Genomic DNA, 230686 nt, shown 5'->3' with positions numbered 1-230686 from the left:
GACATCAGAAAAGCTTTGAAGCTCTTTTCCAAGTCTAATCCTGCATTTGTGGAATGGCTGCAGTCACCTATTGTGTATATCGAGCGTGGCAATTTTTCTCAGCGCGCGCGGGATCTTCTTCCCAGCGTGTATTCCGTTGAAAAAGGAATATACCACTACCGCAGCATGGCAAAAACGAACTACAGGGGCTACCTCCGGGAAGAACGTGTTCCTATCAAGAAGTACTTCTATGTATTGAGACCACTGCTTTCAATCATGTGGCTGGAGAAATATGGGGAACCAGCACCGATTGAATTTGAGAAACTTAGAAAAATGGTCAGTGACAGAGCTGAGCTAGATGGCCAGATTTCAGAGCTACTGGCGAGAAAAAAGAGAAGCTTGGAAAAGGAATTGGCGCCGCCGATCACAGAACTAAACGAATTCATTGAATCTGAGCTAAAGCGTTTAGAGTCTTTTTCCGTTAGCCCTGAGAAAAATGGGAAAACCATGAACAGCCTAAACTCTTTATTCCGCGAGACATTGAGTTAACAGGGGAGTCAATCCGACCGATTTGTGCTAGCGCTCCAACCGACGGCTTGCCCCAGGTGTTAGACTCCCACAATTCATGCAGATTACTTCAATACTGACACTCTGCACGATCCCGTCTTCTTGCGGGTCTCCAGATTTACGGAATGGTGAGCACATTCCAATTTTCGTGTATACAATGCGCTACCGCTGCTCGCAGCGTTAATGCCACAATACTGGGGGTTAGTAGTTTGAGAAAAGTATTAGTGAGCGCCTGCCTTTTAGGAAAAAGTGTTCGATACGATGGCGGGAGCCTACGGGTGCACGATCAGATTATAGAGAGTTGGATATCTGAAGGCCGGGTTGTTTCAGTTTGCCCAGAAGTTGAGGCCGGAATGAGCATTCCCAGGAAACCTGCGGAGATTTTCGTCGGTAGCGGAGACAGTGTATTAGATGGTGATACCGACGTTGTTGAAAAAGGCGGAAATATAGTTACCGACCAGTTTATCAAAGGGGCCTCGATTGCCTTGGCACTGTGTAATAAATTCAATATTGAAATAGCTGTACTGGCTGAATCTAGTCCTTCTTGCGGCAGTTCATTCATCTATGACGGTAGCTTCTCAGGTAAGCGGAACCCCGGTATGGGCGTTACAGCTGCACTGCTCCGCCGGCATGGTATTCAAGTGTTTAGCCAACATGAGATATCGGATGCGAACAAGGCCATTGTAATGGCCCAAAATATTTGACCACTACACCATACTGGGTGTACACAAAGCGCTCGTATCTACTGAAGACCTCTCCTCACTTTCAGAGGAGCTGCGGACATTCATCCAAGAGTGCAAAATAGGGCGAGGCAATGCGATCCGGCTCTGCCGGGCTTCACCGGACAGCTTACCCACTAGCGGCGTTAGAGCGAAAATGACTATGGCTATTTCTCCTGACATTGGATACCTCGCAGATCGTCCAGAAGCTCTGCCTGTGCTTGAGCGCCTGTTCCAAACGGAATGGCCCGACTACTATGGAGCAGATGGCCCCGGCGATGCGCGTCAAGATCTCCTGGCGTATTCAAGTCGAAATCACTTACCTGTCGGCCTTGTGGCATTTGTTGGTCCAGAACCGTGCGGTGTTGTGGCACTAAAATCTGAATCCATTACGACACACAAGCATTTTTCACCGTGGGTGGCTGGGGGCATGGTAGCGCCGCAATACCGTGGCTACGGTATTGGTGCGCAAATGGCACTCGCTCTAGAGGAGGTTGCACGCAGCCTAGGCTTCAAGGTCATCTATTCGGGTACAAGCACGGCAAATTCATTACTACTCCGTGAAGGTTGGCAGTTCATCGAGTTGGTGCTGTACAACGGCGAAGAGGTGTCCATTTATGAGAAAGTGCTCTAAAAGTTCCAAACTGCTTTCCGGACTGCAGTCTTCAATTAATTCTGCAAAAATTTTCTGAAAGAAAACTGCGGCCATTTACGCCATCGAATACCTGGGAAAATCCGATTGTCACTTATCGCCAAAACACCAAATCCTCCTTATTACGCTGTGATTTTCACCTCGCACCTGTCGGATGATGATGAGGGCTACGAGGATATGGCTGGAAAGATGATTGCTCTTGCTTCCGATCAGCCTGGATTTATCGGAATTGAGTCCGCACGAGAGGGTTTAGGGATCACGGTCTCCTATTGGTCCGACCTTGATTCCATAAAAAACTGGAAGGCCAATTTGGAGCACGCAGAAGCTCAGAGGTTAGGTCGCGAAAAGTGGTATTCATCGTTTAAAACGAGGATATCCAGAGTCGAGCGTGATTATGGAGTGTAGTGAACCGGCCAAAAAAAGCCCGGCAAGGTGCCGGGCTAACTCTACTCGATCGTGCGAGATCGGATGATGACGAGGAGATATCAGGTGATGGCACTATGTCGACGAGAGCATCATTGCCATAAGTCACCTGTTTATATAACGCGCCATCGGTATAAAACGTACCCCCGCCGGTAACCGCAGCTTCAATCTCAGCTATCCCCAGATACAAAAAAGCGGCGCGGGGTATTCGCCCGGCGCCGCTGTTGCGAAAACACTCTGATTAGTTGTCCACACCTTTCGGCCACAGTACCACGCGGTTACCTGGCTCGCGATAAACTCGTACCGGCAGCGTCTCCTCCAGCATCGCTACCAGAGATTGCACCTGATCCCGCGAGTAAGAGGCAGTTACACGCAGGCTCGACAACTCTGGCGCGCCAAGGACGATGTGGCCGGGGCGATAGCGGTTTGCGTCGGCAACCACTTCTGACAGCGGTGCGTCCCGATAGATGAATTTGCCCCGCCGCCAGCTGGCGACTTCATTCGCATCCACGCTGGTGATGGCACTGACACCGCGAGGATTAACGCGCACCTGCTGACCTGCAGTCAGGCGGACTGCACGGGGCGAGAGGGAGGGGACGTCCTGTGAGACGCTGCTGGTATTGTTGGACCGGGTATTGTCGGGCTGGGTATTACTGGCGACCGCATTAACAACATGACGGGTCACATCGACAATCCCCTCTTCCACAGTAACCTTGACGCTGTCACCGCGCTGTACATCAAAGCGGGTGCCCACTACCCGAACTTGGGTGGTGGGTGTGTTGACCAGGAACGGACGCGTGCGGTCCTTGCTGACGGTGAAGAACGCCTGCCCTTTTACCAGTTCCACCGTGCGCTCCGCGTCGGTGAAACGGGTGGCGATTTCCGAGTCGGCACCGAGGGTGATCTGGCTGCCATCCTGGAGTGTGATTTCCCGGCTCTGGGCAAGCTCGGTGCGGTAAGTGGTCTGCGCCTGATCCTGTTGCAGTGGCGACAGGTAGACCACCCCCACGGCGAGTAACAGAGTGCAGGCAAACGCCATTGCCGGCACGGGGCTCAGTAGGGTAGACAGGGCTCGGGTGAGTGCCTGCATTGGTTTATTCAATACACCTTCGCCGGCGCGACGCATGCGCGCGCCCTCGGCACTGGCGGCTATGGCCGCGAGGCTGCGATCAATCTCTTCCAACTGCTGATAGCTCGCCCGGTGCTCCGGCTCAGCCATCCAGGCGTCGAAGTCAGCGGTCTCGCGGGCAGTGAGCTCGCGCTCATGACGCAGCATGAACCACTCACGTGCCTGATCTTCTGCCCGTATCTGACTGTTTCCAGCCGCCATTACAATTCTCCATCATGTGCACGCAGCACCTGCTGGCAGCCCGCCAGTGCTTTGGCTACGTGTTTTTTGACTACCGTTGCCGAGAGTCCCTCTCTACGGGCAATTTCCGCGTAGGAGAGGCCGTCGACCCTATTCATCAGCAACAACCGGCGGCGTTTGTGCGGCATGCTCCAGAGCGCGCTACTGATCAGCCCCAGAAACTGACGACCGGCCGTGACCCGCTCCGGGCTGAGGTTGTCGTACTCGTTCTCCGGTTCTGCCTGTACCGCCTGCGCATACCCTTCCCGGACCTGGCCTTTGCGCAACGCATCGATGGACGCGTTGTGTACCGACCGGTACAGAAACGCCCGCACGTGTGCAATGCCCTCAGCGTGAAACTTGGGCGCCATGCGGGCAAATGCCTCCTGCACGACGTCCTCGGCATCACCGTGGGGCAGGCCAAACTTGCTCACCACATACCGACAGAGTTCCTGATGGTACTCCCGGTAGTAATGCTCCAGTGGCTGGCGATCATCACTCGCCAGGGGTTCCGCCCATGCTGTCGCCATGGATTCTCTTCACCATCTCGCTTTTATTGTTTGTGGATGCGGCTCTGCGGCCGCTGCGGGGCACAACAGCCGCGCACCCGGTTTTTCTTCTCTTGGAGTTAAAACGTATCGGCATGGAGAACCGTCCCCCCTTACTTGCTTTAATTGGACGATATTGGGGGTAGATCGCTGGAAGTCATTGAAATCGCAAGCCGAATTCGAGGCCCAGTGTGCGCGGCTGCGCCAGGTAGTACTCGGGAATGGCGCTGTCAGCATCCTGCAGGTCCTGCCGGACGGGGTTGTTGGTGAGGTTCTCGCCAAACAGGTTCAACCACCAGTTGCCGGCCACAGGTTCGATCTTGACCCCCGCACTCCACAGCCAGTAGGCGGGCTGGTAGTCCAGCTCCGACACCGGACCGCCGGGGTCGGTAACCCATTCACCGGTGCGATTGTCCAGCAGCCGGCCGGAGCGACGGCCGCGGTTGGCTTCATCGAAATAGACTCTGTCGGAGTAGCGCACGCCGATCGTGGGCCGCGCACTGGCCCAATTTCCCAGGTGCAGGGTATGGGTGTAGTTCAGGCTCAGGCTGCTGCGGGGCGCCTGCTTGAGGCGGTTGCCGCTGTAATCCACAAGGTCGGGGTTGTCGGACCTGCTGCTGTCGTCAGCGGCCGGGTTCCAGGTCTGTCCGTAGCGGGGGTAGGCGTTGTCCACGGTGAAGAAACGATCGTAGCGGGCATCCAGCAGTGAAAAGAAACCGTTGAGTTGCCCGTTGAGGCTGGTGGCCCAAGTCAGCTCCATCTCCAACCCGCGGATGGTAGCGGAGGCAGCATTGGTGCTGCGCACAATCTCGGTGCCATCTTCATCCTCAGCGACGCCGGATACCTGCAGGTCCCGGTAGCGGGTATTGAACAGGGCGCCGTTCAGGGTCATGGCGCCATCGCGCAGCCCGAGCTTGAAGCCGAGTTCGATATTGGCGTTGGTTTCCGGCTCTACATAAGCGCGAAAGGCCTCGTCATCGCTGTTGTTGCGCGCAATCACCGCTTCCAGGGCACGCTGGTAATCCGGGTCGTCCAATCCACTGTAGACCCCGTCGAGGCTGTTGCCATCCTCGACGATACCGGGCTTGAAACCCTGGGCAAACAGCAGATAGAACAACCTGTCGGGCGCGGGGCGGAAGGTGGCGCGGGCCATGGCGGTGGTACTGCGCCAGGACTGGGAGACATCGTTGTAATTACTCACGTAACACTGACCGGGCGCAGCGGAATCCGCATTGACGGCGATGGAACCGAGCTCACCATCGCGGTCGCTGCGGATCAGGTCCGGACAGGCAATGTTGCGCCCGCCGCGATCATAGCGGTGGTCGCGGCCGCTGCGGGCGCCGGTGGACAGCTCCCAATACTCATTTACATCCCAGTCCAGCTGCCCGTATACCGCGCTCAGGTGTGAGCCGCGTTCCGGTTGTTGAAAGCTGTGTGACGGCGCACCGCCCCAGCCGCTGCCGTCCGCGGTCTGGTGCTCGAGATCGAAGCGGATACCGTTGTCCTCGGCGAAGTCAAAATAGGCCAGCAACCAGCGCAGGTCGCCACTGTTGTCACTTTTCAATTGCAGTTCGTGCTGGCGGGATTGGTAGTCGGACCACAGGGTGCGGTTGCTCTGGTGAAAAATGGCGGGATCGGTCTCGCTGCCTACGGGCCCGGTGCGGTCGCCATCCCAGGCTTGGGTGCGGTCGAGGGCACCGTAGCCACCGATATAAGTGACGCTGATACCGTTCGGCGTGCGCCAGCTCAGACGGCTGCGAAAAGTATCCTGAACGAGGTCTGTTACACCCGGGGTGTCGATGGTGACGGGAATGCCGTAATCCACCATCGGCAAACCACCGGCGCCGCGATCCCTGTAACGCTCGACGCTTGCCCACCAGTGCAGGTCGTGCCGCGGCTGCCAGTGCACACTGAGGCGCTGGCTGAACTGATCGACATTGTTGTAGCGGTTTCGCCGCGGCGCCCACACGGAATCTGCAGTGTAATCGGTGTAGCCATCGGCGCGGCTGGAAATACCCGCCCAGCGCAGGGCGAATTCCTCACCCAGCGGCAGGTTCACCATCGCCTCAAGCTGTTGGCGGTGAAAATTACCCAAGGTGACGGAGAACTCGGTATCGTATCCCTGCTGCGGCCGCGCGGTGTGGTAGTTGATCACGCCGCCGGTGGAGTTGCGCCCGAACAGCGAACCCTGGGGGCCGCGCAGCACTTCGATCCGGTCCAGGTCATACAGCAGCACCGCGGCGCCCTGGGCGCGGCTACTGTAGAGACCGTCTACATGAATCGCCACCCCGGAATCCCCGGCCTCGGTGTGATTATCCGATCCAATCCCGCGCATATACAGCAGCGATGCCGTGTGATCGCCATTGCGCGCGTACTGCAGGCTCGGCACCTGAATGGCCAGATCTTCCAGGCTGTCGATCTGCAGGTTCCGCAGCTGGTTGCGGCCGAATGCGGTGATCGCCATCGGCGTGTCCTGCAATTGGGTGCGGCGCTTGCTGGCCACCACTTCTACCTCTTCCAATAGCGGCCGCAGTTCAACTTCCGGTTCAATAGTGTGTTCCGGGGCCGCCACCACCTTGCGCGGCGGCAATACCACCAGGCCCTGATCATTCACGGCACGGTAGCGGTAGCCGGAATCCATCAGCAGTTTTTCCAGTGCCTGCTGTGCCGACATCTCGCCGCTCAGTGCCGGTGCCAACCCCCGCAACTTGAGATCGGACGCGATCATGACCGCCAGCCCGGTCTGGCGGGCGAGCGCCAGCAGTGCCTGATCCAGTGGCTGCGAGGGAATATCCAGCGGGTATAGCTGATCGAGGCCGTCGTCCGTCACCGGATCGGCAGAGTCAGTGGCGCCGTAGGCATGCAGACATGCCGCCAGCAGCAGTGCAAGCAGTGACCTGCGGGAGGTCTTGGGCATAAGTGTGAACCATCACTACGCTCCGTCATGACGGAGTCCCCCGGTCGCAGTATCGGTACTTTTTACAGGTACCTTAATCGCCATGGTTGCGGCGTCGTCATCATCGCGTGGGGGTTGTTATTGTTTTGCTCGGAAAACATACAACAAGCAGCGAACCCGGCACAACATAAAGCCGAGAATAGGTGGTCATAAACGACCGCGAATGCGGGATGACTCACAAGGGTGGCGCAAAAAAGCTGCTTACGAAGAACTCTGCGCCATAGACATGGGACTTGCGACCAAAATTTCCTGTTGAACGCCGGCCCACCACAACCACCTTGGAAACTGCCTAAACTGTCTTAGCTACACCACCATTTCAAAAAATTGCCAGCTCACGGGAATTTTATTGGCATCCCGAGCCACCTTTGATAAAAGTATCTCGATACTATTTGTGACAAATGTCACATCGAGGGCCGATTTGGCCCGCCTCTGCGGCCGTGCCGCGCCCATGACAAGATCCAAATTGGCTCAGCTATGTCAAAGAACAACAACCAGGTGCCCGCTGTCGAGCACCTTCGCAGGGTATGGCGGGAAAACGAGATCATTTCCAGTGACGCCAAAGCGGAACTGCTTCAGCTCAGGCTGGACCAGTTAATTGCCTCCATCTTCAGCAACGGTCCCTTCTATTTTTATACTTTCGATCTCTTTGACCTGAAAATTCACAATGTCAGCGCGTCGATCGAGAGCATTCTCGGACTGAATCCCGACAAAGTCACCTTCCAACAGATTCTGGAGCAGGTACACCCGGATGATATGGCCTTTGTCACCCGGGCCGAAGAAACGGCTATTCGCCTGTTTCAGGATGAAATTGGTATCGACAAGATCCTGAATTACAAAATCTCTTACTGCTTTCGCTTCCGCACCAGGGATGGCAGCTATCGCTTGTTCAACCACCAGGCGGTAGTGCTGTCTACAGATGGAAACGGCGGCCTCAGCAAATCCCTGAACATCCACACAGATATTTCCCACCTCTCCACGGAAAACAATTACAAGTTGTCACTGATCGGAATGAACGGTGCCCCGTCGTATCAGAACATCAATATTGAAGGTGAGTTCAGCCCCCCTGTGCCGGCAAAGTCTCTGTACACGGAGCGGGAAATCACCATCATTCGTTTGATAGCTACCGGGCTTACCAGTCAGCAGATAGCCGGTGAGCTCAACCTGTCGGAATTTACCATCAAGAACCATCGCAAGCGGATCATCAAAAAATCCGGATGTCACAATATGTCCCAGGTACTGGGCGAGTGCATTACCAAGGGGCTGATTTAGACAGTCATTGACCCTGCAATCGGCAGCGGTCGCAAATAGGCGAAAGAAGGCTCGTTGGGGCTATTGTCAACGCTGGGGAGTAAGCGCAAGCTGACTACTGAGCATCCCGGTGGCCGTCTATCAGTGCCATCGGGGAGGCAGGAAGCCCGCGCTCACCAACAAATTCTCATCCTGTGAGTTGGTTCGGCCGCTAGGCCCGCTCTGGGTAGGCCAGGACGGACTATTCCAGAGCATTTTTAGTGCGTGGGCCAGGTAGGCGCCAGGGCAGATACCTGCAGCCACTTTTCCCGTCAGTTCAAGTCGACCGCGTACTGGCGCAGTACCGTCAGTGGTACTATTTCCAATGCCTTGATGTGTGTGCGCTGCAGATACACCCGCGGCGCCATATCCGCTTGCTGCGCCTCCAGCCAGCGCGCCGCGCACAGGCACCAGCGGTCGCCGGGATTCAGACCCGGGAAGCCGAATTCCTCCACCGGACTGCTGAGGTCGTTACCCCGCTCCCGCGAAAACTGCAGAAATTCCTGCGTCACTTCGACACAAACGGTATGGGAACCCACATCCTGATCGTTGGTGTTGCAGCAGCCATCCCTAAAAAAACCGGTCAACGGATTATTACTGCAGGTCAGCAGCGGATCCCCAAATACATTCACCGATTCGACCATTTCCAGTGCCATCGCCATTCTCAATTCTCCGGTGAAGGTTTTTCTATCAGTGCCAGGTCGACCAAGCGCCAGCGCAAACCCTGACGCTGCATATAAAGTCGCACAGTGGTGTCATCTTCGTTACTGGTGGCCTGCGCCACCACGGTGTTCAGCCCGGTAAAATGCCACCCGGACAGGTGCCAACGGTGACGATGGGGCTGTTCACCGCTGTGCGGGTCACTTTGGCCACCGCTCGAATCTGGGGTTGTGGCGTTCGGCTGCGCCGTCGATTGGGACCGGGATGGCGCAGTCGCCTTGCCAGCCAACATCTTTTCCAGTTCGCGCCAATCCCGGCGCCCCAGAATCAGATCGGCAATGCCTCCGGGGCTAACAAAGCGCTCCACCAGCGGACCCAGGATCATTTCAGACCCGGCAGTGAACAGTCCATCAAACTCCTTCGGTACATCGCCACCCAATGAAGATCTCAGTTCGTCTTGAAGGCGTTGCTTGATATTGTCCTGCAGGGTGGGAAAGTCCACATAGCGCTGCAGCTTTTCCACATCTTCGCGCTGTGCGGCCTCCACCAATTGTGTCGCAGAATACCAGGGCAAGGCGATGTAGGCCGTCGCCAATACCGCGAGCAGGATTGCGCTGCGCCAGAGCCACTTTCTCATACGGCTTATCTCTCTTTACTCAATCCAGCGCCCTCACGCGATTCATTGATTCCGCATCTAACCCGACAATCAGTCCGATTCGCGCTCTTTGTACTTCGTGATTGCAATTCGCTCTTCCAGGTGAGGATGCGTACTGAGGTAGCGGAGCCATTTCGACCCGTCCTCGCGATTCTCGTTTTTATCCTTGCGCATTTCCGACTCACCTGCCGGAGCAGAGTCCGTACCGGGCTCTGATTCATTGGCTGGACAGTCTTCGCTACAGTTTGTTCTGCTGTAATAGAGCTTGCTCAACATCGTTGCCAATGCCTCCGGGGACCGGCCGCTCTCGCGCAGCATGTCCACCGCATGAGCATCGGACTCCAGTTCGAACTGGCGCGAATAGGAAAGCTGGGAGAACACGACCGGAGCCGTGAGCAGTAAATCGCCCAGTGCGGAGACCTCGCCGGTGATCAGCGCAAACGTCAGCGACACCGCGGAGCCCTGAATCACCTGGCGCAACGAATGCCGATGTGCCACGTGACCAAGCTCATGGCCAAAGACCGCGAGCAGCTCGTCATTGGTATCCGCCAGTGCGATGATTTCATCGGTGAAGATGATAGTGCCATCCGGCAAGGCAAATGCATTGGCACCCTGTTCCGCCCCGCGGTAAAAACGCAATTTCTCGATCGGATAGTTCGGTGCAAATGCGGAGAATTCCGCACGGATTTCCGCCTGTCTCTCGTCGCTCAACGCCGTCGGCTCGAGGGAGTACTCCTCCATGAACGACAGGGTTTCCTGCGCGGAACGGTCCAGCAGATCTGCCGGCAGCCGGTACGCCAGTGCCTCACTGGCCGCGGGTACCCCCCAGGTGAAATATCCCCAGATAATGCCGGCAACCAACACCGTGGCGAACACCACCATGCCCAGATGATTTTCCAGGCGGTGGATAATCCCGTAACCGCGACTGCCGATGGATTTATCCAGCTGATCGAGACCGCTGTGGTCCTCACATTCAAACTGGCCGCGCTGATCGGCAAACGTCAGATAACGCGGGGTACGACCGAGCTTCGGGGTTATCTGCACCAGATCCAGAGGCAGGCCCATCAACTCCTCGCCATTGGCGATCAGGTAGACCCGCCCCTCGAGGCAGTGCAGTTCGGCAGGCAGGACGCTACTCGTAGCACCGTCCTGCCACTTGCCATGCAAGACAATGGTTTGATTCAAAATCCGACTTCCATATCGAAGACATCACCAAACTCTTCACCAAATGCGGACTCATCCGGCTGGCTGATTGCAGCGAATTTATCCAGATCTCCGGCTACATCCAGCGCAGTGTGTTCCGCAGCGTAGTGTGCGAGACGCACTTTGGCCCAGGGAATAAACAGGCCCAGGGTGATCGCAACGAAGAAAAAGTTGGTCACCATCAACCAACCGAACGACTTGAGCTGGTAACGGGCCTTGAAGTCGTGGGAAGACAGGCTGGTGTTATTGAAAATCAGGTTGTTCATATTGGTGACGAAGTACAGGATACCGAGGGCATAACCAATCATTACACCGAGCCCTGTGAGCGCAGCCAGCGGCTCGTATACCATCCCCAGTACCCAGCCGATCAGTGCACCGGCAATGATGCCTACCAGGCCCACGCCGATGGCTACCAGTACCAGGGTGTAAAAATCACCGGCACGGGCGCGGAAGGAAAAGCTCTGGTTGCCGTAGCGGTGATTTTCCACCACATATTGCTTCTGCTTGTAGATCGCGAATGGCGTCAACAGACCCAGGGTAAACATCGACAGTATGGGCCACCCCAGAAAATTGATCAGGGCGTCAGAGTACTTGCCCACAAAGCGGAAACGGATACTGCGATAAGTGCTGTTACGCGCGTAAAACGCCAGCGTGCGATTGAGCACCCAGGGGAAGACAAATACCAGGCTGATACCCAGCAAGACCCCGGTCAGGGGGGAGAAACTCTGGATCACCATAAATGCCACCAGCAGACCCAGGGCGATCAGACGTCCGATCAGCATTTTCACCGGGTCCGCGGTGAAGGCGAAGCTGGCGTTGTCGAGACTGGTATTACCGTAGAAATACTGTGCGTTACGCACCTTCGCCCAGGGGGCATAGATGCCCAGAGTCACGATGGTGAGCAGGATATTGACGATCCAGATTTTGAAATACTCGTAGCCGTTGCCACTGAATACAAAACCCACATGGCGCTTGCCTGCGGACGCACCCCCCCGATTATCACCGCCGCTGGGCGGTTGCGGTGCGGCGGGCTCTGCACTGCGGGGCTGCGCCTCGGCGACACTGGCTGCACCCTCGCCGGCGGTCGGCGCTTGCGACGCACCGCTCTCTGCCTCTGCCATCGCGGGCGCCTCCGCCGCAACCCGCTGTGCACCGATGCCGAGTTCCGCCAGCTTCTGCTCGTAGCGCTGGGCCAGATCTTCGGGGATATCCCGCTTCACCACGGCGGGCGCGCGCGCAAACATCGCCTGTGCGCGTTCTTCACTGATCCCCGCATACTGGGCCAGCGCCGCAATTGCCTCTTCCGGACTTTTTCCCCCAACCGCTTGCCCGGTAATTTCTACATTGTATTTGTCAGTCACTGATCATTCCTTGTTCAAATAATCGTCTTTTTATTTCGGTTATCCGGTTCATAATGCCACATTCCTCCGCCCGAGACCTATACAAGGAGCCGGCTGGCAATTGATTAGGGGTTGTAGAGTGAGGTGTTGACTGGCGTAGGATTGGGGCGGGTGGGCGCGAGAAGGAGAGCCGCCCATTACAACGGCCATCAATAGGGGGAGATGACGGGCTCGATATGAGTCTGACTGACGCTTTCCAAACCTTCTCGATATCAGTCGGGCAGTGGACCAAGTCCACTGAACAACTTGCAAGTAGCGGCGCCGCTACCCGGCATAGCTTTGCGAAACACCGACTAGGCGTCCCTCAACCCATCCAAGGGGGCTCTGGCCGCAGATGGTCTCACAAAGCTATCCCCGGTAACGGTACAAATGGCGAAAAACTATTTAACCATTTGCAAATTCTTCAAAACCGGTAACTGAAATTCACTGTCAATGTCCGCAGGTGGCCTAGGTCAAAGCGCCGGGTTACCTCACCATCGAAGTATCGAACCCGGGCGTCTACATCGTTGTAGTTGTACTCGATGGAAGTATCAAAATCGCGAGTCCAGTTGTAGCGGTAACCGACACCGGCATTCCAGTAGTTGTCTTCTGTTTCCGCATTCACGTCGCTGTAAAGCACTCCGTGCTTGTCGACCGTATCGACATCAAAATCGCCGTAGTTCCAACCTACCATCCAGTACAGACACTGCACATCACAGGACACGGTGAAATCCACCTTGGCGCCAATGCCCCATTGGTCAACGGAAGCCCAGCCGTCGTCAAAATTGGTGTAGCGCAATTCCACCTGCCACACGCCGGCATCGGGTGTGACACCCAGGCTCGCGTAACCGGCAAAGTCTTGCTCATCGTTGATTTGCAGCTCGCCCACACCGAGGCCAACCGTGCCGATCGCACGATATTCGCCGCTACAGAAAGCATCGATGGGATTGTTCCACTGTGCGAAGGCCGCACTGGAGGCAAGAAAGGCGAGGATAAATACCAGTTGTTTCATAGATACCGTCCTTGGTTCCACAATTCAGTCGCACCTGCACACCGTCTCCTGTACAGGTGGGCGCCGAAGACAATCGTTGCGTTATGGTCTGGATCCGGGTCTGAGTTCGTTGGATTCGATGTCGATAATCGCCCACACCCCCCCGCTGAATGCGGGGTTTTTGCGTAGCTGATCCAGCTCTCCGGGCTGCGGCGGTTCCTGACCTGCGGCTTGTAGCTCATCCAGTCGTTCGACAATGGTTTCCGCCATTTTCTGCAGGGCAGTTTCAAGGGAGTCCCCGTGGCAGTGGCAGTGAGGCAGGTCTGGTGCTATGGCACCGTAACCGGCAAATTCAATATTGTGGACCACGACCGGATAACGCATGGGTATACTCTTTTTAAGTTAGCTTTTATCCCACCAAGCGTAGACCCAATTCCTGAAGACTGAATAAAAATCTCAACTGCGGAAGCAATTTTGCGACGGGGTTTTTTCACCGTGAAAAAATGCGAAGCCAAGGAAGATTGTTGAGGCGGGACTGGACACTGCAATTCCCGCCGACAAGAAGCTGATTACGCTGTTGCGTGGCTGTCTGCAGAAAAAGGGTAATGTCAGCGGGGAATTCGCCCCAGGAGGGCGCGACGGGAAAAAATCATTTCCTGATAGGTCTGTAACAGCGCGGTATCGACTTCTGTTTCAGCGCCCTTAAGATCACTCAACTGACGGCTGAGCTGGGAAATTTCAATTTCCAGTTGGTGGCGCAGGCGGCGGGTTTCCGGCTCACTGATATTGACGTGGGCGCCCATGGGACTGGTGCGGGGACTGGTCATCGCGTACCTCTTTTAGCGCACATCTTCAACCAAACCGTTAAGGCAGCTTCGGAGTGGCGGCTTCAGGAACTCAGCACTGGCGGTCGTCAAATTCGACGTTGCCGCCAGATCATTTTCTAAAGTCTAGACCAGCGTGTTAGTACCCGCTTACTTAGCGCGCCATTAACTTGCCAGCAGCAGTGACTTCCAATCGAAGTCCCGGTCACCGATCACATAGAAGAATGGGTTGAGCAATTCTTCTTTCTGGTTGTAGCGCAACAAAGAGAACTGCTCGTCCACCACAACGCCTCCGGCAGCTTCCACCACCGCCTGCGCTGCAGCCGTATCCCACTCGCAGGTAGGCGCCAGGCGCGGATACAGATCCGCCGCCCCTTCGGCCACCAGGCACAGCTTCAGGGAACTGCCCATATTCTTCAGCCCGGTTTTACCCAGGCTGCCTTCGATACGCTCCAGCAGTGTATCCACCGCACCGGCACCGTGGCTGCGGCTGGCAACGATCTCGATCGGCTGTTTGTCGTCAAGACGCGGCCGCATCGCACGCACCGCAATCGCCTTTTCACCGCTGTCATCGCGTTTGATCGCGCCCAGGGTTTTGGCACCGGCGTAGGTGATATCCAGCACCGGTACATGCACCACCCCCAGTACCGGCTCACCATTCTCGATCAGCGCCACATTCACGGTGAACTCACCATTGCGACGGATGAACTCCTTGGTGCCATCCAGCGGATCGATGATCCAGTAACGGTCCCACTGGCTGCGGGTGTCGTAAGACGGCATCTCGCCCTCTTCAGACAGCACCGGTACGCCATCGAGCAGCTTCTCCAGCGCGGGGGCGAGAACCCTGTGTGCGGCCAGATCCGCCGCGGTGACAGGGGAATCGTCCGACTTGGTGTCCACCTCCAGTTCGCCACTGGCGTTGTACACCCCCAGAATCGCCTCACCGGCCTCCACCGAAATGGCGATTACCTTGTCCAGCAGTTCCCTGTTTACAACCTTGTCCATGATTCCCCCGAATACGATTTCATTTATTGGTGATATGGCGCGCGCCTTGATGCGAAGGTGCCGCTACCGGGTAGAGCCATGTGAGACCTTCTGCGAGAGGGACCTCGCAGAAGAGCCCCCATGGATGGGTTTACGGCGTGTCTCACATGGCTCTACCCGGTAGCGGCACCGCCACTTGGGCGCGAACATACCCATATGCAAACCGGGGATTATACGCAGTCCCCGATGGGATTTGTCGATTGATCCCAGCAGGGCCGCTGTCCTGTTCAGGCGCTAAACAGGTCTTCGATAGAAAGGTAGCGCTCGCCGGTGTCGTAGCTGAACACCAGCACCTTGCTGCCGGGGGCGAAATCCGCCTCCCGCTGCTTCACCGCCGCCAGCGACGCCCCGGAAGAAATCCCCACAAAGATCCCCTCCTTCAACGCACATTCACGGGCCATCTCAAAACTATCTTCCTCGCTCACCGCAATCGTCCCGTCCAACACGCCCTTATTCAGCACCTCCGGCACAAAGCCCGCGCCGATACCCTGCAACCGGTGCAGCCCCTTCTCTTTACCGGCGATCACCTGCGACTTCTCCGGCTCCACCGCCAGCACCTTCAGATCCGGCATCTTCTCTTTCAGAACCTCACCACAGCCGGTGATATGTCCGCCGGTGCCCACACCGGTAATCAGGTAATCCAGCCCCTCAGGGAAATCCGCCAGAATCTCCTTCGCCGTCGTCTCCTTGTGCGCAGTGACATTGGCCGGATTGGTGAATTGCTGCGGCATCCAGCTGTTATCGCGCTCGGCGAGGATCTCCTCGGCTTTCGCAATGGCACCGCCCATGCCATTCTCCTTTGGCGTCAGCACCAGCTCCGCACCCATCGCCGCCATGATCTTGCGGCGCTCCACAGACATGGACTCCGGCATGGTCAGGATCAACTTGTAACCCTTCACCGCCGCCACCATCGCCAGGCCGATGCCGGTATTGCCGGAAGTGGGCTCGACGATCACGCCACCGGGTTTCAGCGCCCCGGATTTCTCCGCAGCCTCAATCATCCCCAGGGCAATCCGGTCCTTGATACTGCTGCCGGGATTGAAGCGCTCCACCTTCATCCACACCTCGATATCGTCGCGGAACAGGTGGTTGATGCGCACATGGGGGGTGTTGCCGATGGTTTCGAGAATATTGTTGGCTTTCATCTGTCGCTCCCTGAATTGGCTGTATTGTTCAATCTATGCCGCGACAGCCAGGTTGCTCTGCCCGCCGCGATGGCGAATACTCGGGCAAGAATACTCCGCGAGCCGGAAAGATAAAAACCGCACAACGATAAAAAGGGGAGAACGCCATGACGGCCACCTCAACCGATAGCGAGATGACTACAAACCACCCAGCGAGTCCCCCAGCCAAGGGCTTTGCGCCGCCGCGGACAATCACCATCCTGTTTCTGTTGGGCTGCGGTGTGTATATGGCCCTGAATGCCGCGGGGATCGACGGGTTGTGGATGGCGGCACTGAAGATCGTGCCCATCGCCACCCTGTTCGCGCTGGCTGCGCGACACCTGACCGGCGCCACCCGCACCCTGTGCCTGGTGGCACTGGCCTTTTCCGCGCTGGGGGATGTGCTGCTGGCGGTTCCGTTCGCCGACCATTTCACCTTTGGCCTCGGTGCCTTCCTGCTGGCACAGCTCACCTACACCCTGACCTTCGCGCGCAACGCCCGCTTCAGTCTGTGTCTGGCGGGACGCGCTTTTTCCATTCTGGTAGCAGCGGGGCTGTTGGCTGCGCAGATTCTGCCAGCGGCGGGGGATCTGATGCTGCCGGTAGCGCTGTATATTGCGGCGATCTCTGCCATGGCGCTGTCGGCGGCGGCCCATAAAGGCGCCTCTTCGCTGCTGTTTGCCGGCGCGCTGGCATTTATGGCGTCGGATGCGCTGATTGCGATCAACCGCTTCCTGGGCCCGGTGCCGCTGGCGGGCACCTGGATCATGCTGACCTATTACGGTGCCCAGGCGTTGCTGGTGACGGGCCTGATCCGGGCGCATTTGGCGGCGCGGGGCGCTTGAGGGCATAATAAGCGACGTTTTTTTGTACAGCCCGCCGCTGATGGCGGGTTTTGAGGTGATCAATGCTGGATTGGGGTCAGATCGATACGGTGCTGCTGGATATGGACGGCACGCTGCTGGACCTGCATTACGATAACCATTTCTGGATGCAGCATCTGCCGCAGCGCTATGCGGAGGCGAACGAGATTTCGTTCTCTGAGGCGCAGGCACTGGTGATCCGGATGACTGATGAGTTGCGCGGTACGCTGGACTGGTATTGCCTGCAGTACTGGTCGGATACGCTGAAACTGGATGTGCCGGCGATGTACCGGGAGATTGAGGATCGCATTGCGTTGCGGCCGCATACGGATAATTTTCTGCGCAGTCTGCGGGCGATGGAAAAGCGTGCGCTGCTCGTGACCAATGCGCATCCGGATGGGTTGCAGCACAAGCTGGAGGTTACCGGTATTGATCGCTGGCTGGATGTGATTGTTTCTTCCCATGACCTTGGTCATGCGAAGGAGTCGAGTCTGTTCTGGCATTCGCTGCAGGAACGCCAGCCGTTCGATCCGGGGCGCACGCTGTTTGTGGATGACAATCTTCATGTGCTGGGTGCGGCGCGGGACTATGGTATCGCCCACCTGCTGTGTATCCGCCAGCCGGACAGCAAAAGCCCCGTACGGGACATCACGGATTTTCCGGCGATTCATGATTTTGATGAGATTCTGGAAGCGAAAACAGAGTCCCGGGCATAACACTCCGACCACCAGCTCCGCACCACCAATAGTGGCGGCGGAGCACCGGGTGCGGGTTTTCAGGACCGCTGTGAACCCATCCCTGGGCGCTGCGGCGCAAACATCCTGTTTGCGACGCTCCTGAAAACCCGCACCCGGCACTCCACCTTCGCTTTAACATATTTACTTCGTAGCGTTTAGCCGCGCAGTTTTATTAGACGGTTTTTGATGGAAAAAGTACGTATCGACAAATGGCTCTGGGCCGCCCGTTTTTTCAAGACCCGCAATATCGCGAAGCAAGCCATCGAAGGCGGCAAGGTGCATGCGGGCGGGCAACGGATTAAAGCCAGCAAGGAAATCACCATCGGCACCCTGCTCACCATCCGCCAGGGTTGGGATGAAAAAGTGGTGGAAGTCGTCGCACTGTCTGACCAGCGCCGCGGCGCGGAGATTGCGCAGACGCTGTATCGGGAGACCGAGGGAAGTATTGCCAAAAGGGAGCAATACGCAGCCGAGCGCAAGGCGAGTAATGTGGGTATTTCACGTGAAAAGCCCAACAAAAAACAGCGCCGGCAGATTCACCGTTTCCTGCGGGAACAGGATTGATGGATTTCGGCTGAAGGATACTGGATGCCGGGTCCAGCCCGGCATGACGGTCGACCAGAGCACAAACCCGCCAAAGTGCTAAACTGCCCTCCAAACCAACGAATAATTCAGACGCCGCAATGAAACATCTGCTGACCCCCTGCCTGATAAAACTGGGCCTGCTGCTCCTCTGCACCACCCAGCTCGTCCACGCCGACAGTCGCGAGCACGAGGAGCTCAAGCGCTCGATCATCAAGATCTACACCACCGCCGCTGCGCCCGACTTCTTCAACCCCTGGGCATTGCTGAACGCCAAGCAGCTCTCCGGCTCCGGCGCGGTGATCGAAGGCCGGCAGATCCTCACCAACGCCCACGTCATCGCCAACGGCAGTTTTATCCAGGTGCAGCGCCACGGCGATGCGCAGAAGTTTCGCGCGCGGGTCAAATTTGTCTCCCACGACGCCGATCTCGCCCTGCTCACCGTGGACGACGAGAACTTCTTTGACGACACCCGCCCGCTCACCATGGGCAAACTGCCCGATCTGCAGGAAGAGGTGACCGTCTACGGCTATCCCATGGGCGGCAAGTCGCTCTCCATTACCCGCGGCGTACTGTCTCGTGTGGAACATCAGTACTACGCCCACGCCGAAAGCTACCTGATGGCCGGCCAGATCGATGCCGCCATCAACCCCGGTAACAGCGGCGGGCCGGTGATTTCCGATGGCCGCATCGTCGGCGTGGCGATGCAGAGCAACCAGAGCCAGGGCGCGGAAAATCTAGGTTATTTTGTGCCGCCGAGCGTGATCGAACATGTACTGAAAGATGCCGAAGATGGCGTTGAACAGGGTTTCCCGGAACTGGGCGCGGTCACCCAGAGCCTGGAGAGCCCGTCAATGAAAAAGGCCGCCGGACTGAGCGCAGATCAGGAGGGCGCGCTGGTGGTGCGGGTGTTTGAAGACGCGCCGGCCAGCAACGTCCTGCAGCCGGGCGATGTCCTGCTGCAGGTGGATGGTTTTGACGTGGCTGCGGACCGCACCATCGAATGGCGTGAAAACCAGCGCACCAATTACCACTACGCGGTGGATCAGTACCATGTGGGCGACCGGCTGCCGGTGCGCATTGCCCGCAACGGTGAAGTACGCGACGTGGAAATCACCCTGGCGCAGACACCGACGTCCCGCTCCCTGGTACAGGGAGAGAAGTTCGATCAGCGCCCGCGCTACTACATCTACGGCGGTGTGGTCTTTGTGCCGCTTAACATGAACCTGATCAAGCGCTGGGGCGGCAACTGGCACTCCAAGGCGCCGATTGAGTATCTGTATGCGCGCAACCAGTGGTCCAGCCCGGAGAAGCAGGAACTGGTGGTGGCGCTCAAGGTATTGCCGGCGCCGGTCAATCTCGGGTACCACGACTGGAAAAACTGGATTATCGAATCGGTCAACGGCGAAAAGATTCGCGACTTCGGGCAGTTTGCCCAGCTGATGGAAAGCAATGAAGACAATTATGTGGACCTGCGCGATGACGCTGGCTACCGCATGGTGCTGGACGCCGACGCGGCGATGGAGCAGCAATCCGCGATTCTGCAGACCTACCAGATCCCGCAACCGCACTCCCAGGGGCTGTTCAGCACTCTGGCCAATCGCGAAGCGGGGGTTGATCCTGAGCAGCAACATCTGCAGTAATATCTCCCCGGTAATCCCATCAATAACATTGATCGCAGGAAGCGAGATGAAATTGCACTATCTGGGCGTTGCGCTGTTCGGCGCGGCTTTATCACTGACTGGTACTTCCCTACCCAGCGCGGCTCAGGAGCTGTACCGCTGGGTAGATGAAGACGGCAAGGTGCACTTTGGTGACCGGCCCCCGGCGGAAGTCCAGGCGAAGTCCATCAAGGCACAACTGAAGCCGGTCAATGGCGCCGCGCCCACCCGCCGCGAGGACTTCCCCGATCTGGATCGCGAAAAAAAGATCGAGCAGGAATATCAGGCCAAGAAGCGCGCCCAACATTCCCGTTCCGAGCAACAGCGGAGAACCGCCTGCGCCCAAGCCCGAAAGCAGCTGAAAATCCTTCAGGGGCGGGTGTACTTTGTGGATGAGGCGGGCAATGAATCCACCATCAGCGAGCGCCAGCGGGTGGAGGAGGCGCGCAAGCTGGAGGCACAGATCCGTCAGCTCTGCGGCTGAACAGCGGAGAGCGCGCTGCGGGGATTTCGTTAAGCGTATTGCGCATCGCTATCATAGAAGGCCGTCGCGTTTGGGCCTACAATCGCCACCCCCAAATTACCCCATGAGGCGCTTTTCTATGTCGGACCAGTTGGAACGCTTTATTTTTTCCAAACACGATGTCCGCGGCCAGTTGGTCACGCTTTCCAATACCTATCGCGAAGTGCTGGAGCACAATGACCTGCCGCAACCCGTTCAGCGGCTGCTGGGTGAGTTTCTTGCCGCCGCCTGCCTGCTGTCCACCACGCTCAAATTTGACGGCATCATGATGTTGCAGGCGCGGGGCGAAGGGGATGTCCCCCTGCTGCTGGCGGAGTGTACCCACCACAGTGATGTGCGCGGCCTGGCCCGGGTCGCCGAGGGCGCCGAGATCGCCGAAGATGCCACCCTGCGCGACCTGGTGGGCAACCGCGGTGCGCTGGTGATTACCGTGGATCCCCAGGAGGGCGAGCGCTACCAGGGCATTGTGCCGCTGGAGAAGGAGACCCTGGCGGAGTGTCTGGAGGATTACTTTACCCAGTCGGAGCAGTTGCAGACCCGTTTCTGGATCGAGTCCAGTGCGGACACGGTGGGCGGCATCATGTTGCAGGTGTTGCCGGGCAATAATGCGGCGACGGCGGTGGAGAATGAGGATGCTTGGGAGACCGGGGTGCAGCTGGCATCCACGGTCACCGCAGAGGAGCTGCACAATCTGCCCCACGATCAGCTGCTGGTGCGCCTGTTCCACGAGATGGAACCGGCAACGCTGGGCACGGCGAATATCCGTTTCAAGTGCAGTTGCTCGCCGGAGCGCAGTGCGCGGGCGCTGATAGCGATGGGCCCGGAGGACGTGTACCAGTTGCTGGAGGAGCAGGGCGGCGAGATCACCGCCGACTGCCAGTTCTGCAACCGCACCTACCGCTTCGACCGCGACAAGATCGAAGAGCTCTTTAACGCCCCGCCTCACACTCTGCACTAACAGGCAATTAACTCAGTGGCGGCGGGTCTACCGGGGGCAACCTCGCGAGACACGAGCTAGGCGCCCCCGTTAACCCATCCATGGGGGCTCTTCTGCGAGGTCCCTCTCGCAGACAAAGCGTTAGCTTTGGACGCCGCAGGCGCCCGTAGGGTGAGGGCCTTGGCCCGAATCAACGTCTCGCGAGGTTGCCCCCGGTAGTCCCGCCTTCGCTCAAACCTTCCGTCTTACGCCTCACCATCTCCCCGTCCGATAGCTAATTCTCCACCTTCCTACAGGCTACTATTGAAACACGTAGGGTTAATGTGAAGGTGCCGCTGCCGGGATAGCTTTGTGAGACCGTCTGCGGCCAGGACGGCCGCAGCCGAGCCCCCAGGGATGGGTTCACGGCGCGTCTCACAAAGCTATCCCGGCAGTGGCACCGCCTCAGGTTAGGAAAAAGCCAAAGCCCACCGATCTTGTAGTAACGACTACAGATCCACCAATATTCTCCATATTTATGAAGTAAAAAAACTACATCATAAATTTCAATAAATTTTTGCAAAAAAATCCCGTATAGCGCCCAAAATAGAACGAAAAGTAATCGGTTTTTCTACCGGTTGAATTTGAACTTTGCCATAATGCGCGCGCCAGCCGGCTCTGGTCGCTGCATTCCGCGGCAGCCCCTACTATTGATTTCATTGATACAACTTTCACGGGTAATAAACGAATGGCACAGATCGACGACACGGTGCAGGTATTCAACAACCTGACGGCAGCGCAATTGGTGGAACAGGCGCTCCAACGCGGTGAGGGCCACCTCTCCGACACCGGCGCTCTGGTAGCGGTGACCGGCGCGCGCACCGGCCGCTCTCCAGCGGACCGCTTCGTGGTGGAAGAGCCTTCCACCGTCGACAGCATCGAATGGGGGGGCGTGAACCGTCCGTTCCCGGCGGACAAGTTCGATGCCCTGTGGAACCGCGTGGAAGATTTCGTCGCCAGCCACGACCGCTTTGTGCAGCAGCTGCACGTGGGCCAGGACGAAGATCACTATATCCCGGTGAAAGTCACCACCCAGACTGCATGGCACAACCTGTTCGGCCGCAACATGTTTATCCGCGCGGAAAAGTACAACCCCAAGGGCAAGGAAGAGTGGCGCATTCTGCACGCGGCCAATTTCGAGTGCGACCCAGAGCGCGACGGCACCAATTCCGAAGGCTGCGTGATCATCAATTTTGCGAGCCGCAAGGTGCTACTGGCGGGCATGCGCTATGCCGGCGAGATGAAGAAGGCGATGTTCTCGGTGCAGAACTTCCTGCTGCCGGAAAAAGACGTAATGCCGATGCACTGTGCCGCCAACGTGGGCAAAGACGGCGATGTGTGCCTGTTCTTCGGCCTGTCCGGCACCGGCAAGACCACCCTGTCTGCGGACCCGGAGCGCTACCTGATCGGCGACGACGAGCACGGTTGGGCCAAGGGCGGCGTTTTTAATATGGAGGGCGGCTGCTACGCCAAGACCATCAACCTGAGCAAGAAGAACGAGCCGGTAATCTGGGACGCGATCCGCTTCGGCGCCATCGTCGAGAACGTGGTGATCGACGACGCCGGCACCCCGGACTACGACGACACCAGCCTGACCGAGAACGGCCGCTGCTCCTACCCGCTGGAGCATGTGGAAATGCGCCAGCTGGAGAACCGCGCCGGTGAGCCGAAGAATGTGGTGTTCCTGACCTGCGACGTCTCCGGTGTACTGCCGCCGGTCTCCATCCTGTCCAAGGAAGCCGCCGCCTACCACTTCCTGTCCGGCTACACTGCCCGTGTAGGCTCCACCGAGCTGGGTGCGGAAGCGGGCATCCACCCCACTTTCTCCACCTGCTTCGGCGCGCCGTTCATGCCGCGCGCACCGCGCGAGTATGCGGATCTGCTGATGAAGCGTATTGAAGACTTCGGTTCGAAAGTGTACCTGGTGAATACCGGCTGGACCGGCGGCTCCGGTGAGAAGGGCAAGCGCTTCCCGATCCCGGTGACCCGTGCGGTGATCGCCGCGATCCAGAGCGGCGCGCTGGAAGGTGCCGAGACCGAGCACCTGGACATCCTCAACCTGGACATTCCGCTGGAAGTGCCGGGTGTGGACAAATCCTACCTGAACCCGCGCAACGCCTGGGCCGATGCAGAAGCCTACGACGCGGCGGCGAAAAAGCTGGCGGCGCTGTTTGCCGACAATATTGAAAAGTTCAGCGTCAGCGATGACGTGAAAGCGGCGGGCCCACAGGCCTGACGCGACTTCCCCCCAGGGAACAGGGCGGCCTTCTGGCCGCCTTTTTTATTTCCTATGCCCTGCCGATTCGGCCTCCCAGCACCCTACCACTGACGCGCCCACCGCCTTTCCCCGAATCCCGTTTTCCGGGAACTCGCAACTGCGGCGCTGAAAGCTATAGTCAATAAAGACCCGCTCATTTCAATCGTGCGCGGGCATTCCCTGTGGATAGAAGTGTTAACCAGCAGTCAGGGGTGGGCGATGCCTTCGGGCAAATATCTATCTATGTTCAGACGCCGCTACCGAAACCTGCCACCAGATCAGCAGACCAACTGGTGGGTGATCGTCGGTGTAGCGCTATTGCTACTGTCTCTACTGCTCGGGCTGTGGCTTTACCACTACTTCACCGCGCTGGAAAAGCCCTATTACGAAATCAAGGGTTACCGCGTGGCGAGCCACGCAACTTTCAATCGCTATCTTCGCCAAAGCGGCAACGGCCACACTTTCGGCCAGCTGGCACGTTTCCTAGAGCAGGCCGGGGTGGCGGATGTCGCAGCACCGGAGAGCCTGTTGCGGCAGGGCACGGACTGGCTGGACATCAACGAACCCGCCTTTGCCCTCCCGCCGCGAGACCAATGGCCAAATATAGTCAATACCCTGAAAGTCATCCGCGACGAAGTAGTGCCTGCCATCGGCCCGGTGGATATCGTCTCCGCCTATCGCACCCACCGTTACAACCGCAAAGCCGGCGGCGCCGGCGGCAGCAAGCACAAACAGTTCTGCAGTGTGGACCTGGTGCCGCAATCCAATATCGGCCGCAGGGAACTGGTGCAGGAGCTGCGCAGCCTGCATGCGCGCCTGGGGCCGGAAAGCCATGTGGGACTGGGCATCTACAGTGGTCTGCGCTTTCACATCGACACCTGCGGATTTCGCAGCTGGTAACACGGTCCGCAAGCAGCACAATCCACCAAGACCGGAAGCAGTATGGATATCAAGGAAACCCCGGATCACGAATTTGTCGACATCCACATCGAACGCCGGCGACTGCTGTGGATTATTGGTCTGTTGCTGGTCGGATGTATTGCGCTGGTGGTGCTGACCGCAGAAAAAGTGCGGGAGCTGGCGGACCGTATCGTCACTCCGGTGGAATACATCCCGCCGGAACCGGTGGACCCGGATGTGCCGCTGGTCTCACGCATCAAGGGCTATAACGCCGCCACCGGGGCGGCGTTTGAAAAGTTTCTCGACGAAGGCGACAACCGGGCCTACTTCGACAAACTCCAGCACTTTCTCGATATCAACCATGTGGGCGATGTAGTGCCTTCCTACGAACTGATGCGCCAGGGTACCGACTGGCAGGAAATCGATGAACCGCCATTTGCCATCCCGCCGGAAAAGGATTGGGAGTCCATGGTGGATACGCTCAAGGTACTGCAGGACTACATCATCCCCGCAATCGGTCCTGTGGTGGTGTTGTCCGGCTGGCGCACCGCCGAGTACAACGCCAAGGCCGGCGGCGCGCGCAGCAGCAAGCATATGCACTTCTGCGGTCTCGACATGGTTCCCGAGGACGACTACACCCGCAAACAGCTATTGCCCAAGCTCAGACGCATCCACAAAAAATACGGGCGACAGTGGAATATGGGGCTCGGGATCTACAGCGGTATCCGCTTCCATGTAGACACCTGTGGCTATCGGCGCTGGTAAAGACGGGAGGTAACCGAGTGCTTCTGGTAAACCCTCTCGCTATCTGGTTACATTAGCCGCTGCCGCCGACAACCTGCTCGAGAAGCAACCCGTCGACAACGAACCCATCAATAATAATCTCGAAGGACGCCCCAGGTGCAGGAACGACTGGAAAGACGATCATTCATTTTTACGCTGTTGCTGGTCACGATTGCTTTCGGGCTACTGCTGAAACCGTTTTTCACTCCCATCTTCTGGGCTTGTGCAGTAGCGCTGATTTTCCACCCGGTATATCGCTATCTCCTCAATCGTTATCCCCGCTGGCCAAATTTCACCGCATTATTGACCCTGCTGCTGTGCATCGTGATGGTGGTGATTCCGGTATTGTTGGTGGGGAGCTCGTTTGTCAGCGAAGGGGCCAACGTCTACCAGAAGGTGCAATCCGGAGAAATCAATCTGGGTGCCAAGGTGGAGCAGGTGCGCGCAGCCTTTCCCGGTATCAACGCCGCTCTGGAGCGTTTCGGCATCGACTTTGAGGGGCTGAAACAACGCCTGCTCGGCGGATTGATGAGTGCCGGCAGCTTCCTGGCCAAAAATGCCCTCGCGCTCGGACAGAATACCCTGCAGTTTTTTGTCAGCCTGGGTCTGATGCTTTACCTGACGTTCTTTCTGATCCGCGACGGCAATGCATTGATCGCGCTGTTGATCCGCGCCCTGCCATTGGGCGATGAGCGCGAGAAGCTGCTGCTGGCCAAGTTTGCCGAAGTGACCCGCGCTACCATCAAGGGCAACCTGGTGGTCGCAGTTACCCAGGGTACCCTGGGCGGATTGATTTTCTGGGCCCTCGGCCTGCCTGCGCCACTGTTGTGGGGCGTGATCATGACCATGCTGTCGCTGCTGCCCGCAGTGGGTGCTGCGATCATCTGGTTCCCCGCCGCGCTCTATCTGTACGCCACGGGTGAAGCCGTAAAAGCCACTGTGTTGATGGTCTACGGCGTGGCAGTGATCAGCCTGGTGGACAATATCCTGCGGCCGATTCTGGTCGGCCGGGACACCAAACTGCCAGACTACATGGTGCTGTTTTCCACCATCGGTGGCCTGATGATGTTCGGGATCAGTGGCTTCGCTATTGGCCCTCTGCTCGCCGCGCTGTTCATGGCCTTCTGGGAAATTTTCATGCGTGAGTTTATCAGTAGTGACACACCGCTGATTCCGCCGCGGCGGCAGTCCCCGGTAGATGACACCGATTCCAAAAAGCTGTCTGCTCAGGATTGAACAACAACTAAACCAAGCAGTATCGGGATTCTGTTTTGTTGCATCACTCGCTTATCATCTTCTTGCGCCGGCTCACCGTCGTCGGCACCCTGCTGCTCCTGACCGCCTGCGCCGCACAACAGGGCGGGCCCGAGGGCGTCCTGGCAGCAGCAGAAGCGCCCCGCTATCCCGGAATCTCGCTGTTTTACAAACACCTGAGCGATGACCTGGAACAGGAGTGTGCAGAATTCCAGAGCCGCTCCATGCTGCACCACTGCTCCGAAGGCGAGTTTCACCTGTCCAACCTGCAGCAGGCGCTTACCCAATCCGGTGCCTTCCAGCAGGTGACGATAGCGGGAGATCACAATGAATTTCAGGTAATGGTATCTACCGTGGTACTGGACCAGGAGTCCGGCAGTGAAATTGGCAATGCGGCACTCTCGGGCGCCACCTTGATGCTGGTGCCCATAAAAATAGAGAAAACCATCCGCGCGGAGGTGGTGATCACCTGGCAGAACCTGCCGATCAAGCGCTACGACTACACCCTGCCGTTCAACTATTCCGCGTCACTGCTGACCCCCACCTTCAATTACCGCAAAGAACTGAGCCAGCGTATCGCTGCGCAATTACTCGGGGATCTACAGCAGGAGAATGCCTTCGCCGGTGCCCAGGTTATGGCGGCGCTCGAGGCCAGTGACTACGGCGATGACCTCGGGATCGGCGACTCCGTCGGCGGCTACTTTTTTGATGAAAAGCATATTTTCAGCAACCCCTTCCACGGCGCGGTACTGAGCTTCATCCACCGCCAGTTTGCGTTCGATCACGCGGAAGTCTTTGTGTATCCGGTACGCAATACCGACTGGCACGAGGCCGCAGCCCTGACACAGTCGGAGGCGGAAAACGTACGCACCGAGCTGTCCCTGATGCAACGCCAGGGCAATCTCAACGCGCTCGAACTGGATGATCCAACACCACTGCAGTGGATAGTCGATGGCCAGCGCTATGACGGCACCTTCTACAGTGGGCACCTCATCGACAACGAGGGACGCGAGGCCCGTACTGCCACTTACATTTTCATCAAAGGCGACAAATTTGTCCGTACGCAGGCCGTATTCCCCCTGGTCGAGGGCAGTGCGAAGGTCAATAATCCGGACGATTTCGCCAGATCCCTGCTGCAGCAGCTCGAACCTCCCACCGAGTCACCCTTTATGGCCAGGCTGAGACGCGAGCGCCGCCAGTCGATCATGGAAATGTCCGCTAAGGAATAACCGGTTTTTGCCGGATCAGGAGTTTGAGCTCTGCCATCGGCCGCTGCTCGATAATGATCACGCCCTCCGTGGCACGGTCCAGGTCTGCAATCAGCACAATAACTGTGGCAAAGGTAAGCGCCAGCGTGATGGAAACCTGTAGCGAACCGCTGCGGCTGACGCCGAACTGAAAACCGATCGCGAGCATGGCAAGTGCGGTCAGAAAATACAGCGCGATCCAGATTGGGCCCGGGATACGGTATTCCAGACCGATCACTACACGGGAATTGTGATAATTGATGACCTCCGTCAATGGCTCCACGAACTGACGCAAATATCCCGCGCTGTAGTTGTCCGCAATATGCCGATCCACGATTGCCCACAACTCGTTATGTATCGCGACACTCCTCTCCAGTCCCTCAGGGGAAACCCCATCGACCGCAGGATTGAAATCCCGCAACTCGATATATTCCTCCAGTAACAACCTTACCGGCGCACGATCTGCCTGACGTAAGAAGTCTGTGTGCAGGTAGGTGGTGTGGAGCGCATTGACCTCGCTCAGCAACAGCGCCTTGCGTTGGTTGTAGCGGTCCGCGGTCATATTGAAGGTAAATGCCAGCAGAAACGCCAACAACCCCAGGGTTGCCGTTACCGCACTGCCAATCGATGGTTCGCGCTCGGTGCCCGCATGGCGAATATAGCGGTGCCCCAGATACAGGCCCACACCCATGGCGGCCAGCACCACGAGCACGGTTATCAGATAGACCGCAAGCAGCGGCAGGGAATAGAAAGCGTCGTCAGCGAACATGGCCAGTACCGGATTCTTTCATCCAGTCTGGCCCAGACTTGTTTTTTCGGCCAGCTCGCGGGGATCAACAAACCGCAAGGGCCATCGTCAGGCCTTTTTGACAAACTCCGATTTCAGCTTCATCGGCCCGATGCCATCGATCTTGCAATCGATATCGTGATCGCCGTCCACCAGACGGATATTTTTCACCTTGGTACCGACCTTTACCACCAGGGAAGAGCCTTTGACCTTCAGGTCCTTGATCACCGTGACCGAATCGCCATCCGCCAGCGGATTGCCATTGGCATCCTTGATTACCGGCCCATCAGAGGATTCCTCTGCAGTCTCCTGCCCGGACCACTCGTGTCCGCACTCCGGACATACGAACAGATCCCTGTCTTCGTAGGTGTATTGCGACTGGCACTGGGGGCAATTCGGAAGTTCACTCATGGATATTGGTACTGGCGAATAGTTAACGGGCGCGTATTAAAACAGATTTTAGCGGTCAGCGGATATCACAACAAATTTCGATCCCTCAACATATGCAGCCCCGATAGCAACAGGAAAAAAGCCCCAACTGAGGTTTGTGCGGCATCGTCCAAGTGTACTTTCGATTAAGGCGATGTACGTGTGGTCGCCAATCTCAGTAATCTTTTTGCTCGCCGTGATCGTAGCAAGGTATATCAGTTACCAACGGTGCCATCATGGATAATCTGCTGCCACGCCTGTCACTTCTGCTGGCCATTTTGCTGACCTCTTCCTGCGGCGGTACATCAGTGGAGGATTACGCGGAACAGGAACCGGAATTTTTTCCCGAGACATTCTTCGACGGTCCGCTGGAGGCCTACGGAGTCATCAAAAGTCGCGGTGGTGAAGTAACCAGACGCTTTACCGCCACACTGGAGGGAAGCTGGAAGGACGGCGGTGGGTTACTGGCGGAGCGCTTTGTGTTCAACGACGGGGAGATACAGTATCGGAACTGGCGGCTGGTACCCAAGCAACACGCTGGGACGGCGCGACACTATAGCGCCAGCGCCGAGGATGTCGTGGGCGAAGCCACTCTGGCGGTCAGCGGCAATACGGCCTTTATCCGCTACACACTTGAGGTGCCATTCGGGGAGCGTACCATCAACGTACAGGTGGACGACCGCATGTACCTCATCAATAAACAGGTACTTGTCGGGGAATCGGAACTCACCAAGTGGGGATTCCACGTGGGCAAAATCCTCCTCACCATCATCAAAACTTCACCGGGGTACTCACTTCAGAAAACGCAGCAGACACAGGAAAAGGCACCCCCCGTGATCCCGCGTATTCAATCCGCGAAAATCAGGCAACCCGCTAGTCTTCGCCCCCATTCATACCCAACTCCTTGAGTTTGCGGGTCAGGGTATTGCGCCCCCATCCCAGCAGCTCTGCCGCATCCCGTTTGCGACCGGCGGTGTGCTTCAGGGCAATTTCGATCAGCGCGCGCTCGAAGGCGGGCACCGCTTCGCTGAGGATTTCCCGACGGCCGTTGGCCAGGGCCTGGTCGGCCCACAGGCGCAGGGCTTTCTGCCAGTCTTGCGGGGCCTCACCGCTGGTAGCGGTCTGCTGGTGCAGTTCCGGTGGCAGGTCATCGATCATGACCTCACGCCCGGATGCCATCACCGTAATCCAGCGACAGGTGTTTTCCAGCTGCCGCACATTACCCGGCCAGTCGAGCCCGGCGAGGTATTCCTCGGTTTCCTTGAGCAGGATTTTGGGCTCTACCTCAAGGTCCTTGGCAGCGCTGTTGAAGAAGTGGCGCACCAAACGCGGGATATCCTCGCGGCGATCTGCAAGGCGCGGAATGTGAATGCGGATAACGTTGAGGCGGTGGAAAAGGTCTTCGCGAAATTTGTGCTCTTGCACAAGTTTTTCCAGATCCTGATGCGTGGCGGCAATAATGCGCACATCCACTTTGACCGGGGTGTGACCACCCACCCGATAGAACTCGCCATCCGCCAGTACCCGCAGCAGACGGGTCTGGGTTTCCGGAGGCATATCGCCGATTTCATCCAGAAACAGGGTGCCGCCGTTGGCCTGTTCGAAGCGGCCGGCGCGCTGAGATGTGGCGCCGGTAAACGCCCCTTTTTCGTGGCCGAACAGTTCGGATTCCATCAGGTCTTTGGGAATCGCCGCCATGTTCAGGGCGATAAACGGGTTGGAGCGGCGCGGGCTGTGATTGTGTAGCGCCGCCGCCACCAGTTCCTTACCGGTACCGGATTCACCGTTGATCAGGACGGTGATATTCGAATGGGACAGGCGGCCGATGGCCCGGAAAACCTCCTGCATCGCCGGCGCTTCGCCGATGATCTCCTTGCTGCCGGTACCGTTGTCGATGGTAATCGGCTCTTCCAGCTCCTGCTCATTGGCGTGAGCCAGCGCTCGGCGGGTCACCGCCACCGCTTCATCCACATCAAATGGCTTGGGCAGATACTCGAAGGCCCCGCCCTGATAGGCGGCGACGGCACTGTCCAGATCAGAGTGCGCAGTCATGATGATGATGGGCAACGCCGGGCGCTCGGCCTGAAACCGCTGCAGCAGTTTGAATCCATCGGAGCCCGGCATGCGGATATCACTGATCACCACATCCGGCTGTTCACTGTAAAAATCGTCCAGCGCGCGATCACCATTTTCGTAGCAGGTGGTCTCTATCCCTTCCCGGGACAGCGCGCGCTCCAACACCCAGCGAATTGAACGGTCGTCATCAATAATCCAAACGCGATTGTTCATAGTAATTTTCCGGCCTGCGTCATTGGTTTTTTATGCGGGCTTTGGCTTTTGGCCTGCCCACTGCGCTTACGGTTTCTGGTTCAGGTAATAAGCGGCAAATAAATCTGAAACTCTGTTTTTCCCGGTTCACTTTCACACTTGATCAACCCGCGGTGCTGGTTGATGACATGCTGGGAGATGGACAGCCCCAGCCCCGATCCCTCTGCACGCCCGGAAATCATCGGATAAAAGATACGTTCGCGAATGTCTTCCGGAATACCCGGGCCGTTGTCGACAATGTCGATCCGGCACACCAGCGGGCAGTTGCGACGACCGATGGTGAACTGTCGCTGTACCCGGGTGCGGATCGTCATCTGCCCCTGTTCCAGGCCGATACTCTCGACAATCGCTTCCATGGCGTTGCGCGCGATATTCAGTACCGCCTGGATCAGTTGATTGCTGTCCACCGGCAGATCCGGAATCGACGGATCGTAATCCCGCTGGATGGTCAGTGCGCCGTCGCACTCCGCCTCGATCAGCTGCGCCACGCGCTCGGTGATCGCGTGAATGTTATTGGGCTTCAGGTCCAGCGGTTTGCGCGGCCCCAGCATCCGGTCCACCAGATCGCGCAGTCGGTCCGCCTCTTCGATGATGATCTGGGTGTATTCCCCCAGCTCGCCACCTTCAACCTCTTTCAATTCTCTTTGCAGCAACTGTGCCGCTCCGCGAATACCACCCAGGGGATTTTTCACTTCGTGCGCCATGCCGCGCACCAGATTGCGGGTAGTCTCCTGCGCGGAGATAAGTGCATCCTCCCGCGCAATCCGCAACAGGCGGTCCATGGACTGGACCTCCAGCAGCAGCAACCCCAGCTCCGTGAGTGGCGTAACCGAGTAGTCGACGGTGCACTCTTCCAGGGTGTGCAACAGCCACAGCGCCCGTCGCACGGTGTATTTCTGCCCACTGACCAGTGCGGAACGCATGGCCTGCTGGGCGGACTGGGACTCACGCACCACTTCCTCCAGGGGCTGACCGATAGCGCGGGCATTGGAAACCGCAACCAGGTCCTCCGCGGCGGAATTCAGGTAGCAGAGCGAGAGGTTCTCGTCGAGCACCAGCACGGCGGAGGTGAGGTTATCCAGCAGTAGACGTAACTGGCGGTCGTTCAGCATTGCGGGTTCCGCTTGAGTTCTTTTGGGCGTCGCCTGATGTCAGTGCAAAAAGCAAACCAAAATGGCGCAACAATACGTGGGTCCCGAGACGATATCAGGGCACACAGGAGAACAGGCACCAGCATGGTGCACCAATATGGTGCGCAGAGCAAATTTTAACCAGCGGAAGAGATCAGAATGGGGCGCTACAGGGAGCAACGCCCGAAAGGGAAGTTTATAGGCAGGAACAGTGACGGGACCACACGAGATCAGTTACCCGGCCGTGCCCGGGGGTAACCGGGTGCCTGGGGGGCTTTTGGCGCCCGCGGTGCCTGCTGGGCGGGGAAGTCCGGCACCTGGCCGCCGGGTCGCTTGACGTGGATCTGGATGGTCTGGGACTGGGCAATCGCCTGGCCACCGGCATCCAACAGCACCGCCTGTACCGTATGGGTGCCGCGTTCCAGGGCGGAGATGTCCAGACTGCTACTGCTAGAAGTCCCCCCCCAGCGCTGTCCGTCGATCACGGCAAAAAACTCGTAGCCACCCCGGGGAACGGGATCCAAAGCCACCTGCAGCACAATAAAGCGCTGGCCCGGCGGAATGGTGGCATCGTTTGCGGGACTGACAATGGCGAAATTGATCGGCCCCTGCTCTCCACCGGAACGGCGCTCGCGCTTATCCCGGTCTCTCGGCGACAGTTTACGGGTGGGCATAGGCTGTGGCGGCGCAATGGGCTGCACATTGGTGGGGCCAATAACCACCTTCTCCGACTTCTTGTCCGGTGGCGGCGTATCACTGAACACGATCCTGCCGTCCGGGGTCACGGTCTTGTATACCACCCTGGAGGAGGACTGCTCATTGTCCTTGCCCTCACTGCTACCTTTCTCCGGCGCCTCATCGGCCATGAGGGGCGAAGCGAGTAGCAGCGCAAGCAGCGCAATCCGGATTTTCATATCGGCACTCCTGCCTGTCTTTTGGCACGGGCAACAGCGTCGGAAAGACACCGCCCGCGGCCATAGGGTCATCAAGTTAAGGCTAGTGTACCCGCAATAAAAAAACCCGCACCCCCTGTTGCCGGGGATGCGGGTTTTTGCGAACCAGAAGGCACTTCCAAGGAAACGCCTACGGCAATTTAGACAGCGCCTGCGGCGTGTTAAACAGAGTAGTACAGCTCGAACTCGACCGGGTGAGTGGTCATGTTCACACGCTCTACTTCTTCCTGCTTCAGCGCGATGTAGGCATCGATGGCGTCATCGGTGAATACACCTCCTTCGGTCAGGAAGGCGCGGTCCTGATCCAGTGCTTCCAGGGCCTGTTCCAGGCTGGAGGCAACGGTCGGGTACTCGGCCAGCTCTTCCGCCGGCAGGTCGTACAGGTCTTTGTCTGCCGCGTCGCCGGGGTGGATCTTGTTCTTAACGCCGTCGAGGCCGGCCATCAGCATGGCTGCGAACACCAGGTACGGGTTGGCAGTCGGATCCGGGAAGCGGGCTTCAACGCGCTTGCCTTTCGGGCTAGGTACGAACGGAATGCGGATGGACGCAGAGCGGTTGCGCGCGGAGTAGGCCAGGATAACCGGCGCTTCGAAGCCCGGTACCAGACGCTTATAGGAGTTGGTGGAAGCGTTCGCAAACGCGTTCAGGGCGCGCGCGTGCTTGATGATACCGCCGATGTAGAACAGGGCAGTTTCAGACAGCCCGGCGTAAGCGTCGCCAGCGAACTGGTTGGTGCCGTCTTTACTGAAAGACATGTGGATGTGCATGCCGGAACCGTTGTCGCCTACCAGCGGCTTGGGCATAAAGGTGGCGGTTTTACCGTAAGCGTGGGCAACGTTGTGCACCGCGTACTTCAGGATCTGAACTTCGTCCGCCTTCATGGTCAGGGTATTGGCGCCAACGCCGATCTCACACTGGCCGGCAGTGCCCACTTCGTGGTGGTGCACTTCGATTTCCAGGCCCATGGCTTCCATCGCGGAACACATGGCAGCGCGGATGTCGTGCAGGGAGTCGACCGGCGGAACCGGGAAGTAGCCGCCTTTTACACCCGGACGGTGGCCCATGTTGCCTTCCGCGAAGGAGGCACCAGAGGACCAGGCCGCTTCTTCGGAATTGATTTTGTAGAAGGCACCGCCCATTTCGGCGCCCCAGGTAATGTCGTCGAATACGAAGAACTCGGGCTCCGGGCCGAACAGCGCGGTGTCACCGTAGCCGGTGGACTTCAGGTATTCCTCGGCGCGCAGCGCGATGGAACGCGGGTCGCGCTCATAGCCCTGGCCGGTGATCGGATCGACGATGTTACAGCGAATAATAACAGTCGCTTCGTCGGTGAACGGGTCCAGGAAGGCAGTCTCGTCGTCCGGCATCAGGATCATGTCGGATTCGTTGATGCCCTTCCAGCCAGCGATGGAAGAACCATCGAACATCTTGCCTTCTTCGAAGAACTCGCCGTCAACTTCCTTGGACGGAAGAGAAACGTGCTGTTCCTTACCTTTGGTATCGGTGAAGCGCAGGTCTACCCATTTGGCTTCGCTCTCTTTGATCAGTCCGAGCGTTTTCGCTGACATTGCAGTCCTCCAAGAATGAAAAGTTATGTATCGCGCCAATTCGCTTTATCTTGTGGCAACAGTCGAAGCAAGGAGTGTGCCAAATTGGGGCAAGCGGTCTAAGAGACGCGGGATTGGTGAAACTTTCGGCGCAACGCCCGATTTTTTACCGGGAATGGTGGCCCGCGCACGGAGAATAGCGCCCCGTGATCCGGTTTCACAAATACCGATGCACCATAACGGTGCCACCCGTTATACCAAGGCACCATATTGGTGCGACGAGCAAATTAGCCCCAGCGAGTTTATAATTCGCCACCTTTTCAGGGAGCTTCGGGAAACGGCCATTGGGCACATGCCGCTTGAGCTGTTATCCAAACCGATCGAAGCTTCGACCACTCACCACGCAATGCGGTACCCGGCACACACTCTATGCACTTCGTCGTCAAATTTTTCCCGGAAATCACCATCAAGAGCAACCCGGTGCGCAAGCGTATGTCGCGCCAGCTCGCCGACAACCTGCGCAAGCTGATGCGGCAACTGGACGACCGCATCAAGGTACAGAAAGACTGGGAAAAGATCGACGTCATCGCACCGGATGCAGTATCCCACCTTTCCGAGCGCATAGAAGAGGTACTGGCGCACACTCCGGGTATTGCCAACTTTGCCCGGGTACAGCAGTTCCCCCTCGGCGACCTGGACGATATCTACCAGAAGACCCTGGCGATCTGGGGGCCCCAGCTCACCGGCAAGACCTTCTGCGTGCGCGTAAAGCGCACCGGCAAGCACGACTTCCAGTCCCTGGACGTGGAACAGTACGTGGGCGGCGGGCTGAACAAAAATACCCAGGCCGCCGGGGTAAAACTGAAAAACCCCGATATCACCGTCAAACTGGAAGTCCGCCACGACAAACTGAATGTCATCGAAGAGCTGCACCAGGGCCTCGGCGGCTTTCCACTGGGCACCCAGGATCCGGTGCTGTCGCTGGTTTCAGGCGGTTTTGACTCCACCGTCGCCAGCTACCTGACCATGAAACGCGGTATCCGCACCCACTTCCTGTTTTTCAACCTCGGCGGCCGTCAGCACGAGCTGGGCGTCAAGGAAGTGGCCTTCTACCTGTGGGACAAGTACGGCGCCTCCCATCGGGTGAAATTCATCACAGTACCCTTTGATGAGGTCGTGGCGGAAATCCTCGAACAGGTAGATGACTCCTATATGGGCGTCACCCTGAAGCGCATGATGCTGCGCGCCGCCTCCGCGGTCGCCAAAGAACTGGATGTGGATGCGGTGGTGACCGGCGAGGCCATCGCCCAGGTCTCCAGCCAGACCCTGAAAAACCTGGCGGTGATCGACAGTGTCACCGACACCCTGGTACTGCGCCCGCTGATCACGTCCGACAAGACCGACATCATCCGCACCGCGCGCGCCATTGGCACCGAGGAATTTGCCGCGAATATGCCCGAGTACTGTGGCGTGATTTCGGTAAAACCCACTACCCGCGCAAAAATGGAAAAGGTGGATCACGAGGAAACCCGCTTCGACTTCACCGTCCTCGACCGCGCCATCGGCAACCGCGTGATGCAGAACATCGATCAGGTGATGGACGACCTCAATGAAGACGCACCGCCGGTGGATATTTTCAGCGAAGCCGGCGATGCCACCATCATCGACATCCGCCACCCCACGGAAGAAGAAGTGAACCCGCTGGAGCTGGACAACGCCACAGTGGAAACCATCCCCTTCTACCGCCTGAGCACCGCGTTCCAGAGCCTGGATAAAGACAAGCAATACCTGCTGTATTGCGCGCGCGGGGTGATGAGCCAGCTGCATGCCTCGCACCTGCTGGATGAGGGGTATCGGAACGTCGGCGTGTTCCGGCCGGAGAAGGCGAAGCAGTAGGTCGGCATATTTGAAGCGTAAATAATGCGCCACTTGAAAGTCCGTGCCCAACAACAACCGGGCACGCACACTCACAAACTGAGGCAGATAAATAGTTCACTCTGACTCGGTTTATTTTGGCAGCAGTTTCTTTTTTGTATATCAAAGATTCGTGCACTATTGGCTTAGATAGACAACCAAAGGGAGTTGACATGCCGCAAGTGCGCCAGCAGTACTATATAAATCCGTTTTTACAGGATATTGATAACGTTCTCGCAACGAGTCGTACCAAATACAGGTTGAAAGCCAACTGCACAGCTGTAAATACCACAATGTGGCACTGCCTGAACAACGTCGAGAAAGAGGCGACGGTCCTGATCGATGGACACGGTGCACAAGCAGGCTTTAACGAACCTGTGAACGGAATCAGTAACGGCTTATCTGGCGAACAACGGATATATTGTAGCCCCGCGCAGATCGCAACCTGGCTTCATCAATACTGGACCCTGCCCACCTCTCACGTGAAAATTCGCTTGCTGGGATGTGAGCTTAACCACGTCGCTCAACAGTTGGCGATAGAGCTCGGTCATCTAGGTTATGCGAACATTGTGGTAGGAGGGTACATTGACTCTGTTATATATGATGGATTCGACGCGCAAACCGGCCGGGGTTCTGCATACTCTTTGGTTGACCTAGGCACCCATAATCAGCTTTTCTCCAAGTCCGATCTAGATGGGGAAGAGCGGTTAGAGTGGTTCAACGCACAAGGTCAAAAAGTGACAAAACCCTTTTTTGAGAAATGCATCTCCGTATAACCCAGGGCCACGAAGTTTTGTAACGATACCCGGGCCATTCACTGCGCACACATAAGAATGGTGAAACCACCATTGCTTATTTTCCCTTATACCTCGCAATGCGAGGCATGTATCCTGCCCCTTACATATAACGCTAGAAGGATTAATGATGTTCAGTCACGTCATGCTCGGTGCCAACGATATCCAGGAATCCAAGGCATTCTACGATGCGATCCTCGGTGAGCTGGGTTACAAGCCCGGTGTCATCGACCAGAAAGGCCGCTGTTTTTACTTCACCGATACCGGAGTGTTCGCGCTCACCAAGCCCATCGACGGCCAGCCGGCGAGCTGCGGCAACGGCAGTACCATCGGCTTTGCCGTGGAAGACCCCGAACAGGCGGACCGGTGGCATGCGGCGGGCCTGGCCAATGGCGGCGTTGCCTGTGAGGATCCGCCCGGGGTACGCGAGGGTGCCGGGATGAAGCTGTACCTAGCTTATCTGCGCGACCCTTCCGGCAACAAGATCTGCGCGATGCGTCGCCTGGAAGGCTGATTTCCCGCTCTCTATTCCGGCTCCCGTTGCCAGCATCCCGGTATCGGGGGCCGGAATCCCGCACAGTCGCACAAAAATCCGCCAAATCAACTCCCAATTGCCACATTTCACCTCTATAATGCGGCCGCTTTGGCCGGATAGCCGCTGTTCCCAATCTCAGCTCAGTCCCCGCCGTTACTAATTTCTCTGGCGTGACCACTCTCTTTAAGACGTTCTTTAAGAAAGTGTCCCGCCCAATCGCGTTTTAAGCCCAGAGGCCCCTTGTGATAGAAGATTTGCGCAATATTGCGATCATCGCCCACGTCGACCACGGTAAAACCACCCTGGTAGACAAGCTCCTGCAACAGTCCGGCACCCTGGACCGACGGGACGAGGGCGCCGAGCGGGTGATGGACTCCAACGACCAGGAACGTGAGCGCGGTATCACCATCCTCGCCAAGAACACCGCCATCCGCTGGAACGACTACCGCATCAACATCGTCGACACCCCCGGACACGCCGACTTCGGCGGTGAGGTGGAGCGCGTACTGTCCATGGTGGACTCGGTATTGCTGCTGGTAGACGCGGTGGACGGCCCCATGCCGCAGACCCGCTTCGTGACCCAGAAGGCCTTCGAGCAGGGCCTGAACCCGATCGTGGTGATCAACAAGATCGACCGCCCGGGCGCGCGTCCTGACTGGGTGATGGACCAGGTGTTCGACCTGTTCGACAGCCTCGGCGCTACCGACGAGCAGCTGGACTTCCCGGTGGTCTACGCCTCCGCCCTGAACGGTATCGCCGGTCTCGACGACACCGACATGGCGGACGACATGAACCCGCTGTTCCAGATGATCGTGGACAAGGTGGAGCCGCCCAAGGTCGACCTGGACGGCCCCTTCCAGATGCAGGTTTCCGCGCTGGACTACAACAGCTACGTGGGCGTGATCGGCGTCGGCCGCATCAAGCGCGGCACCCTGAAACCCAATCAGCAGGTAGTGATCCTCGACCGCGAGGGCAACAAGCGCAAAGCCAAGGTACTGCAGGTCATGGGCTACCTGGGCCTGGAGCGGGTGGAAGTGGATCAGGCCAGCGCTGGCGATATCGTGTGTATCACCGGTGTGGGCGAGCTGAACATCTCCGATACCCTGTGTAATCCCGAGCACCCGGAAGCACTGCCGGCGCTAACCGTGGACGAGCCCACCGTGAGCATGACCTTCCAGGTGAACGACTCCCCGTTTGCGGGCCAGGACGGCAAGTTCGTCACCAGCCGCAATATCCGCGAGCGCCTGGATCAGGAGCTGATCCACAACGTGGCGCTACGCGTCGAGCAGGGCGATTCCCCGGACAAGTTCAAGGTCTCCGGCCGCGGTGAACTGCACCTGTCGGTACTGATCGAAAACATGCGTCGCGAAGGCTTCGAGCTGGGTGTCTCCCGCCCGGAAGTAGTCCAGCGCGTCGTAGACGGTGAAGTGCAGGAGCCTTACGAGGAAGTGGTGATCGACGTCGAAGAGCAGCACCAGGGTTCCATCATGGAAGAGCTGGGCCTGCGCAAGGCGGAGCTGACCAATATGGAGCCGGACGGCAAGGGCCGGGTGCGCCTGACCTTTATCGTGCCGTCCCGCGGCCTGATCGGTTTCCGCAACCAGTTCCTGACCCTGACCAGCGGCTCCGGCATCATGACCAGCATCTTCGACCACTACGGTCCGGTGAAAGAGGGTGACGTCACCAGCCGTATCAACGGCGTGCTGGTCTCCATGACCAAGGGCAAGACCCTGGCCTACGCCCTGTACACCCTGCAGGATCGCGGCCGCCTGTTCCTGGGCCACGGTGAAGACATCTACGAAGGTCAGATCATCGGCCTGCACGCCCGCGACAACGACCTGGTGGTAAACCCCACCAAGGCCAAGCAGCTGACCAACGTCCGCGCTGCCGGTACCGACGAAGCCCTGACCCTGACCCCGCCGGTGCGCCACACCCTGGAGCAGGCGCTGGAATTCATCGAGGACGACGAGCTGGTGGAAGTGACCCCGAATCACCTGCGCCTGCGCAAGAAGATCCTGCAGGAAAATATGCGTAAGCGGGCGAAGAACAAGTAAGCCAGCAAACGCGAATGACGAAGCCGGGCTGATGCCCGGCTTTTTTATGTCTCTTTACCCCCCCAAAAACGCGCATCTACCGTGCGCCATACCGACAGCGCCGTAGATGTGCGTAGGCACACCGTAAGTAACGCGAAATCCGGCGCGTGCTGGCGCAATACCTCCAAACCCTGGTGGGCGGCGATTTCGTGGGGGAAGCGGTTGGTACCGGCACCCAAGGCGGGAAACAGCAAGCGTTTCAGTCCGCGCGCTTTCGCCAGCGCCAGTACGCTCTCATAGCACTGCCGCAACTGCACCAGCGCTTCTGCGCCCCACTGATCACCGCTGCTCCACTGGGGCGTCACGGTGTGCAGGAGATAGTGGGGGGCGAGATTCGGTGCACTGGTGATACGCGCCGCGCCGATTGTGCACTCCGGCAAACGTGAACACTCACTCACCAGCGCTTCCCCGGCGCGATCATAGATCTGTGCCGACAGGCCGCGACCGCGGACCAGGTGCTTGTGCGCCGGGCACACCAGCCCATCACCATCCAAAGTGAGAATGTCGTCACAAATCAGCTGTAGCTTTGCCATGCAGGTCTCCGCCCCAATCCCGTTCGCCATTACTATAGCCTGTTCGCTTTCAGCGGTGATGGAGGGCGATGGCCGCCTGTTTTTTACAGGTTTGCCGAGATTAGAGGCAAGTACCGCAAACTACCGGAAGAATGATGAATTTCGCGCTGCAATCACAACAACAATTCCAGCCCTATACCGACCCGGTCGCCCAGGCGCGCGGACTGGAACTGCGCCGCCGTATACAGGCCTCTGGCTATATGCTGATTTTCGCCCTCGCCATCACCGGCGCCATGGGTGTGATTGCCCTGATGGGGGGCGATGTTTTTCTCGCCGGTACCCTGTTTGCGGTGGCGGCAGTGATTCTGCTGTCCTACATCGGGGTGAATATCGCCGGCCCCAGCCGCAAAACCCCACTGCTGGTAGGCGCGCTGCTGTTGGTACTCTATTTCTATTTGTTGCTTTCCGGCGGAGTGAACAACACCGGCCTGATGTGGGCGGTGATGCTGGTGCCGGGGTTCATCAACCTCTACGGCTACAAGTGGGGTACAGTGACCCTGACCTGCATTGGTGGCGCTACCGCGCTCATCCTGTTTTATCCAGATTTTCCCGGCCTGCAGGCCCACTACGACACCGGGCACCGCGCGCGCTTTATCGCCATTTTTGGCGCTCTCACCGCGCTCACCGCAATTCTCGACAGCAGCCGCCATCAGACCCAACAGATGCTGCATATGCTGACCGCGGAACTGGAAAACCATGCCAGCACCGACGCCCTGACCGGACTCGCCAACCGCCGCGAGGCCTACCGCGCCATCGATGAACTGGAGCGTCGCAACCGCGAGCTGGCGGGCCGCTATTCCGTACTGATCGGCGACCTGGACAGCTTCAAATACATCAACGATACCCACGGCCACAGCTTCGGTGACCAGGTGCTCAAAGATGTGGCGGAAGTGCTGCGCAGCAATACCCGCGCGGACGATATGGTGGCGCGCTGGGGCGGTGAGGAATTTCTGATTCTGCTGCCCAATACCGATGCGGCCGGCGGCGGTATACTGGCGGAAAAGCTCCGCGACCGGGTGGAAGCACTGAGCAAGCAGTATCCCCAGGATGTGAACATTTCCATCAGCTTTGGCGTTGCCGAAGGTAACCCAGCGGCGGTGGGGCACGGGCAGCTGCTGGCACAGGCCGATGCCCGAATGTACCGCGCCAAAAATGATGGCCGCAACCGGGTAGTCAGCGCCTGACGCCCGCCACCGCACCGGCTCCAAACCCACCCTACGGAACCGGCCCCGCCTCCCTATAATTTGTCCACATACCACACTGGCAGCTCTGCGAACTCGAGTTGCCGATCACATGTTGATGAATCGGGAGATGCCCGCCATGAAATTGATACCTCGCGACAAAATGCTCGATTTCGATGAAATCGTGGAGCAGTTTTTCAGCACCGGACAGGAAGCGGGAGAAGCCCGCAGCGGCTTTCACACCCCCCGGGTCGACATCAATGAACGCAAAGATCATTATGAAATATGTGCGGAAATGCCCGGTGTGCGCAAGGAAGACCTGAGCGTGACGCTGGAAAACGGTGTGCTCACCGTGGAGGCGGAAATGCGCCGGCAGGTGCCGGAAAATGAAGAGCACCGGGTGCTACGTCAAGAGCGCCGCTACGGCAAGTTCACCCGCAGTTTCAACCTGGGAAAAGACGTCGACGAGGATGACATCGACGCGACATTCAAAGACGGCGTGTTGACTCTGACAGTGCCCAAAGCGGAGCCCCAAAAACCTGCCAGCCACAAAATCCAGATTCACTGAGACAACGGGCCAGCCACTGCCGTGTTAAACGTTGTTGAAAGTTAGATTTCAGACAAGGTGCTGAGCCAGTTGTTGACGCACGTCATCCGGTATCGGCGCCTTGGTCTGATTTTCATAATCAAAGTGCACCATGACGCAGTCGCCCTGGGCCACCAGTTTGTCTTCCTGCCAGACTTCCTGATGGATCGTCAGTGACGTATTGCCGATCGCAGTGATGCTGGTGCGGATCTCAACTGGTGAAAAGAGGTAAATCTGTGCAACGAAATCCACATCCATTTTCTTCAGGATCAGATTCCACTGCACCAGAGAAAGGTCCGGATTGAAAATCCGGAAGATCGGCATGCGCCCGTGTTCAAACCAGTTGGGTACAATAGTGTTATTGATATGCCCGAGGGCATCGGTTTCCGAAAACCGGGGCTCTACCTGATACGAGAACATGATTGGATATTCCTGTGGGGCTGATTTATAGAGATGCCCTATATCGTTGCGGCTCCTCTATTAATGATATCGCAACCAGCCGAGCAATGATAACCTCTGGTTCCTATCAAACACTTTAAAAATTAAACGCTTGTCGCAACAGATAGCCAACACAGAACGCCAAAGCTGCGGCACCGCCACCAAGCAGAAAAGTCCTGAATGCCGACCGCAAGCGCGCCGTCCGGTTTACCACTCCCTTCACTAACCCGATCGCAATAAAGACAACACCCGCGAGCAGGGCACTACCGACAAATTCCTGCGTTTGCGTCAATCCTGAAAAAAGGAATGGGGTCAGGGGTATAAGCCCAACCACTACAAAGGCAATAAATGTCCACCACGCAGACGCAAATGCGTTGGGGAAAACTCTGGATAAACCATACTCCTCCTGCAGCATCGTATCGACCCACAGCCGGCGGTCAGATGTCACCGTATTCACTATCAATTCCAGGCTCTCGCCGCGGAAGCCTTTGGCTGCAAATATCTGTCGAATCTCTTCGCGCTCACCCTCGGGGACCAATTCGATGTGTTGCTCTTCCGTTCTGCGAGCAGACTCGAAGAAATGTTGCTCCGCCCCGACCGCCTCGTAGTTGCTCACCGCCATACTGAACCCATCCGCTATCAGATTGGCAATTCCCATTACCACGACGACTGACGATGGGAAGCCCGCGCCATACGCGCCGCAGACGATGGCAAAAGTGGTGATACAACCGTCAATCGCACCCAGCACCAAGTCCGACAGACGGCGCGGCTCGGGAGGTTGCTGCAGACGTCGCGCGATATTTTCCGGGCGATGCTCCTGCCGAAGCTGTTGTCTGCGCGCTTTGTCTGTTGGCATGGCTTCTCCGCGGATGAATCTCTTTCACTTCCATCTAAAAATAGTTGAATAAAAAAATGGCGGGCACGTGGCCCGCCATTTTCTCCTTTACAGCCGCATCCGATCAGCCGGCTTTCACACTGGCAATCCAGTCATTTACACGCTTTTCCAGCAACGGTAATGGCAGCGCACCACCACCGAGTACCGTGTCGTGGAATTTGCGGATATCGAACTGGTCACCCAGAGCTTCCTCCGCTTTAGCGCGCAGCTCCTGAATCTTCAGCATGCCGATTTTGTAGGAGGTCGCCTGGCCCGGCAGGGTCAGGTAGCGACGCACCTCTGAGCGCACTGCGCCTTCCGGAATCGCGGAATTTTCCAGGAAGTACTCCACCGCCTGATCCTGACTCCAGCCTTTGCTGTGCATGCCGGTATCCACAACCAGGCGGATGGCACGCCACATCTCGGCGGTCAGGCGTCCGAAGTCCCGGTACGGATCCTGGAACTGTCCCATTTCCTTCGCCAGCGCTTCCGAGTACAGTGCCCAGCCTTCGATATACGGGGTAAAGTGTGCCTGGGTACGGAATTTTGGAATACCCTCCAGCTCCTGGGCAATGGAGATCTGCATATGGTGGCCGGGATTGCCCTCGTGATAGGTCACGGTTTCCATATCGGTGGAGGAGAGCGCACTCATGTCAGACATGTGCACATAGTAGGTGCCCGGGCGGGAGCCGTCGGGGGTACCCGGCTGATAGTGCTGGGCACCGCCGGGGACTTCACGGAAAGCTTCGACCCGCTTAACCACCAGGCCGGCCTTAGGCAGAATACCGAAATACTCCGGCAGCTTTTTCTCGATATCGTCGAGGAATCCCTGCGTCTGCTCCAGGTACTGTTTGCGGCCTTCATCCGTGTTCGGGAAGTAGAACTGATCGTCTGTACGGATAAAGGTGAAGAACTCCTGTAAAGATCCGTCAAACTCTACCTGCTCTTTAATCTTTTCCATTTCCTTGCGGAGACGGGCGACTTCGTCGAGACCAATCTGATGCACTTCATCGGCAGTCAGCGGCAGAGTGGTATAGCGAGCCAGGCGGTTGTTATAGAAGGCATCGCCATCGGGCAGGTTGGACACGCCCTTGGCCACTTCGCTGGCATTGGTGCGGTCTTCTTCCAACCAGGCGATATAAGCTTCGTAGGACGGTTTGAACTGCTCTTTCAGTGCAGTGACCACTTCTGCCTGTAATGCTTCGGCAGTGTCGCCATCGATCTTGCCGTCTTTTTTCAGGCTCTCGATCTTGCTTTTGGCATCGGCCATCAGCGGCGCATCCTCGCCCTCAGCAAAAGGTTGCCCGGCAATGACTTTCTGCGCGCGCTCGATCGCCAGATCGTAGGCAAAACGCGGTGGGCGAATACCTTTTTTAGCGGACTCCTGGGCGCGCTCGAGTTGCTGTCCAAGGGCACGACTGACACCGCCGATACGGGCGATATATGCCCGCATATCATCTTCGCTGTCCACCTTGTGCTGGTTGATCAGGAAGGTGGGCAGGGACGCTTCAGGGCCGCCGAGTTCGCCGGCAAAATAATTGTGATCCCAGAACGGCTGGCCTTCTTTCTCCTGCTGGTACTGGAAGATCCACAGATCGTAGGACTCCTTTCCCTCTGGGGACAGGCTGTCGTAATCGAATTTTTCTTTCAGTTCCGCAACCGAATCCGCTTTCCACTGCAGCTCTTTCTCATCCGCAGCCTTGCTCATATCGTCGATCTTGTCGTACTGCTCTTTGCGGCCGAGATAACTGAGCTGCATCGGGCTGAACTGCAGCTGCTCTTCATACTTGGTATCCAGCCACGCGCCGAGACGCTGGGTCTCTGCCTGTGGATCTTTTGCTGTAGATTGGTCCGCAGACTGCACCGCAACCTGTTCGGTGCCGCTGTTAGCTTCCACACCATCGGTTTTTTGCTGGTCGGCCTGATCACAGCCGGTGATGACCGAAAAAATCACCATACTCAGAAGCGTCTTACGCATCTATTTTTCCTCTATTAGGCTATTTATAAGCTCTTGTGCGACCTTGTGAGTGCACAGGTAGTTGATGAAACTGTCGATGAAGCTGTTGATGAAACAGTTTTACACGGATATTTAATCTTCTGTATCTCGCCGGCTTATTGACTCTTGGTCTCTTTATGGCTGGCCTCGACAGAATTGATGATATGCAATTCCCGCTGCGGGAATGGAATGCTCAGCCCCTCCGCTTCCAGCGCAGGTTTCAGCTTCTTCATGAAATCCCAGTGCACGTCCCAGTAGTCATCGGTTTTGGCCCAGGCCCGCAGGTGCAGGTTAACTGAGCTGTCTGCCAGCGCGCACACGGCATACTGGGGCTCCGGGTCTTCCAGCAGGCGCGGTTCCTCTGCCACCAGGTTGCGCAGCACCTTCATGCCGGTTTCGATATCGTCGCCGTAGGCAATGCTGGCAATGATCTCAATGCGGCGGCTGCTATTACGGGTGAAGTTAGTAATGGTTTCCCCCCAAACCTTGTCATTGGGTGCAGAAACACGCAGGCCATCCACCGTATCCATCTCGGTGATAAACAGCCCGACCTTGCGCACCGTGCCGAGGGTACTGCCAAACTGGATGGTCTCGCCAACACGAAAGGGACGCAGCCCGAGCAGTACGAAGCCGGCGGCAATACAGGCCAGGGTATCCTTGAGCGCAAAGCCAATGGCGAGGCCCGCAGCCCCCAGCAGGGCAACCAGACTGGTGGTATTGGCGCCGAAAATATCCAATACCACCATCGCGCCGATCGCCCAGGTGCCCCAGACTGCCAGGGTCTCCAGCACCGGAATCAGGGTTTCATCGACACCGCGATCCCCCAGTTTCAGCACCGAGCGACGCACCAGTTTCACCGCCACCCAGGTGACAAAGAAGGCCAACAGGGCCCATAAGATATTCAGGCCAATATTCATGGCCACGGGCCACAAGGCTTCCAATTGTTCCTTCAGTGCTTGCACAGCCCCTCCCAAATTGTATTTAACAAATGACGTTGATTGATGCGCTCGGCGGCCACTTTTACGCGGCGCCGGAGAAAAAGTAGTGTTGTATCAGCTGCAGGATCAACAGTGTAATGACCAGTACGAAAATGATATTGCGCCGGTTCATATTCTCTTCCCTCCATCATTGTCCAGCGACAATTGCCTCTCGGCAAGCAGCCAGTCTCGCGATTCTTGTAATCTGGTTTCCGGGTCGACCTAGGCATTCGAGGCATTGTACCCCAGCCCCCTTTTCGCCCCGGTACTGACGGCTACCGCCGGTAACAAACCGGTGTTTGACATTACTCAACACGCAGCCCCAATTCGTTCGCCAGGAATGCAAACTGGTTGGTGAAATCTTCCACCTGCATCCACACCGGCTTGCCGGCACCGTGGCCCGCGCGGGTTTCCACGGCGAGGTAAACCGGGTTATCGCAGCCCTGATCCCGCTGCAGGGACGCGGCAAACTTGAAGCTGTGCCAGGGCACCACACGATCATCCTTTTCCGCGGTGGTAATCAAGGTTGCCGGATAGCAGGCGCCTTTCCGGGTGTTGTGTACCGGCGAATAGGCGTGCAGGGCCTCAAACTCTTGTTCATTTTCCGACAGGCCGTAGTCACTGGACCACTGACGCGCGTTGGCGGAAGCGGTGTGGTAACGCAACATATCCAGCACACCGACGATGGGCAGCGCCACCTTGAACAGTTCCGGGCGCTGCACTTCGGTCGCGCCCACCAGCAGACCGCCGTTCGAGCGCCCCATGATGCCCAGTTTTTCCGGCGAGGTGATCTTCTCATCGATCAACCATTCCGCGGCCCCGATAAAGTCATCAAACACATTCTGTTTATTGAGCTTGGTACCGGCCTTGTGCCAGTCACCACCGTACTCGCTGCCACCGCGCAGGTTGACCATGGCAAAGGTGCCGCCCATATCCAGCCATCCCGCAAAGCGGGTATAAAAACGCGGTAACTGCGCGGCATTGAAGCCGCCGTAGCCATACAACAGGGTGGAATTCTGTGCATCTTTTTTCAGCCCCTTCTTGTGCACCAGAAACAGCGGTACGCGGGTGCCGTCTTTGCTGGTAAAGAAATGCTGGTTGACAGTGTAATCAGAGAAATCTGCCGGGTAATCCGGCGCTTTTACTTTTTCCGTTTCCCCGGAGTGGACATCCAGTTTGTAGATACTGGGAGGTGTGAGGAAATTACTGAAGGCATAGTAGGTTTCCGGGTCATCCGGCTGGCCATAGAACCCCTCGACGGTCCCCATGCCCGGCAGTTTCAGCTGATACTTCTGCCTACCAGTGAGGTCTGTCACCACCACTTTGGATTTGGCATCTTCCAGGTAGTGCAGTACAAATCGTTCACCAACCAGGCTTGCGCTTTGCAGTGCATCTTTCTGTTCTGGCACCAGAGTTTTCCAGTGTTTTTTCTCCGGATTTTTAACGTCGATAGCAATAATACGGCCATTGGTGGCATCGGCATTGGTTTCAAAGTAGAAAGTATCGTCCGTATTGCCCAAATAGTGGTACAGCGCATCCCACCGATCGAGTAACTTTACAACCTTCTCGTCGTCACTTTGCAGGTCGCGGTAGTAAATACCATTGCTGTCATAGCCGTCGAAAATATTCAGGATCAGGTAACGGCCGTCATCGCTGACTTCGGCATCCGGATTGCGCGTGGGATGGTCGGTAACCTGGTAGATTAACGCATCTTTTTCCTGCGGCTCGCCGATTTTGTGGAAGTACACCGAAACCTGTTTGCTGTCGTCCGCGCTGCCGTCCTTTTCGGGTGAAGTGTTGAACGGATAACGGCTGTAGTAAAACCCGGATTCATCCTTGGCCCAACTCGCATCACTGAACTTTATCCCCTTTAAATGATCCGGCAGCAGACGGCGGGTTTTCAGGTCGCGCACATGAAAGTCGGTCCAGTCGGTACCGCCATCGGAAGTGCCATAGGCGAGGTAGCGCCCATTGGGACTGACGGAATAGCGCTTGGCGGCAACGGTGCCGTCTTTACTCAGCTGGCGCGGATCGAGCACCACATGCCCGTCCTTGGCGATATCCCCGGTGGTGTAGAACACGCTCTGGTCCCAGGAACCATCGTTGTATTCGTAGAATACCTGCCCGGCCTTTTTGTACGGCACACCGTAGCGCTCGTACTCCCACAGATCGGTCAGGCGGCGATTGATTTTCTCCCACCCGGGCAGCGCCTTGAGCTTGGGCAGGGAATAATCGTTCTGCACCCGCACCCACTCCTTGACCTGCTTCGAGCCCAGGTCTTCCATCCAGCGGTAGGGGTCGGCTACCTCGGTGCCGAAGTAATCGTCTTTCTGATCGACCACGGGGGTGGCGGGGTAGGTATTCTCGGAGTGCGAGTTGTCGGCCTGGTCGCTGGTGGCAACCAGGGTTGCGATCGCGGCGATAACGCCTGCCGCAACGGCGATCACGGGCTTTTTCATCAAAGGGGTCCGGTTTTGTTGTACGGATACGATCGGCTAATCTAGGCGATTCGGCCGTTTGGTTCCAGCCGGCGGGTATAGCACTGTTAGAGGGTACGATGAAAGGACTGATTCAGCGGGTAAGTCACGCCAGAGTGGACGTGGCCGGAGAGGCGATTGGCGCCATTGACGGCGGTATTCTGCTGTTGCTGGGGGTAGAGGCCACTGACAGCCGTGAGAGCGCCGACAAGCTGCTGCACAAGGTGCTGCACTACCGCATATTCAGCGATGAACAGGGCAAGATGAACCTGAACGTTCAACAGGCGGAAGGCGGGTTGCTGGTGGTCAGTCAGTTCACTCTGGTGGCGGATACGGCCAAAGGTCTGCGCCCCAGTTTCAGCCGCGGCGCCACACCCCAGCAGGCGGAGGCGCTGTACGATTATTTTGTCGCGCAGGCCCGGGAAAAGCTCGCCACCGTGGCCAGTGGTCAGTTCGCTGCCGACATGCAGGTCTCACTGTGCAATGATGGCCCGGTCACCTTCCTACTGGAGGTCTGAGCGCGCTTGCTCAACGCCGCCAGACGCGCCTTGCGCTGCGCTTTGGGCAGGGCGCCCAACTGTTCCACGGCGGAATAAAAACGCTCCCAGTCCTGTCCGGAATCTGCAAACAGCACCTTGAAAGCAGGGACCTGCGACTGGTATTCGCTCACCAGCGCCAACGTCGCATTGTTGGTCTTTTCAATCATCTGTGCGTAGCGCTCGTCGCGAGTCCAGCCTTCGGACATTTTGCGATAACAGCGGCGCAGCCGCTCCAGCGTCGCCGCTTTTTCCTGCCGCTTGACGCCTTCAGGCTTGTCCGAGGCGTACAGTGCTTCCAACTGTTTGCGCGCAATGACCATAAGGCCATTGATTTTGCGTGCCTGGGCCACACTCGCCTGCGCCGGTGCGGGGATTCCCTGTCGCCGACGCCAGTCGGGCAGCGCGATCTGGGCCACGGCGGTGGCAAAACTCTCATTGAAACGGGTATCGCCAGCGATATACACCCGGCGGTGGGCCAGCTCGTGGAACAACAGATTGGCCAGTCGGCTGGGTTTCCAGTCGACGAAGCTGGACAGCACCGGATCATCAAACCAACCCAGGGTACTGTAGGCGGGCACAGGACCCAGGTAGACATCGTAACCCGCCGCACGCAGTCGGCCGGCATGGGCCTGTGCATCTGCCTTATCAAAGTATCCCCGATAGCTGGCACAGCCGGCGATGGGATAGCACCAGCGTTTCGGGGACAGGGAAAACTCCGGTGCGGCAATCAGGTTCCACAGCGGGTACTCTCCCTCCAGCTGGGTAAATTCACCGTACGCCTTGCCCACCGGCAGGTGCAGTTCCGCACCGGCGTATGCGCGTATTGACTGCACCCGCTGCAACTGCCCGCGCAGTTCCGGCGCCGTTTTTTCATCCGCCACCAGTCGCTCGATGGGCTTGCGCCCGGCGAGAATTTTGAGCTGCCCCACCGCGGCCTGAGAATAGAAGTGCACGGTTTCACAGCCCGACAGCAGAGCACCGAGTAGAATAGCGATCCACACACGCCGGAAAACCAGTGCGTGCAGAGACATGCGCCACGACTGAAAATCGAGTGCAGGAAAAGAGACTAACTTAAACAGTGGAAGGAAAAACTCTCGGGAATCGTCCATGCAACCTGTCGCCGCCGTATCGCTGGTATTCGCCCTGATCCTGAGCGCGACCCTGTGGATTTACCTGCTGCGGGTGTGTTTTGCCCAGTCCACCCTGTTTGGCATCATCGCGCTACTATTACCGCCGGTGGCCCTGTTGCTGCTGGTCCCACATTGGCAGCGCCACCGGGAGCTGTTCGCGCTGGCACTGGCGGCACTGGGATTTATCAGCATAGCGGTTGTGATGACCAGCCGCTGAGCGGGCATTTCCGCCAGGGAGCTTTCAGCCAGGCCGCAGGCCCGTCAGTGCTCGGCTTCTTCCGCATCCTGTTGTTTCTTCGGCCGAACCCAGCGGCCAAAGAATATACCCACTTCAAACAGAAACCACATGGGCACGGCCAGTAGCGACTGGGAAATCATATCCGGTGGTGTCAGCAACATACCGATGGCGAAGCAGGCCACGATGACGTAGGGGCGTTTTTTTGCCAGACCGTCTGCGGTAACCGCGCCACTCCAGATCAACAACAGGGTGGCAATCGGGATTTCGAACGCAAAACCGAAAGCAAAAAACAGCTTCAGGGCCAGATCCAGATACTGCCGGATATCCGGCATCACCTTGATGTCTGCGTGTGCTGAACTGACAAAGAAGTCAAAGATAATCGGGAAAACCACGTAATAGGCAAACGCCATTCCCACATAGAACAACAGAACGCTGGAAGCCATCAAGGGGACGATCAGGCGTTTCTCATTGCGATACAGCCCCGGGGCAATAAATGCCCAGAACTGATAAAGCACAAATGGGATGGCAATAAAAAAAGCCAGCACAAACGTGGTCTTGAAGGGGGTTAGAAAGGGAGAGGTGACTTCGGTAGCAATCATCCCCGCGCCTTCGGCCAGCCGACTCTGCAGCGGCTCCGCGACAAAGTCATAGATATCCGCGGCGAAGGGCATCATGCAGGCAAAAATCACGACCACGAACACGAAGGTTCTCAGAAGGCGGTCCCGCAGCTCGATCAGGTGCTCGATGAATGGCTGTTCTCTTTCGCTCATGAACGCTTGTCTTCCACCTGCCCACTGTTTTTGTCGGTCTCGTCGGGTGCATCCTGCGCCGCGCTCTCAGGGCGCTCATTCGACGGCGCTTCACTGCTATCCGTATCGCTTACCTCTCTGCTTCCCCCGACATGTGCTTCATCGTGAAAGTGATCGGGATGGTGCGGGTTGAACTCGGGGTCACCGTGATCGTGCAGATGTTCGGGGTATTCCGGGTCTTCCAGGTCCGAATCGTCCTCTTCATCTTCCGGCAGATATTCCTCCGGGATTTTATCGTCGCTACCCTGTTCAGGCAGGTAGTCTTCGCCTTCGCGCACAGAATCCGACTTTTGCTGCTCGGTTACCGCTTGCAGATCCTGCTCAAACTTGTTTTCCGCCTTCCTGAAGGTGCGCTCCATTTCCGCCTTGCTTTCCTGCAACTCCCGCAACACGCGCTCGTTGTGTAGCTCGCGACGGATGTCGTCAGCGCCGACTTCGCGCTCCAGTTCTTCACGGGCACTACCGAGTGTCTGCTTCAACTGCGTCCACCAGCGCACCGTAGTGCGCACCGCGTCGGGAAGGCGCTCGGGACCGATGACCACGAGGCCCACAACCCCAACCAGCAGCAATTCGAAAAATCCGATATCAAACACGCTTCAAATCCGCCTGTTTGGTGCCCCTGCCCACTAGGGAAATGGACACCGATGTCCGGTTACTTGTCCTGGGTGTGCTTATCTTCTGATGAAGCTTTCTGCCCGGGCTTGGTGGGCTCGCCTTTCTCGTCCTTGTTCAGCAACTCCGGATCTTTTGGCTCTGCTTCTTCGTCGTCGCCTTTCTTCTTGTCTTCTTCCTTCATGGCTTTCTTGAAGCCCTTGATCGCACCACCGAGGTCACCGCCGATATTGCGCAGACGTTTGGTGCCGAAGATCAGCAATACGATCACCAGCAGAATCAGTAATTGTTGCCAGCCTATATTTCCCATTTAAAGTACTCCTATATGTTCTGGTAAAATCAGTTCTTGGCCCGGGCGGCCTTTTCTTCCAGGCCGGAAAGGCCAAAGCGGCGACCCAGCTCGTCGAGCACTGCACGGTGGTCGGTGCCGAGGTGGGCCAGCATGACCAGGGAATGAAACCAGAGGTCCGCGGTTTCGCCGATCAATGCGCGATGTTCGTCGGAATCCAGCGCCTTGCCCTCGGCATCTTTGGCCGCGAGCACCAGCTCGGTGGCTTCTTCACCCACCTTCTCCAGAATCTTGTTCAGGCCCTTGTGATGCAGGCTGGCGACATAGGACGACTCTGCATCACCCTGCTCCATGCGCAGGCGCAGCACCCGATCCAGTTGTGTCAGCATATCACTCATTGTTTCTTTCCCGATTGTTCGTCCCGGCCCGACCTTTCATCCTGCCGGTAAATCTCTTTCGGATCCGTGATCACCGGCTGGCGGATCTGCCACTGACCGTTTTCCAGCACCTGATAAAAGCAGCTGGTGCGGCCAGTATGACAGGCAATGCCTCCGAGCTGTTCTACCATCAGTACCAGAGTATCGCCATCACAATCGAGGCGAATTTCCCGCACCTGCTGCACATGGCCGGACGATTCGCCCTTGCGCCACAACTTGCCCCGGGAGCGCGACCAGTAGACCGCGCGGCCCTCTTCGGCGGTGAGGCGCAGAGACTCGGGGTTCATCCACGCCATCATCAGCACGCGGCCGGTCCTGAAGTCCTGGGCAATAGCCGGAACCAGGCCGTCACTGTTCCAGCTCACCGCCTGTGTAAAATCGGTTTCGCTCACGCTCTGCGTCCTTACTGCATTCGTCATTGTAGGCTGGCGACCGGGTATCCCCTGTTGCTCTGGCCGTCTCGTCGTAGTTCGATTGTGGTTGATCGCCTCAGGGCCACAACAACAGGGCCAGTGCCGCAGCGCCCAGCGCCCAGCTCGCGGCGGGGATCTGGGTCAACAACCCCGGCGAGGCCACCAGCCCGGCGCCGGCGGCGAGCATTACCCCCGCAATCATCCGCGCGTAGCGCGTGCGCCCCCGGCGCTTGCTGTGCGCCAGCTCAATCCCAAGGCGGTGCAACTGGGGAGCCAGATCCCGCCCCTGTTCCAGGGCGGAAAACGCCAGCTGCGGCAGCTGCGGAAACTTCTCCAGCCATTCCGGCCCGTATCGACGGATTTCGCCGAAGATCGTCTTCGGATGGATACGTTCGCGCATCCATCGCTCCAGGAATGGATGGGCAGTCTTCCACAGATCCAGCTGCGGATAAAGCTGTCGCCCCAGGCCCTCGATATTGAGCAGGGTTTTCTGCAGCAGCACCAGTTGCGGCTGCACCTCCATATCGAACCTTCTGGCGGTCTGGAACAGGCTGATCAGTACCCGAGCGAAGGAGATCTCCCCCAGGGGCTTCTCGAAGATCGGTTCGCACACCGCACGGATCGCCGCCTCGAAAGCGTTGATCGGCGTATCCCGACGCACCCAACCGCTCTGCACATGCAGCTCCGCTACCATGCGGTAGTCACGGCGGAACATGGCGAGCAGATTGCGCGCCAGGTAGTACTGATCTTCCCGGGTCAGGCTGCCGACGATGGCGGTATCGATGGCAATGTATTTGGGTCGCTCGGGGTTTTCCCGCGACACAAAGATATTGCCCGGATGCATGTCGGCGTGGAAGAAGTTGTGCTCGAACACCTGCTTGAAGAAGATCTCCACCCCGCGCTCCGCCAGCAGCGCCATATTGGTGCCCTGGGCCCGCAGCTGATCGAGATCGGTCACTGGGATACCGTCAATGCGCTCCAGCACCAGCACATTTTCGCGGGTGTAGTCCCAGTAAACCTCGGGAATGTAGAGCAGGGGAGAGCTGGCAAAATTGCGCTTCAGCTCCGACCCGTTGGCCGCCTCACGCACCAGGTCCAGCTCGCCCTCGATGGTATGGCGGTAGTCTTCCACCACCTCCACCGGGCGCATACGCTTGCCATCCGGCAGGAAGCGCTCGATCCAGCGCGCGATATGACGCAGCAGCTGCAGATCCTGCCCGATAATACGGCCAATACCCGGGCGCAGCACCTTCACCACCACGGATTGACCGGCTTCCCCGTTTTCGCCCTTCAGACGCGCCGCGTGCACCTGCGCCACCGACGCCGACGCCAGTGGCTCGCGCTCGAACTCCGCGAACAACTCGTCCACCGAGGCCCCGAGCGCCGTTTCGATACGCGCAATACACTGATCCGCGGGGTAGGGCGGCACGTTGTCCTGCAGGTGGTTCAGCTCCTCCACCATATCCGGCGGCAGCAGGTCCGGGCGGGTAGACAGCAACTGGCCGAACTTCACAAAGATCGGCCCCAGATCCTCCAGCGCACGCCGCAGGCGTTCGCCGCGCCCCATGCGCTTTGCCTTGCCACTCGGCAACAGCTTCGCCGGCGCCCACAGAACGCGCAGCCACAGGGGCTGACTCTCCGCGGGCACCAGCTCATTCAATCGGTAGCGCAGGAACACCCGCGCAATGGTCACACTTCTCGCAATCGGCACTTACGCGTTCCCCCGGCCTTTCAGCTTGCTGTGCAAGTGCGCCAACCGCGCCTCCAGCCGGTCCACCCCCGCGCTCAGGTCCGCCACATCGTCCACAAACGCCTCAAACTGCGCCGCCGGCGGCGTCACCCGCCACTCCTCGCTCACCGCCTCCGCGCCCGCCTGTGGCGCCGTGCGCAGTGTATCCCGTAGCCAGCCGGAGGCCGCGCGGATACCAAGGCCAATCTGATGCGCCGGCGAGTCACCCACCAGCTTCGACAGCGGCTCCTCCCAATCGATATCCAGATCCCGCAGGATCGACTGCAGCTCCGCCAACAATGCGCTGGACCCGCGCACCGTCACCCCCAGTTTTGCGGGCGTAGCATCGCGGTTCTTCAGCAACTGCACAAATGCCAGCGCCGAACCCTGCAGCTCCGTGGTCACATCGCCGCTCCAGCGGCTGTGCACCTCGATATATCCGCCCTCGGCCTCTTCCTCGATCACCAGAAACAGGGACATGGAAGGTGCCGTCAGGGTCACCCCCAGCACCTTGCCCACCAGTTTGGTGAGGCGTGCACGGGTGCCGGGATCGTACCGGAGCGCGGTGTTGATGGCGGTTTCCAGGGTGGCGTCGAAGCCGGCGCGGAAAGTGGGATCGGTCATATTTATATTGAGTTCGTCCGTGCGATAAACACTGATGCGCAATTGCTTAGTTATTCAATGCACTAAAGCCACACGCGAAGGCGTCGATACCGGGGTCTGTTTGCGGGACCGTCTGCGGCCTGGATGGCCGCAGCCGAGCCCCCATGGATGGGTTCACGGGGGGGCGCCTAGTCCGTGTCCCGCAAACAGACCCCGGTAGCGGCGCCGCCACAGAACCACGGCCGAAGCCCAGATATCAGGGCTTGATACCCTTGTGCAAAGCCACAATGCCGCCGGTCATATTGTGGAATTCACAGTCCACGAAGCCGGCCTCTCCCATCATGCCTTTCAATGTCTCCTGGTCAGGATGCATACGGATACTCTCCGCCAGATAGCGATAGCTGTCCGCATCGTCTGCCACCAGCTTGCCCATAAACGGCAGCAGGCGGAACGAATACTGATCGTAGACCTTCTCCAGCACCTTCGACGCCGGCTTGGAAAACTCCAGCACCAGCAGGCGACCACCGGGCTTCAGCACCCGCAACATCGACCGCAGCGCCAGATCCTTGTCTGTCACATTGCGCAGACCGAAAGCAATGGTGATGCAATCAAAGGTATTATCCGGAAACGGCAGATACTGGGCGTCCGCCTGTACCGTTTCCACATTCCCCGCAATACCGCGGTCCAGCAGGCGATCGCGCCCCACCTTCAGCATCGACTCATTGATATCCGCCAGCACCACCTTGCCGGTAGGGCCCACAATACGGGAGAACCGCGCCGTCAGATCACCGGTACCCCCGGCGATATCCAGAATCGTCTGCCCCGGCCGCGCCGCCGACAACTCGATGGTAAAACGCTTCCACAGGCGGTGAACGCCCCCGGACATCAGATCGTTCATCACATCGTAGCGCGCCGCCACCGAATGGAAGACATCCGCCACCCGACCGGCCTTCTCATCGACCGGTACCTCCTGGTAGCCGAAATGGGTCGTCTTGCGTTGGGTCATCTTGTGCCTGCTGAGCCGAATTTCAGGGCGGTATTGTACATCGGCAAAGTAAATGCGGCACGGATTCCACAGCCTTGACCCCAGTACCGAGACCTCAGTACCGACAAAAAGCCCGCCGACACTTTCATGCCGGCGGGCCCATTCAAGACGAAAATAGCGGAGTTAATCGCCGATCAGCCCCCCAGAATGTGCCATCACATGGAAAATAAAGCTCTGCTCGTTGGTGCCACTCAGCAGGTGTGCACCGGGGCCGCGGGCCCAGATGCCTACGTCTTCACCGCCGTGGGTTTCGGAGCCCAGCGGTACCAGGGATTCCTGGTGAAAGCCGGGTGCGGTGGTGTCCACGTTGCCGAGGTCCTTGCGACCGCTGTCTACGGGATCGCCGTAGCGCACATCCGCGTCGGTCTCGTTGCCGTAATCGGCATGGCCGAGGCCGGTGGTGTAGCCGATAGTGGTGTAGGGTTTGCCGTCGGCGGCGAGTGCCGGGGATTTCTCAGCGTGTCCGTGATTGTCATTGCCCACCACTTTGCCCAGGATCGGGTTACCGCGAGTGGGGTAGCCGGCCATGGTCATCACATGGCTGTGATCGGCGGTGACGATGATCAGAGTATCTTCGGCGCTGGTCTTTTCCATCGCCACTTTTACCGCGCGGTCCAGCTCCACTGCGTCGGTGAGGGCATTGAAGGCGCTGCCGGCATGGTGGCCATGATCGATACGGCCGCCCTCTACCAGCATGAAATACCCTTGCTCGTTTTTATCCAGCAGGTCGATGGCCTTCGCGGTCATCTCGTGCAGCGCGGGTTCGCCGGCCACATCGTTGTGGCGATCCGCCTCGTAACGCATATGGGAGCTTGCAAACAGGCCCAGCAGTTTTTCGGTGGACGCTACATCCAGCGCATCGAAGCCTTTCTGATCTTCGATATACAGCGCCTTGTCGGTGTGGTCGACGTAGCGCGCTTTCCAGGCGTCGATCAGGTTGCGGCCGTCTTCGCGTTTGCCCGCCTGCCCCTCCAGGTCTTTCACCTCTTTGGGCAGGAAGTTGCGACGCCCGCCGCCCATGATGACGTCGACACCATCGCCCACCGGCATTTCTACCAGTTGTGTGGCAATATCTTTACAGCCTTCCGGCGCGCGGTATTCCCAACCGCGTTCCGGTACCTTGGCGTAAGTCGAGGCGGGCGTGGCGTGGGTAATGCGGGCGGTGCTGACGAGACCGGTGCCTTTGCCCAGGCCCTCCGCCAGTTCCAGCGCGGTGGTGAGCGGATGCTCGAGGCTCGCCGCGCAATCCCCGCGGGCCACGGTTTCTTCCACACTCAATACGCCAGCCTTGGTTTTCACCCCAGTGACCATGGCGGTGGCGGTGCCGGCGGAATCCGGGGTCTGCTGGTTAGTGTTGTAGGTTTTGATCAGACCGGCGAACGGCAGCTGCTCAAAGCTGAGCCGATATTCCTCACCGGCGAGCCCCTGTTGCTGGCCGGCGAGAATGCGCGCGGCGGTAACGGTGGAGATGCCCATACCATCACCCACAAACAGAATGACATTCTTGGCCGCACCGCGCTTATTGTTGATCTGACGCTCGGCGGCCCGCTGCAGGGCTTTCTCGCCATCGGTGAACCAGTGACTGGAACGCTGACTTGCCGGCAGCTGCATGTCGCCGCCGGTTTCACCGATTGAGTGGCAGGTGCCGAGTAGTGTTGCCGTCGCAAGCGCGGCGGTGAGCATGTTGCGGATCATTCTGTTTACCTCATCCTCTTGTGCTTCTGCTCAAGTTGTCCTTCTGCTCAAGGTACCTCGTTGCAGAGGAAGACGCCAATTGAGGCGCCAATTAGAAAGCGAGGATGTTACAGAACCGTGACGACACTGACGATCACACAATCATGAACGACCACCGCGTGCACCCAATCAACTCAGAAATAGGATAAGGCCTGCTTCACGCCGGTCTCCTGACCTTCCGCCACTTCCCGCAGCAGGTTTTCCCGCGGCGTCAGAATCGCGTCGCGCCCCTCGCGGTAGCTCTGCTCTTCGACCACAGCGCGGTAGGCCTTGTTCAGGTCCAGGGCTCGGCGGGGTGAAGGCATGATCAGCACATTGATATCCTGCGCCAGCCTGTCGAGCATCGCGGTTTTCAGTCTACCGTCCTCGCCGAAGAAGCGTGAGCGCACTTCGTCGTTGGAGCGGTACTCGTCCGCGTTGCCGACCTGCTTGAGGTAGTAGGCGTACTCACCCTCGCCATCAGCGCGCACCGGCTCCGGCGTGCCGGCGAGGGATTTCTGGCTCCAGTGGTACCAGCCGCGCTGGAAGCTGATATTTGCGTCCAGCTTGCGGGTCATGGCAAAGCCGCCATCCACATTGGCTCCGATGGCGCCGTGACAGCCGCTGCAGGTGGCGAGCTCCTCATAAGATTGCGGACGCAGCGCACCGTGCTGATCCTCGATAAAGCCGCTGTAGCGCCAGCCGCGACGATTGCTGACACCGCGCTCGATATCCCCGATCACCGGCTCCAGGCGATCGGGAAAGTCGTGCGCGTCCTTGAGTTCATCCGCGGCCAGCTCCCGGTGCTGGAAGTAGTTGACCCAGCGCACCTTACGCGCGTAGCGCAATTCTTTCATACGCGGTGCCATCGCCACCTCGCCACTGGCATCGACATCCAGGTAGCGCACGCTGTGCAGGAATTCGGTACCCAAAGGATAGGAGCCGGCAGACAATGGTGCGTCTTTCCGCTGCTGTGCCAGGCGCGCTTCGCCCACATAGGACATGAAACGCTTTTCCAGCGGCGCCCAGTCATATGCGATGTGGGTGGCGATGGCGAGCTCGCCGTTCTTGTCCAGATCCACCTTGAATGGCTTTTCATCCACCGGATCGATAGCTACATCTTCGCGCTTGATCAGTGCTTCCACCACAGCCAGATTGACCCGGTAAACCTCCAGGTCAAACTCGCCCTGTTCGTTGTTGCGGTAAATTTCCGGCAGGCGGATCAGCACATCATCGGTGGAGCCGTTGGTGGGGAAAAAAGTCCCGGGAAAAGGTGTGTACGCCAGCGCGCGCCAGCCGGTAAAGTGGCCACCGATATCGCGATCAAAACCGGCTTCGTCAAAATTGAAAACTACATCCGGCACATAGCCATCCCAGCGGCCGTTTCCGTTACCATCCCAGTGTGCCGGCAGATTTTCCGTGAGCTTTTCCCGCAACGGCACACTGCCGTCGCGCGTGCGGTAATTACTCTCGCGAACGTAATCGAGAATCTGTTCGTCACTGACCCCCGCCAGATAATCGGAGCGGTCCTTGAACAGGTTGTGCCAGCGGTTGGTACGCGCCGGCTCGGCGAAGTCATACAACAGTTGCAGGTCGAGGTCGTTGGTAAAGTTCGGGGCCCGGCTGTCGGTGTGACACACATAGCAGGGATTACTCGCCGGGGCGTTTTTATTTTCTGTTTTGGTGTAGCACTGGGGCGGGGTCACCGCGGCGGGATTGGACAGGTATAGGCGACCCAGGTTTTTCGATTCAGTTTTTGGCTCGGCGGATAACGGACTGGCATTCAACGATACCGCAAACAATAGGGCGGTGATTGCCAGAATAACTGTACGCATGGGCTTGACTCCGACGCTTGCGTGAAAAGCTGACAGGACAAAACCCCGACGGTCACCGGTCGGGGTTTTGCGGCCTGGATGGGTTTACTGACGTTTATTCGTCAGTGACATCCATGGCCGGGAAAGGACCTACATAGCCGGTATAGGCGCGGTGCTCCAGGGAGCCCGGGGCCAGTTTGTCATCGTCGGACTCACCGTAGGGATGCTGGATCACACTCATCAGATAACCGAAGCCGTTGATGTTCGGGTACCAGTAGGGCGAGGTGGTCTCGGATCCGTAGGGCGTGGTTTGAATCCGGGTGAGGCCGGCCCTTGAATCGTCTGCGTCGACGTCATCCAGGTTCAGGGCCCAGATCACATCGTTCTGGTGACCGGAGCCGGTATCTTCACCAATGATCAGGGTGTTGTAACCGGTGATGAAGGTAACGTTATCCGGGTTGGCAATGGCATCCGCATCGCAACTGTAGCTGGCAAACGGGCTGTCTTCCGGGTACCGGGTTTCTTTGGTCAGTTCGATACCGCCGATCAGGCCGTTCATATTGGTGGCGACGTAATCGGAGCCGATTTCGCTGTCCGCGGCCACGTCCAGCGCATAGACCGCACCACAGGAATTGCCTGCCGCAATCTGGATATGGCCGACATCGTCGGTCATACCGGCGCCCACGGAGCTCATGGCCACATACAGTTTGTTGCCGGTCGGGTCGAAGGTGACCCCTTCCTCCTTGCGGAATTCGGTAGAAGCGCCCATCAGTGCCGCGTAGCGACGGGTTTCCAGGCGGGAGGCGATTTTCTCCATGCCCGGTTTCACGCTCAAACATTCGGTGTTGCCGTTGGTGGCGGTTTCTACACAGCCTTCAGCATCCACGTCAAAAATATCGTCGAAGGTCACCGCGGGCTGGCCGTCGCCACCGTGTACCGCTGCATCAATCTCGTCGTTGCTGGCATGACCGAGAGAAATCCATTCGAGGTCGGCGCTGCCCAGGCCCTCGCCAGAGGTCTGGTTCCATTTGGCTGCGTAAACGGTACCGGCAGTGAGGTCACCGGCGGTATCGGCGATAAACATGTACAGGCCCACGTTGGTACCGTCGTCGGTCATGTACACGGTTTTGCTGTCGGGCATCACGTAGGACAACTCGAAAGCGATACGCCCCATGGCGTAGTGTTTGCTGAGCTCGGTGATGGGCTCGGCGTCTCCCTTGGCGGTCACATTGATCTCGATATTCCAGCCGTAATAGTAGGGGTTCCACTCGGCCGGATCGGCGTAGTAATCCAGCATGCCGGCGGCGTAGCTGTTTTCTGCCGCTTCGATATAGGTAGGCAGACTGCGGGCATCCGGCTCGTACTCTTCAGACGCCAAGTGTGCGTTCCACGGCGTTACGGAAGCGGCGCAGTGCACCCAGCCGCCGTCGACGCCGGACTGATCGATCTGCCACAGGTCCTTGGTGGAAAGCTCACCGTTTTCCGGATTCTGGTCCAGCTCCATCAGGAACATGGCACCGGGACGGGTTTCCATCTGCGATACGGAAAACAGGCGCTCGCCGATCGGCAACAGGGAAGTGTGCTCGTTGGCATCGGTGACTTTCAGCATGCCGTCTTCGCCGTACAGCGGCTGGCCGGCAGCATCTACCAACTGACCGAATACCACATTGCCATTAACGGAGTCGCCGGAGCGCAGCAGGGTGTGGAAGCCGAGATCGTATTCTTCACCGTCCACCTCGACTTTGGGTGAGGCGAGAATCTGACGTTTTTCGCTGTCGGTGGCAGGCGCCGGTACGCCGGTGAAGCTCAGGGAGCGTACTGGTGTTTCATCGCCACCGTCATCTCCATCGTCACCGGGATTGGGGTTCGGGGTGACCACCGGCGGGTTGTTGCGATTATTATCGTCGTCGCTGCAGGCGGGCAGCAGTGCGAATGCGGCCACGGCCACACTTATTTTGAGGCCGAGCTTTAACGCCAGCGGCGTCTTGGAAAATGGAATCATTATTGAACCCCCCAACTGAATTATTTTCGAGCGGGGATTGAAACGATTCCAAATGACAGTGACGTGACACCACTGGTGAAGTGTTGGTGAACCTTTTGTGAATTTGGATGCGGTTCACATTGCGGGAACAATCCAATAAGTGCAGGTGTACTTATTGGATGAGTTTTGTCAGCCGATGAACTTTACTGCACTTTCATCGGGATCACGCCCCTTGCCTTCAGCTTCCAGGCGCGCCAGATAATCCTGCCACTTTGCATCTTGCTGATCGCACAGTTCGCGCAGGTAGTCCCAGGTGTAGATGCCACTGTCGTGACCATCGTCGAAGAATATCTGCAACGCGTAGCGACCGGCGGCGGCGACTTTGTCGATCCCCACATGCATTTTTCCGCATACCAGGGTGCCCTCACCAGCGCCGTGACCGCGCACTTCGGCACTGGGGGAATAGACCCGCAAGTATTCTGCCGGCAGGATGAATTCGCCATCCGGATATTGCAGGATGAGTTGCTTATCGGCTTTCTGCAGACGGACTTTTCTGGGGGGCGACATTGGCAGGTTCGGCTCGGCGAGACTATGGAAAACAAAAGGAGCCCGAATCGGGCTCCTCACGGGAGAGAATCAGAGAATAAACCGGGAAAGATCTTCGTCCTTGCTCAATTCTCCCAGGTGCTTGTCCACATAGGCGGCGTCGATCGTGACAGCAGTATCGCCATCACCACCGGCAAAGGAGACTTCTTCCAACAGGCGCTCCAGTACGGTATGCAGACGACGGGCACCGATATTTTCCGTGGATTCGTTCACTTCAAATGCCACTTCGGCAATACGGCGAATGCCGTCTTCGGAAAATTCGAGGTTCACGCCTTCGGTATTCATCAGTGCTTTCTGCTGTTCGGTCAGCGACGCGCTGGGCTCGGTGAGGATACGCTGGAAGTCATTGGAGGTCAGCGAGTCCAGTTCCACGCGAATCGGCAGACGCCCCTGCAGCTCCGGAATCAGGTCCGAGGGTTTGGACAGGTGGAAGGCGCCGGAGGCGATAAACAGCATGTGATCGGTTTTGATCATGCCGTATTTGGTGGTGACGGTGCAGCCTTCGATCAGGGGCAGCAGGTCACGCTGCACGCCTTCACGGGAGACATCGGCACCGCCGCTTTCCTGGCGCTTGGCGACCTTGTCGATCTCGTCGATAAACACGATGCCGTTCTGTTCCGCGGACTGGATCGCTTTGGTTTTGATCTCTTCGTCGTTGATCAGTTTGGCGGCTTCGTCGTCGGTGAGCTGTTTCAGTGCCTGCTTAACGGTGAGCTTGCGCTTCTGGGTTTTGCCTTTGGACATGTTGGAGAACATGCCCTGCAGCTGGTTGGTCATTTCTTCCATGCCAGGAGGGGCCATGATTTCGACGCCCATGGGGTTGGCGGAGACGTCGATTTCGATTTCCTTGTCGTTCAGTTCCCCTTCGCGCAGTTTTTTGCGAAACATCTGACGGGTGCCGGAATCTTTTTCACCCGGTTCGGTGCTGCGGGCGGGGGGCAGCAGGGCGTCGAGGACGCGCTCTTCGGCGGCGTCCATGGCCCGCTGTTCGACGCTGGCCATGGCCTGTTCGCGTTCGAGTTTGATGGCCATTTCGACGAGGTCGCGGACGATGGATTCAACGTCGCGGCCGACGTAGCCGACTTCGGTGAATTTGGTGGCTTCGACTTTGATAAATGGTGCGCCGGCGAGTTTGGCGAGGCGCCGGGCGATTTCGGTTTTGCCGACGCCGGTGGGGCCGATCATGAGGATGTTTTTCGGGGTGATTTCGACGCGCAGGTCTTCGCTGACCTGCATGCGACGCCAGCGGTTGCGGAGCGCAATGGCGACGGCGCGCTTGGCGTCGTTCTGGCCGACGATATGGCTGTCGAGTTCGTGGACGATTTCTCTGGGGGTCATGGACATGGCTTTACTCTGAATTTCTCGCTTGCTTCCACTTGGGCTCGTTTATTTCGAGTGCGGTGGCGGCCGGGCACCGGGTAATAGTTTTTGAAACCGCTGTGTATACATCCCTGTACGCTGCGGCGGCGACGTCCCTGTCGCCGACGCTTTCAAAAACTATTACCCGGCACCCGGCCTTCAATTCGGGCTTCTTTACTTCGTTACGGAGCTGACTATCAGTAACTCAACTCTTCAATCGTGTGATTCTGGTTGGTGTACACACAGATATCACCGGCGATCTTCAGGCCCTGTTCAACAATCGTACGCGCGTCCAGCTCGGTGTTGTCGAGCAATGCGCGGGCGGCGGACTGGGCGAAGGGGCCGCCGGAACCGATGGCGATGAGGTCATCTTCCGGCTGGATGACGTCGCCGTTGCCGGTGACGATCAGGCTGGCGGTTTCGTCGGCGACCGCCAGCAGAGCCTCCAATCGACGCAGGGCGCGGTCGGTGCGCCAGTCTTTGGCGAGTTCCACCGCGGCGCGGGTGAGCTGGCCATTGTGGGCCTGGAGCTTGGCTTCGAAGCGTTCGAACAGGGTGAAGGCGTCGGCGGTGCCGCCGGCAAATCCGGCGATGACTTTGTCGTCATAGAGGCGGCGCACCTTGCGGGCGTTGCCTTTCATGATGGTGTTCCCCATGGAGACCTGCCCGTCACCGCCGATGACGACTTTGCCGTTGCGTCGGCAGGAGAGAATGGTTGTACCGCGATATTGTTCCACGTGTGCCTCTGCATTTTGAATCTCAGAAGCACTAAGTGTGGTCGAAGGAGCTGGATTTCAACTTTGCGGGTGCGGCTTTATACTCCGCGCCTTCTTCTGAGGTATTTCGAGGATCGCCTGTGGCCCGTATCAAGCGCCGTTATTACACGCTGATTTTTGCGTTATTCATGTCATTTTTCATGTCGACAATGATGTCGGCGGTGATCACGGTGGTGAACACGGGCCTGACCGAGGGGTTCTTCGGCCGTTGGCTGCATGCGGGGCTGGTGGCGTGGGTGATCGCGTTTCCGCTGGTGTCGGTGATTGCGCCGGTGGCGCACTGGATTACGCGCAAGTTGGTGGAAACCGAGTAGCCCCTCTTTTCCGATAGATCAGCCCAATGCAGCCATCGTTTGGGCTGAGTCGGGGCGAAGGTGCCGCTAGCGGCACCGCCATCTCAGTCAATAAAAACCTATCCCTTCGCCGGCCGCTTCAACATCAGCGGCATCAGGCTGTGCTCCGCTAGGATGCCGCGCGCCTTGGCAGCTTTGGAGCGGCTGGTATACGGGCCGACAAGCACCCGGTGCCAGGTGCCGCGGCTGTCGCTGGCGGTTTCCACTTTCACGTCCAGATTGGCGAGCATCAGCTGCGCGCGCAGGCGTTCGGCTTCAGTTTTGTCGCGGAAGCTCGCGGCCTGGAGGATGTAGACCAGATTGGAGCCGGGGTCGCTGTGATCGACGGTCTGCTCAGAATCGCCTTTATCCGACTCCCGCACCCGCACTTTGCGCTCCCTGGGCTTCTCCACCTTCACTTCGTTTTCTTCCAGCAGCTTATAGAAATCAAAGCGGGGCTTGGCCTCTGTGGGCGCACTCTTGCTGGCGGCGGGTTTGTCCGCCTCGGCGGTCACCTTGCCCTGTTCGGTCCTGATATTGTCGAGCAGGAAAATGAACACGGCAAAGCCGCCGACGAAGTTGCCGAGCACAAACCAGACCCAGGCGGGTTTGCCGGTGGATTGCTTGCGGCGGGTATTGCGGCGGGCCATGGGCGGGTTCTCTCTGACTGCGTTATCTAGATTTAAGCGGGCGGGAAATTGTAACCCCTGCGGGCCGGGCTGTCCGCCGCGGGACATGCATCAGGACAGTTCCTGCGCATCCATATCCACCGCCCAGCGCAGGCGGCGATTTTTATTGCCCTCCGCCCAGGCGCAGAAGCGAGCCAGCATCTGCTGCAGTAACCCGCGCTTTTCCGCAGTAATCTGCAGATAGAAACGGAAGCGGCCGGATTTGCGTTCCAGCAGCGCCGGCACCGGACCGAGATACTGCAGCTGGGGCGAGGGCGGGGCGAGAGCCTCCAGGTAATGACGGGCATTGGTGAGGAATTCCTCCGCCCAGCGCGCCTCCTCGCATTCGGCACGCACCAGCGCCATAGCCCGGATCGGTGGTAACTGGGTAAGTGCGCGCTCCTCCAGTAACTGGCGGGCGAATGCGCCGTATCCTTTGTTGAGCAGCAACTGCAGCATCGGGTGCTCCGGATAGCGGCTCTGCAGCAGCACATGGCCCGCAAGGTCGCCGCGCCCGGCACGGCCGGCCACCTGTTCCAGTAACTGCCCCATGCGCTCCGGCGCGCGGAAGTCGGCGCTGAACAATCCCCCGTCCGCATCCTGGATCACCACCAGCGTCACCCTCGGGAGATGGTGGCCCTTGGCCAGCATCTGGGTACCCAGTAGCAGGCAGGGCTCGCCGTTGCGCGCCGGCTCCAGCAACCGGTCCAGCGCCTGCTTGCTGGACGTGGTATCTCGATCGACGCGGATCACCGGAAATTGATTGAAGGTGTGGGCAAGGAAGTCCTCACTGCGCTCGGTGCCGGCACCCAGGGCGTTCAGATTGCGACTGTGGCACTGAGGACAGCTGTGCACTTCACGCATACGGTAATCGCAGTGGTGACAGCGGAGGTGACGCTGGCGTCGGTGCAGGGTGAGCTTGCTGGAACAGTGGGGGCAATCCGCGAGCCAGCCACAGTCATCGCAGGTCAGTGCCGGGGCATAACCGCGACGATTGATGAATACCAGCACCTGCTCGCCACGGCCCAGGGTCTCGCCGATATGGCGCAGTACCTGAGGCGCAAAGCCTTCCTGTAATTGCTGGTGCAGGGTCGGCACCAGGCTGATCTGCGGCGGGCGCGCATTGCCGGCACGGTGGCGCAGATGCAGGTGCTGATAGCGCCCGCTCAAGGCATTGTGCAGGCTCTCCAGCGACGGTGTCGCCGACCCCAGCATTACCGGCACCCCGGCCCTCTTCGCCAGTACCACGGAGAGATCCCGCGCGGAATAACGCACGCCGTCCTGTTGCTTGAAGGAGCCGTCGTGCTCCTCGTCCACCAGGATCACCCCCAGCCGGGGCAACGGGGTGAAAATAGCGGAGCGGGTACCGATCACGATATCCGCCACCCCACTGGCCGCGGACAGCCAGGCGCGGGCGCGCTCACCATCGGCGAGACCCGAGTGCAGGGCAGCGATGCGAAAGTCGGGAAAGCGCGCGGCGATGCGGCGCAGGGTCTGCGGGGTGAGCCCGATCTCCGGTACTAGTAGTAGCGCCTGCTTACCTTCGCGCAGGGCGCGCTCCATCAGGCGCAGATAGACCTCGGTTTTGCCGCTGCCGGTGGTGCCCTCCAGCAGCGAGGCACTGAAGCTGCCGAAACGAATCGCATCGATCGCCTGTTGCTGCTCGTCATTGAGGTCCGGGGCCGGCTTCGGCTCCGCGTTTTCTATTGGCGGCGGTGCGGTAGGGCCGGACACCCAGCGCGCCAGTCCACGCTCGATCAACGCTTTACAGACGGTACTGTTGAGGCCGCGGGCATTCAGTGCGGTGCGGCTCTGGCGGCCGCAACTCAACAACAATTGCAGCAGTGCCTGCTGTTTCTTTGCCCGCGCCAGTGCGGTTTCCGGCAGCCCCTTACCCTCGGTGGTGAGCTCCAGCCACTGCTCGGCCCAGTAATCCGCCGGTTTGCCCTTGCGCAGAGCCACCGGCAACGCCGCGGCATACAGTTCTCCCGCCGGCGCCTGATAGTAGTCGGCTGCCCACTGCAGAAATTGACGGCTGCGCTGATCAAATACGGGGTGGCTGTCGATACGCTCGAGCGCCGGCTTGAGTTCATCAAACGGTGAGTCGTCGACCACATCCACCAGTACCGCCACCAGACTGCGCTTGCCAAACGGCACCCAGAAACGCTGGCCGGGACGACAATCCTCGCTCGTCATGCCCGCGGGCGGCAGATAGTCGAACAGGCGGCGCAGGGGGACCGGCACAGCGACACGCAGAATCGCGCGCTGGCGAACTTCGCGGGCGGCGCGCTCTTGCTGCTCCTGCCCCCCGGCCGCGTGAAATACTTCCTGTGGCGCCAAATTACCCCCAATACCCTGTGCCGCCGGAGATGGCATCGTTGTCCGGTGTGATGCTTTAAATGAGATGCTTTGCGAAAAGACCCGGTAAAAAGACCCGCTAGTTTACCGACTGGGGCCAGTGGTTACAGCCGCCGTGATCAATCCCGCGGCAACAAGCCCGTCTCCTGCTCCGCACCCGCACCGATCACAACGCAAGCAGAATGTGGCACAGGCGGAAGTTGGCGCGAATTCCCCCGTCAAAGTCGAGATACCCATTGAACACTCTAAAATTTAAAGTACTCTACAACCATAACTCTAAAAAATAGAGTTGATGCCAAGGGAACGGGAAAGGATCAGCACTCGACGCCGCCGCACAGGCGCCGCCCCCAGCGACACCTGACCCGATCCCATACCCCACCGCACGAGGGAACCGTGACCATGACCGACGTCAACAAACTGCAAAGCGACCTGGACTATATCAGCAACACCCTGCGGGAGGATGCCACCGCCGGCGGTATCCCGACACTGTACTTCCTGTGGGCCGGGCTGATCGCTGTCGGCTTCAGCCTGCCGGATCTGGCACCCCGAGTAGCCGGGATCTACTGGCTGGTGGCGGGTATCGGCGGCGGCCTGTTCAGTTGGTGGCTGGGCGATCGCCAGAACCGTCGTTGGGGCGTGAAAAATTCGCACCTGGCCAAACGCTACGCACTCCACTGGGGCCTGATGGGCGCCGCGTTCCTGCTGTGTTTCCTGCCCCTGCTGCTGGGGCGCGTATCGCCAGCCATGGGCGGTGCCAACTTCCTGCTGGTGACCGGGATCGGCTACGGTCTGGCCGGGGTCCATCTGGAACGCCCCCTGTTATGGTGCGGCCTGCTGATGCTGGTCGCCTACGGCGTCATGGTACTGCTGATGCCCCCTTATACCTGGACCCTGACCGGAATCACCGTGGGACTGTCGCTGCTGTGGGCCGGGATCAGCCGCCGCACCGCAATCAAGGCGGGCCGCGAACAATGAAGGCGCTGGCATCCCTGGATCCGCTGCTGGAACACCGGTTCCGCCTGGGCACCTGCGTGCTGCTGAGGAAGCACGGCGAATTGACCTTTACGCGGCTGAAATCACTACTGCGGGCCACCGACGGCAACCTCGGTGCTCAGCTGCGCAAACTGGAAGAGCAGGAATACCTGCAGTCGCGCAAAGATTTTGTTGAGCGCAAACCGACCACCTGGTATCAGCTCACCGCCACCGGCAGTGCCGCGCTGGAAGCACATCTGGCCGCACTGCAAAGCCTGATCGACGCCAGTGGAGACAACGTCTGAGGACGAGCACGCCGGCGGTGGAATCTGTGACGCTACGGGCGCAATTCCGCTTGCGTCAGGAGGCTAATCTGATAGTATGCGCCGACTTTTTAAACAGCCCGGGGAGCGATCCCCTGAACCAATGACGATCCCGTGCTCAGCAAACGACTGGGTGGCGGTGTCGAGTAGAGGCCATCATGAAGACCGATATCCATCCGAAGTACACCGAGATCAAAGCGACCTGCTCCTGCGGCAACGTATTCCAGACCGCTTCCACTCTGGGCAAAGACATCCAGCTGGACGTGTGCTCCAACTGTCACCCGTTCTACACCGGCAAGCAGCGCGAAGCGAGCACCGGCGGCCGCGTAGACCGCTTCAAGAAGCGTTTCGGCAGCCGTATTTCCAAGTAATTGGACAAGATGCGCACACCGCAGCGGCTTTCACCGGTTTGGTGACAAACGCTGCTACGGTGACAAAAAAGACGCCCTGGGCTTCCCTCGGCGTCTTTTTTTGTGCCCTCATTTTATTGCTGGGGCCGCTCGCAGCGGCCGCCCGCGCGGACTGCGTACTGGGCCCGGCGGACGACCTCGCTGCGCTGGCAAAGGTGGTGGATGGCGATACCGTACACCTGAAAGACGGTCGCAAGGTACGTCTGATCGGCGTCAACACCCCGGAACTGGCCCACAGCGGCCGCCCCGCGCAGCCGCTTGCAGAAGAGGCGCGGGAGTTTACCCAGCGCTTTCTCGCCGGCGGCGACGTGGAACTGGTTTACGACCGCGACCGCCGCGACAACCACGGCCGGGTACTGGCCCATGTCTACAACCACCGCGGTGACAGCCTGGAAGCCGCACTGCTGTCAGCCGGATTGGCCTTCCATATCGCCGTAGCGCCCAATTTTGCCCTCGCCGAATGCCTGGCCGAGCGCGAGAACGCCGCCCGCCAGCGCCACCGCGGCCTGTGGGCACCGGGGGTCTGGCCCACCCGACAGGCGAGGAATATCCGCCCCGGCGACGGCGGCTTTGTGCGTCTCAAGGGACGGGTGGAGAAAGTCGACCGCAACCGCTTCCTGTGGCTGGAACTGGATGGCCCGGTGGCCCTGCGCCTGGACCCGAAACGGGATTATGGCCACTTGGGCCGGCGCGATTGGCAAGGACGGGAAATAGTGGTGAAAGGGTGGCTGGTGGACCGCGGAGCGAAATACTCATCCCGATTTAAAAAAAATAAGCGATGGTTTATTGCTGTGGACTCTGAATTTACTGTTGAAATTAGTAGGGATTAACGGAATCGATCAGTTTTTGCACTTGTGAATTTCGAGTCGCCTCGGTTATCCTTCGCCCACCGCAGTTACCCTGCCCGGAGAAGGCAGCGGACAAGAAGTAATAACCTCCCACCCAGAGAAGATCGCGAGATGACCAAAGACCTGCGCCAGGCGGCGCTCGATTACCACGCCTTGCCGACACCGGGCAAATTATCGGTGGAACTCACAACCTCGGCCCAGACCCAGGAAGACCTGTCCCTGGCCTACAGCCCCGGGGTCGCGGAACCCGTGCGCGAAATCGCCAAGGACCCGGAAGCAGCCTATCTGTATACCGGCAAAGGCAACCTGGTGGCGGTGATCTCCAACGGCAGCGCCATTCTCGGCCTCGGCAATCTGGGGCCACTGGCCTCCAAGCCGGTGATGGAGGGCAAATCGCTGCTGTTCAAGCGTTTTGCCGACATCAACTCGGTGGATATCGAAGTCGAAGCCCCCAGCGCCGAGCGCTTTATCGAAACCGTCGCAGCCATTGCCAACACCTTTGGCGGTATCAACCTCGAAGACATCAAGGCGCCCGAGTGCTTTCATATTGAAGAGGCGCTGATTGAGCGCTGTTCGGTACCGGTTTTCCACGACGACCAGCACGGTACCGCCATCGTCACCGTGGCCGGCATGCTCAACGCGCTGGAAATCCAGGGCAAGGATATCCGCGACGCGCGTATCGTGTGCTTGGGTGCCGGCGCCGCCGCATCGGCCTGCTGCAAACTGCTGCTGGCCGCCGGCGCCAAGAAAGAGCAGATCACCATGCTCGACAGCCGCGGCGTAATCCACTCCGGGCGCAGCGACATCAATGCCTACAAGGGCGAGTGGGCGCGGGATACCGAGATGCGCACCCTGGACGACGCCATCGAGGGCGCCGACGTGTTCCTGGGCGTCTCCGGCCCGGACCTGCTGTCCGCGGAGCAGCTGGCACATATGGCGGACAAGCCGGTAGTCTTCGCCTGCTCCAACCCCAACCCGGAGATCTCCCCCGAGTTGGCCCACAGCGTGCGCGACGACCTGATAATGGCCACCGGCCGCTCGGACTACCCGAACCAGGTCAACAACGTGCTCTGCTTCCCGTTCATCTTCCGCGGTGCCTTGGACGTACGCGCCACTCGCATCAACGAAGATATGAAGCTGGCGGCGGTGGAAGCGATCCGCAAGATCGCCCGCGAGCCGGTGCCGGATTCCGTTCGCGCCGGTTACGGTGGCGTGGAAATGACATTCGGGGCCGAGTACATCCTGCCCAAGCCCACGGATCCGCGTCTCTTGCCAGAAGTGGCCTCGGCCGTGGCCCGCGCCGCGGTGGACAGCGGCTCCGCGTGCCTGCCGTATCCGGAGCACTATCCGTTGAAGGCGATTTAACCCTCCTGATTGAATAGTTCCCGTGCGCCCCCCGAGGCCCCGCCCTTACAACAGGTTCAAGGGCGGTGCCGCTACCGGGTATGGCTTTGTGAGACACGCCGTAAACCCATCCATGGGGGCTCGGCTGCGGCCGTCCTGGCCGCAGACGGTCTCACAAAGCCATACCCGGCATCGGCACCTTCACAGCAACTTCAATTAACTGAACACCCTCGCGCTTCACCGCAGACTTTCATACCATCCTTGAGCCACCCTCAAGCCCTCGCTAAACTGCCCCCATGTCCGAGCAAAGATGTCCCCTCCTATGAGTCACGTCTATGTGCTGGTGAACCAGCACCAGCAGTTTTTGAGCAAAAGCAACGAATGGATCGACGGCCGCGAGAACAACAAACTGTTCCGCACTGAACACAAAGACGTCGCCATCAACCAGATGTTCGAGGCCAACACCCGCAACGTGAGCCTGCGCATCGAACTGCTGGAGTGCGAGCTGGACGGCAAGAAACAGCCGCAGATTCCCGCCGAAGCGCTTAGCGAAGAACCCCTGCTGGCGGCCGCGGATGACCCTGCGAAAAACGCGCAGATCGAAGCATCCAGCGCCGGCGATCCGGACGAGCTGCCGCAGCCCGATCCCAGTGAAACGCCACCGCAGCACAACCCGGAGGTGAATCCGCAACCGGCACCGGAAGTGGAGCCCGACCCACAGCCGGAAATCGAACCGGATCAATATCCCGGCACGGCTCCAGAGGTGACGCCGGAACAGCCCCCCGAACAATCCTCGGAACCGCTGCCGGAATCCGCCACCAGCCAGGCCTGAGCCCCCTCAGAAAGCGAGCGGGCTTGAGATGTAGCCCTTGAGTTGTAACGGGGCGCCCCCATCTAGGCGGGATACCGCGGGCGGCGCTCACGCTCACAGGCGAAAGCCACCCCGCATCACCGGCTGCTCACAGGAGATACGAGTGCCCACCATCAACCTGACCGAGCTGGCCAAGCCGGAAGTCCTCACACTGCTGAAGGGCATTCGCCGCGGCATCGAAAAAGAAAGCCTGCGGGTGACCCCCGAGGGCGAACTGGCGCACAGTGAACACCCCACCGGGCTTGGCTCTGCGCTCACCCACGAGTGCATCACTACCGACTTCTCTGAAGCGCTGCTGGAATTCATCACTCCTCCGGTGGCAACTCCCGAGCAGGCGCTGGAAAAACTCGACCAGATCCATCGCTACACCTACAGCCAGATCGGCGACGAACGCCTGTGGGTCAACAGCATGCCCGGCCGCCTCGGCCGCGACGAAGACATTCCCGTCGGTGAGTACGGCAGCTCCCACAGCGGCACCATGAAAACCATCTATCGCCGCGGGCTTGGCCTGCGCTACGGCCGCGCCATGCAGACCATCGCCGGCATCCACTACAACTTCTCCCTGCCGGATACCTTCTGGCAGTGGCTGCAGGAGAAAGAAGGTAACAACGAAGCACTGGGCGACTTCAAAACCCGCCGCTACTTCGACCTGATCCGCAACTTCCGCCGCCACTACTGGCTGCTGATCTACCTGTTCGGCGCCGCCCCCGCCGTGTGCGGCACCTTTGTGCAGGACCGTGAGCACAAACTCGAACCATTCGACGGTGACGGCCGCAGCCTCTACGCCCCCCAGGCCACTTCCCTGCGTATGGGCGACCTCGGCTACACCAGCGACGCACAAAAATCCCTGATCGTCTGCTACAACGACCTGCCCAGCTACCTGACGACACTGTGCGCCGCCATCAGCAAACCTTACCCTCCGTACCACGAGCTGGGGGTCAAGGACGCCAACGGCGACTACCAGCAACTGTCCACCGGCCTGTTGCAGATCGAAAACGAATTCTATTCGCCAATTCGCCCCAAAAACCCCGCCGGTATGGGCGAAACTGCGCTCTCCGCCCTCGACGCCCGCGGTGTCGAATACATCGAAGTGCGCTGCCTCGACCTCAACCCCTTCGTGCCCCTCGGCCTCGAAGCCCCGCAGATGCGCTTTATCGACGCCTTCCTGCTGCACTGCCTGCTGAGCGACAGCCCCCTGTCCGACGATGCCGACTACCGCGCGATCCAGCAAAACCAGGAACGCATCGTCTATCGCGGCCGCGACCCGCAAGTGCAACTGATCCACAACGGCGGCGAGCGCAAACTCACCGACTGGGCCAACGACCTGCTGGACGAAATCACCCCCATCGCCAGACTGCTCGACGACGCCTGGGAAGAAAAAGAATACCAGCGCGCCGTCGACGCCCAGCGCGACAAAATCTCCGGCAAAACCCCCACCCCCGCCGCGCACATGCTGGCGGAAATGCACGAGCACGGGCAGACCTTCTTCCAGTGGGCCCAGGCCAAAGCGGAACAACACCGCCAGTACTTCCGCGAACGCCCGCTGAGCGATGTCGAACAGGCGGAATACCAGCAGCTGGCGAAAGAATCCCTGCAGAAACAGAAAGAAGTGGAGGCGGCGGATAGCGGCAGTTTTGAGGATTTTCTCGGGCAGTATTACGCGCAGTATGTTTTCTGTCAGAGAGGGCTCTAAAGCCTCCGAAACATCAACAGTCAGATGCGAAGGTGCTGATACCGGGTAGGCGCTTGCAAGACCGTCTGCGGCCAGGACGGCCGCAGCCGAGCCCCATGGATGGGTTCACGGCGTGTCTTGCAAGCGCCTACCCGGTAGCAGCACTGCCACCAGACCCGAAAGAAACCCAAGCCGATGAACTACCTAGCCCACTTACTGCTCTCCGGCCCCGATCCGGACTGGCAGCTGGGCGGATTACTGGGCGACTTTGTCAAAGGTCCCCTCAAAGGCGAGCGCCCGGAAGCCATCGAAGCCGGCATGCGCCTGCACCGCCGCATCGACCTGCTCAGCGACCGACACCCCGCCTTCATCGACGCCCTCACCCGGCTCGGCCCCCAATGGCGACGCCTCGGCGGCATCGGCCTCGACATCTGGTTCGATCACCTCCTCGCCAAAACCTGGCCCCAATGGCACCCGCAGACACTGGAAACCTTTACCCACCAATGCTGGTCCAACTTCCGCAATCGCCGCGAATACATCCCCGCCAACGCACAGGCATTTATTCAACGCGCAGAGCAATTTAAACTGCTGCCCGGCTACCGCGAGGTAGCCGTCATCCAGCGCACCCTGGAACGGGTCGGCAACCGACTGCGCCGGCCACACCCCCTGGAACAGTTAATACCCCTGTTTCAGGCCCACAACACCGCGCTGGAACAGGATTTTCAATCACTGTTTACGGACCTGTCGCAACAGGCCATCCTGTTCCGACAGGACTGTCTGCGACAAAACCGACTCCGACAGGATTACCCGGACAATAATTCATGACCCTGCCCAACCCGCGTACCACCTTTCTGCTCACCTTTATCGCCGTGATCGTCATTCTCGGCACCGCGTTCTATCTCGAATACGTGCAGGGGCTTGAACCCTGTCCGCTGTGTATCACCCAGCGCGTCATGTTCCTGGGCGTAGGTCTCGTCTCCCTGATCGCCTTCCTGCACAGCCCCGGCAAGATCGGACGCCGGGTTTACGGCCTGTTGGTCTCCCTGTGGGCCCTCGGTGGCCTCTACTTCGCCGGCCGCCAGTTGTGGCTGCAGAGCCTGCCCGAAGACCAGGTGCCCCTGTGCGGCCCCGGCATCACCTACATGGTGGAAGTCTTCCCCATGTCCGAAGTGATCAAAACCCTGCTCACCGGTGACGGCAACTGTGCGGAAGTGAAATGGACCCTGCTCGGCCTCTCAATCCCCGGCTGGGCCGCGGTGTGCTTCGCCGGCCTGATCCTGTTCGGCATCTGGCAGGCATTCCGCAAACACCCACAGTGATGTCATTGAAATCCGCCGCCCAGTGGCTGGGCGGCGCCGCGCTGTTACTGCTGTGCGAATTGATCGGCCGCGCTCTGGTAGACCTGCTTTCCCTGCCCATCCCAGGTTCCGTGGTGGGCATGGTATTGTTGCTTGTAGGGCTTCTCATATACGGCGAAGTCCCCAGCGGCCTGGCGCGTGTCAGCGAACTCCTGTTGCGCTTTCTGGTATTGATCTTTTTACCCGCCTCCGTGGGCATCTATTTTCTGCGCGACCTCTCTCCCCGCGACTGGATCGTACTGATGACAGCGATGGTCATCGGTACCCTGATCAGCCTGACGCTCACCGCACTGCTGCTGAACCGGTTGATCCAACGCAGCAACGGCAGACAACAGCGGGAGCAGGGCAATGGCTGATTGGCTGACACAGCTTCGTACCCTGCTCGAGAGTATTGCGACACCGTTGTCACTGTCTCACCCACTGGTGATACTGCCACTGAATGTGCTCGCCTTCTGGCTCGGGCTCAGACTCTACCGCCGCACCGGTACACCGCTGCTGCATCCCATCGTCGGCGCCAGTCTGCTGGTGCTCGCAGCGCTGTTGATACTGGATATCGATTACGCGAATTACCAGCGGGGCAGTGGCGCACTCTACCTGCTGCTGGGGCCTGCGGTGGTGGCACTCGCCATCCCCCTGAAGCAGAATCTGACCATGATCCGCAGGGTCGGCTGGCCGCTGATGCTGGGCCTGCTGGTGGGTGCGGTCCTGGCGCCGCTGGTGGCGGTCGTAATCGCCCTGGCACTGGGCGGCGGCCGCACCGTGTTGCTGGCCCTGACCACCAAATCTGTCACCACGCCGGTGGCGCTGGCACTGGCGCAGGAAATGCAGTCCGTGCAGAGCCTCACAGCCGGCGTGGTGGCCATAACCGGGATTATCGGCGCGGTCTTTGGGCCCGGATTGTTGAAGAAACTGCAGATTACCGATGAACGGGTGGTCGGGTTCGCCCTGGGAGTAAACGCGCACGCCATCGGCACCGTGCGTGCGCTGGAGATCAGTGCCCTGTGCGGCGCCTTTTCTGCGTTGGCCATGGGGCTGTGCGGTGCGCTCACCGCGCTACTACTGCCTCTGTTGCTGGCGACCTGATCGCATTTTCGTAAAAGTTGGCGTACAAAGTTCGTGCATGGAGTTGTGCGGCACTTGCCGATGGCGGAGGAAGCTTCTATCTTCTGAAGAGTCCTTTATCAAAATCCGCCGAATCTGAATCAGCCAAGATGTAACAAAAGGAAACTTGGAGATGCTGGAAAACTGTAAAAATGCCCGGGAGCGCTGGGGTGGTGTCAGCGAGATCATCGATCGCTGGCTACATGCCCGCCAGTTACTGCTGGTAAGCTTCTGTGGACTGTCGGAAAAGAAAACCTTTGCCGACGACGACAAAGAGTCAGAGACCAGCCTGCGCGAGCTGTGTCAGAAGCTGGTGGACTACGTTTCCGCCGGCCACTTCGAAATCTACGACCAACTGATCCAGGAAGGACAGGCGTTCAAAGATACCGAAGGGTTGCAGGAAGCCAAAGGCCTGTACCGGGAAATCGACGCCACCACCGATATCTGCGTCGACTTCAATGACAAATACCTGGAAACCGATGACCTCAGCACTCTGGTAGAAGACCTGTCGGAATTGGGTGAAGCGTTGGAAACCCGCTTCAGCGCGGAAGATCGCATGATCGACACCCTGCACAATGCGCACAAGAATCAGCTCGCCTGATGCGCAGCAGCACAGACGGTGAGAAAATCACCATCTAGAAACAAAAAAGGGGCCCGCGGCCCCTTTTTTGATGCTTGCAGAGAAAACGCTTACTCGGTTTCGGTCTGCTCTTCCTCAACCGCTTCCTCTTCTGCCGCCGGCTCGTCGTCACTGACGTTCGCCTTGTGCAGTTCCACCTCGAAGATCAGGGTGGAATTGGGGCCGATCAGACCGCCTGCGCCGCCGGGGCCGTATGCCAGGTCAGAAGGAATATAAAGCTCCCACTTGGCGCCTTCCTTCATCAGCTGCAGCGCTTCGGTCCAGCCCTTGATCACACCGCCCACCGGGAATTGTACCGGCTTGCCATTTTTATAGGAGCTGTCGAATTCGGTTCCGTCGATCAGGGTACCCTTGTAGTCGACTTCCACTACACTCTCTGCGGTGGGACGCTCGCCGGAGCCCTCGGTAATCACCTTGTACTGCAGGCCGGAGTCGGTGGTCTGAACACCTTCTTTCTTGGCGTTCTCTTCCAGGAACTTCTTACCTTCTTCCAGGTTTTTATTCGCCGACTGTTCGAATTCCTGTTCCTGCTTGGCCATCATTTCTTTCTGCTTGGCCTGCATGTTTTCCTGGAAAACGGAGATTACCTGCTTCTTCTCGTCTTCACTGAGGCGCGACTCGCGCTCATTGGCGACATCATTCAGGGCCATGGCAACGATCTTGGGATCGAGGGCAACGTCCTGGGACTTCAGGCGAGTGGCCATATCTTCGGCAATGATGTAGCTGACTTTCTGCTCCTGGGTCTCCAGCTTGATATCCGCACTCTCGGCAGATTCCTGTTTGTTACAGCCGACCAGCGCGATGCCCAGTGCAACCGCAGCAGCCAAAGAAGTTTTTTTCATGAGAATTGTCTCTTTATTTCCGTGATGCATTGTTTCAGTTCGGGGTTTCAGTTCGGGCAGGGCGTCAGACCCCCCACCTGCCGTCGTACGCGTTGTACACCCAGATTCGCTCGCGCTTTGTGCTACAGATCACAGTTGAGTACTCGTCACTGCGCAATTCATGCCGGGCCAGCAGCGCTCAAGTCTAACCCATGGTGCACCCCGGTGCACAAGGGAGGGCACTGAGACGCGTAAACAACAGCCGAGTTCCGTTGGTGCAACGATCGATTGACAGCGATAAACAGCGGCTGGAAATGCAAAAAAAGCGCTGTGGGCAGGGATGCACTTCATAAATAACAGCGCTATTATCAGCGTTCAATCCGCGATATTTTCACTCCGCAGAGAGGTGGAACTGCAGGTGAGTTATCCGGCAATCGACCACTTCGAACAGCAACTTCAGGATTTTGACTCATGGCCGCCAAACGCAAATCCGTAGACTCCGTCGCCGATCTGGAAAAACAGATCGACAAGCTGACCACGCAACTCGACAAGGCCCGGGCCAAAGCCGTCGCTGATGCCGGTAAAGCCGTGCAGAAGGCAACCAAGGCACAGGCCGGCGCACAAACCAAACTGAAGAAAGCCAAAGACAAGCTGGCCAAAGCCCGCACCGCCGTCGGCAAAGCCAAAACCCCAGCGGCGAAAAAGACCGCTACCAAGCGGGTAGACACCGCCAAATCCGAGGTCACTAAGCTGGACAAAGCGGCACAGCAGGCAAGCGATGCCTTGCGCGAAGCCAAAGCCGCGGAGGCCGCTGCCAAACAGGCGGAAAAAGCCGCCAAGACCATTGAAAAAGCCGCAAAAGCGGCCACCAGAAAAGTGCTTGCGGCCAACAAGCCAAAGAAGAAAAAAGCGGCAAGCAAGACTACCGCGAGCAAGCCGGCCACCACGAAGAAGGCAGCAAGCAAAAAGGCCGCCAGCGCCAAGGCAACGCCCAAAAAGGCTACCGCCAAGAAGACAGCCGCCAGGAAATCTGCGGTAAGCAAATCTGGCGAAACCAAGACGGCCGCAAAAACCACAGCCAAGAAAGCAGCGACTAAAAAGGCGGCCGCAAACAAAGCTACAACGCCCAGATCCAGTGCCAAGCCCGCCACCAAAAAAGCGGCAGAAAAGCCAACAGCAGCGGCAAAAGCCAATGGCAGTAAGCCAGTGGCATCGACCAAACCGAAAGCGCCGGAGAGCAAACCCACTCCCCAGCCAGAACCCAAGGCTCAGTCGGAAGTAAAACCGACACCGGTCGCCGCCACATCGTCACAGCCGGTAATGGATAAAATGACCAATCCGGAGTCCACGCCAAAACCCATGGTGCCCGAGGCGAGTCCTTCTGCGGTAACCCCGGTTACGCCGACTATCACTCCCAGCACACCGGCCAAGAGTTTGTTTGCCACTGAGGAAAATCCGCACTACGGTCCCGAAGAGCACAAACACAAGCACTGAGTGCGATCAGTCGGCGGCACCTTCCGGGTGACCGCCGCTTTCGCCCCTTATGGCGCCATTCATGCTGCTCGCGCTGTCACGATACACCGAGTTTGCCTTATTGCCCGCGCTATAGGCATTGATCAGGCCCGCCCAGCGGGCCTGATCTTTTTGCAACAGTCCATACTGTTGCCCTGCGAGAGCCAATGCCGAGCGGTCTCCCGGCCAGTTCTCACCACCCAGCTTCCACAGTGCCGCCAACTGGCGCTGCTCCATTCGCAACTCACAGCGCTTGCACCACTCGTATATCCCCAGCTTCTTGTTCAAGCGCCCCAGTAGCCGCCGCATTCGCCGCATGCTGTTGATCATCCGCCGTCGCGGCGCCAGGCCGCGGTCTGCCACCCGCCAGCTCTCCTCGCTGAGCTGCCGCCCACAGGCGCTGATATAACTGGCCCACAGCAACAGGCAAACATCCGCACCTTTGCGATCCTGGCATTCAAGTAGAAAATCAGCCACCTGGGGCTGGGCATAAAAATCGAGGCTGAAGTCCCACAGCGGGTTTTCCAGCGATTTTTTTCCCGATGGCTGTTTTCCCGGTGAGTTGGCGGGCGATGATGGAGGTGCGGTTTCTGTCACGATAGAATCCCGGCGACTTGTTGCGTCGATAGCCTAGTTTAGGCAGGACAAACGCGAAATGGGAGCGCGCGTTCCCACCGATGAGATATATAGAGGTTTTCTTTGATCAATCTGCAAGGCGTCTCCCTGCAAGTGGGCGGACGCGATCTGTTGCGCAATGCCAATTGCCGTATTTTCCCCGGCCATAAGGTGGGGGTTATCGGTGCCAATGGTTGTGGCAAATCGACCCTGTTCAAGCTGCTGCTCAAGCAACTGGACAGCGATGCCGGCAGTATCGAGGTCCCCGCCGGCTGGGAAATCGCGCACATGGCTCAGGAAGTGGCCGCCAGCGATCAGAGCGCGCTGGACTATGTCCTCGACGGCGATCACCGCCTGCGCGCGTTGCAGCGCGATCTGGATACCGCCGAAGCCGATGGCGCCGACGGCAAACGTATTGCGGAATTGCACGAGCATATGGCCACTATCGATGGTTACAGCGGGCCCGCACGGGCAGCGCAATTGCTCGATGGTCTCGGCTTTTCCCACGACGAGCAACAGCGCCCGGTGAAAAGCTTTTCCGGTGGCTGGCGGATCCGTCTGAATCTCGCCCGCGCACTGATGTGCCCGGCGGACCTGATGCTGCTGGACGAGCCCACCAACCACCTGGACCTGGATGCCACCCTGTGGCTGGAACAGTGGCTACAGCGCTTTCCCGGTACATTGCTGATCATCTCCCACGACCGCGACTTCCTGGATGCGGTGGTGGATGGCATCGTCAGTTTCGAGCATCAGGAGCTGGTGCTGTACAGCGGCAACTACACCGCGTTTGAACGCACCCGGGCCGAGCGACTGGCACAACAGCAGATCGAGTACGAAAAGCAACAGGCGCAACGCGCGCACATGGAAGACTTCGTGCGCCGCTTCCGGGCCAAGGCCACCAAGGCCAAGCAGGCCCAGAGCCGTCTCAAGGCCCTGGATCGGATGGCGCAGATCGCCCCGGCCCATGTGGACTCCCCGTTCCGTTTTCGCCTGCCGTGCGCAGACAAAGTATCCAATCCGCTGATCGATCTGCGCGAGGCGGAGATCGGCTATCCGGGAAAGGCGGTACTGCACAAAGTTCAGCTGGGCATCCAGCCCGGACGCCGCATCGGCCTGCTGGGCCCTAACGGCGCCGGCAAGTCGTCGCTGATCAAAACCCTCGCCGGCGAACTGGCACCGCTCACCGGCGAGCGTCAGTGCGGCGAGCACCTGCGTATCGGCTATTTCGCCCAGCATCAGCTGGAGGCCCTGGACAGCAAAGCGTCCCCCATGCTGCACGTGCAACGGCTGTCCCCGGACGCCAGCGAGCAGGAAGTGCGGGACTTTCTCGGCGGCTACGGGTTTGTCGGAGATCGCGTGTTTGAGGCCGTAGGGGGCTTTTCCGGCGGCGAGAAGGCGCGGGTGGCGCTGGCACTGCTCGCATGGCAGAAACCCAACCTGCTGTTGCTGGATGAGCCCACCAACCACCTGGACCTGGAGATGCGCCACGCGCTGACCCTGGCGCTGGCGGAATTCCCCGGCGCGGTGATCCTGGTATCCCACGATCGCCACCTGCTGGCCAACACCACGGATGAATTCATTCTCGTAGCCGAAGGGCGCGCCGAGCTCTACGACGGCGACCTGGAGGACTACAAGCAGTGGCTGCTCAACTTCAACCGCGATAAAAAACGCCGGGAGGAAAGCGACACAGCGGCGGCCTCACAAGCGCAACCGGTAGAAGATAAAAAGACCCAGCGTCGCGCGGCTGCCGCACTGCGGGAACAGCTGAAACCGCTCACCAACCGCCTCAAGACCATCGAGCGCGACATGGCCAAAGCGGAAAAGACGGTGGCGGAGGTAGAGGAAAGGCTCGCCGACGAAGGCCTCTACGAAGGCGGCCAGCAAGACGAAATTGCACGCCTTACCCAGGTTCAGGGACAGGCGCGCGCCACATTGGACGAACTGGAAATGGAGTGGCTGGAAGTTTCCGAACAGTTGGAAGAAGCGCGCGGCGGCTGACACCGCGTCATTTTCATTCCGTGTAACGGTCTATGCGGTTTGCCCGCTTACTTAACGAAGTCCGCCGGATCGTAACCCTCACGCGGGCAACCGTCTTCGTTCACCGCCATGCCCATGGGAGTGTTCGGGCACTGGTCGAGGTAATCCGGAATACCGTCGCCGTCGCTATCGAGCGGGCAGCCGCGCTGGTCCACATCGATGCCGACCGGCGTCTGCGGACACTGATCCACATTGCTGTAAATACCATCACCATCCCAATCCCGCGGCTCCACCTCATCCTGCCACTGATAGCCGATGGCGAAGCTCACAAAACTGTCCAGGCCGCCTTCCTCAACGCCCTGGAATCCCCGCACATCCCCTCGCACCTGCCAGCGCGGCGCCAGTTCATATTTGACGCCGACGCCAAAGTTGACCATGGTTTGACGGCGGTGCCAGGAATCCGGGTAATCCCTGCGGTCGAAATTGTCTTCGTCGAGATAGCGATGGTTATCCTGGTTCACGCGCAATTCACCAGCGCCCACCACCACATAGGGCTGCCACTCCGGCACGCCGCAGAAACGCCCGGCAAACTGGAACAGCAGGTCGAAGTGGTAGTTTTCCACATCAACCTTCTGCCGGGTGCCGCCGACGTCGACACTGAAGTAGTCGTACACGCCTTCAATGGCCCAGCGATCGGTCAGGTTGTAGCCAAAGCCGATACCGCCACCGGGGCCGTCGTCGAGGTCGTAGTCGAAATAGGGGGTGCCATCGAGGCGTTTGTCGTCAAACCAGTACTGACCGCCGTTCAAATAGACGGTGAGCGTGCCCTCGCTGTCCGCCAGTGCAGGCGCTGTGGGAGCGAGGACGAGAAAGACGATAGCGGTTAACGCGCCCCTGACAGGGAAGAAGGTGCGGCTTTTTGTCATTGTTGCTCCGGAGTATCCGTTTACCGGCGGTAGTTCAGAAGATAGCACAGCGGGGCCTACACCCACTGTGCGGTGCTCTTCTTAAACTTTTTTGTACAAAAGATCCCACACACCGTGGCCGAGGCGCTCACCGCGACGTTCAAATTTGGTCTGCGGGCGGAATTCCGGACGCGGGGCGTAGTTTCCTTTGCCGGCGGTATTTTCCAGCATGTCTTCCGCTTCCAGGACTTCGAGCATGTGCTCGGCGTAGTTTTCCCAGTCGGTGGCCATGTGCATGAGACCGCCGGGTTTGAGTTTGCTGCACAGCAGTTTCACAAACTCGGGTTGTACGATACGACGCTTGTGGTGTTTCTTCTTGTGCCAGGGGTCGGGGAAGTACAGCTGGAAGCGGTCGAGGCTGGCGTCGGCGATACAGTCGTTCAGGACGTCGACGGCGTCGGCCATGTAGACGCGCAGGTTTTTGATGTCGTCTTTGCCGGCGTTGTTGATCAGGCGACCGACGCCGGGGGGATGGACTTCGATGCCGATAAAGTCTTTGTCGGTTTCGGCCTGGGCCATCTGCAGCAGGGAGTCGCCCATGCCGAAACCGATTTCCAGTACCAGTGGTGCTTGGCGGCCGAAGACTTCTTTGGGGTCGATGGGGCCATCAAACAGGGACAGGCCCAGGGGCCCCCAGTAATTGTCGAACGCGCGGCGCTGGCCTTCGGTCATGCGTCCGGCGCGGATCACGTAACTGCGGATGGATTTCTTTTTGTATTCGGTGCGGTAGGGGAAGTCTTCTTCCTCGCCGCCCTGATCGTTGGTGGGTTCTTCTTGCATCGTCTACCTCTGTGCTACCTCCACACTTTTGGGTGCTCCGTAGCTGGTGCTGGGGCGGCCGAGCACCGGGTATGGGTTTTCAGAACCGCGGTGAACCCATCCCTGGGCGCTGCGGCGCAAACATCCTGTTTGCGACGCTTCTGAAAACCCATCCCCGGCACTCGACCTTCGATTCTGGGTTCGGCGTATTTTATTACCGCCGTGTGCTTATTTGGTGTAACTGAGGGCGGCGATAAATAACGCTATCCAGCCGCCGATCATCAGGGTGCCGCCCAGGGGCGTGATCGGCCCCAGGATTCTCGGGCCGCCGAATGTCAGACCGTAGAGGCTGCCGGAAAAAAACAGGATACCGACCGCAAACAGCGCACCACTGACAATCAGGGAAGTTTTTGCGCCAAGCTGATGGATCAACATTGCAACGGCGATAAGCGCCAGCGCGTGGATCATCTGGTAATGCACACCGGTTTTATAGGCTTCCAGCAGGTTTTCCGCGACTTTGTTACGCAGGCCGTGGGCGCCAAAGGCACCGAGAACGACACCGGTGCCACCGAAAAATGCGGCGAGTAATAAATACAATTTAGCCATCAGCTATTTCCTTACCAATCGGCTTACGAAGTAAAACAGTTCAATGCGAAGGGGAGGTGCCGGGGATGGGTTTTCGGAAGCGTCGCAAACAGGATGTTTGCGCCGCAGCGCCCAGGGATGGGTTCACCGCGGTTCCGAAAACCCATACCCGGTGCCTTCCCGCCACTGAAAGAAATTCAAAGCGGAAACCACCAGGCTCAAACGACACTTCAGATACGAAAAAACCGCGCCATAAGCGCGGTTCTCGAGTCCGGTGTGGTTAGAAGGCGAATCAGGCCTCCATTGCCACCCGGACTTTTTTCATGGCGTTCTTTTCCAGCTGGCGGATACGCTCAGCGGAAACACCGTACTTGTCCGCCAACTCATGCAGAGTTGCCTTGGACTCACTCAACCAGCGCGCTTCAATGATATCGCGGCTGCGGTCATCCAGCTTCTCCATCGCCACCGTCAGATTATTGACGCTGGTTTCCTGCCAGTTGTCCTGCTCCAGGGTTGCCGCCGGATCGTAACGGCGATCTTCCAGGTAGTGCGCCGGCGCCTGCCAGGCAGAATCGTCATCATCATCTGCACCGGCATCGAACGCCGCATCGTGCGCAGACAGACGGCCCTCCATATCGTGCACATGCTGCACATCGACATTGAGTTCTTCCGCAACACGCTTGGCTTCCGCGTTGGTCAGCCACGCCAGCTTCTTCTTCTGGCCACGCAGATTGAAGAACAGCTTGCGCTGCGCCTTGGTGGTCGCGATCTTCACGATGCGCCAGTTGCGCAGGATAAACTCGTGAATCTCCGCCTTGATCCAGTGCACCGCAAAGGACACCAGACGGACACCCTTCTCAGGATTGAAACGCTTCACCGCCTTCATCAGACCCACGTTACCTTCCTGGATCAGGTCGCCCTGATTCAGACCGTAACCGGAGTAGGACTTGGCGATGTGCACCACAAAACGCAGGTGCGACATGACCAGCTGACGGGCAGCGTCGAGGTCTTCGTGATAATAGAGGTCCTCCGCCAGTTTCTTCTCTTCCTCGGCGGAAAGGACATCAAAGCCGCTGACTGTCTGGATGTAGGCGTTTAGGTTAGCGCCCGGAGACAGCGTGTGCATCGGCTGTAAACTGGTTCCCATTCAGGTCTCTCCTCAAAACTCTTGTTTGCCCCGTACTGCAGCAGCGCGCTGCGATTCCAGCCCGATGGCCTGGTCGGCGGCAGTGGCGTCAAACCGGCCCATAAGCGGCACCGGAACACCAAGTTGGCGAACAGTGTAGCACTCGCAGTCGGAAATGGAAGCCCACGAGCAGACACCACACAAACCGCGCCAGCCCTTGCAATACGGGCAATTAGAGCAGTTATCCACAGGGAAAGTTCCGGGCGGGGAGAGGGCTTTACAAATCTTGATTGACTTATTGGTCAATTTTAGATTGAAGGGCCAGATCTGCGCCCCGGGATAGTGGATGCGCTGCGCTTATCCACCCTACGGATTTCTCGAAACACCCATGGTTTATGCGAAGGGGGCGCGGTCGGGTACAGCTTTTCAGGAGCGTCGCAAACAGGATGTTTGCGCCGCAGCTTACATGGATGTATTCACAGCGGTCCTGAAAAGCTGTACCCGACCGCGGCCCCGCCAAGAAATGGCTTCAATGCGACGGCAGGCTCTGCGAGCGCTGGATCCCGGCTCAAGGCCGGGATGACGAAGGGATGGTAGGGAAGGGAGCGAATCAGCGTGGCTGGATTGCCGAAATGTGTCGCGCCACCGCCAGCCAGGCGCCGGTCAGCCCCAGCAGGGCCGCGCCACCGGCAAGCGCCACAAGATAGGTAACCCCAGGCCCATCCAGACGGAAGCCACTGCCATAGAGGTTCGCCAGCCCGCTTACCGGCCCCGCCAGCAACCAGACCCCGAGGCTCACCAGCAACCACGCAATCAACCCGCCGACCAGACCGTAAACCAACCCCGTATACAGGAAAGGCCGACGTACAAACGCATCCGTCGCCCCCACCAGCTTCACCACCAGAATCTCCTCACGGCGGCTTTCGATGTGCAGGCGAATACTGTTCACCACCACCAGCAACACCCCCAGCGCCAGCAGAAACGCCAGCCCCAGGCTCATGCGCTGGCCCAGCGCCGTCAGCTGCGCCAGCCGCTGTACCCAGGCCATATCCAGCACCACCGAATCCGTCAGCGCCGCCTCCCGCAAGCGCTCCGCCAACGTCTCCAGCGCCACACTGTCGGCACTGCCCGGCTGCACCAGCAACACCGCCGGCAACGGATTACTGCCCATCCCCGCCAGTGCATCACCCAGCCCGGACGCCTGCTGAAATTCCGCCAGCGCCTGCTCCGGCGAAATATACGTCACCCCCGCCACCAGCGGATCCGCACGCAGATCATCGGCAAACGACATCACCGCACTCACCTTGGCGCGCTTGTGCAAAAAAACCGAAATCTGCGGCTGACCATCCCAGCCCGCAACCGCGCGCTGGAAGTTGGTCAACCCCAACTGCAGCGCCGCCGGCAATGCCAGCGCAATCGCAATCACCAGCGCCGTCATGCCACTGGACATCGGCGAGGCAAAGAAACGCGCCCACGACTCGCGCCACATCTCCCGGTGGTGCCCCAGCCAGCTGCCCAGACGATCGCCGACACCGGTACGTGCGGCCACCGCACCCACACTGCGTTGTCGCTCCGCCGCCTGAGGCTGGGCCCTTCTGGTACTAGTACGCTGGTTCAAGGCTCGGATATCCGTCGTAGATCAATTGTCCCGCCTGCAGGGTCAGCACCCGCTGGCGCATGCGCGCAATCAGCTCCAGATCGTGGCTCGCAATCAACACCGTGGTGCCCACCCCGTTGAACTGCCGGAACAGCTGCATAATCTCCTCCGACAGCTTCGGGTCCAGGTTACCAGTAGGCTCATCCGCCACCAGCAGCGCCGGCTTATTCACCACCGCGCGTGCAATACCCACCCGCTGCTGCTCACCACCGGAGAGCACGATCGGGTTCTGCTTCTCCTTGTGCAGCAGCCCCACCTTATCCAGCGCCGCCCGCACCCGGCGGCCCACCTCGCGCTTGCTGCAGCCGGAAACCGACAGCGGCAGCGCGACGTTATCGAACACGCTGCGGTCAAACAGCAGCTGGTGATTCTGGAACACAATGCCGAGGTTGCGGCGGTAATAAGGGATCTGGCCGTTGCGCAGCCGATTGAGGTTCTGGCCACCGACAATAATGCTGCCGCGGGTAGGGCGCTCGATCGCGGTCAGCAGTTTGAGCAGGGTGCTCTTGCCGGCGCCGGAGTGGCCGGTGAGAAACACCATCTCCGCGCGCTCGATCTCCAGGCTCACGCGCCCCAGCGCGTCCTGCCCGGACTCGTAGCGTTTATTGACATTATCGAATTGAATCATGAGCGCGTTTTTGTTGTTTTTTGTTTCAGCAGCGGCACTTCGTTTTAGAACGCGCAGCACTTTGCGCGAAGGTACTGATACCGGGTACCGCTTTCTGAGACCTTCTAAAACAGGGATGTTTTAGAAGAGCCCCCAGGGATGGGTTCACGGCGTGTCTCAGAAAGCGGTACCCGGTAGCAGTGCCGCCACCAGGCCTTCCAAGTACGAGCCACAAAATCTGTTTCTAGTCTTGAGTCCGATTAAACAGTGCCGCGACAAAATCTTTCGCCACAAACGGCTGCAGGTCTTCCGACTGCTCCCCCACACCGATAAAGCGTACCGGAATCCCCAGCCGCTGCGCCAGGGCAAAGATCACACCCCCCTTGGCGGTGCCATCGAGCTTGGTCAGCACCAGCCCCGAAACCCCCGCAGAATCCTTGAAAGTCTCCGCCTGGGAAAGCGCGTTCTGACCGGTACCCGCATCCAGCACCAGCAGCGTTTCGTGGGGCGCACTGTCATCCAGCTTGCCCATCACCCGGCGCACCTTCGACAACTCCTCCATCAGATTGGACTTGTTATGCAAGCGCCCGGCGGTATCCGCAATCACCACATCCACACCGCGGGACTGGGCCGACTGGATCGCATCGAAGATCACCGATGCACTGTCCGCGCCCGTATGCTGGGCCACCACCGGTACATTGTGACGCTGGCCCCATACCTGCAGCTGCTCCACCGCCGCCGCGCGGAATGTATCCCCCGCCGCCAGCATCACCGACTTGCCCTCATTCAGGTAGCGGTGCGCCAGTTTGCCGATGGTGGTGGTCTTGCCGACGCCATTGACGCCCACCACCAGGATCACAAACGGCTTCTTGCCCGGATCAATGGCGAGCGGCGCCTCAACCTTATCCAGCAACCCGGCCAGCTCCTCCTGCAGCGCTCCGTATAAGGCCTCGCCATTGGAGAGTTCGCGGCGAGAAACCCGGTCGGTAAGACGGTCGATAATCTCGGTGGTGGCATCCAGGCCAACGTCCGCCATCAGCAGCTGGGTCTCCAGCTCCTCCATCAGGTCTTCGTCGATTTCCTTGGCGCCCAGGAACAGGTTGCCCATGCCTTCGGCAAACTGGCTGCTGGTGCGGGACAGGCCGCGACGGATGCGGGCGAAGAAGCCCTCTTTTTTGGGTTTCTCTTGAACCTGAGGCGCAGCCGCTTGTACCTGAGGCGCAGGCACGGGTTCGGCCTCAGGCTGCGGAGGTTCTACTGATTTGAGCCCCTCTTGCTCAGGCTCTGCAGGCGCAACCGGCTCGGCATCGGACACCGCATCGGGCTTGTCCGCTGATTCGTCAGGCGCTTCCGCGGCCTCCGGTTCGGCCGGGGCCTCGGCTGGCGCAGACTCTGCAGACACCTCACCGTCTTGGGCCTGAGACTCCCCGGTCTCAGGGGTTTCGTCGCCGTTCTCAACAGGCTCGGCGGCTTCGTCGGGCTTGGGCTTTTTCTTGCGCAGGAAATCAAAAATCATGGTGGTGTAAAATCACTGGCTGCTTGCGCCGACATTGCCGGCGGCGAGTATTGGGAAGGCGCAGATTTTACACTGCCGCCGCCATCGCACACGAGTCCAATATAGAGAATACCTTGCCCAGACCACGCAAACCCAACACATCCCGGGGCCAGACAGCTCCAGCCACCAGCCAGTTGCGCATCATCGGCGGCCGTTGGCGGGGCCGCAAACTGGCCTTCGCCCCGGTGGCGGGGCTTCGCCCCACTGGCGATCGGCTGCGGGAGACCCTGTTCAACTGGCTGCAGTTCCAGCTGCCCGGCGCGCGCTGCCTGGACTTGTTCGCCGGCTCCGGTGCCCTCGGGCTTGAGGCCCTGAGCCGCGGTGCCGGCTCGGTGGATTTTGTCGAGCTGCACCGGGGCGCGGCGCAGACCCTGCGCCAGCAGCTGGATCTGCTGCAGGCAGACAACGCCCGCGTGCACAATTGCCCGGCGGAGATGTTTCTCGCCCAGGCGGGTAGGGAGCAGGCGGCGTTCGATCTGGTGTTTATCGATCCCCCCTTTGCCGGGGACCTCTGGCAGGACACGATTTCACAGCTATCTGCAGCTTCTCTGCTGACCGACAATGCACGGATCTATATCGAATCGCCAAGAGACAAATCCGTGCCGGTGCCCCCGGGCTGGCAGCTGGAGAAAGAAAAGCAGGCCGGGCAGGTCTGCATGCGGCTGTTTTCTCTTTAAATCGGCGCCATTCGGCGCAATTTTGAGCCCGGAGGCTAAATTGTTTAAGATGCGCGTCCCCTCTGGCCGGCTAGGCGATTTGGCATATGAAGAAAGTGGTTTACCCGGGGACCTTTGACCCCATTACCAATGGTCACCTGGACCTCGCGGAACGGGCCTGCCGCCTGTTTGATCATGTAGTGGTCGCAGTTGCCGCCAGTACGCGCAAGAACCCGCTGTTTACCCTCGAAGAACGGGTAGAACTGGCACAGAAAGAGCTCGCACATCTCGACAACATCGAGGTGATCGGCTTCGATATCCTGCTCGCCGATCTGGTGCGTCAGCTGGACGCCCACGGTGTGGTGCGCGGCCTGCGCGCGGTATCCGACTTCGAGTACGAGTTCCAGCTTGCCAATATGAACCGCCAGCTGGCACCACAGATGGAAAGCCTGTTCCTGACCCCGGCGGAACACCTCTCCTACATTTCCTCTTCCCTGGTGCGGGAAATCGCCTCCCTGGGTGGCGATGTGACCAAGTTCGTGCCCCCCTCTGTGCAACAGGCGCTGGCGGAGAAATTCAACCAGAAGACCCCCTGACCGAATTTCTTCTTCGGGTCTGATACACTCGGGCAGCTGTATTCCATACCGGAGCTGCCCGTTGTGAACACCTCTCTCCTCTCATCCCTGTATCCACGCACTTCACTGCGTGCCTTTTTCCGCACCTGCTCGCTCGCCTGCGCGCTGGCGGTCTCCGTGCCCACGTTTGGCACCGCACCGTCACAGCAAGTCACGCAACAGGAAATACAGCCAGAGGTGGCCACCGGGCGCACGGAAATCAAATCCGCCACCGCCAGCGACTACATGGCAGTCACCGCCAATCCCCACGCCTCTGCGGCTGCGGAACAGATCCTCGCCCGCGGCGGCACCGCAGTGGATGCAGCCATCGCCGCGCAACTGGTGCTGGGCCTGGTAGAACCACAGTCCTCGGGCATCGGCGGTGGTGCTTTCATGCTGAGCTACCGCGCCGATCGGGAAAAGCTCTACTACTACGACGGCCGCGAAACCGCGCCCATGGCGGTGGACGAAAACTACTTTATCCGCGACGGCAAGCCCCGCGGTTTCTTCGACGCGGTGATCGGCGGCAACTCGGTGGGCGTTCCCGGGGTGATGCGCATGCTCGAACTCGCCCACCAGCGCGACGGCAAGCTACCGTGGAAGGAGCTGTTCCAGCCCGCCATCGCCCTCGCCGAAGAAGGCTTTGAAATCTCCCCGCGCCTGCGCGAGCTACTGATCCGCATGCCGCGAGTCGCTGTGCGCCCGGCAATCCGGGATTACTTCTTCGACGCCGACGGCGAACCCCTGGCCGTCGGTCACCTGCTGAAAAATCCCGACTACGCCCAAACCCTGCGCATACTGGCGGAGCAGGGCACCAAGCCGTTTTACCAGGGCGAGATTGCTGAAGCGATTGTAGAGGCGGTGCGCAACGACCCGGAAAACCCCGGGGTGATGACCCGCGAGGATATGGCAGATTACCGGGCGAAGGTGCGCGAGCCCCTGTGCAGCACCTTTCTGACCTACCGGGTATGCGGCGCCGCGCCACCGTCTTCCGGCGGCACCACTGTGGGCGCCATTCTCGGCATGCTGCAGCACACACCCATGGCACAATTCCAGGTGGGCAGCGCCGAACTGACGCACCTGTTTACAGAGGCCTCGGAACTGGCCTTTGCCGACCGCAACACCTACAGCGCCGATGCGGATTTCGTCGAGGTGCCCACCCAGGCCATGGTGGCGCCGCACTACCTGGCCCAGCGCGCCAAACTGATCAACCTGGAATCTGCGCAACCCGCGCGCCCCGGGGTACCCGGTGAGTTTTCCGATCGTCGGATCAAGGCGAAATCCCCGGAAATGCCTAATACCAGCCACCTGTCGATCGTGGACAAGTACGGTAACGGTGTAAGCATGACCACCAGCATCGAGACCGGCTTCGGCTCACGGCTGCTGGTGAAAGGCTTCCTGCTGAACAACCAGCTGACGGATTTCTCCTTCGTGCCCATCAATGCGGACAAACAGCGGGTCGCCAATCGGGTACAGCCGGGCAAACGTCCGCGTTCGTCCATGTCACCGACTATCGTATTCAACGAGGACGGCAGCCTGCGACTGCTGGTGGGCTCCCCCGGCGGCTCGCGCATTATCGACTACACCGCCCGCACCATCCTCTACCACTTGGGCAAAGGCATGCCCATCGCCGAAGCCATTGACGCCGGCAATATCGGCGCGATCGGTTACCGGGTGGAAGTGGAGCCGGAAACACTCACCGATTCAGCAGTGAAAAAGCTGGAGGCCATGGGCCACAAGGTGGTACGGAAAGAATTGAACAGCGGTATTCACGCCATCGCGCTGATGGGGGGAAAACTGCACGGCGGCGCCGATCCGCGCCGGGAAGGTAGTGCACTGGGGCGCTAATAAAGAGGTACTTACTGAGATGGCCAATCCCTGGTTTTTATTGCTAATCGCCGGTCTGCTGGAAATCGCCTGGGCCATCGGTCTCAAATACACTCAAGGCTTCAGCAAACCGCTGCCCAGTGTACTGACCGTCATTGCCATGATCGCCAGCTTTTATTTTCTCGCCCAGGCCCTGAAGACCATTCCGGTGGGCACCGGCTACGCGGTGTGGACCGGCATCGGCGCCGTGGGCACAGCGATCCTCGGTATCGCGCTGTTTGCCGAGTCCACCGCACTGCCACGGCTCGCGTGTATCGGATTGATTGTGGCGGGGATTATTGGATTGAAATTGACTGCCCCTGCATGAGCCCGGGGTCAGCCCGGCAGCCACAGATATTCCGTCGGATTGTCCGGGCAGGGCCCCAAACCGCACTCCACCAATGTCGACAGCACATTCAGCACCAGAATCACCAGAAAACTGAACCCCGCCAGTCTGCCCAGCCACCCGGGCTCGCGCGGGGTATTGGCAGCTTCTTTCAGTTTCATGCCATCAATCAGCAGCATTCCGCCGAGAAACAGCGCAAGCGCAAAAAAAGCCACCAAAGCCCAGGTATAGAAGTGCATGCCGAGAAAAGGCGAACCGAAGCCGGGATCGCCAGGGGCGATATGCAACAACACCTGACGCGCGGAAGAGACCATACCCGCGAGCGCCGAGATCAGGGCGATACCATAGTGTGCCGGGCGACTGCCGAAGCACACATTCAGCAGCAGCCCCAGCCCTACCATCACAAATGCCGCCCGCTGTAGCAGACACAGGGGACAGGGCAGTTCGTGCAATACCAGCTGCCAGATAAACGCGAACCAGAGAATACCGCTGACGCCCAGCAAGCCGAGGGCATTGAGACAATCGGACCAGCGGCCGAGACCGGTTACAGGGTACGTCACAACGCGCCTCCTACAGGGAAATCTTCAGCGAATCGGTCATGTGGTAGAAGCACCAGGCCACATAAATCATCGCCGTCACCGCCCACCAGCCCATTGCGGCGCATCGACGCCCGCGCCAGCAGTACCACGCAGACACAAGTGCAGTGAGGAATGGCAACATCATAATCATCGGTGAGTCCCGAAATGGAATATTGGACTCAAACTTAAGGTGATACTGGGTGAATTCCCAATCAACGCAGATATTTACTCAATACCAGTCGTCCAGAAAATTTTCAAAATACTCACCGAACCACACATCCGCAAAAGTACAGCCATACAACAGGCCGGGACGTCTGCCGTAATTGACCACCGGCGCGCCCGGCACCTTCACCATTCTCAGTATTTTCATGGTGTCACTCTCAATGCTCCGGCGGAATCCAGCGGTAGTGAATCACTGCAGCATAAATCGGGCTCGGGGAATTTTTTGCTTAAACCCAGTGGTCTCCGTTGCTTCCATTCAGGGTGACTCCATTACGAAAATCTTCTTCGGTAAACTTCACTAGCTGCGAGGCAACAATATTCCTATCATTTTCTGATGGAACCGCCTTTAGTAAGAAAAACTCAATATGATCTGACAGGTCATCATTTTTATCCCGCATCAGATAACTCGCTCTGACACCCAATCCGCACAGACTAAAACGAGCAGTCGCGCTGCTACCACCTTTAAAGGTTGCGCTATATTCTCCCTTATTTGGTTCGAAGTATTCTTCGATGAGATTTTCAGAATCTGAAAACAGAGCCCTGGGTGTAGTCGAATCTGGGCATTCACTCGCTAACAAACTTGATGACACGACGTATAGAACAGTCGCCACCAAGCCTTTTCATAACGGCATAACTTCTCCACTACGGTTAAATAACTTTCAGATGGATCTGATTCTATGCGCAATATCGGCGTCGCTCTACGTCGAGTACCACATGGAGGTCGACCAAAAAAGCCCCGCCCTATAAAGAAGGAGATACCTACCTCAGCGGAAATGAAATAAGCGACATGATTGATCCGATAGTAGAAAATGCCTTTATAATTTATGTAATACTGATCTTATTAAGCAGTGCAAAAATTTCTTTATAGAAAATCATTCCTCAATACTCTGCCAGCAAAATTGGTACGACTGTTTCACTTCCAGATAACAAACTAACTGCGAAGTCTTTTCTGTCCTCGGTACTGGCAGCGAGGACAAAGTAGGTATTGCGCTGACCGATGATCGGGTCGCGGATGGTATCCGGGCTGGCGAATTTCGAAGGCTTTTATCTTCCTTTCCTTACGATAAATCCAATTTTCGACGGCTGGCGCGAGATCCACCTCCACTAATGCCGACTGATTCTCATCTCATCGTGCGCTGATTGTTCACTTTTCCGGTCGTTGCTAGTGTTGATCGCGACCGTGAAACGGTCACCAGGAAATAATCAAAATAAATAGAAGGTCGACAATTATGCACAAGCAATTTTTTCGTCGCCGCGCACTTGCCATGGCAGTACTCAGTGTGACGGTAGGAGCCTCTCAGCATTCGCTCGCACAACAAGAGGCGGCCATGGAGGAAGTCGCCGTGGTCGGTTCACGCATTTCACGCAACGCCGAATTTGAAACCGCCACCCCCATTCAGGTGGTAGACCGGGAGTCGCTGGAAAAATCCGGTTACACGAACCTGCAGCAGATGTTTGAAAAGCATCCGGCGGCGGGCAATGGCACCTTCTCCACTCGCGGCAACAACCAGGATTCCACCGCCAACGGCGCCGCAGCGGTCAGCCTCCGGGGTATGGGCGCAGACGCCACACTGGTGCTGATCAATGGCCGCCGCGTGGCAATCAGCGCTTTTGCCGAGGGCATTACCACCAATTTTGTCGACATCAACACCATTCCGTTAGCCGCCATCGAACGCGTGGAAGTACTGAAGGATGGCGCTTCTGCGATTTACGGGTCCGACGCCGTCGCCGGCGTGGTCAATCTGGTACTGCGCGAGGATTTTGAGGGCGCCGAGGTATCGGTCGATTACGGCGGTGCAGATGGCTATGACGAGCAGTCGACCTCCGCCATCTGGGGCGTCAGTGGCGATGATGCCAATCTCACGTTGATTTTCGACCACCAACGCAACTCGACGTTGAGCAGCACCGAGCGCCCCGGGCTGGATACCGCCAATCAGTCTGCCCGGGGCGGTATGGATTTCCGTTCATCGCGCGGCTATCCGGGCTATTTCGTCGTCGACGGCGTTTCCACCATCGACCCGAACTGTCCACCGGACAGCACTCTCGGCCAGATATGTGCCTACGACTACGGGCCCTGGACACTGTTGACCCCAGAGGCGGAGCGCACCGGTGTGATGGTACTGGGCAACACCCAACTGAGCGATCAAGTCGAATTTTTCACCGAAGTGGCCTTCCAACACAATACCTCCATCGCGCAGGGCGCGCCGACGCCCTTGGACGAGAGTGCCGCGCTCACGGTACCGGTCAATCACCCGGACAACCCGTTCGCCGGTGCCAGCAGTATCGACATCGGCCGCTACCGCACTGTCGACGCCGGTGCCCGACAGTGGGACATCGAGACCGACAATATTCGCGGCGTCTTTGGCCTGCGCGGTAACGTGGCCGACTGGAACTGGGAGGCATCGGTACAACGTTCGCGCAGTGAATCCACCCAGACCGGCGACCGCAGCCAGGGTTGGGTACGCACCGACAAGCTCCAGCAGGAAATTAATGCCGGCCGTTACAATCCCTTCGGCGGCGTGCAAAATCCGGAATCGGTCATCGACGCGATTACCACTAGTCTTGTGCGGCAGGGCAAGTCCCAACTGACCAGTGCCAATTTCACCGTAGACGGCACACTGGTCGACACCAGCAACGGCGCCATCGCCATGGCCGCAGGTATCGAGCGGAGGGAAGAGGTGGCCTCGGACATTCCCGACGATCAGTTCCAGCGCGGTCTTATCTTCGGTACCGAATCCGTTTCCGCACAGGCCAGCCGGGATATCAACTCGGCATTTGTGGAACTCGCCGTGCCGCTGCCGGCCAACCTTGATTTGACGCTCGCGGGCCGCTATGACGATTACAGCGATTTCGGCTCCACAACCAACCCCATGGCGAACCTTTTATGGACTGCCACCGATATGCTTTCGCTGCGCGCTTCCTGGGGTACCGGCTTTCGCGCCCCCTCACTGGCGCAGATCGGCCTGGGCCCGTCAGAGGAATCCATTTTTTTCAAGGACACCTACGGTTGCGATATCAATTCCGCCTACTGCGCCAGCACCGATTACAATATCGTCTTTTCCGGTAACCCGGATCTTGAGGCCGAAGAATCCGAGTCTTTCAACCTCGGTGCGGTGCTGAAGCCACTGGACACCATGCAGGTATCGCTGGATATCTGGCGCATTACCCAGGACGGCAAGATTGACGATGTACCATTTGGCTACCTCTACCGGCTCAACTGCAACGACCAGAACAGCAGCGTCTGTATTCGCTCCGAGCCGCTGCCGGGTGAGTCCCTGGGCGCGTTGCAGTCCATCGACAGCGGCTTTATCAATATTGGCGAACAATCAGTGTCCGGCGTGGACCTGAGCATGGTTTATTCTGGCATGCCGATCGCCGGCGGCGACCTCGGCCTGCGGCTCGACTACAGTTATCTGATGGAGTTCGAGCGGGTGGAGCTGGATTCCTCCGGTGAGAATTTCCTGAGCCGCGACCTGGCTGGTGAGTACGAGTATCCCGAACACCGCTGGTCGGCTTCGGCAGACTGGGCGCGGGACAACTTCGCTTTCACTCTGGGTCTGAACTATATCGGTGAATTTGAGGATACGCCGGATATCGACTTCGACGGCACCCTCGACTACGACAGTAACCGTTCCCGTATCGTCGATTCATTTCTGACCTTGAGCCTGCAGGCGCGGTATACCGGCTTTGAAAATATGGTGCTCAGCCTGGGCGCCGACAACGCACTGGACGAGGAGCCCCCCTTCGCGATCGGTGATGGTGATTCGGATCTGTATGGCTACGTTTCCAGCCAGCACGATCCGCGCGGCCGGTTTGTTTATGGCAAGATGGCTTACAGCTTCTAGTGAGCGATGCCTGTAACACCTGTAACAAAGGGAGAGCCTCTGCTCTCCCTTTTTCTTTCCCTTTAAATAATGGCTGTCAGGAGTTATCGGAATAACGGCCGAGAGTTATCTCTGCCCAATTTCTTTTAGCGCTGACAGCGAGGACAAAAGAAGGTATTGCGCTGACCGATAATCTGTTCGCGAATAGTGCCCGGGCAGCGGGGGCAGGGCTGGCCGGCGCGACCGTAGGCGTTCAGTTGCTGGGCGAAGTAGCCGGGCTTGCCGTCGCCGCCGACGAAGTCCCGCAGGGTGGTGCCGCCCTGTTGGATGGCGTGACCGAGGACGGTTTTGATGGCCTCTACCAAACGCGCGTAGCGCGGGCGGGAGATTTTGCCGGCGGGGGTCTGGGGACGGATGCCAGCCATGAATAGGGCCTCTGAGGCGTAGATGTTGCCGACGCCGACGACGATGCGGCCGTCCATGATGAAGCTTTTGACCGGCGCGCGACGGCCGCGGGAGGCGTAGTACAGATAATCTGCGTGGAAGTCTTCGCTCAGGGGTTCGGGGCCGAGATGGGCGATGAGTGCGTGGCTGGCGATGTCGTCGGTGGTCCACAGCAGGGCGCCGAAGCGGCGGGGGTCGTGGAAGCGCAGGCGCTGGCCGCTGTCGAGGAGCCAGTCGATATGGTCGTGTTTTTCCGGGGGCAGGTTGCCGTCGACGATGCGCAGGCTGCCGGACATGCCCAGGTGCCAGATGGCGAGGCCTTTGTCGGTTTCCACCAGCAGGTATTTGGCGCGGCGGTCGAGGCGCTGGATGCGGGCACCGCGGATCTTGCGGGCAAAGTCGGCGTCCACCGGCCAGCGCAGGCTGTGCTGGCGGATTTCACACAGTTTTACCTTGCGACCCTCAAGATGGGGAGCGAGGCCGCGTTTGGTGGTTTCTACTTCTGGGAGTTCAGGCATCTACAGGTATCCGGGCAACCACTAGATAGCTTTGTGGCGGTCACGCTACCGGTAAAAGGTTGCGGGACACGCCGTAAACCCATCCATGGGGGCTCGGCTGCGGCCATCCAGGCCGCAGACGGTCCCGCAACCTTTTACCGGTATCGCGACCTTCAATTCGAACTACTTCACTTCGGACAGACACAAAAAAGCCCGGAAAACCGGGCTTTTTCGCGAACCAGCAAGGCAATCAATTACTTGATTTTGCCTTCCTTGTACATAACGTGCTTGCGAACAACGGGATCGTATTTTTTGATCTCCATTTTCTCAGGCATGTTGCGCTTGTTCTTGTCAGTGGTGTAGAAGTGGCCGGTGCCGGCGCTGGAATTCAGGCGAATCTTGTCACGCATTGTTCTTTCTCCGTTCTGCTCGTATCAGCAGTGATTAAACTTTTTCGCCGCGCGCACGCAGCTCGGTCAGTACGGTATCGATACCTTTCTTATCGATAACACGCATGCCTTTCGCGGATACACGCAGTTTAACGAAGCGCTTCTCAGCTTCCACCCAGAAACGGTGGGATTGCAGATTCGGCACGAAGCGACGCTTGGTGCGGTTTTTAGCGTGAGAAACATTGTTTCCGGTTACCGGGCGTTTACCGGTTACCTGACATACCTTGGACATCTGATTGGCCTCTTTAAAACTCTCATGCCCTCCGCACGCGAGCGGGGCGGGGACTAAATTCGGTAATCCAGCGCGACCGCGGGATCTGTACAGAATCTGGCCCGGCCGCAAAGAGCGGCGTTTTATACCAGAACACCCTGTGTGGGGCAAGTTTTGACCAGCGTTTTTGCTGTCTGGTCGGCCATTTTTGGTCGCCGACTAACCGGCCGCTGAATTGAACGTCAAATGATACGCGGCACAGCGGTCAAAACGAAGGATGGGGGCCGGGTGTGGCATTTCAGGAGCATCGCAAACCAGTTAGATAGAAGGTGCCACCTCTCACCGGCCGAAGCTCTCAAGCTCAAAGTGAAGACGAAGCGCTGGGTGGGAGGTCTCGGAACCGTCGGCAACAGGGACGTTGCCGACGGAGCGTACAGGGATGTATTCGCAGGGGGGCGCCTAGCTCGGTTCCGAGACCTTCCACCCAGTGATTCGGCGCCACAATAGGTGGGACGGAGCAACGCACTAGAAGCCTACAAAAGCCCCTGCTCGGCAAATGACCAGCCATTCCCTTCTCCCACGATCAGGTGATCCAGCACCCGGATATCCACCAGTGCCAGCGCATCTTTGAGCCGCTCGGTGATGTGGATATCCGCCTGGCTGGGCTCGCTAATCCCCGATGGGTGGTTGTGCGCCAGGATCACCGCCGCTGCGCCCCTTGCCAGCGCCGCTTGCACCACCTCCCGCGGATAGACACTGGCCGCGTTCAGAGTGCCCTCAAACAGCTCCTCATAGGCAATCACCCGGTGTTGGCTATCCAGAAACAGACAGCAGAACACCTCCCTGGTGCGATGACGAAGCTGCGCGGACAGATAGTCACGCACCGCCTGGGGACTGGTCAGGGCATCCGAGCGTTTCAGATCCTCTGCCAGATGTCGTCGGCCCATCTCCAGCACCGCCTGCAACTGCACAAACTTCGCGTCTCCCAGCCCCTTGCCGGCACAGAATGCCCGACGGTCCGCCTCCAGCAACGGCCGCAGACCACCGAAATCCGCCAACAGCTGGCGCGCCAGGTCCACCGCCGATACCCCCGGCAGCCCGGTGCGCAGGAAGATCGCCAGCAGTTCCGCGTCCGACAGCGCCGCCGCACCTTTCTCCAACAGCTTTTCCCGCGGACGCTCCTGCGCCGGCCAGTCCGTAATCGCCATAAACTGCCTCCTTCCGTGGATAAGTAATTACTCGCTTTCCCTGCGAGACCGAGCGGACATATTGCCCGCCGCGCTAAAATGGTAATCTTACCCGCCTGCAGGAAACGGAAACACTGAATATGTCCCTTTTGGCCGACAAACGGATATTGCTGGGCGTGACCGGCGGCATTGCCGCCTATAAGAGCGCCGACCTGGTACGCCGGCTCCAGGACCAGGGCGCCACGGTGCGCGTGGTCATGACGGCCGGGGCGCAGGAGTTCGTGCGCCCGCTCACTTTCCAGGCCCTGTCCGGCAACCCGGTACACACCGACCTGCTCGACCCCGCCGCGGAAGCCGCCATGGGGCATATCGAGCTGGCCAAGTGGGCCGACCTGATCCTGATCGCCCCCGCCAGCGCCAGCTGTATGGCGCGGCTCGCCGCGGGTATGGCGGACGACCTGCTCTCCACCCTGTGCCTCGCCAGTGAGGCCCCCCTGTATCTGGCGCCGGCCATGAACCAGGCTATGTGGCGCCACCAGGCCACCCAGGCCAATGCCCGGACCTTACGGAATCGCGGCGCCACCCTGCTCGGCCCCGGTGCCGGCAGCCAGGCCTGTGGCGATGTGGGCCCCGGCCGTATGCTGGAGCCACTGGATATCATCACCCAGCTGACGGACGCCATCGCACCGGAGCAGGTGCTACAGGGCAAAAAAGTTACCATTACCGCCGGCCCCACCCGCGAGGCACTGGACCCGGTGCGCTACCTGAGCAACCACAGCTCCGGCAAGATGGGCTTTGCGATTGCCGCCGCGGCAGCACGCGCCGGTGCGGAAGTGATCCTGATCGCCGGCCCGGTGCGGCTCGCCACACCCGCCGGCGTCACCCGCGTGGATGTCACCAGTACTGACGAGATGCTCGCGGCGGCGGAAAAAGCGGCGGACACCAGTGACCTGTTTATCGCTGCTGCCGCGGTGGTAGATTTCCGCCCCGCCGTGGTCGCCGCGCAAAAAATCAAGAAAGAGGCCGGGAGCGACAGCGACGTATTACAACTGGTGAAAAACCCGGATATCGTCGCCGCCATTGCCGGGCGCAAAAGCAGGCGTCCGTTCGTGGTGGGCTTTGCCGCAGAAACGGAAAAAGTCATCGAGCATGCCAGGGGCAAGCGCACACGCAAAAACCTGGACATGATCGTCGCCAATGATGTCAGCGATCCCGAAGGGGGCTTCAACAGTGATCGCAATCAAGTGGTAGTGATCGATCGCGAGGGAGAACAAGCGCTGCCCCTGGCTTTGAAAACCGAGTTGGCGGCACAGTTGATACGGCTTATTGCGGAGAAGGCGTTTGGCAGCCCGTAAGCTTCAACTGCCTGCTGCAACCTGCACTTGCAACGATCAAGAACAACATCAAAAAAATCTTATTATTTAGCCTGGAACACTTTCGTGGCTGCACACATTCAGACTGAAAAAAAACCGCTTTTCAACAGCGGCCTGGTGCTACCGACACTGCTTGCCGCCGCCGTTTTTCTCGGTGGCGCACACCTGCTGTTCAACAATGTCATCGAGCCTCACAACCGCACCAGTGTAGCGGAAGCTGCTGCGCAGATAGCGGAGGGTTATGCCGCGCAATTGCAGCCGTTTTTCCTGCAGCGGCAACGGGCACTGGCGCAATTGGATACCGCAACGCGCAACGTACCCGCACAATTACCACAGGCACAGTTGCAGTTTTTCAACGCGGAACAACTGCATGTGGGCGCTGGTAATCCCCCACTCAATTTCGCCCTGGTTGACCTTCTGAAACGCAGCCGCGAGCAGAGCGGAAAGCTACCGCAGCCGGAATTTCTCCGCGACGCCGACAATCAATGGCTAATCTACAACGCCATCGGTGACGCACGTGGTGCACTGTTGATTCGTCAACCATTTGACGTGTTTTCGCAGATCCTGGTGCAGCTCGACAACAGCCCGGGAAGCATCCAGATCAACCAACAGTTTTCCGATGGACCCGCACGTTCCCTGTGGCAGTCACAGTCCCGTGGCACGGGAGCGCCCACCGCCAGCGCCGCAATACCCGACACCTACCTGACGGTGGTATTTACACCTTCCGCCGCCTTCGCCGCGGAGCACAGCATTCCCGCCATCTGGATCTATGCACTGGGTGGGATCGGCCTGCTGGCGAGTATATTCCTGCTGTGGCGCATCGTTCCCAGCGACTCGCCAGCCCCCTGGGAGAGATCCGTCCGAAACTCCGCCAAAGCTGGGAAGAAAAAATCCCTACACCAGGAAGGCCTGGCCCCCAATCCTGCCACTCCGCCAGCCCAATCCGGCACCGACGATCACGACTCCGTTCACAGTACAACGGCAGCAGCCGCACCGAAGGCCGAAGAGGGCAGTACCAGTCGCCGCGACCTGATGCGCACGCCGAGCACGGATTTTCCCCGTCATGTGTTTCGCGCCTATGACATTCGCGGTATCGCCGGCGAAGAGATCAACGAACCCTTCGCGTACCAACTGGGCCGCACGCTCGGCACCATCGCGTTACAGGCCGGCGAAAAGATCTTGCTGGTGGCGCGGGATGGCCGCAACAGCAGCGAGCTGCTGCGGGATTGCCTCATTGAGGGCATTCTCGAAAGCGGCTGTAACGCTGTCGACCTTGGGCTGGTACCTTCGCCAGTGCTGTATTTCACCTGCGCCAAAGGCAGAAATGCCAGCAGTGGGGTAATGGTGACCGCGAGCCACAACCCGGCCGAGTACAACGGTTTCAAAATGGTGATGAAAGGGCGGCCACTGGCGGATGAACAGCTGCAGAAAGTCTATGGGTTGATGAAGTCCGGCAAGCTGTCCAGTGGCGAAGGCAGCCATCGCAGCCAGGACGTCACCGAGACTTATATCGACGAAATCTTCAACGACGTGGCCCTCGCCGGCCAGCCGCGCATTGTGATCGACGCCGGCAATGGCGCGACTTCGAGGCTGGCGCCAGCGCTGTTCGAGCAATTGGGCTGTGCCGTAGAACCCCTGTATTGCGAAATCAACGGCGATTTCCCCAATCACGCACCGGATCCCTCGCGCCCCGAGAACCTGCGCGACCTGATCCAGAAAGTCCAGGCCGAGGGTGCCGATCTCGGTATCGCGCTGGATGGCGACGGCGACCGGGTGACTCTCATCACGTCCAGTGGCCGCATCGTATGGGCAGACCAGCTGGTAATGTTACTGGCGCGGGATATTCTCGCGCGCAATCCCGGGTCCGATGTGGTCTTCGACGTGAAGAGCTCCCGCGCTCTGGCCGACCTGGTCACCCAATACGGTGGCCGACCGGTGATGTGGAAAACCGGTCACGCGCCAATGAAAACCAAAATGCTGGAAACCGGTGCGCTGCTCGGCGGCGAGCTTTCCGGGCATATCTTCATCAAGGACCGCTGGTACGGCTTCGACGACGGCGCCTACGCGGCCGCGCGGGTGCTGGAGATCATGGCCCTGCGTGAACAGACGCTGGACGAGCTGCTGGATACCCTGCCGCAGATGGTGAACACCCCGGAAATTCTGCTGCCGGTCCCGGAAGAAAAGAAATTTGCCCTGATCGAAAAATTGCGTAATGAAGGCAGTTTCGGCGAGGCCGACATCAACACCATCGACGGTCTGCGTATCGAATTCGCCGATGGCTGGGGCCTGGTGCGCGCCTCCAATACCGGCGCCGCCCTGACCCTGCGCTTTGAGGCCGACGACGAGCAGGCGCTGGCCAGAATCCGCAAGGTCATCGCCCGCGAGTTGCAGAAAATCGATCCCGGCCTCACGTTACCGGGCTGATCGATGCCGCTTTAAAAGCATCCACACAACATCCAAGCAGTAAGGAAAACGCTATGTCCCTGGATCAGAAGTCCGCCCTGCGCGTCGCGCAGGTACTCAATGAAGCACTGCCCTATATCCAGCGCTTTATCGGCAAGACCGTGGTGGTCAAATTCGGCGGCAACGCCATGGTGGATAAAGCGCTGCAAAACAGCTTCGCGCGCGATGTGATCCTGATGAAACTGGTGGGCATGAACCCGGTGGTGGTGCACGGTGGCGGCCCACAAATCGGCGACCTGCTGGAAAAACTCAGCATCGAATCCCGTTTTGTGGACGGCATGCGGGTCACCGACAGCGAAACCATGGACGTGGTGGAAATGGTCCTCGGCGGCACCGTGAACAAGCAGATCGTGAACCTGATCAACAGCAATGGCGGTCGCGCGGTGGGCGTCACCGGTAAAGACGGCCTGTTGATCCGCGCACGCAAGTTGCGCCGTAAAGAGGACACTGCAGGTCTACACGCATCGGAAATCATCGATATCGGCCACGTGGGTGAGGTGGAGAGCATTGACACCGGTGTGATCGACATGCTGATCAACAGTGATTTCATTCCGGTAATTGCACCCATCGGGGTAGGGGAGGATGGGGCCTCTTACAACATCAACGCCGACCTGGTGGCAGGCAAAATTGCCGAGTACCTGAAGGCAGAGAAGTTGATGTTGCTCACCAATGTGGCGGGTCTTCAAGACAAAAACGGCGAGGTGCTCACCGGGCTTTCCACACTGGAAGTGGATGGACTGATTGCCGATGGCACCATCTATGGCGGCATGTTACCGAAGATTGCCTGCGCTCTGGATGCGGTCAAAGCCGGGGTCAATTCGGCGCACATCATCGATGGCCGCGTACCCCACGCAGTGCTGCTGGAAATCTTTACCGACACCGGCGTCGGCACCCTGATTACCAACAGTAACTTTGAATAACCGGCAACCAGGGCACCATTAATATTCAACCTGTCCCGTGAAACAGCTCACATTACCGTTGTTAACGGGCACTAACAATTGATGCCGCGGCGGCGAATCGTTAGGATTCTGGCGCCGACCATTGCGCTTTTCAGCACACAAGGGGCTTCTGACACTCCGCTGAAAACGACCAGAGAGAGCGAAAAACGGCACTACAACAAAATCAGTCCCCGGCTGAATATTCCGGGTAAAGGCAGTCAATGAGCAGCGAAAAAATCAATCGGCGGCAGCAGATCCTGCAGGCCCTGGCCCATATGCTGGAGGCCAGCCCCGGCGCCCGCATTACCACCGCGGCACTGGCCAAAGAGGTGGGCTTTTCCGAAGCGGCGCTCTATCGCCACTTCCCGAGCAAATCCAAGATGTTCGAAGGACTCATCGAGTTCATCGAGGAAACCATCTTCAGCCGGGTCAAATTGATCCTAGAAGACGAACCCTCTGCACTGGCCCGCTGCCAGAAGATCCTGCACCTGCTGCTGGCCTTCTGTGAACGCAACCCGGGCATTACCCGCCTGCTCACCGGGGACGCCCTTACCGGTGAAACCGAACGCCTGCACGGACGCATCCTGCAGCTGTTTGACCGACTGGAAACCCAGCTCAAGCAGATCCTGCGGGAAGCGGAGCTGCGCGAACAGCTGCGTCCGGCCATCCCCCTGGGCGGCGCCGCCAACCTGCTGCTGGCCAGCGCCGAGGGCCGCATCGTCCAGTACGTACGCAGTGGCTTCAAGCGCAAACCTACGGAGTACTGGGCCGAACAGTGGCCGGTGCTGGTGGCAGGGTTCTTCAGGGAGAGTGCGCTGGCTGCGCAGAGTTGAAGCGGACTGATTGCCGGCAATGCTAAGGCTGATTGCCGGCGATCTCCTGATAGCGACTGGCGGCCTGATCAAACTCATCGTTGATCGACAACGCCTCTTCCTCCCGCAAGGTAAGGCGCTCCTGCACCACACTCACCTCGGTACGCAGATCTGCGATCCGCTCCAGTAAATCCGCTGACACGGTGCCGCCATTGCGCTGGGTGCGGGCCGCAACAGATTCTTCGCTTTCGATCTGGCGTTGGAGAGAAGCAATATTGGAGCGCAGGATCGCCATATCCTGCTCCACGATGGCGAGTTTGCGCTTGCGAGCGGATTCAATATCGGCAACGCTGTTGTAGCGTTTAAGCAGCTTGAGGTCGGCCGCTTCACGGGCTTCACGACGGCGCTTTTCTTCCAGCTGCTTGCCGCTGAGCTCCGGTTCCACCACCTGCAGAACCCGGCCAGACGGCGTCAACACCTCGTAACCTCCTGCCACATAGCGGGGAGGCACGAGATCATCCAGCACCTGCACACCGTGTTCATTGGTATAGCGATATAGCTTCTTGCCGTCCCAAGCCGGCTCTGCAGCACCGGCACCCGATGCCATTAGCACACCGGCCAGTACCAGCACAGTTGCGGTATTCACGACAATCTCTTTAGTGTCATCCATCGGGCTCTCGTTTGGTACCGGCAACAGTCCCTGTACGCGCGCTAGCCGGTAGACCTTCGTTACCGTGAAACGAGCAGCCTCCTTACTCCTCAGAGCTCACGCCGTAGCGCTCCCGGTAGTCGATAATCCGCTGCAACAGCTCAACGCTTGCAGCCTCGGACCTAAGATAGGCAATAATATCGTCCAATTCCACAATGCCGATCACAGGAATGGCGTATTCCTGCTCCACCTGCTGGATCGCCGACAGCTCGGTATCATCCCCCGCCTTCTCCTGACGGTTGAGACCAATCACTACACCGGCAGGCTCTGCTCCCTGGGTCTGGATGATCTGCATCACTTCGCGCACCGCGGTACCGGCGGTAATCACGTCATCGATAATCAAAACCTTGCCTTTAAGCGGCGCACCTACTAAGGTTCCGCCCTCGCCGTGGTCCTTGGCCTCTTTCCGGTTGTAACAGAAGGGTTTATCTACCCCTTTCTGCGCCAACGCCACTGCGGTTACCGCCCCCAGCGGGATGCCCTTATAGGCCGGCCCAAAGATGACATCAAATTCCACTCCTGAGGCAATAATCGCCTCCGCGTAGGCATTGCCAAGGGCGGCAAGTGCCGCACCGCTGTGGAATCGGCCGGCATTGAAAAAGTAGGGGCTCTGGCGCCCGGATTTCAACGTAAAGTCTCCGAAGCAGAGCACATCGTGCTCCAGGGCCAGTTGAATAAAGTCGCGCTGATACTGCTGCATGGCAAATTGATAACTATTGGCTAAGGTGAAGAAAGACCCCCGGAAACGGGGAGCGGCAATCATAGAATGTTCAGACGAATAACGACTGCAATTTTACACAGTCCGCTGGTAAGGGGCTAATAATGCGAATAGTGAGTTTGTCCGTGGATGGAGTGCATCAGGCTGCACAGCGCGGGCTATATGATTGGCTGGCAGATCAGGACGCAGACATCATCTGTTTGCAGGATCTACGCTCACTGGAACCGGAGCTGGACCACCCCATCTTCCATCCGGACGGCTACTACAGCTACTTTTTCGATTCCGGTACGCCCCACGAAAACGGCGTCGCCATCTATACCCGTGCCCAGCCCAAGGCGCTGATCTACGGTATGGGTTTTGCCAATGGTGTAGACATGTACGGCCGCTACCTGCAGGCGGATTTCGAGCGCCTGAGTGTCGGCTCGCTGCTGGCTCCGGTCGCCACCGACGAGGCCTCCCTGGAGGTGAAGGTGCAGTTCTACGACGATATGCAGGCGCATCTCAGCAAGATCAGCCGCAAGCGTCGCGACTTCATCTTCTGTGGCAACTGGGGCATGGCTCACCGCCGCGCGGATGTGCAGAACTGGCAGGACCATCAGGACACGCCCGGATTCATGCGCCACGAGCAGCGCTGGCTGGACCAGCTGTTCAATGAGATCGGCTATGTGGATGCCTTCCGCCGGGTAGTGAAGGATGCCGATGAGTTTACCTGGTGGCCGAGCGGCGAGCCGGGCAAGGGCGACGGCTGGCGCACAGATATGCAGATCGTCTCGCAGACGCTCAAACACAAGATCGAATACGGTGCCATCAACAAGAACGTGGCTTTCTCCAGTCACCTGCCACTGATTATGGATTACGATCTGGAAGTCTGAGAACGCAAAGCACACGATACGACGCTCTGGTAAGGGCGTGCCGGTTGGCGGGGTTCTCGGCACCTGTCTTTAACCGGAACCAACGACTGCCGGAATACTCCGGCAGTCGCTCTGGATCAGTCTGCCAGGGCTTTCTTCTGCATCCCGATCAATTCCTTGATGCCCGCTTTACCTAACGCCAGCATTTCGGCGAACTGCTGCTCGGTAAATGGTGCCCCTTCTGCGGTGCCCTGCACCTCGATCATACCGCCGTCTTCCGCCATCACCAGGTTCATGTCGGTATCCGCGTTGCTGTCTTCCGGGTAATCCAGATCCAGCACCGGCGCACCTTCATAGATACCCACGGAAATCGCCGCCACCATATTTTTCAGTGGATCGGTAGCGATCATTTTTTCCCGCTGCATGTAACGCAGCGCATCCACCAGTGCCACACAGGCACCGGTGATGGAGGCAGTACGGGTACCGCCATCGGCCTGAATCACATCGCAGTCCAGGGTAATCTGGTGTTCCCCCAGCAGCTTCAGGTCCACCGCGGCGCGCAGGGAGCGACCGATAAGACGTTGGATCTCCACCGTGCGTCCGCCCTGTTTGCCGCGCGCCGCCTCACGGCCCATACGGCTGCCGGTAGAGCGGGGCAACATGCCATATTCCGCGGTAATCCAGCCACTGCCCTGGCCGCGCATAAAGCGCGGTACTTCGGCCGCCACCGATGCATTACACAGCACCTTGGTATCGCCAAACTCCACCAGCACAGAGCCTTCCGCATGGCGGGTGTAGTGGCGGGTAATGCGCACATCGCGCAGTTGTTCAGGTTTGCGGCCGCTGGGTCGCTGCATATTGCACCTCTAAATTCAGTTTCAGGTTCGTTATTGCGTGTGTTCGTTTCTATTCAGTCGCGATCGGCATTATAGCCATCTAATGCCCGGGTCACTTTTTGCTCGAATCGCCATAAGCCCGGGTCATCTTTCCGCGCGCAAGCCTGTGCTATGCTGTGCCGCTGTTCAAGCCCCCACCCATCATTTCTGGAGCACGGCAGTATGGCCAACAATAAAGTGCGCAGTATGACCGCCTTCGGTCGCGCCGAAGTCACTTATTCTACCGGTACCGCCGTGTGGGAACTGCGCTCGGTCAATCACCGCTACCTGGAACCCCACTTCCGCCTGCCGGAAGCCGCGCGCGCCCTGGAACCCAAGCTGCGCGAGGTGCTGCGCAAAACCCTAAACCGCGGCAAAGTGGAACTGGGGCTCAACCTCAAGCCAATCAGCGGCGAAACCGCTGCCATCGAAGTGAACCAGGCACTGGCGGAACAGCTGGTCAAGGCTGCCAGTCAGGTATCCCCGGCGGCGGACAGCCTGTCGCTCAACCCGCTGGAAATCCTCAAGTGGCCCGGCGTGATCGCAGAGCCGGAAACCAACGCCGAAGAACAGGCGAACGCGATTCTCGACAGCTTCAAACAGGCCCTCAAGCAGGTAGTCGACAATCGCGAGCGCGAGGGCGCGGAACTAGCGGGTTTTATCGAAGCCCGCCTTGAGTCCATCGGCGAACAGGTCACTGCCGTGCGCGCACTGCTGCCACAGATTCTGCAGAACCAGCGCGAGAAACTGCGCACCCGTCTGGAAGAACTGCTGGAAGAAATCGACAAAGATCGCATCGAGCAGGAAATTGCCCTGCTGGCGCAGAAAGCAGACGTGGATGAAGAGCTCGACCGCCTGGAAGCCCACATCACCGAGACCCGTCGCGTACTGAAAAACGGCGGCGCCATCGGCCGCCGGCTGGATTTCCTGATGCAGGAATTCAACCGCGAGGCGAACACCCTGTCGTCAAAATCCGTGGTCACCGATACGACTCAGGCGGCGGTGGAACTGAAGGTGTTAATCGAGCAGATGCGGGAGCAGGTGCAGAATATCGAGTAATCCAGCACTCCCCCCACATAAGTTGGAGCGATGCCTACCACAGCGACCATTCAATTGGGGGGAGGTCCACTTTTTTATGCCGTACTTAGAAAACGAATGGACGCTCTTTCCTCCTCTGTCGTCCATCCATCATCTAGTATTCTCGCGAGATAATTACGCAGAGCTGTATGCATCCGAATGGCCTGCTTCAGCGGCCCAGACGGAAGCTGCCTAACCTGTTGTGCATAGCGCAATGCAATATCATCCGCATCTGTATGATATTTGTCGTTCAGTTCAATAAAAACGGCATAGACCTTGTCCAGTTCATAACTACATTCTGTAACCAGAGCGCTCGCCATCGCTTCTTCATCAGTTCCCGCCAAGCTGGTGAACCGGGGAATAAATCTTTGAGCAAATGCGCCATCTGGCCCCGCCAGCTCAACGTATACCTGATCACTGGCGATAGAACCTATAACGCCCCCGACGACAATACCAACCGCAACACCGATGGGGCCAAACCAGACCCCGGCCAATGCACCCCCCGCGGCACCACCGGCAAAACCTCCACCAATATTTGCTGCTTCTCGACCTGCAGCTTTTGTTTTATTTCTGGCAACAGATACGTTGTAGATCGCTACACAGGCAGTAATCACCCAAAGACTCTTTCCTATAATCCCCAACCTGGCAGCCTTGGCACTAACTTTTGGCCTAGCCCTACCCGCACTTTCAACAATTGCAATATATACCGAATTCTTTTCAGGACTAGACAATTTCCCGAAGGAGCGCTTGAAAAGCTGTTGGGAATATTTATTTACCAAGTCATCAATATCCAATCCTTGCGCCTTCATTGCTCGGGCTTTGGCTCGTCCCAAATCACTGGTTTTTACTCTTGCGAGCTCCATGATTTCATTTCGCATCTGGTTAGCCGCAGAAGCGGCTTGCTTGGGAGTCATAGCACCAGACTTCCATGCCGCCAGCAGTTCGGCCGACATCGCTTTTGTTTGTGCCATGTAGGCCTGCCGAACACCAGCATCATTGATAAAACGATATCCGAAATTAACGGCCTGAACCTCAAATTGTATGACCGCATCATTGATCTGTTCTTGTGAGGGTTGAGCTTCCATATTCAAACCTGTGTATTTTTTGTATTGACGAGACGGGTTACAGAAAGTGATTTTCGCCTAAGTGGAGACTTGTATTTTATTTCGCTACCGGAGAGAAACTGAGTGAGCTGAAGCCGGGGCTTTTCGACAACCTCAACCCTGTAGTTTTCATTATTGAAAAACTGAAACTCCATAACAGATTCAGAAACTACCTTTCCATTCGTGTAAATTCCGGGTGTGTTCTCCAACCCAAGGTCCACCTGCTCGAACTCATCGTGGCCAGTTTTGAGTAAAAGGATATGCAAGCCTTCTTCGTAAGGGCAATTGTCAGATGTAAATGCGAGCATGCGCCCATCACTCAATTGGTACTGATCTTCCAGTACTACGCCGGGAATTTGCCATTTCCGTTCGTGGTGAGAGAGGCACAAGCGGGAGCACGTTTCCGATACTGGCTTCAGGGAGAGTAGGTTTACGCGTTTCATTGAGATCCTTCTCAGTACTGTAGCTGGATAGTAAGTTGCAGTATCCAGCCAATCCCATACCACAATCAACTGGCTCGTGAATACGTCCCTTTCGGAGCACACACCACGTGAACTCCTTCACAATCCCCGCTAGAATCCCTCATTACTCAACAACCCAATAAAAATATCGACCGTCTCCGGGGCGGGTCAGGGACGCGGTGAAGGAATGGATAGCAGCACTACCGGCAATCACTCCACCAACTTCAGCTTTCTCGACGAGCACGACCCGCTGTTCGTACAGCTGGCCAGTGCCGCGGAACGCGCCTTTTCCAATGACCCCAACACCACCCTGATCAAGCTGCGCCAACTAGGTGAGGCCCTGGCACAGCACATCGCCGTCCGCGCCGGTGTGGAAGTCGGCGAACAGACCAGCCAGGCCGATCTACTCTACCGCATCAACCGAGAGTTGCGCCTCGAGCCTGTAGTGCGCCAGCTGTTCCACACCCTCCGCATCGAAGGCAACAAAGCCACGCACGAATTCCACACCCAGCACCGGGAGGCAATGGACGGCCTGAAAGTCGCCCGTTCGCTGGCAATCTGGTTTCACCAGTCTTTCGGCAATGCCGGCACCAATTTCAAGCCCGGTCCTTTCGTGCCGCCGGCAGATCCCAGCCAGCAACTGCGCCAATTGCAGGGCGAGATCGAAACGCTCAGGCACGATCTGCAAGCGGCCAATGTGCAATTGGATTCCAGCCAACAGCTCAACGACCTGATCGCCAAAGAAAAGGCAGAGTACGAAGCACTCGCACTGGAGATGGACGAAGAGTCCCGCGCGAAAACCGCGGAGGCTGCGTCTCACGAGCAAGCCCTGGCGCAGCAGCGGCAGGAATACGAGCACAAGATCAAGGCACTCCAGCAGCAGCTGACCGAGCAGGGCGACAACACCGTCAGCGTCGAGCGCCAGAAGGTCACCCGGCAGACCCAGGCAGCCAGCCAGCACATCGTGCTGAACGAGGAGCTGACCCGCATTCTGATCGACCAGCAACTGGAGGAGGCCGGCTGGGAAGCCGATACCCAGGAGCTGACTTACCAGAAAGGTGCGCGGCCCGAGAAAGGGGTCAACCGCGCGATTGCCGAGTGGCCCACCCAGGGCGGCCGGGCGGACTATGTACTGTTTACCGGCCTCACCCCCATCGCGGTGGTGGAGGCGAAAAAAGAAAACACCAATGTGGCCGGCAAAATTCCCCAGGCAGAACGCTACAGCCGCACCATCGCCGTGAGCGAGCCTCTGGCCGGTGCCTGGACGCTCACCGGGCGCACCGTAGCCTGGCCGGACGAGGCCGAGAGCCACTACCTGGTGCCCTTTGTTTACTCCTGCAATGGCCGCCCCTACGTGCCCCAGCTGGCGGAGCAATCCGGTATCTGGTTCCGGGATGTACGGGAGCCCAGTAACACCCGCCGCGCCCTGCCCAAATTCCATACCCCGAATGGCCTGCTCGACCTGCTCAAGCGCAGCAAGGAAGAAGCAGAGGAGAAGCTGCAGACCGAACCCTTTGGGTATCTGAGACTGCGCGACTATCAGGAAAAGGCGATCGTAGCTACGGAGAACACGCTGGCCGCCGGTATCCGCCAGGCACTGCTGGCCATGGCCACAGGCACCGGCAAGACCCGCACCATCATCGGCCTGATGTATCGCTTTCTCAAAGCCGAGCGTTTCAAACGCATCCTGTTTCTGGTTGACCGTACCGCCCTGGGCCAGCAGGCCATCGACAACTTCAATGAAGCACCGCTGGAGCAGAGCCACACCCTGTCGCAGATCTACAACGTCGCCGAGCTGGGTGATATGGCCGCCGAGGCGGAGACTCGTATTCAGGTCGCCACCGTGCAGGCCATGGTCAAACGGGTCTTCATGAGTGACACACCGCCGCCGGTGGATCAGTTCGACTGCATCATCATCGACGAGGCCCACCGCGGCTATACCCTCGACCAGGAAATGACCGTGGGCGAGCTCGCCACCCGTGATGCCAGCCAGTACCTGTCGAGCTACCGCCGGATTCTGGATTACTTCGATGCAGTGAAAGTGGGGCTCACCGCCACCCCCGCCAAGCACACCAGCGAGATCTTCGGCAAACCGGTGTACACCTACTCCTATCGCGAAGCCGTCGCCGACGACTGGCTGATCGATCATGAGCCGCCGATCCGTTACGAGACCTTGCTCACCCAGCAGGGTATCCAGTTCGAGAAGGGCACCTCGGTACAGGCGATCGATATCCAGACCGGCGCGGTGGAAACCGCGGAGCTGGAAGACGAGCTCAATTTTGAAGTGGACGCCTTCAACCGGCGCGTGATCAACGAAAACTTCAACCGCGTGATCTGCGAACAGCTCGCCCAGGAACTGGACCCGGCCGGCGACGAGAAGACCATGATCTTCTGCGCCACCGATCGCCACGCCGACATGGTCAAACGCCTGCTCGACGACGCCTTCAAGGCAATCCACAACGGCGCCTACAACCAGGCGGCGGTCGCCAAGATTACCGGGCAGAGCCCCAAGGTCGAACAGCTGATCAGCGAATACAAAAACGAACGCTACCCCAACATCGCCATCACCGTGGATCTGCTCACCACCGGCATCGACGTCCCCAAGATCTGCAACCTGGTATTCCTGCGCCGGGTGCGCTCGCGCATTCTCTACGAGCAGATGATCGGCCGCGCCACTCGCCGCTGCGACGAGATCGGCAAGACCGTATTCCGCATCTACGACCCGGTAGATATCTATGCCGCGCTGCAGGATGTGAACACCATGAAGCCGCTGGTGAAAGACCCCAACATCAGCCTGGAGCAGCTGGTGGGCGAACTCACCGATCCGGAACAACTGCAGCGGTCACTGGACAGCCCCGGTGAGCAACCGGATGAGAGTCACGCAGATGTGGTGCTGAGTCAGCTCAGCCAGAAACTGATGCGGGTACTGCGCAAGGCGGACAACAAGGCCGATGGCAAACCCGCGCTCAAGCAGAAACTTGAGGAGCTGGAACAGCAATGGGGCGTACCACCCAAGTCCCTGCACACACACTTACATGAGATGGGCCCGCGCCAGGCCGCCGACTTCATCCGTAAGCACAGCGGCCTGATCAATCAGCTCACCGAGGTCAAAGCCCTGCTCGGCAGTGAGCGGATGCCGCTGATCTCGGAGCACGAAGACGAGATCCGCGAACGCACCCAGAGCTACGGTGGACACCAACGGCCGGACGATTACCTGGACAGCTTCAACCAATTCATCAAGGAGCAGATCAACCAGTCCGCCGCCCTGGCCGTGGTAGTGAACAAGCCGCGGGACCTCACTCGCGCGCAATTGAAAGAGATCAAGCTGCTGCTCGACGGTCACGGCTACTCCGAAGCCAAGCTGCAGAGCGCCGTGCGCAACCAGACCAACCGGGATATCGCCGCCAGTATCATTGGCCATATCCGCCGCGCCGCCCTGGGCGAACCTCTGGTGCCGTTCGAACACCGCGTCGCCGAGGCCATGGACAAGATCTACACCCGGCACCGCTGGACGCCCGTTCAGCGCAACTGGCTCAACCGCCTCGCCAAACAGCTCACCCACGAAATCATCATCGACCGCGACACCATCAACCAGATTTCCGCCTTCGCCGGTGGCGCCCGCCACCTGGACAAGGTATTGAGTGACCAGCTGGACGATGTACTGGATGCCCTCAATGATGCGCTGTGGAGTGCTGAAAGCGGTTGAACCGTCGGGAAGCCTGCCCCAAACGCCAAATGGACCACAAAATGTACCCACACACTTGCAAAATAGCGTTCGAAAGCTAAGAATCAACAAAATATCGTCGATTACTGGAAAATATGATCTCAAAGCTAAGGTTCAAAAACTTCTACAGCTTTGCCGATGAAACCCTCATCGACTTTACGCTGGGAAAAAAGCCGACCCCTTCCGGCTTTGATATCGAGCTGGATGGCGCGCGCCTCAATAAGGCGATCGCCGTAGTGGGTGCCAATGGTTCCGGCAAAACCCAATTCATCAAACCGTTGGCCTTTCTCAGCTGGTTTGTGTGCGACTCATTCCTGACCACAACGCCAGATGACCCTGTCATCTACTACCCCCACCTGCTGAAGGCCGACGACGACACCGAGCTTGAACTGGACTTTATTCTCGACGGTACAGAGCACCGTTACCAGCTGGTCATAAACCGTCGGGAAGTGGTTTCTGAATCGTTGTTTGCCCGCACCAGCAGCCAGTTCAGCTACCTGTTCAAGCGGGAAAAGAAAGGCGAGACATTCAGTTTCCGCCAGAAGGGATTCCCGTTTCCAAAGTCTCCGGCGGAAAGCCTGCGGACAAATACTTCATTGATCGCCGCAGCCCACAGCTACGACATCAAAGAGGCGCGCCCCTTTATCGAATTCTTCCGCGCAATCCGCACCAATGTGGCCAGCAGTGGGCGGCGGCATTTCGAGCACAGCGCAGTCATCCAGGCCGCAGAACGTCTCAATAAAGAGCCGGAAATCATGAGGCGTATGGAAGAGGTATTACAGGAGTTTGATCTTGGGCTCACAGGTGTTTCATTAGAAAAGCTGGAATCCACCACGGAAGAAGGAAAAAAAGAATCCTTCCACATGCCGTTCGGTGCACATCAGGCGAGCAGCGGCGAAAGCTTCACTCTGCCATTTTTTGAAGAATCCAGCGGCACCCAATCAGCATTTGTACTGTTGGAACGAGTCCTCAAAGTACTGCACCACGGCGGTATTGCCGTGATTGATGAACTGGACAACGACCTCCACCCCCTTCTGATCCCGGTTATGCTGGACTGGTTTCGCTTCGAGCACACCAACCCCCATCGGGCCCAGATCATCTTCACCTGTCACACTCCAGAAGTACTGAACCGCCTGCAGAAACACCAGGTTTACCTGTGTGAAAAATGCGATCAATGCTCAGAAGCCTGGCGACTGGATGAAATGACAGGCCTCCGTGCCGATGACAACCTGTACGCCAAATATATGGCCGGCGCCCTCGGCGCGGTACCAGAGGTTTAAACGGACGTGGGGAGAAAGGCGGCACACAAGAAACACGCAGCAGCACAGACCGCGCTACTGGTAGTGGGAGAGGGTGCCGATGACAAAGCCTTTTTCAACCACATGAAAAACCTCTATTGCAAGCGCGGAGCCGGATATACGGTCAAAGTAGAAGCCGGCGATGGCGGCTCCCCGGGGAACATCATCACCAACGCCATCCGCAGCTTCAGGCACAAAGGCTACGACCGCCGCTTCATGATCCTGGACTCAGATTTGCCACCCAGCCCTGCGGAAAATAAAAAAGCCGAACGGGAGGGCTACCAGATCATTCTGTGGTCACCCCAATGCCTGGAAGGGGCATTGCTCGACGTAATGGGTGAACCCGTCGGAGACCATGAAACCAGCCAACAGCTGAAGAAACGCCTACACCCAATGCTGGCCGGCCCCCATACCAGTCCCGCTGCTTATGCCGATCTGTTCACCCGGCAAACGCTCGACAAGACCACCAATGGCTCCGTGGTCTCTGCTCGCAATGTGCTGCGCAATCAACCCAAGAGCTAGAGAACCACCCGGTCCCGACCAAATCCGGTAAAATCGGCAAACCCGTAGAAAGTGTCGATTCCATATACATGTCAGGAAAATATGTATAGAAAACGCGATTTTTTATACATATCCACCAGCCAATGCCAGATTTGCATGAAACGTCAACATCTCGATAGATCTGGATGAAGGCATCGCATTCGCAAAAACCTCAGGAAGTACCATGACCAACAACGACATCGTGCAGAAACTCTGGAACCTCTGCGACGTACTGCGCGACGACGGCATCAATTACTCGGATTACGTCACCGAGCTGGTGCTGCTGCTGTTTATCAAGATGGTGCACGAGAACACCGAGGCTGGCACGCTGAAGAAGCACCCGCTGCCGAAGGGCTGCCGTTGGACCGACCTCAGCGGCAAGGACGGCATCAACCTGCTGAATGACTACAAGCGTATCCTGCTCACCCTTTCCACCGGTAAGGACGGCGACGGCAAGATCGTGCACGAGGACCCGTTGATCAGCGCCATCTACGCCGACGCGCAGACCCGACTGCGGGAACCACGCCACCTGGCGCAGATCATCCAGCGTTTCGACGAGATCGAGGACTGGTTCAGCGAGGAAAAAGACGGACTCGGCGATCTGTACGAGGGCCTGCTGCAGAAGAACGCCAACGAAACCAAGTCCGGCGCCGGTCAGTACTTTACGCCTAGAGACCTTATCGACTCGATGGTGCGCTGTATAAAGCCACAGCCAGGTGAAGTGATCCAGGACCCGGCCGCCGGCACCGCCGGCTTCCTGATCGCCGCCGACCGGTACATCAAGGACAACACCGACGATCTGTTCGACCTGAAGCCCCGACAACAGAAATTCCAGAAGAACCGCGCCTTTGTCGGCATCGAGCTGGTACCCGGAACCCGCCGCCTCGCGCTGATGAACTGCCTGCTGCACGGCATGGAGGGCGACGAAGAGGGCGTGGTGCACCTGGGCAATGCCCTCGGCCAGGCCGGCGCCAGCCTGCCCAAAGCCGACATAGTGCTCGCCAATCCGCCGTTCGGCACCGCCAAGGGCGGCGAGGCCAGCATCACCCGCGACGACCTCACGTACAAGACCAGCAACAAGCAGCTGGCCTTCCTGCAGCATATCTACCGCAATCTGAAACCCGGCGGCCGCGCCGCGGTGGTCTTGCCCGATAACGTGCTGTTCGAAGCCGGCGTGGGCACCGAGGTGCGCCGCGACCTGATGCACAAGTGCAACCTGCACACCATCCTGCGCCTGCCCACCGGCATCTTCTACGCCCAAGGGGTAAAGACCAATGTGCTGTTCTTCACCAAGGGCAGCGCCCGCGACAAACTGCAGGAAGAGAACTGCACCAAAAACGTGTGGGTCTACGACCTGCGCACCAATATGCCGAGTTTCGGCAAGCGCACGCCGTTTGGCGAGCAGCACCTGAAACCGTTCGAGAAGGTTTACGGCAGAAAAGCGGACGGCACCAGCAAACGCAGCGAGGGCGAATGGAGCTTCGGCGCCGAGGAAATCGACCTGGCCCCCGAGGCACAAAAGGCCGACGAGAATCAGCACGTGGACGAGCGCCTGGCCCACAGCCGCTGGCGCTGTTTCAGCCGCGAATGGATTACCGAGCACAAGGGCGACTCGCTGGATATCAGCTGGCTGAAGGATGCGGATAGCGTGGATGCGGCGAATCTGCCGGAACCGAGTGTGCTGGCGGGCGAGACCATGGGGGAGCTGGTGCAGGTACTCGGAGAGCTGGATGGGCTGATGCGGGAGTTGGGTGCCGGGGACGAGGCAGATGCTTATCAAGACCTGCTTTTCAAGGCCTTTGGTGGAGCACAATAAATGTACGATGTATGCCTGCCGTCGACATGGAAAATTGTTCAGCTGAGCGATATCGCTGACTTTATTATGGGACAAGCACCAAAGAAATCTGAATGTAATTTCGAGGGTGTCGGTGAAGTTTTCGTAAAAGCTGGCGAATTTTCAAAGATTAGACCAGTCATTAAAGAATGGACCACCAATCCTTTGAAGTTAGCGAGCAATGAAGACGTGCTAATTTGTGTCGTGGGAGCAACTGCCGGCAAACTTAATTTGGGAATCAATTGCGCTATCGGGCGCAGCGTTGCTGCAATTAGACCCTTAGGGAATATCAAAAATGATTACATTTATTCATTCCTTTTAACTCAGGTAGACAGTCTTAGAAAGGGCTCAACAGGATCTGCCCAGGGTGTAATCAGTAGGGCTGATCTAAGTCAAGTTCAAATACCTGTCGCTGGATTGACCGAACAAAAAGTCATCGCGGAAAAACTCGACACCCTGCTGGCCCAGGTGGAAAACACCAAAGCCCGCCTCCAGCGCATCCCCCAAATCCTCAAGCGCTTCCGGCAGTCTGTGCTGGCGGCGGGAGTGACTGGAAAACTATCCAAAGACTGGCGAAAAGATAACTCCGAGAACACAACCGAGGCATTACTCAAGGATCACCTTCCTCTTCCTAAACCTGCTAGATGGAAGTCTAGGTCTACCTCATATATTGAGGGAGTAAATGCCACCGCAGTTGGGAAGCCCGAAAACTCACCTGTCAAAGAGTGGCAGTGGGTTCCCTTAGTGGAAATCGCAAGAATGGAATCCGGGCATACTCCTAGCAGATCAAAACCGGAGTATTGGGGAGGTGATATCTGCTGGATTGGCATCAAGGACGCAAATAAGAATCATGCCACGAAAATCTCTGATACCGAGCAAAAAACAAATGAGCTTGGCCTCGCCAATTCAGCAAGCCGCTTGTTGCCAGAGGGAACAGTTTGCATCAGCCGAACGGCTTCTGTTGGCTACGTAGTAAAAATGGCAAAACCAATGGCAACGAGCCAAGATTTCGTAAACTGGGTGCCATCTGATGTGGTAGACCCCGATTGGCTCATGTGGCTATTTGTCGCTGAGCGCGAATCACTCTTCAAATTCGGAAAAGGCTCAACCCATACAACCGTTTATTTTCCAGAGTGGCTATCCATGCATGTCTTGCTCCCCCACATTAAAGAGCAACGGTATATAGCCCGACGGATCGAACAACTCTTCGCCTACGCCGACACCATCGAAAAACAGGTCAACAACGCACAGGCAGCGGTCGAGCACCTCACCCAGTCCATCCTCACCAAAGCCTTCCGCGGCGAACTCACCGAGCAGTGGCGCAAGGAAAATCCGGAGCTGATCAGCGGTGAAAACAGTGCAGAGGCGCTGCTGGAGCGTATCCAGGCCGAGCGAGCAGCGGTCAAACCAGCAAAGAAAACGCGCAGAAAGAAATCCTGATATGGCCAAGACACCCAAGCGCTCGATGGATTCGAACCAGCTACCGCTGTTCGAATTTGACAAGGACAATCTGGAAAAGGTCCAACGTCACTGGCCCGGTGATCACCCCGAGGAATCAGGCTTTACCAAATACATCGTCTACGTGGATGAAAGTGGCGATCACAGCCTGCAGAGTATCGATAAAAGCTACCCTATATTCGTGCTGGCGTTCTGCATATTTCACAAACGACACTACAGTGAGGTGGTTGTTCCTTCCCTGGAAAAATTCAAGTTCAACCACTTCGGGCATGACCAAATTGTATTGCACGAAAACGAAATACGACGTAGAAAAAGCCCGTTCAATATTTTCAAGAACAGTGAGCACCACCAACGGTTCGCAAACGAACTGACGGAAATTATCGAATTCAGCAATTTTATCCTCGTCAGCGCAACGATCGATAAGCGTGAAATCAGGAAGCTGAATCCCGCAGACAACGCATACCACATCGCTCTGGGGCTGTGCATGGAGACTCTACACGAATTCCTACAGAAAAAGGGCGAGGAGCAGAAGAAAACTCACATCGTTGTCGAATGCCGTGGGGACAAGGAAGATAAAGAGCTTGAACTCGAGTTTCGCCGTATTTGCGACGGCAATAACCGCTTGGGAAAACCGTTACCGTTTGAGATCCTGTTTGCCGATAAAAAGGTGATGTCTTCAGGACTTCAGCTGGCAGGCCTTGTTGCGCGCCCTATCGGCCTACACACATTGCGGCCCGAACAGAGCAATCGAAGCACTCAAAGAGAAGTTTTACTGCGACGGGGGCCGGGAGGGAGTTGGCACTGGATTCATGGGGAAAGGAATGAAGGTTTACCCGACCCCAAAAAGCGAAAAACCCCGGTGAATCCACCGAGGTTATAACGCCGACTGAGAATGCTCAATCCATTTGCCACGTATTCTAGACATCTGAGCCAACATCTTCAACTTTTAGTTGTCAACGGCTAGTTGTCGCCACAGCATGTCAGCCTTGGGAGAATTGTTATCTACCCCAAAGTGGCCCAAAAGTACTGTCTGGTCACAATTTCCATCACACACTGTTACATAGAGCAGATCACGAGTACCACCGCGAATGCCCCAAGACGTCTCCCCAAAACGCGCACTGTTAATCGCCAAACAGTGGCCCGAACCCGCCTCTACCGCCGCCGGCCGACGCACGCTGGATATTCTCGACCTGCTCACCGATGCCGGTTATAGCGTGGACATCGCCAGTCCCGCACAGCCCACACCGTTTCAGGCCAAAACCGGTTACCGCGAGCACCAGATCGCGGTCAACGATTCCGGCTTTGACGATTGGGTGCGCACACTGGATCCGACGCTGGTGATCTACGATCGCTTTATGATGGAGGAACAATTTGGCTGGCGGGTGCGCGAGCAGTGTCCGCACGCGGTCACGCTGCTGGATACCAGTGATTTTCACAGCCTGCGCGAGGCCCGTCACCAGGCGCTCAAAAGCGGCCAACCACTGAATCTTTTCCACCCCATCGCCGAACGTGAAGTGGCCGCGATGGCGCGCTGTGATCTCACCATCATGATCTCGCAGGTCGAGGTGGACCTGCTGAAGCAGCACTTCTGTTTGCCCGACTGGCAGCTGCACTATTTACCTTTCCTTATAAAGAAACTGCCCGATATTGAGACTCTGCCGGGATTTGAAGAGCGCCAACACCTGATCATGATCGGCGGCTTCAAACACACGCCGAATCGCGATGCCACCAGCTGGTTTGCACAGGAAATCTGGCCCCGGCTGCACGCGCTGTTACCGGGCGTGGAGTGTCATATTTACGGCGCTTACTCCGATCACGCCATGCACCGTTTCAGCGATCCCAAAACGGGGCTTCGCGTGCACGGCCGCACCGACGATGCACTGGCCACCATGGCGCGCTACCGGCTGAACCTGGCGCCGTTGCGTTTTGGTGCGGGGCAGAAGGGCAAGATTCTGGACGGATGGCTCACCGGGACGCCCACGGTGACCACGCCCATCGGTGCCGAATCCATGGCTGCAGAAGATTGCTGGGGCTATCCATTGAGTGCCGATCCGGATCAGTTTGCGGCCACCACCGCGCACCTGTATCGGGATCAAACCGCCTGGCTCACGGTGCGCGACACCGGCACACGGGCATTGGAATCCGGCTTTTCCTATCGGCATCACGCCGATGCGTTTATCGAGCGCATTGAATCGGTCGCCGCAAATCTACCAGCGCACCGCAACCGCAATATCTGGGGCCGTATTCTCCGACGCAACGAGCACCGCGCGGAGGAATTTATGAGCCGCTGGATCGAGGCCAAGAACCAGCTTTAAGCGGGAAATAGAGATACCGCTCCTTCGCCCTGAATGCACCGCGGTTTTACTGCCGCCTCAAATGAGAAAAATTTTTCTCATAATCTGCCTGCTCTCCATTTTCTGAGCAAAAAATTTCACAAAAAAAGGGGCTGATCCCGATACATCCACATGTTGCACAGAAGATTCTGGCAGAACCGTAAAAATAACCGGACGACATAAATAAAAACACACCTTCGATCTGCTTTTGCGTAGCCCGCGCAGATCCAGTCATCCCCACTTCAAAATGGCCAGCGCTTGTTCTTGAATATCCTTTATCAGTTCGAGTTGTAATTTCCGCCAGGGATTGAGACCCACCTCACATCCCCCCTCTAACCGGATACGATCGTACCAATTGAATCCTAAATATGGCGCGAAATACAAAGAGTTATCCCCTTTTTTCTATGAGGGTGAGAGATTTCTCCTCGTCAAACCCAGGCCATGGGAGAAAAAGCCGGGACAAAATTCCGGTAATTTTTCCGGCACCCACTGCTCAGGAGTTCCGCGGTGGATTAGCGGCGACACTATCAATACAAACCTCCGTCGCCGATAACAATAATCAAGGAGAAATGCGCAACAATGAAATTGCCAGTATTACGACAACGCGGCTCGTTACTCGCGGCCGCGGCACTGCTGTTTGGTGCCTCAGTTACAACACACACAACCCACGCGGTGGAACCGCAGCAATCCGCCATGGTGCTCGCACCGTCTGAGGTGGTGACCGACCGCATCATCATCAAGTACAAGGATTCCGTTCCCGGCGCGAATATGTCAGCCATGTCGCAGTCGGCAGTACAGCGCGCAGCGCAAAGTGCCGGCCACGGCTTCAAACATATGCGTCGGCTCGCTACTGGCGCACAGTTGTTGCGGCTGGAAAAACGCACCAGCAAGGCGGAATTGGATGCAGTGATCGCGCGGCTACAACAGGACCCGCAGGTGGAATATGCCGAGCCGGACCGCCTGATGCAGCCCATGGCCACCCCCAACGATTCGTACTACAACCAGCAGTGGCATTACTTTGAGTCCACCGGCGGCCTGAACCTGCCGAGCGCCTGGGACGTTACCCAGGGTGAAGGTGTGGTAGTCGGCGTGATTGATACCGGTTATCGCCCGCACGCGGACCTGAATGCGAATATCCTGCCGGGCTACGACATGATTTCGGACACCACCGTGGCCCAGGATGGCGACGGCCGTGACAGTGACGCCAGCGATCCTGGCGACTGGTCACCCGCAGGCGCCTGTGGTGTTGGCCAGCCAGCGCGCGGCAGCAGCTGGCACGGTACCCATGTAGCCGGCACCATCGCGGCGGTGACCAATAACGGCACCGGTGTGGCGGGCGTCGCCTACAAATCCAAAATCGTCCCCATCCGTGTGCTGGGCCGCTGCGGCGGTTATACCTCGGATATTGCCGACGGTATTATCTGGGGCGCCGGTGGCAATGTGAGCGGTGTGCCCACCAATGCCAACCCGGCGCAGGTGCTGAACCTGAGCCTGGGTGGCGGCGGCAGCTGCGATACCACGACCCAGAACGCGATCAATACCGCGCGCAGTCTGGGCACCACCGTGGTGGTGGCAGCCGGTAACTCCAACGCCAATGCAGGCAACTACAGTCCGGCGAGCTGTTCCGGTGTGGTGACCGTGGCCGCCACCAATCGCGCCGGCAGCCGCGCCTATTACTCCAACTACGGCAGCGTGGTGGATGTAGCGGCACCGGGCGGTGAAACTTCCACCGCCTCCAACGGCGTACTCTCCACCCTGAACAGCGGCTCCCAGGGTCCGGGAAGCGACAGCTACGAGTTCTATCAGGGCACCAGCATGGCGGCGCCCCATGTGGCCGGCGCGGCGGCACTGCTATATGCAGTGGACAGTGGTATTACGCCGACCGAAGTGGAATCCATCCTGAAAAACACCACCCGCAGCTTCCCCGGCTCCTGCAGCCAGTGCGGTACCGGTATCGTGGATGCGAGTGCGGCAGTGGCTGCGGCCAATGGCGACGGTAACCCGGATCCCGATCCGGAACCCGGTGAAGGCGAGCTGACCAACGGCGTAACCGAGACTGGTCTGTCTGCCAGTACCGGTGGTGAACTGCTGTACACCCTCGAAGTCCCGGCCGGCGCCTCCAACCTGAGCTTCCAGATTGCCGGCGGTACTGGCGATGCAGATCTCTACGTGCGCTACGGCGCTGCACCCACCACCAGTGCCTACGACTGCCGCCCGTATATCGGCGGTAATAACGAGACCTGCGATATCTCCAATGTGCAGGCGGGCACTTACTACGTGATGGTGCGTGCCTATAGCAGCTTCTCTGGGGTAAGCCTGACCGGCAGCTTCGACGAAGGCGGCAACGGCGGCGGTGCGACCGGGTGGACCGAGAGCAACGTTTCCGGCAGTGCCAACGCCTGGCAGCACTTCACCCTGGATGTGAACAGCGGCATGAGTACGCTGGATGTGGTGATGAGTGGCGGCAGCGGCGATGGCGACCTGTATGTGCGCTACGGCGCCCAGCCAACCACCACGAGTTACAACTGTCGCCCCTACCGCTGGGGCAATGACGAAAGCTGCAGCATCAGCAGCCCGGAAGCGGGCACCTGGTATATCAGCATTCGCGGCTACAACGACTATTCCGGGGTCACCCTGCAGGCGGAAGCCGCTCCCTGATTCAGGCCTGAATTACCTCCCTCTATTCGCAGTAACCCACTTTCACAGGCCGGCATTCGCCGGCCTTTTTTATCCGCGCTTACTTACCGGCTTCCAACACAACCCGATAGCGCGCCTTGCCACTTTCCAGGTGCGCGAACGCTTCATTGATCTTGCTCATGGGGAACATTTCCACCTTCGGTACAATATTGTGGCGCCGGGCGAATTCGAGCATATCCGCAATGCCGGCGGGGCTGCCCACCGGTGAGCCGGATACCTGGCGCTGGGCCAGCAGCAGGTTGAATACATTGATATCCAGCGGCTCGGTGGTGGCGCCAACAAAATGCAGGCGCCCACGGGGCTTCAGGGTGGTGAGATAGGTATTCCAGTCCAGCTTGACGTTCACCGTGGAGATGATCAGGTCAAAGCGGCCGGCAGCGGCCTTGAGCACTTCCGGGTCGCGACTGTTCAGCGTGTGATGTGCCCCCAGCGCCAGCGCTTCGTCGCGCTTGCTGTCGCTGGAGGTGAAGGCGGTGACGTCACATCCCCAGGCATTGAGAAACTGCAGCGCCAGATGGCCCAGACCGCCGATACCGATCACGGCGACGCGACTGTTGGGTTTGATATCGAACTGCACCAACGGGTTGTACACGGTAATGCCGGCACAGAAGAGGGGGCCCACCAGCGCCGGATCCAGTCCCTCGGGAATCGGGACCACGCTATCGGCTGAGGCTCTGACCTTGTCCGCAAAACCGCCGTGATGGCCGAGGATGGTGGGCTGGGCCTGGGGGCACAGGTTCTGATGTCCGGTATCGCACTCACCGCAGTGCCCGCAATAGCCGGAATGCCAGCCGAGCCCCACCCGCTGGTCCGCCTGCAGGTGGGTGACGCCCTCACCGAGGGCCTCAATGCGCCCGACCACCTCATGCCCGGGCACCACCGGGAACGCGGTCATACCCCACTCGTCATTCACCACGCTCACATCGCTGTGGCACAGACCACAGTATTCCACCGCGATCTGCACCTGTCCGGGCTGCAGGGTACCGGGGTCATACTGGAAAGGTTGGAGCGCGGCACCGGCGCGCTCGGCGGCGTAGGCATTGATCATGGTCGTTCCTTCAATTTTCGATGAAAAGTTCTCACGGATTTCGGAATCCGGTCTCCCGGGACATTGTTCATGACGGGGGCTGTGGCAACATTACCCACAAGGTCATAAAGATAACGATATAGACAACTTCCGAGGTGCCCGTGAGCCTTGTCACCCTCGCCATCCCGTTTTTCCTGCTCGCCGTGCTGGTAGAGCTGGCCCTCGACCGCTGGCGCGGCTGGGGCCTGTACCGGCTGAACGACGCCCTCGGCAGCCTCAGCGCCGGCATCCTGAGCCGCATACTGGGACTGATCCGGGTAGGCATCCTGATGCTGCTCTACATCCCACTGTACCAGTGGCTGGAACCCACCTATCGACAACTCGGTCTCACCTGGTCTCTGGACAACCCCTGGCACCTGGTACTGGCCGTGATCGCTTACGATTTCTGCTACTACTGGAAACACCGAATCAGCCACGAGATCAATATTTTCTGGGCGGAACACCTGGTGCACCACCAGAGCGAGGACTACAACCTCACCACCGCCCTGCGTCAGTCCAGCGACCTGGTGCCTCTGGGCTGGATTTTCTACCTGCCGCTACTGCTGATCGGTATGCCCCCGGAAGTTTTGATCACCGCCGGCGCCATCGATCTGATCTATCAGTTCTGGGTGCATACGCAGAAATTCCCCAAAGTGCAGTGGATGGAATGGATCCTGGTCACCCCCTCCAACCACCGTGTACACCACGCCCAGAACAGGGTGTATGTGGACCGCAATTACGGCGGTGTGCTGATTGTGTGGGATCGCCTGTTCGGCACCTATCAGGAAGAGCTGGAGCATGAACCCTGCATCTACGGGGTGCGCAAGCCGCTCAACACTTTCGACCCACTGGCGGCTAACCTGCAGCACTTCAAACGCATGTGGCTCGACGCCGTATATACGAAAAGCTGGAAGGAAAAGTTCACCCTGTGGTTCCGCGCCACCGGCTATCGTCCCGCCGATGCAGAAGCCGACTTGCCCTATCCGAGCTGTAACCTGGACCACTTCCGGCGCTACGACCCCAGACTCACCCCTGGCCCGCGCTACTACGCGCTGGCCCAGCACCTGTGCTATTCCGCCGCCACCCTGGCACTGCTTTGGTCTAGCAAAAACCTCGACTACGGTACCGTCGCTTTGATAGTGGCGATGCTGGTCATCGGGCTGGTGATCAATGGCCGCATCCTCGATGGCGAGGCCCGCACCCGCGGCTGGGAGCAGGCACGCCTGGTATTACTCGTCGTCACTCTGCCGCTGCTGCCCCAGGTGGTATGGATGCCATTGCTGGCTTACGCGGGAATAAGTATGACCATTTGGCGAATGTTGGTTTTCCCACAAAAAGGCGATACAGTCTCACCGGTCAGTCAATAGGGGCTCGAAGTAGCCAACCGCTCCGGCGGCAGGTTGTAGTTCCGCGGACGCGCCCGGTCGGTTTGGTTGTGCTTGCGGATTTTCACAGGTGCAGCCAGAAAGCCCAACACCTTGCCCCCAAGCCCGACCGGGTCAGCGTCCATCTCCTGCTTTATCCACTGCATGAGGCTTGCATCCCGCGCGCTCCCTTTCGTTATAATTCCTCCCGGTTATAATCCCGCGCCTTTCGATCCATTCACTCAGGAGTCGCCGTGCCTACAGGTACTCTCTATACGGTCTCAGCACCCTCCGGTGCCGGCAAGACCAGCCTCGTCCAAGCACTGGTGGAAAATGACAGCCAGGTGACCGTATCGGTTTCCCACACCACGCGCCCCATGCGCCCGGGTGAGATCGAAGGCATCAACTATCATTTCGTGAGCCGCGACGAGTTCGTGGGAATGCTGGGGGAGAGCGCGTTCCTGGAACACGCCCAGGTATTTGAAAATTACTATGGCACCTCCAAGGCGTGGGTAGAAGAGACCCTCGCCAGCGGACGCGATGTAATCCTGGAGATCGACTGGCAGGGCGCGGCTCAGGTGCGCAAGCAGATGCCGGAAACCGTGGGCATCTTCATCCTGCCACCTTCCCAACAGGCCCTGCTGGAGCGTCTCACCGGCCGCGGACAGGACGAGCAGAGCGTGATCGACAAGCGCATGGCGCAGGCGATCGATGAAATGTCCCACTATGTGGAGACCGATTACCTGATCATCAACGACGACTTCACCACCGCCCTGAAAGAGCTCCGCGCCATCATGACCGCCGAACGCCAGCGGCTGGCGCGACAACAGGAAGTGCACGGGGCACTGCTACAGTCGTTGTTGCGCAAGCAGTAAGCTTTGCCTTTCCGGGCCAGCAAACAGCTGTTTGGTTCGGGCGCAGGTGTCGATACCGGGTGAAGCCTTGCGAGACCTTCAAAAACAGGATGTTTTTGCAGAGCCCCCATGGGCCGAAGGCGCCGCGTTGAAGCGGCCGGACTGGGTTCACGGCGTGTCTCGCAAGGCTTCACCCGGTAGCGGCACCGCCAAAGAGGGTAAAAACAGCGCTAAGCCACGATTGAGCCAATTGATCGATTTGCGTACACTGCGCGGTCCGGTAGAATAGCTACCCTTGGCCTGTCTTTCGGCCGCACCCTATTCCCAACATCGCCGGCTCCGGCGAGCAGACACTGGAACTGTAGATTTATGGCACGTATCACCGTTGAAGATTGCCTCGACCACGTAGACAACCGCTTTGAACTGGTTATCGTCGGCAGCAAGCGCGCCCGTCAGATCGCCACCGGCGGCCGCGACCCCATGGTTGCAGAAGAAAACGACAAGCCCACCGTCATCGCCCTGCGCGAAATCGAAGAAGGCTTTGTAGACGCCAGCATTCTCGACGAGCCGGACGAAGACGAATTTGAACAACAGGCCGCACCGGCACCGGTATACCTGTCCGAGCAGGACCTCTGATCCCGGACCCTATCGATTGATGCAGTACCTGCAGGACAAGTAAGAGGCGAGCGCGGCTTTGCACACCATTGACAGTCTGGCCCATCGCCTCTCGTCTTACCTACCCCCCGACCAGATCCAGTTCGTGCGCCGCGCTTATTTCTACGCGGAACAGGCCCACGATGGCCAGCAGCGGCGCTCCGGCGAACCCTATATCACCCACCCCCTGGCCGTAGCCACCATCCTTGCCGGCATGCACATGGACGCCCAGAGCCTGGCCGCCGCCATGCTGCACGACGTGATCGAAGACACCGGTGTACCCAAGGCCGCATTGGCAGAGCAATTCGGGGAAGAAGTGGCAGACTTGGTGGACGGCGTCTCCAAGCTGACCCAGTTCGAGACCGACAGCCCCGCAGAAAAACAGGCAGAGAACTTCCAGAAAATGGCGCTCGCCATGGCGCGCGATATCCGCGTAATCCTGGTCAAGCTCGCCGACCGCCTGCACAACATGCGCACCCTGGGTGCCCTGAAACCGCAGAAGCGCGCGCGCATCGCCCGCGAGACGCTGGAAATCTACGCCCCCATTGCCAACCGCCTGGGCATGAACGATGTGCGAATCGAATTCGAGGACCGCGCATTCTTCGCCATCTACCCCCTGCGCGCCAGCCGTCTGCGCGCCGCCCTGGTGGCAGCCCGCGGCAACCGCAAAGAGCTGCTGGAAAAAATCCAGAGCGCTATTGAGCTGCGCCTGGAACGGGAAAACATCGACGCCCTGGTGATCGGGCGCGAGAAGCACCTGTACAGCATTTACCAGAAGATGCGTTCGAAGAAGAAGTCGTTCAAGGAAATCATGGACGTCTACGCCTTTCGCATCATCGTCGACAGTGTCGACACCAGCTACCGTTCCCTGGGAGTTATCCACAACCTGTACAAACCGGTGATCACCGAATTCAAAGACTACATCGCCATTCCCAAATCCAATGGCTACCAGTCTCTGCACACGGTGCTACTGGGCATGCACGGGGTGCCGATCGAAGTGCAGATCCGCACCAAGGAAATGGACGAAATGGCCAACAGCGGTATCGCCGCCCACTGGCTGTACAAATCCTCCGGCGACGAGGTTCTCAATACTGGCGGCACCAGCCAGGTGCGCGCACGGCGCTGGGTGCAGGGACTGCTGGAAATGCAGCAGCGCGCCGGCGACTCGCTGGAATTTATCGAGAACGTGAAGATCGACCTGTTCCCGGACGAGGTCTACGTGTTTACCCCCAAAGGCAAGATCATCGATCTGCCCGCCGGGGCCACCGCGGTGGACTTTGCCTATTCCGTACATACGGATATCGGCAACTCCTGCGTGGCGGTGCGCATCAATCAGCGCCTGGCACCGCTGTCGCAACCGCTGGAAAGCGGCCAGAAGGTGGAAATTCTCACCAGCAAGAATGTGCAGCCGAACCCCAACTGGCTCAATTTTGTGGTCACCGCCAAGGCCCGCAGCGCCATCCGCCACTTCCTCAAACACCGTCGCCACCACGACTCCATCACGCTAGGCCAGCGTCTGCTGGAAAAGGCCCTGAGCAAATTCCGCCTGCAGCTTTCCGACATCAGCGAGGAAGACATCGCCCGCGGAGTGAAAGAAGCCAAGTGTGAAACCTTCGACGACCTGCTGGAAGAGATCGGCCTCGGCAATCGCGCGGCCTATTCCGCGGCCAAGCTGTTGGCACCGGCGGACACGGTGGAAACCGAGGCCAGCCATATCTCATCACCGCTGACCATCGACGCCCAGGAGGGCATGCTGATCAGCTTCGCCCGCTGCTGTCGCCCGATTCCCGGCGACACCATCATCGGCCATATCAGCTCCGGCAAAGGCGTGGTGGTGCACCGCGATACCTGTCGCAATACCAGCGAGTTGCGCGAGCATCCGGAAAATATCATGGCGGTAAACTGGTCGCCGGATGTGAAGGGGGAATACCTGGGCGATGTGCGTGTGGAAGTGGAATCCGAGCGCGGCATCATCGCGCGCCTCGCCACCCGTATTACGGAGGAGGGCGCGAGCATCGAACAGATCCACGTGGATGAAAAAGATGCCCAGCACAGCGTGATTTCCCTGACCCTGGAAGTCACCAACCGGGTACACCTGGCCCAGGTAATGAAGCGCCTGCGCAACCTGCCGGCGGTTATCCGTATCGCCCGGCCGTAATCCTCTTCTCTCACTCTCCGAAACACCCAAAGCAGGGCCGCCACCTAGGTCGCTCGAACGCTTATTACCACAAAAACCTCGAAGTCCGTCTGACCAGGTTGTTACCGGCGGATGCAGGTTTCGGCAAGGTCTGGAAAGCGGGAGGGAGTTTTCGTGGATAGTGCGGAATGTGGACGAGTTCCGCCTATCGCACACGGTCCATCCAGATATCTCCCCAAAGCGCGCAAACCGCGCTATATTCTCCCGCTTTCTTTTTCAGCAAGCAGGTCCGCAAGGCCCGGGAGAGCAGTAACCATGCCAAATCGCGCCGTAATAAAAACCGATAAGGCACCGGCCGCAATCGGCAGCTATTCGCAAGCCGTCAAAGTCGACAACACCATCTACCTTTCCGGCCAGATTCCGCTGGTACCCGCAACCATGGAGCTGGTTTCCGATGACTTCCGAGAACAGGCCCACCAGGTATTCAAGAACCTCGCCGCAGTATGCGACGCTGGCAATGGCTCTCTCGATCACATCGTCAAGCTGAACCTCTACCTCACCGATCTCACTAATTTCTCTATCGTGAACGAAGTGATGGAAGAGGTCTTTACGCAACCGTTTCCGGCGCGCGCGGCGGTAGGCGTGAAAGAGCTGCCGAAGGGTGCCCAGTTTGAAGCCGAAGCGATCATGGTGATCTGATCAGGCTCGGGAAAGGAAAAGGCGGAAGGGATTAAAAACGGTGCCGCGCATGCGGCACCGGAGGGATCAGAAATCAGGCCGCTGGATCACTCATTTTCCAGCAGTGTGCTGTAACCCAAGCGATAATTCGGATACAGCATTTCATAGCCGCTATCCAACATACGCTGATTACTCAGCCTCTTCGAACGGCGCTCACTGGTGGCCACCTCTTCACGCAGATGCGCGTTGGTATAACCCATAGACTTCGCCAGCCAGCTCTGCAACTCGTACATGGGCACCGGCGTGCAGTCGGCGCCGATATACAGTTTCTCCGGCGCCATGCCATTTTTCTGACCTTCGATCAGATGCACCATAAACCCGGTGGCATCGTCCACGTGAATACGGTTACTGTACTGGGGCGGGGAGGGCGGCGCACAGCGGCCAGCGCGAACCTGCGACAGGAGCCGGTCGCGACCGGGGCCGTATATACCCGCAAAGCGGATCACGCTGGTTTCGGCAGGGGCCGTCTGGGCAATTTTTTCCGCCGCGAGCAAGGCTTCGCCCTGATAGCTGTTGGGCAGTGGCTGGGTTTTCTCATTCAACCACTGGTCGCCACTCTGGCCGTAGACCCGGGAAGAAGAGATCCACAGGAACAGGCGCGGAGGCTTTGGCATCTGTGCGATAGCGTCCGACAGTACCTTAGCAGTTTCCACATAAGCGCGTTGATATGCCTGCGGCGTGTTCACACCCGGCGTAAAAGTGGCGATTACGATGTCCGCGCCCTTGGCCAGATGATTCTGTACATCCTCGGGGCGGGTGGCATCGCCGCGGCGCCAATTGACCACGTCGGCCCGCCGCTTGCGGGCGAGGGCCTGTAACGGATTGCGACGTACACCGAACACATCGTACGCTTTGCGATCCAGCTTCAACGCCAAACGGGTGCCGAGATCCCCGCAGCCGAAGATCCAGACTTTTTCCTTTGCCATAGCCGCTTGTTGAAACCCCCGGTGAAGCCTGTACCGGCTTCTTTATCTGAATGAATTATCTTTGGTCGTGGCGAACACATCGGTATCCCGCAACGCTCGCCCGTGATTTCTCGCACAGAGTATGGCCCACAGTGGCCATAAAACCATGTATTTATAACCTGTTTGAAGCATCGGTTCTGTGAACAGCGCCCGGAGAAGCTTTCTCCGGGGCTTTGTTATGGCTTGGGTACCGTCAGCCGCGCGACTTCACCATGCGGTAAATAAACAGCAGGACGATTGCCCCAACTACCGCAGTGATGATACTGCCGATAGACAGGCCGCCTACAGTACCGACACCGATAAAGCTACCAAGCCAGCCGCCGATAAAGGCGCCAACAATGCCGATGATGATGGTGACAATCCAGCCACCGGGTTCCGGACCCGGCATGATCCATTTGGCCAGCGCACCGGCGATCAGGCCGAGAATAATCCACGAAAAAAATTCACCCATAGCGACTCTCCGCTTAACGTGTAATAAACACTTGCCTTTACACATATAGCAAAGGACACGCCATGCCGTGGATTAATCCGCCTCTTCATAGCAAATTTTACTAACTGTTATGTTTTTTAATAGCAAAACTTTCTAGTTTGAGACATTCATACAGATCAATTGCAGAATCACTGGCCGGAGGGGTGGGTTTATGAATAAACTCTATCGCCCACTTTAATCTGATTGCTTCGAACATGACTCTGAACGAACTGCGCTACATCGTCACCCTGGCTCAGGAACAGCATTTCGGCCGTGCAGCCGAGCGCTGTTTTGTCAGCCAGCCGACGCTCTCGATTGCCGTGAAAAAGCTGGAGAAAGAGCTGGGGGTCGCCCTGTTCGAGCGCTCCAAAACCCGCGTGCAGGCCACCCCGCTGGGGGAGCGTATCGTCGCTCAGGCACAGCTGGTGCTGGAGCAGTCAGCGGCGATCAAGGATATTGCCAGCGCCGGTAAAGACCAACTCAGCAGCCCGCTGTCGGTCGGTGCCATCTTTACCATCGGCCCCTATCTGTTTCCGCATTTCATCCCACAGTTACAGCAGCTGGCCCCACAGATGCCGCTGTACGTGGAAGAGGGCTATACCTCCACCTTGCGCGCACGCCTGCGCAAAGGCGAGCTGGATGCGGTGATCATTGCCCTGCCCTTTACCGAGCCGGATGTAGTCACCCAGCCCTTATATGACGAACCCTTTGTGGTGCTGATGCCTTCGGACCACCCGTTGGCGAAAGAGGAAGCCATCGCCCCGGAACAGTTGTGTGAAGACAATGTGCTGCTGCTGGGGGAGGGGCACTGTTTCCGCGATCAGGTCCTGGAGGCCTGCCCACAACTACAGCAATCGATCGAAAAGGAAGCCGGCAACGGACATATCCGCACCGCCGCCGATGGCAGCTCGCTTGAGACCCTGCGCCACATGGTGGCCTCGCGCCTCGGCATTACCGTGTTACCGCTGTCTGCCGCCGCCGCGTCCCAGTACGCCAGTGGCGTCCTGGTAACCAGGCCATTTGCGGCACCGGCACCACAGCGCACCGTCGCCCTGGCCTGGCGCGCCAGCTTCCCGCGGCACCGCGCAATCGACATGTTGCGCAACGCCATCAACCAGTGTCAGCTACAGACGCCCTGATCACACCCAGGTGAGTCCGGATCCGTGAATAAGGAACCCACGACCAAGGAACACAAGGCGCTGGGGGAGATCCCCGTCACCGCCCTCAAGGGCGTCGGCGCCAAACTGGCGGAGACCCTCGGCAAACTGCATATCAGCACCCTGCAGGACCTCCTGTTTCACCTGCCTGCGCGCTACCAGGACCGTACCCGCGTGGTGCCGCTGGCGGGGCTGCGCCCGGGTATGGATGCGGTGGTCGAGGGCGAGGTGCGTGCAGCCGATGTGGTCTTTGGTCGCCGCCGCAGTCTCGCGGTGCGTCTGCAGGACACCACCGGCACCATTACCCTGCGTTTTTTCCATTTCACTGCCGCACAGAAAAACCGCTTCACCCCCGGCACCCGCGTACGCTGCTACGGCGAGGCCCGCCGCGGCGGTTCCGGTCTCGAGCTGTTTCACCCGGAAACCGAAGTCCTCGGCGAAGCCATTTCTCCCACCGCCCAGACCCTGACCCCGATATACCCGCTCACCGAAGGGCTCAGCCAGGGCCGCTTGCGGGCGCTGATCGGCCAGGGCCTCGACTGGCTGACCCGGTATCAGGTCAGTGAACTGCTCCCCGCACAACTGTTGCCGCGGGATCTGCAGATGCCGCTGGCCGGCGCACTGTTTTATCTGCACCAGCCACCGGCGGATGCGGACCTGGAACAACTCGCCGAGGGACAGCACCCCGCACAACAGCGCCTGGCGCTGGAAGAGTTGCTTGCGCACCACCTCAGCCTGCTGGAACTGCGCCGCAGCGCCTCTGCAATTTCGGCACCGCCACTGTCCCCCACAAAAGCACTGGAGCGGGATTTCCTCGCACGCCTGCCATTTTCCCCAACCGGGGCCCAGGAAAGGGTGGGGCGGGAAATTGCCGTCGACCTCAGCCAATCCCGCCCGATGATGCGGCTGCTGCAGGGCGACGTGGGGGCGGGCAAAACCCTGGTGGCAGCGCGCGCGGCACTGCAGGCCGTTGGCGCCGGATTCCAGTGCGCGGTGATGGCGCCGACGGAGATCCTCGCCGAGCAACACCGGATCAATTTCTGTGGTTGGCTGGAGCCTCTGGGCATTACCGTTGCCTGGCTCTCTGGCAGTATGAAAGCCAGCGAGCGCCGCCAGCAGCTGGCGCTGATCGCCAGTGGCGACGCACAACTGGTGGTGGGCACCCACGCCCTGTTTCAGGACGGCGTGGACTTCCATCGCCTGGCACTGGTGATCATCGACGAACAGCACCGCTTTGGTGTGCACCAGCGCCTGCAGCTGCGCGAGAAAGGCAGCGTCGAATCCGGCCCCGACGGTACCCTGCGCACCCAACCGCACCAGCTGATCATGACCGCCACCCCCATCCCCCGCACTCTGGCCATGTCGGCGTTTGCCGATCTGGACTGTTCGGTGATCGACGAGCTGCCCCCTGGGCGGCAACCCATCAATACCGTAGCCATCTCCAACGAGCGCCGTTTTGAGGTGATGGAGCGGGTCCAGAGCGCAGTGCGCGAGGGGCGCCAGGCCTACTGGGTTTGCACCTTGATCGAAGAGTCCGAAACCCTGCAGGCCCAGGCCGCGGAATCCACCGCCGAAGAGCTGGCGGAAACCCTGGAGGGGGTGCGGGTGGCGCTGGTACACGGGCGCATGAAACCCGCCGCCAAGGATCTGGTGATGAAAGCCTTCAAGGCCGGCGAAGTCGACCTGCTGGTAGCGACCACCGTGATCGAGGTGGGCGTGGACGTGCCCAATGCGAGCCTGATGATCATTGAAAACCCTGAACGACTGGGGCTTGCTCAGCTGCATCAGCTTCGCGGCCGGGTAGGGCGCGGCCGCATTGCCAGCCACTGCGTACTGATGTACAGCACGCCACTTTCGGCCAACGGGCGCGCGCGCCTGCAGGCACTGCGCAGCCACGCCGACGGATTTGCCATTGCCGAGGAAGACCTGCGGCTGCGCGGCCCGGGCGAAATCCTCGGCACCCGTCAGACCGGAGAGATTCAGCACCGCATTGCCGATTTGCAGCGGGATGCGCACCTGTTACCCCGGGTTCAGAAAATTGCCGCGGCGCCCGCGCTGGATGCCGCGACTCGCAGTGCCATTGTGCGTCGCTGGCTGCACAACAAGCCCCGCTATGCAGAGGCATGATCGACGCCCGGTCCGCGCAGAAAGGTAGCGAAAGTGGTGTAAATTGCGACCCAGTTCCCCATCTCCACGCAACAGGTTCTCAATCCTCCCGCCGATGACTCAAAGGTCACATCCGGTCACGAATAATTTTGCGCATCCGCGCCGCTAGTGGCAGCCTGACCCCGCACATTAATCTCTCGCCAAGTCAGGCCCGACTCCGACGCAAACGTCGCGGCCGTATTCTTCATGGGGAACTTCAGGGTCACAGCACATGTTTCCGGTATTCGGTAAGAATTTCTCTCTCTTGTTCTCACCCAAGGCGCTTTTTACCGGTGCCTTCCTGACCGGTACTTTCCTGATTGCGCCGTTGCTCGCGGCACCGGTCGCGGCACAGGGTTTTTTCGGAGGCGATGAAACGCCATTGCCGCACATCACCCTGGCGCAGGCAGAAATCGTCATGGACGTGCCCATGCATGGCAATGATCTGGAAGCGCTGTTGGCGCAGGCGGCCGCCGGTAAAAGCCTGAGCGCAGCAAAAGAAAAAACCGAAGCGCACTTTATCGCCCAGCTGCGCACGGAGCTTGAGACCCGCCTGCGGGAGTTTCTCACTGACGAGGAAGTCCCCCTGATCACCGACAATCAATCGCTGACTCTGCACAGTGCCGTCGATCTTACGATCGCCAAAGAACTGAACGATATCCGCAGTTCGGGCGACTACGAGCTGGAGCGTGGCCGGCTCACCGCCAGCGGCGATTATCACCTGCGCCTCAAGAGTCCCAGTGGTCGCGTATTGCGGGAAAAACGGGTGGATATTGCCGACCTACGCCTGCGCCAGGGCTACCAAATCAAAACGCCCAATGACGGCCGCCCCAGCGAAGACAATACCAACGAGCAGCTGCAGACCTTGATGGCGGAGCTGGCGGAGCGACTCCTGGACCGGATAGAAGACGACCTCGAAGCGGACAGCCTGCGCGAGCTTAACCGCAGCTGAGCGGGCTGCCATGTTCATGTTGCGCCGGATTCCTGACGTACCGCGCGTCAGTTCCACACGAGTGCCCCTCCGTCACTTCGCGTATCCCCGCGCTGACATCCGCCCTTGATACCCTGAACCCGCACTGCGGCCCCGCTACCCCATCACCAGCGTCCGCGCCGGATATAGCGCACAAAACTGACCCCTACTGACGCACAAGTCACTAAAATTTTTGCCCGGCTCGGAGAACAATGGCAGTCTGTCATCTTAATTACACAAATAATGCGTGGAAAAACACACCGCGCTGCCCGATCCCTTCCAATAAAATAAATTACAGGGAACGATGATGAGAATATTTCAACATCGCAGCGTTGCGGTCGCTGCAGGTGTCCTGTGCCTGAGTCTTCAGCCTTTGAGCGCCCTTGCCCAGGGTTTCTGGGGGGGAGATGAGAGCGCACCCAGCCTGAATATCGCCGCGACCGAAATCACACTCGATATTCCCGTATCGATCTCCACCACCAATCTGCAATTGTTGCTCGCTCAGGCCAGCAATGGTGGCGGCCTGTCGGAAATCAAACAGCAGGCAGTGCGCAAGTACACCCAACACCTGCACAGCGAACTGGCCCGGGAGCTGGAAGCGCATTTCGACGATGAGGATATTCCGTTGGTGCAGGATGACGGTATCCTGGAGCTGGGGAACAGCCTGGATATCAAGGTGATCAAACACCTCGTCAGGATGCAAAGCAAAGGCGGCTACGATATTGAGGAAGGCGTCGTCGTGATAGCCGGCGAATTTCGCTACCAGCTCAGTAACCGCGCCGGCAACAATCTGCGCGAGCACCATATAGATGTCGACGAGCTGGAGATCAGCAGCAAGTACCGGATTAGAACCCGGCGCAACAGCGGCGACAGCGACGACAACACCGGAGAAGCCATCGAGCGTGCGCTTTCAGCACTGGTGGAAGAGCTGATGGACGCCATGGAGGACAATCTGGAAGCCGACCAATTACGGGCGATGGCAGAACTGTGATTGCGGCAGCTTGTGAGGCAGGTGGATGCACCAGCCAGTAGGTCCGCAGACAAAAGTAGATTAGCAAGCAAAGTCGGGCGGCAAATAAAAAGGCGAGCCGATCAACCGACTCGCCTTTTCTGTGTGTGTCTCACAAGAAACTCTCAGGGCACCAGCAATGCGTGCTATGCGGTGCGCGAAGCGTCCTCTTCATTGGCAACTACGCTGTTGTAGTTGTCATCGTTGAAGCGCTCCACATTCAGCGCACCCTCACTCTTGGCCACGATCGCCGTCACTACGGAATCACCGGTGATATTGACCGCGGTACGCACCATATCCAGCAGGCGATCCACACCCATCACAATTGCAATGCCCTCGAGCGGCAGGCCGACCTGCTGCAGTACCATCGCCAGCATGATCAGGCCCACACCCGGCACACCGGCGGTACCGATGGAAGCCAGGGTTGCGGTCAGGATCACCGTCAGATAGCCCATCAGGCCGATATCGATACCGTAGAGCTGAGAGATGAATACCGTCGCCACGCCCTGCATGATCGCGGTGCCATCCATATTGATCGTGGCACCCAGAGGCACCGTGAACGAAGCCACTTTATTATCCACACCCAGGCGCTTTTCCACCGTCTGCAGCGTTACCGGAATGGTCGCCGCGGAGGACGCGGTGCTGAAGGCAAACACCATCGCCGGACGCATCTTCTTGATCAGTTTCAGCGGGCTCAGGCCGGACAGCAGTTTCAACAGAATGGAATAAACCCCGAAAGCGTGCAGCAGCAACGCGCTCAGTACCACCAGGAAGTACTTCATCAGCTGCACAATGGCATCCAGCCCCAGCTGCGCAATCTTGGTTGCCAACAGTGCAAATACACCATAGGGGGCAAACACCATCAGTACCCCCACCATGCGCATGATGACTTCGTTCAGATCATTGAAGAAACCCGCAATACGCTGGCCTGGCTTGCCACTGCGGGATACCGCATACCCCATCAGCAGCGCGAATACGATGATCTGGAGCATATTGCCCTTGGCCATCGCATCCACCGGATTGGTGGGGAAAATGTTCACCAGCACCTCTGACAGCGGCGGCGACGGCTGCGGATCGAAGGTCGCATCGCTGGCCATCCCCTCCATACCGGCACCGGGCTGAATCACCAGCGCCAGCACCAGAGCCAGGGTAATCGCCGCGGCCGTGGTCAGCAGATACAGCAGCAACGTTTTGCCAGCCAACACCCCCACGCGGCTGCCTTCGGACAGAGCGCAGGCACCACACACCAGGGATACCAGCACCAGCGGTACCACCATCAGCTTCAGTGAGGCGATAAAGATACGCCCGACGATATCGAATAGTCCGGTGGTGAGGTAATTATTGATAAGCCCGCTTACCGTCTCGCCCAGAAGCTGGCTGGTATTGAGGAAATTGAGCAGCAGCCCGACCGCGATACCCGCGATCATGGCCAATACGATTTTTTTGGTAAGCCCCATGGTCCGTCCTGTTACTGATACCAATACTTGTTGGTAAATGTTTATTTTGTGCGAGCTCTATCAGCCTATTGCTGTTACGAGCGAAGGTTTCGATACCGCAGTGGTAATCACCACCCCCGATTTGACCGACACTATATCGGCAGGGCGCGCCACCGGCAAAGTCGATCCCATTCACCTCACTCCGCCGTCGGGTACAATAACGCTTTTGCACCTGCGCGGAGTCAACGTTGTACCACTCCCCCTATGAGTCTCCCTATCTTCCGGTCGGCGACTGGCACCCCCAGCCCCTGGAAAACCTGTACGGCAGCGTACCGCCGGAAAACCTCGTACCCTGGTTGATCCACCCCGGCTCCCTTACTGCCGCCCTGAAAGATTTCAGCAATGGCGAGTTCAGCGTAAGGATCCTGCATCAGGACTGGCAGCAACCGCGCCTCGAAGAACGCCGGGCCCTCAACCTGCGGGATCGCTCCCTCGCCCTGGTGCGCGAAGTCCTCCTGTGCGGCCATGGCCAGCCCTGGGTCTACGCCCGCAGCGTGTTACCGGAACGCTCGGTCAGCGGCAAACTCCGGCACCTGCGCAACCTCGACAGCCGCCCGCTCGGTGAACTCCTGTTCAGCCGCGCCGACATGAAGCGCGGGCCCATCGTGCTCAACCAGCTGCAGCGCAATTCCCATTGCGCCATCGACGAGCTCGCCGAAATGTCCACACGAGCCTGGGGGCGCCGCTCCACCTTCTGGCTAAAGGACAAACCACTGCTGGTTGCAGAAACCTTTCTCAACAGTTTCAATCCCCAGACACCGCCCGCGACCTGCGCGCCCCGATAAGCAGACGTGGCGCGTAAAGTATTGATGCCCGTGAGGATATGCAATTGATCAGCCAACAATTACAGCAACGCTGGCCCCAGGCGTTACCCTACTGGCAACTGGCACGGCTCGATCGCCCCATCGGCTCCCTGTTGCTGTTGTGGCCCACCTGGTGGGCGCTGTGGCTGGCCGCAGAAGGATGGCCGGGTGTCCACCTGTTTATGGTCTTCACCCTCGGGGTGATCCTCACCCGCGCTGCCGGCTGTGCGGTCAACGATTTTGCCGACCGCAATGTTGATGGTCACGTAAAACGCACCCACCAGCGCCCCCTCGCCACCGGCGCGGCAACGCCCAAAGGCGCGCTGCTATTATTCGCCGGCCTGATGCTACTCGCCTTCCTGCTGGTGCTTACCACCAACCGGCTTACTGTACTGCTGTCACTGCCGGCGCTGGCACTGGCGTTCTGCTATCCGTTCGCGAAGCGCTACACCCACTTGCCCCAGGTGGTGCTGGGGGCGGCCTTCAGTATGGGCATTCCAATGGCGTTCGCCGCGGTGAACAACAGCGTGCCCCCGGTGGCGTGGCTGCTCTTTACCACCAACCTGCTGTGGACCGTGGCCTACGACACCTTCTATGCCATGGTGGACCGGGACGATGACCTCAAGATCGGGGTCAAATCCACTGCCATCCTGTTTGGAGAGATGGACCGCGCCATGACCGGCTGCCTGCAGGTCATGGTGATCTTTGCCCTGCTGATGCTCGGTGGGCGTCAGGAACTGGGCGCACTCTACTATGTGGGCGTCGCGGCAGCCGCCGGATTGTTCGCCTACCAACAGTGGTTGATTAAAAACCGTCAGCGGGACGACTGCTTCAAGGCATTCCTGAATAACAACTGGGTCGGCGCGGCTGTATTTTCGGGAATATTTTTTCACTTCCTGCTCCAGTGAACGAACTTCAGGCTCCTTTTCACGATCTCTTTTTACGGTCTCTTTTCGCGATCGACCGGCGTCTGTCATATATTTGTCATTAAAGTGACGTTTAATGGCCACTCTAAAAAGTCAGTTCGAATTCAGACCAGCAATTAGGGTATGGCAGGCAGATGGACAGCAAGACGATTCTGATAGTCGACGATGAAGCCCCGGTTAGGGACATGCTGCGCGTGGCGCTGGAGATGGCGGATTATCGCTGTCTGGAGGCAGAAAACGCACAGGCGGCCCACTCGCTGGTCATCGACGAGAAGCCGGATCTGATCCTGCTGGACTGGATGCTGCCGGATGTTTCCGGAGTGGAACTGGCACGCCGCCTGAAGCGGGATGAATTGACCGCTGCGATCCCGATAATCATGCTGACCGCGAAGGGCGAAGAAGATCACAAGATCAAAGGTCTGGAAACCGGCGCCGACGATTACATCACCAAACCGTTTTCTCCCCGGGAGCTGGTGGCGCGCCTGAAAGCGGTCTTGCGCCGCGCGGGCCCGAGCACACCGGAAGAGCCGCTGACGGCAGGTGGCCTGGTGCTGGATCCGATCAGCCACCGGGTGACCATCAATGGCGATGCGGTGGATATGGGACCGACGGAGTTTCGCCTGCTGACCTTTTTCCTCTCCCATCAGGAACGGGCCTATACCCGTACGCAGTTACTGGACCACGTGTGGGGCGGCAACGTGTATGTGGAGGAGCGCACCGTAGACGTACATATCCGCCGCCTGCGCAAAGCCCTCACTATCGACGGCCACGAACGCTATATCCAGACCGTACGCGGCACCGGCTACCGCTTCTCTGTACAGACCGTGGAAAGGGTGTAATCCTACCTACACAAGGTTCATGCTCCCTAGAGAGCCCAGTGGCGGCCGGGCACCGGGTATTTATTTTTGAAACCGCTGTGAATACTTCCCTGTCGCTGACGCTTTCAAAAATAAATACCCGGCACCCGGCCTTCGCGCGAAGATCGGCGCACAGTTCCAGGCGCTGCCGCTTCGCCTAACATATTCAGACGGCCCGACCAGCATGCTCGATCGCAGTATTGGCGAGTTTTCCCGCTTTATCGTTATCGCCCTGGGCACCACCATCGTCGGTATTACCACCGGACACTGGTGGCTGGCGCTGTGTGCCGGGCTTGCGGTTTACCTGATCTGGGTACTCCTGCAGCAAAGCCGCTTTGATCGCTGGCTCGCCAATGGCCGCCGCGGCCCCGCGCCCACCAGCTTTGGCGTATGGGGGGATATCTCCGACGATTTTTACCGCCTGCAGCGGCGTCACCGCAAAGAAAAACAGAAACTCCACGCCATGCTGCGCCGGGTTCAGGACAGTACCAGTGCCCTGCGCGAGGGTATTGTGGCGCTTGAGGATGAAGGCAATCTGGCGTGGTGGAATCCCGCTGCCGGACAGATGCTGCGCTTACAGTCCGATGACGCCGGCCAGCCGCTGGTGAACTTTGTGCGCGATCCACGTTTTGTGGATCACGTACATCAGCGCATGCTGGGGCAGGATAACGATTCCCGCGAGCCGATTACGCTGCCCGCACCGGGTGACGATACCCGTATCCTGCAAATGGAGGTCACCCGCTTCGGCCGGGACGAGGCGCTGGTGATCGTGCGGGATGTGACCCGTCTGCACAATCTGGAGCAGATGCGCCGGGATTTTGTCGCCAACGTCTCCCACGAGCTGCGCACGCCGCTGACGGTGATTGCCGGCTATCTGGAAACGCTCACCGGCAGCGGCCAGGCGCCGAGGAACTGGGAGCGCCCGCTGACACAGATGAGTGAGCAGACGGTGCGCATGACCAGCCTGGTGAATGATCTGTTGCTGCTGGCGCGGTTGGAGACATCCGAACGCGACAGTGGACGGGACAGGGTTTCCGTGCGCGAGCTGATGGAACGGGTAGCCGGTGAGGCGCGCTCATTGAGTGGCGATCGCCATCAGATCAGTGTGTCGTGTGAAGAAGATTGCACTATTACCGGCGACGCCGGAGAGCTGCACAGCGCGTTTGCAAACCTTGCCCTCAATGCCGTGAAATACAGCCCGGACGGCGGCCCCATCGAGCTGCGCTGGAATACCGATGACAGCGGCGGGCACTACTCGGTGGCAGACAGCGGTATCGGTATCGACTCCCTGCATATCCCGCGCCTGACTGAACGCTTTTACCGGGTGGACGCGGGACGCTCCCGCGAGAGTGGCGGCACCGGCCTGGGTCTGGCCATCGTCAAACACGTGCTGCTGCGCCACAACGCCAACATGAGTGTTGCCAGTACTCCGGGGCAGGGCAGTACCTTTACCCTCAACTTCCCACCGCACAAAATTACTGCCGCCAGTTCCGCCTGAGCTTCAGGACCCGGCGGGGTTTGCATGGCAATAAAAAAGGGGCGCGAAGCCCCTTCTTAACCTGTTCAGATCTCGCGAACCTGCAGCTACATCCCAGTTACAGATCCAGCCCGAACTGCAGCGCGGCACCCAGTGTATCATCGGAAGACTGAGTGGCCGCCAGGTGAAACTGCACCACATCAAACGGAGAGAAGCCGATACCGGCGGTGAAGGCGCCGTCGTAGGTGTCCTGCAGATCGTGGCGGTACCCCAGCCGCAGTTGAGCCCAGTCGAACAGATCCGCCTCCACACCCAGGCGCGCAATCTGTACCTCGCCGGCACCGTCGAACAACTCCACAGCGTTCAGGTCCAGGTCACCCAGCACCGTAAAAACCTCCCCGGTGTACCCCACGCCAGCGGTCACCTGCGGATCCAGCTGAATCTCCATACCGCTCAGGGTTTCGTATTTCTGAGCCAGGGTATTGCGCACGGAAAGGCCACCCTGAAGTTGACCCCAGTTGATGGTCGCACCGAAGTCAATATTGAAGTTGCTGTGGTCCAGCATGTAGTCGTCCACATCGAAATCGTCATTGTCGAAGTTGGCAACCGTTTCGATATATTCGATGGTTTCTACAGACTGATACTTTGGTGTTGCCCCCAGGGAAACCCGATACCCACCGAAGGTGAATTCCCGCGCAGCGGCAAAGCCCACTTCCTGCAGACTGTAGCCGAAAGCGCCCGCCGCGGACTCAAGGTCATTTTCATCAAAGTATTGCTCGCCGAAATTGCTCAGCAGCTCCACATCCGAATCCGCCAGGGACACTTCAGTGGATAAAAAGGCAGATTGACGTACATAGAGCATGCCGGAAACGAAGTTATTCGGTACCGCCAGGGTCAATTGCGCACCGGCGTCCAGGGTCAGGCGCGAGTCGTCCAGGGTGCGCAGAGAGTCCAGTATGTAATCGGCACTACTCTGGTCGGCGAGCAGTCCGTCCAGTTCATCAATGTAATCCGTCAGATCTTCCGCCGTATCGATAAACTCGTTCTGATCGTTGGCGATCAGGCCGAAATCGAAGGTAATCGCGAAATCATCGTTCTCTTTGAAATTGGTGGCCGTCGCCGGGTTTACCAGCGCACTGTAGGTGTAATCGCCACCGGCCACACCCGCGCCAGCCATGGCACTACCCCGACCGGAAAACACTTCAGCACTGGCCGGTACCGCCCCAATAATGGCGCCGGCGGCAATAGCACTGGCAATTTGATTTTTGGTCCACATGATCGACCTGTTCCCTATGAAATAATTGTATAAAAGCTTTCGTCGCCATTTATTCTCATTATTGGCGGCGCCAAATTACACAATCAGGAACGGGAAGACTATGGCCCTATTTGGCTATTTTCATCGGGGATTATGCATATTTGCACATAAAGACGACAAATAGAGTGAAAATCGGGCAGCACTTGCATGCTGCCCCGGATGCGGCGGGAAACAGACGGGCAAAGGAAGCGGACGTTATTCCAGTTCCTGCAGACGACGCTCTTCACCACCGGCGCGGTAGGTGACGTCGCTGCTGTCGTCCACTTCGGCAACGGTTTTGTGCACGGTGATATGCACCAGCTTTTGCTCGCCATTGCGGATCAGCAGATGCTCGCGGCCCTCGTCGTCTACCGGCAGGTTGCGAGTGCCGATCAGGCCATCGCGCAGGGCGCGCAATTGCGGCATATCGCGGTAGCGGTCCAGGTCTTTGGACAGCTTGTGTTTCATGCGCTCGGATTCATGCAGCGAGCCGGCGGCTTCGCGGTACTTGGCAAAGAAAAACACCGCGGCAACAGCAAAAATAATGGATATCGTAGCTTCAAACCATGGGGGCATAGGGCGCTCCTGTCGTCGTCAATAAGTATTCTCAGTGTGCTTCTGCCAGACCAACAACTGATTGTTGGCCGGCAGGTAATTGTTTTCCACCCGGGTCAGGCCCTGTTCACCGGCCAGCTGATCCAGCCACTCCAGGTCGCGGATGCCACGGTGAGGTTCCTGCTGCTTCAGCCAGACATCAAAATCCGCATTGCCAGGACCGATATATTGACCCTCGATTTTCACCGGACCGTAAACGATCAGCTGGCCATCGGGTTGCAGCACCTCCGGCAATCGCCGGAAAAATGTTTCGACCGCGGAGGTAGGCATGATATGCAGGGTGTTGGCAGTGAATACGGTATCCACCTGCAATGATGGCCAAGCGCCAGTGACGTCCAGTTCCAGAGGTGCCGGCAGGTTATCCGCCGGGCTGTGGGCCAGCCAGGCTTGTACCTCCTGCAGATTCTGGCGGCGCTCGGAGGTCTGCCAGGTGAGGTGCGACAGGCGCGGGGCAAAATACACCGCGTGCTGGCCGGTGCCACTGCCCACTTCGAGCACATGGCGACTATCCGCCAGCAGCCTTTGCAGGTGTTCGCAGATCGGATCGCGATTGCGCGCGGTGGAGGGCGCGTCTCGCAGCTTATCCACACCCATGATCAGGCCGGTTGTTCATCGCGCAGGAACACCCAGTCGTTACCTTTGGAGTGTTCTTCACTGAAGTAATAGCCGGCAGTATCGAATTCCTGCAACTGTTCGGCCTTCTTCACCCGGTTGTCGATGGCCCAGCGGGTCATCATGCCGCGGGCTTTTTTGGCGAAGAAACTGATCATCTTGTACTGGCCGTTTTTCCAGTCCTTGAAGTGCGGGGTGATGATCTCCCCCTGCACGTTTTTTGCCTGCACCGACTTGAAGTACTCGTTGGAGGCGAGGTTCACCAGCTGTTTGCTTTTCAGGGCCTGTAACTGTGCATTGAGCGCATCGGTGATCCTGCCATCCCAGAACTCGTACAGGTTCTTGCCGCGACTGTTAGCGAACTTTGTGCCCATTTCCAGCCGGTAGGGTTGCATCAGGTCGAGAGGACGCAGCAGACCGTAGAGGCCCGACAGCATACGCAGGTGCTTCTGGGCAAAGGCGAAGTCGCGTTTGTTCATGGTCTCGGCGGCGAGGCCCGTGTACACATCACCCTTGAACGCCAGCGCCGCCGGGCGCGCGTTGCGCGAGGTGAAGGGGCGCTTCCAGCTCTGGAAGCGATCGTAATTGAGCACCCCCAGCTTGTCGGAGATCTTCATCAGACTGGAGATCTCCTGGGGGCTCAGCCCCTTCAGCTCCTTGACCAGGGCCGCGGACTCCTTGAGGAAATCCGGCTGGGTGGCGTCCAGTGCGGGGATCTCGCTCTCGTAGTCGAGGGTTTTTGCGGGGGAAATAACAATCAGCATACGGCTTACTCTAAAAAAATCTTTTCGCGCGAAAAGGGCCAATAAAGCGTAGCGGGCGGGTGGCTGGTGGTCGCCGCCGGAGCGCACTTCAGTACGTGAGCATTGGACCGGGCTGACGCACCAGCACCGCCGGGCGCCGCCAGTCGCTCGCGCAGTGGCTTTATTCCGGCTTGAGGATGTCCTGCCACCAGTTTAGCGGCGTCTGGCCATCCACCGGATCGTACACATTGCCGTAAATCCACACACTGTTGGCACCGTCGCAGGCGCTGTTGAGGATTTTCTCGATCTCGGCGAACCCGCAGCTCACGTGGATGCTGTACACCAGCAGGCGTGGGCTCTCCATATCCAGCTCGCCGCCGAGCTTTTCCAGTTGCGGGGTGAGCTGGTCGGAGAGCTTGGTGCTGTCGCCGCGACAAAACACCCGCACCGCCAGGTTGCCGGAGCGCTTGACCAGCTCGAAGGTGGGCTTTTCCGGGTCCTCGCGGTTGACCTTGATGGTATCGCCGCTGGCAATGCCCTTGATGAACGCCGGAGAACGCACCAACTGTACGCTGTCGTCCTCGTTGACCTTCACCTGCATCCGCTCCACCACCGGCTCTCCGTCCGGATTGATGCCGGCAAACAATTCGATAATCTGCAGTGCGGTCGTCATAACCTCGCTCCCCCCTGCATCGGGTGTTGGTTGTGTACAATAATCTCAAATTCCCGGTCGGAGGAGGCGCTGTCCGCTACCCGAGCCCGGATCTAACCGAACATTATACAGGGAGGGGATCATGTTTCCGCGATCAATCCAATCCGGCCTGCTGGCCACCGCCATTACCCTTGTTGTGACCACCGGCATCAGCGGCTGCTCGGTCAATCCGGTCACCGGCAAGAAAGAGCTCACACTGATGTCCCAGGGCCAGGAAGTGGCGCTGGGGGCCAAGCAGTATCCACAGGCCCAGCAGACCCAGGGGGGCAAATACCTGGTAGATCCGGCACTGCAGGACTATGTCAGCGGCGTGGGACAGAAGCTGGCCCGCGTCTCCGACCAACCCAATCTGCCCTACGAGTTCGTGGTACTGAACAACTCCACCCCCAATGCCTGGGCGCTGCCCGGGGGCAAGATTGCGGTCAACCGCGGCCTGCTGGTACTGCTGGAGGATGAAGCGGAGCTGGCAGCGGTGCTGGGGCACGAAATCGTCCACGCCGCCGCCCGGCACTCCGCCGCCGCCATGACCCAGCAGCAGATCCTCGGCGCCGGCGTCGCCATTCTCGGTGCCACCACCCAGAACACCGCCTATGGGGACCTGGTTTCCCTCGGCAGCCAGTTCGGTGGCTCGGCGTATATCGCCAAGTACGGTCGCGACAATGAACTGGAATCGGACAAATACGGCATGAAGTATATGGCCGCCGCCGGATACGATCCGTCCGGCGCCGTGGACCTGCAAAAGAAGTTTGTGGAACTCTCCAAGGGCCGTCAGTCCGGCGGACTGGATGCACTGTTTGCCAGCCACCCGCCGTCTCAGGCGCGAGTGGATGCCAATATCAAATATGCGAAAAAGTTACCCTCCGGTGTCACCAATCGCGCGCAGTACCAGCGTGCCATTGCGCAGCTGAAGCAGGACGCCGATGCCTACAAGAGTTACGACGCCGCGGTGGCGGCCATCGGCAAAAAGGATTACGCCAGTGCCCTGCAACTGACACGACAGGCGCAGAAACAGCAGCCGAAGGAAGCTGCATTCTACGCTCTGGAAGGAGACCTGTTGGCGCAACAGAAGCAGTACAGATCCGCGCTCCAGTCCTACCAGACCGCGGTACAGAAAAACCCGACCCTGTTTTCCAACTGGTTGATGCGCGGCATGTTGAATGCGCAACTGGAAAACTTCACTGCCGCCGAGCGCGACCTGAATCGCTCTACGCAATACCTGGATACACCCCACGCGCACTACTATCTGGGGCAGGTGTATGAAAAGCAGGGCAACACCAGGAATGCCCTGAGCCAGTACCAGATTGCCGCGCAATCGGAAGGGGATATTGCCACCAAGGCCCAGGCGCGAATGCAGGCGCTGGGTAGCAAGGGATAATTGGCCGGTATTCTCCAGACACAAAAAAAGCGGGCGAAGAAATTCGCCCGCTTTTTTTGTGCGTGATTTCCGTAAAGGAAATTACAGCTGAACGGTTACACCGACGCTGAACACATCCAGTTCGTCAAAATCGCGGTTGGAGCCGTAAGCCAGCTTGCCCGCAACGTTGCGGTTGAAGAAGTGGGTGGCATGGAGCTGGTAATTTTCAGCCTCATCGTAAGCTGCACCGACGGAAGTGTTCTGGTCGAAGTAAAATTCTACTTCACCGCCCCAGTACAGGTCAGAGTTGTCACTGTCGTTCAGAGACACTTCTGCAGTTAAGTAACGGCCCGCAGACAGGGCAGTGAAATACTTGGAGGAAACACTGCGATGGTCAAACTCGTCGTCCACTTCAGCGGTGAAGCCAATGTAGTCGGTACCGCTCAACTGGTGGTTGTATTTACCACGGATGAAGAGTTCGGTGTCTTCGTCTTCCACTTTTTTCGCTTCTACTTCGGCGAGGAAGTTCGGGGTAAACAGGAAGCCGGCACCCGCGCGATAAGTGTTAGTGGAGTCATCATCATTCAACTCGCCGAACAGCTTCCACTGACCAGTGAAGTATTCACCACCGATTTGCAGAGAGTCGCTGTCGCCGCCAGTGTAATCTTCGTAGTCGAAGCCACCGTAGAGGTTGGAAACCGGCAGAATATAATTGAACTCTTTGCGTGGACCGAGCGTTTCCAGAGCGCCGAAATAGTACTGAGACTGAAAACTCAGAGTATCCACGTCGGTACTGCCGTAATCGGCAGCGGTGTAATCAACATCGGTGAAAGAATTGTACTGTTCTGCGGAAGCAACGGCAGAAACCAGCATCAGCGGAAGTGCTGCAAACTTGAACTTCATGGAAGTATTCCCTGTTTTTGTGACATCTGTACGCGATTAAATCTGTACGCTCGTACCAGCGAACCCCGTACCCACGTATTGCCCGGGGGCAATGCGGCGCGGATTCTAGCAGAACGTTTGATCACCGCAATCAAAATATTTTTTGAGACTGCTGTCCCAATTAGCGCGGGAGAACAGTAGTTCCCCTACAAGCTGCGGGCAGTCTGCAGGCGGGGGGCTGAACCAATGCTGAACAGCATATTCAGGCACGAAATCGACAAAAAAATTTCGCTTGCCATTCGGTATTATGAAAACAAGAAAGGCCGCGAATGCGGCCTTTGGTAAAAATCTTTCCGGCGACGTTTGCCGTCCTCCGAAATTTTATCGCAGGTTCTGCTCGTTGCCGTGGCGGATATCGGCACCCTGCACCAGATACACCACCTGTTCGCAGATGTTCTTGGCATGATCGCCGATACGCTCCAGTGAGCGCAGGGTCCACAGCACGTTCATCACCCGGGAAATACTGCGCGGGTCTTCCATCATGTAGGTGATCATCTCGCGCACCGCACTGCGGTAATCCATATCCACCTGCTCGTCTTCCGCCAGGGTTTCCATGGCTGATTTCACATCGAAGCGGGTATATGCATCGAGAGAGTCGTTCAGCATCTTGCGCACCGCATTGGCGATATGACGGATCTCGGTATAACCGCGAGGGGCAGTGCCTTCGTCGGTGAGCGCGATGGCCATTTTGGCGATCTTGCTGGCCTCATCACCCACCCGTTCCAGATCCCGTGCTATACGGATCACGGACATCACCATGCGCAGATCCGACGCCGCCGGCTGACGCTTGGCAATGATCAGGGTGGCGTGCTCGTCCAGCTCCATTTCCGCGCGGTCAATTTCCTCCTCCACCACGAGGACTTTTTCTGCGAGCTCACTGTCGGCACTGGCCAGCGCCTCTACCGAATCTGCCACCTGACGGGTGACCTTGCCCCCCATTTCCAGCATCTCGGTTTTCAGGCTCTCGAGATCCTCGTTGAACTGGCGGGAGATATGTTGATCGAAATGCATTTCCATAATCTTTTGTGGGCTCCCCCAACCTTAGCCGAAACGGCCGGTAATGTAGGCTTCTGTCAGTTCGTGTTGCGGATTGGTGAACACGGTCTCGGTATCATTCACTTCCACCAGCTTGCCCAAGTGGAAGTAGGCGGTGCGCTGGCTCACCCGCGCTGCCTGTTGCATGGAGTGAGTGACGATGGCGATGGTATAGTTTTCACTCAGTTCGTCGATCAGCTCCTCAATACGCGCGGTAGCAATGGGGTCCAGCGCAGAGCAGGGTTCGTCCATCAGGATCACTTCCGGGCTCACGGCGATAGCGCGGGCGATACACAGGCGCTGCTGCTGGCCACCGGAGAGGCCGGTGCCCGGCTTGTCCAGGCGATCTTTGACTTCGTTCCAAAGGCCGGCGCGACGCAGGCTGTTCTCGACGATCTCGTCCAGTTCCGCACGGCGGCTGGCAATGCCGTGGATCTTGGGGCCGTAGGCCACATTCTCGTAAATAGTCTTGGGAAAGGGGTTGGGCTTCTGGAACACCATGCCCACCCGCGCCCGCAGGGGCACCACATCCACCTTGGGACCGTAGATGGCCTCGCCATCCAGACTCAGTTCACCCTCGACACGACAGGTGTCGATAGTGTCATTCATGCGGTTCAGGCAGCGCAGGAAAGTGGATTTACCGCAGCCGGACGGGCCGATCATTGCCACCACCTGATTGCGGCCGATATCCAGGCTCACATCGTGGATGGCCTGGGTCTCGCCGTAGAACACGTTCACGTTGCGCATACGCAGCTTGGCGTCATCGCAAAACGGGTGACCGACGGTCTCGATGACGTCGGTACTGGCATTGGCCGTGCTGGCTTTCACTGCACTGGACTCCGCTGCATTTGCACTGCCTTTCGATTTGGAGGAGGCATCCTCACCCGCCGCGTCCGGCTGGGTGGTGTTCAGGGTCATGGTATTCATGGCTCTAATTCTCGTGTCGCATCTTAGCATTCACTGGCGTTACCAGCGGCGTTCCAGTTTTTTGCGCAGCCACACTGCGCAGGTATTCATGGTGATCAGCACCGCCAGCAACACCATGATGGCGGCGGAGGTACGCTCCACAAAGGCGCGCTCGGGGCTGTCTGCCCACAGGAAAATCTGCACCGGCAACACCGTGGATGGGTCGGTAATGCCGTGGGGCACATCGACAATAAATGCCACCATGCCGATCATCAGCAGCGGCGCGGTTTCCCCCAGCGCCTGGGCCATGCCGATAATGGCACCGGTGAGCATGCCCGGCATCGCCAGTGGCAGCACGTGGTGCAGTACCACCTGCATGCGCGAGGCGCCCATGCCCATGGCCGCTTCGCGAATGGACGGCGGCACGGATTTGAGCGATGCGCGGCTGGAAATGATGATGGTCGGCAACGTCATCAGGGTCAGCACCAGACCGCCGACCAAGGGCGCCGAACGCGGTAGCTCGAAGAAGTTGATGAAAATTGCCAGCCCCAGCAGGCCGAACACGATGGACGGCACCGCGGCGAGGTTGTTGATATTTACCTCGATCAGGTCGGTCCAGCGATTTTTCGGCGCGAACTCTTCCAGGTAAATCGCCGCCGCCACACCGATGGGGAAAGACAGCGCCAGGGTCACCAGCAGGGTGTACAGAGAGCCCACCAGCGCCGCGCGGATACCTGCCTGTTCCGGCTCGCGGGAATCACCATTGGTGAAGAAGGTGGTGTTGAAGTGTTTTTCCATCTCACCGCTGTCGCGCAGGGACTGGATCCAGCCCAGCTGCTGCTCGGAGGTGCGGCCGAGAAAGCCATCTTCCGTTTTGGAGAGGCTTTTCAAGTAGGTATCCACATCGTCGTCCGCCGTGACCCACACAGTCTCGGTCTTGCCCAGCAGATCCGGGTTGTCCTCGAGTCGGGCGCGCAGATTGAACCCGGCACCGTTGGATACCAGAGAGTACAACGCACGTTTGTCGCGACGGCTGGTGACCTCGGGGAAGCGCTCCCGCAGCGCCGCGCGGATTACACCGTCAAAATTGGCCCAGGGCAGACTCTCTTCGTCCACGGTGTCGATGCCGAGCACCGCCGGATCGTAGGTCACTTGCAGCTGGATCTGGGTCTGCACAAAAGCGCTGGAACCCTTGCTGATGATATCGGTGAACAGCACCAGTACCGCCAGTACACCGAAGGCGATACTGGCAATGCCGAGACCGCGAAACAGCTTCTCCTTGCAATGACGACTGGCCAGGCGCGCCTCGATACGGCGGCGCACTTCGCGCTGGTCCATCTGAATCTGGTTACTATCAGTCATACTGTTCCCGGTATTTTTTCACCACGTGCAGGGCGATAAAGTTCAGAATCAGGGTGGAGATAAACAGCATCAGACCGAGGGCAAATGCGGCCAGGGTCTTGGGACTGTCAAACTCCTGGTCGCCCACCAGCAGGGTCACGATCTGCACCGTCACCGTGGTCACGGATTCCAGCGGGTTGGCGGTGAGGTTGGCGGCGAGACCCGCGGCCATTACCACAATCATGGTTTCACCAATCGCGCGCGATACAGCCAGCAGCACACCGCCGACAATGCCCGGCAGCGCGGCCGGAATCACCACCTTGCGCACGGTTTCCGACTTGGTGGACCCGAGGCCGAGGGCGCCGTCGCGCATGGATTGCGGCACCGCATTGATCACGTCGTCGGACAGGGAGGACACGAACGGGATGATCATCACCCCCATCACCAGCCCCGCCGCCAGCGCACTCTCGCTGGAAGCTTCGAGCCCCACGGTCTGTGCCAGATCGCGAATAAACGGCGCCACTGTGAGCGCGGCAAAAAAGCCGTACACCACGGTGGGTACACCGGCGAGAATCTCGATCAGCGGTTTTGCGAAGGCACGTACCCTGTTGCTCGCGTATTCCGCCAGATAAATGGCCGACATCAGTCCCACCGGCACCGCCACAAACATGGCGATGGCGGAAACCATCAGGGTGCCGGTAAACAGCGGCACCGCGCCAAAAGCACCGCTGGAGCCCACCTGATCTTCCCGCAGTGCCATCTGCGGACTCCAGTGCAGCCCGAACAGGAACTCGGTCACCGGCACGTGATTGAAAAAGCGGATGGACTCAAACAGCACCGACAGCAGGATGCCGACGGTAGTAAAGATGGCGGCGCAGGCGCAGAACAGCAGAATGATCCGCAACACCTTCTCGACCTTTTCCCGCGCGCGCATCTGCGGCGAGATCCGCAACAGCGCAAAGGCGCCGAGACCGGTGGCGAGAATCAGGATCAGCGCGGTCTGCAGCCACTGACCACTGTTACGCAAGCTTGTGAGACGCTCGGCGGCAGCCTGGATCTGTGGCGTCGACTCCCCCACCAGATTGCCACTGGCCAGATTCTGGATCTGCGCGTAAAGCAGGTTCTGACCGGAAATCGATTGCGGTCGATCGGCGATGCCGCCCATCACCAGGCTGCGGATGATGGCATCGTCAAAGATCAGCCAGGTGGCGAGTATCACCAGTGCCGGCAGACCGCACCAGAGCGCGGTATGTACACCATAATAAGTCGGCAGGGAGGCGAGACTGCGGATACCGCCGCGACTGCGGGCAGTGCTGATGGCGCGACTGAAGCCGGTGCCATAAGCCACCAGAATCAGCAACAGCAGCAGGGCGAATAGGGTAGAGGTCTGCATCGATTCGCTCGGTTATCGGTTTGGCCGGGCATTATCCGGATTTGCGCGGCCTTTTAATATGGAAACGGCCAGGCCCCTGCTAAAGAAAGGAGGCCCGGCCGGTAATTCCATTTACGGCATTTTATCTGTGCGGGCTTATTTGGCCGCGAGGTTACTCAGGGCGTTCAGCTTGCGCACATCGGTGGCCACCTGCTGACGCTTGGCGGTGGGCAGCGGGATCATGCCCTTGTCGGCCAGGTAACCCTCATCGCCCCAGGCGCGCGCATTGGTGAACTCCGCCAGGAACTGCTTGATACCCGGCACCACATTCACGTGGGCTTTCTTCACGTAAATGTACAACGGACGGGATACCGGGTAGGCCTGATCGGCGATAGATTCAAACGTCGGCGCCTCGCCTTCGATCAGGGAACCCTGCACCTTGTCGGCGTTCTGGTCGAGGAAGCTGAAACCGAAGATACCCAGCGCTTTCGGGCTCGCCACCAGTTTGTTCACGATCAGGTTGTCATTTTCACCGGCTTCCACGTAGGCACCGTCTTCGCGGATGTTGTGACAGATTGCCTTGTAGGCATTCTTGTCTTCTTTCTTCTTGGCCGCGATCCAGTCGAATTTTTTACAGCCACCTTCCATCGCCAGCTCGGCAAACGCATCGCGGGTACCGGAAGTCGGGGGCGGGCCCAACACTTCGATATCGTGGGCAGGCAGTGCCGGGTTTACATCTTTCCAGGTTTTATACGGATTCGGCACCAGGGTTTCGGAGCCATCCGGATTGGGCACGTCTTTGGCCAGTGCCAGGAAGATGTCTTTTCGGGACAGCTCGAAGGGCGCTTCGCCACGGGCATTGGCCAGAACAATGCCGTCGTAACCGATCAGCACTTCCACCACGTCCACGCCGTTGCCGTTACACATATCCAGCTCGGACTGCTTGATGCGACGCGATGCGCCAGTGATATCGGCGGTGTTCTCGCCCACCCCCTGACAGAACAGCTTCATACCCCCGCCGGTGCCGGTCGATTCCACCACCGGGGTCTTGTACTGGGTTGCACGACTGAAACGCTCGGCCACCACGGTGGTAAACGGGTACACGGTGGACGAGCCCACGATACTGATGTGATCGCGCGCGGCCAGGGCCACATTGGAAGCGGCGAAGGTCAGAGCCGCCAGGGCCGGGGCCAGGACTTTCTTGCTTACAGAGCGCTTGGTCATTGGAATCTCCAGTGTTCGTTGATTGCGCGAAGCGTATGCATTTTGAGTTGGTGAGGATTCTATGAATGGAAGGTTACAAAAAGATGACAAGACGCTGTTCTTTGATCCGAGTGGCCAGCCGGGGCGCTGTCGAGCGCTGATATCACGCCGCTGGCGCCCGCTGAGACAAGGAGGTACGCTTTCTGACCAATAACAGGATCCACCGCCATTACATCAGGCAAAGATCACAACAATAAGAACGCTGAGAGAAAAAACAGAGAAAACGATGATCCTTCTGTTGCGGGCCGCCAATGGCCTCGACCGCCTTTCCGCCAGCACCGGGCGCGCCCTGGGCTGGTTCACCCTCGCCATGGTACTGGCCCAGAGCCTGGTGGTGATCCTGCGCTATGGATTTGACCATGGCTCTCTGGCCCTGCAGGACACGGTGATCTATCTCCACGGCACCGCCTTTATGCTCGGTCTCGCTTACGCCCTGCAAAGCGGTGCCCACGTACGAGTGGATGTGTTCTATCGCAATATGTCCACCCGCGGCAAAGCCTGGGTGGATGCCGTGGGTTGTCTGGTATTCCTGCTGCCGGTATGCGCGTTTATCGCCATTGGCAGCTGGCAGTTTGCCGCCAGCAGCTGGGCGGTGCGCGAGGCCAGTGGCAGCGCGGATGGCCTCGGCGGGGTCTACCTGTTGAAGAGCCTGATGCCGCTCGCCGCCATCACCCTGGGACTGCAGGGCATTGCGCAGTTCGCCCGCGCCCTGCACACGCTGATGCAGGTGGAAGCCGGGGAGCGCCGTTTCGGGGCCGGTACGACCGATACGAAGGACGTCAGGCCGACCAACCGGGCAAAAACGGAACCCATGTTGCGACAGGCGCCCAGCACAGCGGGCGGGGAGGTGAACGTATGATGGAGCTGATCCCGCTGCTGATGTTCGTCGCCGTGTGCGCGGCACTGATGTTCGGCTACCCGGTGGCCTTCACCCTCGGCGGTACCGCGCTGATCGCCGCCGGCCTCGGTATCGTCGGTGGTGTTTTCGATGCAGAACTGCTGAAAGCCTTTCCCGATCGACTCTACGGCATCATGCAAAACGGCACCCTGATGGCGGTGCCGCTGTTCGTGTTGATGGGCGTGATGCTGGAGCGGGCGCGCATTGCCGAGGAACTGTTGGTCAACCTGGCGCGGGTGTTCTCCGGCATTCCCGCCGGCATGGCGGTCTCGGTGGTGGTAGTGGGCGCGCTGCTCGCCGCCAGTACCGGCATCGTTGGTGCCACCGTGGTCACCATGGGCCTGATGTCCCTACCCACCATGCTGAACCGGGGCTACTCGCCGAAGCTCGCCACCGGCACCATCTGTGCCACCGGCACGCTCGGCCAGATCATTCCCCCGTCCATTGCGCTGGTACTGCTGGGGGATACTCTGTCCAACGCCTATCAGCAGGCACAGCTGTCCCAGGGCATCTTCAATCCCAAACCGGTGAGCGTGGGCGACCTGTTTGTGGGTGCAATCATTCCCGGCCTGATGCTGGTGGCGGCCTACATCATTTACCTGCTGTTTGTCGTCCGCCGCGAGTCCACTGTGGGACGGACGCGTGCGGAAGATGTGGATCTGCTGCAAATCCTGAAAAGCCTGTTCCCCCCCATCGCGCTGATGTTACTGGTGCTCGGCTCCATCATCACCGGTGCCGCCACTCCCACCGAAGCCGCCGCCGTGGGCGCACTGGGGGCCGGCATTCTCGCCTGGGGACGCGGTGCACTGAACCGGGCCCGCGCCAGCGAGGTCGGGCAGAGCACCCTCAAGGTGACAGCTATGGTATTCGCGATCCTGATCGGCGCCTCGCTGTTTTCTCTGGTGTTCCGTGGATTCAACGGGGAGGAAGTGGTTACCAACCTGTTCAACAGCCTGCCCGGTGGCGTCGTCGGTGCAACGCTACTGGTGATGCTGGTGATTTTCCTGCTGGGCTTTATCCTCGACTTTATCGAGATCACCTTCGTGGTGGTGCCCATCGTGGGGCCGGTACTGCTGGCCATGGGGCTGGACCCCGTGTGGCTGGGGGTCATGATTGCGCTGAATCTGCAGACCTCGTTCCTGACCCCGCCGTTCGGCTTTGCCCTGTTCTATCTGCGCGGTGTGGCGCCGGCCGAGGTGGCCACCGGGGCCATTTACAGTGGCGTAGTGCCATTTATCTTTATTCAATTGCTGGTTATGTGCCTGTTGGCAGTCTGGCCTGCGCTGGCGACCTGGCTGCCGAACACACTGTAAACTGGACCCTGCCGGAGCAGGGTGTATGCGTCGGCTCTTATCCACCCTACGGGTTTGCAAGGCGACGTTAGAAACCCACTATCATCAGCCATTTCAATTCGAGCCATAAAGGAAATCCGTTGAGCATTAAAATACGACGTCTGGAACCTTCGGACGCAGAACAATTGACAGAGATTTACCGCTTCAACTCTGTCTCTGAAAACACCTCACAACTCCCGTACATGAGCTCGGATACGGTAAACAGCCTGTTTTACGAATCGAACAACTATACGCTGGTGGCGATCGACAGTGATCGGGTGCTCGGCCACGTCACGCTGTTTATTTCGCACAAGCAGCGCGAAAGGCACCTGGCATCGGTGGCTATTGCCGTTCATCCGGCGTCCCACGGTCGCGGCATCGGCAAAATGCTACTGCAAGAGGCGCTCGATCAGGCGGATAACTGGCTGAACCTGATACGGGTGGAGCTGGAAGTGCACACTGACAATACCTCGGCGATCGCACTGTATGAAAAAGTCGGATTCGTAAAAGAGGGTGAGCGGCGGTTCGCCACATTCAAGTCAGGGAAGCTCGCCAACGTGTTGATGATGGCGCGACTGAGCCCGCAGTTCACTGCGGGCTCACAACAATCCACCGCGCCATAGCAAAAACACCACCGGGCGAAGTGGAGAGAAGCGGGGTGCAGGTTAAGTGGATTGCAGGCTGTGGGCTTTCCACAGGTAATACACCGCCGGCAGAACCATCAGGGTCAGCAGCATCGCGCTGACCATGCCGCCCACCATCGGTGCAGCAATGCGCTGCATCACCTCGGAACCCACACCGCTGCCGATCATCACCGGAATCAAGCCGATAAACACCGTCGCGGTGGTCATCAGTACCGGTCGCATACGCTGGCCCGCACCGCTGCGGATGGCATTGCGCAGGTCATCAAGTGTCGGATTGCGGCCCGCCACCTCACTATCCGCCAGCGTCTGTTGCCAGGCCTGGTTCAAATACACCAGCATGATCACGCCGATTTCCACCGCCAGCCCGGCAAGGGCAATAAAACCCACCCCCACCGCCACCGACAGGTTGTAGCCCAGCCAGTACAGTAGCCACAAGCCGCCGATCAGGGCCAGCGGCAGGGTGCCCAGAATGATCAGCACCTCTCTCACACGACGGAAACTGAAATACAACAGCAACACAATGATGCCGATGGTGAGTGGCAACAGCAGGCCCAGACGCTCGCGGGCGCGCTCCATGTATTCGTACTGCCCCGACCACGCCAGTGAATAACCGGGCGGCAAATCCAGATTATTGGCCACCAGTTCCCGCGCCTCCGCCACCCAGGAACCCAGGTCCCGGTCGCGGATATCGATATACACCCAGCCATTCGGCCGCGCATTTTCCGTCTTGATCATCGGCGGGCCACTCTGCACGGCGATGGTTGCCACATTTCCCAAGGTCAGGTGGGTGCCGTCCGGTGCCACCAGTGGCAATTCGCGCAGGCGCTCGGGGGAGTCCCGCCAAGCCTGTGGATAACGCAGGTTGATCGGGTAGCGCTCCAGCCCCTCGACCGTCTCACCCACTTTTTTACCACCCACTGCGGTGTCGACCACCGTCTGCACATCCTGAATATTCAGACCGTAGCGGGCGGCGGCGGTGCGGTCGATATCGATGTCGATATAGCGACCGCCCTCCACCCGCTCGGCAAATACCGAGGCGGTGCCGGGCACTTCGGGCAGCAGGCCCTCCAGGCGGGTGCCGATTTTTTCAATCTGGTGTAAATCGGCACCGGCAATCTTGATACCCACAGGCGTCTTGATACCGGTGGCGAGCATGTCGATACGGGTCTTGATCGGCATCACCCAGGCATTGGTCACCCCCGGCAACTGCACCGCTGCGTCCAGTTCTGCGCGCAGTTTTTCCGGGGTCATACCCTCGCGCCACTGGTCGCGGGGTTTAAAGCGGATGATGGTCTCCACCATGGTCAGCGGCGCCGGGTCGGTGGCGGTTTCCGCACGGCCCATCTTGCCCCACACCTGCGCCACTTCCGGCACCTGCTTGATCAGCTTGTCGGTCTGCTGCAGCAGTTCGCGCGCCTTGCCAATGGAAATCCCCGGATGCGTGCTGGGCATATACATCAGATCCCCCTCGTCCAGCGGCGGCATAAATTCGCTGCCGGTGCGGGACAGGGGATACAGGCTGCTGGCCAGTAGTACCAGCGCCACGCCGATTACCCACACGGGGTGGCGGATCGCCAGTTCCAGCGCCGGGCGATAGGCGGCGGCAAACGCGCGGTTGGCAGGATTCGCCTGCTCCGGCTTGATCGGACCACGCACCAGATAACCCATCAATACCGGCACCAGGGTGATGGCGAGACCGGCGGCCACTGCCATGGCATAGGTCTTGGTGTAGGCCAGCGGCGCAAACAGCCGTCCTTCCTGACCTTCCAGCGCGAACACCGGCAGGAAGCTGAGGGTGATGATCAGCAGGCTGAAAAACAGCGGCGGGCCCACCTCGCTGGCCGCCTCGCCGACCACCTGCCAGCGCTGTTCATCGGAGCTGGCATCGTTGAGCGGGTTGCGCTCCATGTGCTTGTGCAGGTTTTCAATCATCACGATGGCACCGTCCACCATGGCGCCGATGGCGATGGCGATACCGCCGAGGCTCATGATGTTGGCGTTGATCCCCTGCAGACGCATCACTACAAAGGCGCCGATGATGCCGAGCGGCAGGCTGATGACGATCACCAGCGAAGACCGTAGATGGAACAGGAACAGGGCGCACACCAACGCCACGACGATGAATTCTTGCAGCAGTTTGTGCCACAGGTTATCCACTGCACTGTCGATCAGTTCGCTGCGATCATAGGTGGGGACGATTTCCACCCCCTCGGGGAGACTGTGCTGCAGTTCGTCGAGCCGGGTGCGCACGCGGTCGATCACCGCGCGGGCATTCTCGCCGAAGCGCATCACGATCACGCCGCCCACCGCCTCGCCCTCGCCGTCGAGTTCCGACAGGCCGCGACGCATCTGTGGCCCCAGGTGTACATCCGCCACATCCCGCAGCAGCAGCGGGGTGCCGCTTTCACTCACCATCAGTGGCAGCTGGGGCAGATCCTCGACGCTCTGGATATAACCGCTGGCGCGCACCATGTACTCCGCTTCCGCCATTTCCACCACCGAGGCGCCGGATTCGCGATTGCCGCGCTCAATGGCCGCCTGCACCTGTGCCAGGGTCAGGTCATAGGCACGCAGCCGCAGCGGGTCCACCTGCACCTGGTACTGCTTCACCATGCCGCCGACGGTGGCGACTTCGGAAACCCCCGGCAGGGTCTGCAGCTCGTATTTCAGGAACCAGTCCTGCAGCGAGCGCAGCTGGGCCAGGTCGTGCTGACCGGTGCGGTCCACCAGGGTATAGCTGTAGATCCAGCCCACGCCGGTGGCGTCCGGCCCCAGCTCCGGGCTGGCGGCGGCGGGCAGGCGCGGGGCGACCTGGCTCAGATATTCCAGTACCCGGGATCTTGCCCAGTACAGGTCGACATCGTCATCAAAAATGACGTAAACGAAGGAGTCACCAAAAAATGAATAGCCGCGCACCGTGTGCGCACCGGGCACACTCAACATCGCGGTGGTCAGCGGGTAGGTGACCTGGTCCTCCACCACCTGCGGCGCCTGGCCGGGATAGCTGGTCTTCACGATCACCTGCACGTCGGAGAGATCCGGCAGTGCATCGACGGGAGTGTGGCGCAGGCTGTAGAGGCCGGCGATAGCCAGCGCCACTGCGGCAATCAGCACCAGCGCGCGGTTGTGCAGGGACCAGTGAATAATACGTACGATCATTTCTGCGGCTCCCGGTCATCCCCATGTCCCATTTGTGAATGGTCCATTTGCGAGTGATCCATCTCGCCGCGATTCATCTCACCGTGATTCATGGCGCCACTGGCCACCGCGCGGGTAGCAATCACCTCATACTTGCCGTCCTCCCGTTCTCGCATTTCGACGCGGATCGCCGCGCCGCTTTCCAATGCGGCGCGCAACGCCGGTTGTGCGGCTTTTGCAACATAAAACCCCATCACCATTCCGGGCCAGTCCCATTCGGGCACCGGGCCGTGCTCCAGGCGCGCATAGTGGTTGTCATCAGGCATGCTGAGCACCCGCGCTTCCGCCCAGGCGGTGGTGGCTTTAGCGGCTCCCTGACGGCCTTGGTCTGCGTACTCGCCACCAATTCTGTCCAGGTCCGCGCTGATACTGGATTCCGAATCCAGCAGGAACTGGGCCGACGTGACCACTTCGGTACCCGCGTCGATACCGTCGAGGATTTCCACCCGCTCGCCCAGCTCGCGACCGGCCCGCACCCGCACGGAACGATAGCGACCACCGCCTTCGGCAATCACCACCCGATCCATTTCGCCGGTGCGGATCAGCGCGCTGCGCGGCACACTGAGTGTGTCCACTTTGGGGCCTTCAAGTTGCAGGCGCACAAACATGCCCGGGCGCAGGGATTTGTCCACATTGTCCACCTGCACCCGTACCCGCAGGGTGCGGGTTTGCGGATCCAGATCCGGCAGTATGTGCACCAGCTCACCGGTCCAGGTGCGACCCGGAGCGAAATCTCCCTGCAGGGTGGCGGTGTCCCCCACCTTTACCCGAGCGCCCTGCTTGGGAAACAGCTCCCCTTCCACCCACACGGTTTGCAGTGGCCCGATACTCATCAGGGTGGTGGCGGGGGTGAGATACATGCCGTCGCGGGCGGCAAACTCGTTCACGTAGCCGTCGGAGGGGGCGTACAGGGTGATGGTCTGGCTGACCTTGCGCGAACGGCTCACTTCGCGCACCTGTTCCGCCGGCACTCCCAGGCTGTTCAGGCGCGCGCGGGTAGCCTCGATCAGGGTGCGATTGCCGCTCTCCAGCGCCGCCACCAGTTCGCTCTGGGCCTTCACCAGTTCCGGGGAGTAAATGGCCACCAGCGGCTGACCCTTTTGCACATGATCACCCACCGCGGTGACCCAGCTCTTGTGCACCCAGCCGCTCAGGCGGGTGTGTACATGGTGCAGCCTGTCTTCGTCCAGCTGTACCAGGCCCACGGTCTCCACCGCGGTGGCCACGGGTCCTTTCTCCGCGGGCGCGGTGCGCACACCGAGATTGTTTTCCACTTGCGGTGAGATGGTGACGGTGCCCGGCGCCGATGGATCCTCTTCGCCCTCGTACACCGGAACCAGATCCATCCCCATGGGGGATTTACCGGGGCCGTCGCGACGGAAGTTCGGGTCCATGGGCGCCACCCAGTAAAGAATCTTCTTTTCACCATCGGCACTGGTCTGACTGTCGTGGTTGTCAGACAGATGGCGTCCAATCAGAAACCCGGCCAGCAGAGTGATCAGTACGAGGGCGGACAGGCGTGGTTTGTTGTTCATTTCGGTAACCGCTGATTATTTGCTGTTGGCGTCGGTGGAGGTGGCGCGGAAATAGCGAATGCGCGCCAGCGCGCGGAAGTAGCCGTAGGTGAGTTCTGCGGCGCTGATCTGCGCCTCGATGGCATCCATACGCGCGTCGATGACGGCGTCAAGCTCCGCGGTATTACTGGCGTAACCCTTGAGGACCGCATCGGCGGTGGCTTCCGCCTGCGCCAGCAGTTCAGTGCGGTACTCATTGCGACGACGATCCAGGTTCTGGGCCATGGCCACGGCGCCATTGAGCTCGGCGTGCAGCTGTTGCAGCAGGTTCTGGCGTTGCAACATACCCGCACTCTCCCGTGCGCGGCTCGCCGCAAGCCGGCGGTCCTGGCGGTTCTCGCGGAACAGTGGCAGGTCAAATGAAATCGTCACGCTGGCGAAATCCGAGCCGTCGCTGGTGGGCGTCCGCTCCCGCTGGCCGTAGCTCAGGTCGACACCAAACTGGGGTTTGTACGCCTCTCGGGCGAGCGCCACATTGGCCCGCTCAGCCGCCACCCGCGCATTGCTGGCGGCCACCGCGGGGTGCTGCTCCACCAGCGTCAGCGGCACGGGTAATACCTGGGCGGCGAGCCAGTCGCGGGTATCCCGCCACGCGGGTTCGCTCGCATCCACCGCCCCCCACGCCGCAGCGCCGACCCAGCGGCTGAGTACACCGCGGGCACGATTGATCTCACCGTCGACTTCGGCAATGCGATCGTCCAGCCGCGCCAGCGCCAACTGCGACTGCAACAACTGCTGGGACTGGATCTGGGCACTGGCGAGGCGCGCGCGGTTGTAGCCCACCAGCTCCTGCATCCATCGACGGTTTTCTGCCAGCAGCGCGCGCACGCGCAACTGTTCCGAGAGGGTGAGAAAGGCGAGGCCTACATCGCGCTCCAGCGCCAAGTCCAGAGCCGCGGCGTCGGCAAATCCGGCCTCGGCGGTGTGAGCACCGCGCTCACCGGCGAGCGTGGCAGAGTCGCCGCGGGGCAGCTTCTGGCTGATCCCCACCACTTTCTGGGTCATCGCCTGATCGTCGAAGGCGAAACTGTCGGTGGGCAGGCTGGCGATCCCCAGCCGGAGCGTCGGGTCCGCCCACTGGGCTTCGGCCACCGCGGTCTCCGCCGCGGCCTCGGCGCCGGCATAAGCGGCGGCCGTGTGTGGATCCTGTTGCCGCGCCAGTTGCACGGCGCTCTCCAGGTTCAGTTGCGCCCACGCCGGCAGTGCGGCGGACACAATCAGCAGCGCCGGGAGCAGTCGTCCCGGGGCGCGCAGGGCAATTCCCATGGATAAATCCTGTCTGTCTGATACTCGGTTATTGCGAGCCGGACACCAGAGGTGGTGGCGGCGAACTGGGCATCAGGCGCCGATGGGAGGGCGCAACAGGTTGCGCTGCGAAGCAGCGAGCGGAGAGGGTGAAATAGGGAGGAACAGGGTGCCCGCGGGCACGGGCTGAACCTGCCAGTCCTGGCTGGCAAACGCGACGGCACCACAGCCGCCTGCAGCGCAGGTCAGCTGGCACAGATTTTTATGGTCCCCGTTCTGCGGACCCTCGGCGTCCTCACAACAGGGCATATCGTGGTGGCCGTGGCCGGCGTCCTGGCCCGCTTCCATGGCGGAGTACATGTCCAACTGCATGGTCATGCCACTGTCCCCTGCGCCCTGATGGTCACAGGCACCGGCCACCGCCAGAGCCAGGCTCTGGGCGGAAAAGCACAACAGGAACAGGGTCAGGATCAGTCCACGCATGGGGGCGAGTCTAGGCGAGCACCGGGCAACAGACAACTGTCTGTTACGGCATGACCGTCTATCCCTATTCATACCGCCGCCCGACTGGCGCAGATTATGCTGCCAAATCTGGGAAATTTGCACGACCTGCGCTGGCTAATTAGTACCCAGTTTGTGCTAGAATGCGCCACCCCGACCGCGGACAACCTTAAATGGAAAGACGAAACAGAAAGACGGTTTGCGCCCCGTCGGGTCCAATAAATCTAAGAATTGTGAGCACTTGCGATGTCCGCCATTGATGAAGAACCGCAACCCAGCGGTACCCTGACCCTGCAGACCCAGTCCATGCCCCGGGACACCAATCCCCAGGGTGACGTCTTTGCCGGTTGGCTGATGTCACAGATGGACGTGGCCGGCGCCATCCTCGCCCAGAGCATTGCCCGCGGCCGTGTAACCACCGTCGCCGTCGGCAGCATGGTATTCCTGCGCCCGGTCACCGTAGGCTCCACCGTGAGCTGCTATGCCGAGGCGGTGGAAGTAGGGCGCTCGTCCATCAAAACCATGGTGGAAGTGTGGCTGACCCGGGTGGATACCGGCGAACAGGTGAAAGTGACCGAAGGCGAATTTGTGTTTGTCGCCATCGACGATCGCGGGCGCACGCGGCCGCTGCCCTGAGTCGCTACACCAGCAATATTTCTGCGATCCTCACAATTGGGGCGGTTGATGCTGATCCGGGTGCCTTTTTACAGCGAGTTCCGCGTCAATGCATACTGCCGGAATCCGGTAACACCACCCCCAAAGCGCGCAACTGCGCCGCCAGTTTCGGATCACCGGTTTCCCGCCAGCGGCGGAACAGTTGTAACACATCGCTGTTGTCGAATACCCGATCCCGGTCGCAAACCGCCGCCACCAACTCCAGCAAACGCACGAATCGTCGCGACAGTTCGCTGAAGAGGCGTCGGTTGTGGCGGGCATTTTCCCCCAGATAGTCATATGCACCGCCACCCATGCCCACGAAGTAATCACGACTGATGCCGCGGCGCGTGTAGCTTTCTGGAAAAAGGGCACCCATAAACAGGGCCAGGTCACCCAGCTGACGCAGGATCAGACAGCGGTGGTGGGGGTTGCCCTCCTCCAGCGCGTCACGATAAAGCAGGGCCAGGGGACGCATGCCCAACTCGCCGCGATCATAGCTGAACACCTGATCACTATCCCCGAAGCGGGCCAACAGGTTGCCCAGATACCACAGAGTGTCTTCCCGCGGCCGCGGGGTCACGTTGTCGGCCTCGGTTTGCAGGCGCTCACGGAAAAAGTCTGCGAGCGTGTTTTCAAAGGTGGTCTGAGATACAGATGGCATCTGCTCCTCCATTTCCTTTTGCAACACTGAAACTATAAGTCCGGGATTATCCCGATTCTATTTTTTTGACTGCGTTTTTTATAAAAAATTTTTATAAAAAATCTCGATATTCCCCTCTTGAAAACCGTCCATCCGCTCCTATTTTGCGAATTGTCAGGGGCGGCGTCCGCCGACGCCCTGCACCTTCAACTGTAACTTTTGAACATCCATATGCTTATTGGGAGGAAATCCGATGAGTATCAAACCGCTCTACGATCGGGTGGTTGTGAAGCGCCTTGCCGCCGAAACCACCACCAAAGGTGGCATCGTCATTCCGGACAAGGCCGCAGAAAAGCCCACCCAGGGAGAAGTCATTGCCACGGGCACAGGCATGCCGCTGGACAATGGCGAGCTACGACCGCTGGCGGTCAAGGTGGGAGACCGGGTGCTGTTTGGTCAGTACGCCGGTAACGAGATTAAACACGACGGCGAGACCTATCTGATCGTCAAGGAGTCCGACATCCTCGCCGTAATCGAACAGACAGAACAACAGGAGAAAGCCGCATGAGCGCGAAGACCGTGAAGTTTTCCGAAGACGCCCGCGAGCGCATGCTGGCCGGTGTAAATATTCTGGCCGATGCCGTCAAAGCCACCCTGGGCCCCAAGGGGCGCAACGTGGTGCTGAGCAAAAGTTTTGGTGCCCCGCGGGTAACCAAAGACGGCGTGTCCGTGGCCAAGGAAATCGAACTCAAAGACAAGTTCCAGAACATGGGCGCGCAGATGGTGAAAGAGGTCGCCTCCAAAACTGCCGATATTGCCGGTGACGGCACCACCACCGCCACCGTGCTGGCCCAGGCCCTGGTACGCGAAGGCCACAAGGCCATCGCCGCGGGCATGAACCCGATGGACCTGAAGCGCGGCATCGACACCGCGGTCAAAGCCGCTGTGGAGGAGCTGGCGGAACTGTCCAAGCCCTGCGACGACACCAAGTCCATCCGCCAGGTGGGTACCGTATCCGCAAACTGGAACGAAGATATTGGCGAGATAATCGCCGAGGCCATGGAGAAAGTGGGACGCGACGGCGTGATCACCGTGGAGGAGGGGAAATCCCTGCACAACGAACTGGAAGTCGTGGAAGGCATGCAGTTCGATCGCGGCTATCTGTCCCCGTACTTCGTTACCAACCAGGAAAAGATGCAGGTGGAGTTGGATAACCCCTACATCCTCCTGTTCGACAAAAAGATCAGCAATATCCGCGACCTATTGCCGATCCTGGAATCGGCCGCCAAGGAAAGTCGCCCACTGTTGATCATTGCCGAGGATATCGAAGGCGAGGCACTGGCCACTCTGGTGGTGAACAATCTGCGCGGGATTCTCAAAGCGGCGGCGGTCAAAGCGCCGGGCTTCGGCGACCGCCGCAAGGCGATGCTGGAGGATATCGCCATCCTCACCGGTGGCACCGTGATTGCCGAGGAAGTCGGCCTGACCCTAGAGAACGTACAGTTGGCGCAGCTGGGCAGTGCCAAGCGGGTAGTGATCGGCAAGGACCGCACCGTGGTGGTGGACGGTGCCGGCGACAAAGCGGCCATCGACAACCGTGTGCAGCAAATCCGCGGCGAGATCGAAGCCTCCAGTTCCGACTATGACAAGGAAAAACTGCAGGAACGCGTGGCCAAACTGGCCGGCGGTGTTGCGGTGATCAAGGTGGGGGCGGCCACCGAAGTGGAAATGAAGGAGAAAAAAGATCTGGTGGATGACGCCTTTCACGCGACCCGCGCAGCGGTAGAAGAAGGCATCGTGGCCGGCGGTGGCCTGACCCTGGTACGGGTGGCGGACAGCCTGCGCGGTCTGGACGGAAAAGGCGGCCTGAAAGGGGCCAATGACGACCAGCAGGTAGGTATCAATATCGCCCTGCGGGCGATGGAAGAACCCTTCCGCCAGATCGTCGGCAACGCCGGCGTCGAAGGCAGCGTTGTACTGAACAAGGTACGCGCAAACGAACCGGTCAATTACGGCTACAACGCCCAGACTGGCGATTACGGCGATATGCTGGAATTCGGCATCATCGACCCGGCCAAGGTGACCCGCTCTGCACTGCAGAACGCCGGTTCCATCGCCGGACTGATGCTGACCACCGAAGTGATGGTGGCAGACAAGCCGGAAGAAAAACCATCAGAAGCGGGGGCTGATGCCTACGATTTCTGATTCTCCTTCCACTCATCCAAACCCCAGTGCTTTGTTTCGGGGCCGCAAGGCCCCTTTTTTATCAGCCTGTCCCCCGGTCTTTGAATGTTTTTTCAATACCAAGGTGCGGGTGTCGATCAGATGCCACGCCCGTCCGCGAGGGTTGCACTCAGCGCCTGCTTGCTGATGTCGTTGACCTTGCTCGAGAGCTTCATCAACAGATTACGTAGAAAGTCCTGGCTCACATTGACGGAATCCGGCGCGGTTCCCATACCCAGAAATTGCATGATTTTCTTCACCAGCAACACCACCAGGCTGACGCCGGTGCTCAACATATCCACCCCCTTCTGCAGAATCATGGCTAACTGATCCATCAGGGTGAAATAAGTGGTTGCGGTAAAGTTGATGACCCGGCCCGCATACTCCATGCACTTTTTGACTACATAAATAATCGCGTCATTCAGCCATTCGATCGCCGACATGGTCTGCCCGACAATCGCCTTGGACTTCAGCCAGGCCTCGATACCGCTATCGGTTTTCGCGGCCGGCCTCATTGCCTGTATATCCTCCCAGCACTTTTTGTCTACGGAATCCTGATAGAGAGCCATATCGTGGTAGGTCTTCCAGGGTATCAACCCCGGCGAAGGCAGGAAGAAGTCCCGCTCGGTACTCGGTGTGTGTACAAAAGGCCAGATCGGAATACAGGGGACAATATCGGTACGGTGATAAGCACGGAAAATATTCTCATCGTTGAGCAGCTTGGTGCACTGCTCGGAAAAGCCAATCAGGCCCACTCGCGGGCTGCCAAATGAATACAGTTTTGGCTGATGATTGGTCGTTTTCTGTATCCATTCGGCGGCGATCGTCGCCAGTGCACCACCCAGGCTGTGACCGAGGCAGTGAACATGTGTGCCCCCCGGCAACGAGTCGACAAAGGGGCGGATCTGCGGCAGCATCGAGTGGAAGGCCTTGTTGAAGCCATCGTGTACCGGTTGTCCATTCGCCGAAGGTGACAGGGTCAGATTCAGGTTGGTCAACCAGTCTGCCAGGTACTGAGTACCGCGAAACAGCACAAAGGCATTACCTTTCAGATTATTCTGCCCCACCAGCAAAAAACCGAACGCGGTTCTCACCTTGATAAACGCCGGCCCTCCGGTTTTACCCTTCAACATGTTTTCTTCGTAGAAGCACAGGTGACCGCCATACTCATGGTTCAGATGCTTAATCGCATCTTCCAGAATCGGGAACTTCGTCAGGGCATATACCTGATTGGAAAGACTGGCTGCTTGTGTTGGTGTCAGTTTCATAATTAAAAAATATCTTCCTTGACGTCGGGAACCACATCCCATTTACATTTGGTGATGAACGGTTGCCTGTCCACGTTGATGACTTCATCTTCTTGCGTGAGTTCGCAGACAACCACCAGGGGCTTACCCCTGGCTTCTGCATTCTCTTCCCGCTTGCGCTTGACTCCTGACCAGATTTTGAATTCCTCGTCATTAAAGGAAACATTGATCAGTTGCCCGACCACAAACTCCTGTGGCAGTAAATTGACAATGTGCCGCTCAAAGATAGGGGGGAGTTCAAAGCGCCCTTCACTATCGGTTACCGTCTCATCCTGCTTCTTTTTCTGGAAATCAGTGGTTCTGATAACCCGAGCACCGGAAACCGGCTTGCCTTCAAATAAAATCACGCCGGAAATACCGGAAAATGTACAAACCTTACCTGTATCCAAAATAGACATAGCAAACAAATAACCCGGGAAAGTTGCCAGAAAAATGCACAATAGCAATCTGCGCAGCATTGTAATGAATACCCTGAAAATGATGATGCAGCGCAACCAGAACGCGCCACAATCCAGTCGAATATAAATCTCTCACCGCTAAAGTCAAAAATATAAAACGGTGTCAGAGTCAATTTTAATATGCGCTGTTTTCTGGCGGCATATGGACCGCGATAGCCCCAGAAACACCAGGTGACTGGTAAATCCGTACCAATTTGACGGCAGTCCACGTTCGGCGGAAGAATACACATCAACGCACAGCAATTTTTATGACAGGGAGAAGTCGATGATCTTGAACGCAGCCATAATCGCGGCCACTTGTACCATCGTTTTTTACGCGGGCCTCGCCATTGCCCGCAGAACCCGCAGCAAGCTTTATCAGGGATTGATCCGTATCGGTGCCGTGGTGTTGACGCTTGCGTGTATCGGCATACTGCCGATGCTGATGAATGTCAGCGTTGCCACTTCCGGGCTGGCCGGACGTTATATGCTGTTTACGCTGATTGGCGGTGCGCTGGTTTACAAGCTGGTGTTGGTAAGATTTATTCCGATACCGGCGGAAAACTCCGAACCGTAAGCGAGATATATCAATCTATCGAGAACCATAGCGGCATCCAGGCATATGGAGTCTTGTTGTCTCTACACCTGGATGGCCAGCCCCTCATCACTGCACATCCCGCTCCCGGGTCTGGTAATACGCCTCTTCACTGATCTGGTGATAGGGGATCACCTGTGATTCAAATTCCTTGAAGGCTTTGTAGACTCGATTGAACTGAGGGTCTTCCGCGGCAGTCTCGGCCATGATCTGCGCGTTGATTTTCTTCAGGTGCGCAATCACGTCGTCCGGCAGGCGCCGCAGCTCTACGCCGTGCTCGTCCACCAACTCTTTCAATGCGCGGTTATTGCGCGCGGTGTATTCGTCGAGCATATCCTGGTTGGCGTCTCGGGCAGCGGTGCGCACAATGGCCTGGAGGTCTTCGGGGAGTTTTTCGAAGGCGGTCTTGTTGATGAGGATTTCAAGAATCGAACCCGGTTCGTGCCAACCCGGGTAATAATAGAATTTGGCGATCTGGTGGAAGCCGAAGGCGAGATCGTTGTAGGGGCCCACCCATTCGGTGGCATCGATCACACCGGTCTGCAGGGCGGTATAGAGTTCGCCACCGGGAATGGTGACTGCGGTACCGCCGGCGCGGTTCAGGACCTCGCCGCCGAGACCGGGGATACGCATTTTGAGCCCCTGCAGGTCTTGGACGGAATTGATTTCCTTGTTGAACCAGCCCGCCATCTGCACCCCGGTGGAGCCGCCGGCCATGGGGATCAGGTCAAACGGTGCGTAGAGTTCTTCCCACAGTTCCAGGCCACCGCCATAGTGCAGCCAGCCATTCATTTCCTGCGCGTTCAGGCCAAACGGCACCGCGGTAAAAAACTGTGCCGCCGGCACCTTGCCCTTCCAGTAATAGGCCGCGCCGTGGCCCACCTGGGCGGCACCACTGGAAACCGCCCCGAATACGCCCATCGCCGGTACCAGTTCACCGGCGCCGAAGACCTTGATCTTCAGGCGGCCGTTGGACATGACATTCACTTTCTTTGCAAAGCGTTCCGGCGCGCTGCCGAGGCCGGGGAAGTTTTTTGGCCAGGTGGTGACCAGCTTCCATTCGAAGGTTTTCTGGCCCGCATTCTCGATAGAAGTGACGGTGTGCTCCTGATCGGAGCGGGAAACCACCAGCGCGCCGAAGGTTAATACCAGCAGTGCGAGCAGGCCGAGAATGACGGGGGGATACCAGTTTATTTTTTTCATGTCTTTTTTGATTTTTATTCTTTGTTTATTCCATCATCCCGGACTTGATCCGGGACCCAGTGGAGGGCGTGGATTTATGATTGCGCCCGCCCCGGTGGTTTACTGGATCCCGGCGTTTGCCGGGATGACGTTTTGGTCGTTGTGTTATAGGGGCTGCAACTTGGCCATGGATACTACCAGCCACTTGCTGCCCACATCGTCAAAGTTGACCTGTACCCGCGCGCGCGGGCCGTTGCCTTCGAACTGGGTGACGGTGCCTTCGCCGAACTTGGCGTGCTCCACACGGCCGCCCAGGGCCAGCGGTGGCAGGTCATCATCGAATTCGGGCGCTGCGTCGGAGTAGGGGTTGATGCCTCCTCCCAGCTTTCCATAGTTGGGCTGGAACAGCGGCTTGGAAATTTCGCTCTTCAGGCGCACTTCGTGCACGTATTCCACCGGGATTTCACTTACAAAGCGCGACGGCTTGTTGAAGGTCTCGCTGCCGAACAGGCGGCGGCTTTCCGCATAGGTGATATACAGTTTCTGCATTGCGCGGGTAATACCCACGTAACAGAGGCGACGTTCCTCTTCCATGCGGCCCGGTTCCTGCGCCGACATTTTGTGCGGGAACAGGTTTTCCTCCACTCCGGCCATGAACACCAGTGGGAACTCGAGGCCTTTGGCGGAGTGCAGGGTCATCAACTGCACCGCATCCTCAAACTCGTCTGCCTGACCTTCGCCGGCATCCAGCGCGGCGCTGTCGAGGAACTGGTTGATCAGCGGGATCTCTTCCTCGTCCACCGCTTCGCCATCGGCATCTGCGGTGGGTACGCCGTCGAAGGAGCGGCAGGCGCTCACCAGTTCCTGCAGGTTCTCCACCCGGGTCTGGCCTTTCTCGCCTTTTTCCTTGCCGTGGAATTCGATCAGGCCGGACTGCTCCACCACCAGCTCGGCGATATGCTCGAGGGTCTTGTCGGTGCTCTCTTCGTCCAGGGTGTCGATCAGGTTGAGGAAGTTGGCCAACGCATTGCCGGCGCGGGCGGCGAGCACTTTCTGCTGCAGCATCCTGGCGGCGGCGTCCCACATGGAACTGCCGTGCTCGCGGGCGAATTCCCGCACCAGGTCCACGGTGCGCGCGCCGATACCGCGGGTGGGGGTATTGACCACGCGCTCGAAGGAGGTGTCGTCGTGACGATTGGTGATCAGGCGCATATAGGACAGCGCATTCTTGATCTCCAGGCGCTCGTAGAAGCGCTGACCACCATAGATACGGTAGGGTACCTGTTCCCGCAACAGCCCCTCTTCCAGCACCCGCGACTGCGCATTGGAGCGGTACAGGATCGCGACGCTGTCGCGGCGGTTGCCTTCGCGCACCCAATCCTGGATCCGCTGCACGATAAACCGCGCCTCATCCTGTTCGTTGTAGGCGGAATACAGCGAGATCGGCTCACCCTTGTCACCCTCGGTCCACAACTCTTTACCAAGACGCCCGGTGTTGTGGGCGATCACCGCGTTGGCGGCATTGAGGATGGTGCTGGTGGAGCGGTAATTCTGCTCCAGACGCACGGTCTGCACGTCTCGCAGGTCCGCCTCGAAGTGCTGGATATTCTCGATCTTGGCCCCGCGCCAGCCGTAAATCGACTGGTCGTCATCGCCTACCGCAGTGATCCGGCACTCATCCCCCGCCAGCAGGCGCAGCCAGGCGTATTGAATAGTGTTGGTGTCCTGGAATTCGTCCACAAGGATGAACGGGAAGCGGCGGCGATAGTGGGCGAGGATGCCGTCGTTATCACGCAACAGCTCATGCGCGCGCAGCAGCAACTCGCCGAAATCCACCACCCCCGCGCGCTGACAGGCGGCCTCGTAGGCAGTGTAAATACCCACCATGGTCTGCAGCCAGGGGTCGCCGGTGAGCTGGATATACTGCGGGCGGATGCCCTCGTCTTTCTGCGCGCCAATCCACCACTGGGTCTCCCGCGGCGGCCACTTCTTCTCGTCCAGCCCGATCTCGTTCTGCACCCTTTTGATCAGGCGCAGCTGGTCGTCGGAATCGAGGATTTGGAAGTTCTGCGGCAGCTTGGCCTCTTGCCAGTGGGCGCGCAACAGGCGGTGGGCGAGGCCGTGGAAGGTGCCCACCCACATGCCGAAAGTGTTCACCCCCAGCAGCTCTTCAATCCGGCCGCGCATCTCGCGCGCGGCCTTGTTGGTGAAGGTCACTGCCATAATGGAGTAGGGGGAGGCCCCCTCCACCTGCATCAGCCAGGCGATACGGTGCACCAGCACCCGGGTCTTGCCCGAGCCGGCACCGGCGAGAACCAGTTGGTTGCCCGGGGGCGCGGCTACGGCCTCGCGCTGGGCGTCGTTGAGGGGGTCTAAGAGTTCTGATACGTCCATGGGCGGGGATTGTATCAGAGGAATCGTGGGTTACCTGTTCATATAAACAGGTTTTTGGTGTCAGCCGGAGGGAATGGTGGATGCTTTCTGGTAATCCATCCGACAGGATAACCATCCCACTGCGGTGGCGGAACTGCTGCCGGGTGAACCTTTGCGGGACACGCCGTAAACCCATCCATGGGGGCTCGGCTGCGGCCGTCCTGGCCGCAGACGGTCCCGCAAAGGTTCACCCGGCATCAGCTCCTTCGCGTCTGACATCGTCGCATCAATACTCGCCAGCGAAGGCCTGTGCCGCTAAACTGCACAGCTTGAACCATAGAAGGTAGTGTCGTGAAGCCAGCGGAAGTCACGCAGAAGATCAGCGAGCAACTGAGTTCCATGCGCAAATCGGAGCGCAAAGTTGCCGAATTCATCCTCGCCAATCCCGACGAAATCATCCATATGCGCATCGTCGACCTAGCCACCGAGGCCCAGGTGAGCGAGCCTACGGTGGTGCGTTTCTGTCGCGCCGTCGGCTGCTCCGGATTCCAGGAATTCAAACTCAACCTCGCCCAGCAGCTGGCCTCCAGCCCCAGTTTCGGCCAGATTGCAGTCACCGAAACCGACACCATCGCCGAGTACAAGCGCAAGGTATTTGACTCCACGGTCGACACCCTGTTGAACGTGCGCGACAAGATCGACGCGCGTGCGCTGGAAGCCGCGGTCAGCGCCATCGCCGCCGCCAACCGGGTGGAATTTTTCGGTTTCGGCGCCTCCGGTGCCGTCGCCACTGACGCCCAACACAAGTTCTTCCGCCTGCAGCTGGCCGCCGCGGCCCACTCCGACCATCACATGCAGAGCATGTCCGCCATGAGCATGCACCCCGGTGATGTGGTGGTGGCCATCTCCCAGAGCGGGCGCACCTCGTCGCTGCTGCGCTCCATCGATATGGCCAAGGCCCAGGGCGCCACGGTGATCGGACTCGGTCCCAGTGGCTCGCCGGTGACCCGCAAGGCCAGCATCCCGCTGGAAGTGGACGTGGAAGAAGATATAGAGCTGTATACCCCGCTGTCGTCCCGCATCGCCCATCTGGTGGTGATCGATGTGCTCGCCATCGGCGTCGCCCAACGCAAGGGACCGCAGTTGCAGGAACACCTGCTGAAACTCAAGCAGGGGCTGTACAACCTGCGGGAAGAAAAGCACTAACACTAACCGGAACCAGGGTGTATGCAGGGAAGCGACACAGATTCAGTCTCAACCGCAGAGCCTTCGCCGTTGTCCAGCGGTAATCGAAAGGCCATCCTTGCTACCGCCCTGATCCAGGGGCTCGCGCTCTATCTACTGAAAGCTCTGCCGGCGGCAGAGAGCTGGTCGCCGGTGTGGCTGTACTTAAGCTACACCCTGGTAATCGCGATTCCACCGCTGGTGATCCTCACCATCGCCCCCCGACTGGCCCGCCATGCCTGGTGGGTTGTCACCGCATTTGCCGCGCTGCTGGCGCTGGTGGCCGGCTACCGCGGCTATCAATGTACCCCGAGTGATACCTTTAACTGTGGCTGGCCCCATGAACTGGCCGTTACCGCCGGCATCGCCACGTTTATCGTCGCTTTCCTGCTACGCGCCAGCGCCGTCGGCCGGGAACGTCTGACCCGCCCGGATTACCCGTCGCTGTTTCACTATTCCTGGGACAATGCGCTCACCGCCGGGCTGACGCTGGTATTCACCGCCATCTTCTGGATGATCCTGTATCTGTGGCAGGCTCTGTTCAAGCTGGTGGGCATCGATTTTTTTCACCAGCTTTTTGGCGAGGACTGGTTTTTCTATCCGGTGACCTGGCTGGTGGCGGGCAGCGGCGCGATCCTGTTCCGCTCGCAGCAGAGTTTTGTACTGACATTGAAACGGTTGCTGCGCACCATGCTGGTGGCACTGCTGCCGCTGCTGGCGGTACTCACCATCGTGTTTCTCGCCACCCTGCCATTTACCGGCCTGCAGCCCATCTGGGATACCGGGCGCGGCAGTGTACTGCTGCTGTGGCTGGTGGCGCTGCTGTTCTTCTTCACCAATGGGGTAATCCAGGATGAGTTTCCGTTCCAGCGCTACCCGCTGTGGATCAACCGGGTTCTGCTGCTGGCCCTGATTGTCACGCCGTTTTATGCCGCCTTCGCGCTGTACGGACTGTTCCTGCGTGTGCAGCAATACGGTTGGACCCCCGAGCGGCTGTGGGGAATGGTGGTGGCACTGACCCTGGCGCTGCTGGCATTGACCTACAGTATTTCGATTCTGCGCCGCGGCGGGCAGTGGGCGGAATGGCTGCGACGTATCAACACCGGGCTGGCCTTCTGGATACTGGCGATCTGCCTGATCACCCAGTCCCCGCTGTTGAACTTCTGGAAAATCAGCGCCGACAATCAAGCGTCACGGCTACTCGAAGGCAAGATCGAACTGGCGGAGTTCGACTTCTACTTTCTGCGCCACAAGCTCGGCCGCCCCGGTCTCGACACCCTGCGCTCACTGGAGCAGGAAACGATCATCCGGCAGAACCCGGAAATCGCACGCTATATACAATCCCTGATGGACCCCGGACTGAACGCCTTTGATCACCGGCAGAACCCCCTGCGCGAAGACAGCGAAGCAAAGCAACTGCGCAATATCGAGGTACTGCCCGCAGGCGCGTCCCTGCCTGAGAACTTTAACGTCCGACACATTGGCCGCACATGCCTGCGCGATAACGATTGCGTATGGCTGCGCAGGGATCTGGACGGTGACGGCGAAGACGAAGTGCTGCTGTTTTCCCTGTACCGCAACCGGCAACTGACCACTACCGTGTTTTATCGGGAAGGCGGTCGCTGGCAGCGCCTCTCAAGTTCCGGGCGCAGCTTCGATCAAACGTTCGAGGTGCTGAAGCGCAAGCTGTCAGATGAGAGTCTCGAACTGCGCCCGCCCCGTTGGCAATCGCTCTATATCGGCGATGAATTGCTGTTTGATCCTACACAGTAGTCTGCTGCGCGAACAAATCCCCCGTTGTTATGGAATCGCCCCTTCGCGCCCGTTAACATGCCGCGGCACCCAAAGCCTGCACAAAGTCTATCCTTGTTCAGGCCGGGTCCGCACCTCCCCGCTGTATCCGAGTTTTTATGTCGCCAAATCTGCTCAATGCCGAAGGCAAGCCACCGCGCTGGCTCGCACCCTGTCTCGCTGCACTGGTAGCGCTGACGCCGTTTGCCATCGATACCTACCTGCCTGCCATCCCGGCGATGGCGATCGCCCTGGGTGTGGAGGTGGCGCAGGTTCAGCACTCCGTGTCCAGTTACCTGCTGGGGTTTGCCGTGGGGCAGTTGTGTGGCGGGCCGCTGTCGGACCGCTGGGGCCGGATACTGGTGGGGACCATCGGCCTCGGGATTTTCATTGTCAGTACCGCGCTGATCATCTTTGCCAACAACGTGGAGCTGCTGGTGGCGCTACGCTTCTGTCAGGCGGTGGGGGGCGGCTTTGCTACGGTGATCTGCGGTGCCATCGTGCGCGACCTCTATCACGGTCGCGAGGCGGCGCGGATCATGTCGATGATCGCCACCATGATGCTGGTGGCGCCCATGGCGGCGCCGATGATCGGCTCCTCCCTGCTGACCCTGGGCGACTGGCACGCGATTTTCATTTTCCTGCTGATATACGCCCTGTTGATGATGATTCTGGTGCGCGTCATCTTGCCGGAAACTGTATCCGGGTTCCGCCGCGCGCGCCGTCAGAAAAGTGCACGGCGCACCATGTTCAGCGGTTACGGTCAGATCTTCCGCTGCCCACGGGCACTGGGTTTCCTGTTCGGGCAGGCATTGGTGAGCGGCTGTATGTTTATCTACATCACCACCGCGCCGTTTGTGTTTATGGAGCATTTCGGCGTGTCGTCGGCGAATTTCCCGCTGATGTTTGGTAGCTGCGTGCTGGGACTACTGTTGATGGTGCAGCTGAATATCCGCCTGCTGAAAGTCTTCGAGCCGCGGCAGATTCTGCTGGTGGGAATGACGCTGCAGATGTGTGCCTGCGTACTACTGCTGGTCAGCACCCTGTACTTCGGCCAGGATCAGTCGCTGCTGGCGTGGATGGTGCCGCTGGTACTGGCGATGGGCAGTATCGGTATCATCACCCCCAACAGTGCCGCCTGCTATCTCGAGTTTTTCCCGCGGATCAGCGGTACCGCCAACGCGCTGTACGGCGCGTCGCTGTTTATTGCCGGTGGGGTATTGGGAGGACTGGTGAACAGCTTCCACACCGGCACCCTGATTCCCGTGGCGGCGGGGATGCTGGCATGCTCCGTCGCCGCACTCTGTATGGCCCTGTTTGTGGCGCGCGCGCGAAGCCCAATCGAAATCGAAGAGCGGCGATAGCAGGGCCAACCCTGGGTTTCTCTTCAGATCAGCCCCGGATCAGATCAACCCCTCATCTTTCATCGCCTTTTTCACAGCGGGCCGCGCGGCCATGCGTTCGGCAAACGCCTTGAGCTTTGGCCAACCACCGGTATCCACACCAACCCTGTCGCACCAGTTGTACACAGTGAACAGATAGGCGTCGGCAACGCTGAAATCGTCCCCCAGCAGATAATCCCCGCTGAGGTGATCTTCAATAAACTGGAAGCGCTGGTTGAGAATCTTTTTAGCGCGCTCTTTTTCTTCCTCGGCGCCGTTCCAGAAAAGGGGCACAAACGACTTATGCACCTCGGCAGTTATGTAATTCAGCCACTCCAGCAGGCGGTAGTGGGGCAGGGTACCGTACTCCGGCGCCAGGCTTTTCTCCGGCTTCTGCTCCGCCAGGAACTGGATGATCGCCGGGCCCTCGGTGAGGATCTCACCGCCTTCCAGCTGCAGTGCCGGCACCGATCCCTTGGGATTGACCTCGGTGTAGTCGCCGCCGGATTCGGTCTGTTTGGTTTTCAGATCGACCTTGCATAGCGCGATATCGATACCGGCTTCGCAGGCCACAATATGCGGTGACAGCGAGCAGGCGCCGGGGGTATAAAAAAGCTTCATGGTTTACAACTCCTGTGTGCTTGATTTTTGCCCAGCGCCCGAGCAACGCTATTACCTTCGACCAGTTTATTGAGTAGCTGACCGAAGACCGGCGCCTCCAGACAACTGCGCCAGTACCACAACGATGCCCTGATTGCGCTGACAGGAGATCTCTACCAGCAGGAGTTCGCGGCCTTTGACTACGGCACCGAGCTGCCCGCCTGATTGAGATTCCGATTCACGTCCCGGCTCAGTTGCCGCGCCCGTGTGGTGCGGCGTAATCCAGCTCCGGCCCCACCGGCACGATGCCGGTGGGATTGATGTTTTTGTGACTGGCGTAGTAATGGGTTTTGATATGGTGGAAGTCCACCGTCTCCGCCACCCCCGGCCACTGATACAGCTCGCGCACATAGCCCCACAGATTCGGGTAATCCGCCAGCCGCTGTTTGTTGCATTTGAAGTGGCCGTGATACACCGCGTCAAAGCGGATCAGGGTAGTGAACAGGCGCCAGTCCGCCTCGGTAATCCGCTCGCCGGTGACATAACGGTTGTCTGACAACCGCACCTCCAGCTGTGCCAGAACCTCGAACAGACGGTGGTAGGCGGACTCGTAAGCATCCTTACTGGTGGCAAAACCCGCACGGTAAACGCCGTTGTTGACGTTCTCATACACCAGTGCATTGGTGGCGTCGATATCTCCGCGCAGATCCTGTGGATAAAAATCCTGATCGTCACCGGTGAGCCCATCAAAGGCAGTATTGAGCATGCGGATGATTTCCGCGGACTCGTTGCTGACGATACATTCGCGCTGTTTGTCCCACAGTACCGGTACCGTCACCCGGCCGCTGTAGTCCTTGCGGTTGCGGGTGTAGATCTGGTGCAGGAAATCACTGCCGTAAAGATCGTCACCACTACTACCTTCGTCTTGGTTGAAGCTCCAGCCATTTTCCAGCATATAAGGGCTTACTACCGATACAGAAATGAAGTCTTCGAGTCTCTTCAGCTTGCGAAAGATCAGGGTACGGTGGGCCCAGGGGCAGGCGAGGGACACATACAGGTGATAGCGCCCCGCCTCGGCGGCAAATCCGCCCTCACCAGTGGGGCCGGCACTGCCGTCGGCGGTAATCCAGTTGCGCAGCTGTGCCGTCTCGCGTTCGAACTCACCGCCGCTTTTGTCGGTGTCGTACCAACGATCCTGCCACTTTCCTTTTACTAACAGGCCCATACTATTTCCTCAAAATCGCTCATCAGTTTTTGTGTTTCAGGCGGTGGCGGGCGTGATCAAAGCTGAAGCGTCCAGCGCCCGCACAGGCCAGGATCAGAAAGCCACCGGCAATGGTGATGTTCTTCATAAACATGATCTGTTGCGTCTGATCATCGGGCACATTGTGAAACAGCCACGCGCTCGCGAGACAGAAGAGGGCAAACGCCAGCGCAACCCAGCGGGTGAAAAACCCGAACAGAATCGCCAGGCCACCCCCCAGTTCCAGCAGGATCACCAGCGGTAGCAGGAAACCCGGCACGCCCATCGCGGCCATGTATTCCTGGGTACCGGCATAACCGCCTATCTTGTTGTACCCAGACACAATAAACATCACCGAAATCAGAATACGTCCGATCAATTTGGTGAAATCACACATCACACCGTTGTTCATGATTGCGTCCTCTGTAGAGATCAGAGCTGCAAGTGTATGTTGGGGATCGGCTAATTAGTTTAATTCGATTTCTCAAAACTAAAATCGCAGTTATTCGGTAAAACCCACCGAAATTTCCGTTGGTTTTTTGGGAGGCTAACCGTGGTAACCGGAGGATGCGCTGCGCTTATCCCTCCTGCGGAAAAGGGCGGAGAAAGGCGGGGCGAAGGTGGCGATGCCGGGTGCGACACCGCCACGGGAACTGTAGGGGACTACAGAGATCCCGCGAGAATCCGATCCATGACCCATGAGACCCTGCAGGCGTCGGTGCCCAGGGACGGATGCCGGCGGCCACCTTTGAGGTGCTGGATCATATTCTCGATATGGAAGTACTGGATATTTTCCGGGTGGTCGATTTCCACCATTTCTGAGCCGGCCGTCGCATCCAGTATCAGCGGCTGCTGATCAAACACCGAAAAACGGATGGCGCCCTCGCTGCCGTGAATGACCACCTCGTCGACACTTTCCCGGGCACCGAAATTCCAGAAGCCCGATCCCATGGCGCCGGAGCCGAATGCCCAGCAGGCAGATACCGCATCCTCGGCGTCGTACAGGTTCTGCTGATTGCGCGCGATACCGCGGGCCTCGGTAATATCTCCCAGCAGGTACATGAACAGATCGAGACCGTGGCAGGCCAGATCCACAAAGTGTCCGCCGCCGGCGACTTGTGGGTCCGTTCGCCAGTCGTATGCCGATGACAGGTCTGCCCGGGAAGGCGGGCGGGAGAAATGCCAGTTTATGTGTCGAACGGTCCCGATTTTGCCCGCATCCAGCCACGCTTTTACCTTGTTGAACCTGGGGAGCGAACGGCGATAGTAGGCCACAAACAGTTGTGCATCCGTCTTTTCGAAGGCTGCGATGATGTCCTGGCACTCGGCAAAATTGAGCGCCATGGGCTTTTCCAGACAACAGTGTTTGTTCGCCGCCGCCACTTTCAGCGCATACTCCCTGTGGCTGCCGGGCGGGGTCGCCACATAGATCGCATCCACATCCGGATCGTGGATCAGCGCCTCGGCGCTTTCGTAGGTTTTCGGCACCGAGTGGCGGGTGGCGTAATCCAGCAGCTTTTCGCGATTGCGCCGCATCACGGCAATCAGGGATGAGCCGTCCACCTTGTTGAACGCAGGGCCACTTTTGACTTCGGTGACGTTGCCGCAGCCGATAATGCCCCAATTGATCTGGTCGGGTTTCCGGGTCATGGGTATTCCTTCAATTTCTGAATCTGACCGCTAACGGGCTTGTGCTCATTCCATCGGCGGAAGGCCTTCCCGCAGTGCCCGCAACAAAAGGCAGGCCGCGGGTCCGGCGCGATCCCGATCCGCGTAGATAAGATATACCGACACCTCCCGCTCCCAGTGCTCCTCGGTGCGCAGGGGCAACAGGCGATCGGAAGACAGTGAGTCGCGAATTCGCGTCTCCGGCAGCCAGGCAAACCCGAGGCCGCGCTCGATCAGCTCGATGGAGGTGTGCACATTGGTCACCGTAATCCGCTGGTCAGATCCGAGCCAGCCGGCATCCTGACGATTCTTGAGCGCCGAATCCCGCATGACGATCTGTCGGCTCGCCTTCAGATCCTCGCGGTTTACCGGGCGCCCGAGATGGTGCAGCGGGTGATCCGGATGTGCCACCGGCACGAACTTCACCCGCGACACCGGCTCGCCCACAAACCCCTGGGGCACCCGCGCCGACAGGATGAAGTCCACGTCCTGTTGCAGTAACAATTCCTCGGCACCGGAGAGCACGGTTTCGCGGATCTCCAGGCGGGTGTGGGGATACTCGGCGGCGAAACGCTCCACCGCATTGAACAGCGCCTCGTAATCGAACAGTACATCCACCGCCAGTCGCAGCCGCGCCTCGGTGCCGGCGGCGAGACTTTCCGCCACCGATTCCAGCGCTTCCGCCTCATCCAGCAGTCCGCCAGCGCGATTGAGCAGTACGCGCCCGGCGTCGGTCAGCTCCGCCTTACGCCCACGCACTTCCAACAGCGCAATGCCGAGGCTTTCCTGTAATTTGTGCACCGCGTGATTGATGGAAGACTGGCTCTTGTGCACCGCTTCCGCAGCCTGGGAAAAACCACCGTGCTCCACCACGGCCTGAAACATGCGCCACTGCTCCAGGGTTACCTTTGCCATAGACTGTCCTTGGTCTTTCTGTTGTTTCGTTGTGGAAGTTGGAGCGATCAGATTCGGGAATCTGTCGAGCTGTTCGAATATTAGTTGCGATTATTTGCCATTTTCTGGCGATTTTATCGGCCTATACTGCCGTAAACGGAGGAGCATAACCATGCAAAAATTCACATCCAATCGCAGTTCCGACGTCGGCGTACGTTCAGTCAAGCGCGTGGTGGCAGGTCACCCATCGGCGGATGGCGCCGGTGTGAAGATCCATCGGGTCGCGGGCTTTCAGTCCCCGGACTTCAGCCCGTTCCTGATGATCGATGAGATCCGCTCGGAAAATCCGGACGACTATATTGCCGGCTTCCCGCCCCATCCACACCGGGGTATCGAGACCCTGACGCTGATGTTATCAGGCGAGTTTGAACACAAGGACCACCTGGGCAATCGCGGGGCAATCCGCCAGGGCGGAGCCCAGTGGATGCGCGCCGGGCGCGGCATCATTCACTCGGAAATGCCTTCACAGGGAGAGGGCGGCATGCACGGCTTCCAGCTGTGGATCAATATGGCCGCCAAGGACAAGATGAACAAACCCCAGTGGCGGGATATCCAGCCGGAAGAAGTGCGCGAGCTGGCGCTGGATGACGCCGGGTCCCGCGCGCGCCTGATCGCGGGCGAATGGCAGATCGGCGGCGAGCCCGTCAGTGCGCCGCTGCTGGATGCCGCGTCTCGGGCCAGTGTCGCGGATATCCGTATCGCACCGGGTGCGAAAGTGGATCTGGCGTTGCCGGTGGAACATACCGTGCTGGCCTATATCTACGCCGGTGCGCTGGATACCGAGTACGGTGCGATAAAAGGTGGCAATGTGGTGTTGTATGAAAAAGGTGAGTCGCTACAATTGCGCGCATCCGACACTGCACCAGAGCAGGGCGCTGGGCTGCTGTTACTGCACGGCCTGCCCCTGAACGAGCCCGTGGTGCATTACGGTCCCTTCGTCATGAATACCCGCGATCAGATCGAACAGGCGGTGCGCGACTACAATAACGGCACGCTCACGGATTAAATCCGTGGCCTTGTCCACCCGTAGTCGCCGTCAGGGGCAGGCTGTGCCTGCCCCACCTGTATCCACAGGCTGATCCCAAACTGAGGTCCCGCCGAGGCATGGAAGTCTATTACACCTTTTGTTTACTGGCCGCCATCTCGGTTTTCCTCGGTTTTCTCAATCAGTACGTCCTGCGCACCCAGACCACCATAGCCATTACTGCCGGCGCCCTGGCGCTCTCCCTGATTGTCACCGGGTTGGGCAAGCTCGAAGTGGTGGAGTTGCGCGACTGGGTGGCACAACTGATGCCATTGATGAACCTGGAAGACCTTTTGCTGAAAGGCATGCTCGGCTTCCTGCTGTTTGCCGGCAGCCTGCATATCGACCTTTTGATGCTGCGCAACCAGAAACTGGAAATCACGCTGCTGGCAATTTTCGGCACCCTGATCTCCACCTTTGTAGTGGGCTATCTGCTGTACGGGTTGTGCATCCTCATTAGCATGCCGGTGGACCTGGTGTACTGCCTGCTATTCGGCGCTTTGATTTCTCCCACCGACCCCATCGCCGTACTCGCCATCATCAAGAGCATGAAGGCGCCGGAACAGATTGCCATCCAGGTAGAGGGCGAGTCACTGTTCAACGATGGCTTCGGCCTGGTGGTATTTGCAGTGATTTACGCGCTGGCATTTGAGGGCACCGACCCCACGCTGCCGGCGATCTCACACCTGTTCATTCAGGAAGCGCTGGGAGGCATTGTCCTCGGGCTGGCCATTGGTGGTCTGTTCCACTGGTTGATCTGTTCCACCAATGATCACAGCCTCGAGCTTTTGCTGACCCTAGTGATCCCCACCGCGGGCTTTGCCGCGGCCAACCTGTTGGAGGTTTCCGGTGCGCTGGCGATGGTGGTGGCCGGTATCATCATTGGCAATTTTACCCGCGAGAAGGGCTTTTCCCGGGTGAGCCAGCACGAGCTGGACAACTTCTGGGCCATCACCGAGGAGTTTCTGAACGGCCTGCTGTTCCTGCTGGTAGGGCTGTTCCTGATCACCATCGATTTCAAGCCCATCGACTATCTGTTGCTGGTGGCAGCAATCGTCATCGTGCTGCTGGGCCGGATCGCAGCGGTAGGCATTCCGTTTATGCTTCTGAAGCGCCGTCGCCGGTACCACCCGTATACCGAGCGGATTCTGATCTGGGGCGGCCTGCGCGGTGGCCTGGCACTGGCGCTGGCGATGTCGATCCCCGCCGGTTACATGGTGAATGAGGATCACTATTTGCGACATCTGTGGGTGGTAATGACCTATGGCGTGGTAGTCTTCTCCATCGTGGTGCAGGGCTCCACCATCGCACCGCTGATCCGCCGCAGCCGCGCTGCCACCGCGCCGGAAGATATACCTGAAGAAGCCGCACCAGACTGACCAGACGCAGTGTGATTGCGGGCATCGGGGCGGCCCGGCATTTCCGATAACAACACTACAAACAACTTTCCATGCCCCACGACAATTATCTGATTCAAGCCGTTATTTTTCTCGCCGCCGCGGTGGTATCCGTGCCCCTGGCCAAACGCCTCGGCTTTGGTTCGGTGCTCGGCTATCTGGTGGCAGGGGTATTGATCGGGCCGCACGTGTTTGGCCTGGTCGGGGATACCAGCGACGAGCTGCACTTTGCAGAATTCGGTGTGGCGCTGATGCTGTTCCTGATCGGGCTCGAATTGCAGCCGCGCAAGTTGTGGTCACTGCGCGGCTCCATTTTCGGCACCGGCGGTGCCCAGGTAGCACTCACCACCGCGGCCATCTGTGGCCTGGCAATGGTGCTGTTCGGTTTCGACTGGCGCAGCGCTACCGCAGTGGGGTTGATCCTGTCGCTGTCTTCCACCGCCATCGTGCTGCAGTCACTGTCCGAGAAGAAGCTGCTGAAAACCGAGGGCGGACGCAACGCGTTCAGTGTGTTGCTATTTCAGGATATCGCGGTGATCCCGATCCTCGCCTTGCTGCCGCTGTTGGCCACAGTAGACACGGGTCCCGGCGATCCGGATAAGCTTCAGGGCTGGGCCTATGCCGCGGCGGTGCTGATATCCATCACCGCGCTGGTGCTGGCCGGACGCTATCTGCTGACGCCGCTATTACGGCTGGTGGTGGGCGCCCGCACCCGCGAGCTGTTTACCGCCTGTTCACTGCTGATTGTACTGAGCGCCGCGGCAGTCATGACGTGGCTGGAACTGTCGCCAGCGCTGGGCACTTTTATCGCCGGTGTGGTGCTGGCGGACAGTGAATTCCGCCACGAGCTGGAAGCGGATATCGAGCCGTTCAAGGGACTGTTGCTCGGGCTGTTTTTCCTCGCCGTAGGCGCCAACCTCAACCTAGATCTGGTGATGCAGAACCCGCTGTTATTGCTGGGGCTGCTGTTACTGTTGGTCGCGGTAAAGTTTGCGGTGCTGTTCACACTGGCGCGCGTGCAGAGCGTGGCCAGGGGGGAAGACTGGCTGTTTGCCGTTTCTCTGGCCCAGGCTGGCGAGTTCGGCTTTGTATTGCTCGCGTACGCCAGCCAGAATCAGGTTTTACCGGGTGACGTAAGCAGCCTGCTGATCGCCCTGATTGCCCTGTCAATGGCATCCACCCCACTGCTGTTGCTGGCCTACGAGCAGCTGATTCAGCCACGCTTCTTTACCGGCCCGCAAAAGCCGGACATGAGCGACAAGGCCCCTCAGGATGACGGTTCGCCGGTGATCATCATCGGTTACGGCCGCTACGGCCAGATCGCCGGTCGCCTGCTCAATGCCAGTGGCTTTGACACCACCCTGCTGGAACACAATGCCGAACAACTGGAGCTGGTGCGCCGCTACGGTATCAAGGCGTATTACGGCGATGCCTCGCGGGAAGACCTGCTGCACGCTGCCGGCGCGAAAAACGCACAGGTTGTGATCCTGACCCTCAGTGATCAGGCCGCCTCGCTGGAAATCGTCAGCCGCATCCGCAAGCACTTTCCCCATATCACCATCCTCGCCCGCGCGCGCAACCGTATGCACCAATACGCGCTGATGGAAGCCGGGGTAAAACATATCTACCGGGAAACCGTGGACAGCGCGCTGGAAATCGGCGCCGGCGCCCTGCAACTGCTGGGACTTTCCTACCACCAGGCACAGCGCTTCGCGCGCAAATTCAAACAGCACGACCAGCGCATGCTGGAATCTCTGTTCCCCTACTGGCGCGACGAGTCCCAACACGTGGCGCAGACCAAGGTCTATCGTGAGCAATTGCTGCAGACACTGCAGGAAGACCGGAGGGATCCGGATATGCATCTGGATCATCACTGGGGAGATAAGGAAGGAAAAGTGTAAAAAGGGGGTGGGTAGCGCTATTGAGCCGGATCTGCCCCGAACTGTTCGCGGATATATTTGACCAGGGCTTTCATTTCCACGGTACTGATCTGACCGCCAAACCCCGGCATCATTTTCTCATGGCCATCCACGGTGCGGCGGATACCGTCATAAATGGCGCGACGTAGATTGTTGTCGTTCAATGCACCGATGGTGGAGTTGTGGACCAGCGACGGATAGTAGCCATCACGACTTCCCATACCGTCCACGCCGTGGCAGCTGGCGCAGAGCCCGAGATACAGGCGAGCGCCATCGGCCTTATCTTCGCCACCAGCTCCTATGTCTTCATGGAATTGATTGCCACGCAGGGTAATGACCCCGTCCGCGGGCACGCCCAGACCATGACGCGGGGTTTTGGCTTTTCCGCCAACCGGTGGAACGCTGCGAATGTAGGTGACCATGGCATCAATATCCGCATCGGTCATTTTCGACAGGCTGTTTTCAATCACCTCCGCCATTGGGCCGCCGGCCTGGGCGAGGCCGTTTACATGGCCGGTTTTGAGATATCGACGCAACTCATCCGCAGTCCACTGGCCGATACCACTCACCGGATCCGGGGTGATGTTGTAGGCCTCCCAGCCGTCCAGTATCGGACCGCCGGCGAGGTATCCACCATCGGTTTCATCGTAGGCTTTTTCCTGGAAGGCAACGCCGCGGGGGGTGTGGCACTCACCGCAGTGGGCAAGGCCCTGTACCAGATAGGCACCGCGATTCCAGGCGGCACTCTGTTCCGGGTCTGGCTCAAAAGGTTTCTGGTGCAAGAAAAGACCATTCCATATCATCAACGGCCAGCGCGGTTTCAGAAACCAGCGGATTTCATTTTCCGGTGGTGCCTGATGCACCGGTTTCACACCAAACAGAAAATACGCATACAGCGCGCGAACATCGTCATCGGTGATTCTGGCATAGGATGCATATGGCATTGCAGGGTAGAGGTGCTCTCCATCGCGCCCGATGCCCTCGCGCAGGGCACGATCGAATTCCTCCAGGCTCCAGCCACCGATGCCCTGATGTAAATCCGGGGTGATATTGCTGGTATAGAGGGTGCCGAGCAGGGGGATTTCCATCGCGCGGCCACCGGCAAAGGGTGTTCCGCCCGGCTGGGTATGACACGCCTGACAGTCGCCGGCGATGGCAAGATAGCGCCCCCTGTCGATCAAACCCGGTTTGTTCAGCTCTTTGTTGACTGCCTCAGCGCCAGCATGCTCCCAGACCTCCTGAGCCGCGGCGACACCGCAGACAACCAGAACAGCGACCAGTAACCCGCGTTTTACAGGACCCATTCAACCCTCCCGGATCAATTGATCCGCCAGCCGCAACGCGAGCGCGGCAATGGTCAGGGTGACATTGACGGTGCCCACCGTAGGCATCACCGAGCTTCCGGCAATAAACAGGTTGGCGTGGTCAAAGCTTCGGCAGTCTTTGTCCACCACCGAATCCTCTGCCCGCGCGCCCATAATCGTGGAGCCGGTGATGTGATTATTGGGGGCAAAGTTGTCCGCGAAGGTGACCTCGGTGCCGCCCATCAGCCTGGCAATCTCGGCGTAGGTCTGCCGGGTGTGAGCGGCACTTTTCACCACGTAATCATCGATGTGATAAGTGATTTCCGGTCGCGGGATACCTGCGGCATCCTTTTCCGTTTTACTGGGCTGGATGCGGTTTTCCGGCAGAGGCAGGATTTCGTGGAAGCTGTTGAACTCTACGTAGCGCGCGGCGCGCTCGCGAATCTGCAGGTTGAGAGCGGGAATATCGCCACTGCTTTCTTGCGCGAGCACTGCGTGGGCCGCGCGATCCACTGCAGAAATATTCGAAAGATGCAGCTTCTTACCCGCGTATTCGCTGCGGAAACCGCCATCGCGAAAGCCGATCACCGAGGTCATCTCCTGCGGACCCCGGCCCGGCCACAGATCCTCGTCGGCATAAAAGTGCACCCCGGTACCCGGGTGATCCATCAGGTTGCGGCCCACCATATCCGAGCTGTTGCCAATACCGCGGTCGTGGGCAAAGCTCGGCGAAAGCAACATCAGCTTCGGCGTTTCGATGCCATTGGCAGCGAGCACGAATGTTTGTCCGTCCACGCGATGCGCCTCGCCCTTGGGCGTGCGATATTCCACTGCCACTATGCGATCGCCCTCGGCGATGATGCGATTGACCACCGCGTTGTCGATCACCTCGGCGCCGTTGGCCTCGGCCTTTTCCACATGCACGATACCGTTGTACATGGCGCCGATGGGACAGATCGGCATACAGTTATTGTTGCCACAGCAGGTGGGACGGTCATCATAGGGGCGGCTGTTGCGCGCCACCGGCTCGGTAACCACGTTCCAGCCGGGGTTGTGGTCGTTCATACGCTGTTTGACGGTGGCCTCGTTGTACGACAGCGGCAGCGGCGCCATGGGGTAGGGGCGCTGACGGGGCGAGCCGAGATCCTCATCCGCCGGGCCCCAGACCCCCAACTCCAGTTCCGCGCGCTGATACCACGGCTCGAGGTCGTCATAGTCAATTGGCCAGTCGCGACCGACGCCGTAGAGACTTTTCAGCTTGAAATCACTGGGCAGAAATCGCCAGCAGGACGCGGCCCAGTGCCAGGTGGTGCCGCCCACCGCGCGAATATACTGGGAGTTGAACGGGTGGCTGCCCTTCGAAATCAGGTAGTCATTGCGGTGGGCACCGTATTGCGGATGTGGCGCCCACGGGGCGGAGGGGTAGCACGCCATAAAATCGGTTTTATCCGCCTGATTGCGATAGCGCTCCACGGTCTGCCAGCGGGGCAGACGCGGCCCTGCCTCCAGTACCAGCACGTCGCGGCCCGCCGCGGCCAACTCGTTGGCCACCAGTGCACCGGCCACGCCAGATCCGACAATGACCACATCCGCTTCCCTGCGCGCCATTCCCTAGACTCCCCGGTTGGCCGGTTGCGGCAGGCTCGCCCAATCCCCCGGGCGGCCGTCACAGTAGGTGCGTACGGGCAGTACATCGGACACGATGCGATACATCAGCGCGCGCTCGAAAGTCACCAGCTGGCCGTCGATCACCCCGGTATACCAGGCACGGATTATGTGCCGGGCAATCGGCAACCGCTGCTCGGCTGCGCTGGGGTTTTTGCTGATCTTGTCCAGCTGTTGCGGAAAGTCGGGGTATTTGCGGTTGAGGATCACCAGCAGGCGAGCGGCGACCCGCTTATCCAATTGGGTATGAATGGGCAGCGGTGCCAGCAGGTTTTGCGACAGCGTGAAAAACTTGCCAAGGCGCTGCCCGGCATTTTTCACCTCGGGCTGTTGTGCCTGAACAGGCAAAATCGGCCCTGCCAGTAACCCGCCACCCACCAACAGCTGACAGCGAAGAAATTGCCTGCGACGAATGAATGTCACGCCACGCACACCCTGTGAAAAACCGGATACAGGGAGTATAGAAAAACGCGCTAGGAGGATTCGGGAACTGGTGGGTTTTTCTGTTCTACAAACAGGATCTTTCCGGTATCAAAACCCAACTCGTCAGCCCGCGCCAGAAACCACTGTCGCAGTTTCGAATCCACCTGCGGGCTCCGGGCCAGCAGCCACAAATAGGAACGATCCGGCCCGGCCACCATGGCGTACTGATAATCGTCATCCAGCTCGAAAATGACGTAGGATCCGTAAAAGGGTCCGAAAAAGGACACTTTCAGGTGGCCCACATTCTGGTCCCCCACAAACAGTGCCTTGCCCTCAGCTTCGTCCCACTCGCCTGTTTCCGCAGAATAGCCGCGATTGATGACCCGCACACGGCCGTCTTCCCGCAGACTGTATTCCGCGGTCACGTGACTCAGGCCGCGTTCGAAGGAGTGATCCAGGCGCGCGATTTCGTACCACTTGCCCAGGTAGCGGTTAAGCTGAAAGTCTTCGACGGGATCAATGCCTTCCGGCACACCGGTGCAAGCAGTCATTACGAAACCGGCCAATAGAGAACAGATTTTCATGCGGGTTCGCATTTACGCCCCCAGCGGCTATACCGCGATCAAGTACATTGTGTGTCAGTAGTTAGATGAAACAATAGTCTCGACAGTCCATTGCTGCCGCCCATAGATACGCGCCGATTGGAGCTCTGGATGCACAAAAAAACCCGACAGGATTTCTCCTATCGGGCTTTTCAGACTGCGGGCATCGATCTAGAAGTTCGCTTCCACACGCAGGGTGGCCAGACGGGGCTGGCCCAGCTCCATGGAGCCGTAGCCGGTATCCGCGCTGACGATATATTCCTCGTCGAGTAGATTGCTGACGGTAAGGAAGGCGCCGAACCTGTCCCACTCGTAGCCGGCACGCAGATTCACCAGGGTGCGCTCATCATTGTGCGGGTCAAAGCGGGGATCGTCTTCGGCCAGACCGGCGGTGTAGGGGTTCGCCAGGGTCAGCGCGTCACCCTGGTGATTCACGTTCGCGTTCACAATCAGGCCGCCGTTGCGATAGGTCACTCCCAGGTTGGCAGTGGCGCCGGGCGCGCCGACAAACTCACGGCCGGACAGATCGTAGCTCTCCAACTGGAACTCCTTGAATTCGGTGTCACTGTAGCCCAGGCCGGCGTAGCCACTCCAGTGTTCGTCAGCCTGGAAAAACAGCTCCACCTCCATACCCCTGACCCGGGAACTGCCGGAGTTGACTGTCTCGCGATCGTAGCGGTTGCCAGACAGCAGCACGCTCACCTGCTGGTCCTTCCAGTCGAGATAGAAGAGGTTGGCATTGGCCGCCAGGCGCCCGTCCATCCACAGGGAGCGCAACGACAGTTCGTAATTCCAAATATATTCCGGATCGTAGCTGTAGGTCCTGGCGCGGCCGATATTGGTGCCCACGCCACCGGAACGGTAACCCTTCTGCACGGTGAAGCTAGTGGAAATATCTTCGTTCCAGTGCCAGTTGGCACCGGCCTTGGGCAACAGCGCCTCGAAGTCCTCGTCCACCAGCGGCTCGTTGCCGGAGGCCTGTTCCGCCAGTCCCAACAATCTCGCATTAATCCCGGTGACGAGCGCGGCGGTCATCGGATCGAAGGCCGGGTTGGCCGGGTCCGGCATGGCGTGGAGGTTGACGATGCCGATCGAGGAGTCGGCAGCGTTTTCCTGGCGCTCCCGGTCGTAGCGCAGGCCCGCGAACAGATCCAGCTGTTCCGTGGGAGAATAGGTGAGGTCACCAAACAGCGCCGCGGTGCTGACGGCCTGATAGGAGGTGGTGTCGTCGACAATGATTACTGGATCGAAATCTTCATAGAGTATCAGCACCGCCTCAGCCTGGGCCTGGCTCAGACCGAGACCGCCCATCTCCGGCGGCGCTACCAGCAGCGTCGGCACGCCCAGTCGCGCGAAAGTAATGTCCTGCTGACCGCCGCGGTATTCGTTGACCTCCAGGTCCGAGTAATACGCGCCAATCACGCCAGTAAGCCGCTGGTAATCGAAGTTCAACAGAAGTTCCTGGCTCAGTGTTTCGTCAGCGCGATCATTCACCAGGATATTGCCCGGCGTCGGGGTGGCGTCGCCATCCCATTCGTAGCCGTATTTCACATCACTGTAGGCGGAGTTGGAAGTCAGGTTCCAGTGGGGCCCGAGATCGTATTCCAACGTCAGTACCGCCATATCGGTATCGGTGAATTCGCGGGTAGGGTCATTGAAATCGGTCTGCGGGTTTTCGAATGGATCTTCGGCGCCGGCGTTGATCCAGTCGACACCGTAATCGCTCTCCGATTGGGTCACGGTCAGCATGGCGCGCAGGTCGGGCAGCGCATCCGGCTCCGCCAGCACCTTGATCCGCAGCGTCTCGTCCTGTTCGAAATCACTGTTCTCATCGCGTGTAACGTTGCGGATATAGCCGTCAAAATCCCGCCGCTCAGCGGCCACACGCACCGCCAGTTGATCCTCGATCAGACCGCCGCCGAAAGCCACCGCTTTTTCTTCACGGCCCTCCTCTCCCAGCCCCAGTCGGCCACGGAAATCCCACTCGTAGGAGGGATCGATGGTGTGCATGACGATGGCACCGGCCAGTGCGTTGCGGCCCTGAAGAGTGGACTGGGGTCCGCGCAGCACTTCCACCTGCTGCACATCCCAAGTGGAGAAGCCGCCCTGTTGGATGGCGCGGTAGGGCAGGGGAGCGCCATCTGTATAGACGCTGGCAAGGAAGCTGTTTCCGCCGCCGGATACGCTGAATGAGTCAATGCCGCGGATATTGAAACCGGTGGTGTCACCGCTGACATTTGGCGTGCGCTCCAATACATCGTACATGCCATTGATATTCTGCTCTTTAAACTCCTTCGCGGTCACCACCTTTACACTGGTGACCGTGTCCTGCAGCGAGCGCTCGGTTTTCTGGCCGACCACCATGACTTCTTCCAGACCGGTCCGGTTTTGATCTTCAGCCTGAGCGAAAGTGGTTGCGGAAAGTGCGATACCCGACCCCAGGGCAATGGCGCGGCACAGTGGGTGCCAGGTGAAATTCCTTGCTGACATTGTTTGCTCCATTAGCATTTAGCCAAAAATTAGAAACCCAATGAGCCCAACAACACCGGCCTATTCTTATCGGTTGTTAACACGTCTCTCGCATCGTGCGCGTGCGCTTCACGATAATTGGCGGACGTTCGAAGTTTTTTCTACAGGCTGTTGGGGAGATAAGCGGCAGGATGGTATCATTTGCGAAATCAAATGATAACCATTATCAGAATCAACAAAAGTGCGTAAATAATGGAAATACAGCTTTTGAAAGGACTTGCCGGAGCACTGATCTTCGGTGGCTGCCTGCTGACCTACTTGGCCTCCAGCCGCCAGCGACTGTTGGCAAAACCGTTTGCCCGCAAGCCGGCATGGGGACTGTTCGCCGCTGTGCAGATGCTCGCGTGGGTCATTCTTGCCGGGATTTACCCACCCTTTTCCGCGGCATTGCTGGTGCTGACCCTGGTCATGAGCGTGTGGATCGGCCTGGTGCTGGTCTCGGCGCATATGACCGGGCGACCGCTTCTGGTGGGTTCCATGGGCCTGGTTCTTTTCTCCCTGATTATGGTGACCGGATAAATGTGGCCCAAGACGCTTGCGGGGTTTTTCCTCGGACTTCTCATCTCCACCAGCCTGGCACTGAACCTGAAACTGCTTCCGCTGGATGTCGACACACGTTTACTTAGCGGGCTTTTGCTGGCGTTTGTGCTGTGGGCCGCGGTAATGACCTACTGCTACTACGCGAGCTCCGCAAAACGCGCCAGCCTGAACTGCCTCAAGCTTCTGGCGGTTTCCGTCGCGGTAAACGGCGTGGTGCTGGTGACCGGCATCTGATTATTTCCCTGTGCCAGGGCAAACGTGTAAAGACCAATAAGAGATAACCCATGAGTGAAAAAAACGCCGGTATCAAGAACCTGATCGAAGCCCACAGCTGGCTCGGCGTGATCATCTCAGTGGCGCTGTTTATCGTGTTCTGGGCGGGTTCCGTGGTGCTGTTCCATCACGAGATCCAGGCCTGGGCACAGGCACCACACTTCGCCATCGATAAAAGCGCACCGGATCTGCCAATCGAAAACATCGTGACGCAGAAGCTAACAGAGCACCGCCTGAACAATGAGGAACATCTCACCATCGTGCGTGCAGACGATCACCACCCATATCACCAGCTGTATATCGACCTGTTGCCGGAAGAGGGTTACGAGGGACCCGAGCAGGTAGCCAGGTTACTGGTGCATCCCAAGACCGGCGAGACCCTGGCGGATCTGGACGACTTTTATCTCGCGGATTTTCTGCTGCATTTGCACTACGATCTGCGCCTGCCCGGCGGTATGTACCTTGTAGGTGTAGTGACACTGATTTTTCTGGTACTGATGTTTACCGGTGTTTATATCCATGCACGCAAACTGATCGCTAATTTCTTCCTCTACCGCAGCGAGAGCAAGCGCAATAAAAAGCTCGATATGCACAATGTGATCGGGGTGATGAGCCTGCCGTTCGGACTGATGTATGCGATCACCGGTGTCATCTTCAATATCTCCCTGATATATCAAATCGCCTTTGCTGTATTCCTGTACGACGGTGATCAGAATGCGATGTTGGAAGATGCCGGTTACACCATCATCAGCGAAAAACCCGCGGGCAAACCTCTGGATATGCAGCCGGCGTTCGACTATGTGCGCACCCTGGAGCAGGAAACCGGCGCCCCAGTGACTATGCTGCGCTTTTATAACTACGGTGATGAAAATGCGGTACTGCAGACCTATGCCACCGACGAGAGCCGTTTCGCCCAGCGTATCGAGCGTTTTTACAGGGTCAGCGATGCTAGCCTGGTAAGCCGGGCCGACAGCGAACACGTCAACGCCGTACGCAGTGGCCTCGATGTCATTGCCAGCCTGCACTTCGGCAACTTCGCCGGTGTCGACCTGCGCATCCTCTACCTGCTACTGGGGCTGGCTGTAGCCGGCATGATTGTGGTGGGGAACCTGCTGTGGCTGGATAAACGCGCGTTGCAGAAAAACGTCAGTCCGCGCGCTATCAGTCTGGTGGCCAACCTGACTCTCGGTGGCTGCGCCGGCGTGGTGCTGGCAACTGCCGGTGGTTTCCTGCTGGAACGTATTCTGCCGCTCGGCCTCGCCGCCCGCGGAGACTGGATTGCCTACAGCTTTGGTGCCCTGCTGGCGCTGACGGTAGCGACGGCGTTCTTCATTCCGCACAAGCGTCACTTCCTGCGGCTTGCCCTGTGGGCCACTGCGGGGCTGTTGGTAGCCACGGTTATCGCCGACTGGGTCATGTTCGGATCACGTATGGGCGAACTGTGGCAGAACGGATTCCATCAGGTGATTGGCATGCAGACGGCGCTGCTGATCAGTGCGGGGGTTTGTGTGTGGATTGCGAAAGTGCTGGGGCGCGGCGCCAGTAGAACGGAGAAAGTGGAGGTCGCGGAGTTGACGCTGGCAAACCAATAAAAATAGCCGCAACTCAAGCCTGCCCCGCGCATCAGCGGCAAACGGGGCAGGTAGCAACCTGGATTATTGTTCCTCGTAGCGCAGTATCCGTACATGTCCATCATCAATACTGATACCGATATACACCAGATACTCCCCGGCGCTTAACAGGCTGTGACGATAACCTTCGGGAATGGGCATATATCCCAGCTCTGTACCGTCGGTAGAAAAGCGTGTGATGCGTTGATCTTCTTCCGTCAGCCGGTAGAGCTCCTGTCCCTTCCAGACGGTGTTGATCGGTGACATGTGTGGAATTTCTACCACCACATTCTGGTTTCTATCGATAATTCCCTTAGTGGTCAGGGCGATCACACCATCTGCAGACACACTCGGCCAGACACCTGTATCGATAAATGTGCTGGTACAGGGGTCGCTGGCCGGGTCGCCACTGCCGATATCGGTGAACGTGCCGGTCTCCCCATCAAAGTACATGCCCCAGGTACAGAATGGGGCCAGTGCACTGGTGCGGAAGGTGATGTCGCCGCCGAGGTCAACATATTCTTCCGGGATCTCGCTGGTGTGGCGGTCGAGCACCTCACCATCAAGGTCAACGGCCACATACTCCTCGGTGTGCGCTTCAATAGATTCCAGAACCAGTGCGGATTCCGATTGATCGCGGACCCCGAGCGAGCGCATATTTTCAAATCCCAGCGCGGTAATCTGGTCGCCCTCCAGAAAAATCGATTCCTCAAACACCCCGCCCAGGTCAAACCTGCTGACCCCCTGCGTTCCCCGCAGCGTGTCGTAGATTACGTAGCCAGTGTTTTGCGACGGCGCCATCACCAGCCGGTTGTCTGCATAGAAAAAACCTTCACTGAAATAGTCATCATTCAGTTCCAGAGGTTGCAGAAAATGGCCGGTATTGGTATCCCAGCGCTGCAGCTCTCCGTGACTGGCTTCCCAGTAATAGAGAACGCCGTCCGCTGCCAGAAAAAAGCCCCAGGATTCCGCAGTAATCCTGCTATTGAAATAGGTGACATACTCCGGTCCGCGAATCGCGTTCCAGTACTCCGGGTTGGAACTTGGCAGCAATATGCGCTGGAGGCACACCTCGCCATTGGTATCGCTTTCAATGCTGCACAGGAAGTCCAGGGGTTGCGCGTCATCCACATCAGCAACGCCGTCGTTGTCATCGTCGATATCGGCATTATTGCCGATGCCGTCGCTGTCGGTGTCTTCCCACTCTTCGGGATCCTCTGGCCAGAGGTCGAGATAGTTGTCCACCCCGTCTCCATCAATATCCCCATCGGAGACATCCGGCTTACCATCGTCATCGTGATCCCGGTAGACCGGCACTTCCACCACTTGTGGCTCGGTGCTGGCCTCCCCGTGGCCGTTTTGTGCCGTCACTTCAAAGCGATACACCACCAACGGGCTCTGGATTTCTGAAGTGAGCAGGTAGCTGCCGGCATGGCGTTGTTCTAGCTGATATTCTGCCGGCTCATCGAGTTCGGTGCGCGCATCGGAGAGCTCTTCACCCTGTACTTCCTCGACGCTGACCAGTGTCAGGGTGAAATCGAGCAGGTTGGCACCCGGATCGCGAAATAGCGGGGCCACATCAAATGCGGCACGGTTGTGCCCCTGTTGTGCCACATCATTTTGCGGGTGCAGAGTACTGCCGCGCGCGAGGGGGGTAGCAAAGTTCCCCCTACCGTAGTCCTCCCCCTCGAATTCATCGAAGCGGGCGAACAGTGTCTGGTCCCGTAGGCCATTGCCATCGCCGTCAAACCCCAGTGTCACGTTCAGGCTATCGGAATAATACCCTCCCACCAGCGCGCTGGCGCTGGCTTCCGTGGCACCGGCAAAATAGATTTCCAGTGGATCTTCCGGATCTGCCACACCACCGGTCACCACCGCACTGCCACCGGGGAAGGCCAGAGTGCCGGACAGTGCTTCCACCGCATTGTCGAAATACACCCGGTAATCGTTCCGGTACAGGTCGAAGTGCAGGTCTTGCGCACGTATATTGAAGCCGCTGCTGTCGCTGAGAGAGAGATCCATCCGTATATCGCCAGCGCGAAGGTCGACACTGGAATCGGTCACCTCGATAACACCATCCATGGTCAGGCTGTCGCCCGCCACGGCTACGCGATAGCTGTCGTACTCTTGGCGCACCAGGTACTCACCGGATTTATCCACCAGAACGCTCTGGCGCTCGGCACCGGAAAGGGTGGTGTACCCATCAATACCCGGCAGGTTCTCTACACAGTCGGAATAAAATGCCGATAGCACCGTGTCGCCGGCGGAAAAGCGCAACTCCACAGTGCCGCCGTGGCGGCAGTCAAATACGCCATTGCGGACATCGAGGGGGTTGAAACCCCAGTCGGATTTGCGCAGATACGTGTAATAGAGCTCCTGCGCCAGCCCATAGAATTCAAAGAAGGTGCCAGAGAGCAGGGGGGTGTTCTCGCGGGAAATAGTCGCCGGTACACGTTCAATGGCGACCCGCTGGCGCAGTTGCTGCGGCGTCGCAGTAAATTCAGACGCCGGTGGTGGCGGTTCAACGACCTGTTCGCTACCGACACCGGAGCTGTTGCCACCGCCCCCTCCGCAACCGGCAAGCACCGCAACCAGTGCAAACGGGAAGTAATTTCTCGAAAAGAGCGATTCGCGCATTCTGTATTCCGGCCAATCCAGTTTGTCTGCCAGAAAACCACAATTATTGCGCCAGAACCAGTGAGCGGGCCGTGTTGGTGTTTATTTTGACGCCAATCATCAGACGACAGGCAGCTGGAGCGCGCACACCATTCCAACTACGGAAAGATTGCCGGCATCACCGATGAAGGGTTTATTGAACTGAGTGCAGATTTCAGCTCGCCTCGCTTCGCTACTGGCAGCTCGCTAGCCTGTGAGCCACCACTTCAACAACAGTGAAACACTGCCGAGTGCCATGACACTCGCTATCCAGATAGCGACCATCCAACCGAGGCGCTTCCACGTCGTGGTTTCAATTCTCATCAGTGATACCCCTCCGTACCCACCTTGCCCCGGAACACCCAATAGGCCCAGCCGGTGTATCCCAGAATGACCGGAATAATGAAAACAGCTCCCACCAGCAGGAACAACTGGCTGTTGTACGGCGCCGCAGCATCCCACAGGGTGATCGAACGCGGCACCATATAGGGGTAAATGCTGATACACAGACCGACAAAGCCGAGCAGGAACAACGCCAGGGCCATCAGGAAAGGCAGTAATTCATTGCCCTTTCTCAGGCTCCAGAAAAAGAGCCCGGTACAGATTGCCACCAGAAGAGGCACCTGTGCAGTAAGCAGCACCTGGGGCATCGCAAACCAACGGGTCCAGTAGTCGTAACTGAGGAAAGGCGTCGCCGCGCTCACCGCCGCCATCATGACAACCGTGGCAATCCCAAGGCGAAATGCCAGTCGGTGGGCATGCCGCTGACACCCCCCTTCGGTTTTCAGAATCAACCAGGTGGCTCCCAACAACGCATATCCGATGGTCACAGCGACACCGGTAAGCACACTGAAAGGGCTCAACCAGTCGAGCCAACCGCCCGCGTAGGCATTGTTCTCCACCACGATCCCCTGCAGTATCGCGCCAATCGTAATGCCCTGGGCGAGGGCAGCCACCGTTGAGCCCACCGTGATGACCAGATCCCACAGGGGCTGGTGCCGTGGATCCCGCCAGCGGAACTCGAACGCGGCACCGCGGAACACGAGACCTAGCAACATGGCGATCATCAACGGGTAAGTGGCCGGCAGGATGATGGCATACGCAAGGGGAAACACTGCCAGCAGGCCGCCGCCACCCATGACCAGCCAGGTTTCATTGCCATCCCAGAACGGCGCAACGGAATTGATCGCCTGGTCCCGCTCCTCTCCCGGAGACAGCACCGGCGACAGGATCCCGATGCCCAGGTCAAAGCCATCCAGCACGACGTAGGCAAAAATTGCGAAGCAGATAAGCCCCGCCCAAATCAGCGGTAGATCAAGACTTCCCATGGGCGCCTCCATCGTGTTGCGGTGCAGCGACGTCCAGGCTGGATGCCGGCGTAATCCCCGCGGCGTGCGACGGAACATTGGGCAGCCCACTCTCTCCGGGATTGGGAGGGTTCGCCATCAGGCGAAGCAGGTAGTAAACCCCCATACCGAATACAGCGGAGTACACCACGATAAACGCGATCAATGATACCGCCACCGCGGGGGCATCCAGCGGCGAGGCGGATTCGGCGGTTTTCAGCAGTCCGTAAACCGTATACGGCTGACGTCCCACTTCCGTGGTGACCCAGCCCGCGATCACCGCCACAAATCCCGCCGGCCCCATCATCACCGCAGCCCGGTGCAGCGGTCGCGACTGGTACAGCCGTTTGCCACGCCGTGCGATCAGACTCCAAATCCCCAGCGCCAGCATGGCAATACCGATCGCCACCATAATGCGGAAGGACCAGAACACCACCGCTACCGGAGGCCACTCCTCCCGAGGGTAATCCGTCAGGCCGGGCAGGGGCGCATTGGGGTCGTGCTTTAGAATCAGCGAGCCCAGCTTGGGGATTGCCACCTTGTAGTGCACCTTTGCCGCTTCCTGATCCGGTATACCGAACAATATCAACGGCGCGCCATCCGGGCTGGGATCAAAGTCGCCCTCCATAGCCAGGACTTTCACCGGCTGATGCTCCAGGGTATTCAATCCGTGCATATCGCCGGCGATGATCTGTACCGGCGTCACAATCACCGCCATCCACATCGCCATGGAAAACATCTTGCGCGCACCGACATTGTTGCGGTCTTTGAGCAGATGCCAGGCACCGACACCACCCACGGCGAATGCGGTCGTCAGATACGCCGCCGTCACCGTGTGCACCAGACGATAGGGGAAACTGGGACTAAAGATCACATCCCACCAGGAACTGCCGACAATGAACTGCCCCTGTTCATTGATTTCATACCCCACCGGCGTCTGCATCCAGGAGTTCACCGACAGGATCCAGAACGCGGAAACAAAGGTGCCAATGGCCACCATGCAGGTGGCAAAAAAATGCAGGCGCTTGCCCACCTTGTTGATACCAAACAGCATCACACCGAGAAAGCCCGCCTCCAGAAAGAATGCGGTGATGACCTCATACCCCATCAGCGGCCCGATAATCGGCCCCGCCTTGGTGGAAAAGACCGACCAGTTGGTACCGAACTGGTACGACAAGACGATCCCGGAAACCACACCCATACCAAATCCCACGGCAAAGATTTTGAGCCAGTAGCGGTAAAGGTTGGCATATACGCCACGCCCGGTTTTCAGCCACAATCCCTCGAGCACCATCAGGTAACTCGCGAGTCCGATGGAAAAGGCGGGAAAAACGAAATGGAACGACACGGTAAATGCAAACTGCACACGCGCCAGCAACACGGCGTCTAATTGCTCTAACAAGGTTTCCTTACCTCAGAGACGGTTTTGGTTCTGCTCTAGTACACAGTAGTCGTCAGCGGGAAGGTGTCTAGCAAGCTGCGGAGAAATCTCCCACATAAAAAAAAGGGCCCATAGAGAGCCCGCTTATTAAGGAGTTTTCGATCAGGCCAGGTCAGAACCAGCGCGACCAGAGCCACTCGAATATCAATCTGATTTTTTCGAGAAAGTGCCACTTCTCTTTATGGCCATTGCCATCACCATTGCCATTTCCGCCACCATTGCCGGGCTGTTCCGGCTCCTCAGATGCCAGTTGCAGCTCCACCAGCACCGGATCGTGATCCGAGGCGCGATAAGCACTGGCGCTGTAGAGGGATTCCAGCTGCCCCGCGCTCTTGTACTCGGTGTTGTAATCCAGCACCGGAGGCTCGTCGGCGTTGATATGCCAGATGGTAGCGCCGGTTACCTGCGGCGCCAGGGCGGCGCTGGCGAGGGCGTGATCCAGGTAGCCGGCCTGGCCCTGGTAGACATAGCCGTAGGTATCTTCCCCCTGGAACTGTCCCAGCATATTGGCGTAGCCGGCGTCTGCGAGGGTGGTGATGGGGTTTTCGCGGGCGTAGCTGTTGAGGTCACCGATGATCAGGGTGCGTTCAACACCGGTGCCGGCAGGGTCACTGGCGAGCCAGTCGATCAGGGTCTGTGCCGCTTCCACACGAGTCTGGTTCCAGCAGCCCTGGCCGTCGTCCAGGTCAGCGTTGAGGCTGCCGTCGTTGGGGCAGCTGCCCTTGGCGCGGAAGTGGTTGACCGCGACGGCGAAGCTTTCGCCGCTGGCGATTTCAGTAAAGGCCTGCAGCAGTGGCGGGCGGTTGCCGTAATCGAAGGGATAGCCTTCGATGGTGGCGGCGCTGCCCAGGGGTTCCACGCTGTCACTGCGGTAGAGGATACCCACGGCGATGGCATCGGTGCCCACCTGTTCCTGACCCGGGTCGACGAACTGGAATACTTCGCTGCCGGCGGCGGTATTGAGACCTTCCACCAGATCCGCGATGGCGCTGTCGGGGCCGTAGCCATCATTTTCCATTTCCATCAGGCCGACAACATCCGCACCGGTTGCGAGGATGGCGTTGATGGTTTTATCGCGCTGGCGCTGGAACTCTTCAAAGGTGTCTGCGCCGCGGGGAGTGGGGAAACCATTACCGGCGCCATCGCCGTTGAAATAGTTCAAGACATTGAAGCTGGCCACGCGCAGGCTGCCCTCACCGGGTAGTTCTGGCGCGGCGCTGCGCGGATTGGTATCGGCGAATTGCGGTTCTTCCACCGGATGCACCCGGTAGGCGCCAAAGCTGTAGCCGATCACGCCACGCAGTCCGGCCAGGGTGGCGCCAGTGCGCAGGCTGTTTTCCGCGCTGAGGCCCGGGGCCGGATAGGGAATGGGGTCCGGGTTCTGGCGGGTGGAGCCGTCGTCGAGCACCAGTCGGTTGAGATCGTTGGCGGCCTGTTGCGCCTGGGCGGCGGGGCCGGGTTCCACGATATTGGTGGGGGTAAACAGGCGCCCGGAAGAGAGCACCAGTTCGCCGTAGCGACCGAGGCTGTAGTTCTCGCTGACGGTGAGTGTCTGCACGAACTCGGCCAGCATGCCCTCGTAGCGTTCGGCCTCAGCGGCGTCGGTGAATGGCAGGCTCACCTGTGCGGGGCTGACGCTGTAACCACTGCCACATACTGCGATGCCGTCAATTTCTGTGAGCTCGGTGAAATCGTAGTATTCGCTCACTACGCCGCCGACGCGCACCAGATCTCCCGGTTGCACATCCACGTCGAAGCCATTGTCGTACACAAACAGGCCTTCGGAGGTGATGTCCTGGCCGTCCTGGTCGCCGTCTTCTTCCTGCACAAAGAAACCGGAGAGGCCGTTTTCGGAGTCCCGGAAATCGGCTGTAACCACCGCTTCGATTTCCACGCGCTCCCCGGCCACAGGGCTGGCGGAGGCACTGCCCTGTACTGCGCTGATCAGGGTGGCGGCGTCGCCGCACTGACCCAACTCGACGACTTCATCTTCGCCGCCTTCATCTCCGCCGTCTCCATTGCCGTCACCGGGACTGCCGTTATAGAGGCCGATATCCTCGAAGTTATCCTGCCCGAAGCTGGTCCATTCGATGGAGGGATCGAAGGCCGTACTACCGTCGCTGCGCCCTTGCGTCACATCGCCATTGCGGCGCAGCGTCTGGTTCTGGGTACCGATGCTGGCGTTGCCCCACTGGCTACCCGGGTCTGTGCCTATCTGGCCGATCACATCCACGTATCCGATCGGGCCGACGAGGGCGACCGCGTCGTCTCCATTGAAAAGTCCCCCGCCGTAAAGCTGATCCGCCACAGCGAGTATTTCCGGTACGGCGCTGGAGTGGGCTAGCACATAAACATCGCCATCGGCGAGGCTGCCGCTGAGGGGCATATTGGCCCCGGCGGAATCGGAGCCATTGAAATACACCTGGAGGCTGTAAGCGGAGAGGTCCACCGCGGCACCCGTGCCGTTGTAGATTTCCACCGCTTTGTTGTTACTGCTGCCCTCGATGTATTCGGATATGATGAGGTCGCTGGCTTGGGCTGCACCCGCCACCAGCGACAAGCCCAGGGCGAGCCCGGGTAAGCATATGGTCTTCAACATTATCGGTCCCTGTTTTTATCGGTAAATTGCCGGGTCGGATTGTGAACAGGGATTTTTGTAACGATATGTCGGCTAGGTTAAGAATATCGGTCTGTTATGTTGCAACCGTGTTTGAACCTCTTAGCTCAGGCGCTCACGCAAAACCTGCGCGGCGAGATCGAAAGATTTCAGCCTCGCCGGATGATCGTAAATGGCCCCGGTGACGATCAGTTCGTCCACCGGGGTTCTCTCCAGAAAACGGTCTATCCAGGCCGCCACCGTCTCCCGCGAACCCACCGCGGTTTCCGCCAGTGACTGCTGCACCTGCATCAGCTCCGACTTTGAAGCGACGGATTCCAGGTTATCCACCGGTGGCTGAAGCCTGCCCGGTGTGCCCCGACGCAGGGCCAGGAACTGCTGCTGCAAGGACGTCATCAGGTGCCGACCCTCTTCGTCGCTATCCGCCGCAAAAACATTGATGCCCGCCGCGGCGTAGGGTTTTTCCAGATAGCGGGAGGGAGTGAAATTCTCCCGGTAAATATGCAGGGCCTGCTGCAGCATGGCCGGGGCGAAGTGCGAGGCAAAGGCAAAAGGCAAGCCCAGCGCCGCCGCCAGTTGTGCGCTGTACAGGCTGGAACCCAGCAGCCACACAGGCACTTTCAGGCCCACTCCCGGAACTGCGCGCACACGCTGGCCATCCCTCTGCGGCTCGAAGAAATAAAGCAGCTCGCGCACATCCTCGGGGAAGTTGTCTGCGGCCTGGAGCGGGTCGCGACGCAGCGCGCGCATGGTAGCGCCGTCGGTGCCCGGCGCACGCCCCAGCCCCAGGTCCACCCGATCTGGATAGAGCGCGGCCAGGGTGCCAAATTGCTCGGCCACCACAAGGGGGGAGTGATTGGGCAACATCACACCGCCAGCGGCGACGCGAATTTTTTCCGTGCCCTCGGCAATAAACCCCAGCGCCACTGCCGTGGCCGCACTGGCCACGCCATCCATATTATGGTGCTCCGCCATCCAGAAGCGCTTGTAGCCCCACTGCTCCGCGTGTTGGGCCAGGTCGCGGGAGTTGCGCAGGGCGCGGCCCGCATCGCTGTTTTCCGCGATCGGGGATAAATCGAGCAGGGAATAGGCTTGCATATCGGATTCTCTTGTACGTGCAGACGTTATTAAAGCGGCACAGGGATGTGCCGCCGCGGCCGTAGGCCGGCGCGAGCCCGCGAAATGCAAGCAGGTTCACGCACCTGCTCCAGCATTTCGCGGGCGACAATCAAATAGATCAGGACGATCTATTTGATTGTAATGTTAGTAGCGCTCCAGCCAGTGGGCGTAGGGTGCGGGCAGAGTCCAGGAGGCTTTATCTACCTTCAGCTCCCGCGCCGCCTGATAGGTCCAGTGCGGATTGGCCAGGTGTGCCTTGCCCACCATGACCAGATCCAACTGCCCCTGCTCCACGGCATTATTCGCAATCTGCGGCTCTCCAAAACCCCAGGCGGAAGATACCGGAATCTGCGCCTCACTGCGCACCCGCTCCGCGATTGGCCCCATAAACGCCGGCGCCCAGGGAATATTGGCCTCGGGCGTGCTGAAACCGATGCTCACACTGATCATATCCAGGCCGTCGCCTTTCAGGCGTTTGACCAGGTCGATGGACTCGCTCAGGGTCTGCTCGTCGCGCCCATCGAATTCCAGCACACCGAAACGGATTGTAAGGGGCAGGTTCTCCGGCCACACCTCGCGCACCGCGGCAAAGGTTTCGCGCAGGAAGCGGCTGCGGTTTTCTGCACTGCCGCCGTAGGCATCGCTGCGCTGGTTGGAGTGGTCGGAGAAGAAACTCTGGGCCAGATAGCCGTGGGCAAAATGCAGCTCCAGCCACTCGAAACCCACCTCGCGGGCGCGGCGCGCGGCCTGCACGAAGTCCTGCTGCACCCGGGCGATATCCTCTTCCGTCATTTCCCGCGGCTCTTTCGACAGATGCCCACCAAAGGGAATCGCCGAGGGCGCGATGGTCTGCCAGCCGCGCGGGTCTTCATCGCCGATATGGTCGTCACCCTCCCAGGGACGGTTGGCGCTGGCCTTGCGCCCGGCGTGGGCAATCTGGATGCCCGGCACCGCGCCCTGGGCCTTGATGGACTCTACGGTAGGCACAAAGGCCTGGGCCAAGTCGTCGTTCCAGATACCGGCACAGGCCGGGGTGATACGCCCCTCGGGCGCCACCGCCGTGGCCTCCACGATCACCAGACCTGCGCCGCCGCGGGCCTGACCGGTGTAGTTGGCCAGGTGCCAATCATTGACCCGCCCGTCAACGGCGGAGTACTGGCACATGGGTGGCACCGCGATGCGGTTGCGCAGGGTGACGTCTTTCAGGGAAAAGGGTTGGAACAGCGCGGACATAGATACACCTGTCTTGCCTGGTTGGTTGACTGATCGGATGATCGATCAGTTGATTCGTTATTTCGATAATATTGGAACTATGGGCGTAAGGCAAATTTGTGTAGAATTTGGCCCATGAGACCTTTCAAGCATCCCGACCCCAGTGATTTCGTACTCGAGCGTGTCCTCTACGCCCTGAGCGACCCGGTGCGCCTGGAGATAGTGCGCAAGCTGGCGGAAACCAAGGAGGCGAGCTGCGGCGAGCTGGACGGCGGGCGGCCCAAATCGAGCATGTCACACCACTTTCGGGTGCTGCGGGATTCCGGGCTGGTGTGCACCTACGGGGTGGGGACCACGCATATGAACTCTCTGCGCAGGGAAGATATCGAGAAGCGCTTTCCGGGATTGCTGGATGCGGTTTTGGGGAATCTCTGAGGCCCGCCCGACAGCCCCTGTTCGGAAGCAGGGCCCCGGCTTTCGATCTGTTTCAGTTCTTCTTTACTCAATGCCCGGTAGCCCCAACAGCCATCGGCGGATTAGCCGGACAGGGCAAACAAAAAAGCCGGTGAGGCTACCACCGGCTTTTATCGTCAAAGGAGTAAGAGGTAAGGCGTTTTCTTCTAGCGTATGAGCCTTCGGCGCCACAGCCCGGCGAGCGTCAGCAGGCACAGTAACCAGAGGTTAATGCTGCCACCGCTGGAACCACCGGAGCTACCGCCTCCCGTGCTTGGCGGGTTTTGACCACCACCGGAATCCTGACCGCCGTCAGAATCTCCATCATCGGAATCACCGTCGTCAGCGCCGCCTTCATCATTACCACCGTCATCCGGGACTTCCGCCTCTTCCAGCGTGAACTCGAAAGTGACCTCATCCGATGACAACATCGGATTGCCATCGTCCGTTACCACAACGCGGATACTGTAGTCCCCCTGGGACATAACCTGCGGATCAAACGTGAAGGATGCCTGATCTCCCGGGGTCACCGGCAATTCGTCGGTATACCACTGGTAGCTGTGGCTGTCGCCACCGTTTACGTCGGTCACCTCGGCGGTTACCGTCACTTCGCCGGCATCGGTGATAAACACACTGCCCGGTTCGCCAGCCTGTACCGCACTGACTTCCGCCGTCGGTGCGATATTGGTATCGGTGAACGTCATGCGATGGCGCTGGTGATCCTCATCAATGGGCATCGCAAAGGGTTCATCTTCGCCGGCCCAGGCCGAGTTCAATTCGAGCGTGAAGTATTCATCCGGCTCCACTTCATCATCGGCGGCGACCGGGATTTCCAATACCGCATTTTCCAGTGCATCCGCCGACTCGATGATGAGACCCAGATTGGCGAGGTCCACACCATTTTGACCTTCGGTGACCAGGTCCGCCGCGTTGGCATCACTGTCGGCCTCGATCCAGTCGACCAGTACCGCAACCGGATACTCGGGGGAGGGGCCGGACAGGCTGACCGCCACTTCTGCCAGGTTCTGCTCACCGGTGACAGATTCACTCAGGCTGAAGCGCACCAGCGGGTAAACCTTGACGGTTTGCGCCATGGGCTCGGAGCGGTTGCCCGCATCGTCTACAGCCACCCAGTCCAGAGTCAGTGCGCCGCTCGGCAGCGATACCTGCTGCTCGGCATTGCGCACCAACACCTCGCCATCCAGCTCTACCTGATAATCCAGCTGATCGTCGAAGTTGTCATGCGCCTGGGCCTGCACCACATCCAGGGTAACCAGGGTGGTTTCGCCGGTGGCGGCCACGCTGATGGATTCCGGCACGCTGGCCATTTCCGGCGCGTCTTCATCTTCTGCACGATCCGGATCGGTGGGGTAGGCGTCTTCGCTGTTTACCACACCGTCGTTGTCGGTGTCGTTCAGTGACGTGTCCAAAGTCAGTCCCGATTCGGATTGGCAGGTGCTGTCGCAGGTGTCGAGCCACGCATCCGGCAAACCATCGCCATCAGTGTCCACGGACGCGGCTGCGTTATCGACAAATGCATCCTCGTCATTCACCACTCCGTCGTTATCGGTGTCGTTCAGTGAAGTGTCCAGTGTCAGACCCGAGGCGGATTGACAGGCGCTGTCGCACGAGTCGAGCCAGGCATCCGGCAGGCCATCATTATCGGCATCTACTGATGCGGCGGCATGGATCGGGAAGGCATCTGCCTCGTTTGCCACACCGTCATTGTCGTTATCGTCGTCCAACGCCAGGCCCGAAGCGGATTGACAGGCACTGTCGCACGAGTCGAGCCACGCATCCGGCAAACCATCGCCATCGGTATCCACAGACGCGGCGGCGTTATCGACAAAGGCATCCTCGTCGTTCACCACGCCGTCGTTATCGGTGTCGTTCAGTGAAGCATCCAATGTCAGACCCGAGGCGGATTGACAGGCGCTGTCGCACGAGTCGAGCCACACATCAGGAAGGCCATCATTGTCGGCATCTACTGAGGCGGCGGCATGGATCGGGAAGGCATCTGCCTCATTCGCCACGCCGTCATCGTCATTGTCGTCATCCAAGGTCAGACCCGAAGCGGACTGACAAGCGCTGTCGCACGAGTCAAGCCAGGCGTCTGGAAGACCATCATTGTCGGTATCTACTGACGCGGCGGCGTTACCGACAAAGGCATCCTCGTCGTTTACCACTCCGTCGTTGTCAGTGTCGTTCAGTGACGTGTCCAGGGTCAGGCTCGAAGCGGATTGACAGGCGCTGTCGCAGGTGTCGAGCCAGGCATCTGGAAAGCCATCATCATCGGCATCCACTGAGGCGGCGGCATGGATCGGGAAGGCATCTGCCTCGTTTGCTACACCGTCATTGTCGTTATCGTCGTCCAACGCCAGGCCCGAAGCGGATTGACAGGCACTGTCGCACGAGTCGAGCCACGCATCCGGCAGGCCATCCCCATCGGTATCCACCGACGCGGCTGCGTTATCGACAAAGGCATCCTCGTCGTTCACCACACCGTCGTTATCGGTGTCGTTCAGTGACGTGTCCAGGGTCAGCCCCGAGGCGGATTGACAGGCGCTGTCGCACGAGTCGAGCCAAGCGTCTGGAAGTCCATCATTGTCGGCATCTACTGACGCGGCAGCGTTGTCGACAAAGGCATCCTCGTCGTTCACCACGCCGTCGTTGTCGGTGTCGTTCAGTGACGTGTCCAGGGTCAGACCCGAAGCGGATTGACAGGCGCTGTCGCAGGTGTCGAGCCAGGCATCTGGATGGCCATCATTGTCGGCATCGACAGCAGCGGCGGCATGGATCGGGAAGGCATCTGCCTCATTTGCCACACCATCATCGTCATTGTCGTCGTCCAGGGTCAGACCCGAAGCGGACTGACAAGCACTGTCGCACGAGTCAAGCCAGGCGTCTGGAAAGCCATCGCCATCAGTATCCACCGACGCGGCTGCGTTATCGACAAATGCATCCTCGTCGTTCACCACTCCGTCGTTGTCGGTGTCGTTTAGTGAAGCATCCAAGGTCAGACCCGAGCCGGATTGACAGGCGCTGTCGCACGAGTCGAGCCAGGCATCCGGCAGGCCATCATTGTCGGCATCGACAGCAGCGGCGGCATGGGTCGGGAAGGCATCTACCTCATTCGCCACGCCGTCATTGTCGTTATCGTCGTCGAGGGTCAGACCCGAAGCGGACTGACAGGCACTGTCGCAGCCGTCGTTCCACTCATCGGGTAAACCATCCCAATCAGCATCCACGCTGGCTGCCGCAGTATCGGGGAACTGATCCAGGATCAATCCACTGGCTGCGCGGCAGTCGGCATCGCAACCCAGGGTCCAGAAATCAATGGCACCGTCACCATCGCTGTCAAAACCGCCGGCAAATTCAGCGGGGTAGGGGTCATCGGCATCTGCAGCACCGTCGCCGTCACCATCTCGGTATACCGTACCGTTCAACAGCAGACCCGGAAGCTCAGAGTTGCTGCCAAAATCCCAATAGGTGTTACCGTCTGCATCTACTGAATCGGACCACCCCTCGAACAGTGTGGTGTCTGTGCAAACAGTATTATCTGCAGCGGTTGGGCACTGAAGTTCCGCCAGGCTGAAGCCGGTACCGCCGCCATCACTGGAAGTTGTGCCCGATGCGTCTTCCGCCCAATAACTTGTGTTGACAGCAGTCTCGTAAACGTCACCCGCTAACCCACCGGAAGAGTGTCGAGCAGACACAAAAGCCGTGGAGATACTGTTTGTGATTTGGCCGTAGAAAGCCGCTCCCACCAGACCACCGACATCATTGTCCCCAGTTACAGCGCCCGTGGTGAAACTGGCACTGATTTCAGAGTAGGGGGCATAGCCGATTAACCCACCAATAGCAGCATCGGTTCCGGTTACAGAGCCACTGACATAAGAGGCGGAGATTTGGCTATAGCGTGCAACACCTGCCAGGCCACCCACGTTATAACGGCCCGTTACCGCCATCAGCGGACCGGACAGACCCAGTTCCTTGATGATGGCGTTACTGATATGCCCAAACAGGCCCTGAAAATTCGTATCGGGACGCGTGATCATCAGGTTGCGGATAACATGGCCATTGCCGTGGAATACCCCGCTGAATACATTTTCGTAATCTCTACCAATCGGCTTCCAGCCCTCACCGTCATTCCAATAGGTATCGTTGCTATCGAGGATTCCATCGCCATTGGTATCAAAGTCCAGATCCGCGGTTAATTCGTAGCCGCGACAACGCTGCTGCAACACACCATCGTAAACAATATACGGACAACCCGAGCTGTTTAATTCACCTTCAGCCTCCAGACGCAGACCTCCACCGCTCAGGCTGTTCCGGATGGCATTCAGCTCCGCCAGTGTGCTAACCTCTATCAAGCCATCAGAGTCAGAATCCGCGTCGACGATGCCATCACTGTTGTCATCGTCATCGATAGAATTGACGATGCCATCGTTGTCGGTGTCATTCAGTGCGCTATCCAGCGTCAGACCGGAAGCAGATTGACAGCCACTATCGCAGCCTTCATTCCAATGGTCCGGTAAACCATCCCAGTCAGCATCCACGATGGCTGCAGCGGTATCCGGGAAATGATCCAGAGTTAATCCACTGTCTGCACGACAGTTGGCATCGCAGCCCGGGGTCCATGAATCAATCGCGCCATCAACGTCGCTGTCGACACTGCCGGCGAATTCTGCAGGGTAGACGTCATCGGCATCTGCGGCACCATCGCCGTCACCATCGCGATACACTGTCCCGCTTAACACTAAGCCGGGCAACTCAGTATCAGTACCAAAATCCCAGTAGGTATTACCACTTCCATCTATTCGGTTGGACCACCCGTCGAACAGCGTGGTATCTGCACAAGTGGTGTTATCCGCTCCGGTGGGGCATCGAAGTTCATCAAGGGTGGCACCGATACCACCTTTACTAGAGGTTTGGCCCGACGCATCCTCAGCCCAGTAACTCGCGCTGACGACACCAAGACGGCCTTCTTCATAACCGATAAGCCCGCCAGAGCGCGAACTCCCGAAAACCCATGCTGTGGATACGCTAGCATTGATATCGCTATCGTCGTTTACCCCCACCAAACCACCAACAACATCAACTCCTCTTACGGAACCCGTAACATAACTGGTAGAGATCTCACTCTCGACCGCGTACCCAACTAAACCTCCACTAGTTATCGTATTGCCCTGAATAAAGCCACTAACAAAAACGGCAGAGATTTGGCTGCGGCGCACACCGCCCGCCAATCCGCCAACGTATCGATTACCTTCAATACGCATCAAGGGCCCATTCAGTCCAAGATCCATAACAGTGGCATCTTCCAGACAACCGAATAGACTCTGATAGTCGGTAGTAGGGCGCGCGCTCATCACGTTACGGATGAGGTGGCCGTTGCCATGGAATACCGCAGTAAAAGGATTGGCAAGACTGTCACCGATCGGCTGCCATCCCTGACCTTCATTCCAATAGCTGTCATTGCTGTCCAGAACACCATCACCATTGGTATCAAAATCCAGGTCCGCGGTCAGTTCATAGCCGCTACAACGCTGCTGCAAAACCCCGTTGTGTGGAATATGCGGGCAACCGGAAATATTTAATTCACCATCGGCCACTAAGCGCAAGCCTGCTCCTGCCAGGCTATGTCGGATGGCATCCAGCTCAGCGAGGCTGCTAATTTCGATCAAGCCGTCAGAGTCGGCGTCCGCGTCTACGATGCCGTCATTATTGTCGTCGTAATCCTCCGCATTGCTGATGCCATCATTGTCGCTATCGTTCGGCAGGCTATCGAGGGCCAGGCCCGAGGCGGTCTGACAGGCGCTGTCGCAGCCTTCGTTCCACTGATCGGGCAAGCCATCCAGATCCGCATCAACCGCGGCCGCCGCAGTCTCGGGAAACTGATCCAGCACCAGTCCACTTGCGGACTGGCAGTCGACTTCGCACCCTCCTCTCCAAGCGTCCGGTGCGCCATCTCCATCACTATCGACACTAGCCGCAAAGTGCTCGGGGAAGGCGTCATCTGCCTCATGGGCACCATCGCCGTCACCATCGCGGTAAACACTGCCTTGCAACCGCAGCCCCGGCAGCTCGGTATCGCTGCCAAAATCCCAGTAGGCATTACCTCCTGCGCCTGTATAGTTGGACCAACCTTCATAAAGAATGGCATCCGCGCAGGTGGTGTTATCGGTGTTAGTTGGGCACTGAAGTTCGGCCAGCGTTGCTTCTGCACCAGAATAGTGAGCATCAGTTTGCCCCGAAACATCAACAGCCCAATAGCTCGCACTAACTGTCCCCCACCGACCAATTAGTCCACCCGAGAAGCGGTCGGCGGTAACATACGCCGTCGAAATACTGGCTGTGATACTCTCGGCCCTGGCCCCCACCAGTCCACCAACAAATTCACCGCCGCTCACGGTGCCTGTGAAATAACTAGCAGTAATTTCACTGTCGCTGGCATTGCCGACTAAACCACCAATATCGTCACCAGTGCCAGTAACATTACTGCTAGCAAAAACAGCTGTTATCTGACTAGAGTCTGCATAGCCTGCCAAAGTACCCGTTGAACCGTTACCTTCGATTTTCGTCAAGTTCCCGGTCAACCCAAGCTCTTTTACGCTCGCACCGCGAATAAAACCAAACAACCCTTGTAAATCTGTGTAGGGGCGCGAAACCATCAGGTTACGAATAAGGTGACCCCCGCCGTGAAAAACCCCTGTGAAATCATTGGCGCCGTTACTGCCTATCGGCAACCAGCCCTCGCCTTCATTCCAGTAGGTATCTTTGCCATCGAGAATCCCATCACCATTGGTGTCAAAATCCAGATCTGTGGTCAGCTCAAAACCGATACAGCCATCCGCAGGGCAGCCGGCACTGCTGCCATAGAGGGAAGCACCATCCAGATTATTGCGAACTTCATCTAAATCAGACCAGTCATTGATTTCGATTAAACCATCGTCATCGAGGTCATAATCTGAGCGGCCGTCGGCGGACCAGGCTTGCTGGGCTGAAAGCAGCAGGGAAACGCTTAGGGAAAGGAATAAGAAAACAGCGCGTGGCATTGCACTCTCCGTGTAGGTAGCTTTTTGGGCTTCCAGCCCGACCAACGATTGTATTTTTTCTCGGCACTCAAATTAAAGTGACGAAAAATCGTCGGCGACCTTAACAGATTTGCGCACAAAATATAAAGTTTCAGTGCAACAAATATCACTACAGATGATATTTTTACCGCACCTCCGCAATAAAATTTAACAAGTTGTAAATTATTATTACCTGGACTTTACGTAATTAAACTCAACTTGCACGGAGGTACCACTTTAGCTTGAAAGCGAAAACCTCCTAGGTCCACTGTTAGTACCGCCGTACCAACCAATGAATTTTAAGGAGATGGATTTGAAGGATCTCATCAAGCTGTCTGGATCAGTCGGAGTTCGAGGTAGAAATTTTTCGGACGATGTACGGTTAATACAAGCGCTATTAAATCGGGTGGTGCGAATCCCGTGGGCATTACTGGCCGTAGATGGTGTAATGGGGCCCCAAACCATCGCGCATATTAAGAACTTCCAGAGGAGTGTGGTGGGTTTCTCCACTCCCGATGGCCGTATTGATATCAATGGAAAAACATGGCGTCACCTGGTCAGGTTAGCCGGAGAATCACAACCCGCACAACCGCGTAATGGTCCTGATACAAATGCTCCACCCAACTTTTCCGCCAATGGTAAAATTGCCTGGGGCGCTAAAGTTTCTACTCCTTTTAAAGTCAGAGTTATGGAAATTTGCCGGAATCTCAGTATAGCTCCAGATTTTCTGATGGCGTGTATGGCGTTTGAAACAGGAGAAACCTTCAGCCCTTCGATTAAAAATGCTGCCGGTAGCGGTGCCACAGGCTTAATTCAGTTCATGCCTCGAACTGCCAGAGACCTGGGAACGACAACGGAAGAGCTCGAAAAAATGACTGCCGTAAAACAGCTCGACTATGTTGAGAGATACTTTCTTCCGAGAAAAGGCAGGCTGAAAACGTTAGAAGATGTTTATCTGGCGATACTTTATCCAGCAGCAATTGGTATAGATCCTGAAGAGGCGCTATTCCAACGCGGAGCCAAAACTTATGAACAGAACTCCGGTTTTGATAAAAATAAAGACGGCAAGATAACGCCAGCAGAAATATCCATTAAAGTAAGGCAGAAATATGAAAAAGGGCTCAAAGAAGGCTATTTCGGTTAAATGTATGAAACCAGTATCACAAACATTCATCATGACAGCTTTAGCTGCTTTACTTCTTTTTTTTACCGCCGCGTGTCAGTCCAGTGTGGATTGGGTTGGAACCTATACCTTTACCAATGATCTGGGTGAGGACCCCGGCGGGGCGGCTATCTCGATGGAATATCAACTAAAGCTCAATAGTGATCACTGTGAGGTCGCTATTTCTGGCTACCAGGCTGATACCCTGATTCGATGCGTTTCTGAAAGAAGTGACGAGACGGCGGTAATTCGATTTTACTCCTATAGCAATGGAGAAGTGAAAAACATATATGGTGTTGAGGTCTACAAGGTAGGCGAGCCACTCTTTACCCTGCGACAGTCCGAATCCACACCAAAAGCGCTTCTGACAGAGTGGGGAGCCTTGATGCCCGATGGAATTGAAAATAGGGTAGGAAGTTACTTTGTAAAACAGTAACCACAGATACTTCATTTTCTGTATTGAGTTGGCGTGACGGAGGGGCATCCACCTTCACGCCATGCGTTATCCGGTTCCTATCGGTATTCTCTGCACCGATTTCTATTCGACAGTTACCGACTTCCCTATGTGTCAGGGTAGTTTTCACCTGAACTTTTCAGAGAACAACTATTCTCCAGAAGATGACACCACCTCGCAGTATGACCGTGACCGATCGGGTCAATCAGAAAAGTATCAGTACCGTCACCCTGTACATTTAGCGCTAAGTTGCCAGACAGCGAGGTGCTTTTTGGCCGCCCAACTCTGCCACTCCGGATAACTGGAGAAGTAAAAAAAATTTTACTCAGAACCAAACTATTCATTTTATCCTTTAACTCTAAACTTCACATCTTCCCTGAATACTAGATTTTTCTGCAAAAAATAATTACTGAAAAATAGTAACGCATCGACCATAATCTTCGTCAGGATGACGCTCGCTCCTAGGGTTTCGTATACGCCTCGCACGAGAACGCCGGAAATCATTGCCACGATTGCAGCTAAAATAAAATAACCTGTACTTTCTGAGAAAAATCCCTTTACACCATTAAACGATTTAAATACCAAGTATTTATTGCAAAGAAAGTTGTACACGGAAGATATTGAGCGCGCTGAGAAGGTACTAACAATAATATCTTTTGAGATGGCGTAAAGTAAGATAAACAGTAAAAAATCCAATACAACCGAGCTCACAGCCACGAGAAAAAAACGAGAAAAAGTCGCGTAAATTCTCAATGAATCAAGCAGCGGCTTGAAGTGAGAGGATTTATTTCCGTCTATATACACTGTAGCAATCGGAACCTCATCAACGATAAAACCTTTTTCCTGCGCCGTAACAATGGAATTCAGTTCGAATTCGTAGCGTTCGCCGCAAATGGAACCTGCCACATCCGCCAATTTCCGCGGATAGGACCGGAGGCCGGTCTGAGTATCAGAAAGACTGATTTTTTTTGCCTTTTCCAGCGCTATGCTAGTGAGGCGATTGCCAAATTTACTGCGAAGTGGAATATTCCTATCAAACCGACGGGCTCCGAGATAAAATTTTTCTGGTGCCTGTATTGCTTTCCGCGCTAATTTTAGTATATCACCAGGTAGATGCTGTCCATCCGCATCAGCAGTAATTATCGATTGGATACTATCTGGCAGGTTTTCTAATATGTGTCGAAAACCAGTTTTGAGCGCAGCGCCTTTTCCTCGATTGGCTTCGTGGGCAATTACGGCAGCCCCCATTGAAGATTTCAGATAGGAGAATATCTCATTTTTCTCCGAGCCATCATCAACCACCAATATGTGACGAAATCCAATCGTCTGAATTTCCTGCACAAGGTCAATTAACACTCTGTCTGGATTGAAGGCAGGTATAAGTATCGCAAATGAATTAAGGTCAGTACTCATACTTTGCAATACTCACTATCAAGCAAGTTCTGATCCAGCTTGTATACATTAACTCGGTACAGATTTTCCGGACCTGCAATCTTTTTGAACATTCTGGGGCAACGCTTGCCAATTAAATTACGCAATGCGCGAGCTGCAGACCCACCGGGCCGGTTACCAGAGTCAGTAACAAAATCCGGTCTTCGCTCACGGAGCTCAGCGAGCAGGCTTTTAAGATTGTATTTATACCCGTTACGCGGCCGCGCCACCCCGGTATATCCATAAAACAAGCCATAAACATAGGCTGTTGGTGTCCACAATTGAACTTCGTGCCCACGATTGAAAATCTCTTGGTATACGGCTTGTCCATCTCCATGGAACATGGTCACCATATTGTTTAATGGTGCGCTTTCCAGTTCAAAGTTTTCTGCGAATTTTTCACCGTTTTTCTGCGCTTTGTTAAGTGTCGATATCCCACCGCCAATACCGAGCAATACAGCAAACCCTAAAAGTAGGTATCGACTTTTCGCTGCAGTGCTACTAGATAGCAGGCTACCGGAATCAACAGCTGTAACCCCTTTAGCTCTCAGACCAAAGTCACAATAGGCGACGAGAAATCCAAGGCTCAGCAACGCAGCTGTACCGGCACGCATGTCATACGATGCAAACAGAAACCAACTCAGTAGCGAGGGTATGGAGAACAAGAGCAGTAGCGAAACACCGCGACGCCTCCAGGTAGCGAGAGCAACGGCAGCGGCAAGCAACCCGAGAATCACAGGCTCTTGCCAAAGATACTGGTTCACAGAAAAATCTAACTGCTCCAAAATATCCCGATCCGAGAAAGATCTCCCAACTACACCTTGGTTCTTCTGGAAATTCGCCCCCTCGGTCAACATCCAAGTTATCGCGGCAACAGGTGCTACAAGCGTCACCATAAATGGACGCCACTGACCTCCGCTTCGAAAGGTATGAATAGATTGAATGATGGGAAGCGAAAACACGGCCCATAGCAATCCCGGTTGTTTGGAGAGTGCGGAAACGACAGCACAGACCACGCTCAATGCCACCAGCTTCAATTGAGCGTCTTCGCTCCAGGAGCGCACGAGGAAATACACTGATACCACCAGGGCACACCCCATAAGAGCGTCTGGCATACCGTTCGCAAGAATATTATCAAGGCGTACACCCTCGAGCAGGAACACCAACAGCAGGAAAAATAGAAGTAAAGCCCGGTTAGAGCGTTCGCTCATCACGAGGCCAAAAGCACAAAAAACACTGAAGGATATACAAGCAAGCGCCGTCTTCACCGGCACCTGCCACTCGATAGATCCCACTACCATATAAGAAAACGAAAGCACCTTGGGAAACAGCTGAGGATAAGGCGCGCGGGTATTGGAGAAATCAATGTCTTCGCCGAGAAAGTGCTGAACCGCCCAGTAATTCCAACTGTAGATCTCGTCATGAAAAACAAATCCATCTACGTAGAGCTTTGTAGCAACGTAAAATGCCAGAGCGGCGGCGATAACGAGGATAGCTTTTTCGCTTGCGGGCCACCTAACGTCCACTTCTGCTGATTTCAGAATAGTGGACACCCGATAAACCGCTATGAGCACTAGCACTGCAGCAACAGCCTGAACGACACCGACCCGATATATATCGAAGCCATTCAGTAGGGAGTACAGCCCTATGACAACCAGAATACTGACAAATGGAGCTGCAACGAAATCTTTCGGGCTGACCACCAGCCTTGGATAAATGGCCAGCGCGGGCGCAACAAAAACCAACAAAATGACCAGGCCGGTCAGTAAAACCCCCAAAGACTTATCCTCTGACTATTCTATCCAGCATTGTTCAACCCGTTCCCGACGATCCTGAAGTACCGGATACGGGCTCCGCCGACAACGTATCTGGATTATCAATAATCAGCCCAAAGACAGGATGTGGAGTACTCTACCATAGCCGATGGAGCTTTTCTTTGTTGCTTTCCGCCACGTCTAGTGTTTGTTGGTACTCACTCCACGGTCACCGACTTCGCCAAATTCCGCGGCTGATCCACATCAGTACCTTTCAACAATGCAACGTGGTAGCTAAGTAGCTGTAACGGCACGGTGTACAGAATCGGCTGCAGGCTTTCCGGTGCATCCGGCACTTCCACCACGGTCAATCCCGTCTCACTTTTGAACCCGGCCTGGGGACTGGCAAATACAAACAGCTCACCGCCGCGCGCGCGAACTTCCTGCAAATTTGATTTGAGTTTTTCTAATAGCTCGTCGTTGGGCGCGACCACAATCACCGGCATATCTGCATCCACCAGGGCCAATGGGCCGTGTTTGAGTTCGCCGGCGGGGTAGGCTTCGGCGTGGATGTAAGAGATTTCCTTGAGTTTCAGTGCACCTTCCAGCGCAATCGGATATTCCACGCCGCGCCCCAAAAAGAGCGCGTGATTTTTTTCTGCGAAGGCTTCACTGGTGGCTTTTACCAGCGCATCCAGGGCGGTGAATTTTTCCATTAGTTTGGGCAGCTGATGCAGGGCGTCGATCAGTTCGGCTTCGCGTTCGCTGCTCATGCCGTTGGCTTTGGCCAGTGCGATACAGAACAGTTGCAAGGCGACCAATTGGGTGGTGAAAGCTTTGGTGGAGGCGACACCGATTTCCGGGCCGGCTTCGGTCATCAATTGCAGTTCGGATTCCCGCACCAGGGAGCTGTTGGGGACGTTGCAGATGGTCATGGAGGCGAGGTAGCCAAGCTCCTTGGCCTGCCGCAGTGCTGCGAGGGTATCTGCGGTTTCGCCGGACTGGGAAATGGTGACAAATAGTGTTCCCGGGCGCACGGCGGTTTTGCGGTAGCGGATTTCGCTGGCGACTTCCACGGAGCAGGGGACGCCGGCCCAGTCTTCGATCCAGTAGCGGGCGACGAGACCAGCGTGATAGCTGGTGCCGCAGGCGACGATCTGTACCTGTTTTACTTTGGGCAGGATTTCGTTGGCGGCGGTGCCGAGCGCCTGGGACAGAACGGAGTGTTCGCCGATGCGCCCGGCCATGGTGGCTTCCACAACTTTCGGCTGCTCGAAGATTTCCTTTTGCATGTAGTGGCGGTAGCGGCCCTTGTCGGTGGCGTCGTGTCCGCCTTGCAGTTTGTTCACCGGACGGCTGACTTCTTCGCCGGTTTTGTCCCAGATGGCGATGCCGTCGCGGGTGACTTCGGCGATGTCGCCTTCTTCCAGGAAGATAAAGCGGTCGGTGACCTGTTGCAGGGCCATGGGGTCGGAGGCGATAAAGTTTTCTTCGATACCGACACCGATCACCAGCGGGCTGCCGAGACGTGCGCAGACCAGGCGCTCCGGTTCGTCGGCGCAGACGACGCCGAGGGCGTAGGCGCCTTCGAGTTTTTCGGTGGCGGCGGTGACTGCCCGCAGTAAATCGCGGTTGTCTGTGTTGAGGTTATGGGCGAGGTCGTTGATCAGGTGGACGACGACTTCGGTGTCGGTTTCGGACTGGAATTCGTAGCCTTTCTGAATCAGTTCTTCGCGCAAGGTCTGGTAGTTTTCGATGATGCCGTTGTGCACGAGGGCGATGTTGCCGGAGGCGTGTGGGTGGGAGTTTTTGTCCGATGGCACGCCGTGGGTGGCCCAGCGGGTGTGGGCGATGCCCAGCTGGCCGGCGGTGGGGCTGTCGTCGAGGACGGATTCCAGGTCGGCGACTTTGCCCTGGGTTTTGCGCAGTTGCAGTTTGCCGTCGCCGTTGACGAGACACACACCGGCGGAGTCATAGCCGCGGTATTCGAGCCTGCGCAGGCCTTCCAGCAGGATTTCAGTTACGTTGCGTTGGCCCAGGGCGCCTACGATTCCACACATTTTTCTTACCTCGGTATTTTGGTTCCGTGCCACATTTTTTGGTTCTGTGGCGGTGGCGGTACCGGGTAAGGGTTTGCGAGACACGCCGTGAACCCATCCATGGGGGCTCTTCTAAAACATCCCTGTTTTAGAAGGTCTCGCAAACCCTTACCCGGTACCGCCACCTTCGCGTTTAAGTTCAGAGTTCTATTCAGGCCGATGTTCAGACATCCGCGCAGATTACGCGCAGACCTCTGCTTTCCAGCTGCGCGCAAACCTTGTCTTCGATACCGCTGTCGGTCACCAGGGTGCCGAACATTTCCCAGCTCAGCTCCAGGTTGGGAATCCGTCTTCCCACCTTGTTGGATTCGGCCATCACGATGACTTCCCGCGCGACATCCGCCATAACCCGTGAGAGCCCGATCTGTTCGTTGAAGGTGCAGGTGCCGCGCTCGAGGTCGATGCCGTCGGCGCCGATAAACGCCTGGTCGAAGTCGTAGCCGCGCAGGACCTGTTCGGCGACCTGGCCCTGGAAGGCTTCGAAGTGGGGGTCCCAGGTGCCGCCGGTCATGAGCAGGGTGGGTTCGTTTTCCAGTTCCCGCAGCTGGTTGGCGACGTGCAGGGAGTTGGTCATGACGACGAGGCCGCGTTTGCGATCGAGCTCGGAGATCAGGCCGGTGGTGGTACGGCCGTAGTCGATGACGATGCGATTGTGGTCACGGATGAGTTCGGCGGCGGTGCGGCCGATGGCGCGTTTGGTGTCGGACAGCGGGTCTTCGGCCACCAGTTCCCGGGGAAGCGGGATGGCGCCGCCGTGGCGGCGCAGGAGCAGGCCGCTGGTTTCCATTGCGGCCAGGTCCTTTCGGATCGTAACTTCCGAGGTTTCGAACTGGCGCGCGAGGGCTTCGACGCTGGCTTCACCGGCGTCGTTGATCTGTTGCAGTATCAGGTGGCGGCGCTGTTGGGTGTTGCGTTTGGACATAGACCTGCGGGAGCGCATAACTTTCGATTCGTAATTTAATGATAGCGAAACGAAACATCAGATGCCAACCCAATTCAGGATTCCGTGAGGTGAGTTTTGAGCGCGACGAGGAATCGCGCCAGTTCGCCGCCGGTGACGGCGCGGTGGTCGGCGGTGATGGACAGCGGCAACAGGCGCCGCACCCGCGCTTTGCCCTTGTGGGGCAGCACCGCTTTGTAGCGACGGCCGACGCCGACGATGCATACCAGCGGCGGTACCACCACCGGGGTGGCGAAGCGGCCGCCGAGGCTACCGAAGTTGGAGAGGTGGATGGTGGCACCCTGCAGGTCGTCCTGCGGGATGGCGCCCTCGGCGGCCTGTTGTTTGAAGCGTTCGATGGCGGCGAGCAGTTCGTCGTCGCTTTGCACCTCCACGTCTTTCAGTACCGGTACGAACAGGCCTTTGGGGGAATCCACCGCGAGGCCGATATTTACCGGAGATTGCGTTTGCAGTTGGTCGCTGGTGAAGTGGGCGTTGAGATTGGGGGATTCCGCGGCGGCTGCGGCGATGGCGCGCAACAGTTTCAGGGTGGCGGAATCGGATTTGCGCCAGTCGCTGATATCCGCCTCATCGCACAGGGTCATGGGGCAGACTTGGTCCCGGGAGCGTGACATGGCTAGGCCCATGGCGCGCCGTGCCGGGTCGCCTTTGGGTTCCGCGGCTTTGCTCGATGATTGTGGCTGCGCAGAAGTAGAGGCCGCCGCAGGGTGTTGGGCCCTCGCCGCCGCCCGCAGCACCTCCGCCTCGCTAAAGCGGGCGCCGGCGGGGTGCAGGTCATCGAGCTCCACGCCCAGACGGCGGGCGAGGGCGCGCACCGCGGGGGTGGCGGTGCGGGGACGGTGATTCAGGGGGCGGGCTTCGGCGAGCAGGGTGTCGGTGCCCTGTTCGATCTGGCCGACAACGGTGCCGGAATCGCGGGTTTGTTCTTCTCCGGGCGTCGCTTGTGTGTCATCAGCGACAGCGCTCTCGGCAAAGCCCACCAGAGGTTCGCCGGTCTGCAGGGTGTCACCGGCCTCACCAAAGCGTTTCTCCACCACTCCGGACCAGGGCGCGGGTACTTCCACCAGCGCCTTGGCGGTTTCCACGGTGACCAGGGATGCGTCGGCGGCAATACTTTCCCCTTCCTCGATATGCCATTCGCGGATTACCGCATCCGGCAACCCTTCCCCCAGGTCCGGTAACTTGAAGATCTTCATGCGTGGCCTCCGGTTTTCTGGCCACCGTCGTATTCCAGCGCGGCGCGGGCGCCAGCGAGAATGCGCTCGACCCCGGGAAGGTAGATCTGCTCCAGCTGGTAGTAGGGCATCACCGTATCGTAGCCGGTGACCCGCTGTACCGGGGCGTCCAGCAGATCAAAGGCGTACTCCTGAATCTGCGCGGCGATCTCTGCGCCGAGGCCGGCGAAGCGCGCCGCTTCGTGAATCACCACACAGCGGTGGGTTTTTTCCAGGGAGTCGATGATGGTGTGAATATCCAGTGGCTTTAGGGTGGCGGGGTCGATCACTTCCGCTTCGATGCCCTCTGTGGATAACTGCTCCGCAGCGGCGAGGGTTTCTTTTACCGAAGCACCCCAGGCGATCAGGGTGATATCGCGCCCCTCGCGCAGTACAAAGGCACAATCCAGCGGCAGCGCTTCGCCATCGTCCTCCACCGTCTGTTTTGCCGCGCGATAGATACGTTTGGGCTCCAGAAACAGCACCGGGTCCGGATCGCGGATCGCCGCCAGCAGCAGGCCGTAGGCACGGGCGGGAGAAGAGGGCACCACCACCCGCAGACCGGGAATATGCGCAAACAGCGCCTCGGTACTTTCGCTGTGATGTTCCGGTGCGTGGATGCCGCCACCGTAGGGCGCGCGATAGACAATCGGGCAGGTGAGGCGACCGCGGGTGCGATTGCGCATGCGCGCGGCGTGATTGAGGATGTGGTCCAGTGCCGGATAAATAAAGCCCATAAACTGGAATTCGGCGACAGGCCTGAGCCCCTGGGTGGCCATCCCCACAGCGATACCGGCGATCATGTTTTCCGCCAGCGGTGTGTCCAGCACCCGCTCGGGCCCAAACCTGGCCTGCAAACCGTCTGTTGCCCGGAATACGCCACCGTTTGCGCCCACATCCTGCCCAAATACCACCACTTGGGGATCGCGATCCAGCTCGTAGGCGAGCGCCCGGGTCACCGCTTCCACCAGGGTGATACCGGCTTCCTGATTTCCGGATTCTGTGCTCATTTAGGCCGCCCCCCGCTCTGTTCGTCCCGCAGCCGGTCGTACTGTTCGTAGAGTGCCTCGGGCAGCTGGCTGTAGAGATGATCAAAAATCGCCGTCGCCGGCTCCGGCGTGCGCGCCTCCCAGCGATCCAGCGCCGCCTCCATGATCTGCGTCAGCTCGCGGTCCATATCCTGCTGTTTGGCATCGCTCCACAGGCCCTGGGCGCGCAGATAGGTATCCAGCCGTTTGATCGGCTCCCACAGCCAGGCATGTTCCAGCTCCTCGCTGCTGCGGTAACGGCTGGCATCATCCGCAGTGGTGTGATCGCACAGGCGATAGCTCAGCGCCTCGATCAATGCCGGCCCCTCGCCACTGCGCGCGCGACGGATGGCATCCCGCACCGCCCAGGCCACCGCCACCAGGTCGTTGCCGTCCACCTGCAGCGCTGGGATACCGGCGGCGATGGCTTTCTGGGCGATGGTCTGGGTGGCGGTCTGCGCCGTGCGCGGTACCGAGATGGCCCATTGATTGTTGTTGATCACAAACACCAGCGGCAGCTTCCACACCCCGGCGAGGTTGATGGCTTCATAGAAGTCCCCTTTGGAAGTGGCGCCATCGCCGGCGCTGGCAACGGCTACCTGTAACGGTTCGTTGTGTTGCTGGTGGCGATAGTTCAATGCAAAGGCGACGCCGGCGGCGTGCAGCAGCTGGGTGGCGATGGGCACGCAGATGGGCAGGTCGTGGGGGGCGTGCCGGAAATGCTGGCCGCGCTCGTCGCCGCTCCAGTTGGCGAGGATTTCTTCAATCAGCACGCCGCGCTCGAGAAATGCACCGGTTTCCCGGTAGTAGGGGCAGTAGACGTCTTCGGCCATCAGGGCGTTGCCTGTGGCGACGCCGATGGCTTCCTGGCCAAGGCTTGCGGGATAGGTGCCGAGGCGGCCGGTGCGCTGCAGTTTGACGGCGCGATCATCCACCATGCGCGCGAGGTTCATCTGCCGGTAGCAGTGGGTGAGCCAGTCGGGGGTGGCAAATTCCGGCAGTGGCTGGGTAGCCTGACCCTGTCTGTCCAGGAACTGCAGACGTGCGATATCGAAGGAGGCCTGAAGTTGCAGGCGGGGTTTCTGCATCGGCGTGGATTCCTTTGATTCCGATGCTTTTTAGTGTAGCTGGCGGTGTGTGTGTGGCTTTGGGTTCCGGGGTACGTTTTGTTGTCGCTCTGTGGCGGTGGATCACTGGGTATGGGGTTTCAGGACCGCGGTGAATACATCCATGTACGCTGCGGCGCAAACATCCTGTTTGCGACGCTCCTGAAACCCCATACCCAGCGCTCCACCTTCACATCAGATGTCGTGCTTCGATAGAACCGTACTACCGTACTAACGGAGAAAGGGAGGGGGACTGAAGGCGAAGTGCCGGGTGTCAGTTTTCGAAAGCGTCGGCGACAGGACGTCGCCGCCGCAGCGCCCAGGGATGGGTTCACAGCGGTTTCGAAAACTGACACCCGGTGATTTGCCGCCACCGGAGCGATGACAGAGCACCCACCATCAGGGGTCAGGATTTCTTGGCAGGCCGCTGCCAACCTGAAATATTGCGCTGCTTACCACGGCCCACAGCCAGTTCGTCAGCACTCACTTCGCGGGTAATGGTGGAGCCGGCACCGATGGTCGCACCGGCGCCGATTTCTACCGGAGCCACCAGCGAGGAGTTGGATCCGATAAACGCCCCGTCACCGATGGTGGTTCTGGATTTGTTCACGCCGTCGTAGTTGCAGGTGATGGTTCCGGCACCGATATTGACGCCTTCACCCACCTCCGCATCGCCGATATAGGACAGGTGGTTCACCTTGCTGCCGAGACCGATCTTCGCCTTCTTGGTCTCGACAAAATTGCCCACCTTGGCGCCGTTGGCGAGTTCGGTGCCCGGGCGCAGACGGGCAAAGGGCCCGACGGTACAGGCTTCGCCAACCGTGGCGTCTTCCACGATGGAGTTGGCTTCGAGCACGGTGCCCGCCGCCAGCTGACAGTTTTTCAACAGACAGTTGGGGCCGATCTGAACCCCAGCGCCAAGCTTTACCTCGCCCTCGAACACACAGTTGATATCGATGGACACATCGGTGTCACAGTCCACTTGGCCGCGAATATCGATCCGCGCCGGATCCAACAGGGTCACGCCCGCCGTCATCAATGCTTCCGCCTGCTCCCGCTGCAGCGCCCGTTCCAGCTCCGCCTGCTGGGCGCGGCTGTTGACGCCGGCTACCTCGTTGGGATCCGCGGCGATCACGCCGGTCACCGGAATACCTTCCCCTACGGAGCGCGCGATCACGTCGGTTAGGTAGTACTCACCCTGGGCGTTGTCGTTGGACAGCTCCGGCAGCCATTGGGCCAGCAGATCGCCAGGCGCGGCGAGGATGCCGGTGTTGATTTCGCGGATGGTGAGGGTGGCATCGTCGGCGTCTTTCTGCTCCACGATCGCCTGCACCGCATTTGCGGTATCGCGCACGATGCGCCCGTAGCCGCTGGGATCGTCCATGACGACGGAGAGCAGTGCGGGGCCGGATTTGGAGGCAGCGAGCAGGTCTTTCAGGGTGTCGGTTTTCACCAGCGGCACATCGCCGTACAGCACCAGTACCGTACTGCCGGGGCGGAAGTTGGGAATCGCCTGGGCCACGGCATGGCCGGTGCCCAGCTGTTCGGTCTGCTCCACAAACTGTACGCCGCTGTCGGCAAAGCGCTCGCGCACCAGCTCGGCACCGTGACCGATGACCACAGTGATTGCCACGTCGCCCAGCTGTTTGGCGCTGTCGATTACGCGCCCCAGCATGGGCACGCCACCGATGGGATGCAGTACCTTGGGCAGGTCGGAGCGCATACGGGTGCCTTTGCCGGCGGCGAGGATGACGATATCAATGGCCATAATGATCCCTGGTGAGACTGCTGATTACCTAAAAATGGCTGCGAATTGTCGCTACTTTGCGCTACCTCCACAAGTTACCACCGGGAAGCCCGCGTCATTTATCGCTAGAATCTCGCTGTCCTCTCTTACAATTCCCTCAACAAAACGCTGCGCAGGAACTTGTCATCCATGGAATTACGGGGCCTCTGGCTATCGATTACCGGCTGTCTGGTAATGGCGGCATTGGGATTTGGTTTCGCGCACTGGACCGGTTCTGCGGCGATTTTTCTCGACGGTGTGTTCTCACTGGTGAGCTTTGTGATGTCGCTGGTGATGCTGCTGGTATCGCAACTGATCCGACGCAGCGCGGACCGGCGCTTCCCTTTCGGTTACGCCAGCTTCGAACCGGCGTTCAACGTGTTGCAGAGCATGGTGATTCTGGGCGTGATGCTGATGGCGTTGT

Annotated in this window: 207 protein-coding genes (2 of these 207 cut by a window edge); 93 read left to right on the top strand and 114 right to left on the bottom strand. The window is 58.6% G+C overall.

Annotated elements, in window-relative coordinates:
- From LPW13_RS16900 to LPW13_RS16885, 4 genes are all read left to right on the top strand, one after another.
- On the top strand, positions 1-528 hold the 3' portion of the coding sequence (locus tag LPW13_RS16900) for a nucleotidyltransferase domain-containing protein (protein WP_230437166.1). Its footprint begins 249 nt before the window's first position; the window shows 528 of its 777 coding nt (coding positions 250-777); its start codon lies off the left edge, out of view; its stop codon occupies positions 526-528.
- 143 nt (positions 529-671) lie between these two features.
- Positions 672-1250 (top strand): DUF523 domain-containing protein, encoded by a 579-nt coding sequence (locus LPW13_RS16895; protein ID WP_268932658.1) that lies wholly within the window; start codon positions 672-674, stop codon positions 1248-1250.
- 178 nt (positions 1251-1428) lie between these two features.
- Positions 1429-1899 (top strand): GNAT family N-acetyltransferase, encoded by a 471-nt coding sequence (locus LPW13_RS16890; RefSeq protein ID WP_230437164.1) that lies wholly within the window; start codon positions 1429-1431, stop codon positions 1897-1899.
- 105 nt (positions 1900-2004) lie between these two features.
- Complete coding sequence (locus LPW13_RS16885) at positions 2005-2322, top strand: antibiotic biosynthesis monooxygenase family protein (protein WP_230437163.1); 318 nt, start codon at positions 2005-2007, stop codon at positions 2320-2322.
- A 259-nt stretch (positions 2323-2581) separates the two neighbouring features.
- Here LPW13_RS16885 and LPW13_RS16880 read toward each other — a convergent pair whose 3' ends face one another.
- The 3 genes from LPW13_RS16880 to LPW13_RS16870 form a co-directional block, all read right to left on the bottom strand.
- The gene (locus LPW13_RS16880; RefSeq protein WP_230437162.1) at positions 2582-3670 is read right to left on the bottom strand and encodes a FecR family protein; all 1089 of its coding nucleotides are present in this window, start codon (positions 3668-3670) and stop codon (positions 2582-2584) included.
- Positions 3670-4218, bottom strand: coding sequence for an RNA polymerase sigma factor (locus LPW13_RS16875; protein ID WP_230437161.1), 549 nt, complete (start codon positions 4216-4218; stop codon positions 3670-3672). Before LPW13_RS16875 ends, LPW13_RS16880 begins: the two co-directional genes overlap by 1 nt.
- Before the next feature lie 175 nt (positions 4219-4393).
- The gene (locus LPW13_RS16870; RefSeq protein ID WP_230437160.1) at positions 4394-7153 is read right to left on the bottom strand and encodes a TonB-dependent receptor domain-containing protein; all 2760 of its coding nucleotides are present in this window, start codon (positions 7151-7153) and stop codon (positions 4394-4396) included.
- A gap of 513 nt (positions 7154-7666) precedes the next feature.
- On the opposite strand from LPW13_RS16870, the gene LPW13_RS16865 reads away from it, so the two are divergent.
- Positions 7667-8461 carry a LuxR C-terminal-related transcriptional regulator gene (locus tag LPW13_RS16865; RefSeq protein ID WP_230437159.1) on the top strand — a complete coding sequence of 265 codons (795 nt, stop codon included), beginning with the start codon at positions 7667-7669 and terminating at the stop codon, positions 8459-8461.
- Between the two features lie 290 nt (positions 8462-8751).
- Here LPW13_RS16865 and LPW13_RS16860 read toward each other — a convergent pair whose 3' ends face one another.
- The 9 genes from LPW13_RS16860 to cysK form a co-directional block, all read right to left on the bottom strand.
- Complete coding sequence (locus LPW13_RS16860) at positions 8752-9141, bottom strand: DUF2237 family protein (RefSeq protein WP_230437158.1); 390 nt, start codon at positions 9139-9141, stop codon at positions 8752-8754.
- Between the two features lie 2 nt (positions 9142-9143).
- Positions 9144-9776 (bottom strand): DUF2939 domain-containing protein, encoded by a 633-nt coding sequence (locus LPW13_RS16855; protein WP_230437157.1) that lies wholly within the window; start codon positions 9774-9776, stop codon positions 9144-9146.
- Positions 9777-9845: 69 nt separating this feature from the next.
- Positions 9846-10979 (bottom strand): M48 family metallopeptidase, encoded by a 1134-nt coding sequence (locus tag LPW13_RS16850; RefSeq protein WP_230437156.1) that lies wholly within the window; start codon positions 10977-10979, stop codon positions 9846-9848.
- Positions 10976-12358, bottom strand: a complete 1383-nt coding sequence (locus LPW13_RS16845; RefSeq protein ID WP_230437155.1) for a YjgN family protein — start codon at positions 12356-12358, stop codon at positions 10976-10978. Before LPW13_RS16845 ends, LPW13_RS16850 begins: the two co-directional genes overlap by 4 nt.
- 442 nt (positions 12359-12800) lie before the next feature.
- A complete protein-coding gene (locus tag LPW13_RS16840) occupies positions 12801-13388 on the bottom strand; it encodes a TonB-dependent receptor (RefSeq protein WP_230437154.1) in 588 nt (195 codons plus the stop codon).
- Between the two features lie 81 nt (positions 13389-13469).
- On the bottom strand, positions 13470-13751 hold the full coding sequence (locus LPW13_RS16835; RefSeq protein WP_230437153.1) for a type II toxin-antitoxin system HicB family antitoxin: 282 nt from the start codon (positions 13749-13751) through the stop codon (positions 13470-13472).
- Positions 13752-13975: 224 nt separating this feature from the next.
- On the bottom strand, positions 13976-14194 hold the full coding sequence (locus LPW13_RS16830; RefSeq protein ID WP_230437152.1) for a hypothetical protein: 219 nt from the start codon (positions 14192-14194) through the stop codon (positions 13976-13978).
- A 162-nt stretch (positions 14195-14356) separates the two neighbouring features.
- Positions 14357-15196, bottom strand: a complete 840-nt coding sequence (gene cysQ, locus LPW13_RS16825) for a 3'(2'),5'-bisphosphate nucleotidase CysQ (RefSeq protein ID WP_230437151.1) — start codon at positions 15194-15196, stop codon at positions 14357-14359.
- A 266-nt stretch (positions 15197-15462) separates the two neighbouring features.
- Positions 15463-16380: a cysteine synthase A gene (cysK, locus tag LPW13_RS16820; protein WP_230437150.1), complete on the bottom strand. Its 918-nt coding sequence runs from the start codon at positions 16378-16380 to the stop codon at positions 15463-15465.
- Between the two features lie 146 nt (positions 16381-16526).
- On the opposite strand from cysK, the gene LPW13_RS16815 reads away from it, so the two are divergent.
- From LPW13_RS16815 to LPW13_RS16765, 11 genes are all read left to right on the top strand, one after another.
- A complete protein-coding gene (locus LPW13_RS16815; RefSeq protein ID WP_230437149.1) occupies positions 16527-17243 on the top strand; it encodes a lysoplasmalogenase in 717 nt (238 codons plus the stop codon).
- Positions 17244-17305: 62 nt separating this feature from the next.
- The gene (gene yrfG, locus LPW13_RS16810; protein WP_230437148.1) at positions 17306-17977 is read left to right on the top strand and encodes a GMP/IMP nucleotidase; all 672 of its coding nucleotides are present in this window, start codon (positions 17306-17308) and stop codon (positions 17975-17977) included.
- A gap of 207 nt (positions 17978-18184) precedes the next feature.
- On the top strand, positions 18185-18562 hold the full coding sequence (locus LPW13_RS16805) for an RNA-binding S4 domain-containing protein (RefSeq protein ID WP_230437147.1): 378 nt from the start codon (positions 18185-18187) through the stop codon (positions 18560-18562).
- Positions 18563-18681: 119 nt separating this feature from the next.
- On the top strand, positions 18682-20223 hold the full coding sequence (locus tag LPW13_RS16800; RefSeq protein WP_230437146.1) for a S1C family serine protease: 1542 nt from the start codon (positions 18682-18684) through the stop codon (positions 20221-20223).
- 46 nt (positions 20224-20269) lie between these two features.
- Complete coding sequence (locus LPW13_RS16795; protein WP_230437145.1) at positions 20270-20725, top strand: DUF4124 domain-containing protein; 456 nt, start codon at positions 20270-20272, stop codon at positions 20723-20725.
- A 118-nt stretch (positions 20726-20843) separates the two neighbouring features.
- Entirely contained in the window at positions 20844-21722 is an 879-nt protein-coding gene (hslO, locus tag LPW13_RS16790; RefSeq protein ID WP_230437144.1) for an Hsp33 family molecular chaperone HslO, read from the top strand.
- A 706-nt stretch (positions 21723-22428) separates the two neighbouring features.
- Positions 22429-23976 (top strand): phosphoenolpyruvate carboxykinase, encoded by a 1548-nt coding sequence (locus tag LPW13_RS16785; RefSeq protein ID WP_230437143.1) that lies wholly within the window; start codon positions 22429-22431, stop codon positions 23974-23976.
- 264 nt (positions 23977-24240) lie between these two features.
- Positions 24241-24897, top strand: coding sequence for a D-Ala-D-Ala carboxypeptidase family metallohydrolase (locus LPW13_RS16780; RefSeq protein WP_230437142.1), 657 nt, complete (start codon positions 24241-24243; stop codon positions 24895-24897).
- Between the two features lie 42 nt (positions 24898-24939).
- A complete protein-coding gene (locus LPW13_RS16775; protein ID WP_230437141.1) occupies positions 24940-25662 on the top strand; it encodes a D-Ala-D-Ala carboxypeptidase family metallohydrolase in 723 nt (240 codons plus the stop codon).
- 135 nt (positions 25663-25797) lie between these two features.
- Positions 25798-26916, top strand: coding sequence for an AI-2E family transporter (locus LPW13_RS16770; RefSeq protein ID WP_230437140.1), 1119 nt, complete (start codon positions 25798-25800; stop codon positions 26914-26916).
- Between the two features lie 38 nt (positions 26917-26954).
- On the top strand, positions 26955-28163 hold the full coding sequence (locus LPW13_RS16765) for a hypothetical protein (RefSeq protein WP_230437139.1): 1209 nt from the start codon (positions 26955-26957) through the stop codon (positions 28161-28163).
- On the opposite strand, the gene LPW13_RS16760 is transcribed toward LPW13_RS16765, so the two are convergent.
- Complete coding sequence (locus LPW13_RS16760; protein WP_230437138.1) at positions 28153-28950, bottom strand: bestrophin-like domain; 798 nt, start codon at positions 28948-28950, stop codon at positions 28153-28155. The genes LPW13_RS16765 and LPW13_RS16760 overlap by 11 nt on opposite strands.
- 87 nt (positions 28951-29037) lie before the next feature.
- The gene (locus LPW13_RS16755) at positions 29038-29379 is read right to left on the bottom strand and encodes a zinc ribbon domain-containing protein YjdM (protein ID WP_230437137.1); all 342 of its coding nucleotides are present in this window, start codon (positions 29377-29379) and stop codon (positions 29038-29040) included.
- 254 nt (positions 29380-29633) lie between these two features.
- On the opposite strand from LPW13_RS16755, the gene LPW13_RS16750 reads away from it, so the two are divergent.
- Positions 29634-30305 carry a DUF3833 domain-containing protein gene (locus LPW13_RS16750; RefSeq protein WP_230437136.1) on the top strand — a complete coding sequence of 224 codons (672 nt, stop codon included), beginning with the start codon at positions 29634-29636 and terminating at the stop codon, positions 30303-30305.
- Here LPW13_RS16750 and glnG read toward each other — a convergent pair.
- The 4 genes from glnG to glnA all read right to left on the bottom strand — a co-directional run bounded on the left by glnG (position 30271) and on the right by glnA (position 35376).
- Positions 30271-31686, bottom strand: a complete 1416-nt coding sequence (gene glnG, locus LPW13_RS16745; RefSeq protein ID WP_277610960.1) for a nitrogen regulation protein NR(I) — start codon at positions 31684-31686, stop codon at positions 30271-30273. The two genes, LPW13_RS16750 and glnG, sit on opposite strands and share 35 nt — an antisense overlap.
- Positions 31687-31766: 80 nt before the next feature.
- A complete protein-coding gene (gene glnL / locus LPW13_RS16740) occupies positions 31767-32837 on the bottom strand; it encodes a nitrogen regulation protein NR(II) (protein WP_230437135.1) in 1071 nt (356 codons plus the stop codon).
- A gap of 248 nt (positions 32838-33085) precedes the next feature.
- Positions 33086-33769, bottom strand: a complete 684-nt coding sequence (locus tag LPW13_RS16735; protein ID WP_230437134.1) for a DUF4124 domain-containing protein — start codon at positions 33767-33769, stop codon at positions 33086-33088.
- A gap of 200 nt (positions 33770-33969) precedes the next feature.
- Positions 33970-35376 (bottom strand): glutamate--ammonia ligase, encoded by a 1407-nt coding sequence (gene glnA, locus LPW13_RS16730; RefSeq protein ID WP_230437133.1) that lies wholly within the window; start codon positions 35374-35376, stop codon positions 33970-33972.
- A 408-nt stretch (positions 35377-35784) separates the two neighbouring features.
- On the opposite strand from glnA, the gene thiI reads away from it, so the two are divergent.
- The 4 genes from thiI to typA all read left to right on the top strand — a co-directional run bounded on the left by thiI (position 35785) and on the right by typA (position 40652).
- Positions 35785-37251: a tRNA uracil 4-sulfurtransferase ThiI gene (gene thiI / locus LPW13_RS16725; RefSeq protein WP_230437132.1), complete on the top strand. Its 1467-nt coding sequence runs from the start codon at positions 35785-35787 to the stop codon at positions 37249-37251.
- A 191-nt stretch (positions 37252-37442) separates the two neighbouring features.
- Complete coding sequence (locus LPW13_RS16720; protein WP_230437131.1) at positions 37443-38045, top strand: hypothetical protein; 603 nt, start codon at positions 37443-37445, stop codon at positions 38043-38045.
- A gap of 148 nt (positions 38046-38193) precedes the next feature.
- Complete coding sequence (locus LPW13_RS16715) at positions 38194-38577, top strand: VOC family protein (protein ID WP_230439216.1); 384 nt, start codon at positions 38194-38196, stop codon at positions 38575-38577.
- 263 nt (positions 38578-38840) lie between these two features.
- Positions 38841-40652 (top strand): translational GTPase TypA, encoded by a 1812-nt coding sequence (typA, locus tag LPW13_RS16710; protein WP_230437130.1) that lies wholly within the window; start codon positions 38841-38843, stop codon positions 40650-40652.
- A gap of 44 nt (positions 40653-40696) precedes the next feature.
- Here the strand turns inward: typA and LPW13_RS16705 are convergent, their stop codons facing one another.
- Positions 40697-41224, bottom strand: coding sequence for a macro domain-containing protein (locus LPW13_RS16705; protein ID WP_230437129.1), 528 nt, complete (start codon positions 41222-41224; stop codon positions 40697-40699).
- Between the two features lie 131 nt (positions 41225-41355).
- On the opposite strand from LPW13_RS16705, the gene LPW13_RS16700 reads away from it, so the two are divergent.
- Positions 41356-42447, top strand: a complete 1092-nt coding sequence (locus LPW13_RS16700; protein WP_230437128.1) for a GGDEF domain-containing protein — start codon at positions 41356-41358, stop codon at positions 42445-42447.
- A gap of 136 nt (positions 42448-42583) precedes the next feature.
- The gene (locus tag LPW13_RS16695) at positions 42584-43012 is read left to right on the top strand and encodes an Hsp20/alpha crystallin family protein (RefSeq protein ID WP_230437127.1); all 429 of its coding nucleotides are present in this window, start codon (positions 42584-42586) and stop codon (positions 43010-43012) included.
- A gap of 48 nt (positions 43013-43060) precedes the next feature.
- Here the strand turns inward: LPW13_RS16695 and LPW13_RS16690 are convergent, their stop codons facing one another.
- The 5 genes from LPW13_RS16690 to LPW13_RS16670 form a co-directional block, all read right to left on the bottom strand.
- Positions 43061-43450 (bottom strand): acyl-CoA thioesterase, encoded by a 390-nt coding sequence (locus LPW13_RS16690; protein ID WP_230437126.1) that lies wholly within the window; start codon positions 43448-43450, stop codon positions 43061-43063.
- A gap of 115 nt (positions 43451-43565) precedes the next feature.
- Complete coding sequence (locus LPW13_RS16685; protein WP_230437125.1) at positions 43566-44324, bottom strand: VIT1/CCC1 transporter family protein; 759 nt, start codon at positions 44322-44324, stop codon at positions 43566-43568.
- A 103-nt stretch (positions 44325-44427) separates the two neighbouring features.
- Positions 44428-46320 (bottom strand): DUF885 domain-containing protein, encoded by a 1893-nt coding sequence (locus LPW13_RS16680; protein WP_230437124.1) that lies wholly within the window; start codon positions 46318-46320, stop codon positions 44428-44430.
- Between the two features lie 134 nt (positions 46321-46454).
- The gene (locus LPW13_RS16675; protein WP_230437123.1) at positions 46455-47300 is read right to left on the bottom strand and encodes a mechanosensitive ion channel family protein; all 846 of its coding nucleotides are present in this window, start codon (positions 47298-47300) and stop codon (positions 46455-46457) included.
- 320 nt (positions 47301-47620) lie between these two features.
- The gene (locus LPW13_RS16670) at positions 47621-49774 is read right to left on the bottom strand and encodes a prolyl oligopeptidase family serine peptidase (protein ID WP_230437122.1); all 2154 of its coding nucleotides are present in this window, start codon (positions 49772-49774) and stop codon (positions 47621-47623) included.
- Positions 49775-49872: 98 nt separating this feature from the next.
- Here LPW13_RS16670 and dtd point away from each other — a divergent pair, with 98 nt between their 5' ends.
- Complete coding sequence (dtd, locus tag LPW13_RS16665; RefSeq protein WP_230437121.1) at positions 49873-50310, top strand: D-aminoacyl-tRNA deacylase; 438 nt, start codon at positions 49873-49875, stop codon at positions 50308-50310.
- Here dtd and LPW13_RS16660 read toward each other — a convergent pair.
- The gene (locus LPW13_RS16660) at positions 50241-51362 is read right to left on the bottom strand and encodes an aminopeptidase (RefSeq protein WP_230437120.1); all 1122 of its coding nucleotides are present in this window, start codon (positions 51360-51362) and stop codon (positions 50241-50243) included. The two genes, dtd and LPW13_RS16660, sit on opposite strands and share 70 nt — an antisense overlap.
- 76 nt (positions 51363-51438) lie before the next feature.
- On the opposite strand from LPW13_RS16660, the gene LPW13_RS16655 reads away from it, so the two are divergent.
- A complete protein-coding gene (locus LPW13_RS16655; protein WP_230437119.1) occupies positions 51439-51678 on the top strand; it encodes a hypothetical protein in 240 nt (79 codons plus the stop codon).
- Positions 51679-51722: 44 nt separating this feature from the next.
- Here LPW13_RS16655 and tatC read toward each other — a convergent pair whose 3' ends face one another.
- The 14 genes from tatC to hslV form a co-directional block, all read right to left on the bottom strand.
- On the bottom strand, positions 51723-52469 hold the full coding sequence (tatC, locus tag LPW13_RS16650) for a twin-arginine translocase subunit TatC (RefSeq protein WP_230437118.1): 747 nt from the start codon (positions 52467-52469) through the stop codon (positions 51723-51725).
- On the bottom strand, positions 52466-53101 hold the full coding sequence (gene tatB / locus LPW13_RS16645) for a Sec-independent protein translocase protein TatB (protein WP_230437117.1): 636 nt from the start codon (positions 53099-53101) through the stop codon (positions 52466-52468). The genes tatC and tatB overlap by 4 nt, the downstream gene beginning before the upstream one ends.
- A 59-nt stretch (positions 53102-53160) precedes the next feature.
- A complete protein-coding gene (gene tatA, locus LPW13_RS16640; protein WP_230437116.1) occupies positions 53161-53430 on the bottom strand; it encodes a twin-arginine translocase TatA/TatE family subunit in 270 nt (89 codons plus the stop codon).
- A gap of 29 nt (positions 53431-53459) precedes the next feature.
- On the bottom strand, positions 53460-53807 hold the full coding sequence (locus LPW13_RS16635) for a phosphoribosyl-ATP diphosphatase (protein ID WP_230437115.1): 348 nt from the start codon (positions 53805-53807) through the stop codon (positions 53460-53462).
- Positions 53804-54265: a phosphoribosyl-AMP cyclohydrolase gene (gene hisI / locus LPW13_RS16630; protein WP_230437114.1), complete on the bottom strand. Its 462-nt coding sequence runs from the start codon at positions 54263-54265 to the stop codon at positions 53804-53806. Before hisI ends, LPW13_RS16635 begins: the two co-directional genes overlap by 4 nt.
- Before the next feature lie 70 nt (positions 54266-54335).
- On the bottom strand, positions 54336-55970 hold the full coding sequence (gene ubiB / locus LPW13_RS16625) for a ubiquinone biosynthesis regulatory protein kinase UbiB (RefSeq protein ID WP_230437113.1): 1635 nt from the start codon (positions 55968-55970) through the stop codon (positions 54336-54338).
- On the bottom strand, positions 55971-56612 hold the full coding sequence (locus LPW13_RS16620; protein WP_230437112.1) for a ubiquinone biosynthesis accessory factor UbiJ: 642 nt from the start codon (positions 56610-56612) through the stop codon (positions 55971-55973). It abuts the gene before it with no gap.
- A gap of 235 nt (positions 56613-56847) precedes the next feature.
- A complete protein-coding gene (gene ubiE / locus LPW13_RS16615; RefSeq protein WP_230437111.1) occupies positions 56848-57597 on the bottom strand; it encodes a bifunctional demethylmenaquinone methyltransferase/2-methoxy-6-polyprenyl-1,4-benzoquinol methylase UbiE in 750 nt (249 codons plus the stop codon).
- Between the two features lie 162 nt (positions 57598-57759).
- A complete protein-coding gene (locus tag LPW13_RS16610; RefSeq protein ID WP_230437110.1) occupies positions 57760-59331 on the bottom strand; it encodes an alkaline phosphatase in 1572 nt (523 codons plus the stop codon).
- A gap of 173 nt (positions 59332-59504) precedes the next feature.
- Positions 59505-61184 (bottom strand): hypothetical protein, encoded by a 1680-nt coding sequence (locus tag LPW13_RS16605; protein WP_230437109.1) that lies wholly within the window; start codon positions 61182-61184, stop codon positions 59505-59507.
- A gap of 94 nt (positions 61185-61278) precedes the next feature.
- Positions 61279-63165: a PhoX family protein gene (locus LPW13_RS16600; protein ID WP_230437108.1), complete on the bottom strand. Its 1887-nt coding sequence runs from the start codon at positions 63163-63165 to the stop codon at positions 61279-61281.
- 168 nt (positions 63166-63333) lie between these two features.
- Positions 63334-63711 carry a gamma-butyrobetaine hydroxylase-like domain-containing protein gene (locus LPW13_RS16595; protein WP_230437107.1) on the bottom strand — a complete coding sequence of 126 codons (378 nt, stop codon included), beginning with the start codon at positions 63709-63711 and terminating at the stop codon, positions 63334-63336.
- Positions 63712-63780: 69 nt separating this feature from the next.
- Entirely contained in the window at positions 63781-65094 is a 1314-nt protein-coding gene (gene hslU, locus LPW13_RS16590) for an ATP-dependent protease ATPase subunit HslU (RefSeq protein WP_230437106.1), read from the bottom strand.
- 212 nt (positions 65095-65306) lie between these two features.
- On the bottom strand, positions 65307-65846 hold the full coding sequence (gene hslV / locus LPW13_RS16585; protein ID WP_230437105.1) for an ATP-dependent protease subunit HslV: 540 nt from the start codon (positions 65844-65846) through the stop codon (positions 65307-65309).
- Positions 65847-65965: 119 nt separating this feature from the next.
- Here hslV and LPW13_RS16580 point away from each other — a divergent pair, with 119 nt between their 5' ends.
- Positions 65966-66199 (top strand): DUF2798 domain-containing protein, encoded by a 234-nt coding sequence (locus LPW13_RS16580; RefSeq protein WP_230437104.1) that lies wholly within the window; start codon positions 65966-65968, stop codon positions 66197-66199.
- A gap of 98 nt (positions 66200-66297) precedes the next feature.
- On the opposite strand, the gene LPW13_RS16575 is transcribed toward LPW13_RS16580, so the two are convergent.
- Positions 66298-66867, bottom strand: coding sequence for an SPOR domain-containing protein (locus LPW13_RS16575; RefSeq protein WP_230437103.1), 570 nt, complete (start codon positions 66865-66867; stop codon positions 66298-66300).
- Positions 66868-66957: 90 nt separating this feature from the next.
- Positions 66958-69225 (bottom strand): primosomal protein N', encoded by a 2268-nt coding sequence (locus tag LPW13_RS16570; RefSeq protein ID WP_230437102.1) that lies wholly within the window; start codon positions 69223-69225, stop codon positions 66958-66960.
- Positions 69226-69642: 417 nt separating this feature from the next.
- Between LPW13_RS16570 and LPW13_RS16565 the strand changes: the two genes are divergently transcribed.
- The 12 genes from LPW13_RS16565 to rsd all read left to right on the top strand — a co-directional run bounded on the left by LPW13_RS16565 (position 69643) and on the right by rsd (position 78743).
- Positions 69643-70218, top strand: coding sequence for a hypothetical protein (locus tag LPW13_RS16565; protein WP_230437101.1), 576 nt, complete (start codon positions 69643-69645; stop codon positions 70216-70218).
- On the top strand, positions 70215-70520 hold the full coding sequence (locus LPW13_RS16560; protein WP_230437100.1) for a transcriptional regulator: 306 nt from the start codon (positions 70215-70217) through the stop codon (positions 70518-70520). Before LPW13_RS16565 ends, LPW13_RS16560 begins: the two co-directional genes overlap by 4 nt.
- Positions 70521-70696: 176 nt before the next feature.
- The gene (gene rpmE / locus LPW13_RS16555) at positions 70697-70909 is read left to right on the top strand and encodes a 50S ribosomal protein L31 (protein ID WP_230437099.1); all 213 of its coding nucleotides are present in this window, start codon (positions 70697-70699) and stop codon (positions 70907-70909) included.
- A 59-nt stretch (positions 70910-70968) separates the two neighbouring features.
- On the top strand, positions 70969-71778 hold the full coding sequence (locus LPW13_RS16550; protein WP_230437098.1) for a thermonuclease family protein: 810 nt from the start codon (positions 70969-70971) through the stop codon (positions 71776-71778).
- Between the two features lie 129 nt (positions 71779-71907).
- A complete protein-coding gene (locus tag LPW13_RS16545) occupies positions 71908-73161 on the top strand; it encodes a malic enzyme-like NAD(P)-binding protein (RefSeq protein WP_230437097.1) in 1254 nt (417 codons plus the stop codon).
- Positions 73162-73462: 301 nt separating this feature from the next.
- On the top strand, positions 73463-73972 hold the full coding sequence (locus LPW13_RS16540) for a hypothetical protein (protein ID WP_230437096.1): 510 nt from the start codon (positions 73463-73465) through the stop codon (positions 73970-73972).
- Positions 73973-74114: 142 nt separating this feature from the next.
- Positions 74115-75704 carry a glutamate--cysteine ligase gene (gene gshA, locus LPW13_RS16535; protein ID WP_230437095.1) on the top strand — a complete coding sequence of 530 codons (1590 nt, stop codon included), beginning with the start codon at positions 74115-74117 and terminating at the stop codon, positions 75702-75704.
- Positions 75705-75878: 174 nt separating this feature from the next.
- Complete coding sequence (locus tag LPW13_RS16530) at positions 75879-76508, top strand: acyl carrier protein phosphodiesterase (protein WP_230437094.1); 630 nt, start codon at positions 75879-75881, stop codon at positions 76506-76508.
- Positions 76505-77002 (top strand): disulfide bond formation protein B, encoded by a 498-nt coding sequence (locus tag LPW13_RS16525; protein WP_230437093.1) that lies wholly within the window; start codon positions 76505-76507, stop codon positions 77000-77002. Before LPW13_RS16530 ends, LPW13_RS16525 begins: the two co-directional genes overlap by 4 nt.
- The gene (locus tag LPW13_RS16520; RefSeq protein WP_230437092.1) at positions 77002-77397 is read left to right on the top strand and encodes a CidA/LrgA family protein; all 396 of its coding nucleotides are present in this window, start codon (positions 77002-77004) and stop codon (positions 77395-77397) included. Before LPW13_RS16525 ends, LPW13_RS16520 begins: the two co-directional genes overlap by 1 nt.
- On the top strand, positions 77390-78124 hold the full coding sequence (locus tag LPW13_RS16515) for an LrgB family protein (protein WP_230437091.1): 735 nt from the start codon (positions 77390-77392) through the stop codon (positions 78122-78124). The genes LPW13_RS16520 and LPW13_RS16515 overlap by 8 nt, the downstream gene beginning before the upstream one ends.
- Before the next feature lie 151 nt (positions 78125-78275).
- Entirely contained in the window at positions 78276-78743 is a 468-nt protein-coding gene (rsd, locus tag LPW13_RS16510; protein ID WP_230437090.1) for a sigma D regulator, read from the top strand.
- A gap of 89 nt (positions 78744-78832) precedes the next feature.
- Here the strand turns inward: rsd and LPW13_RS16505 are convergent, their stop codons facing one another.
- Entirely contained in the window at positions 78833-79624 is a 792-nt protein-coding gene (locus tag LPW13_RS16505) for an FKBP-type peptidyl-prolyl cis-trans isomerase (RefSeq protein WP_230437089.1), read from the bottom strand.
- 450 nt (positions 79625-80074) lie between these two features.
- Here LPW13_RS16505 and LPW13_RS16500 point away from each other — a divergent pair, with 450 nt between their 5' ends.
- Positions 80075-81097, top strand: a complete 1023-nt coding sequence (locus tag LPW13_RS16500; RefSeq protein ID WP_230437088.1) for a histidine kinase — start codon at positions 80075-80077, stop codon at positions 81095-81097.
- Between the two features lie 6 nt (positions 81098-81103).
- On the opposite strand, the gene LPW13_RS16495 is transcribed toward LPW13_RS16500, so the two are convergent.
- Positions 81104-81712: a TIGR02444 family protein gene (locus LPW13_RS16495; protein ID WP_230437087.1), complete on the bottom strand. Its 609-nt coding sequence runs from the start codon at positions 81710-81712 to the stop codon at positions 81104-81106.
- Positions 81713-81814: 102 nt separating this feature from the next.
- Between LPW13_RS16495 and LPW13_RS16490 the strand changes: the two genes are divergently transcribed.
- Positions 81815-83728, top strand: a complete 1914-nt coding sequence (locus tag LPW13_RS16490) for an ATP-binding cassette domain-containing protein (protein ID WP_230437086.1) — start codon at positions 81815-81817, stop codon at positions 83726-83728.
- A gap of 47 nt (positions 83729-83775) precedes the next feature.
- Here the strand turns inward: LPW13_RS16490 and LPW13_RS16485 are convergent, their stop codons facing one another.
- From LPW13_RS16485 to ftsY, 7 genes are all read right to left on the bottom strand, one after another.
- Positions 83776-84633: an outer membrane beta-barrel protein gene (locus LPW13_RS16485; protein ID WP_230437085.1), complete on the bottom strand. Its 858-nt coding sequence runs from the start codon at positions 84631-84633 to the stop codon at positions 83776-83778.
- Between the two features lie 81 nt (positions 84634-84714).
- Positions 84715-85452 (bottom strand): tRNA (guanosine(46)-N7)-methyltransferase TrmB, encoded by a 738-nt coding sequence (gene trmB, locus LPW13_RS16480; RefSeq protein ID WP_230437084.1) that lies wholly within the window; start codon positions 85450-85452, stop codon positions 84715-84717.
- A 207-nt stretch (positions 85453-85659) separates the two neighbouring features.
- On the bottom strand, positions 85660-86037 hold the full coding sequence (locus LPW13_RS16475) for a DUF423 domain-containing protein (RefSeq protein WP_230437083.1): 378 nt from the start codon (positions 86035-86037) through the stop codon (positions 85660-85662).
- A gap of 271 nt (positions 86038-86308) precedes the next feature.
- The gene (gene rpoH / locus LPW13_RS16470) at positions 86309-87163 is read right to left on the bottom strand and encodes an RNA polymerase sigma factor RpoH (protein ID WP_230437082.1); all 855 of its coding nucleotides are present in this window, start codon (positions 87161-87163) and stop codon (positions 86309-86311) included.
- A 589-nt stretch (positions 87164-87752) separates the two neighbouring features.
- Positions 87753-88760 carry a permease-like cell division protein FtsX gene (gene ftsX, locus LPW13_RS16465; protein ID WP_230437081.1) on the bottom strand — a complete coding sequence of 336 codons (1008 nt, stop codon included), beginning with the start codon at positions 88758-88760 and terminating at the stop codon, positions 87753-87755.
- A complete protein-coding gene (ftsE, locus tag LPW13_RS16460) occupies positions 88744-89427 on the bottom strand; it encodes a cell division ATP-binding protein FtsE (RefSeq protein WP_230437080.1) in 684 nt (227 codons plus the stop codon). The genes ftsX and ftsE overlap by 17 nt, the downstream gene beginning before the upstream one ends.
- A gap of 223 nt (positions 89428-89650) precedes the next feature.
- Positions 89651-90922, bottom strand: a complete 1272-nt coding sequence (ftsY, locus tag LPW13_RS16455; RefSeq protein WP_230437079.1) for a signal recognition particle-docking protein FtsY — start codon at positions 90920-90922, stop codon at positions 89651-89653.
- 113 nt (positions 90923-91035) lie between these two features.
- Here ftsY and rsmD point away from each other — a divergent pair, with 113 nt between their 5' ends.
- The 4 genes from rsmD to sugE all read left to right on the top strand — a co-directional run bounded on the left by rsmD (position 91036) and on the right by sugE (position 94425).
- Positions 91036-91638, top strand: a complete 603-nt coding sequence (rsmD, locus tag LPW13_RS16450; RefSeq protein ID WP_230437078.1) for a 16S rRNA (guanine(966)-N(2))-methyltransferase RsmD — start codon at positions 91036-91038, stop codon at positions 91636-91638.
- Between the two features lie 86 nt (positions 91639-91724).
- Complete coding sequence (gene coaD / locus LPW13_RS16445) at positions 91725-92213, top strand: pantetheine-phosphate adenylyltransferase (protein ID WP_230437077.1); 489 nt, start codon at positions 91725-91727, stop codon at positions 92211-92213.
- Between the two features lie 63 nt (positions 92214-92276).
- Positions 92277-94079 (top strand): gamma-glutamyltransferase, encoded by a 1803-nt coding sequence (gene ggt / locus LPW13_RS16440; RefSeq protein WP_230437076.1) that lies wholly within the window; start codon positions 92277-92279, stop codon positions 94077-94079.
- Between the two features lie 19 nt (positions 94080-94098).
- A complete protein-coding gene (gene sugE / locus LPW13_RS16435; protein ID WP_230437075.1) occupies positions 94099-94425 on the top strand; it encodes a quaternary ammonium compound efflux SMR transporter SugE in 327 nt (108 codons plus the stop codon).
- Between the two features lie 8 nt (positions 94426-94433).
- Here sugE and LPW13_RS16430 read toward each other — a convergent pair whose 3' ends face one another.
- From LPW13_RS16430 to LPW13_RS16415, 4 genes are all read right to left on the bottom strand, one after another.
- A complete protein-coding gene (locus tag LPW13_RS16430; protein WP_230437074.1) occupies positions 94434-95003 on the bottom strand; it encodes a disulfide bond formation protein B in 570 nt (189 codons plus the stop codon).
- A 10-nt stretch (positions 95004-95013) separates the two neighbouring features.
- Positions 95014-95163, bottom strand: coding sequence for a DUF5993 family protein (locus LPW13_RS16425; RefSeq protein ID WP_230439215.1), 150 nt, complete (start codon positions 95161-95163; stop codon positions 95014-95016).
- A gap of 87 nt (positions 95164-95250) precedes the next feature.
- Positions 95251-95391, bottom strand: coding sequence for a hypothetical protein (locus LPW13_RS16420; RefSeq protein ID WP_230437073.1), 141 nt, complete (start codon positions 95389-95391; stop codon positions 95251-95253).
- A 79-nt stretch (positions 95392-95470) separates the two neighbouring features.
- The gene (locus LPW13_RS16415; RefSeq protein ID WP_230437072.1) at positions 95471-95854 is read right to left on the bottom strand and encodes a hypothetical protein; all 384 of its coding nucleotides are present in this window, start codon (positions 95852-95854) and stop codon (positions 95471-95473) included.
- A 618-nt stretch (positions 95855-96472) separates the two neighbouring features.
- Between LPW13_RS16415 and LPW13_RS16410 the strand changes: the two genes are divergently transcribed.
- Positions 96473-99088, top strand: coding sequence for a TonB-dependent receptor plug domain-containing protein (locus LPW13_RS16410; protein WP_230437071.1), 2616 nt, complete (start codon positions 96473-96475; stop codon positions 99086-99088).
- A 125-nt stretch (positions 99089-99213) separates the two neighbouring features.
- On the opposite strand, the gene mutM is transcribed toward LPW13_RS16410, so the two are convergent.
- From mutM to radC, 4 genes are all read right to left on the bottom strand, one after another.
- Complete coding sequence (mutM, locus tag LPW13_RS16405) at positions 99214-100029, bottom strand: bifunctional DNA-formamidopyrimidine glycosylase/DNA-(apurinic or apyrimidinic site) lyase (protein WP_230437070.1); 816 nt, start codon at positions 100027-100029, stop codon at positions 99214-99216.
- Between the two features lie 233 nt (positions 100030-100262).
- Positions 100263-100418 carry a 50S ribosomal protein L33 gene (gene rpmG, locus LPW13_RS16400; protein ID WP_066960071.1) on the bottom strand — a complete coding sequence of 52 codons (156 nt, stop codon included), beginning with the start codon at positions 100416-100418 and terminating at the stop codon, positions 100263-100265.
- Positions 100419-100452: 34 nt separating this feature from the next.
- The gene (gene rpmB, locus LPW13_RS16395) at positions 100453-100689 is read right to left on the bottom strand and encodes a 50S ribosomal protein L28 (protein WP_230437069.1); all 237 of its coding nucleotides are present in this window, start codon (positions 100687-100689) and stop codon (positions 100453-100455) included.
- Positions 100690-101201: 512 nt separating this feature from the next.
- Positions 101202-101876, bottom strand: a complete 675-nt coding sequence (gene radC, locus LPW13_RS16390) for a RadC family protein (protein WP_230437068.1) — start codon at positions 101874-101876, stop codon at positions 101202-101204.
- A gap of 119 nt (positions 101877-101995) precedes the next feature.
- On the opposite strand from radC, the gene coaBC reads away from it, so the two are divergent.
- The 4 genes from coaBC to slmA all read left to right on the top strand — a co-directional run bounded on the left by coaBC (position 101996) and on the right by slmA (position 107462).
- On the top strand, positions 101996-103210 hold the full coding sequence (gene coaBC, locus LPW13_RS16385) for a bifunctional phosphopantothenoylcysteine decarboxylase/phosphopantothenate--cysteine ligase CoaBC (protein WP_230437067.1): 1215 nt from the start codon (positions 101996-101998) through the stop codon (positions 103208-103210).
- Positions 103211-103294: 84 nt separating this feature from the next.
- Positions 103295-105652: a phosphomannomutase/phosphoglucomutase gene (locus LPW13_RS16380; RefSeq protein WP_230437066.1), complete on the top strand. Its 2358-nt coding sequence runs from the start codon at positions 103295-103297 to the stop codon at positions 105650-105652.
- Between the two features lie 53 nt (positions 105653-105705).
- Positions 105706-106611, top strand: coding sequence for an acetylglutamate kinase (argB, locus tag LPW13_RS16375; protein WP_230437065.1), 906 nt, complete (start codon positions 105706-105708; stop codon positions 106609-106611).
- Between the two features lie 239 nt (positions 106612-106850).
- Entirely contained in the window at positions 106851-107462 is a 612-nt protein-coding gene (gene slmA / locus LPW13_RS16370; RefSeq protein WP_230437064.1) for a nucleoid occlusion factor SlmA, read from the top strand.
- A gap of 22 nt (positions 107463-107484) precedes the next feature.
- Here the strand turns inward: slmA and LPW13_RS16365 are convergent, their stop codons facing one another.
- Together LPW13_RS16365 and pyrE are read right to left on the bottom strand one after the other, a co-directional pair.
- On the bottom strand, positions 107485-108111 hold the full coding sequence (locus LPW13_RS16365) for a hypothetical protein (protein WP_230437063.1): 627 nt from the start codon (positions 108109-108111) through the stop codon (positions 107485-107487).
- Positions 108112-108193: 82 nt separating this feature from the next.
- The gene (gene pyrE / locus LPW13_RS16360; protein ID WP_230437062.1) at positions 108194-108850 is read right to left on the bottom strand and encodes an orotate phosphoribosyltransferase; all 657 of its coding nucleotides are present in this window, start codon (positions 108848-108850) and stop codon (positions 108194-108196) included.
- A gap of 122 nt (positions 108851-108972) precedes the next feature.
- Between pyrE and LPW13_RS16355 the strand changes: the two genes are divergently transcribed.
- Entirely contained in the window at positions 108973-109740 is a 768-nt protein-coding gene (locus tag LPW13_RS16355; protein WP_230437061.1) for an exodeoxyribonuclease III, read from the top strand.
- Positions 109741-109856: 116 nt separating this feature from the next.
- Here the strand turns inward: LPW13_RS16355 and rph are convergent, their stop codons facing one another.
- The gene (gene rph, locus LPW13_RS16350) at positions 109857-110576 is read right to left on the bottom strand and encodes a ribonuclease PH (protein WP_230437060.1); all 720 of its coding nucleotides are present in this window, start codon (positions 110574-110576) and stop codon (positions 109857-109859) included.
- Positions 110577-110777: 201 nt separating this feature from the next.
- On the opposite strand from rph, the gene LPW13_RS16345 reads away from it, so the two are divergent.
- Positions 110778-111653, top strand: coding sequence for a YicC/YloC family endoribonuclease (locus tag LPW13_RS16345; protein WP_230437059.1), 876 nt, complete (start codon positions 110778-110780; stop codon positions 111651-111653).
- A 74-nt stretch (positions 111654-111727) separates the two neighbouring features.
- On the opposite strand, the gene LPW13_RS16340 is transcribed toward LPW13_RS16345, so the two are convergent.
- Positions 111728-112756 carry a hypothetical protein gene (locus tag LPW13_RS16340; RefSeq protein ID WP_230437058.1) on the bottom strand — a complete coding sequence of 343 codons (1029 nt, stop codon included), beginning with the start codon at positions 112754-112756 and terminating at the stop codon, positions 111728-111730.
- 2 nt (positions 112757-112758) lie between these two features.
- A complete protein-coding gene (locus LPW13_RS16335) occupies positions 112759-113217 on the bottom strand; it encodes a hypothetical protein (protein ID WP_230437057.1) in 459 nt (152 codons plus the stop codon).
- Between the two features lie 205 nt (positions 113218-113422).
- Between LPW13_RS16335 and hsdR the strand changes: the two genes are divergently transcribed.
- The 8 genes from hsdR to LPW13_RS16295 all read left to right on the top strand — a co-directional run bounded on the left by hsdR (position 113423) and on the right by LPW13_RS16295 (position 127080).
- Positions 113423-116941 (top strand): type I restriction-modification system endonuclease, encoded by a 3519-nt coding sequence (gene hsdR, locus LPW13_RS16330; RefSeq protein WP_230437056.1) that lies wholly within the window; start codon positions 113423-113425, stop codon positions 116939-116941.
- A 113-nt stretch (positions 116942-117054) separates the two neighbouring features.
- A complete protein-coding gene (locus LPW13_RS16325) occupies positions 117055-118239 on the top strand; it encodes an AAA family ATPase (protein ID WP_230437055.1) in 1185 nt (394 codons plus the stop codon).
- 6 nt (positions 118240-118245) lie between these two features.
- Positions 118246-118779, top strand: a complete 534-nt coding sequence (locus LPW13_RS16320; protein ID WP_230437054.1) for a hypothetical protein — start codon at positions 118246-118248, stop codon at positions 118777-118779.
- 202 nt (positions 118780-118981) lie between these two features.
- Positions 118982-120613: a class I SAM-dependent DNA methyltransferase gene (locus LPW13_RS16315; protein WP_230437053.1), complete on the top strand. Its 1632-nt coding sequence runs from the start codon at positions 118982-118984 to the stop codon at positions 120611-120613.
- Positions 120614-122071 (top strand): restriction endonuclease subunit S, encoded by a 1458-nt coding sequence (locus LPW13_RS16310; protein ID WP_230437052.1) that lies wholly within the window; start codon positions 120614-120616, stop codon positions 122069-122071. It begins immediately after the preceding gene.
- A gap of 1 nt (position 122072) precedes the next feature.
- Positions 122073-122969 (top strand): DUF3800 domain-containing protein, encoded by an 897-nt coding sequence (locus LPW13_RS16305; protein WP_230437051.1) that lies wholly within the window; start codon positions 122073-122075, stop codon positions 122967-122969.
- 208 nt (positions 122970-123177) lie between these two features.
- Entirely contained in the window at positions 123178-124404 is a 1227-nt protein-coding gene (locus LPW13_RS16300; RefSeq protein ID WP_230437050.1) for a glycosyltransferase, read from the top strand.
- Between the two features lie 597 nt (positions 124405-125001).
- A complete protein-coding gene (locus LPW13_RS16295) occupies positions 125002-127080 on the top strand; it encodes a S8 family peptidase (protein ID WP_230437049.1) in 2079 nt (692 codons plus the stop codon).
- A 79-nt stretch (positions 127081-127159) separates the two neighbouring features.
- Here LPW13_RS16295 and ahr read toward each other — a convergent pair whose 3' ends face one another.
- Positions 127160-128167: an NADPH-dependent aldehyde reductase Ahr gene (gene ahr, locus LPW13_RS16290; protein ID WP_230437048.1), complete on the bottom strand. Its 1008-nt coding sequence runs from the start codon at positions 128165-128167 to the stop codon at positions 127160-127162.
- Between the two features lie 140 nt (positions 128168-128307).
- On the opposite strand from ahr, the gene LPW13_RS16285 reads away from it, so the two are divergent.
- Complete coding sequence (locus tag LPW13_RS16285) at positions 128308-129552, top strand: sterol desaturase family protein (protein ID WP_230437047.1); 1245 nt, start codon at positions 128308-128310, stop codon at positions 129550-129552.
- Here LPW13_RS16285 and LPW13_RS16280 read toward each other — a convergent pair.
- A complete protein-coding gene (locus tag LPW13_RS16280; RefSeq protein ID WP_230437046.1) occupies positions 129546-129716 on the bottom strand; it encodes a hypothetical protein in 171 nt (56 codons plus the stop codon). The genes LPW13_RS16285 and LPW13_RS16280 overlap by 7 nt on opposite strands.
- Before the next feature lie 87 nt (positions 129717-129803).
- Here LPW13_RS16280 and gmk point away from each other — a divergent pair, with 87 nt between their 5' ends.
- The 4 genes from gmk (at position 129804) to LPW13_RS16260 (ending at position 133893) form a co-directional block, all read left to right on the top strand.
- Positions 129804-130424, top strand: coding sequence for a guanylate kinase (gmk, locus tag LPW13_RS16275; protein WP_230437045.1), 621 nt, complete (start codon positions 129804-129806; stop codon positions 130422-130424).
- Positions 130425-130772: 348 nt separating this feature from the next.
- On the top strand, positions 130773-131039 hold the full coding sequence (gene rpoZ, locus LPW13_RS16270) for a DNA-directed RNA polymerase subunit omega (protein WP_230437044.1): 267 nt from the start codon (positions 130773-130775) through the stop codon (positions 131037-131039).
- Positions 131040-131097: 58 nt separating this feature from the next.
- A complete protein-coding gene (gene spoT / locus LPW13_RS16265) occupies positions 131098-133215 on the top strand; it encodes a bifunctional GTP diphosphokinase/guanosine-3',5'-bis pyrophosphate 3'-pyrophosphohydrolase (RefSeq protein WP_230437043.1) in 2118 nt (705 codons plus the stop codon).
- A 294-nt stretch (positions 133216-133509) separates the two neighbouring features.
- Positions 133510-133893, top strand: coding sequence for a RidA family protein (locus LPW13_RS16260; protein WP_230437042.1), 384 nt, complete (start codon positions 133510-133512; stop codon positions 133891-133893).
- An 86-nt stretch (positions 133894-133979) separates the two neighbouring features.
- Here LPW13_RS16260 and LPW13_RS16255 read toward each other — a convergent pair whose 3' ends face one another.
- Both LPW13_RS16255 and LPW13_RS16250 read right to left on the bottom strand, forming a co-directional pair.
- The gene (locus LPW13_RS16255) at positions 133980-134858 is read right to left on the bottom strand and encodes an NAD-dependent epimerase/dehydratase family protein (RefSeq protein ID WP_230437041.1); all 879 of its coding nucleotides are present in this window, start codon (positions 134856-134858) and stop codon (positions 133980-133982) included.
- A 232-nt stretch (positions 134859-135090) separates the two neighbouring features.
- Positions 135091-135348: a GlsB/YeaQ/YmgE family stress response membrane protein gene (locus tag LPW13_RS16250; protein WP_230437040.1), complete on the bottom strand. Its 258-nt coding sequence runs from the start codon at positions 135346-135348 to the stop codon at positions 135091-135093.
- A 233-nt stretch (positions 135349-135581) separates the two neighbouring features.
- Here LPW13_RS16250 and LPW13_RS16245 point away from each other — a divergent pair, with 233 nt between their 5' ends.
- From LPW13_RS16245 to LPW13_RS16230, 4 genes are all read left to right on the top strand, one after another.
- Complete coding sequence (locus LPW13_RS16245; RefSeq protein WP_230437039.1) at positions 135582-136505, top strand: hydrogen peroxide-inducible genes activator; 924 nt, start codon at positions 135582-135584, stop codon at positions 136503-136505.
- Between the two features lie 24 nt (positions 136506-136529).
- The gene (gene recG, locus LPW13_RS16240; RefSeq protein ID WP_230437038.1) at positions 136530-138650 is read left to right on the top strand and encodes an ATP-dependent DNA helicase RecG; all 2121 of its coding nucleotides are present in this window, start codon (positions 136530-136532) and stop codon (positions 138648-138650) included.
- Between the two features lie 283 nt (positions 138651-138933).
- On the top strand, positions 138934-139620 hold the full coding sequence (locus LPW13_RS16235; RefSeq protein ID WP_230437036.1) for a hypothetical protein: 687 nt from the start codon (positions 138934-138936) through the stop codon (positions 139618-139620).
- A gap of 322 nt (positions 139621-139942) precedes the next feature.
- Positions 139943-140629 carry a hypothetical protein gene (locus tag LPW13_RS16230; RefSeq protein ID WP_230437034.1) on the top strand — a complete coding sequence of 229 codons (687 nt, stop codon included), beginning with the start codon at positions 139943-139945 and terminating at the stop codon, positions 140627-140629.
- A 164-nt stretch (positions 140630-140793) separates the two neighbouring features.
- Here the strand turns inward: LPW13_RS16230 and LPW13_RS16225 are convergent, their stop codons facing one another.
- Complete coding sequence (locus LPW13_RS16225; RefSeq protein WP_230437032.1) at positions 140794-142104, bottom strand: dicarboxylate/amino acid:cation symporter; 1311 nt, start codon at positions 142102-142104, stop codon at positions 140794-140796.
- A gap of 227 nt (positions 142105-142331) precedes the next feature.
- On the opposite strand from LPW13_RS16225, the gene LPW13_RS16220 reads away from it, so the two are divergent.
- The 4 genes from LPW13_RS16220 (at position 142332) to phoR (ending at position 146227) form a co-directional block, all read left to right on the top strand.
- Complete coding sequence (locus LPW13_RS16220) at positions 142332-142928, top strand: chorismate--pyruvate lyase family protein (RefSeq protein ID WP_230437031.1); 597 nt, start codon at positions 142332-142334, stop codon at positions 142926-142928.
- Between the two features lie 38 nt (positions 142929-142966).
- A complete protein-coding gene (gene ubiA, locus LPW13_RS16215) occupies positions 142967-143854 on the top strand; it encodes a 4-hydroxybenzoate octaprenyltransferase (RefSeq protein WP_230437029.1) in 888 nt (295 codons plus the stop codon).
- 152 nt (positions 143855-144006) lie between these two features.
- The gene (gene phoB / locus LPW13_RS16210; protein ID WP_230437027.1) at positions 144007-144711 is read left to right on the top strand and encodes a phosphate regulon transcriptional regulator PhoB; all 705 of its coding nucleotides are present in this window, start codon (positions 144007-144009) and stop codon (positions 144709-144711) included.
- A gap of 202 nt (positions 144712-144913) precedes the next feature.
- Complete coding sequence (phoR, locus tag LPW13_RS16205) at positions 144914-146227, top strand: phosphate regulon sensor histidine kinase PhoR (protein ID WP_230437026.1); 1314 nt, start codon at positions 144914-144916, stop codon at positions 146225-146227.
- Positions 146228-146324: 97 nt separating this feature from the next.
- Here the strand turns inward: phoR and traF are convergent, their stop codons facing one another.
- The 5 genes from traF to LPW13_RS16180 all read right to left on the bottom strand — a co-directional run bounded on the left by traF (position 146325) and on the right by LPW13_RS16180 (position 150143).
- Complete coding sequence (gene traF, locus LPW13_RS16200) at positions 146325-147482, bottom strand: conjugal transfer protein TraF (protein WP_230437024.1); 1158 nt, start codon at positions 147480-147482, stop codon at positions 146325-146327.
- A gap of 234 nt (positions 147483-147716) precedes the next feature.
- Positions 147717-148076, bottom strand: a complete 360-nt coding sequence (locus LPW13_RS16195) for a hypothetical protein (protein ID WP_230437022.1) — start codon at positions 148074-148076, stop codon at positions 147717-147719.
- Between the two features lie 18 nt (positions 148077-148094).
- On the bottom strand, positions 148095-148709 hold the full coding sequence (locus tag LPW13_RS16190) for a DUF938 domain-containing protein (protein ID WP_377563843.1): 615 nt from the start codon (positions 148707-148709) through the stop codon (positions 148095-148097).
- Positions 148710-148711: 2 nt separating this feature from the next.
- Positions 148712-149491, bottom strand: coding sequence for a peroxide stress protein YaaA (gene yaaA, locus LPW13_RS16185; protein ID WP_230437019.1), 780 nt, complete (start codon positions 149489-149491; stop codon positions 148712-148714).
- 160 nt (positions 149492-149651) lie between these two features.
- Complete coding sequence (locus LPW13_RS16180; protein ID WP_230437017.1) at positions 149652-150143, bottom strand: DUF4265 domain-containing protein; 492 nt, start codon at positions 150141-150143, stop codon at positions 149652-149654.
- A gap of 121 nt (positions 150144-150264) precedes the next feature.
- Between LPW13_RS16180 and LPW13_RS16175 the strand changes: the two genes are divergently transcribed.
- Positions 150265-151557, top strand: a complete 1293-nt coding sequence (locus LPW13_RS16175; RefSeq protein WP_230437015.1) for a M48 family metalloprotease — start codon at positions 150265-150267, stop codon at positions 151555-151557.
- Between the two features lie 81 nt (positions 151558-151638).
- Here LPW13_RS16175 and LPW13_RS16170 read toward each other — a convergent pair whose 3' ends face one another.
- The 6 genes from LPW13_RS16170 to LPW13_RS16145 form a co-directional block, all read right to left on the bottom strand.
- Positions 151639-152439 (bottom strand): putative porin, encoded by an 801-nt coding sequence (locus tag LPW13_RS16170; protein ID WP_230437014.1) that lies wholly within the window; start codon positions 152437-152439, stop codon positions 151639-151641.
- A 360-nt stretch (positions 152440-152799) separates the two neighbouring features.
- On the bottom strand, positions 152800-153495 hold the full coding sequence (gene phoU, locus LPW13_RS16165) for a phosphate signaling complex protein PhoU (RefSeq protein ID WP_230437012.1): 696 nt from the start codon (positions 153493-153495) through the stop codon (positions 152800-152802).
- Positions 153496-153519: 24 nt separating this feature from the next.
- On the bottom strand, positions 153520-154260 hold the full coding sequence (pstB, locus tag LPW13_RS16160; protein ID WP_268932705.1) for a phosphate ABC transporter ATP-binding protein PstB: 741 nt from the start codon (positions 154258-154260) through the stop codon (positions 153520-153522).
- A gap of 219 nt (positions 154261-154479) precedes the next feature.
- Positions 154480-155781 carry a phosphate ABC transporter permease PstA gene (pstA, locus tag LPW13_RS16155; RefSeq protein ID WP_230437008.1) on the bottom strand — a complete coding sequence of 434 codons (1302 nt, stop codon included), beginning with the start codon at positions 155779-155781 and terminating at the stop codon, positions 154480-154482.
- Positions 155774-157153, bottom strand: a complete 1380-nt coding sequence (gene pstC, locus LPW13_RS16150) for a phosphate ABC transporter permease subunit PstC (RefSeq protein ID WP_230437007.1) — start codon at positions 157151-157153, stop codon at positions 155774-155776. The genes pstA and pstC overlap by 8 nt, the downstream gene beginning before the upstream one ends.
- Positions 157154-157288: 135 nt before the next feature.
- Positions 157289-158356 (bottom strand): PstS family phosphate ABC transporter substrate-binding protein, encoded by a 1068-nt coding sequence (locus LPW13_RS16145; protein WP_230437005.1) that lies wholly within the window; start codon positions 158354-158356, stop codon positions 157289-157291.
- A 265-nt stretch (positions 158357-158621) separates the two neighbouring features.
- Between LPW13_RS16145 and LPW13_RS16140 the strand changes: the two genes are divergently transcribed.
- From LPW13_RS16140 to LPW13_RS16130, 3 genes are all read left to right on the top strand, one after another.
- The gene (locus LPW13_RS16140) at positions 158622-159254 is read left to right on the top strand and encodes a TRAP transporter small permease subunit (RefSeq protein WP_230437003.1); all 633 of its coding nucleotides are present in this window, start codon (positions 158622-158624) and stop codon (positions 159252-159254) included.
- Positions 159251-160606, top strand: a complete 1356-nt coding sequence (locus LPW13_RS16135; RefSeq protein ID WP_230437001.1) for a TRAP transporter large permease — start codon at positions 159251-159253, stop codon at positions 160604-160606. The genes LPW13_RS16140 and LPW13_RS16135 overlap by 4 nt, the downstream gene beginning before the upstream one ends.
- 119 nt (positions 160607-160725) lie before the next feature.
- Positions 160726-161247, top strand: coding sequence for a GNAT family N-acetyltransferase (locus LPW13_RS16130; RefSeq protein ID WP_230436999.1), 522 nt, complete (start codon positions 160726-160728; stop codon positions 161245-161247).
- 42 nt (positions 161248-161289) lie between these two features.
- Here LPW13_RS16130 and LPW13_RS16125 read toward each other — a convergent pair whose 3' ends face one another.
- The 4 genes from LPW13_RS16125 to LPW13_RS16110 form a co-directional block, all read right to left on the bottom strand.
- On the bottom strand, positions 161290-164427 hold the full coding sequence (locus tag LPW13_RS16125) for an efflux RND transporter permease subunit (RefSeq protein WP_230436997.1): 3138 nt from the start codon (positions 164425-164427) through the stop codon (positions 161290-161292).
- Positions 164424-166001 carry an efflux RND transporter periplasmic adaptor subunit gene (locus LPW13_RS16120; RefSeq protein ID WP_230436995.1) on the bottom strand — a complete coding sequence of 526 codons (1578 nt, stop codon included), beginning with the start codon at positions 165999-166001 and terminating at the stop codon, positions 164424-164426. Before LPW13_RS16120 ends, LPW13_RS16125 begins: the two co-directional genes overlap by 4 nt.
- Before the next feature lie 15 nt (positions 166002-166016).
- Positions 166017-167306, bottom strand: coding sequence for a TolC family protein (locus tag LPW13_RS16115; protein ID WP_230436993.1), 1290 nt, complete (start codon positions 167304-167306; stop codon positions 166017-166019).
- 72 nt (positions 167307-167378) lie between these two features.
- Positions 167379-167768 carry a hypothetical protein gene (locus LPW13_RS16110; protein ID WP_230436992.1) on the bottom strand — a complete coding sequence of 130 codons (390 nt, stop codon included), beginning with the start codon at positions 167766-167768 and terminating at the stop codon, positions 167379-167381.
- A gap of 264 nt (positions 167769-168032) precedes the next feature.
- Between LPW13_RS16110 and LPW13_RS16105 the strand changes: the two genes are divergently transcribed.
- On the top strand, positions 168033-168422 hold the full coding sequence (locus tag LPW13_RS16105) for an acyl-CoA thioesterase (protein ID WP_230436990.1): 390 nt from the start codon (positions 168033-168035) through the stop codon (positions 168420-168422).
- A gap of 85 nt (positions 168423-168507) precedes the next feature.
- On the opposite strand, the gene LPW13_RS16100 is transcribed toward LPW13_RS16105, so the two are convergent.
- Entirely contained in the window at positions 168508-169104 is a 597-nt protein-coding gene (locus tag LPW13_RS16100) for a hypothetical protein (protein WP_230436988.1), read from the bottom strand.
- A gap of 232 nt (positions 169105-169336) precedes the next feature.
- Between LPW13_RS16100 and groES the strand changes: the two genes are divergently transcribed.
- Both groES and groL read left to right on the top strand, forming a co-directional pair.
- On the top strand, positions 169337-169651 hold the full coding sequence (gene groES / locus LPW13_RS16095; protein WP_230436986.1) for a co-chaperone GroES: 315 nt from the start codon (positions 169337-169339) through the stop codon (positions 169649-169651).
- Positions 169648-171288, top strand: coding sequence for a chaperonin GroEL (gene groL, locus LPW13_RS16090; RefSeq protein WP_230436984.1), 1641 nt, complete (start codon positions 169648-169650; stop codon positions 171286-171288). The genes groES and groL overlap by 4 nt, the downstream gene beginning before the upstream one ends.
- Before the next feature lie 116 nt (positions 171289-171404).
- On the opposite strand, the gene LPW13_RS16085 is transcribed toward groL, so the two are convergent.
- Both LPW13_RS16085 and LPW13_RS16080 read right to left on the bottom strand, forming a co-directional pair.
- Positions 171405-172574 carry a lipase family protein gene (locus tag LPW13_RS16085; protein WP_230436982.1) on the bottom strand — a complete coding sequence of 390 codons (1170 nt, stop codon included), beginning with the start codon at positions 172572-172574 and terminating at the stop codon, positions 171405-171407.
- Positions 172575-172576: 2 nt separating this feature from the next.
- The gene (locus tag LPW13_RS16080; protein ID WP_230436981.1) at positions 172577-173011 is read right to left on the bottom strand and encodes a DUF4198 domain-containing protein; all 435 of its coding nucleotides are present in this window, start codon (positions 173009-173011) and stop codon (positions 172577-172579) included.
- A 325-nt stretch (positions 173012-173336) separates the two neighbouring features.
- Here LPW13_RS16080 and LPW13_RS16075 point away from each other — a divergent pair, with 325 nt between their 5' ends.
- A complete protein-coding gene (locus LPW13_RS16075; RefSeq protein WP_230436979.1) occupies positions 173337-173627 on the top strand; it encodes a hypothetical protein in 291 nt (96 codons plus the stop codon).
- 87 nt (positions 173628-173714) lie between these two features.
- On the opposite strand, the gene LPW13_RS16070 is transcribed toward LPW13_RS16075, so the two are convergent.
- Together LPW13_RS16070 and uvrD are read right to left on the bottom strand one after the other, a co-directional pair.
- Positions 173715-174848 (bottom strand): TRAP transporter substrate-binding protein, encoded by a 1134-nt coding sequence (locus LPW13_RS16070; protein ID WP_230436977.1) that lies wholly within the window; start codon positions 174846-174848, stop codon positions 173715-173717.
- 144 nt (positions 174849-174992) lie between these two features.
- Positions 174993-177221, bottom strand: a complete 2229-nt coding sequence (uvrD, locus tag LPW13_RS16065) for a DNA helicase II (protein WP_230436975.1) — start codon at positions 177219-177221, stop codon at positions 174993-174995.
- Positions 177222-177551: 330 nt separating this feature from the next.
- Between uvrD and hexR the strand changes: the two genes are divergently transcribed.
- The 3 genes from hexR (at position 177552) to LPW13_RS16050 (ending at position 181579) form a co-directional block, all read left to right on the top strand.
- Positions 177552-178406, top strand: coding sequence for a transcriptional regulator HexR (hexR, locus tag LPW13_RS16060; RefSeq protein WP_230436973.1), 855 nt, complete (start codon positions 177552-177554; stop codon positions 178404-178406).
- Positions 178407-178427: 21 nt separating this feature from the next.
- Positions 178428-180197, top strand: a complete 1770-nt coding sequence (locus LPW13_RS16055; protein WP_230436971.1) for a DUF4153 domain-containing protein — start codon at positions 178428-178430, stop codon at positions 180195-180197.
- 137 nt (positions 180198-180334) lie between these two features.
- Positions 180335-181579: a multidrug effflux MFS transporter gene (locus LPW13_RS16050; protein ID WP_230436970.1), complete on the top strand. Its 1245-nt coding sequence runs from the start codon at positions 180335-180337 to the stop codon at positions 181577-181579.
- A gap of 39 nt (positions 181580-181618) precedes the next feature.
- Here LPW13_RS16050 and gstA read toward each other — a convergent pair whose 3' ends face one another.
- The 5 genes from gstA to LPW13_RS16025 form a co-directional block, all read right to left on the bottom strand.
- On the bottom strand, positions 181619-182218 hold the full coding sequence (gstA, locus tag LPW13_RS16045; protein ID WP_230436968.1) for a glutathione transferase GstA: 600 nt from the start codon (positions 182216-182218) through the stop codon (positions 181619-181621).
- 229 nt (positions 182219-182447) lie between these two features.
- A complete protein-coding gene (locus tag LPW13_RS16040) occupies positions 182448-183422 on the bottom strand; it encodes a glutathione S-transferase family protein (protein WP_230436966.1) in 975 nt (324 codons plus the stop codon).
- A gap of 22 nt (positions 183423-183444) precedes the next feature.
- A complete protein-coding gene (locus LPW13_RS16035; RefSeq protein WP_288131990.1) occupies positions 183445-183852 on the bottom strand; it encodes a DoxX family protein in 408 nt (135 codons plus the stop codon).
- A 251-nt stretch (positions 183853-184103) separates the two neighbouring features.
- Positions 184104-185090, bottom strand: coding sequence for a Gfo/Idh/MocA family protein (locus LPW13_RS16030; RefSeq protein WP_230436964.1), 987 nt, complete (start codon positions 185088-185090; stop codon positions 184104-184106).
- 45 nt (positions 185091-185135) lie between these two features.
- Entirely contained in the window at positions 185136-186023 is an 888-nt protein-coding gene (locus LPW13_RS16025; RefSeq protein ID WP_230436962.1) for a LysR family transcriptional regulator, read from the bottom strand.
- A gap of 151 nt (positions 186024-186174) precedes the next feature.
- Here LPW13_RS16025 and LPW13_RS16020 point away from each other — a divergent pair, with 151 nt between their 5' ends.
- From LPW13_RS16020 to LPW13_RS16010, 3 genes are all read left to right on the top strand, one after another.
- Positions 186175-187068, top strand: a complete 894-nt coding sequence (locus LPW13_RS16020; protein WP_230436960.1) for a pirin family protein — start codon at positions 186175-186177, stop codon at positions 187066-187068.
- A 98-nt stretch (positions 187069-187166) separates the two neighbouring features.
- Positions 187167-188465, top strand: coding sequence for a cation:proton antiporter (locus LPW13_RS16015; RefSeq protein ID WP_230436958.1), 1299 nt, complete (start codon positions 187167-187169; stop codon positions 188463-188465).
- Between the two features lie 71 nt (positions 188466-188536).
- Positions 188537-190384 (top strand): monovalent cation:proton antiporter-2 (CPA2) family protein, encoded by a 1848-nt coding sequence (locus tag LPW13_RS16010; RefSeq protein ID WP_230436956.1) that lies wholly within the window; start codon positions 188537-188539, stop codon positions 190382-190384.
- 17 nt (positions 190385-190401) lie between these two features.
- Here the strand turns inward: LPW13_RS16010 and LPW13_RS16005 are convergent, their stop codons facing one another.
- The 5 genes from LPW13_RS16005 to LPW13_RS15985 all read right to left on the bottom strand — a co-directional run bounded on the left by LPW13_RS16005 (position 190402) and on the right by LPW13_RS15985 (position 196886).
- Positions 190402-191706: a cytochrome c gene (locus tag LPW13_RS16005; RefSeq protein WP_230436954.1), complete on the bottom strand. Its 1305-nt coding sequence runs from the start codon at positions 191704-191706 to the stop codon at positions 190402-190404.
- Complete coding sequence (locus tag LPW13_RS16000) at positions 191707-193314, bottom strand: GMC family oxidoreductase (RefSeq protein ID WP_230436953.1); 1608 nt, start codon at positions 193312-193314, stop codon at positions 191707-191709.
- Between the two features lie 3 nt (positions 193315-193317).
- Complete coding sequence (locus LPW13_RS15995) at positions 193318-193794, bottom strand: sorbitol dehydrogenase family protein (RefSeq protein WP_230436951.1); 477 nt, start codon at positions 193792-193794, stop codon at positions 193318-193320.
- Between the two features lie 50 nt (positions 193795-193844).
- Positions 193845-194345: a lipocalin family protein gene (locus LPW13_RS15990; protein ID WP_277610963.1), complete on the bottom strand. Its 501-nt coding sequence runs from the start codon at positions 194343-194345 to the stop codon at positions 193845-193847.
- 222 nt (positions 194346-194567) lie between these two features.
- Complete coding sequence (locus LPW13_RS15985) at positions 194568-196886, bottom strand: TonB-dependent receptor (protein ID WP_230436947.1); 2319 nt, start codon at positions 196884-196886, stop codon at positions 194568-194570.
- Positions 196887-197117: 231 nt separating this feature from the next.
- Here LPW13_RS15985 and LPW13_RS15980 point away from each other — a divergent pair, with 231 nt between their 5' ends.
- From LPW13_RS15980 to LPW13_RS15970, 3 genes are read left to right on the top strand one after another with little or no spacing between them, the layout of a single operon-like run.
- Positions 197118-197444 (top strand): hypothetical protein, encoded by a 327-nt coding sequence (locus LPW13_RS15980; RefSeq protein WP_230436945.1) that lies wholly within the window; start codon positions 197118-197120, stop codon positions 197442-197444.
- Positions 197445-197699: a hypothetical protein gene (locus tag LPW13_RS15975; protein ID WP_230436943.1), complete on the top strand. Its 255-nt coding sequence runs from the start codon at positions 197445-197447 to the stop codon at positions 197697-197699.
- A gap of 50 nt (positions 197700-197749) precedes the next feature.
- Entirely contained in the window at positions 197750-199330 is a 1581-nt protein-coding gene (locus tag LPW13_RS15970; RefSeq protein WP_230436942.1) for a PepSY-associated TM helix domain-containing protein, read from the top strand.
- 63 nt (positions 199331-199393) lie between these two features.
- Here LPW13_RS15970 and LPW13_RS15965 read toward each other — a convergent pair whose 3' ends face one another.
- The 7 genes from LPW13_RS15965 to LPW13_RS15935 form a co-directional block, all read right to left on the bottom strand.
- Positions 199394-201985 carry a hypothetical protein gene (locus tag LPW13_RS15965; protein WP_230436940.1) on the bottom strand — a complete coding sequence of 864 codons (2592 nt, stop codon included), beginning with the start codon at positions 201983-201985 and terminating at the stop codon, positions 199394-199396.
- A gap of 225 nt (positions 201986-202210) precedes the next feature.
- Positions 202211-202327 carry a DUF2474 family protein gene (locus LPW13_RS15960; RefSeq protein ID WP_230436938.1) on the bottom strand — a complete coding sequence of 39 codons (117 nt, stop codon included), beginning with the start codon at positions 202325-202327 and terminating at the stop codon, positions 202211-202213.
- The gene (gene cydB / locus LPW13_RS15955) at positions 202327-203331 is read right to left on the bottom strand and encodes a cytochrome d ubiquinol oxidase subunit II (RefSeq protein ID WP_230436936.1); all 1005 of its coding nucleotides are present in this window, start codon (positions 203329-203331) and stop codon (positions 202327-202329) included. Before cydB ends, LPW13_RS15960 begins: the two co-directional genes overlap by 1 nt.
- A complete protein-coding gene (locus LPW13_RS15950) occupies positions 203318-204751 on the bottom strand; it encodes a cytochrome ubiquinol oxidase subunit I (RefSeq protein ID WP_230436935.1) in 1434 nt (477 codons plus the stop codon). Before LPW13_RS15950 ends, cydB begins: the two co-directional genes overlap by 14 nt.
- 151 nt (positions 204752-204902) lie before the next feature.
- Complete coding sequence (locus LPW13_RS15945; RefSeq protein ID WP_230436933.1) at positions 204903-207389, bottom strand: ExeM/NucH family extracellular endonuclease; 2487 nt, start codon at positions 207387-207389, stop codon at positions 204903-204905.
- Between the two features lie 120 nt (positions 207390-207509).
- Positions 207510-208505, bottom strand: a complete 996-nt coding sequence (locus LPW13_RS15940) for an LLM class flavin-dependent oxidoreductase (RefSeq protein ID WP_230436931.1) — start codon at positions 208503-208505, stop codon at positions 207510-207512.
- 165 nt (positions 208506-208670) lie between these two features.
- Positions 208671-209759 carry an NADH:flavin oxidoreductase/NADH oxidase gene (locus LPW13_RS15935; protein WP_230436929.1) on the bottom strand — a complete coding sequence of 363 codons (1089 nt, stop codon included), beginning with the start codon at positions 209757-209759 and terminating at the stop codon, positions 208671-208673.
- Positions 209760-209873: 114 nt separating this feature from the next.
- Between LPW13_RS15935 and LPW13_RS15930 the strand changes: the two genes are divergently transcribed.
- Positions 209874-210173, top strand: a complete 300-nt coding sequence (locus LPW13_RS15930) for an ArsR/SmtB family transcription factor (protein WP_230436927.1) — start codon at positions 209874-209876, stop codon at positions 210171-210173.
- Between the two features lie 185 nt (positions 210174-210358).
- Here LPW13_RS15930 and LPW13_RS15925 read toward each other — a convergent pair whose 3' ends face one another.
- The gene (locus LPW13_RS15925; protein ID WP_230436926.1) at positions 210359-217249 is read right to left on the bottom strand and encodes a GlyGly-CTERM sorting domain-containing protein; all 6891 of its coding nucleotides are present in this window, start codon (positions 217247-217249) and stop codon (positions 210359-210361) included.
- Positions 217250-217580: 331 nt separating this feature from the next.
- Here LPW13_RS15925 and LPW13_RS15920 point away from each other — a divergent pair, with 331 nt between their 5' ends.
- On the top strand, positions 217581-218411 hold the full coding sequence (locus LPW13_RS15920) for a hypothetical protein (protein WP_230436924.1): 831 nt from the start codon (positions 217581-217583) through the stop codon (positions 218409-218411).
- Positions 218412-218415: 4 nt separating this feature from the next.
- On the top strand, positions 218416-218865 hold the full coding sequence (locus LPW13_RS15915; RefSeq protein WP_230436922.1) for a DUF5991 domain-containing protein: 450 nt from the start codon (positions 218416-218418) through the stop codon (positions 218863-218865).
- 363 nt (positions 218866-219228) lie between these two features.
- On the opposite strand, the gene LPW13_RS15910 is transcribed toward LPW13_RS15915, so the two are convergent.
- The 8 genes from LPW13_RS15910 to glmU form a co-directional block, all read right to left on the bottom strand.
- Positions 219229-220296 (bottom strand): bifunctional glycosyltransferase family 2/GtrA family protein, encoded by a 1068-nt coding sequence (locus LPW13_RS15910; RefSeq protein ID WP_230436920.1) that lies wholly within the window; start codon positions 220294-220296, stop codon positions 219229-219231.
- The gene (locus tag LPW13_RS15905) at positions 220293-222092 is read right to left on the bottom strand and encodes a hypothetical protein (protein ID WP_230436919.1); all 1800 of its coding nucleotides are present in this window, start codon (positions 222090-222092) and stop codon (positions 220293-220295) included. The genes LPW13_RS15910 and LPW13_RS15905 overlap by 4 nt, the downstream gene beginning before the upstream one ends.
- A gap of 194 nt (positions 222093-222286) precedes the next feature.
- A complete protein-coding gene (gene glmS, locus LPW13_RS15900) occupies positions 222287-224128 on the bottom strand; it encodes a glutamine--fructose-6-phosphate transaminase (isomerizing) (RefSeq protein ID WP_230436917.1) in 1842 nt (613 codons plus the stop codon).
- Positions 224129-224330: 202 nt separating this feature from the next.
- Entirely contained in the window at positions 224331-225089 is a 759-nt protein-coding gene (locus tag LPW13_RS15895; RefSeq protein ID WP_230436915.1) for a DeoR/GlpR family DNA-binding transcription regulator, read from the bottom strand.
- A gap of 74 nt (positions 225090-225163) precedes the next feature.
- A complete protein-coding gene (locus LPW13_RS15890) occupies positions 225164-226324 on the bottom strand; it encodes a dihydrolipoamide acetyltransferase family protein (protein WP_230436914.1) in 1161 nt (386 codons plus the stop codon).
- Positions 226321-227352 carry an alpha-ketoacid dehydrogenase subunit beta gene (locus LPW13_RS15885; protein WP_230436912.1) on the bottom strand — a complete coding sequence of 344 codons (1032 nt, stop codon included), beginning with the start codon at positions 227350-227352 and terminating at the stop codon, positions 226321-226323. The genes LPW13_RS15890 and LPW13_RS15885 overlap by 4 nt, the downstream gene beginning before the upstream one ends.
- Complete coding sequence (gene pdhA, locus LPW13_RS15880; protein ID WP_230436911.1) at positions 227349-228458, bottom strand: pyruvate dehydrogenase (acetyl-transferring) E1 component subunit alpha; 1110 nt, start codon at positions 228456-228458, stop codon at positions 227349-227351. The genes LPW13_RS15885 and pdhA overlap by 4 nt, the downstream gene beginning before the upstream one ends.
- A 424-nt stretch (positions 228459-228882) precedes the next feature.
- Complete coding sequence (gene glmU / locus LPW13_RS15875; RefSeq protein ID WP_230436909.1) at positions 228883-230244, bottom strand: bifunctional UDP-N-acetylglucosamine diphosphorylase/glucosamine-1-phosphate N-acetyltransferase GlmU; 1362 nt, start codon at positions 230242-230244, stop codon at positions 228883-228885.
- A gap of 168 nt (positions 230245-230412) precedes the next feature.
- Between glmU and LPW13_RS15870 the strand changes: the two genes are divergently transcribed.
- On the top strand, positions 230413-230686 hold the 5' end (the start) of the coding sequence (locus LPW13_RS15870) for a cation diffusion facilitator family transporter (RefSeq protein WP_230436908.1). The gene runs 620 nt beyond the window's last position; 274 of the gene's 894 nt are visible here — the first part of the coding sequence; its start codon is at positions 230413-230415; the stop codon falls past the right edge of the window.

This window comes from Microbulbifer celer (assembly GCF_020991125.1).
Lineage (GTDB): Bacteria > Pseudomonadota > Gammaproteobacteria > Pseudomonadales > Cellvibrionaceae > Microbulbifer > Microbulbifer celer.
This window is presented reverse-complemented; position numbering and strand designations above follow the sequence as displayed.

What these genes read in the sequence shown, in the direction of transcription:
- LPW13_RS16895 (WP_268932658.1), top strand. Translation starts at nt 672, where the DNA reads ATGGTGAGCACATTCCAATTTTCGTGTATACAATGCGCTACCGCTGCT.
- LPW13_RS16890 (WP_230437164.1), top strand. Translation starts at nt 1,429, where the DNA reads ATGGCTATTTCTCCTGACATTGGATACCTCGCAGATCGTCCAGAAGCT.
- LPW13_RS16880 (WP_230437162.1), bottom strand. Translation starts at nt 3,670, where the DNA reads ATGGCGGCTGGAAACAGTCAGATACGGGCAGAAGATCAGGCACGTGAG.
- LPW13_RS16875 (WP_230437161.1), bottom strand. Translation starts at nt 4,218, where the DNA reads ATGGCGACAGCATGGGCGGAACCCCTGGCGAGTGATGATCGCCAGCCA.
- LPW13_RS16870 (WP_230437160.1), bottom strand. Translation starts at nt 7,153, where the DNA reads ATGCCCAAGACCTCCCGCAGGTCACTGCTTGCACTGCTGCTGGCGGCA.
- LPW13_RS16865 (WP_230437159.1), top strand. Translation starts at nt 7,667, where the DNA reads ATGTCAAAGAACAACAACCAGGTGCCCGCTGTCGAGCACCTTCGCAGG.
- LPW13_RS16860 (WP_230437158.1), bottom strand. Translation starts at nt 9,141, where the DNA reads ATGGCGATGGCACTGGAAATGGTCGAATCGGTGAATGTATTTGGGGAT.
- LPW13_RS16855 (WP_230437157.1), bottom strand. Translation starts at nt 9,776, where the DNA reads ATGAGAAAGTGGCTCTGGCGCAGCGCAATCCTGCTCGCGGTATTGGCG.
- LPW13_RS16840 (WP_230437154.1), bottom strand. Translation starts at nt 13,388, where the DNA reads ATGAAACAACTGGTATTTATCCTCGCCTTTCTTGCCTCCAGTGCGGCC.
- LPW13_RS16835 (WP_230437153.1), bottom strand. Translation starts at nt 13,751, where the DNA reads ATGCGTTATCCGGTCGTGGTCCACAATATTGAATTTGCCGGTTACGGT.
- LPW13_RS16830 (WP_230437152.1), bottom strand. Translation starts at nt 14,194, where the DNA reads ATGACCAGTCCCCGCACCAGTCCCATGGGCGCCCACGTCAATATCAGT.
- cysQ (WP_230437151.1), bottom strand. Translation starts at nt 15,196, where the DNA reads ATGGACAAGGTTGTAAACAGGGAACTGCTGGACAAGGTAATCGCCATT.
- cysK (WP_230437150.1), bottom strand. Translation starts at nt 16,380, where the DNA reads ATGAAAGCCAACAATATTCTCGAAACCATCGGCAACACCCCCCATGTG.
- LPW13_RS16815 (WP_230437149.1), top strand. Translation starts at nt 16,527, where the DNA reads ATGACGGCCACCTCAACCGATAGCGAGATGACTACAAACCACCCAGCG.
- yrfG (WP_230437148.1), top strand. Translation starts at nt 17,306, where the DNA reads ATGCTGGATTGGGGTCAGATCGATACGGTGCTGCTGGATATGGACGGC.
- LPW13_RS16805 (WP_230437147.1), top strand. Translation starts at nt 18,185, where the DNA reads ATGGAAAAAGTACGTATCGACAAATGGCTCTGGGCCGCCCGTTTTTTC.
- LPW13_RS16800 (WP_230437146.1), top strand. Translation starts at nt 18,682, where the DNA reads ATGAAACATCTGCTGACCCCCTGCCTGATAAAACTGGGCCTGCTGCTC.
- LPW13_RS16795 (WP_230437145.1), top strand. Translation starts at nt 20,270, where the DNA reads ATGAAATTGCACTATCTGGGCGTTGCGCTGTTCGGCGCGGCTTTATCA.
- hslO (WP_230437144.1), top strand. Translation starts at nt 20,844, where the DNA reads ATGTCGGACCAGTTGGAACGCTTTATTTTTTCCAAACACGATGTCCGC.
- LPW13_RS16785 (WP_230437143.1), top strand. Translation starts at nt 22,429, where the DNA reads ATGGCACAGATCGACGACACGGTGCAGGTATTCAACAACCTGACGGCA.
- LPW13_RS16780 (WP_230437142.1), top strand. Translation starts at nt 24,241, where the DNA reads ATGTTCAGACGCCGCTACCGAAACCTGCCACCAGATCAGCAGACCAAC.
- LPW13_RS16775 (WP_230437141.1), top strand. Translation starts at nt 24,940, where the DNA reads ATGGATATCAAGGAAACCCCGGATCACGAATTTGTCGACATCCACATC.
- LPW13_RS16760 (WP_230437138.1), bottom strand. Translation starts at nt 28,950, where the DNA reads ATGTTCGCTGACGACGCTTTCTATTCCCTGCCGCTGCTTGCGGTCTAT.
- LPW13_RS16755 (WP_230437137.1), bottom strand. Translation starts at nt 29,379, where the DNA reads ATGAGTGAACTTCCGAATTGCCCCCAGTGCCAGTCGCAATACACCTAC.
- LPW13_RS16750 (WP_230437136.1), top strand. Translation starts at nt 29,634, where the DNA reads ATGGATAATCTGCTGCCACGCCTGTCACTTCTGCTGGCCATTTTGCTG.
- glnG (WP_277610960.1), bottom strand. Translation starts at nt 31,686, where the DNA reads ATGAACAATCGCGTTTGGATTATTGATGACGACCGTTCAATTCGCTGG.
- glnL (WP_230437135.1), bottom strand. Translation starts at nt 32,837, where the DNA reads ATGCTGAACGACCGCCAGTTACGTCTACTGCTGGATAACCTCACCTCC.
- LPW13_RS16735 (WP_230437134.1), bottom strand. Translation starts at nt 33,769, where the DNA reads ATGAAAATCCGGATTGCGCTGCTTGCGCTGCTACTCGCTTCGCCCCTC.
- glnA (WP_230437133.1), bottom strand. Translation starts at nt 35,376, where the DNA reads ATGTCAGCGAAAACGCTCGGACTGATCAAAGAGAGCGAAGCCAAATGG.
- thiI (WP_230437132.1), top strand. Translation starts at nt 35,785, where the DNA reads ATGCACTTCGTCGTCAAATTTTTCCCGGAAATCACCATCAAGAGCAAC.
- LPW13_RS16720 (WP_230437131.1), top strand. Translation starts at nt 37,443, where the DNA reads ATGCCGCAAGTGCGCCAGCAGTACTATATAAATCCGTTTTTACAGGAT.
- LPW13_RS16715 (WP_230439216.1), top strand. Translation starts at nt 38,194, where the DNA reads ATGTTCAGTCACGTCATGCTCGGTGCCAACGATATCCAGGAATCCAAG.
- LPW13_RS16705 (WP_230437129.1), bottom strand. Translation starts at nt 41,224, where the DNA reads ATGGCAAAGCTACAGCTGATTTGTGACGACATTCTCACTTTGGATGGT.
- LPW13_RS16700 (WP_230437128.1), top strand. Translation starts at nt 41,356, where the DNA reads ATGATGAATTTCGCGCTGCAATCACAACAACAATTCCAGCCCTATACC.
- LPW13_RS16695 (WP_230437127.1), top strand. Translation starts at nt 42,584, where the DNA reads ATGAAATTGATACCTCGCGACAAAATGCTCGATTTCGATGAAATCGTG.
- LPW13_RS16690 (WP_230437126.1), bottom strand. Translation starts at nt 43,450, where the DNA reads ATGTTCTCGTATCAGGTAGAGCCCCGGTTTTCGGAAACCGATGCCCTC.
- LPW13_RS16685 (WP_230437125.1), bottom strand. Translation starts at nt 44,324, where the DNA reads ATGCCAACAGACAAAGCGCGCAGACAACAGCTTCGGCAGGAGCATCGC.
- LPW13_RS16680 (WP_230437124.1), bottom strand. Translation starts at nt 46,320, where the DNA reads ATGCGTAAGACGCTTCTGAGTATGGTGATTTTTTCGGTCATCACCGGC.
- LPW13_RS16670 (WP_230437122.1), bottom strand. Translation starts at nt 49,774, where the DNA reads ATGAAAAAGCCCGTGATCGCCGTTGCGGCAGGCGTTATCGCCGCGATC.
- dtd (WP_230437121.1), top strand. Translation starts at nt 49,873, where the DNA reads ATGAAAGGACTGATTCAGCGGGTAAGTCACGCCAGAGTGGACGTGGCC.
- LPW13_RS16660 (WP_230437120.1), bottom strand. Translation starts at nt 51,362, where the DNA reads ATGTCTCTGCACGCACTGGTTTTCCGGCGTGTGTGGATCGCTATTCTA.
- LPW13_RS16655 (WP_230437119.1), top strand. Translation starts at nt 51,439, where the DNA reads ATGCAACCTGTCGCCGCCGTATCGCTGGTATTCGCCCTGATCCTGAGC.
- tatC (WP_230437118.1), bottom strand. Translation starts at nt 52,469, where the DNA reads ATGAGCGAAAGAGAACAGCCATTCATCGAGCACCTGATCGAGCTGCGG.
- tatA (WP_230437116.1), bottom strand. Translation starts at nt 53,430, where the DNA reads ATGGGAAATATAGGCTGGCAACAATTACTGATTCTGCTGGTGATCGTA.
- LPW13_RS16635 (WP_230437115.1), bottom strand. Translation starts at nt 53,807, where the DNA reads ATGAGTGATATGCTGACACAACTGGATCGGGTGCTGCGCCTGCGCATG.
- hisI (WP_230437114.1), bottom strand. Translation starts at nt 54,265, where the DNA reads ATGACGAATGCAGTAAGGACGCAGAGCGTGAGCGAAACCGATTTTACA.
- LPW13_RS16620 (WP_230437112.1), bottom strand. Translation starts at nt 56,612, where the DNA reads ATGACCGATCCCACTTTCCGCGCCGGCTTCGACGCCACCCTGGAAACC.
- ubiE (WP_230437111.1), bottom strand. Translation starts at nt 57,597, where the DNA reads ATGACCCAACGCAAGACGACCCATTTCGGCTACCAGGAGGTACCGGTC.
- LPW13_RS16610 (WP_230437110.1), bottom strand. Translation starts at nt 59,331, where the DNA reads ATGATCCGCAACATGCTCACCGCCGCGCTTGCGACGGCAACACTACTC.
- LPW13_RS16605 (WP_230437109.1), bottom strand. Translation starts at nt 61,184, where the DNA reads ATGCGTACAGTTATTCTGGCAATCACCGCCCTATTGTTTGCGGTATCG.
- LPW13_RS16600 (WP_230437108.1), bottom strand. Translation starts at nt 63,165, where the DNA reads ATGATTCCATTTTCCAAGACGCCGCTGGCGTTAAAGCTCGGCCTCAAA.
- LPW13_RS16595 (WP_230437107.1), bottom strand. Translation starts at nt 63,711, where the DNA reads ATGTCGCCCCCCAGAAAAGTCCGTCTGCAGAAAGCCGATAAGCAACTC.
- hslU (WP_230437106.1), bottom strand. Translation starts at nt 65,094, where the DNA reads ATGTCCATGACCCCCAGAGAAATCGTCCACGAACTCGACAGCCATATC.
- LPW13_RS16575 (WP_230437103.1), bottom strand. Translation starts at nt 66,867, where the DNA reads ATGGCCCGCCGCAATACCCGCCGCAAGCAATCCACCGGCAAACCCGCC.
- LPW13_RS16565 (WP_230437101.1), top strand. Translation starts at nt 69,643, where the DNA reads ATGACCGACGTCAACAAACTGCAAAGCGACCTGGACTATATCAGCAAC.
- LPW13_RS16560 (WP_230437100.1), top strand. Translation starts at nt 70,215, where the DNA reads ATGAAGGCGCTGGCATCCCTGGATCCGCTGCTGGAACACCGGTTCCGC.
- rpmE (WP_230437099.1), top strand. Translation starts at nt 70,697, where the DNA reads ATGAAGACCGATATCCATCCGAAGTACACCGAGATCAAAGCGACCTGC.
- LPW13_RS16545 (WP_230437097.1), top strand. Translation starts at nt 71,908, where the DNA reads ATGACCAAAGACCTGCGCCAGGCGGCGCTCGATTACCACGCCTTGCCG.
- LPW13_RS16540 (WP_230437096.1), top strand. Translation starts at nt 73,463, where the DNA reads ATGAGTCACGTCTATGTGCTGGTGAACCAGCACCAGCAGTTTTTGAGC.
- LPW13_RS16530 (WP_230437094.1), top strand. Translation starts at nt 75,879, where the DNA reads ATGAACTACCTAGCCCACTTACTGCTCTCCGGCCCCGATCCGGACTGG.
- LPW13_RS16525 (WP_230437093.1), top strand. Translation starts at nt 76,505, where the DNA reads ATGACCCTGCCCAACCCGCGTACCACCTTTCTGCTCACCTTTATCGCC.
- LPW13_RS16520 (WP_230437092.1), top strand. Translation starts at nt 77,002, where the DNA reads ATGTCATTGAAATCCGCCGCCCAGTGGCTGGGCGGCGCCGCGCTGTTA.
- LPW13_RS16515 (WP_230437091.1), top strand. Translation starts at nt 77,390, where the DNA reads ATGGCTGATTGGCTGACACAGCTTCGTACCCTGCTCGAGAGTATTGCG.
- rsd (WP_230437090.1), top strand. Translation starts at nt 78,276, where the DNA reads ATGCTGGAAAACTGTAAAAATGCCCGGGAGCGCTGGGGTGGTGTCAGC.
- LPW13_RS16505 (WP_230437089.1), bottom strand. Translation starts at nt 79,624, where the DNA reads ATGAAAAAAACTTCTTTGGCTGCTGCGGTTGCACTGGGCATCGCGCTG.
- LPW13_RS16500 (WP_230437088.1), top strand. Translation starts at nt 80,075, where the DNA reads ATGGCCGCCAAACGCAAATCCGTAGACTCCGTCGCCGATCTGGAAAAA.
- LPW13_RS16485 (WP_230437085.1), bottom strand. Translation starts at nt 84,633, where the DNA reads ATGACAAAAAGCCGCACCTTCTTCCCTGTCAGGGGCGCGTTAACCGCT.
- trmB (WP_230437084.1), bottom strand. Translation starts at nt 85,452, where the DNA reads ATGCAAGAAGAACCCACCAACGATCAGGGCGGCGAGGAAGAAGACTTC.
- LPW13_RS16475 (WP_230437083.1), bottom strand. Translation starts at nt 86,037, where the DNA reads ATGGCTAAATTGTATTTATTACTCGCCGCATTTTTCGGTGGCACCGGT.
- rpoH (WP_230437082.1), bottom strand. Translation starts at nt 87,163, where the DNA reads ATGGGAACCAGTTTACAGCCGATGCACACGCTGTCTCCGGGCGCTAAC.
- ftsE (WP_230437080.1), bottom strand. Translation starts at nt 89,427, where the DNA reads ATGATTCAATTCGATAATGTCAATAAACGCTACGAGTCCGGGCAGGAC.
- ftsY (WP_230437079.1), bottom strand. Translation starts at nt 90,922, where the DNA reads ATGATTTTTGATTTCCTGCGCAAGAAAAAGCCCAAGCCCGACGAAGCC.
- coaD (WP_230437077.1), top strand. Translation starts at nt 91,725, where the DNA reads ATGAAGAAAGTGGTTTACCCGGGGACCTTTGACCCCATTACCAATGGT.
- sugE (WP_230437075.1), top strand. Translation starts at nt 94,099, where the DNA reads ATGGCCAATCCCTGGTTTTTATTGCTAATCGCCGGTCTGCTGGAAATC.
- LPW13_RS16425 (WP_230439215.1), bottom strand. Translation starts at nt 95,163, where the DNA reads ATGTTGCCATTCCTCACTGCACTTGTGTCTGCGTGGTACTGCTGGCGC.
- LPW13_RS16420 (WP_230437073.1), bottom strand. Translation starts at nt 95,391, where the DNA reads ATGAAAATACTGAGAATGGTGAAGGTGCCGGGCGCGCCGGTGGTCAAT.
- LPW13_RS16410 (WP_230437071.1), top strand. Translation starts at nt 96,473, where the DNA reads ATGCACAAGCAATTTTTTCGTCGCCGCGCACTTGCCATGGCAGTACTC.
- mutM (WP_230437070.1), bottom strand. Translation starts at nt 100,029, where the DNA reads ATGCCTGAACTCCCAGAAGTAGAAACCACCAAACGCGGCCTCGCTCCC.
- rpmG (WP_066960071.1), bottom strand. Translation starts at nt 100,418, where the DNA reads ATGCGTGACAAGATTCGCCTGAATTCCAGCGCCGGCACCGGCCACTTC.
- rpmB (WP_230437069.1), bottom strand. Translation starts at nt 100,689, where the DNA reads ATGTCCAAGGTATGTCAGGTAACCGGTAAACGCCCGGTAACCGGAAAC.
- radC (WP_230437068.1), bottom strand. Translation starts at nt 101,876, where the DNA reads ATGGCGATTACGGACTGGCCGGCGCAGGAGCGTCCGCGGGAAAAGCTG.
- coaBC (WP_230437067.1), top strand. Translation starts at nt 101,996, where the DNA reads ATGTCCCTTTTGGCCGACAAACGGATATTGCTGGGCGTGACCGGCGGC.
- argB (WP_230437065.1), top strand. Translation starts at nt 105,706, where the DNA reads ATGTCCCTGGATCAGAAGTCCGCCCTGCGCGTCGCGCAGGTACTCAAT.
- slmA (WP_230437064.1), top strand. Translation starts at nt 106,851, where the DNA reads ATGAGCAGCGAAAAAATCAATCGGCGGCAGCAGATCCTGCAGGCCCTG.
- LPW13_RS16365 (WP_230437063.1), bottom strand. Translation starts at nt 108,111, where the DNA reads ATGGATGACACTAAAGAGATTGTCGTGAATACCGCAACTGTGCTGGTA.
- pyrE (WP_230437062.1), bottom strand. Translation starts at nt 108,850, where the DNA reads ATGCAGCAGTATCAGCGCGACTTTATTCAACTGGCCCTGGAGCACGAT.
- LPW13_RS16355 (WP_230437061.1), top strand. Translation starts at nt 108,973, where the DNA reads ATGCGAATAGTGAGTTTGTCCGTGGATGGAGTGCATCAGGCTGCACAG.
- rph (WP_230437060.1), bottom strand. Translation starts at nt 110,576, where the DNA reads ATGCAGCGACCCAGCGGCCGCAAACCTGAACAACTGCGCGATGTGCGC.
- LPW13_RS16345 (WP_230437059.1), top strand. Translation starts at nt 110,778, where the DNA reads ATGGCCAACAATAAAGTGCGCAGTATGACCGCCTTCGGTCGCGCCGAA.
- LPW13_RS16340 (WP_230437058.1), bottom strand. Translation starts at nt 112,756, where the DNA reads ATGGAAGCTCAACCCTCACAAGAACAGATCAATGATGCGGTCATACAA.
- LPW13_RS16335 (WP_230437057.1), bottom strand. Translation starts at nt 113,217, where the DNA reads ATGAAACGCGTAAACCTACTCTCCCTGAAGCCAGTATCGGAAACGTGC.
- hsdR (WP_230437056.1), top strand. Translation starts at nt 113,423, where the DNA reads ATGGATAGCAGCACTACCGGCAATCACTCCACCAACTTCAGCTTTCTC.
- LPW13_RS16325 (WP_230437055.1), top strand. Translation starts at nt 117,055, where the DNA reads ATGATCTCAAAGCTAAGGTTCAAAAACTTCTACAGCTTTGCCGATGAA.
- LPW13_RS16315 (WP_230437053.1), top strand. Translation starts at nt 118,982, where the DNA reads ATGACCAACAACGACATCGTGCAGAAACTCTGGAACCTCTGCGACGTA.
- LPW13_RS16310 (WP_230437052.1), top strand. Translation starts at nt 120,614, where the DNA reads ATGTACGATGTATGCCTGCCGTCGACATGGAAAATTGTTCAGCTGAGC.
- LPW13_RS16305 (WP_230437051.1), top strand. Translation starts at nt 122,073, where the DNA reads ATGGCCAAGACACCCAAGCGCTCGATGGATTCGAACCAGCTACCGCTG.
- LPW13_RS16300 (WP_230437050.1), top strand. Translation starts at nt 123,178, where the DNA reads ATGCCCCAAGACGTCTCCCCAAAACGCGCACTGTTAATCGCCAAACAG.
- LPW13_RS16295 (WP_230437049.1), top strand. Translation starts at nt 125,002, where the DNA reads ATGAAATTGCCAGTATTACGACAACGCGGCTCGTTACTCGCGGCCGCG.
- ahr (WP_230437048.1), bottom strand. Translation starts at nt 128,167, where the DNA reads ATGATCAATGCCTACGCCGCCGAGCGCGCCGGTGCCGCGCTCCAACCT.
- LPW13_RS16280 (WP_230437046.1), bottom strand. Translation starts at nt 129,716, where the DNA reads ATGCAGTGGATAAAGCAGGAGATGGACGCTGACCCGGTCGGGCTTGGG.
- rpoZ (WP_230437044.1), top strand. Translation starts at nt 130,773, where the DNA reads ATGGCACGTATCACCGTTGAAGATTGCCTCGACCACGTAGACAACCGC.
- LPW13_RS16260 (WP_230437042.1), top strand. Translation starts at nt 133,510, where the DNA reads ATGCCAAATCGCGCCGTAATAAAAACCGATAAGGCACCGGCCGCAATC.
- LPW13_RS16255 (WP_230437041.1), bottom strand. Translation starts at nt 134,858, where the DNA reads ATGGCAAAGGAAAAAGTCTGGATCTTCGGCTGCGGGGATCTCGGCACC.
- LPW13_RS16250 (WP_230437040.1), bottom strand. Translation starts at nt 135,348, where the DNA reads ATGGGTGAATTTTTTTCGTGGATTATTCTCGGCCTGATCGCCGGTGCG.
- LPW13_RS16245 (WP_230437039.1), top strand. Translation starts at nt 135,582, where the DNA reads ATGACTCTGAACGAACTGCGCTACATCGTCACCCTGGCTCAGGAACAG.
- LPW13_RS16230 (WP_230437034.1), top strand. Translation starts at nt 139,943, where the DNA reads ATGATGAGAATATTTCAACATCGCAGCGTTGCGGTCGCTGCAGGTGTC.
- LPW13_RS16225 (WP_230437032.1), bottom strand. Translation starts at nt 142,104, where the DNA reads ATGGGGCTTACCAAAAAAATCGTATTGGCCATGATCGCGGGTATCGCG.
- ubiA (WP_230437029.1), top strand. Translation starts at nt 142,967, where the DNA reads ATGCAATTGATCAGCCAACAATTACAGCAACGCTGGCCCCAGGCGTTA.
- phoB (WP_230437027.1), top strand. Translation starts at nt 144,007, where the DNA reads ATGGACAGCAAGACGATTCTGATAGTCGACGATGAAGCCCCGGTTAGG.
- phoR (WP_230437026.1), top strand. Translation starts at nt 144,914, where the DNA reads ATGCTCGATCGCAGTATTGGCGAGTTTTCCCGCTTTATCGTTATCGCC.
- traF (WP_230437024.1), bottom strand. Translation starts at nt 147,482, where the DNA reads ATGTGGACCAAAAATCAAATTGCCAGTGCTATTGCCGCCGGCGCCATT.
- LPW13_RS16195 (WP_230437022.1), bottom strand. Translation starts at nt 148,076, where the DNA reads ATGCCCCCATGGTTTGAAGCTACGATATCCATTATTTTTGCTGTTGCC.
- LPW13_RS16190 (WP_377563843.1), bottom strand. Translation starts at nt 148,709, where the DNA reads ATGGGTGTGGATAAGCTGCGAGACGCGCCCTCCACCGCGCGCAATCGC.
- yaaA (WP_230437019.1), bottom strand. Translation starts at nt 149,491, where the DNA reads ATGCTGATTGTTATTTCCCCCGCAAAAACCCTCGACTACGAGAGCGAG.
- LPW13_RS16180 (WP_230437017.1), bottom strand. Translation starts at nt 150,143, where the DNA reads ATGACGACCGCACTGCAGATTATCGAATTGTTTGCCGGCATCAATCCG.
- LPW13_RS16175 (WP_230437015.1), top strand. Translation starts at nt 150,265, where the DNA reads ATGTTTCCGCGATCAATCCAATCCGGCCTGCTGGCCACCGCCATTACC.
- LPW13_RS16170 (WP_230437014.1), bottom strand. Translation starts at nt 152,439, where the DNA reads ATGAAGTTCAAGTTTGCAGCACTTCCGCTGATGCTGGTTTCTGCCGTT.
- phoU (WP_230437012.1), bottom strand. Translation starts at nt 153,495, where the DNA reads ATGGAAATGCATTTCGATCAACATATCTCCCGCCAGTTCAACGAGGAT.
- pstB (WP_268932705.1), bottom strand. Translation starts at nt 154,260, where the DNA reads ATGCGCAACGTGAACGTGTTCTACGGCGAGACCCAGGCCATCCACGAT.
- pstA (WP_230437008.1), bottom strand. Translation starts at nt 155,781, where the DNA reads ATGACTGATAGTAACCAGATTCAGATGGACCAGCGCGAAGTGCGCCGC.
- pstC (WP_230437007.1), bottom strand. Translation starts at nt 157,153, where the DNA reads ATGCAGACCTCTACCCTATTCGCCCTGCTGCTGTTGCTGATTCTGGTG.
- LPW13_RS16145 (WP_230437005.1), bottom strand. Translation starts at nt 158,356, where the DNA reads ATGACCAAGCGCTCTGTAAGCAAGAAAGTCCTGGCCCCGGCCCTGGCG.
- LPW13_RS16140 (WP_230437003.1), top strand. Translation starts at nt 158,622, where the DNA reads ATGATCCTTCTGTTGCGGGCCGCCAATGGCCTCGACCGCCTTTCCGCC.
- LPW13_RS16135 (WP_230437001.1), top strand. Translation starts at nt 159,251, where the DNA reads ATGATGGAGCTGATCCCGCTGCTGATGTTCGTCGCCGTGTGCGCGGCA.
- LPW13_RS16125 (WP_230436997.1), bottom strand. Translation starts at nt 164,427, where the DNA reads ATGATCGTACGTATTATTCACTGGTCCCTGCACAACCGCGCGCTGGTG.
- LPW13_RS16120 (WP_230436995.1), bottom strand. Translation starts at nt 166,001, where the DNA reads ATGAACAACAAACCACGCCTGTCCGCCCTCGTACTGATCACTCTGCTG.
- LPW13_RS16115 (WP_230436993.1), bottom strand. Translation starts at nt 167,306, where the DNA reads ATGGGAATTGCCCTGCGCGCCCCGGGACGACTGCTCCCGGCGCTGCTG.
- LPW13_RS16110 (WP_230436992.1), bottom strand. Translation starts at nt 167,768, where the DNA reads ATGCGTGGACTGATCCTGACCCTGTTCCTGTTGTGCTTTTCCGCCCAG.
- LPW13_RS16105 (WP_230436990.1), top strand. Translation starts at nt 168,033, where the DNA reads ATGTCCGCCATTGATGAAGAACCGCAACCCAGCGGTACCCTGACCCTG.
- LPW13_RS16100 (WP_230436988.1), bottom strand. Translation starts at nt 169,104, where the DNA reads ATGCCATCTGTATCTCAGACCACCTTTGAAAACACGCTCGCAGACTTT.
- groES (WP_230436986.1), top strand. Translation starts at nt 169,337, where the DNA reads ATGAGTATCAAACCGCTCTACGATCGGGTGGTTGTGAAGCGCCTTGCC.
- groL (WP_230436984.1), top strand. Translation starts at nt 169,648, where the DNA reads ATGAGCGCGAAGACCGTGAAGTTTTCCGAAGACGCCCGCGAGCGCATG.
- LPW13_RS16085 (WP_230436982.1), bottom strand. Translation starts at nt 172,574, where the DNA reads ATGAAACTGACACCAACACAAGCAGCCAGTCTTTCCAATCAGGTATAT.
- LPW13_RS16080 (WP_230436981.1), bottom strand. Translation starts at nt 173,011, where the DNA reads ATGTCTATTTTGGATACAGGTAAGGTTTGTACATTTTCCGGTATTTCC.
- LPW13_RS16075 (WP_230436979.1), top strand. Translation starts at nt 173,337, where the DNA reads ATGATCTTGAACGCAGCCATAATCGCGGCCACTTGTACCATCGTTTTT.
- LPW13_RS16070 (WP_230436977.1), bottom strand. Translation starts at nt 174,848, where the DNA reads ATGAAAAAAATAAACTGGTATCCCCCCGTCATTCTCGGCCTGCTCGCA.
- uvrD (WP_230436975.1), bottom strand. Translation starts at nt 177,221, where the DNA reads ATGGACGTATCAGAACTCTTAGACCCCCTCAACGACGCCCAGCGCGAG.
- LPW13_RS16055 (WP_230436971.1), top strand. Translation starts at nt 178,428, where the DNA reads ATGCAGGGAAGCGACACAGATTCAGTCTCAACCGCAGAGCCTTCGCCG.
- LPW13_RS16050 (WP_230436970.1), top strand. Translation starts at nt 180,335, where the DNA reads ATGTCGCCAAATCTGCTCAATGCCGAAGGCAAGCCACCGCGCTGGCTC.
- gstA (WP_230436968.1), bottom strand. Translation starts at nt 182,218, where the DNA reads ATGAAGCTTTTTTATACCCCCGGCGCCTGCTCGCTGTCACCGCATATT.
- LPW13_RS16040 (WP_230436966.1), bottom strand. Translation starts at nt 183,422, where the DNA reads ATGGGCCTGTTAGTAAAAGGAAAGTGGCAGGATCGTTGGTACGACACC.
- LPW13_RS16035 (WP_288131990.1), bottom strand. Translation starts at nt 183,852, where the DNA reads ATGAACAACGGTGTGATGTGTGATTTCACCAAATTGATCGGACGTATT.
- LPW13_RS16030 (WP_230436964.1), bottom strand. Translation starts at nt 185,090, where the DNA reads ATGACCCGGAAACCCGACCAGATCAATTGGGGCATTATCGGCTGCGGC.
- LPW13_RS16025 (WP_230436962.1), bottom strand. Translation starts at nt 186,023, where the DNA reads ATGGCAAAGGTAACCCTGGAGCAGTGGCGCATGTTTCAGGCCGTGGTG.
- LPW13_RS16020 (WP_230436960.1), top strand. Translation starts at nt 186,175, where the DNA reads ATGCAAAAATTCACATCCAATCGCAGTTCCGACGTCGGCGTACGTTCA.
- LPW13_RS16015 (WP_230436958.1), top strand. Translation starts at nt 187,167, where the DNA reads ATGGAAGTCTATTACACCTTTTGTTTACTGGCCGCCATCTCGGTTTTC.
- LPW13_RS16010 (WP_230436956.1), top strand. Translation starts at nt 188,537, where the DNA reads ATGCCCCACGACAATTATCTGATTCAAGCCGTTATTTTTCTCGCCGCC.
- LPW13_RS16005 (WP_230436954.1), bottom strand. Translation starts at nt 191,706, where the DNA reads ATGGGTCCTGTAAAACGCGGGTTACTGGTCGCTGTTCTGGTTGTCTGC.
- LPW13_RS16000 (WP_230436953.1), bottom strand. Translation starts at nt 193,314, where the DNA reads ATGGCGCGCAGGGAAGCGGATGTGGTCATTGTCGGATCTGGCGTGGCC.
- LPW13_RS15990 (WP_277610963.1), bottom strand. Translation starts at nt 194,345, where the DNA reads ATGACTGCTTGCACCGGTGTGCCGGAAGGCATTGATCCCGTCGAAGAC.
- LPW13_RS15985 (WP_230436947.1), bottom strand. Translation starts at nt 196,886, where the DNA reads ATGTCAGCAAGGAATTTCACCTGGCACCCACTGTGCCGCGCCATTGCC.
- LPW13_RS15980 (WP_230436945.1), top strand. Translation starts at nt 197,118, where the DNA reads ATGGAAATACAGCTTTTGAAAGGACTTGCCGGAGCACTGATCTTCGGT.
- LPW13_RS15975 (WP_230436943.1), top strand. Translation starts at nt 197,445, where the DNA reads ATGTGGCCCAAGACGCTTGCGGGGTTTTTCCTCGGACTTCTCATCTCC.
- LPW13_RS15970 (WP_230436942.1), top strand. Translation starts at nt 197,750, where the DNA reads ATGAGTGAAAAAAACGCCGGTATCAAGAACCTGATCGAAGCCCACAGC.
- LPW13_RS15965 (WP_230436940.1), bottom strand. Translation starts at nt 201,985, where the DNA reads ATGCGCGAATCGCTCTTTTCGAGAAATTACTTCCCGTTTGCACTGGTT.
- LPW13_RS15960 (WP_230436938.1), bottom strand. Translation starts at nt 202,327, where the DNA reads ATGAGAATTGAAACCACGACGTGGAAGCGCCTCGGTTGGATGGTCGCT.
- cydB (WP_230436936.1), bottom strand. Translation starts at nt 203,331, where the DNA reads ATGGGAAGTCTTGATCTACCGCTGATTTGGGCGGGGCTTATCTGCTTC.
- LPW13_RS15945 (WP_230436933.1), bottom strand. Translation starts at nt 207,389, where the DNA reads ATGTTGAAGACCATATGCTTACCCGGGCTCGCCCTGGGCTTGTCGCTG.
- LPW13_RS15940 (WP_230436931.1), bottom strand. Translation starts at nt 208,505, where the DNA reads ATGCAAGCCTATTCCCTGCTCGATTTATCCCCGATCGCGGAAAACAGC.
- LPW13_RS15935 (WP_230436929.1), bottom strand. Translation starts at nt 209,759, where the DNA reads ATGTCCGCGCTGTTCCAACCCTTTTCCCTGAAAGACGTCACCCTGCGC.
- LPW13_RS15930 (WP_230436927.1), top strand. Translation starts at nt 209,874, where the DNA reads ATGAGACCTTTCAAGCATCCCGACCCCAGTGATTTCGTACTCGAGCGT.
- LPW13_RS15925 (WP_230436926.1), bottom strand. Translation starts at nt 217,249, where the DNA reads ATGCCACGCGCTGTTTTCTTATTCCTTTCCCTAAGCGTTTCCCTGCTG.
- LPW13_RS15915 (WP_230436922.1), top strand. Translation starts at nt 218,416, where the DNA reads ATGAAACCAGTATCACAAACATTCATCATGACAGCTTTAGCTGCTTTA.
- LPW13_RS15910 (WP_230436920.1), bottom strand. Translation starts at nt 220,296, where the DNA reads ATGAGTACTGACCTTAATTCATTTGCGATACTTATACCTGCCTTCAAT.
- glmS (WP_230436917.1), bottom strand. Translation starts at nt 224,128, where the DNA reads ATGTGTGGAATCGTAGGCGCCCTGGGCCAACGCAACGTAACTGAAATC.
- LPW13_RS15895 (WP_230436915.1), bottom strand. Translation starts at nt 225,089, where the DNA reads ATGTCCAAACGCAACACCCAACAGCGCCGCCACCTGATACTGCAACAG.
- LPW13_RS15890 (WP_230436914.1), bottom strand. Translation starts at nt 226,324, where the DNA reads ATGAAGATCTTCAAGTTACCGGACCTGGGGGAAGGGTTGCCGGATGCG.
- LPW13_RS15885 (WP_230436912.1), bottom strand. Translation starts at nt 227,352, where the DNA reads ATGAGCACAGAATCCGGAAATCAGGAAGCCGGTATCACCCTGGTGGAA.
- pdhA (WP_230436911.1), bottom strand. Translation starts at nt 228,458, where the DNA reads ATGCAGAAACCCCGCCTGCAACTTCAGGCCTCCTTCGATATCGCACGT.
- glmU (WP_230436909.1), bottom strand. Translation starts at nt 230,244, where the DNA reads ATGGCCATTGATATCGTCATCCTCGCCGCCGGCAAAGGCACCCGTATG.